General features: G+C 74.3%; 194 protein-coding genes, 1 tRNA gene, 2 pseudogenes and 2 riboswitches (2 of these 199 cut by a window edge). Of the genes and pseudogenes, 72 read left to right on the top strand and 125 right to left on the bottom strand.

Annotated features, from left to right (window positions below; translation table 11 throughout):
* Positions 1-205: the 3' end of a TSUP family transporter gene (locus tag J2S46_RS32875; RefSeq protein WP_307352040.1), read on the top strand. Its footprint begins 533 nt before the window's first position; the window shows 205 of its 738 coding nt (coding positions 534-738); the start codon falls outside the window, past its left edge; the stop codon is at positions 203-205.
* A gap of 494 nt (positions 206-699) precedes the next feature.
* On the opposite strand, the gene J2S46_RS32870 is transcribed toward J2S46_RS32875, so the two are convergent.
* The 9 genes from J2S46_RS32870 to infC all read right to left on the bottom strand — a co-directional run bounded on the left by J2S46_RS32870 (position 700) and on the right by infC (position 10,589).
* Complete coding sequence (locus tag J2S46_RS32870) at positions 700-1,431, bottom strand: DUF7873 family protein (RefSeq protein WP_191288143.1); 732 nt, start codon at positions 1,429-1,431, stop codon at positions 700-702.
* 150 nt (positions 1,432-1,581) lie between these two features.
* The gene (locus J2S46_RS32865; protein WP_191288142.1) at positions 1,582-2,418 is read right to left on the bottom strand and encodes a chitosanase; all 837 of its coding nucleotides are present in this window, start codon (positions 2,416-2,418) and stop codon (positions 1,582-1,584) included.
* Between the two features lie 405 nt (positions 2,419-2,823).
* A complete protein-coding gene (gene pheT, locus J2S46_RS32860; protein ID WP_191288141.1) occupies positions 2,824-5,343 on the bottom strand; it encodes a phenylalanine--tRNA ligase subunit beta in 2,520 nt (839 codons plus the stop codon).
* Positions 5,343-6,464, bottom strand: a complete 1,122-nt coding sequence (gene pheS, locus J2S46_RS32855; RefSeq protein WP_191288140.1) for a phenylalanine--tRNA ligase subunit alpha — start codon at positions 6,462-6,464, stop codon at positions 5,343-5,345. Before pheS ends, pheT begins: the two co-directional genes overlap by 1 nt.
* A 299-nt stretch (positions 6,465-6,763) precedes the next feature.
* Positions 6,764-7,867 (bottom strand): sensor histidine kinase, encoded by a 1,104-nt coding sequence (locus J2S46_RS32850; RefSeq protein ID WP_191288139.1) that lies wholly within the window; start codon positions 7,865-7,867, stop codon positions 6,764-6,766.
* Between the two features lie 59 nt (positions 7,868-7,926).
* Positions 7,927-8,793 (bottom strand): TrmH family RNA methyltransferase, encoded by an 867-nt coding sequence (locus J2S46_RS32845; protein WP_191288138.1) that lies wholly within the window; start codon positions 8,791-8,793, stop codon positions 7,927-7,929.
* 230 nt (positions 8,794-9,023) lie between these two features.
* The gene (rplT, locus tag J2S46_RS32840; RefSeq protein ID WP_073921538.1) at positions 9,024-9,419 is read right to left on the bottom strand and encodes a 50S ribosomal protein L20; all 396 of its coding nucleotides are present in this window, start codon (positions 9,417-9,419) and stop codon (positions 9,024-9,026) included.
* Between the two features lie 103 nt (positions 9,420-9,522).
* Positions 9,523-9,717 carry a 50S ribosomal protein L35 gene (gene rpmI, locus J2S46_RS32835; protein WP_073921539.1) on the bottom strand — a complete coding sequence of 65 codons (195 nt, stop codon included), beginning with the start codon at positions 9,715-9,717 and terminating at the stop codon, positions 9,523-9,525.
* 140 nt (positions 9,718-9,857) lie between these two features.
* Positions 9,858-10,589, bottom strand: coding sequence for a translation initiation factor IF-3 (gene infC / locus J2S46_RS32830; RefSeq protein ID WP_190212543.1), 732 nt, complete (start codon positions 10,587-10,589; stop codon positions 9,858-9,860).
* A gap of 548 nt (positions 10,590-11,137) precedes the next feature.
* Here infC and J2S46_RS32825 point away from each other — a divergent pair.
* Positions 11,138-11,518 (top strand): DUF1844 domain-containing protein, encoded by a 381-nt coding sequence (locus J2S46_RS32825; RefSeq protein ID WP_073921541.1) that lies wholly within the window; start codon positions 11,138-11,140, stop codon positions 11,516-11,518.
* Between the two features lie 143 nt (positions 11,519-11,661).
* Here the strand turns inward: J2S46_RS32825 and J2S46_RS32820 are convergent, their stop codons facing one another.
* Entirely contained in the window at positions 11,662-12,420 is a 759-nt protein-coding gene (locus J2S46_RS32820; protein WP_191288137.1) for an SseB family protein, read from the bottom strand.
* Between the two features lie 93 nt (positions 12,421-12,513).
* Between J2S46_RS32820 and J2S46_RS32815 the strand changes: the two genes are divergently transcribed.
* The 3 genes from J2S46_RS32815 (at position 12,514) to J2S46_RS32805 (ending at position 16,241) form a co-directional block, all read left to right on the top strand.
* Positions 12,514-13,515, top strand: coding sequence for a serine hydrolase (locus J2S46_RS32815; protein ID WP_191288136.1), 1,002 nt, complete (start codon positions 12,514-12,516; stop codon positions 13,513-13,515).
* Positions 13,516-13,565: 50 nt separating this feature from the next.
* The gene (locus tag J2S46_RS32810; protein WP_191288135.1) at positions 13,566-14,819 is read left to right on the top strand and encodes an amino acid deaminase/aldolase; all 1,254 of its coding nucleotides are present in this window, start codon (positions 13,566-13,568) and stop codon (positions 14,817-14,819) included.
* 522 nt (positions 14,820-15,341) lie between these two features.
* Positions 15,342-16,241 (top strand): lytic polysaccharide monooxygenase auxiliary activity family 9 protein, encoded by a 900-nt coding sequence (locus J2S46_RS32805; RefSeq protein ID WP_191288134.1) that lies wholly within the window; start codon positions 15,342-15,344, stop codon positions 16,239-16,241.
* Between the two features lie 156 nt (positions 16,242-16,397).
* Here the strand turns inward: J2S46_RS32805 and J2S46_RS32800 are convergent, their stop codons facing one another.
* On the bottom strand, positions 16,398-17,642 hold the full coding sequence (locus tag J2S46_RS32800; RefSeq protein WP_229912072.1) for a DUF2510 domain-containing protein: 1,245 nt from the start codon (positions 17,640-17,642) through the stop codon (positions 16,398-16,400).
* A 134-nt stretch (positions 17,643-17,776) separates the two neighbouring features.
* Entirely contained in the window at positions 17,777-18,592 is an 816-nt protein-coding gene (locus tag J2S46_RS32795) for an SDR family oxidoreductase (RefSeq protein ID WP_191288133.1), read from the bottom strand.
* A gap of 144 nt (positions 18,593-18,736) precedes the next feature.
* On the opposite strand from J2S46_RS32795, the gene J2S46_RS32790 reads away from it, so the two are divergent.
* Entirely contained in the window at positions 18,737-19,564 is an 828-nt protein-coding gene (locus J2S46_RS32790; RefSeq protein ID WP_191288132.1) for a gamma-glutamyl-gamma-aminobutyrate hydrolase family protein, read from the top strand.
* A gap of 102 nt (positions 19,565-19,666) precedes the next feature.
* On the opposite strand, the gene J2S46_RS32785 is transcribed toward J2S46_RS32790, so the two are convergent.
* Complete coding sequence (locus tag J2S46_RS32785; RefSeq protein WP_191288131.1) at positions 19,667-20,932, bottom strand: chromate transporter; 1,266 nt, start codon at positions 20,930-20,932, stop codon at positions 19,667-19,669.
* Positions 20,933-21,168: 236 nt separating this feature from the next.
* Between J2S46_RS32785 and J2S46_RS32780 the strand changes: the two genes are divergently transcribed.
* Positions 21,169-22,239 (top strand): cation diffusion facilitator family transporter, encoded by a 1,071-nt coding sequence (locus tag J2S46_RS32780; RefSeq protein ID WP_191288130.1) that lies wholly within the window; start codon positions 21,169-21,171, stop codon positions 22,237-22,239.
* 145 nt (positions 22,240-22,384) lie between these two features.
* A complete protein-coding gene (locus tag J2S46_RS32775; protein WP_191288325.1) occupies positions 22,385-23,284 on the top strand; it encodes a 5'-3' exonuclease in 900 nt (299 codons plus the stop codon).
* A 73-nt stretch (positions 23,285-23,357) separates the two neighbouring features.
* On the opposite strand, the gene J2S46_RS32770 is transcribed toward J2S46_RS32775, so the two are convergent.
* Positions 23,358-26,210 (bottom strand): DEAD/DEAH box helicase, encoded by a 2,853-nt coding sequence (locus J2S46_RS32770; protein ID WP_191288129.1) that lies wholly within the window; start codon positions 26,208-26,210, stop codon positions 23,358-23,360.
* 613 nt (positions 26,211-26,823) lie between these two features.
* On the opposite strand from J2S46_RS32770, the gene J2S46_RS32765 reads away from it, so the two are divergent.
* Both J2S46_RS32765 and J2S46_RS32760 read left to right on the top strand, forming a co-directional pair.
* Positions 26,824-27,198 carry a hypothetical protein gene (locus tag J2S46_RS32765; RefSeq protein ID WP_073921552.1) on the top strand — a complete coding sequence of 125 codons (375 nt, stop codon included), beginning with the start codon at positions 26,824-26,826 and terminating at the stop codon, positions 27,196-27,198.
* Positions 27,199-27,283: 85 nt separating this feature from the next.
* Positions 27,284-27,613 (top strand): ArsR/SmtB family transcription factor, encoded by a 330-nt coding sequence (locus J2S46_RS32760; protein ID WP_191288128.1) that lies wholly within the window; start codon positions 27,284-27,286, stop codon positions 27,611-27,613.
* An 81-nt stretch (positions 27,614-27,694) separates the two neighbouring features.
* Here J2S46_RS32760 and J2S46_RS32755 read toward each other — a convergent pair whose 3' ends face one another.
* Positions 27,695-28,351 carry an HAD family hydrolase gene (locus J2S46_RS32755; protein WP_191288127.1) on the bottom strand — a complete coding sequence of 219 codons (657 nt, stop codon included), beginning with the start codon at positions 28,349-28,351 and terminating at the stop codon, positions 27,695-27,697.
* Between the two features lie 284 nt (positions 28,352-28,635).
* On the opposite strand from J2S46_RS32755, the gene J2S46_RS32750 reads away from it, so the two are divergent.
* The gene (locus J2S46_RS32750; protein WP_229912070.1) at positions 28,636-30,999 is read left to right on the top strand and encodes an immune inhibitor A domain-containing protein; all 2,364 of its coding nucleotides are present in this window, start codon (positions 28,636-28,638) and stop codon (positions 30,997-30,999) included.
* Between the two features lie 140 nt (positions 31,000-31,139).
* Here J2S46_RS32750 and J2S46_RS32745 read toward each other — a convergent pair whose 3' ends face one another.
* Positions 31,140-31,787: a TetR/AcrR family transcriptional regulator gene (locus tag J2S46_RS32745; protein ID WP_191288126.1), complete on the bottom strand. Its 648-nt coding sequence runs from the start codon at positions 31,785-31,787 to the stop codon at positions 31,140-31,142.
* A 144-nt stretch (positions 31,788-31,931) separates the two neighbouring features.
* Between J2S46_RS32745 and J2S46_RS32740 the strand changes: the two genes are divergently transcribed.
* Positions 31,932-33,482 carry an FAD-dependent monooxygenase gene (locus J2S46_RS32740; protein ID WP_191288125.1) on the top strand — a complete coding sequence of 517 codons (1,551 nt, stop codon included), beginning with the start codon at positions 31,932-31,934 and terminating at the stop codon, positions 33,480-33,482.
* 157 nt (positions 33,483-33,639) lie between these two features.
* Here J2S46_RS32740 and J2S46_RS32735 read toward each other — a convergent pair whose 3' ends face one another.
* From J2S46_RS32735 to J2S46_RS32710, 6 genes are all read right to left on the bottom strand, one after another.
* Positions 33,640-36,027 (bottom strand): collagenase, encoded by a 2,388-nt coding sequence (locus tag J2S46_RS32735; RefSeq protein ID WP_191288124.1) that lies wholly within the window; start codon positions 36,025-36,027, stop codon positions 33,640-33,642.
* Positions 36,028-36,323: 296 nt separating this feature from the next.
* Positions 36,324-37,334: an ABC transporter ATP-binding protein gene (locus J2S46_RS32730; protein WP_370882338.1), complete on the bottom strand. Its 1,011-nt coding sequence runs from the start codon at positions 37,332-37,334 to the stop codon at positions 36,324-36,326.
* Positions 37,295-38,311: an ABC transporter ATP-binding protein gene (locus tag J2S46_RS32725; protein ID WP_191288122.1), complete on the bottom strand. Its 1,017-nt coding sequence runs from the start codon at positions 38,309-38,311 to the stop codon at positions 37,295-37,297. The genes J2S46_RS32730 and J2S46_RS32725 overlap by 40 nt, the downstream gene beginning before the upstream one ends.
* Before the next feature lie 3 nt (positions 38,312-38,314).
* A complete protein-coding gene (locus tag J2S46_RS32720; RefSeq protein WP_191288121.1) occupies positions 38,315-39,301 on the bottom strand; it encodes an ABC transporter permease in 987 nt (328 codons plus the stop codon).
* Positions 39,298-40,287, bottom strand: coding sequence for an ABC transporter permease (locus tag J2S46_RS32715; protein ID WP_191288120.1), 990 nt, complete (start codon positions 40,285-40,287; stop codon positions 39,298-39,300). The genes J2S46_RS32720 and J2S46_RS32715 overlap by 4 nt, the downstream gene beginning before the upstream one ends.
* A gap of 13 nt (positions 40,288-40,300) precedes the next feature.
* Positions 40,301-42,058 carry an ABC transporter substrate-binding protein gene (locus J2S46_RS32710; RefSeq protein WP_191288119.1) on the bottom strand — a complete coding sequence of 586 codons (1,758 nt, stop codon included), beginning with the start codon at positions 42,056-42,058 and terminating at the stop codon, positions 40,301-40,303.
* A gap of 248 nt (positions 42,059-42,306) precedes the next feature.
* Between J2S46_RS32710 and J2S46_RS32705 the strand changes: the two genes are divergently transcribed.
* Complete coding sequence (locus tag J2S46_RS32705; RefSeq protein WP_191288118.1) at positions 42,307-43,788, top strand: aminopeptidase P family protein; 1,482 nt, start codon at positions 42,307-42,309, stop codon at positions 43,786-43,788.
* Positions 43,789-43,950: 162 nt separating this feature from the next.
* On the opposite strand, the gene J2S46_RS32700 is transcribed toward J2S46_RS32705, so the two are convergent.
* The 3 genes from J2S46_RS32700 to J2S46_RS32690 all read right to left on the bottom strand — a co-directional run bounded on the left by J2S46_RS32700 (position 43,951) and on the right by J2S46_RS32690 (position 45,716).
* Complete coding sequence (locus J2S46_RS32700; RefSeq protein ID WP_190212417.1) at positions 43,951-44,280, bottom strand: XRE family transcriptional regulator; 330 nt, start codon at positions 44,278-44,280, stop codon at positions 43,951-43,953.
* Positions 44,277-44,648, bottom strand: a complete 372-nt coding sequence (locus tag J2S46_RS32695; protein WP_191288117.1) for a type II toxin-antitoxin system RelE/ParE family toxin — start codon at positions 44,646-44,648, stop codon at positions 44,277-44,279. The genes J2S46_RS32700 and J2S46_RS32695 overlap by 4 nt, the downstream gene beginning before the upstream one ends.
* 96 nt (positions 44,649-44,744) lie before the next feature.
* Positions 44,745-45,716, bottom strand: a complete 972-nt coding sequence (locus J2S46_RS32690; protein WP_191288116.1) for an aldo/keto reductase — start codon at positions 45,714-45,716, stop codon at positions 44,745-44,747.
* 100 nt (positions 45,717-45,816) lie between these two features.
* On the opposite strand from J2S46_RS32690, the gene J2S46_RS32685 reads away from it, so the two are divergent.
* A complete protein-coding gene (locus J2S46_RS32685; RefSeq protein WP_191288115.1) occupies positions 45,817-46,344 on the top strand; it encodes a MerR family transcriptional regulator in 528 nt (175 codons plus the stop codon).
* Here the strand turns inward: J2S46_RS32685 and J2S46_RS32680 are convergent.
* Positions 46,233-47,381, bottom strand: coding sequence for a nitronate monooxygenase (locus J2S46_RS32680; protein WP_229912068.1), 1,149 nt, complete (start codon positions 47,379-47,381; stop codon positions 46,233-46,235). The two genes, J2S46_RS32685 and J2S46_RS32680, sit on opposite strands and share 112 nt — an antisense overlap.
* A gap of 335 nt (positions 47,382-47,716) precedes the next feature.
* Between J2S46_RS32680 and J2S46_RS32675 the strand changes: the two genes are divergently transcribed.
* From J2S46_RS32675 to J2S46_RS32665, 3 genes are all read left to right on the top strand, one after another.
* A complete protein-coding gene (locus J2S46_RS32675; RefSeq protein WP_190212413.1) occupies positions 47,717-48,202 on the top strand; it encodes a cation:proton antiporter regulatory subunit in 486 nt (161 codons plus the stop codon).
* 4 nt (positions 48,203-48,206) lie between these two features.
* Positions 48,207-49,484, top strand: a complete 1,278-nt coding sequence (locus J2S46_RS32670) for a cation:proton antiporter (protein ID WP_191288114.1) — start codon at positions 48,207-48,209, stop codon at positions 49,482-49,484.
* A 287-nt stretch (positions 49,485-49,771) separates the two neighbouring features.
* Entirely contained in the window at positions 49,772-51,307 is a 1,536-nt protein-coding gene (locus J2S46_RS32665; RefSeq protein ID WP_191288113.1) for an amino acid permease, read from the top strand.
* Between the two features lie 75 nt (positions 51,308-51,382).
* Here the strand turns inward: J2S46_RS32665 and J2S46_RS32660 are convergent, their stop codons facing one another.
* Positions 51,383-52,066, bottom strand: a complete 684-nt coding sequence (locus J2S46_RS32660) for a TetR/AcrR family transcriptional regulator (RefSeq protein ID WP_191288112.1) — start codon at positions 52,064-52,066, stop codon at positions 51,383-51,385.
* A gap of 135 nt (positions 52,067-52,201) precedes the next feature.
* Between J2S46_RS32660 and J2S46_RS32655 the strand changes: the two genes are divergently transcribed.
* The 4 genes from J2S46_RS32655 to atzF are packed head-to-tail and all read left to right on the top strand — an operon-like array spanning position 52,202 to position 58,962.
* Positions 52,202-53,017 (top strand): urea amidolyase associated protein UAAP1, encoded by an 816-nt coding sequence (locus J2S46_RS32655; RefSeq protein ID WP_229912066.1) that lies wholly within the window; start codon positions 52,202-52,204, stop codon positions 53,015-53,017.
* Positions 53,014-53,622, top strand: coding sequence for an urea amidolyase associated protein UAAP2 (locus J2S46_RS32650; protein ID WP_191288111.1), 609 nt, complete (start codon positions 53,014-53,016; stop codon positions 53,620-53,622). The genes J2S46_RS32655 and J2S46_RS32650 overlap by 4 nt, the downstream gene beginning before the upstream one ends.
* Before the next feature lie 4 nt (positions 53,623-53,626).
* Positions 53,627-57,220 (top strand): urea carboxylase, encoded by a 3,594-nt coding sequence (uca, locus tag J2S46_RS32645; protein WP_191288110.1) that lies wholly within the window; start codon positions 53,627-53,629, stop codon positions 57,218-57,220.
* Positions 57,217-58,962: an allophanate hydrolase gene (gene atzF, locus J2S46_RS32640; protein ID WP_229912064.1), complete on the top strand. Its 1,746-nt coding sequence runs from the start codon at positions 57,217-57,219 to the stop codon at positions 58,960-58,962. Before uca ends, atzF begins: the two co-directional genes overlap by 4 nt.
* Positions 58,963-59,040: 78 nt before the next feature.
* Here the strand turns inward: atzF and J2S46_RS32635 are convergent, their stop codons facing one another.
* Both J2S46_RS32635 and J2S46_RS32630 read right to left on the bottom strand, forming a co-directional pair.
* Positions 59,041-59,733, bottom strand: a complete 693-nt coding sequence (locus J2S46_RS32635) for a response regulator (protein ID WP_191288109.1) — start codon at positions 59,731-59,733, stop codon at positions 59,041-59,043.
* The gene (locus J2S46_RS32630) at positions 59,730-60,926 is read right to left on the bottom strand and encodes a sensor histidine kinase (protein ID WP_191288108.1); all 1,197 of its coding nucleotides are present in this window, start codon (positions 60,924-60,926) and stop codon (positions 59,730-59,732) included. The genes J2S46_RS32635 and J2S46_RS32630 overlap by 4 nt, the downstream gene beginning before the upstream one ends.
* A gap of 163 nt (positions 60,927-61,089) precedes the next feature.
* Between J2S46_RS32630 and J2S46_RS32625 the strand changes: the two genes are divergently transcribed.
* Together J2S46_RS32625 and J2S46_RS32620 are read left to right on the top strand one after the other, a co-directional pair.
* The gene (locus J2S46_RS32625; RefSeq protein WP_191288107.1) at positions 61,090-62,205 is read left to right on the top strand and encodes an ABC transporter permease; all 1,116 of its coding nucleotides are present in this window, start codon (positions 61,090-61,092) and stop codon (positions 62,203-62,205) included.
* A complete protein-coding gene (locus J2S46_RS32620) occupies positions 62,202-62,882 on the top strand; it encodes an ABC transporter ATP-binding protein (protein WP_191288106.1) in 681 nt (226 codons plus the stop codon). Before J2S46_RS32625 ends, J2S46_RS32620 begins: the two co-directional genes overlap by 4 nt.
* A 48-nt stretch (positions 62,883-62,930) precedes the next feature.
* Here the strand turns inward: J2S46_RS32620 and J2S46_RS32615 are convergent, their stop codons facing one another.
* The 26 genes and pseudogenes from J2S46_RS32615 to arc all read right to left on the bottom strand — a co-directional run bounded on the left by J2S46_RS32615 (position 62,931) and on the right by arc (position 87,817).
* Complete coding sequence (locus J2S46_RS32615; RefSeq protein WP_229912051.1) at positions 62,931-63,512, bottom strand: Uma2 family endonuclease; 582 nt, start codon at positions 63,510-63,512, stop codon at positions 62,931-62,933.
* 108 nt (positions 63,513-63,620) lie between these two features.
* Entirely contained in the window at positions 63,621-64,331 is a 711-nt protein-coding gene (locus J2S46_RS32610; protein WP_191288105.1) for a GntR family transcriptional regulator, read from the bottom strand.
* A gap of 152 nt (positions 64,332-64,483) precedes the next feature.
* Positions 64,484-65,401 carry an ornithine cyclodeaminase family protein gene (locus J2S46_RS32605; RefSeq protein ID WP_191288104.1) on the bottom strand — a complete coding sequence of 306 codons (918 nt, stop codon included), beginning with the start codon at positions 65,399-65,401 and terminating at the stop codon, positions 64,484-64,486.
* Positions 65,402-65,411: 10 nt separating this feature from the next.
* On the bottom strand, positions 65,412-66,464 hold the full coding sequence (locus tag J2S46_RS32600) for a proline racemase family protein (protein WP_191288103.1): 1,053 nt from the start codon (positions 66,462-66,464) through the stop codon (positions 65,412-65,414).
* Positions 66,464-67,834, bottom strand: coding sequence for an aldehyde dehydrogenase family protein (locus J2S46_RS32595; protein ID WP_191288102.1), 1,371 nt, complete (start codon positions 67,832-67,834; stop codon positions 66,464-66,466). The genes J2S46_RS32600 and J2S46_RS32595 overlap by 1 nt, the downstream gene beginning before the upstream one ends.
* 49 nt (positions 67,835-67,883) lie before the next feature.
* Positions 67,884-68,882, bottom strand: coding sequence for a proline racemase family protein (locus tag J2S46_RS32590; protein ID WP_073921578.1), 999 nt, complete (start codon positions 68,880-68,882; stop codon positions 67,884-67,886).
* Between the two features lie 88 nt (positions 68,883-68,970).
* Positions 68,971-69,834 carry a dihydrodipicolinate synthase family protein gene (locus tag J2S46_RS32585; protein WP_191288319.1) on the bottom strand — a complete coding sequence of 288 codons (864 nt, stop codon included), beginning with the start codon at positions 69,832-69,834 and terminating at the stop codon, positions 68,971-68,973.
* Positions 69,835-69,953: 119 nt separating this feature from the next.
* Positions 69,954-71,387: an FAD/NAD(P)-dependent oxidoreductase gene (locus tag J2S46_RS32580; RefSeq protein WP_191288101.1), complete on the bottom strand. Its 1,434-nt coding sequence runs from the start codon at positions 71,385-71,387 to the stop codon at positions 69,954-69,956.
* The gene (locus tag J2S46_RS32575; RefSeq protein ID WP_190212395.1) at positions 71,368-71,682 is read right to left on the bottom strand and encodes a (2Fe-2S)-binding protein; all 315 of its coding nucleotides are present in this window, start codon (positions 71,680-71,682) and stop codon (positions 71,368-71,370) included. The genes J2S46_RS32580 and J2S46_RS32575 overlap by 20 nt, the downstream gene beginning before the upstream one ends.
* 94 nt (positions 71,683-71,776) lie before the next feature.
* Positions 71,777-72,931 (bottom strand): NAD(P)/FAD-dependent oxidoreductase, encoded by a 1,155-nt coding sequence (locus J2S46_RS32570; RefSeq protein WP_191288100.1) that lies wholly within the window; start codon positions 72,929-72,931, stop codon positions 71,777-71,779.
* 153 nt (positions 72,932-73,084) lie between these two features.
* Entirely contained in the window at positions 73,085-73,975 is an 891-nt protein-coding gene (tatC, locus tag J2S46_RS32565) for a twin-arginine translocase subunit TatC (protein ID WP_191288318.1), read from the bottom strand.
* A gap of 115 nt (positions 73,976-74,090) precedes the next feature.
* On the bottom strand, positions 74,091-74,369 hold the full coding sequence (tatA, locus tag J2S46_RS32560; protein WP_191288099.1) for a Sec-independent protein translocase subunit TatA: 279 nt from the start codon (positions 74,367-74,369) through the stop codon (positions 74,091-74,093).
* A gap of 145 nt (positions 74,370-74,514) precedes the next feature.
* A complete protein-coding gene (locus tag J2S46_RS32555) occupies positions 74,515-74,691 on the bottom strand; it encodes a hypothetical protein (RefSeq protein ID WP_191288098.1) in 177 nt (58 codons plus the stop codon).
* A 37-nt stretch (positions 74,692-74,728) separates the two neighbouring features.
* Positions 74,729-74,959 (bottom strand): hypothetical protein, encoded by a 231-nt coding sequence (locus J2S46_RS32550; protein ID WP_191288097.1) that lies wholly within the window; start codon positions 74,957-74,959, stop codon positions 74,729-74,731.
* Positions 74,960-74,961: 2 nt separating this feature from the next.
* Positions 74,962-75,918: a helix-turn-helix transcriptional regulator gene (locus J2S46_RS32545; protein WP_073921584.1), complete on the bottom strand. Its 957-nt coding sequence runs from the start codon at positions 75,916-75,918 to the stop codon at positions 74,962-74,964.
* Complete coding sequence (locus tag J2S46_RS32540) at positions 75,915-76,928, bottom strand: helix-turn-helix transcriptional regulator (RefSeq protein WP_191288096.1); 1,014 nt, start codon at positions 76,926-76,928, stop codon at positions 75,915-75,917. The genes J2S46_RS32545 and J2S46_RS32540 overlap by 4 nt, the downstream gene beginning before the upstream one ends.
* Positions 76,929-77,204: 276 nt before the next feature.
* Complete coding sequence (locus J2S46_RS32535; RefSeq protein ID WP_073921586.1) at positions 77,205-77,570, bottom strand: FKBP-type peptidyl-prolyl cis-trans isomerase; 366 nt, start codon at positions 77,568-77,570, stop codon at positions 77,205-77,207.
* 162 nt (positions 77,571-77,732) lie between these two features.
* Positions 77,733-79,040 carry an FKBP-type peptidyl-prolyl cis-trans isomerase gene (locus tag J2S46_RS32530; protein ID WP_191288095.1) on the bottom strand — a complete coding sequence of 436 codons (1,308 nt, stop codon included), beginning with the start codon at positions 79,038-79,040 and terminating at the stop codon, positions 77,733-77,735.
* Between the two features lie 199 nt (positions 79,041-79,239).
* Complete coding sequence (locus J2S46_RS32525; RefSeq protein ID WP_073921587.1) at positions 79,240-80,223, bottom strand: FKBP-type peptidyl-prolyl cis-trans isomerase; 984 nt, start codon at positions 80,221-80,223, stop codon at positions 79,240-79,242.
* 218 nt (positions 80,224-80,441) lie between these two features.
* Positions 80,442-81,803: a Pup--protein ligase gene (gene pafA / locus J2S46_RS32520; protein ID WP_073921588.1), complete on the bottom strand. Its 1,362-nt coding sequence runs from the start codon at positions 81,801-81,803 to the stop codon at positions 80,442-80,444.
* A gap of 161 nt (positions 81,804-81,964) precedes the next feature.
* Complete coding sequence (gene prcA, locus J2S46_RS32515; protein ID WP_190212386.1) at positions 81,965-82,717, bottom strand: proteasome subunit alpha; 753 nt, start codon at positions 82,715-82,717, stop codon at positions 81,965-81,967.
* An 82-nt stretch (positions 82,718-82,799) separates the two neighbouring features.
* Positions 82,800-83,642 (bottom strand): proteasome subunit beta, encoded by an 843-nt coding sequence (prcB, locus tag J2S46_RS32510; protein ID WP_191288094.1) that lies wholly within the window; start codon positions 83,640-83,642, stop codon positions 82,800-82,802.
* Positions 83,594-83,722 (bottom strand): annotated as a pseudogene (locus J2S46_RS41055) (endonuclease VII domain-containing protein); the annotation flags it as partial. The pseudogene J2S46_RS41055 and the gene prcB, both read right to left, overlap by 49 nt.
* A gap of 152 nt (positions 83,723-83,874) precedes the next feature.
* Positions 83,875-84,093, bottom strand: coding sequence for a ubiquitin-like protein Pup (locus tag J2S46_RS32505; RefSeq protein WP_073921837.1), 219 nt, complete (start codon positions 84,091-84,093; stop codon positions 83,875-83,877).
* Between the two features lie 220 nt (positions 84,094-84,313).
* Positions 84,314-85,843, bottom strand: a complete 1,530-nt coding sequence (gene dop, locus J2S46_RS32500; protein ID WP_191288093.1) for a depupylase/deamidase Dop — start codon at positions 85,841-85,843, stop codon at positions 84,314-84,316.
* A 207-nt stretch (positions 85,844-86,050) separates the two neighbouring features.
* Positions 86,051-87,817, bottom strand: a complete 1,767-nt coding sequence (gene arc / locus J2S46_RS32495; RefSeq protein ID WP_191288092.1) for a proteasome ATPase — start codon at positions 87,815-87,817, stop codon at positions 86,051-86,053.
* A 284-nt stretch (positions 87,818-88,101) separates the two neighbouring features.
* Between arc and J2S46_RS32490 the strand changes: the two genes are divergently transcribed.
* Positions 88,102-88,410, top strand: a complete 309-nt coding sequence (locus J2S46_RS32490; RefSeq protein WP_191288091.1) for a ferredoxin — start codon at positions 88,102-88,104, stop codon at positions 88,408-88,410.
* A 175-nt stretch (positions 88,411-88,585) separates the two neighbouring features.
* Here the strand turns inward: J2S46_RS32490 and J2S46_RS32485 are convergent, their stop codons facing one another.
* The 3 genes from J2S46_RS32485 to J2S46_RS32475 all read right to left on the bottom strand — a co-directional run bounded on the left by J2S46_RS32485 (position 88,586) and on the right by J2S46_RS32475 (position 91,751).
* Positions 88,586-89,113 (bottom strand): hypothetical protein, encoded by a 528-nt coding sequence (locus tag J2S46_RS32485; protein WP_307352003.1) that lies wholly within the window; start codon positions 89,111-89,113, stop codon positions 88,586-88,588.
* A gap of 297 nt (positions 89,114-89,410) precedes the next feature.
* The gene (locus J2S46_RS32480; RefSeq protein WP_191288089.1) at positions 89,411-90,379 is read right to left on the bottom strand and encodes a tRNA (adenine-N1)-methyltransferase; all 969 of its coding nucleotides are present in this window, start codon (positions 90,377-90,379) and stop codon (positions 89,411-89,413) included.
* Between the two features lie 148 nt (positions 90,380-90,527).
* Positions 90,528-91,751 carry a site-2 protease family protein gene (locus J2S46_RS32475; protein WP_229912038.1) on the bottom strand — a complete coding sequence of 408 codons (1,224 nt, stop codon included), beginning with the start codon at positions 91,749-91,751 and terminating at the stop codon, positions 90,528-90,530.
* 182 nt (positions 91,752-91,933) lie between these two features.
* Between J2S46_RS32475 and J2S46_RS32470 the strand changes: the two genes are divergently transcribed.
* Both J2S46_RS32470 and J2S46_RS32465 read left to right on the top strand, forming a co-directional pair.
* Positions 91,934-92,947 carry a RecB family exonuclease gene (locus tag J2S46_RS32470; RefSeq protein WP_191288088.1) on the top strand — a complete coding sequence of 338 codons (1,014 nt, stop codon included), beginning with the start codon at positions 91,934-91,936 and terminating at the stop codon, positions 92,945-92,947.
* Positions 92,948-93,619, top strand: coding sequence for a response regulator (locus tag J2S46_RS32465; protein WP_073921596.1), 672 nt, complete (start codon positions 92,948-92,950; stop codon positions 93,617-93,619).
* Between the two features lie 223 nt (positions 93,620-93,842).
* Here the strand turns inward: J2S46_RS32465 and J2S46_RS32460 are convergent, their stop codons facing one another.
* From J2S46_RS32460 to metH, 3 genes are all read right to left on the bottom strand, one after another.
* Positions 93,843-95,453 carry an ABC transporter substrate-binding protein gene (locus J2S46_RS32460; RefSeq protein WP_191288087.1) on the bottom strand — a complete coding sequence of 537 codons (1,611 nt, stop codon included), beginning with the start codon at positions 95,451-95,453 and terminating at the stop codon, positions 93,843-93,845.
* A 646-nt stretch (positions 95,454-96,099) separates the two neighbouring features.
* Positions 96,100-96,804 carry an HAD family hydrolase gene (locus J2S46_RS32455; RefSeq protein WP_191288086.1) on the bottom strand — a complete coding sequence of 235 codons (705 nt, stop codon included), beginning with the start codon at positions 96,802-96,804 and terminating at the stop codon, positions 96,100-96,102.
* A 193-nt stretch (positions 96,805-96,997) separates the two neighbouring features.
* The gene (gene metH, locus J2S46_RS32450; protein WP_191288085.1) at positions 96,998-100,501 is read right to left on the bottom strand and encodes a methionine synthase; all 3,504 of its coding nucleotides are present in this window, start codon (positions 100,499-100,501) and stop codon (positions 96,998-97,000) included.
* Between the two features lie 142 nt (positions 100,502-100,643).
* On the opposite strand from metH, the gene J2S46_RS32445 reads away from it, so the two are divergent.
* Positions 100,644-101,711 (top strand): glycoside hydrolase family 18 protein, encoded by a 1,068-nt coding sequence (locus J2S46_RS32445; protein ID WP_229912030.1) that lies wholly within the window; start codon positions 100,644-100,646, stop codon positions 101,709-101,711.
* Positions 101,712-101,754: 43 nt separating this feature from the next.
* Here the strand turns inward: J2S46_RS32445 and J2S46_RS32440 are convergent, their stop codons facing one another.
* The 4 genes from J2S46_RS32440 to J2S46_RS32425 all read right to left on the bottom strand — a co-directional run bounded on the left by J2S46_RS32440 (position 101,755) and on the right by J2S46_RS32425 (position 104,648).
* On the bottom strand, positions 101,755-102,324 hold the full coding sequence (locus J2S46_RS32440) for a TetR/AcrR family transcriptional regulator (protein ID WP_191288084.1): 570 nt from the start codon (positions 102,322-102,324) through the stop codon (positions 101,755-101,757).
* Entirely contained in the window at positions 102,321-102,683 is a 363-nt protein-coding gene (locus tag J2S46_RS32435) for a DUF1304 domain-containing protein (RefSeq protein ID WP_073921839.1), read from the bottom strand. The genes J2S46_RS32440 and J2S46_RS32435 overlap by 4 nt, the downstream gene beginning before the upstream one ends.
* A gap of 107 nt (positions 102,684-102,790) precedes the next feature.
* On the bottom strand, positions 102,791-103,306 hold the full coding sequence (locus J2S46_RS32430; RefSeq protein WP_191288083.1) for an SRPBCC family protein: 516 nt from the start codon (positions 103,304-103,306) through the stop codon (positions 102,791-102,793).
* Between the two features lie 328 nt (positions 103,307-103,634).
* On the bottom strand, positions 103,635-104,648 hold the full coding sequence (locus J2S46_RS32425; RefSeq protein ID WP_191288082.1) for a LacI family DNA-binding transcriptional regulator: 1,014 nt from the start codon (positions 104,646-104,648) through the stop codon (positions 103,635-103,637).
* Positions 104,649-104,981: 333 nt separating this feature from the next.
* Between J2S46_RS32425 and J2S46_RS32420 the strand changes: the two genes are divergently transcribed.
* Positions 104,982-105,947, top strand: a complete 966-nt coding sequence (locus tag J2S46_RS32420) for a PAC2 family protein (RefSeq protein ID WP_190212373.1) — start codon at positions 104,982-104,984, stop codon at positions 105,945-105,947.
* A gap of 93 nt (positions 105,948-106,040) precedes the next feature.
* Here the strand turns inward: J2S46_RS32420 and mshC are convergent, their stop codons facing one another.
* The 6 genes from mshC to J2S46_RS32390 form a co-directional block, all read right to left on the bottom strand.
* The gene (mshC, locus tag J2S46_RS32415; protein WP_191288081.1) at positions 106,041-107,270 is read right to left on the bottom strand and encodes a cysteine--1-D-myo-inosityl 2-amino-2-deoxy-alpha-D-glucopyranoside ligase; all 1,230 of its coding nucleotides are present in this window, start codon (positions 107,268-107,270) and stop codon (positions 106,041-106,043) included.
* A 205-nt stretch (positions 107,271-107,475) separates the two neighbouring features.
* The gene (locus tag J2S46_RS32410) at positions 107,476-108,402 is read right to left on the bottom strand and encodes a dioxygenase family protein (protein ID WP_191288080.1); all 927 of its coding nucleotides are present in this window, start codon (positions 108,400-108,402) and stop codon (positions 107,476-107,478) included.
* A 164-nt stretch (positions 108,403-108,566) separates the two neighbouring features.
* The gene (locus J2S46_RS32405; protein WP_370882271.1) at positions 108,567-109,511 is read right to left on the bottom strand and encodes a helix-turn-helix domain-containing protein; all 945 of its coding nucleotides are present in this window, start codon (positions 109,509-109,511) and stop codon (positions 108,567-108,569) included.
* Between the two features lie 59 nt (positions 109,512-109,570).
* Positions 109,571-110,368 carry an SCO1664 family protein gene (locus J2S46_RS32400; RefSeq protein WP_370882337.1) on the bottom strand — a complete coding sequence of 266 codons (798 nt, stop codon included), beginning with the start codon at positions 110,366-110,368 and terminating at the stop codon, positions 109,571-109,573.
* A 95-nt stretch (positions 110,369-110,463) separates the two neighbouring features.
* Positions 110,464-111,045 carry a DUF3090 domain-containing protein gene (locus tag J2S46_RS32395; RefSeq protein WP_191288078.1) on the bottom strand — a complete coding sequence of 194 codons (582 nt, stop codon included), beginning with the start codon at positions 111,043-111,045 and terminating at the stop codon, positions 110,464-110,466.
* 160 nt (positions 111,046-111,205) lie between these two features.
* A complete protein-coding gene (locus J2S46_RS32390) occupies positions 111,206-111,904 on the bottom strand; it encodes a histidine phosphatase family protein (protein WP_073921608.1) in 699 nt (232 codons plus the stop codon).
* 188 nt (positions 111,905-112,092) lie between these two features.
* Between J2S46_RS32390 and corA the strand changes: the two genes are divergently transcribed.
* Positions 112,093-113,082 (top strand): magnesium/cobalt transporter CorA, encoded by a 990-nt coding sequence (gene corA, locus J2S46_RS32385; RefSeq protein WP_191288077.1) that lies wholly within the window; start codon positions 112,093-112,095, stop codon positions 113,080-113,082.
* A gap of 49 nt (positions 113,083-113,131) precedes the next feature.
* Here the strand turns inward: corA and J2S46_RS32380 are convergent, their stop codons facing one another.
* Positions 113,132-114,181: an LLM class F420-dependent oxidoreductase gene (locus J2S46_RS32380; RefSeq protein ID WP_191288076.1), complete on the bottom strand. Its 1,050-nt coding sequence runs from the start codon at positions 114,179-114,181 to the stop codon at positions 113,132-113,134.
* Between the two features lie 268 nt (positions 114,182-114,449).
* On the opposite strand from J2S46_RS32380, the gene J2S46_RS32375 reads away from it, so the two are divergent.
* Positions 114,450-115,430: an aldo/keto reductase gene (locus J2S46_RS32375; protein ID WP_191288075.1), complete on the top strand. Its 981-nt coding sequence runs from the start codon at positions 114,450-114,452 to the stop codon at positions 115,428-115,430.
* Positions 115,431-115,611: 181 nt separating this feature from the next.
* On the top strand, positions 115,612-117,861 hold the full coding sequence (locus tag J2S46_RS32370) for an ATP-binding domain-containing protein (protein WP_370882270.1): 2,250 nt from the start codon (positions 115,612-115,614) through the stop codon (positions 117,859-117,861).
* 168 nt (positions 117,862-118,029) lie between these two features.
* Here the strand turns inward: J2S46_RS32370 and J2S46_RS32365 are convergent, their stop codons facing one another.
* Positions 118,030-118,635: a hypothetical protein gene (locus tag J2S46_RS32365; RefSeq protein ID WP_191288073.1), complete on the bottom strand. Its 606-nt coding sequence runs from the start codon at positions 118,633-118,635 to the stop codon at positions 118,030-118,032.
* Between the two features lie 341 nt (positions 118,636-118,976).
* Between J2S46_RS32365 and J2S46_RS32360 the strand changes: the two genes are divergently transcribed.
* Positions 118,977-119,186: a DUF5703 family protein gene (locus J2S46_RS32360; RefSeq protein ID WP_073921614.1), complete on the top strand. Its 210-nt coding sequence runs from the start codon at positions 118,977-118,979 to the stop codon at positions 119,184-119,186.
* Positions 119,187-119,435: 249 nt separating this feature from the next.
* On the opposite strand, the gene J2S46_RS32355 is transcribed toward J2S46_RS32360, so the two are convergent.
* From J2S46_RS32355 to J2S46_RS32345, 3 genes are all read right to left on the bottom strand, one after another.
* On the bottom strand, positions 119,436-120,308 hold the full coding sequence (locus J2S46_RS32355; protein WP_191288072.1) for a chaplin: 873 nt from the start codon (positions 120,306-120,308) through the stop codon (positions 119,436-119,438).
* Positions 120,309-120,584: 276 nt separating this feature from the next.
* Positions 120,585-120,827, bottom strand: coding sequence for a chaplin (locus J2S46_RS32350; RefSeq protein WP_191288071.1), 243 nt, complete (start codon positions 120,825-120,827; stop codon positions 120,585-120,587).
* 263 nt (positions 120,828-121,090) lie between these two features.
* Positions 121,091-122,428 (bottom strand): M20/M25/M40 family metallo-hydrolase, encoded by a 1,338-nt coding sequence (locus J2S46_RS32345; RefSeq protein ID WP_073921617.1) that lies wholly within the window; start codon positions 122,426-122,428, stop codon positions 121,091-121,093.
* A gap of 248 nt (positions 122,429-122,676) precedes the next feature.
* Here J2S46_RS32345 and J2S46_RS32340 point away from each other — a divergent pair.
* Positions 122,677-122,761: transfer RNA gene (locus J2S46_RS32340), tRNA-Leu, on the top strand.
* Positions 122,762-122,918: 157 nt separating this feature from the next.
* On the opposite strand, the gene J2S46_RS32335 is transcribed toward J2S46_RS32340, so the two are convergent.
* The 3 genes from J2S46_RS32335 to J2S46_RS32325 all read right to left on the bottom strand — a co-directional run bounded on the left by J2S46_RS32335 (position 122,919) and on the right by J2S46_RS32325 (position 126,238).
* Complete coding sequence (locus tag J2S46_RS32335; RefSeq protein ID WP_191288070.1) at positions 122,919-123,218, bottom strand: hypothetical protein; 300 nt, start codon at positions 123,216-123,218, stop codon at positions 122,919-122,921.
* Positions 123,219-123,428: 210 nt separating this feature from the next.
* Positions 123,429-124,916, bottom strand: coding sequence for a hypothetical protein (locus J2S46_RS32330; protein ID WP_191288069.1), 1,488 nt, complete (start codon positions 124,914-124,916; stop codon positions 123,429-123,431).
* Between the two features lie 371 nt (positions 124,917-125,287).
* Positions 125,288-126,238, bottom strand: coding sequence for an NADP-dependent oxidoreductase (locus J2S46_RS32325; protein ID WP_191288314.1), 951 nt, complete (start codon positions 126,236-126,238; stop codon positions 125,288-125,290).
* Positions 126,239-126,422: 184 nt separating this feature from the next.
* Between J2S46_RS32325 and J2S46_RS32320 the strand changes: the two genes are divergently transcribed.
* Positions 126,423-126,782 carry a winged helix-turn-helix transcriptional regulator gene (locus tag J2S46_RS32320; RefSeq protein WP_191288068.1) on the top strand — a complete coding sequence of 120 codons (360 nt, stop codon included), beginning with the start codon at positions 126,423-126,425 and terminating at the stop codon, positions 126,780-126,782.
* Positions 126,783-126,828: 46 nt separating this feature from the next.
* On the opposite strand, the gene J2S46_RS32315 is transcribed toward J2S46_RS32320, so the two are convergent.
* The 3 genes from J2S46_RS32315 to J2S46_RS32305 form a co-directional block, all read right to left on the bottom strand.
* A complete protein-coding gene (locus tag J2S46_RS32315; protein WP_191288067.1) occupies positions 126,829-127,677 on the bottom strand; it encodes an SDR family NAD(P)-dependent oxidoreductase in 849 nt (282 codons plus the stop codon).
* Positions 127,678-127,967: 290 nt separating this feature from the next.
* A complete protein-coding gene (locus J2S46_RS32310; RefSeq protein ID WP_191288066.1) occupies positions 127,968-128,294 on the bottom strand; it encodes a hypothetical protein in 327 nt (108 codons plus the stop codon).
* Between the two features lie 195 nt (positions 128,295-128,489).
* Entirely contained in the window at positions 128,490-128,756 is a 267-nt protein-coding gene (locus J2S46_RS32305) for a hypothetical protein (protein WP_073921622.1), read from the bottom strand.
* A 176-nt stretch (positions 128,757-128,932) separates the two neighbouring features.
* On the opposite strand from J2S46_RS32305, the gene J2S46_RS32300 reads away from it, so the two are divergent.
* Positions 128,933-129,382, top strand: coding sequence for an SRPBCC family protein (locus tag J2S46_RS32300; RefSeq protein ID WP_191288065.1), 450 nt, complete (start codon positions 128,933-128,935; stop codon positions 129,380-129,382).
* Positions 129,383-129,438: 56 nt separating this feature from the next.
* Here the strand turns inward: J2S46_RS32300 and J2S46_RS32295 are convergent, their stop codons facing one another.
* From J2S46_RS32295 to J2S46_RS32250, 10 genes are all read right to left on the bottom strand, one after another.
* Positions 129,439-131,307 (bottom strand): AfsR/SARP family transcriptional regulator, encoded by a 1,869-nt coding sequence (locus J2S46_RS32295; RefSeq protein WP_191288064.1) that lies wholly within the window; start codon positions 131,305-131,307, stop codon positions 129,439-129,441.
* Between the two features lie 239 nt (positions 131,308-131,546).
* Positions 131,547-132,194, bottom strand: coding sequence for a GAF domain-containing protein (locus tag J2S46_RS32290; protein ID WP_073921625.1), 648 nt, complete (start codon positions 132,192-132,194; stop codon positions 131,547-131,549).
* On the bottom strand, positions 132,191-133,033 hold the full coding sequence (locus tag J2S46_RS32285) for a S8 family peptidase (protein WP_191288063.1): 843 nt from the start codon (positions 133,031-133,033) through the stop codon (positions 132,191-132,193). Before J2S46_RS32285 ends, J2S46_RS32290 begins: the two co-directional genes overlap by 4 nt.
* Positions 133,030-136,356: an adenylate/guanylate cyclase domain-containing protein gene (locus J2S46_RS32280; protein ID WP_191288062.1), complete on the bottom strand. Its 3,327-nt coding sequence runs from the start codon at positions 136,354-136,356 to the stop codon at positions 133,030-133,032. The genes J2S46_RS32285 and J2S46_RS32280 overlap by 4 nt, the downstream gene beginning before the upstream one ends.
* A 165-nt stretch (positions 136,357-136,521) precedes the next feature.
* Complete coding sequence (locus J2S46_RS32275; protein ID WP_307351987.1) at positions 136,522-136,830, bottom strand: aroma-sacti cluster domain-containing protein; 309 nt, start codon at positions 136,828-136,830, stop codon at positions 136,522-136,524.
* An 88-nt stretch (positions 136,831-136,918) separates the two neighbouring features.
* Positions 136,919-137,113, bottom strand: coding sequence for an aroma-sacti cluster domain-containing protein (locus tag J2S46_RS32270; protein ID WP_073921629.1), 195 nt, complete (start codon positions 137,111-137,113; stop codon positions 136,919-136,921).
* Between the two features lie 153 nt (positions 137,114-137,266).
* Positions 137,267-138,997, bottom strand: a complete 1,731-nt coding sequence (locus J2S46_RS32265; RefSeq protein WP_191288060.1) for an MFS transporter — start codon at positions 138,995-138,997, stop codon at positions 137,267-137,269.
* Between the two features lie 16 nt (positions 138,998-139,013).
* On the bottom strand, positions 139,014-139,820 hold the full coding sequence (locus J2S46_RS32260; protein ID WP_191288059.1) for an iron-containing redox enzyme family protein: 807 nt from the start codon (positions 139,818-139,820) through the stop codon (positions 139,014-139,016).
* The gene (locus J2S46_RS32255; protein WP_191288058.1) at positions 139,817-140,809 is read right to left on the bottom strand and encodes a radical SAM protein; all 993 of its coding nucleotides are present in this window, start codon (positions 140,807-140,809) and stop codon (positions 139,817-139,819) included. Before J2S46_RS32255 ends, J2S46_RS32260 begins: the two co-directional genes overlap by 4 nt.
* Positions 140,797-141,813, bottom strand: a complete 1,017-nt coding sequence (locus J2S46_RS32250; RefSeq protein ID WP_191288057.1) for a radical SAM protein — start codon at positions 141,811-141,813, stop codon at positions 140,797-140,799. The genes J2S46_RS32255 and J2S46_RS32250 overlap by 13 nt, the downstream gene beginning before the upstream one ends.
* A 480-nt stretch (positions 141,814-142,293) precedes the next feature.
* Between J2S46_RS32250 and J2S46_RS32245 the strand changes: the two genes are divergently transcribed.
* A complete protein-coding gene (locus J2S46_RS32245) occupies positions 142,294-143,835 on the top strand; it encodes a multicopper oxidase domain-containing protein (protein ID WP_191288056.1) in 1,542 nt (513 codons plus the stop codon).
* A gap of 70 nt (positions 143,836-143,905) precedes the next feature.
* Here J2S46_RS32245 and J2S46_RS32240 read toward each other — a convergent pair whose 3' ends face one another.
* The 5 genes from J2S46_RS32240 to J2S46_RS32220 form a co-directional block, all read right to left on the bottom strand.
* Positions 143,906-145,312 (bottom strand): cellulose binding domain-containing protein, encoded by a 1,407-nt coding sequence (locus J2S46_RS32240; RefSeq protein ID WP_191288313.1) that lies wholly within the window; start codon positions 145,310-145,312, stop codon positions 143,906-143,908.
* A gap of 119 nt (positions 145,313-145,431) precedes the next feature.
* A complete protein-coding gene (locus tag J2S46_RS32235) occupies positions 145,432-146,961 on the bottom strand; it encodes a beta-N-acetylhexosaminidase (RefSeq protein ID WP_191288055.1) in 1,530 nt (509 codons plus the stop codon).
* A 34-nt stretch (positions 146,962-146,995) separates the two neighbouring features.
* Positions 146,996-147,838 carry a carbohydrate ABC transporter permease gene (locus J2S46_RS32230; protein WP_191288054.1) on the bottom strand — a complete coding sequence of 281 codons (843 nt, stop codon included), beginning with the start codon at positions 147,836-147,838 and terminating at the stop codon, positions 146,996-146,998.
* Positions 147,835-148,806, bottom strand: coding sequence for a carbohydrate ABC transporter permease (locus tag J2S46_RS32225; RefSeq protein ID WP_191288053.1), 972 nt, complete (start codon positions 148,804-148,806; stop codon positions 147,835-147,837). Before J2S46_RS32225 ends, J2S46_RS32230 begins: the two co-directional genes overlap by 4 nt.
* A 13-nt stretch (positions 148,807-148,819) precedes the next feature.
* Positions 148,820-150,118 (bottom strand): extracellular solute-binding protein, encoded by a 1,299-nt coding sequence (locus J2S46_RS32220; protein ID WP_191288052.1) that lies wholly within the window; start codon positions 150,116-150,118, stop codon positions 148,820-148,822.
* 313 nt (positions 150,119-150,431) lie between these two features.
* Here J2S46_RS32220 and J2S46_RS32215 point away from each other — a divergent pair, with 313 nt between their 5' ends.
* The gene (locus tag J2S46_RS32215) at positions 150,432-151,289 is read left to right on the top strand and encodes a GntR family transcriptional regulator (RefSeq protein WP_073921639.1); all 858 of its coding nucleotides are present in this window, start codon (positions 150,432-150,434) and stop codon (positions 151,287-151,289) included.
* 93 nt (positions 151,290-151,382) lie between these two features.
* On the opposite strand, the gene J2S46_RS32210 is transcribed toward J2S46_RS32215, so the two are convergent.
* The 3 genes from J2S46_RS32210 to J2S46_RS32200 are packed head-to-tail and all read right to left on the bottom strand — an operon-like array spanning position 151,383 to position 155,169.
* Positions 151,383-153,851 (bottom strand): FtsX-like permease family protein, encoded by a 2,469-nt coding sequence (locus tag J2S46_RS32210; protein ID WP_229912026.1) that lies wholly within the window; start codon positions 153,849-153,851, stop codon positions 151,383-151,385.
* On the bottom strand, positions 153,848-154,645 hold the full coding sequence (locus tag J2S46_RS32205; RefSeq protein WP_191288051.1) for an ABC transporter ATP-binding protein: 798 nt from the start codon (positions 154,643-154,645) through the stop codon (positions 153,848-153,850). The genes J2S46_RS32210 and J2S46_RS32205 overlap by 4 nt, the downstream gene beginning before the upstream one ends.
* Entirely contained in the window at positions 154,645-155,169 is a 525-nt protein-coding gene (locus J2S46_RS32200) for a PadR family transcriptional regulator (RefSeq protein WP_191288050.1), read from the bottom strand. The genes J2S46_RS32205 and J2S46_RS32200 overlap by 1 nt, the downstream gene beginning before the upstream one ends.
* Positions 155,170-155,369: 200 nt before the next feature.
* Here J2S46_RS32200 and J2S46_RS32195 point away from each other — a divergent pair, with 200 nt between their 5' ends.
* Positions 155,370-156,788 (top strand): aldehyde dehydrogenase family protein, encoded by a 1,419-nt coding sequence (locus J2S46_RS32195; protein ID WP_191288049.1) that lies wholly within the window; start codon positions 155,370-155,372, stop codon positions 156,786-156,788.
* A gap of 106 nt (positions 156,789-156,894) precedes the next feature.
* A complete protein-coding gene (locus J2S46_RS32190) occupies positions 156,895-157,974 on the top strand; it encodes an alcohol dehydrogenase catalytic domain-containing protein (RefSeq protein WP_191288048.1) in 1,080 nt (359 codons plus the stop codon).
* Positions 157,975-158,011: 37 nt separating this feature from the next.
* Here the strand turns inward: J2S46_RS32190 and J2S46_RS32185 are convergent, their stop codons facing one another.
* Positions 158,012-159,103, bottom strand: coding sequence for a nucleotidyl transferase AbiEii/AbiGii toxin family protein (locus J2S46_RS32185; protein ID WP_370882269.1), 1,092 nt, complete (start codon positions 159,101-159,103; stop codon positions 158,012-158,014).
* 203 nt (positions 159,104-159,306) lie between these two features.
* Here J2S46_RS32185 and J2S46_RS32180 point away from each other — a divergent pair, with 203 nt between their 5' ends.
* Entirely contained in the window at positions 159,307-159,549 is a 243-nt protein-coding gene (locus J2S46_RS32180; protein WP_191288047.1) for a hypothetical protein, read from the top strand.
* A gap of 61 nt (positions 159,550-159,610) precedes the next feature.
* Here J2S46_RS32180 and J2S46_RS32175 read toward each other — a convergent pair whose 3' ends face one another.
* Positions 159,611-160,009, bottom strand: coding sequence for a hypothetical protein (locus J2S46_RS32175; RefSeq protein WP_191288046.1), 399 nt, complete (start codon positions 160,007-160,009; stop codon positions 159,611-159,613).
* A 224-nt stretch (positions 160,010-160,233) separates the two neighbouring features.
* On the bottom strand, positions 160,234-161,709 hold the full coding sequence (locus J2S46_RS32170; RefSeq protein WP_307351977.1) for a glycine hydroxymethyltransferase: 1,476 nt from the start codon (positions 161,707-161,709) through the stop codon (positions 160,234-160,236).
* 19 nt (positions 161,710-161,728) lie between these two features.
* A riboswitch (ZMP/ZTP riboswitch) is annotated at positions 161,729-161,821 on the bottom strand.
* A gap of 172 nt (positions 161,822-161,993) precedes the next feature.
* Here J2S46_RS32170 and J2S46_RS32165 point away from each other — a divergent pair.
* Positions 161,994-162,635, top strand: a complete 642-nt coding sequence (locus J2S46_RS32165; protein ID WP_191288044.1) for a TetR/AcrR family transcriptional regulator — start codon at positions 161,994-161,996, stop codon at positions 162,633-162,635.
* A gap of 43 nt (positions 162,636-162,678) precedes the next feature.
* Entirely contained in the window at positions 162,679-163,650 is a 972-nt protein-coding gene (locus tag J2S46_RS32160; RefSeq protein ID WP_191288043.1) for an AurF N-oxygenase family protein, read from the top strand.
* A 30-nt stretch (positions 163,651-163,680) separates the two neighbouring features.
* On the opposite strand, the gene J2S46_RS32155 is transcribed toward J2S46_RS32160, so the two are convergent.
* Complete coding sequence (locus J2S46_RS32155) at positions 163,681-164,748, bottom strand: EamA family transporter (protein WP_191288042.1); 1,068 nt, start codon at positions 164,746-164,748, stop codon at positions 163,681-163,683.
* Between the two features lie 151 nt (positions 164,749-164,899).
* Between J2S46_RS32155 and J2S46_RS32150 the strand changes: the two genes are divergently transcribed.
* Positions 164,900-165,316 (top strand): gamma-glutamylcyclotransferase family protein, encoded by a 417-nt coding sequence (locus tag J2S46_RS32150; RefSeq protein WP_229912024.1) that lies wholly within the window; start codon positions 164,900-164,902, stop codon positions 165,314-165,316.
* Positions 165,317-165,372: 56 nt separating this feature from the next.
* Here the strand turns inward: J2S46_RS32150 and J2S46_RS32145 are convergent, their stop codons facing one another.
* Positions 165,373-166,833: a catalase gene (locus J2S46_RS32145; RefSeq protein WP_191288040.1), complete on the bottom strand. Its 1,461-nt coding sequence runs from the start codon at positions 166,831-166,833 to the stop codon at positions 165,373-165,375.
* Between the two features lie 232 nt (positions 166,834-167,065).
* On the opposite strand from J2S46_RS32145, the gene cbiE reads away from it, so the two are divergent.
* The 3 genes from cbiE to J2S46_RS32130 are packed head-to-tail and all read left to right on the top strand — an operon-like array spanning position 167,066 to position 170,032.
* Positions 167,066-168,433 carry a precorrin-6y C5,15-methyltransferase (decarboxylating) subunit CbiE gene (gene cbiE / locus J2S46_RS32140; protein WP_191288039.1) on the top strand — a complete coding sequence of 456 codons (1,368 nt, stop codon included), beginning with the start codon at positions 167,066-167,068 and terminating at the stop codon, positions 168,431-168,433.
* 10 nt (positions 168,434-168,443) lie between these two features.
* On the top strand, positions 168,444-169,205 hold the full coding sequence (cobM, locus tag J2S46_RS32135; protein WP_073921648.1) for a precorrin-4 C(11)-methyltransferase: 762 nt from the start codon (positions 168,444-168,446) through the stop codon (positions 169,203-169,205).
* On the top strand, positions 169,205-170,032 hold the full coding sequence (locus tag J2S46_RS32130) for a cobalt-precorrin-6A reductase (RefSeq protein WP_191288038.1): 828 nt from the start codon (positions 169,205-169,207) through the stop codon (positions 170,030-170,032). Before cobM ends, J2S46_RS32130 begins: the two co-directional genes overlap by 1 nt.
* A 60-nt stretch (positions 170,033-170,092) precedes the next feature.
* Here the strand turns inward: J2S46_RS32130 and J2S46_RS32125 are convergent, their stop codons facing one another.
* Positions 170,093-170,590 (bottom strand): MarR family transcriptional regulator, encoded by a 498-nt coding sequence (locus tag J2S46_RS32125; protein WP_191288037.1) that lies wholly within the window; start codon positions 170,588-170,590, stop codon positions 170,093-170,095.
* Positions 170,591-170,743: 153 nt separating this feature from the next.
* Here J2S46_RS32125 and J2S46_RS32120 point away from each other — a divergent pair, with 153 nt between their 5' ends.
* Together J2S46_RS32120 and J2S46_RS32115 are read left to right on the top strand one after the other, a co-directional pair.
* Positions 170,744-171,142, top strand: coding sequence for an HGxxPAAW family protein (locus tag J2S46_RS32120; protein WP_191288036.1), 399 nt, complete (start codon positions 170,744-170,746; stop codon positions 171,140-171,142).
* A gap of 185 nt (positions 171,143-171,327) precedes the next feature.
* Positions 171,328-173,547 (top strand): NADP-dependent isocitrate dehydrogenase, encoded by a 2,220-nt coding sequence (locus J2S46_RS32115; protein WP_191288035.1) that lies wholly within the window; start codon positions 171,328-171,330, stop codon positions 173,545-173,547.
* 187 nt (positions 173,548-173,734) lie between these two features.
* Here J2S46_RS32115 and J2S46_RS32110 read toward each other — a convergent pair whose 3' ends face one another.
* Positions 173,735-174,493 carry a GntR family transcriptional regulator gene (locus J2S46_RS32110; RefSeq protein ID WP_191288034.1) on the bottom strand — a complete coding sequence of 253 codons (759 nt, stop codon included), beginning with the start codon at positions 174,491-174,493 and terminating at the stop codon, positions 173,735-173,737.
* Positions 174,494-174,613: 120 nt separating this feature from the next.
* On the opposite strand from J2S46_RS32110, the pseudogene J2S46_RS32105 reads away from it, so the two are divergent.
* Positions 174,614-175,066, top strand: a pseudogene (locus J2S46_RS32105) (ATP-binding protein); the annotation flags it as partial.
* 383 nt (positions 175,067-175,449) lie between these two features.
* Here J2S46_RS32105 and J2S46_RS32100 read toward each other — a convergent pair.
* Positions 175,450-176,583, bottom strand: coding sequence for a cobalt-precorrin-5B (C(1))-methyltransferase (locus J2S46_RS32100; protein ID WP_191288033.1), 1,134 nt, complete (start codon positions 176,581-176,583; stop codon positions 175,450-175,452).
* Between the two features lie 796 nt (positions 176,584-177,379).
* Between J2S46_RS32100 and J2S46_RS32095 the strand changes: the two genes are divergently transcribed.
* The 3 genes from J2S46_RS32095 (at position 177,380) to J2S46_RS32085 (ending at position 180,113) form a co-directional block, all read left to right on the top strand.
* Entirely contained in the window at positions 177,380-178,537 is a 1,158-nt protein-coding gene (locus J2S46_RS32095) for an LLM class flavin-dependent oxidoreductase (RefSeq protein ID WP_191288032.1), read from the top strand.
* A 125-nt stretch (positions 178,538-178,662) separates the two neighbouring features.
* Positions 178,663-179,256 carry a TetR/AcrR family transcriptional regulator gene (locus tag J2S46_RS32090; RefSeq protein WP_191288031.1) on the top strand — a complete coding sequence of 198 codons (594 nt, stop codon included), beginning with the start codon at positions 178,663-178,665 and terminating at the stop codon, positions 179,254-179,256.
* Positions 179,253-180,113, top strand: a complete 861-nt coding sequence (locus J2S46_RS32085) for an SDR family NAD(P)-dependent oxidoreductase (protein ID WP_229912022.1) — start codon at positions 179,253-179,255, stop codon at positions 180,111-180,113. Before J2S46_RS32090 ends, J2S46_RS32085 begins: the two co-directional genes overlap by 4 nt.
* A 91-nt stretch (positions 180,114-180,204) precedes the next feature.
* On the opposite strand, the gene J2S46_RS32080 is transcribed toward J2S46_RS32085, so the two are convergent.
* Genes J2S46_RS32080 through cobG form a run of 3 tightly spaced genes read right to left on the bottom strand, consistent with a single transcriptional unit; the run spans position 180,205 to position 183,625 of the window.
* Positions 180,205-181,725, bottom strand: coding sequence for a precorrin-2 C(20)-methyltransferase (locus tag J2S46_RS32080; RefSeq protein WP_191288030.1), 1,521 nt, complete (start codon positions 181,723-181,725; stop codon positions 180,205-180,207).
* Positions 181,722-182,348, bottom strand: coding sequence for a precorrin-8X methylmutase (locus tag J2S46_RS32075; protein WP_073921659.1), 627 nt, complete (start codon positions 182,346-182,348; stop codon positions 181,722-181,724). Before J2S46_RS32075 ends, J2S46_RS32080 begins: the two co-directional genes overlap by 4 nt.
* A complete protein-coding gene (gene cobG / locus J2S46_RS32070; protein WP_229912009.1) occupies positions 182,345-183,625 on the bottom strand; it encodes a precorrin-3B synthase in 1,281 nt (426 codons plus the stop codon). Before cobG ends, J2S46_RS32075 begins: the two co-directional genes overlap by 4 nt.
* A gap of 87 nt (positions 183,626-183,712) precedes the next feature.
* Positions 183,713-183,822, top strand: a riboswitch (cobalamin riboswitch).
* Between the two features lie 197 nt (positions 183,823-184,019).
* Between cobG and cobN the strand changes: the two genes are divergently transcribed.
* The 5 genes from cobN (at position 184,020) to lnt (ending at position 191,277) form a co-directional block, all read left to right on the top strand.
* Positions 184,020-187,682 (top strand): cobaltochelatase subunit CobN, encoded by a 3,663-nt coding sequence (gene cobN, locus J2S46_RS32065; RefSeq protein ID WP_191288028.1) that lies wholly within the window; start codon positions 184,020-184,022, stop codon positions 187,680-187,682.
* A 178-nt stretch (positions 187,683-187,860) separates the two neighbouring features.
* Complete coding sequence (locus J2S46_RS32060) at positions 187,861-188,289, top strand: hypothetical protein (protein WP_191288027.1); 429 nt, start codon at positions 187,861-187,863, stop codon at positions 188,287-188,289.
* Positions 188,283-188,540: a helix-turn-helix transcriptional regulator gene (locus J2S46_RS32055; protein ID WP_191288026.1), complete on the top strand. Its 258-nt coding sequence runs from the start codon at positions 188,283-188,285 to the stop codon at positions 188,538-188,540. The genes J2S46_RS32060 and J2S46_RS32055 overlap by 7 nt, the downstream gene beginning before the upstream one ends.
* Positions 188,537-189,577, top strand: coding sequence for an NAD(P)-dependent alcohol dehydrogenase (locus J2S46_RS32050; protein WP_191288025.1), 1,041 nt, complete (start codon positions 188,537-188,539; stop codon positions 189,575-189,577). The genes J2S46_RS32055 and J2S46_RS32050 overlap by 4 nt, the downstream gene beginning before the upstream one ends.
* Positions 189,578-189,714: 137 nt before the next feature.
* A complete protein-coding gene (gene lnt, locus J2S46_RS32045) occupies positions 189,715-191,277 on the top strand; it encodes an apolipoprotein N-acyltransferase (protein WP_191288024.1) in 1,563 nt (520 codons plus the stop codon).
* Here lnt and J2S46_RS32040 read toward each other — a convergent pair.
* Positions 191,253-192,017, bottom strand: a complete 765-nt coding sequence (locus J2S46_RS32040) for a VOC family protein (protein ID WP_191288023.1) — start codon at positions 192,015-192,017, stop codon at positions 191,253-191,255. The two genes, lnt and J2S46_RS32040, sit on opposite strands and share 25 nt — an antisense overlap.
* 242 nt (positions 192,018-192,259) lie before the next feature.
* On the opposite strand from J2S46_RS32040, the gene J2S46_RS32035 reads away from it, so the two are divergent.
* The gene (locus tag J2S46_RS32035; RefSeq protein WP_191288022.1) at positions 192,260-192,883 is read left to right on the top strand and encodes a GTP cyclohydrolase II; all 624 of its coding nucleotides are present in this window, start codon (positions 192,260-192,262) and stop codon (positions 192,881-192,883) included.
* Between the two features lie 144 nt (positions 192,884-193,027).
* Positions 193,028-194,248 (top strand): NAD(P)-binding domain-containing protein, encoded by a 1,221-nt coding sequence (locus J2S46_RS32030; RefSeq protein ID WP_229912007.1) that lies wholly within the window; start codon positions 193,028-193,030, stop codon positions 194,246-194,248.
* A gap of 77 nt (positions 194,249-194,325) precedes the next feature.
* Here J2S46_RS32030 and J2S46_RS32025 read toward each other — a convergent pair whose 3' ends face one another.
* From J2S46_RS32025 to J2S46_RS31975, 11 genes are all read right to left on the bottom strand, one after another.
* Positions 194,326-195,558: a carboxylate--amine ligase gene (locus tag J2S46_RS32025; protein WP_191288020.1), complete on the bottom strand. Its 1,233-nt coding sequence runs from the start codon at positions 195,556-195,558 to the stop codon at positions 194,326-194,328.
* Between the two features lie 24 nt (positions 195,559-195,582).
* On the bottom strand, positions 195,583-196,920 hold the full coding sequence (locus tag J2S46_RS32020; RefSeq protein WP_191288019.1) for a glycoside hydrolase family 16 protein: 1,338 nt from the start codon (positions 196,918-196,920) through the stop codon (positions 195,583-195,585).
* Between the two features lie 47 nt (positions 196,921-196,967).
* Positions 196,968-198,884, bottom strand: a complete 1,917-nt coding sequence (locus J2S46_RS32015; RefSeq protein ID WP_191288018.1) for a glycosyltransferase — start codon at positions 198,882-198,884, stop codon at positions 196,968-196,970.
* Positions 198,885-198,939: 55 nt separating this feature from the next.
* Positions 198,940-199,752: a polysaccharide deacetylase family protein gene (locus J2S46_RS32010; RefSeq protein ID WP_191288017.1), complete on the bottom strand. Its 813-nt coding sequence runs from the start codon at positions 199,750-199,752 to the stop codon at positions 198,940-198,942.
* A 12-nt stretch (positions 199,753-199,764) separates the two neighbouring features.
* Complete coding sequence (locus J2S46_RS32005; protein ID WP_191288016.1) at positions 199,765-200,784, bottom strand: glycosyltransferase family 2 protein; 1,020 nt, start codon at positions 200,782-200,784, stop codon at positions 199,765-199,767.
* On the bottom strand, positions 200,781-202,163 hold the full coding sequence (locus tag J2S46_RS32000; protein ID WP_191288015.1) for a lipopolysaccharide biosynthesis protein: 1,383 nt from the start codon (positions 202,161-202,163) through the stop codon (positions 200,781-200,783). Before J2S46_RS32000 ends, J2S46_RS32005 begins: the two co-directional genes overlap by 4 nt.
* On the bottom strand, positions 202,163-203,431 hold the full coding sequence (locus J2S46_RS31995; protein WP_191288014.1) for a glycosyltransferase family 2 protein: 1,269 nt from the start codon (positions 203,429-203,431) through the stop codon (positions 202,163-202,165). Before J2S46_RS31995 ends, J2S46_RS32000 begins: the two co-directional genes overlap by 1 nt.
* Positions 203,431-204,843, bottom strand: a complete 1,413-nt coding sequence (locus tag J2S46_RS31990; protein WP_229912006.1) for a glycosyltransferase family 2 protein — start codon at positions 204,841-204,843, stop codon at positions 203,431-203,433. Before J2S46_RS31990 ends, J2S46_RS31995 begins: the two co-directional genes overlap by 1 nt.
* The gene (locus tag J2S46_RS31985; RefSeq protein ID WP_229912005.1) at positions 204,843-205,712 is read right to left on the bottom strand and encodes a glycosyltransferase family 2 protein; all 870 of its coding nucleotides are present in this window, start codon (positions 205,710-205,712) and stop codon (positions 204,843-204,845) included. The genes J2S46_RS31990 and J2S46_RS31985 overlap by 1 nt, the downstream gene beginning before the upstream one ends.
* A 585-nt stretch (positions 205,713-206,297) precedes the next feature.
* Positions 206,298-208,400, bottom strand: coding sequence for a putative bifunctional diguanylate cyclase/phosphodiesterase (locus J2S46_RS31980; protein WP_191288013.1), 2,103 nt, complete (start codon positions 208,398-208,400; stop codon positions 206,298-206,300).
* On the bottom strand, positions 208,397-209,203 hold the full coding sequence (locus J2S46_RS31975) for an SAM-dependent methyltransferase (protein ID WP_191288012.1): 807 nt from the start codon (positions 209,201-209,203) through the stop codon (positions 208,397-208,399). The genes J2S46_RS31980 and J2S46_RS31975 overlap by 4 nt, the downstream gene beginning before the upstream one ends.
* A 140-nt stretch (positions 209,204-209,343) precedes the next feature.
* Here J2S46_RS31975 and J2S46_RS31970 point away from each other — a divergent pair, with 140 nt between their 5' ends.
* Entirely contained in the window at positions 209,344-211,242 is a 1,899-nt protein-coding gene (locus tag J2S46_RS31970; protein WP_191288011.1) for a glycoside hydrolase family 15 protein, read from the top strand.
* Between the two features lie 246 nt (positions 211,243-211,488).
* On the opposite strand, the gene J2S46_RS31965 is transcribed toward J2S46_RS31970, so the two are convergent.
* Positions 211,489-213,822: a glycoside hydrolase family 6 protein gene (locus tag J2S46_RS31965; protein WP_370882268.1), complete on the bottom strand. Its 2,334-nt coding sequence runs from the start codon at positions 213,820-213,822 to the stop codon at positions 211,489-211,491.
* 551 nt (positions 213,823-214,373) lie between these two features.
* Between J2S46_RS31965 and J2S46_RS31960 the strand changes: the two genes are divergently transcribed.
* The 9 genes from J2S46_RS31960 (at position 214,374) to J2S46_RS31920 (ending at position 224,716) form a co-directional block, all read left to right on the top strand.
* Positions 214,374-214,829 (top strand): SRPBCC family protein, encoded by a 456-nt coding sequence (locus tag J2S46_RS31960; RefSeq protein ID WP_191288009.1) that lies wholly within the window; start codon positions 214,374-214,376, stop codon positions 214,827-214,829.
* Between the two features lie 75 nt (positions 214,830-214,904).
* A complete protein-coding gene (locus tag J2S46_RS31955) occupies positions 214,905-215,300 on the top strand; it encodes a GNAT family N-acetyltransferase (RefSeq protein WP_191288008.1) in 396 nt (131 codons plus the stop codon).
* Positions 215,301-215,590: 290 nt separating this feature from the next.
* On the top strand, positions 215,591-216,799 hold the full coding sequence (locus J2S46_RS31950; RefSeq protein ID WP_191288007.1) for an aminotransferase class I/II-fold pyridoxal phosphate-dependent enzyme: 1,209 nt from the start codon (positions 215,591-215,593) through the stop codon (positions 216,797-216,799).
* Positions 216,800-216,910: 111 nt separating this feature from the next.
* Positions 216,911-218,374, top strand: coding sequence for an ergothioneine biosynthesis glutamate--cysteine ligase EgtA (gene egtA / locus J2S46_RS31945; RefSeq protein WP_307351961.1), 1,464 nt, complete (start codon positions 216,911-216,913; stop codon positions 218,372-218,374).
* 92 nt (positions 218,375-218,466) lie between these two features.
* Positions 218,467-219,792 (top strand): ergothioneine biosynthesis protein EgtB, encoded by a 1,326-nt coding sequence (gene egtB, locus J2S46_RS31940; RefSeq protein WP_191288306.1) that lies wholly within the window; start codon positions 218,467-218,469, stop codon positions 219,790-219,792.
* The gene (gene egtC, locus J2S46_RS31935) at positions 219,792-220,529 is read left to right on the top strand and encodes an ergothioneine biosynthesis protein EgtC (protein ID WP_191288006.1); all 738 of its coding nucleotides are present in this window, start codon (positions 219,792-219,794) and stop codon (positions 220,527-220,529) included. Before egtB ends, egtC begins: the two co-directional genes overlap by 1 nt.
* A 143-nt stretch (positions 220,530-220,672) precedes the next feature.
* Positions 220,673-221,644, top strand: a complete 972-nt coding sequence (egtD, locus tag J2S46_RS31930) for an L-histidine N(alpha)-methyltransferase (RefSeq protein WP_191288005.1) — start codon at positions 220,673-220,675, stop codon at positions 221,642-221,644.
* 124 nt (positions 221,645-221,768) lie between these two features.
* Positions 221,769-223,250: a sugar porter family MFS transporter gene (locus J2S46_RS31925; RefSeq protein ID WP_191288004.1), complete on the top strand. Its 1,482-nt coding sequence runs from the start codon at positions 221,769-221,771 to the stop codon at positions 223,248-223,250.
* Positions 223,251-223,423: 173 nt separating this feature from the next.
* Entirely contained in the window at positions 223,424-224,716 is a 1,293-nt protein-coding gene (locus tag J2S46_RS31920; protein WP_191288003.1) for a nitric oxide synthase oxygenase, read from the top strand.
* Between the two features lie 29 nt (positions 224,717-224,745).
* On the opposite strand, the gene J2S46_RS31915 is transcribed toward J2S46_RS31920, so the two are convergent.
* Positions 224,746-225,462 carry a TetR/AcrR family transcriptional regulator gene (locus J2S46_RS31915; protein WP_191288002.1) on the bottom strand — a complete coding sequence of 239 codons (717 nt, stop codon included), beginning with the start codon at positions 225,460-225,462 and terminating at the stop codon, positions 224,746-224,748.
* Between the two features lie 132 nt (positions 225,463-225,594).
* Between J2S46_RS31915 and J2S46_RS31910 the strand changes: the two genes are divergently transcribed.
* From J2S46_RS31910 to fabG, 3 genes are all read left to right on the top strand, one after another.
* Complete coding sequence (locus tag J2S46_RS31910) at positions 225,595-226,788, top strand: acyl-CoA dehydrogenase family protein (protein ID WP_191288305.1); 1,194 nt, start codon at positions 225,595-225,597, stop codon at positions 226,786-226,788.
* Positions 226,789-226,853: 65 nt separating this feature from the next.
* Entirely contained in the window at positions 226,854-228,041 is a 1,188-nt protein-coding gene (locus J2S46_RS31905) for a thiolase family protein (RefSeq protein WP_191288001.1), read from the top strand.
* A gap of 32 nt (positions 228,042-228,073) precedes the next feature.
* On the top strand, positions 228,074-228,509 hold the 5' portion of the coding sequence (fabG, locus tag J2S46_RS31900; protein WP_191288000.1) for a 3-oxoacyl-ACP reductase FabG. Its footprint extends 323 nt past the window's final position; only the first 436 of its 759 coding nucleotides appear in the window; it begins with the start codon at positions 228,074-228,076; its stop codon lies off the right edge, out of view.

Genomic DNA, 228,509 nt, shown 5'->3' with positions numbered 1-228,509 from the left:
GTTCTCGGTGGCGGCCAAGCCGCTGCCGCACCTCGCCTCCTCCGCCTGGCTGCTGGGCGCGGCGGCGATCGCCGGGGGCGCGGCAGCGGGCCGGGCACTGGCCCGGCGGGTGCCGGAGCACGGCGCCCGACGGCTGGTACTGCTGCTCGCGCTCGCCGGCGGGCTCAGCACGCTGGGCAAGGGGCTCTGGGACCTGCGGCCCTGAGGGGCTGAGGGGTTGAGGGACTGAGGGACTGCGGGACTGCGGGACTGCGGGACTGCGAACCGTCCTGGGCGACGGCCCACTCGGGCACGGCTGGCCCCGGACATGGTGACGGGACCCGGGAGCGGTATCCGGCTCCCGAGCCCCTCGCTGCCACCCAATTGCTGTGCGCCAGCACGTTTAAGAGCGGTGGATCATTCTCATAGCGTCGTGCTCTGCCTTTGAACTACCGTGCCACGGAGAGGCACAGACGGGACTTGAACCCGCATCCGATGCTTTTGGTCCACCCTCGGTCGATCTGGCGCCCGGCGGCGAATACTGAGACTTGAGCGAGAATCTGAGTCTGATCGGGGCTGCCTCTACCCTTGGGCCACCCCGGCACGTGGTGCCGGGGGGAGGACTCGAACCTCCACCACACCCCTTCTTCAGCTTCAACGTCAGTTTCAGCTTTGCGCTTTCGCGCACCCCTCGCGCTCATACGAGGGGGGATCATGGGGCTACCCGAACAGGTAGCCGAACACCGCCTCGCCGACCCGCTGGTCGGTGACCTCGGTGCCGTTGGCCTCCTCACGGGCGAACTGCACGGCCTGGCGCAGCTTCTCCACCCGCTCCACCAACTCGTTCACCCGGCGGGCCGGCAGGGCTCCGGAGAACTTCACGGTCGTCCAGTAGCCGACCGGGATGTCCTCGTAGTAGACCTCGACCTGGGCCGGGTGCTTCTCGGTGGCCTCGGCCTTCACGTGGTTGCGCGGGACCTTCTTGGTGCGGATGGTGCGCACCGGGTCGGTCTTCCAGGCGTCGGTGGAGGCGTCCAGGTTCCAGGCCTCGGAGGCGTCCAGCACCGGCAGCTTGCGGACGAAGGTGTGCAGGTCGGTGAGCTGCTTCTCCAGGAAGAGCAGGTACGTGACGGGCACGTCGGCCAGCAGGGTCCGGCCCTCCAGCACGACGTCGGCGCGGGCCGAGCAGTTGGCCCAGTCCTTGGTCGCCGTGACGTCGAACAGCCGGGTGAGGGTGGTGGCGGTGGTCCGCAGGATGTCCTCGGCCTGGGCCTGCACCCGGGTCGACTCGGGCGGCAGCTGCTCGCCCTCCTCGTCCTTCGGCTGGTACGTCCGGGAGATGCCGGCCAGCAGGGCGGGCTTCTGCAGGCTCTGGTGAGCCTGCGTCAACTCCTGGAAGGACTTGGACTTGACGCCCTTTTCGACCGCGATGATCTGATTCAGCTTTGCCACGCTCCGGAAGCTATCAGCCGGGGAGCCGTGCTGTCGTTCGAATATCCCGGCCGGTCGTTCCCCGGCCCGTGGCGACCCGCCCGGGAAGGAGCGCGGGAACGACCGCGGGGGCGGCCGGTGAGGGCCGCCCCCGCGTCACAGCGGCCGGGCTCAGCTGTTGATGGCGTAGCTGTCGCCGTAGACCTTCCACTTGAGCGGCGGGTTCAGGTCGAAGTTCTTGGCGTTGAGGAAGACCCGCTGCTCGGTGTCGACGCGGCTGGTGTCGGAGTGCGCCTCCTCGGTCTTCATCGCGGCCTTGCGGGCGTCCAGGAAGGCGTTCAGGTAGGTGGCCTCGTCGCCGCCCTGGGCGGGGGTCTTGGCCTTCTTCATGGCGGCCTTGCGGATGCCGCCGAAGCTGACCGCGTCGGTGCCGGGGCCGTGCATCACGATGGCGTCGTAGTAGGCGAACTGGCCCAGCGCGCGCAGGCCGTCGGCCTTGGCCTGGCTGACCGCGGGGGTGAAGTAGACGCGGTCGCGCTCGTCGTTCTGGGCCGTCTGGAAGACGGTGTCCTTGGCGGCGGTGGCCCAGTCCTTCTCGAAGGCGCTGCCGAGGCCGGTGTGCGACTCGGTGCCGTTGACCTTCTTCAGGGCGGGGAGGTACTTGGCGAGGACGTTGCCCGGCTTGAGGTCGGTGTAGTGCTGGACCAGGTCGAGCATGTCGCCGGTGCCGGAGCAGAAGCCGATGATGCCGGCGGTGTAGCCTCGGCCGTCACCGATGTCCTCGATGTACTTGTACTGCGCCTTCCAGTCCAGCGAGGAGTTCTCGGCGCTGGACACCAGCTGCATGGCGATGTCCTTCTTGTGCGCGTCGTCGAGGCCGACCGCGGCGGCCGACACGACGGTGGCCGTGGCCGCCGCGTGGCTGACGCTCGCGGCGGCGATGCTGGCCGGCGCGGCGACCAGGATCGCGGCGAGGGCTATGCGGACGGTCCGGTTCTGGGGCTTCATGTGACGCTCCGTCTTCTGTCTACGCCGTCGGAGGTACCGGCGCATCGGGGGGAGGTGGAGGCGCGGGCATGGGGGTGCCCGACCGCTCTCGTTAGGAAACTTTCCTAACTGATTCAAGCGCTCATCTCCCCCGCACCGCAAGGGCCTTGCCGAGATCTTCTGCGGGCACCCCTGGCGCCGGACCGGCCCGCCGCACCCGGCGCCACGGGAAAGCGCAGCTCAGGACGGCCGGAGGAGGTCAGGGGCGACCCGACGGCCGACCCCCGCCATCGGCGCCCCTTCCCGGCATGGCGTGAACCTGCCATCGAACCATCGACACCACTCCCCCTCCACACCGGACGGTGCATGCGAAAGGCCCCGCCCCCGGACCGTGGAAGGTCCGGGGGCGGGGCCCGCCGGCTTGCCTCAGACGCCGCGCAGCACGGCGCCCGTAAGGGCCACCGCCTCGGCGACCGCGGCCTCGCGGGCCGCCGTCGCCTCGTCGGCGGTCAGCGTGCGGTCGACGGCCCGGAAGCGCAGCGCGTACGCGAGCGACTTCTTGCCCTCGCCCACCTGCTCACCGGTGAAGACGTCGAACAGCCGGATGGCCTCCAGCAGTTCGCCGGCGCCGGCGCGCAGCGCGGCCTCCACCTCGGCGGCCGGTACGGCGGAGTCGACGATCAGCGCGACGTCCTGGGTGGCCACCGGGTAGGCGGACACCGTCGGGCCGGTGACCCGCTCGGCGCCGTCGGCGGTCAGCAGGTCGAGGTCGATCTGCATCGCGCTGGTGCGGTCCGGCAGGCCGAGCGCCTTGACCACCCGCGGGTGCAGCTCACCCGCGTGGCCGACCACCCGGTCGGTGCCCGCGACCAGCAGCTCGGCGCAGCGGCCCGGGTGCCAGGGCATCAGCTGGCCCTGGCGGACGGTCAGCTCGACACCGGCCGCGCGGGCCACCGTGCGGCCCGCCTCGACGGCGTCCGCCCAGCCGGCCTGCGCGCCCTTGCCCCACCAGCCGGAGGGGAGCCGCTCGCCGGCCAGCGCGACGGCGACCCGGCGCGGCTGGTCGGGCAGGGCCGCGTCCAGCTCGGCCAGCTCCGCGTCGGTCGGACGGCGGTCGACGGCCGGGCGCGGCGCGACGGACAGCTCGTCCTTCGGCAGGAAGACGGTACCCGTCTCGAAGATCGCCAGATCGGTGTTGCCGCGGCCGACGTTGCGGCGCAGCGCCCCGAGCAGGCCCGGCAGCAGCGTGGTGCGCAGCGCCGGCTCCTCGTCGTTGAGCGGGTTGACCAGCTTCACCGTACGGCGGCGCCGGTCGTCCTTCTCCAGGCCCAGCGCGTCGAAGGCGGCCTCGCCGACGAACGGGTAGTTGTTGACCTCGACGTAGCCCGCGGCGGCGAGCGCGACGCCGACCCGGCGGTGCATCCGCTGGGCCTCGGTCAGGCCCTTGCCCGGCGGCACGGTGGGCATCCGGGCGGGGACGTTGTCGTACCCCTCCAGGCGGATGACCTCCTCCGCGAGGTCGTACGGGTCGGTGAGGTCGGGGCGCCAGGTCGGCGGGGTGACCTCCAGGACGTCGGCGCCCGCGACGGAGCAGCCCACCTCCTGCAGACGCCGGGCGACCGTCTCGCGGCCGTACACGGTGCCGGCCACCCGGTCGGGCAGGTCCGCCGGGATGGTGATGGTGCGCAGCGGGTGCGGGGCCGCGATGTCGGTGACCCCGGCCTCGGCGGTGCCCCCGGCGATCAGGACCAGCAGGTCCACGGCGCGCTGGGCGGCGGCGCGGGCGGCCTCCGGGTCGACGCCGCGCTCGAAGCGCTTGGACGCCTCGGAGGGCAGCTTGTGGCGCTTGGCGGTGCGGGCGACCGAGACGGCGTCGAAGTGCGCCGCCTCGATGATCACCTCGGTGGAGCCGCTGGACTCGCCGGTCTCCGGGTCCAGGACGGCGTCCAGGATCTCGGTGCTGGCCCCGCCCATGACGCCGGCCAGGCCGATCGGGCCGGAGTTGTCGCAGATCAGCAGGTCCTCGGCGGACAGCTTGCGCTTGACGCCGTCGAGGGTGGTGAGGAGCTCGCCCTCCTGCGCCCGGCGGACCTGGATCGGGCCGTCGACGCGGCCGCGGTCGTAGGCGTGCAGGGGCTGGCCGACCTCCAGCATCACGTAGTTCGTGATGTCGACGGTCAGCGAGATCGGGCGGATGCCGGCCTTCTGCAGGCGGCGCTGCAGCCAGATCGGCGACTTGGCGCCCGGGTCGATGCCGACGACCGTGCGGGCGACGAAACGGTCGCAGCCCACCGGGTCGGCGACCTTCACCAGGTAGCCGTAGCTGTTGGCGGGCGGCACGTCCAGCAGCGCCGGGTCGGCGAGCGGCAGGCCGTACGCGGCGGCGGCCTCGCGGGCGACGCCGCGCATCGAGAGGGCGTAGCCGCGGTCGGGGGTGACGGCGATGTCCAGCACCTCGTCGACCAGCTGGAGCAGCTCGATCGCGTCGGTGCCCGGCTCGTACTCCGGCGGGAGCACGATGATGCCGTTGTGGTCGTCGCCCATGCCCAGCTCGCGGGCGGAGCAGATCATGCCGGCCGAGGTGTGGCCGTAGGTCTGCCGCGCGGCGATCGGGAACGGGCCGGGCAGCACGGCGCCCGGCAGCACGACCACGACCTTGTCGCCGACGGCGAAGTTGGTCGCACCGCAGACGATCTCCTGCGGCTCACCGGTGCCGTTGGCGTCGCCGACGTTGACGAAGCAGTGCCGGATCGGCTTCTTGAAGCCGGAGAGCTCCTCGATGGACAGCACCTGGCCGACCACCAGCGGACCCTTGAGGTCGCCGTTCAGCTGCTCGACGGTCTCGACCTCGAGGCCGGCGCGGACCAGCCGGGCCGCCACGTCACGGCCGGTCTCGCCCGCCGGCAGGTCGACGTACTCACGCAGCCAGGAAAGCGGGACGCGCATCAGATCTCCATCCCGAACGGGAGGGTGAAGCGCACGTCACCCTCGACCATGTCGCGCATGTCGGCGACGCTGTGGCGGTTCATCAGGATTCGCTCCAGGCCGAGGCCGAAGGCGAACCCGCTGTAGCGGTTCGGGTCGACACCGGCGGCGATCAGGACGCGCGGATTGACCACGCCGCAGCCGCCGAGCTCGATCCAGCCCTCGGAGGAGCAGGTTCGGCAGGGGCGGTCCGGGTTGCCGATGCTCTCGCCGCGGCACACGAAGCACTGCAGGTCGATCTCGGCGCTCGGCTCCGTGAACGGGAAGTACGAGGGCCGCCAGCGCAGCTCCAGGCCGTCGCCGATGAGCTTGGCGACCAGCAGCTCGATGGTGCCCTTGAGGTCGGCGAAGGTGATGCCCTCGTCCACCGCCAGACCCTCCAGCTGCCGGAAGACCGGGGTGTGGGTGGCGTCCAGCTCGTCCGTCCGGTAGACCCGGCCGGGACAGATCACGTAGACCGGGGGCTCGCGGTCGAGCATGCTGCGGACCTGGACCGGGGAGGTCTGGGTGCGCAGCACCACGCCGGAGCCGGCGGAGCCGTCCGGGGCCTGGACGAAGAAGGTGTCCTGCATCGACCGGGCGGGGTGGTCCGGGCCCAGGTTGAGGGCGTCGAAGTTGAGCCACTCCGCCTCGACCTCGGGGCCCTCGGCGACCTCGTAGCCCATCGCGATGAAGGTGTCCTCGATGCGCTCGGCGAGGGTGGTGAGCGGGTGCCGGGCGCCGCGCGGCGCACGGTCGAACGGCAGGGTGACGTCCACCGCCTCCTCGACCAGCACGCGGGCGTCGCGCTCCGCCTCCAGCTCGGTCTGGCGCCGGGCCAGGGCCTGGTTGACGGCGCCGCGCGCCTGCCCGATCAGCTTGCCCGCCGCGGCCTTGGCGTGCGGCGGGAGGGCGCCGATCTCGCGGTTGGCGAGGGACAGCGCGGAGCGGTCGCCGGTGTGGGCGACCTTGGCCTGCTTGAGCTCGTCGAGGGAGCCGGCCGCGGCGAAGGCCGCGAGGGCCTCGTCCCGGGCTCGCTCGACCTCTTCGGGCTTGAGTGCCTCGACCTCTACCGGGTCGTACGACTTATTGGGTGCCGACATCTCTATCTTTCCCGTGCTCCTGCTCGTCCGTGCTCAGGTAAGGGGGTGTTCCCGCCTCTGCGGTACGCCCGGCGTGGCCGGGGCGCGGGCAGCCCGGTCCCCGCAGGTGGGGGTGGGTGTCCGCGGCCCGGCCGCGCAGGGCGTGCCATACGACGCCAAGGGTCGAGTGTAGTCGCCTGCCTGTGGGGCTCGGCTCGCCTCCGGGGCGTGGGGCCAGGTCGCCCGGCCGGGGCCGCATTGCCGGGCCGTCGGGCGGGGGCTTCGTGTGGTGGCCCGCCGGGCCTGCCCGCCGATGCCGGTTACAGCATGAAGTCGGGGACGCCCGCGGGCAGGATAAATCGGAACCGGGCGCCGCCGCCGGGTGCGCGGTCGACCCGGATCGAGCCGCCGTGGGCCTCGACGATGCCCTTGACGATGTAGAGGCCGAGCCCGGTGCCGCCGCGCTTGCTGCCGCGCCAGAAGCGGGTGAAGACGCGCGGCATCGACTCCTCGGGGATGCCTCCGCCTTCGTCGCTCACGGTGACCGCTGTGCCTTCCAGGACTCGGGGCGGGGTTCCGGGGCGCTCCCAGACGGGTGCCTCGACGACCTCCTTGGCCGGTGCCACCTCGATCGTGACAGTTCCCTCGCCGTGCCGCACGGCATTTTCCAGCAGGTTGCCGAGCACCTGGTCGACCTTGTCGGGGTCGGCCCAGAGCTGGGTGAGCGGCTCGGTGATCCGGATGTCGAAGCGGTTCTCGGGGATGCCGGCCGCGACCTTGCCGTCCACGTGCCGGCGGACGGCGGCGGCGAGGTCGACCACCTGCTTGCGGACCTCCAGCCGGCCTGCGTCGATCCGGGAGATGTCCAGCAGCTCGGCGATCAACCGGGTGACCCGGTCGGCGTCCGCGTCGACCGTCTCCAGCATCAGGCGCTTCTGGCCGTCGGTGAACCGCTCCCACTTGGCCAGCAGGGTCGCGGTGAACCCCTTGACGCTGGTGAGCGGGGAGCGCAGCTCGTGCGCGACGGTGGCGATCAGCTCGGCGTGGCTGCGCTCGGTACGGCGGCGCTCCTCGGTGCCGCGCAGCGCGATCACCACCCGCAGCAGCGGCCCGCGCGGCTGCTCCCGCACGTACCGGGCGGAGACCAGCACCTCACGGCCGCCGGGCAGCAGCAGGTTCCGTTCGGGCTGGCCGGTGCGGGTGGCCAGCCCGCCGTACGGGTCGGTGAGCTGCCACCAGCGGCGGCCGTCGAGGTCCTCCAGCGGGAGCGCGGCCGCCAGCGGGCTGCCGAGGGCGGCTGCCGGGGCGATGCCGGTGAGGCGGGCGGCGGCGCTGTTGAAGCACACCACCCGGCCGTCGGCGCCCGCGATCACCAGCCCGTCGGGCAGGTCGTCCGGATCGAGCTCTGCCCCGCTGCCGGCCATGGGTGTCCTCCCCGATTACCCACCGTGTACTTCCCCCCACCGGAGTGACCCTAGCGTCCCTACCCCTGTGCGCGACACCCTCCGGGCGAGCGCTGGGCCCGGGCGGAGGCATAGAGGCAGACGGCGGCGGCCGTGGCGAGGTTGAGGCTCTCGGCGTGCCCGTGGATGGGCACGCGCACCACCTCGTCGGTGAGCGCGCGGGTCTCCTCCGGCAGACCCCAGGCCTCGTTGCCGAACACCCACGCGCCGGGCGCGCCCAGGGTGCCCTCGTCGAGCTCCTGGTCGAGGTCGCGCTCCCCCGCGCCGTCGGCGGCGAGCACCCGCACGCCGGCCTCGCGCAGCCGCCCGACCGCCTCCTCGACCGGGACGCCGACGGCGACCGGGAGGTGGAACAGGCTGCCGACGGAGGCCCGGACGGCCTTCGGGTTGTACAGGTCCACGGAGGCGTCGGTGAGCACCACGGCGTCGGCGCCGGCGGCGTCGGCGGTGCGCAGCACGGTGCCGGCGTTGCCGGGGTCGCGGACGTGGGCCAGCACGGCGACCAGCCGGGGCCGGGCGCGCAGCACGTCCTCGAAGGGGGTGTCGATGAAGCGGCAGAGCGCGACGATGCCCTGCGGGGTGACGGTGTCGCAGATCTCCGCGATCACCTCGTCGGTGGCGGTGAGCACCGGCAGTCCCTCGGCGCGGGCGGCGTCGACGATGTCGGCGTGCCGGCCGGCGGCCTCCTGGGTGAGGTAGATCTCGACCACCGCGTGCTCGGACGTGCCCGGCAGCTGCCCGTACGCGACGGCCTCGCGGACGGCCTGCGGGCCTTCGGCGAGGAAGCGGCGCTCCTTGGTGCGCTGGTTGCGCCTGGCCAGCCGGCGGGCGGCGACGACGCGGGGCGAGCGCAGGGAGGTCAGCAGGGGGAGGTCGGTGCTCTGCATGGTCTCGTCTCCGGGCAGGGTTGCCGTGGGAGGCGCGCGCCGGGCGGGCGGGCGCCGTCGGATGCGGTCGGACGCCCCTCGGCGGCCCGTCTGCGGGCAGGGGTGACCCGCCCGCGGGCGGCGGTGGGCCCCGGGTGCGGCCTCGGGTGAAAGCGAATCGGACCCGCAGGAGCGTGCCTGCGGGTCCGATCGGTGAGCTACGCGGTGCCGGAGCACCTGATCCGGGAGGATCAGGCGGCGTCGGCGGCGGCCCGGGGGGCGTTGACGTCGGTCGGCAGCGCCTTCTGGGCCACCTCGACGAGCGACGCGAAGACGGCCGGGTCGTTGACGGCCAGGTCGGCCAGCATCTTGCGGTCGATCTCGACGTTGGCGGCCTTCAGACCCTGGACGAAGCGGTTGTAGGTGATGCCGTTGGCACGGGCCGCAGCGTTGATGCGCTGGATCCAGAGCTGACGGAAGTCGCCCTTGCGCTTCTTCCGGTCGTTGTAGTTGTAGACGAGCGAGTGGGTGACCTGCTCCTTGGCCTTGCGGTACAGGCGCGACCGCTGGCCGCGGTAACCGCTGGCCCGCTCGAGGATGACCCGGCGCTTCTTGTGGGCGTTTACTGCCCGCTTGACGCGTGCCACTTCATTACTCCTTGGATTGGACCACGGACTACTTCACGTGGTCCGTCTTTCGAATGGGTCGGGAAGGATCAGCTGGTCCCACGGCGTGGCCGCGGGAGGGCGATCACTTGCCGAGAAGCTTCTTGACCTTCTTGGCATCGGCCGGAGCGACCACGACCGTCCCGGCGAGCTTGCGGGTCAGGGTCGAGGGCTTGTGCTCGAGCAGGTGGCGACGGCCGGCACGCTCGCGCAGCACCTTCCCGGAGCCACTGATCTTGAAGCGCTTGCTGGCGCCGCTGTGCGTCTTTTGCTTCGGCATGTCGCCGTCTCTCCTCGTCGGTCCCGTGCCTGCCCGCGCGGTGATGCCGCGCGGGCAGGCACTGGATTGATCTGTGGTGACCGGGCGGGTGCCCCGCCACCTTGGTGACCGGTTCTCCCGGACGGTCCCGAGCCCGGGGCTCAGGCGTCCTGGGAGACCTCGGTCGGCTGCTCGACCTCGGCGTCGGTCTCGTCCGCGTCCTCGGCGTCGTCGGCCTCGTCGGCCTCCGCCTCGGCTGCGGCGTTCTCGGCCTCAAGCGCTGCGTCGTCGTCCGCGGCGGCGTCGGGGCCGGTGTTACGGCCCTGGCGCTCGGCCTTACGGGCGTCCGCGATCGCGCGGGCCTCGGCCATCGCCTCGGTCTTCTTCTTGTGCGGGCCAAGCACCATGATCATGTTACGGCCGTCCTGCTTGGCCGAGGACTCCACGAAGCCCAGGTCCTGGACGTCGTTCGCCAGCCGCTGCAGCAGTCGGAAACCCAGCTCGGGGCGCGACTGCTCACGACCGCGGAACATGATCGTGATCTTGACCTTGTCGCCCTGCTTGAGGAACCGAACGACGTGACCCTTCTTGGTGTCATAGTCGTGCGGGTCGATCTTCGGCCGGAGCTTCATCTCCTTGATGACCGTGTGCGCCTGGTTCTTGCGCGCCTCACGGGCCTTCATGGCCGACTCGTACTTGAACTTGCCGTAGTCCATGAGCTTGCACACCGGCGGCCGGGCGGTCGCCGCGACCTCGACGAGGTCGAGGTCGTACTCCTGCGCAAGTTCCAGCGCCTTGGCAAGCGGCACGATGCCGACCTGCTCGCCGCTCGGACCGACGAGTCGCACCTCGGGGACGCGAATCCGGTCGTTGATGCGGGGCTCGGTGCTGATGGGGCCTCCTTGGTTGCACCTTTTCCGATGCGGCCGTCGGACGGCGGTCGCACGTAGTGGACTCGACCACTGGGCGGGGCTTCATTCGTGCTGCGCTGCCCACTTGCTGGTTGGCTGCACGCACCGCGACACGAAAAAAACCCCGCTCGGTGCAAGCGGGGCTCCACACATCCGGGGGCGACGCCCTGGTGAGGGACGCTGCTGGCGACTGCGCGCCTTGCGGCGCACGTCGCGGACCGGGACCCGTCGACCGCGAGGCCGATCAGGTGGGAGACTTTCGCGGTTGCCCTCTCGGGCCTCCTGGGTGGAGCCTCCACTTGCTGGCCGGGGACCCTCGCGGGTTCCTGGCCGGTCAGTCTCGAAGCATACAGCGTTTGCCCGGCCATGGGTATTCCGCCCTCCCCCGGCGGCCCGCACGCGCCGCGCCGGGCCTCCTCCCGGTCCGCCCGGGGACACCCGCCGGGCGCCACCCCGGCCCGCGCGAGTCCCGCACGCCCCCTTGTACGCTCCCTGGTGTACGTACACCGGCACGACGGAGTGAGTCCCCCTTGAGCAGCGAGCCCACCGACACCAACGCCTCCGAGGACGAAGGGGCGATCGGCTTCGACGACCTCACCCGTGACATCGCCGAGGTCCCGGCCGTCGAGGTGATCACCACCGTGGCGGTGCACCTGATGAGCGCGGCCGCCGTGAAGTGCGGCCTCGCCGAGGGCGGCGCCGCGGACAAGGACCTCGACGAGGCCCGCAAGCTGATCACCGCGCTGGCCGGTCTGGTGACGGCGGGCGCCCCCGAGATCAGCAACTTCCACGCGGCCCCGCTGCGGGACGGCCTGAAGTCACTCCAGCTGGCCTTCCGCGAGGCCTCGCTGGTGCCGGACGCCCCGGGCGCCGGCCCCGGCGAGAAGTTCACCGGGCCCGTCTACTCCTGAGCCGCGCCCGGCCCTGACGCCGCGATGCCCCCGAGCGATGTGCTCGGGGGCATCGGCACGTCAGGGGGCGGGTCCGCCCGGGGACGCCGTTCAGGGGGGCGACGCTGCCGGGGCGCACGGGCCGGCCGGCACCGGCCGGACGCTCAGCGCCGGTAGAGGGGCTCCTGCGACAGCTCCCCGCGCAGCAGCGCCAGCTCCAGCCCGCGGTCCAGGCGCACCCGCAGGACCGGGTCCCCGACCAGCGCCGCGACCAGCCGGTCGACCGTGCCGCGCAGCTCGCCCTCCGCGGTGTCCGGGGCGAGCACCAGCGCCAGCGTCCCGTCCCCCTCCCCGCCCGCGCCCAGGTAGCCGGTGACCACCGTCGGCTCGGCCGCCAGCACCCGCCGCACGGCCTCCCGCACCTCCGGGTCGGCCGGCGGCGGCAGGTACTCCCGGTTCTCCGCCACGGCTCGCATCCGCGCACCGGTCAGCTGGTAGGTCACCGGGCCGGCCGGGTCGATCAGCAGGGTGTCCGCCCGCTCCGCGTACGCGGCGAGGACGGCCTGCGGCGCCGCCACCGGGGCCGGGCGGGCGTCCGGGCGCCAGCGGGCCAGGGTCGCCAGCGAGGTGAAGGCGGGCAGCGCCCGCCGGCCGTCGGCGGCCTCGATCACCGGGACGGCCATGTCGCTGGTCTTCTCGTGCCGCAGGCCCCGCTCGTCGGTCCCGACCTCGCCGAGCAGGGCCACGATCGGGACCATCAGACGGCTGGGCGTCAGGGCGGCCAGCACCTCCCGCTCGACGGCAGGGTCCGGCCGCTCCGCGGACGCGTCCCGCGACCAGCGGTCGAGCGCCCGGGTGAGGGCGGGGTCGGCGGTGCCGTCGTCGTCGGCGAAACCTGGGTTCGGAATGTTCTTGCGGTCCACCCGGCGAGCCTATGCCACGACCCGGTCGGCCCTCTCAGCGTGCGTTCACCGCAACCTCATGCTTCCCCCAGCCATGAGCGCCACCATGGAGGCATGAGCCCCCGACACCGCGCCCGCCGGCGACGGCACCGCCCGCTGCGGACCGGCCTGTTCACCCTGCTGGCGGCGGTGGCCACGGCCGTCGCGCTGACGCTGGGCACGGGCGGCGGGCAGCTGGTGGCCCGGCCCTCCGCCACCGCCACCGCGGCGGGCACCGGCAGCCCGTCCACGGCGGCCGCCGCCCTGCCCGAGGCCAGTGCCCGGGCGGCCCGGACGGTCGCGCAGGCGGTGGCCGACGCCGGGGCGGACGCGGAGGGCGCGGTGGCCGTCTCGGTGCTGGACCTCGGCTCGGGCGTCACCGCCCGCTCGGAGCTGCCCGGTCCCGGTGCCGCCACCGCCGCCGGTGCCACCCCCGCGGCCGACGCGGCCGACGACGGTACGGGCGACGGCCACGCGTTCGTCACCGCCAGCATCGTGAAGGCGGACATCCTGGCGGCCCTGCTCCGGCGGTCCGGCACCGCTCTGGGCGCCGCGCAGCGGGCCGAGGCCGAGGCGATGATCGAGCAGAGCGACAACGACGCGGCCGGCGAGCTCTACGAGGCGATCGGCGGCGCGGACGGGCTCGACGAGGCCAACCGGGCCTTCGGGCTGACCGGGACGACGGCCGGCCGTGACGGCTACTGGGGCCTGACCACCACCACGACCGAGGACCAGCTTCGGCTGCTCCGGGTGATCTTCACCGACGACTCGCCGCTCGACGCCGACGACCGCGCCTACCTCCAGGACCTGATGGGCCTGATAGCGCAGGACCAGGCCTGGGGGGTCTCCGCCGCGGCCGGCCCGGAGGGCTCCGCGAAGCTCAAGAACGGCTGGCTGTCCCGCAGCGCCGACGGCCTCTGGGCGGTCAACAGCATCGGCCTGGTCACCCGCGACGGGCACGACCTGCTGGTCGCCGTGCTGTCGGACGGGAACAGCACCGAGGAGAGCGGCATCAGCCTGGTGGAGTCGGTGGCGGTGGCGGCGGTGGAAGCACTGGTCGGAGGCGGCGCAGATTGACCGCCCCATGGCCCTACCCACCGGTAGGCCCGGTGTGGCAGTCTGCGGCCATGGCCAAGCCCGAAGCCCCCGCCCGTACCGCCGCGCCCGCGAGCCCGGGGCCGACCCGGCCGTCACCCACCGCCGACCGCGCCCGCTACGACCGGGCCACCGCGCACCTGGACGCCCCGGTCGCGATCGTCGACCTGGCGGCCTTCGACGCCAACGCCGACGACCTGGTCCGCCGGGCGGCCGGCAAGCCCGTCCGGGTGGCCAGCAAGTCGGTGCGCTGCCGGGCCCTGCTGGAGCGGGTCCTGGCCCGGGACGGCTTCGCCGGGATCATGAGCTTCACCCTGGAGGAGTCGCTCTGGCTGGCCCGCTCAGGCTTCGACGACATCCTGCTCGCCTACCCCTCCGCCGACCGGGCCGGCTACGCCGAGCTGACCGCCGACGCCGCGCTCGCCGGCGCGGTGACCGTCCTGGTGGACGACCCCGCGCAGCTCGACCTGATCGACCGCTCCCGCGGCGGCACCCAGGAGGTCCGGGTCTGCCTGGAGCTGGACACCTCGCTGGAACTGCTCGGCGGCAAGGTCCGGGTCGGCGCCCGGCGCTCGCCGCTGCGCACCCCCGACGAGCTGGGCGCGCTCGCCGAACTGGTGCAGCGGCGCCCGGGGTTCCGGGTGGTCGGCCTGATGGCCTACGAAGGCCACATCGCGGGTGTCGGCGACAGCGTCGCGGGGCGCCCGCTGCGCTCGCGGATGATCCGGCTGATGCAGGCGAAGGCGCGCACCGAGCTGGCCTCGCGGCGGGCCGCGGTGGTGCGCCGGCTGCGGGAGGTCGCGGACCTGGAGTTCGTCAACGGGGGCGGCACGGGCAGCGTGGAGTCGACCGTCGCCGAACGGGCGGTCACCGAGGTGGCGGCCGGGTCGGGCCTGTACGTGCCGCGGCTGTTCGACAACTACCGCGCCTTCCACGGCCGCCCGGCCGCGCTGTTCGCCCAGCCGGTGGTGCGCCGGCCCGGCCTCGGGGTGGTGACGGTGCTCGGCGGCGGCTACCCCGCCTCCGGCCCCGCGGGCACGGACCGCTCCCCCGTCCCGTACCTGCCCGCCGGGCTGTCGTACGACCCGATGGAGGGCGCGGGCGAGGTGCAGACGCCGCTGCTCGGCGCGGCGGCCGACGACCTGCTGATCGGCGACCGGGTGTGGTTCCGGCACGCCAAGGCGGGCGAGTTGTGCGAGCGGTTCGCCGAACTGCACCTGATCGAGGGCGACCGGGTGGTGCGCAGCGTGCCGACCTACCGCGGCGAGGGGAAGACCTTCCTCTGATCCGCCGGCGCCGGTCGGCGCCCGTCGCACCACCGCGGTGCGGGCCCGCACCGGCACGGCCCCCGGCGGATGCGCCGCGGGGCCGCCTGAAATCGCCCTCAGCAGGCCCTTAAAAGTATCTCAAGCGTGAACCGGGCGGACGCCGTGCCGGCGGGCCGCCGCAGCCCCCTGCCCGCAGACGGTCGCGGCCGCCGGACCGCCGGACGGTCACCTCCACCGCCTCGCCCCGGCCGCCGGGGGTCCGGGCAACTCCGTTCACCAGCAGGCGCGTTGGACACCTCGTCGGCGGCCTCCCCGGTCGAACCGGTACAGCCCTCCGGCGCGGCCCGGCGGCCGCCGGCCGGACCGGCGTGACCCCGCGGCCGCCTCCCGCCGATGGCGAACAACCGTCAGAAACTGTCCAGCGCCCGGCTATTGCCACCTGGTCCAGACCAATCATACGCTCGGGCCAAGGTCGCGACCTCGGGCAGACGTGCCCGTCCCCCACATCGTTCGACCCCGAAGCACCGTCAAGGAGTCCCCATGCCGCTCCACCGCAGAGCCCTCGCGCTCGGCGTCGTCGGATCCACCGTGCTGCTCACCGCCCTCACCTCGGCCGGCACCGCCGGCGCGCACGGCTCGATGTCCAACCCGGTCAGCCGGGTGGCGGCCTGTTTCGCCGAAGGCCCCGAGCACCCCCAGTCCCAGGTGTGCAAGGACCTCGTCGCGCAGAGCGGCACCCAGCCGCTCTACGACTGGAACGAGGTCAACATCGCCAACGCCAACGGCCAGCACCAGGCGCTGATCCCGGACGGCAAGCTCTGCTCGGCCAACCGCGACAAGTACAAGGCCCTCGACATGGCCCGCACCGACTGGCCGGCGACCGCCGTCGCCGCGGGGCCGTACAACTTCAAGTTCCGGGTCACCGCCGCGCACATCGGCCTGATGACGGTCTACATCACCAAGGTCGGCTACGACCCGACCAAGCCGCTGAAGTGGTCCGACCTCGACCCGACCCCGGTCGCGCAGACCCAGGTGACCCGGACCGCGACCGACGGCTACTACAACTTCACCGGTACCCTGCCGCAGCGCACCGGCCGCCAGCTGCTCTACATGACCTGGCAGCGCAGCGACAGCCCCGAGGCGTTCTACAGCTGCTCCGACGTGGACTTCGCCGCCGCGCAGCCGAAGCTGGCCGCCGCCCCGGCCGCCCCGTCCGACCAGCAGATCGCCGCGGCCGCGGCCAAGTCCACCGTCGACCACTACGGCCACGGCGGGGACACCGCCCCGGAGGCGCCCGCCGTCCAGGCCCAGGCCGCCGCCGTCGGCGGGACCTCGCAGGCCGGCCCGCTGATGCTGGCCGGCGCCGTCGCCGTCGGCGCCGGCTGGGGTGCGCTGGTGCTCCGCCGCCGCCGCGCCGACGCCGCCCGCGACGCGGCCTGACAGCGGGCCCTCGGGCGCCGTCCGGACGGCGCGCCCGCGGCTAACGCCGGACGGCCGGCCCGCCCCCGTACTCCCGGGGGCGGGCCGGCCGTCCTGTCCCGTGCAAGGCACGCACGGTGCGTCAGGTGGTTCCGGCGATCAGGTGGTTCCGGTGGTTCAGGTGGTGGTGCCGTCGCCGGCGCCGCCCGGCAGGGCCTTGCCGGTGTACTCGGCGACACCCTTGACGATGGTGTCCATCAGAGCCAGGTCCGGGGCCTTGGGGTCGACGTCGAAGCCGAGGTGCAGGGCGGTCAGGGCCTTGCCGTCCGAGGTCGGGAAGACCACCGTCTCGACGTACCCGTCGTTGCCCTTGGCCGCCTTCACCTTCCACCGGACGAGGTAGCCGTCGCGGCCGGCCACCTTGACCGCCTCCGACTTCAGCTCCTCGTGGGACGGGCTGTCCCCGTAGGACTCCTGGGCCGCCTTGGCGATGTCGGCCTTGGCCGCCGCCTGCGCGTCGGTGCCCTCGATCCGGCTGGTGACCACGCCGCCGAGGGAGCAACTGTCGCTCTCGGTCCCGGCGCAGGTGTAGGAGCCGACGGTCAGTGCGGCGTACCCGGCCGCGAGCGTCCCGCCGTCCCAGCCGGACGGGACCGGCAGGGTGATCCGGTTGACCAGGTCGGCCACCGTCCCCGGCGCGACTCCGTCGACGGAGCCGTTGCCGCCGCCCCGGCCGCCGTTCTGGCCCTGGCCACCCCCGCCCTGGCCGTTCTGGCCGTTCTGGCCCGGCAGGTTGGGGACGCCCTGGCCGTTCTGGCCCGGCAGGTTCGGGACGCCCTGACCGCCCCGCCCGTTCTGGCCCGGCGCCCCGCCCCGGGGGCCGTTCTCCCCGTTGAAGAGGTAGTTCCGGCCGTCACGGTGACTCGCCCGGGTCTCGGAGTGGCCGTCCACGGCGAGGAAGGTGACCCCCGAGCCGACGGCCAGGCCGAGCAGGGCCGCCACGGAGGCGGCCACCACCACGGCCCGGGACGGCTTGCGGAACTTCTTCCGGCCGCCCGGGGCGGTCCCGCCCGGCACCGCCCCGATCGGCGGCGGCAGCTCGGGGTAGCGGACGGCGGCGCCGTTCTGCAGCACCTCGCCCTCCAGCACCCTGGTCTCCTCCTCGGCGCCGGGGGCCGGCGCGGCCGGGGCTCCGACCGGGTCGGCGGCGGGGGCGTCGGCGGGGGCGTCGGGGCCGGCTGTCGTGTCCGAGGCGGCCGGTGCGCCGGCGGCCGTGGCGGTCTCCTCGGAGGCGGGCGCGTCCGAGGGCGCCGGGCGGGTGCCGGCGGTCCACGCCTTGCCGTCCCACCAACGCTGCGGCCGGGGGTCACTGGTGGTGTCCTGGGGATCCGGGTACCACCCGGCGGGAATCGTCTCGCTCACGCCGATGAATCTAAAGGGCGGCGGATAAACGCGATATCAGCAGAACGGCCTATTCGCCCGTTCTGGATGAGATTACGGTGAGAACCCGCTCCGGGGCCCGCTCGGACCTCGTCCGGGGCCGGTCCGGGGCCCGCTCAGAGCCCTTCCCGGCCGTGCGGTCGGCTGCTTCCCGGGGGTCGGAGCGGGGCGCCGCCGGCCCAGGAGAGCCCGCCGTCCACCAGGAATTCGCTCGCCGTGACAAACGAGGAGTCGTCACTGGCCAGGAAGGCCACGGCGGCCGCGATCTCCTCCGGTGCGGCGGAGCGGCCGAGCGGGACGTCCGGTGCTCGCCGGGGCCGGACCCCGGCGGACGGCTGCGGCAGCCGGGAGGGCCCGACCGGACCGGTGCGGAGCGCGTTCACCCGGATCCCCTCGCGGGCGAACCGCACCCCGAGCTCGCGCGACATCGCCAGCACCCCGCCCTCGGCCGCGACCGCCGCGATCGACCGGTCCCCGGCGCCCGGGTCGGCCCCGGGGCCCACGGTGTTGATGACGGATCCGCGCCCGTGCCGGCGCATGTACGGCAGCACGGCCCGGCAGCAGAGGAAGACGGAGGTGAGGCCGGCCTGCTGCTCGCGGTGCCAGGCGTCCAGGTCGGTGGTGAGGATCGAGTCGCCCCCGGGCGGCCCGCCCCCGGCGTGGTGGAAGGCCACGTCGATGCCGCCGAAGGTCTCGTAGGCCTCGTCGAAGAGCGCCTCCACCATGGCCGGGTCGGCGACGTCGGTGTGCACGAACAGCCCGCCGACCTCCCGGGCCGCGGCCGCGCCGGCGCGTTCGTCAAGGTCCGCGCAGACCACCTTGGCCCCCTCGGCGGCGAGCCGGCGGGCGGCCGCGCGGCCGACCTCGCCGCCCGCACCGGTGACCACCGCCGTCCGTCCTACCAGGCGGCGGCAGACCGGGGTGTCGGACATCGGGGCTCCTGCTCCTCGGTGCGGCGCGGGTCTCAGCGAACGGTACGGCCTGCCGCGGGCGCGCCCGGGGAGGGCGGGCGGCCCTGGCGCGCCGCGCGGCGTGTTTGAGGAGATACCGAGGGTGACTGGTGGAGAATTCCCGCCATGGATCGCAGGCCTTTCATCGGTGTCAGCACCTATCTGGTCGACGTGAGCTGGAGTGACTGGCGGGGCCGCCGGGTCGCCCTGGTGCCCGAGCGCTACACGGCTTTCGTCCGGGACGCGGGCGGGGTGGCGGTGCTGCTGCCGCCGGACGCGCCGGAGCGCGCGCCGGAGGTGCTGGCCCGGCTGGACGCGCTGGTCATCTCCGGCGGCCCCGACATGGACCCGGCGTACTACGGACAGCCGCCGCACCCGCTCACCGAGGCGGACGCCCCCGAGCGGGACCACTGGGAGACCGCCCTCGTCCGGGCCGCGCTGGCCTCCGGGATGCCACTGCTCGGCATCTGCCGGGGCATGCAGCTGCTCAACGTGGTCTGCGGCGGTTCGCTGCTGCAGCATCTGCCGGACGTCGTCGACCACGACGTGCACGCGGGCTCGCCCGGCGCGTACGGCGCCCACCTGGTGCGGCCGGTGCCGGGCACCCTGCTCGGCGACCTCCTCCCGGAGACCGAGCTGACCGTGCCGACCTTCCACCACCAGGCGGTGGACCGGCTGGGCGACGGCCTGCGGGTCGGTGCGCTCGCCCCCGACGGGACGATCGAGGCGATCGAGGGCCCGGGGTTCACCCTCGGCGTGCAGTGGCACCCGGAGCAGGGCGAGGACCTGCGGGTGATGCAGGCACTGGTGCGGGCCGCGACGGCCGCCCGGACGATGCCGCTGGAAGCGCTGGACCTGCTGGCCTCCGCGGCGGAGGCGGCCACGGCGGCGGCGCCCGGCACGGCGCCGGGCGCGGCACCCGGCACAGTGACCCCGGTCCGGGTGGGCGGCTGAGCGCTCCCCCGGACCGGACGGGACCCGACAGCACCGGGCCGGACGGGGGCACCCCGGGCCTGCGGGGTTCCTCACCTCGCGGGCCGGGCCCGTCGGACCACGTCAGCCCACCGGCAGGCCGGCCAGGGCCGCGACGACGCCCAGCCCGCCGGCGGCCAGCAGCACGCCGACCGCGCCGCGGCGGGCGACCGTCAGCCCGAGCAGCGCGGCCGCCAGCACACCCCACTGCCAGCCGTGCGCCAGCGAGGCGGCGAGCGGCAGCGCCGAGCCGGCGATCGCACCGACCACGGCCGGACCGGCGCCGGTGAGGAAGTCCTGCACCCGTGGATCCGCCCGGAGCCGGCCGAAGTGGCGCGCGCCGAGGATCACGAAGAGGAACGAGGGCCCGAAGGCCACCGCCGCCGCCAGCAGACCGCCGATGGTCCCGGCCGCCGCGTAGCCGACGGCCGAAACGGTGTGCACGACCGGCCCGGGAGTGACCTGACCCAGGGCCACGGCGTTGAGGAACTGACCGTCCGTCATCCAGTGGTAGCGGTGCACCGCGTCGTCCCGCATCAGCGGGATGATCACGAACCCGCCCCCGTACGAGAGCGCGCCGACCTTGAACGCCACCCATGCCAGCGCGCCGAGGCCGCCCAGCCCGCCCAGCGCGGGCGCCGCCGCGAGCAGCGGCAGCGCGCCCCGACGGCCACCGCCGCCGAACGCCGGGCCGTCGGCATCGTCCACGCCGTCCCCGTCCCCCGCGTCCTGCCGGGCGGCCCCCTCCGAAGGCCCGGGCCGCGGCGCGCGCCGGCCGCCGGAGCGGATCCCGACCTCGGCCAGGCCCGCCGCCACCAGGACCAGCACCAGCCAGGGCCCGGTGAGCAGGGCCGCCCCGGCCCCCGCGAGCGCGTACCCGTACCAGCGCGCCAGGCCGCCGCGCTCCGGGCCGGCCGCGCCCGCGCGGGCCAGGCTGCCCGGCACCAGCGCGGCGGCGGCCTGCACCGCGACGGCGGGCACGGCCGCGCCGGCGCCGGCCGCCGCGCCCAGTACCCAGAGCGGCGGCCGGCCGGCCAGGAACAGCGCCGAGAGGGCCAGGATCAGCACCAGCCCCGGCGCGATGAAGCAGATGCCGCCGACCAGCGCGCCGGCGGCGCCGCGCAGCCGCCAGGCGGTGAAGATCGCCAGCTGGGTGGAGGCCGGGCCGGGCAGCAGGTTGGTGGTCGCGACGCCGTCCTCGAACTCGGCCGGGCTCAGCCAGCCGCGCCGCTCCACGCAGAGCCGCCGCAGCAACAGGATGTGGGCCGGCGGACCGCCGAACCCGACCAGGCCGATCCGGCCCCACTCCCGCGCGATCGTCCGCAGCCGGACCTGCCCGCCATGCTCCACCCGTGCCTCACCCTGCTCGCCCGGCCCCGTCGTCGGGGCGGCGAGACCCTATCGGACCAAGACGAACGCCAGGGTGGGCACCCGGGTGAACAGGAGGGTGGGCAGGGCCGGTGGGAGCAGCTCGACGGCAACGACAACGGTCACCAGTGCAGGCTTTGGATCTTCGTCCGATCTGCGGTTCACTTCGGGTGCGGGGCTGCCAGACCCCACCGCTGAGCGTCCAGGAGAGGATCTCGATGGCCGTCCACGAGCACAGCCATGACGCCCACGGCCACGACGGCCACGGCGTCGGCTCGGAGCCGCACGGGGACCACGGCGGGGCCGGCGGCCACGGCGGGCACTCGCACGGGGTGGCCGCCGACGCCGACCGCCGCTGGCTGCTGGCCGCGCTGACCCTGATCGTGGTGTTCATGGCGGGCGAGGTGGTGGTCGGCTTCGCCGCCCGCTCGCTGGCGCTGATCTCGGACGCCGCGCACATGCTCACCGACGCCGCCTCGATCGTCCTCGCGCTGGTCGCGATGCGCCTGGCCGCCCGCCCGGCCCGGGGCGGCTACACGTACGGGCTGAAGCGCGCCGAGATCCTGTCCGCCCAGGCCAACGGTGTCACGCTGCTGGTGCTGTCCGCCTGGCTCGGCTACGAGGCGGTGCGCCGGCTGATCGACCCGCCGGAGGTGACCGGTTCGCTGGTGCTGGTGACGGCGCTGGTCGGCATCGTGGTCAACATCGGGGCGACCTGGTGCATGTCCAGGGCCAACCGCACCTCCTTGAACGTCGAGGGCGCCTTCCAGCACGTGCTGACCGACCTGTACGCCTTCGTCGCCACCGCCGTGGCCGGCGTGGTGATGCTGACCACCGGCTTCGTCCAGGCCGACGCGATCGCCTCGCTGGTCGTGGTGGCGCTGATGCTGCGGGCCGGGATCGGACTGGTCCGCGACTCGGGGCGGATCTTCCTGGAGGCGGCGCCGGCCGGCATCGACCCGGACGAGGTGGCGGACCGGATGGTCGCCGCCGACCTGGTGGTGGAGATCCACGACCTGCACATCTGGGAGATCACCTCCGGCCAGCCGGCGCTCTCCGCGCACATCCTGGTCGCGCCGGGCGGCGACTGCCACGCCGTGCGGCGGGGGCTGCAACGGCAGCTGCGCGAGACGTACCGGATCACCCACGCCACCCTCCAGGTCGACCACCTCGGCGAGGACGACGACCAGCAGCTGCTGCAGATCACCCCGGCGGGGACGGCCGTCCTGGACGACCACTGCGGCGACACGCACGGCCCGGTCCACCGCAGCGGCCCGCACCAGCACTGAACCCCCGTCGGGTGCCGGCCGGCCGCCGGCCGGGCCCGCGAGGTGAGCTGCCGTCGGGCCCCGGGTCGGCCCGCCGGTCGGGACGTCTGCCGCCGAACTGTCGGCCGGGTACGGCATGATCGGAGCTGTGACCGAACCGCGACTGATGCTGCTGGACTCCGCCAGCCTGTACTTCCGGGCCTACTACGGCGTGCCGGACTCCCTGAAGTCCCCCGCCGGCGAGCCGGTGAACGCCGTCCGGGGGCTGCTGGACTTCATCGCCAGGCTCGTCCAGGACCACCGCCCCGACCAGCTGGTCGCCTGCATGGACGCCGACTGGCGCCCGCAGTGGCGGGTCGACCTGGTGCCCTCGTACAAGACCCACCGGCTCGCCGAGGCAGGGGCCGACGGCGAGGAGGAGATCCCGGACACCCTGGCGCCGCAGGTGCCGGTGATCGAGCAGGTGCTGGACGCGCTCGGGATCGCCCGGGTCGGTTCGCCCGGCTACGAGGCGGACGACGTGATCGGCACCCTGACCGCCCGGGGCACCGGCCCCGTGCAGATCGTCACCGGTGACCGCGACCTCTTCCAGCTGGTCGACGACGCCCGGCCGGTCCAGGTGCTCTACCCGGTCAAGGGCATGGGCAACCTGCAGGTCACCGACGACGAACTGCTGCTGGAGAAGTACGGCGTGCGCGGCGACCGGTACGCCGACATGGCCGCCCTGCGCGGGGACCCGAGCGACGGCCTGCCGGGCGTGAAGGGCATCGGCGAGAAGACCGCGGCCCAGCTGATCAACGAGTACGGCGACCTGGCCGGCATCCGCGCAGCCGCCGCCGATCCCTTCTCCAGGCTCACCCCGGCCCGCCGCAGGAACATCGTCGAGGGCGCCCCCTACCTCGACGTCGCCCCCACCGTCGTCCGGGTCGCCACCGACGCCCCGCTGCCCGACTTCGACCCGGCCCTGCCCCGCGAGCCGCTGGACCCGATGACCCTGGAAGAGCTGTCCGCCCGCTGGGGCCTCGGCAGTTCGCTGGAGCGGGTGCTCGGCGTGCTGGCGGGCTGAGAAGTCGCGCGAAGGGGGCCCGGCCGCCGGCAACCACCGTGCGGCCGGGCCCCCTTCGTCGTCCGGTGCCGGGTCAGCCCACCGAGGAGTAGGCGATGATGCCGCGACGCAGGCTGTCGACCGCCTTGCGGGCGGTGCCGCGCAGCTTGGCGTCCTCGCCGGCCGCGTCCTGGATCTGGCCGAGGACGTCGATCAGCTGCTTCGTCCAGCGGACGAAGTCGCCGGCCGGCATCTCGGCGTCCCGCAGGACCGAGTCCAGGTTGTGGCCGAGCGACCAGCGGTAGGCGACCCAGGCGAAGCCGAGGTCGGGCTCGCGCTGGCCGACGCCCTCGGCGGTGTTGATCCGGTGCTGCTCCTCCAGGGCGTCCAGGTGGCCCCAGATCCGGACCATCCGGCCGAGGGCCTCCTTGGCGTTGCCCTCCGGGACCCGGGGGGCGGCGGCGTCGTCGGCCTGCCGGGCCTCGTACACCAGCGCGGAGGCGCAGGCGGCGAGTTCGGCCGCGGCGAGGTCCTTCCAGACGCCCTCGCGGATGCACTCGGAGGCGAGCAGGTCGAGCTCGCCGTAGAGCCGGCCGAGGCGCTTGCCGTCCGGGGTGACGGTGTCGCCCTCCAGGTAGCCGAGGTCGGTGAGCAGGCCGCAGACCCGGTCGAAGGTGCGGGCGATGGTGTGGGTGCGGGAGCGCATCTTGCGCTCCAGCAGATCGGTGTCGCGGTGCAGGCGGTGGTAGCGCTCGGCCCAGCGGGCGTGGTCCTCGCGCTCGTCGCAGCCGTGGCAGGGGTGCTGGCGCAGCTCGGTGCGCAGCCGGGTGATCTCGGGGTCGTCGGCGGCGGCCGCCCGGCCGCGGCGGAACCGCTCCGGCTCCAGGTGCCCGGCCTTGGTCCGCAGCGCGGAGGCGAGGTCCCGGCGGGACTGCGGGCTGCGCGGGTTGAACGACTTGGGGATCTTCATCCGGTCGACCGCCGTCACCGGGTGCGGGAAGTCGATCATCGCGAGCCGCTTGACCTGCCGCTCGGAGGTGAGCACCACCGGACGCGGGCCGTCCTGGTAGTCGGGGTGGCGGTGGGTGCGCGGCGAGCGGCTGACCGGCGGCAGGCCCGGGTCGAGGACCAGCGCGAGACCGGCGAACTTGCCGGTCGGCACGTGGATCACGTCGCCCGGCTTCAGCTGCTCGATCGACTCGATCGCGGCGGCCCGGCGCTGGCCGCTGCCCTCGCGGGCGAGGTCGTTCTCGCGGTCCTTGAGGGAGCGGCGCAGGGCCATGTACTCGTCGAAGTCGCCGAGGTGGCAGGTCATCGACTCGCGGTAGCCGTCCAGACCCTCCTCGTTGCGCTGGACCTGCTTGGCGATGCCGACCACCGAGCGGTCGGCCTGGAACTGCGCGAAGGACGTCTCCAGCAGCTCGCGCGAGCGGTGCCGGCCGAACTGGGAGACCAGGTTGACGGCCATGTTGTAGGACGGCCGGAACGAGGACTTCAGCGGGTAGGTGCGGGTGCCGGCCAGGCCGGCCAGCGCCTCCGGGTCCAGCCCGCGCTGCCAGAGCACCACGGCGTGGCCCTCGATGTCGATGCCGCGGCGGCCGGCCCGGCCGGTGAGCTGGGTGTACTCGCCGGGGGTGATGTCGGCGTGGGTCTCGCCGTTCCACTTGACGAGCTTCTCCATCACCACCGAGCGGGCGGGCATGTTGATGCCCAGCGCCAGCGTCTCGGTCGCGAAGACGGCCTTGACCAGCCCCTTCACGAACAGTTCCTCGACCACCTCCTTGAACCGCGGCAGCATGCCGGCGTGGTGGGCGGCGATGCCGCGCTCCAGCCCGTCGAGCCACTCGAAGTAGCCGAGGACGTGCAGGTCCTCGTCGGGGATGTCGGCGCAGCGCTCCTCGACGATGGCCCGGACCCGGGCCCGGTCGGAGTCCTTGTTGAGGCGCAGGCCCGAGCTGAGGCACTGCTGGACGGCGGCCTCGCAGCCGGCCCGGCTGAAGATGAAGGTGATGGCCGGCAGCAGGCCCTCGGAGTCGAGGCGGTCGATCACGTCCACCCGGCCCGGGGTCCAGACCCGGCCGGGACGGCCGGTGGGCATGGACCGGCCGCGTCCCTTGGCGAAGCGGTCGCCGCGGGGATTCGCGGCCAGCTCGGAGCGGGCGAGGCGGACCAGCTCGGGGTTGACCAGCTTGGCCGGGTTGCGCGGCGCGTCCTTGGGGCGGCCGTCGCGGTCCGGGTTGGCGAAGAGGTCGTACATCCGGTTGCCGGCCATCACGTGCTGCCAGAGCGGCACCGGGCGGTGCTCGGAGACGATCACCTTGGTGCCGCCGCGCACGGTGTCCAGCCAGTCGCCGAACTCCTCGGCGTTGGAGACCGTCGCGGACAGCGAGACCAGGGTGACCGACTCGGGCAGGTGGATGATCACCTCTTCCCAGACGGCGCCGCGGAAGCGGTCGGCGAGGTAGTGGACCTCGTCCATCACCACGTAGCCCAGGCCGTCGAGGGTCTGCGAACCCGCGTAGAGCATGTTGCGCAGCACCTCGGTGGTCATCACCACCACCGGCGCGTCACCGTTGACCGTGTTGTCGCCGGTGAGCAGGCCCACCTTGGCGGCGCCGTAGCGCTTGACCAGGTCGCCGTACTTCTGGTTGGACAGGGCCTTGATCGGCGTGGTGTAGAAGCACTTGCGGCCGCCCTGGAGGGCCAGGTGCACGGCGAACTCGCCCACGATGGTCTTGCCGGAGCCGGTCGGCGCGGCGACCAGGACGCCCTCCCCGGCCTCCAGGGCCTCGCAGGCCTGGATCTGGAAGTCGTCCAGCGGGAAGTCGTAGAGCTGCTGGAACCCGTAGAGGGCGGTGGCCTGCTGCTTGGCGCGCCGGCGGAAGGCCGCGTAGGCCTCGGCGGGGCTGAGTTCCTCGTCCTCGGAACGCTGGGGGGTGCTGGTCATCTGCGTCACCTCTTCTTCCCGTAGGACTGCTTCGTCCCGTGGGGCTGGGGCCCGGACGGGCGGAACGGGGGCGCAGACGGCGACGCCTGCGGCTGCGGGGCCGGGCCGGTGCTGACCGGCGACGGGGCGCGGCGGGGGGTGTGGTTGATGTGGTGATCGAGCATCTCAGCCAGAGATTACCCGTCAGGGCTGACATCAATAGCACCGTTTTTCCGCAGGCCCGGAGCGGGTGCGCGGGCGGGCCGCAGCGCGGGTCCGCGGGCGGACGGCCGGGCGGGTGCGGAGCAGGTCCGCTGGGCGCGCCCCGGCGCGGGCCGGGCGCGGGTGCGGGGGCGAGTGCGGGGCGGGTGCGCAGGCGCGTCCGGGCACGGGTGCGGGGGCATGTCCGCAGGCCGACGGCGGGGACGGCACCGATCGCCGCGGGCGCCTCGGTAGCAGATTCCTAGTTGCAAATGTCTTCAATCGATCGCCGGATGATCACTTTGCGAACGGCCGGCGACCAGCTGCGATCACCTCCGGTCAACCCCCGTCCGGACGGTAACGATCTCCCTACAGTCTGTTCCCAGCAGCCCCGCCGGACCGGCACGGGCACCGCCCCCACAGGAGGATCGCGATGGCGAATCTGGAGACGTCCCTCAAGGAAGCCATGACCATCGAGGGCGCGATCGGCGTCGCGCTGGTCGACTACGGCAGCGGCATGGCCCTCGGCAGCCTCGGCGACGGCGCCGAACTCGACCTCAACGTCGCGGCCGCCGGCAACACCGACATGGTCCGCGCCAAGATGCGCACCATGGAGATGCTCAACCTGCACGACAACGAGATCGAGGACATCCTGGTCAGCCTCACCAACCAGTACCACCTGGTCCGGCCGCTGGCGACGAAGAACGGCCGCGGCCTGTTCCTGTACCTCGCGCTCAACCGCAACCGCGCCAACCTGGCGATGGCCCGCCACCACCTGAAGCGGATCGAGGCCGGGCTGGAGGTCTGACCCGGCGGCACCGGCCCGGCCGCACCCGGCGCCGGGGACTCCGGCCGCACCCGGCCACACCCAGCGGCAGCAGGAGGGCAGAGACGTGGCCGCACCCCTGTACCAGGCGAAGGCCGAGTTCTTCCGGATGCTCGGCCACCCCACCCGCATCCGCGTGCTGGAACTGCTCCAGGCCGGCCCCACGCCCGTCCGCGACCTGCTCGCCGACCTGGACATCGAGCCGTCCAGCCTCTCCCAGCAGCTCGCGGTGCTGCGCCGCTCCGGGATCGTGACGGCCAGCCGCGAGGGCTCGACGGTGGTGTACGCCCTGGCCGGCGGGGACGTCGCCGACCTGCTCAGGTCGGCCCGCCGGATCCTCACCGTGCTGCTGGCCGAACAGGGCACCCTGCTCGCCGAGCTGCGCGCCGGCGACTGACGGCCCGGCGCAGCCGGCACCGACGCGCCCGCCCGCGTCCCGCCGACGTCCCGCCCGTCCACCGCCGGCGTCGCGCTCGGGTCAGGTGGTCGAGGCCAGCAGGCCGGGCAGCTCGCGCATGTCGTCGAAGACCACCGTCCCCGGCCCCGCCAGCCGGGCGGCCTGCGTCAGGCCACCCGCGTACCCGAAGGCCCGCATCCCGGCCGCCCGGGCGGCCCGCACCCCGTAGGCGCTGTCCTCGACCACCGCGCAGCGCGCGGGGTCCGCCCCCATGGCCCGGGCCGCGTGCAGGAAGAGGTCGGGTTCCGGCTTCCCCCGGGTGACGTCCTCGGCGCTGAAGATCCGGCCCGCGAACCGCTCGAACAGCCCGGTGCGGGCGAGGTTGCGCCGCATCCAGCCGTGCCCGCCGTTGGACGCCACGCAGGAGGGCAGCACGAGCGCGTCCAGTGCCTCGGTGATCCCGTCCACGACGGTGAGCCGGGCGTCGAGCGCGTCCCGGTACCAGGAGTGGTACGGCTCCTCCCAGCCTTCCTCCAGCGGCCGGCCGAGCCGCTCCTCCACCGCGGCCCGCCAGACCTCGGCGGAGGAGCCGACCAGCCGTTCGACGATCTCCGCCTCGGTGAACGCGCAGCCCAGGTCGGCGAAGACCCGGGCGTCCACCTGCACCGCTATCCGCTCGCTGTCGACCAGCACGCCGTCGCAGTCGAAGATCACCAGCTCGAAGGGCTCGGCAGTCATGCCCGGCAGCCTACGGCGGGGCCCCGCCTCGGGGGCGGACTTCCGGCGCTTCCCGCTTGCCGCACCGGCCGCACTGGGCACCGGGCACCGGGCACCGGGCACCGGGCACCGGGCGGGCGGGTTCGGCCGCGGCGGCGGTACGGCTTACCCAGGTCTTCCATGTGACCCATGACATGTGAAATATTACAACCCTTCACCTGGTCTGTCCGCCTCCCGCCCGTTCCCCCGGCCGGCCCGCCGCACCACCCTCCCCCGACCACCACCGTCCGGAAAGGACCGGTCAGTTGCGCAGACTGTCCGCGATACTCGCGGCGGCGCTCACCACCGGCGCCACAGCGGCCACCCTCCTCGGCACCCCCGCCCAGGCCGCACCCCCGCAGCCCGCCCCCGCCCTCTCCGCCGTCCAGGGCACCGAGGGCGCCGAAGCACCGGCCCAGCCGCTCGCCCCGCAGGAGCGTGAACGGCAGTCGCTGCGCACCAAGGCGCTGGAGCAGCTCAACAAGGGCGCCGTCGCCCGCACTCCGGACGGCCGGGCGCCCGCGAAGGTCAAGGTCGGCGGAGACTACGTCCAGCTCGCGCAGCAGCGCACGGACAAGGTCTTCGTCATCCTGGCCCAGTTCGGCGACCAGGTCGACACCTCGACCCTGTACAACGGCCAGCCGCGCTACGGCGGCACCCCGGGCCCCCGGCACAACACGATCCCGCGGCCGGACGGCAGCGACACCCACACCCTCTGGAAGAGCGACTTCGGCCGCGACTACTACCAGCGGATGTTCTTCGACGACGCACCCGGCGCCAACTCGATGCGCACCTACTACCGCACCCAGTCCTCGGGCCGGTACGACCTCGACGGCACCGTCAGCGACTGGGTGACCGTGCCGTACAACGAGGCCCGGTACGGCAGCAACAAGGGCCCGCAGGGCAGCGGCGCCTGGACCCAGGCGCAGGAGTTCGTCCGGGACGCCACCCGGGCCTGGTACGACGGCGAGATCGCCAAGGGCCGCAGCGCCGCGGACGTCACCGCCGACCTGGCCCAGTACGACGTCTACGACCGCTACGACCACGACAAGGACGGGAACTTCGAGGAACCGGACGGCTACCTCGACAACGTCGTGGTGGTGCACGCGGGCGTGGACGAGACCTGGGGCGGCGGCGCCCAGGGCGCGGACGCCCTGTGGGCGCACCGCAGTTGGGACTTCCCGGACCCGACCGGGCAGAGCGGGCCGGCCGGCAACCGGATCGGCGGCTCCCCCGTCGGGGACACCGGCCTGTACGTCTACGACTACGTGCAGGCGGGCGAGAACAGCGGAGTCGGGCTGTTCGCCCACGAGTTCGGCCACAACCTGGGCCTGCCGGACCTCTACCCGACCACCGGCGGCGAGAACGCCGTCAGCTTCTGGTCGCTGATGTCCTCCGCCTCCTACCTGGGCAAGGGCCGGAACACCACCGGCGAGTACCCGGGCGACCTCGACGCCTGGAGCAAGCTGCAGTTCGGCTGGCTCAACTACGACGAGGCCCAGGCCGGCACCAGGTCCAGCCACGCGCTCGGCGTCAGCGGCTACAACACCGACCAGGCGCAGGCCGTCCTGGTCCACCTGCCGCCGGGGCGCACCACCACCGAACTCGCCGAGCCCTACCAGGGCGCCGCCCAGTGGTGGAGCGACACCGGCGACAACCTGGACGCCTCCCTCGGCCGGACGCTCGACCTGACCGGAGCCGGCGGCCCGGCCGCGCTGGACGCCGCCGCCTGGTACGACATCGAGCAGGACTACGACTTCCTCACGGTCGAGGCCTCCACCGACGACGGCCGGACCTGGCGACCGCTACCGGGCACGGTGAACGGCGCGCCGATCGGCGACACCCCCGCCCGCACCCCGGGCCTGAGCGGCACCTCGGCCGGCTGGACCCAGTTGCACATCCCGCTGGACGCCTACCTCGGCCGGGCGGTCCGGGTCCGCTTCCACGCCACCTCGGACGGCAACACCCACGGCAAGGGCGTGCTGATCGACGCCGTCCGGATCACGGCCGGCGGCGCCACCCTGGTCGAGGACGGCGCCGAGAGCGGCGGCCAGGGCTGGACCAGCACCGGGTTCGGCGTGGTGACCGGCAAGGCCGCCGTCCGCGAACACCCCCGGGCGTACCTGGTGGAGAACCGCCGCTACGTCGGCTACGGCGCCTTCCTGAAGACCGGCCCGTACAACTTCGGGTACTCCGGCGTGGCCGGCAAGGCCGGAGTGATCGACACCTACCCGTACCAGGAGGGGGTGCTGATCTGGCTCTGGGACACCGGCTACGCGGACAACAACACCCGGGACCACTTGGGCGGCGGGCTGATCCTGCCGGTCGACGCGCACCCCGCGTCGATCCGCTTCGGCAGCGGCAGCCTGGTCAACGGCCGGGCGCAGAGCTACGACGCGCCGTTCTCGCTGAAGCCCACCACGGCCTTCACCCTGCACAGCGGGGGCGTGCCGACCCGGTTCGGCACCGAGCCCGCCGTACCGGTCTTCAACGACCGCACCGGGGTCTACAGCGACCCGGCCAACCCGGAGCTCGGCGTCAAGGTGCCGGACACCAACACCAGGATCGAGGTCGTCCGCGAGACCCGCGACGGCCGGCTGACCACCGTGAAGGTCGGCCCGGCCGCCTGACCGTCATGACCTGTCGGACGGCGGCCACCGGGCCCCGGCCCCGCCCACCGGCGGGCCGGGGCCCTCGCGCGTCCGGGCGCCTCCCCCTTCGGGCGGCCCGACGGTGGGGGCGCCGGCCGGCGGGCCGTCACCCCGGGACCTCACCCGGGGCCGTACCCCAGGCCGGCGGCGCCGGTGCCGAGCAGGGCGAAGGCCAGCTCCGCCTCGGCGGCGGCCTGCGGGAAGGCCTCGTCGGCGGTGGCGCCGGCGGCGAGCCTGGTCCAGTTGTGCCAGGTGAGTTCCTGGCGCACGGCGACGTACTGGGCGGCGATCAGGCGCGGCGCCAGCTCGCCCTGGCCGGCGACGGCCCCGGCGAGGGCCCCGGCCAGCGCCTCGGTGTCGGCCGCGAGAAAGTCGCGCAGGTGGGAGCTGAGGCTGCGGGTCTCGTAGACCAGCCGCTGGAAGGCGATCACGTCGGGGTGGTCGCAGTGGCCGGTCGCCGGGTCGTGCTCGGCCAGCCGGTCGAGGAAGTGCTGTCGCAGCGCCGTCAGCGGCAGCTGCCCGGCCGGGCGGGCCAGCACCACCCGGGCGGCTTCGCCGAGGTGGTCGGCGAAGCGGTGCAGGACCAGGTCCTCCTTGCTGGCGAAGTAGCGGAACAGGGTCGGCTTGGAGACCTCGGCCGCGGCGGCGATCTCGGCGACCGGGACCTGCTCGAAGCCCTTGGTGAGGAACAGCGAGATCGCCACGTCGGCGAGGGCCTGCCGGGTGCGTTCCTTCTTCAGGGTCCGCAGACCTCCGGTCTCAGTCATGGCACCAGCATAGTCCAGCACCACAACCCGGGAAGCTTTGTTACTGGGTTGCATTCTTTCCTCGGTTGCACTTTCATGGGCAGGGCACCGGGGCGACCCGCCACCGGGAGCAGCGCGAATCCGTCGGAAGTGGGGAAGCACGACATGACCGCCGTACTGATCGTGGGCGCAGGACCGACCGGGCTCACCCTCGCCTGCAGCCTCGCCCGGCAGGGCGTCACCGTCCGCGTCATCGACAAGTCCCCCGGCCACCAACGGATTTCACGCGGCAAGGCGCTGAACGCGCGCAGCCTGGAGGTGCTCGCCGACCTGGGGCTCGGCGAGCGGATCGCCGCCGCCGGCCGGACCGGGCTGGTGTTCCGCAAGTACTTCGCCGGGGAGCACGTCTCCGACACCGACCCCTCCGCCGATGTGGTCCCGAGCCCGGAGGCCCGGTACCAGGTTCCGCTGTCCATCCCGCAGTGGCGGACCGAGGAACTGCTGCGCGAGCGCCTCGCCGAGTACGGCGTGACCGTCGAGACCGGGGCCGAGCTGGCCCGGTTCGGCCAGGACGAGCACGGGGTGCGCGCGGACCTCGCCGACGGCCGGCTGATCACGGCCGGCTACCTGGTCGGCTGCGACGGCGCCCGCAGCACCGTCCGGCGGCAGCTCGGGGTGGCCTTCGAGGGCAGCACCGACGAGGACCAGGCGATGTTCTGCGGGGACGTCGAGGTCGAGGGCGACCTCGACCCGACCGTCTGGCACCAGTGGTTCGACCAGGACGGGGCCGTCCTGCTGTGCCCCTTCGAGGACACGCCGGTCTGGCAGTTCCAGGCCACCCCCGAACTCGGCCCCGACGGCCGCCCGGCGCCGCCCACCCTGGAGGGCTTCCAGCGACTGTTCGACCGGTACGCCCGGATGCCCGGCGTGCGGCTGCGCGACGCCACCTGGCTCTCCACCTGGCGGGCCAACGTCCGGCTGGCCGAGAGCTTCCGCGCCGGGCGGGTGTTCCTGGCCGGCGACGCCGCCCATGTGCACCCGTTCGCGGGCGGACTGGGGATGAACACCGGCATCCAGGACGCCTGGAACCTCGGCTGGAAGCTCGCCGGCGTCCTGGCCGGTCAGGCCGGCGACGGGCTGCTCGACAGCTACCAGGAGGAACGGCTGCCCGTCGCCGCGGCGGCCCTGGACCTGAGCACCGGCGCGCTGGCCAAGGTGATGGAGGCCGTCCGGGTGCCCGGGGTGGGGGTGGAGGCCGTCGCCACCCCGGACCTGCGCGGCCTGGGCATCCACTACCGGTGGAGCCGCCTGGCCGGCGAGGGCCCGCAGGCCCCCGGCGACGGACCGCGCCCCGGGGACCGCGCCCCGGATGCTCCCGGTCACCGGCCCGGCGGCGGGCCCGTCCGGCTGTACGACCTGTTCGCCGGGGGCCGGTTCACCCTGCTCGGCTTCGGCCCCACCGTCCGGGCCGCGCTGGCCGGCTGGGGCCCGGCGGTGCGTACGGTCGCGGTCGACGCGGCCCAGGACGGCCCGGGCGGCGCGGGCGCTCCGCAGGGCCCGGACGTCCTGCTGGACACCGACGGCCAGGCCCGGCGCGCGTACGGGATCACCGAGGACGCGCTGGTGCTGGTCCGCCCCGACCACCACCTCGCGCTGGTGGCGCCGGCCGACGGCGGGGCGCGGATCCGTGCGTACCTCGCGGGACTGGGACGGTGACGTGAACGCCCGCCCCGCGGGCACCCGGTGAGGGGGGTTGCTCGCGGGACGGGCGGGAGGAGTGGGACGGGTAGGACGGGTGGAGCCCGGCCGGGCGCGGCCCTCGTGGAAGGTTCCCCGCCGCGCCCGACCGGAGTTGTCGGACCTGCCGTCCGGACTACCGCCGCAGCGGGCCCTCGCAGGTGTAGTCGGCGGTGCCGGCCAGGCCGGTCGGCCAGACGTCGACCTTGCCGAAGCTGCAGTTCATGTCGTCGAGGTTGTTGGCGACGCCCTTGGTCCGGGTCAGGATGAAGTAGTCGACCGTGTCGGACATGTCCTTGAACACCTGGTCCGCGCTGCCGGACCGGGCGAGGTTCGCGGTGACCCGGCCGGTGCAGACGAAGCGCATCGGCTTGTTGTCCCAGTCCCCGTTGTCCTTGCAGTTCGGCGTGGCACCGGTCGCGCCGGCGAAGGCGGCCTGCACCTCGGAGGCGTAGGCGAACTTCAGCGAACCGTTCGGCGTGAAGGCCGTGTTGGGGACGTAGAGGCTGTCCACCGCCCGGATCCGGTCGTCCAGGAAGGCGCTGTAGCCGGCCTGGACCGCCGCGTCCGCGCCGACCCGGCCGCGCCAGGCGTCGAAGCCCGCCGGGTCGTCCGCACGCTGGTACCCGTACATCTCCCGCAGCAGGGAGGGGTGTTGCTGCCACAGGTACTCGAAGAACGTTCCCGCGTAGTTGTAGAAGTGGAACGCCGGGGTGTCCTCGTAGGTCGCGTGGAGCAACTCGTTCACGGTCATCCGCGGGATGCCGGCGGCCTCGTCCTTCGCCAGCTTGGCCACCAGCGACTTGCGGACCAGGATGCCCTGGTCGCGGGTCGAGCCGTCGAAGAACTCGGCCGTGCCCTCGTCCATCGCGGTGGTCAGGTCGCCCGAGTACCAGCGCGGGTCACCGAAGTAACCCGGCACCGCCCAGCGCCCGTTGAGGTAGTGGGTGTACTCGTGGCGGAACAGCTCCTCCAGCGTGAGGGTGGAGTCCTGCGGCACCCGGCGCTGGTAGGTGTAGAAGGTGGCGCCGTTCTCGATGTAGATGCCGCCGTTGTTGGTGCCGTAGCCGGTGAGCAGCGGGTGGTAGACCTCGTAGTCGGCCCGCGAGGCGTACAGGTGGATGTGCAGCGTGGAGTTGGTGTCCCCGGCCAGCGGGACGTCGGTACCCAGGACGCGGAAGAACTGCGTCTTGACCTGCTTGCTCGCGTAGTACATCTGGTCGACGGTGGCCCGGTCGAGGGCGGTGTGCACCTCGACGGCGCCGTTGTCGTAGCGGTAGGTCTGCGGGAAGAGCTGGGCCTCGATCTGGTCGGTACAGACGTTGAACTGCTGGCAGACCTGGTAGTAGTTGGCCCAGCCGACCAGCTTGACCCAGGGGTCGGAGAAGGTGCCGAAGGTGGCCTTGGCGGTGTCGAGCAGGGTGCCGAGCTCGGCGACCACCCCGGCCCTGAGCGGGGCTATCTGGCCGAACCGGCCGTACTCCCCCATCGCGTCGCGGGCCATCCAGGCGTTCTTGGTGCCCTTCAGGTGACCGTGCCCGGCGAAGGCCCGGAACGCGGACCGGTAGTCGGCGTCGGCCGCGACCACCGCGGTGAACTCCTGGTCGCCGTTGTAGATGCCGAGGTAGTTGACGTTCAGCGCGGCCAGGCCGGCCGTGCCCCAGGCCGAGCTGTCCGCCACCGCGGTGCCGGGACCGAACTTGGCCAGGATCCGCTTCACCAGCGCGAGGTTGCGCTGGCGCAGACCCACGCTGCCGGCGGTGATGGTCATCTCCCGCACGGTCGCGCCGGCCGACTCGGTGTCGTCGAAGGCGTGTGCGTAGCCCGAGTACGCGACGACGGCCTGCTGGACGGCCGCCAGGGTGGCGGCGTCGGTGACGTCGATCTCGCTGTGGTTGAAGTCGAAGTAGACCGTGGCGTGCAGGTAGGTCCACAGGGTGTAGAAGCGTTCGGCGCTGCCGCCGTCGGCGGCGCCGGCAAGCTGGGTGATGCGCTGGGCGACGGCCTGCACATGGGCGTCGTCCATGGTGGTGGCGTAGCGGGCGTCCCAGGTCCAGAGGAAGTTCCGGACGCAGCCGTCGACGGTGACCGCCGGGTCGGTGAGGAAGTCGGCGAGCTGACCGGGGCCGAGGCCGGTCATCCCGTCCAGCGTGCACGGGACGCCGGCCGCGGTGGTGGCGGGCGTGCCGGCGGCGGGCGCGGTCGCGGGGGCCGCGGCGAGCGGGGCGGGCGCGCCGACCCGGTCGGGGAGCAGTCCGGGGACGGGCGAGTCGCCGAGCGAGCCGCCGCCCGGGGCGGGGGCGGCGCCGCCCGCCCTGGCGGTGGCGGTGCCGAGGTGGTCGACCTCGTCGTAGGCGGTCGGGTCGGGCGCGGTACCGGTGACCGGGGCCGGGGCGGTGACGGGTGCGGGCGCCGTGGGGCCGGCGGGGGTGGCCGCCTGTGCGCTCTGCAGGGCCGGCAGGGTGAGCGTCGCGGCCAGGGTGGCGGCCAGCAGAACTCGACGTGCGGTGCTGTGAGTTGGCACCTGTGCTCCTGGGGTGTGGGAGGAGTGGGGGTGGTTCGGTGCGGTGGTGCGGTGGTGCTCGTGGGGCGGTGGTTCTCTTGATGCGGTGGTGCTCGTGGGGCGGTGGTTCTCTTGATGCGGTGGTGCTCGTGGGGCGGTGGTTCTCTTGATGCGGTGGTGCTCGTGGGGCGGTGGTTCTCTTGATGCGGTGGTTCTCTTGATGCGGCTGTGCGGTGGCGCTCGTGGGGAACGTTGAAGGGGGCGCCGCGGCGGCGGGCGGGGCGGCCGCGCGAGGGCGGCCGCGGCCCGCCGCCGGGTCAGGCCTCGGGGAAGTGGCAGGCCGCCTGCCGGGCGCCCGGACCGGCGATCCGCAGCAGCGGCTGCTCGGTGCGGCAGCGCTCCTGCGCCTTGGGGCAGCGCGGGTGGAAGGTGCAGCCGCTCGGCGGGTCGGCCGGGCTGGGCGGGTCGCCGAGCAGCACGATCCGCTCCCGGGCGCGTTCGGCCGCCGGGTCCGGCAGCGGGACGGCCGAGAGCAGCGCCCTGGTGTACGGGTGCGCCGGGCTGCCGTACACCTCGTGCTTGTCGCCGATCTCGACGATCCGGCCGAGGTACATCACCGCCACCCGGTCGCAGACCCGCTTGACCACCGAGAGGTCGTGGGCGATGAAGAGGTAGGCGAGTCCGAGTTCGCGCTGCAGGCGCTCCATCAGATTGACCACCTGGGCCTGGACGGAGACGTCCAGGGCGGAGACCGGCTCGTCCGCGACCACCAGCCGGGGCGAGGTGGCGAGCGAGCGGGCGATGCCGATCCGCTGGGCCTGGCCGCCGGAGAACTCGTGCGGGTAGCGGTCCAGTTGCTCGGGGACGAGGCCGACCAGGTCCATCAGTTCGGCGGCCCGCCGACGGGCGTCGGCGGCCGAGGCGCCCTGCACGAGCAGAGGTTCGGAGATGATCCTGGCCACGGTCTGCCGGGGGTTGAGCGAGGAGTGCGGGTCCTGGAAGACCATCTGGAGGTGCTTGCGGTAGGGGCGCAGCCCGGCGGGGCCGAGCCCGCCGATGTCCTGGCCGTCGAAGGCGATCGTGCCCTCGGTGGGGTCGAGCAGCCGGACGATCAGCCGTCCGGTGGTGGACTTCCCGCAGCCGGACTCGCCGACCAGGCCGAGGGTCTCGCCGGCCCCGAGGTCGAAGCTGACGCCGTCGACGGCGCGGACGGGCGGGCCGGCCCGGCCGGTGCGGCCGCGTCGGCCGGGGAAGGTCTTGACCAGGTCGCGGACGGAGAGCAGGGCGCTCACGGGTGGGCTCCTTCCGGGACGAGCGGCAGGTGGCAGGCGGCGAGCCGGCCGGCCGCCGCACCGGGGGCGGCGAGCGGCGCGAGCGCGGGGCGTTCGGCCAGGCAGCGGGCGTGCTCGGCGGCGCCGGCGCCGGCGGTGCGGGCGCAGCGGGGCGCGTAGGCGCAGCCGGGCGCGGGGGCGATCAGCGAGGGCGGGTTGCCGGGGATGGCGCGCAGCGGGGCGTCGTCGGGGTCGTCCAGCCGGGGCAGCGAGTCGAGCAGGCCCCGGGTGTAGGGGTGCGCGGGGTGGCTGAACAGCTGGTCCACGGGGGCCTGTTCGGCGGCCCGGCCGCCGTACATGACGAGCACCTCGTGGGCGACCCTGGCGACCACGCCCAGGTCGTGGGTGATCATGACGACGCCGAGGCCGCGGTCCTGCTGGATCCGGGCGATCAGGTCGAGGATCTGGGCCTGGACGGTGACGTCCAGGGCGGTGGTGGGCTCGTCGGCGATCAGCAGGTCGGGTTCGCAGGCCAGCGCCATGGCGATCATGACGCGCTGGCGCATGCCGCCGGAGAACTGGTGCGGGTACTCGTCCACCCGCCGGGCGGGCTCGGGGATGCCGACCTCGGCGAGCATCTCCACCGCGCGCCGGCGGCCGGCCCGGCGGGAGGCCTTGAAGTGCACCCGGTAGTGCTCGGCGATCTGCTCGCCGACGGGGTAGAAGGGGTGCAGGCCGGACAGCGGGTCCTGGAAGATCATCGCGAGCCGGCGGCCACGGACGGTGTTGAGCTGCCGTTCGGGCAGGCCGCACAGCTCCCGGCCGTCCAGCCGGACCGAGCCGGTGACGGCCGCGCCCCGGTGCAGGCCCATCACGGCCAGCGAGGTGACGGACTTGCCGGACCCGGACTCACCGACCAGGCCCAGGGTGCGGCCCGCCTCGACGGTGAAGCCGATGCCGTCCACGGCCCGGACGGTGCCGCGCGGGGTGTCGAAGCTGACCTTGAGGTCGCGGACCTCCAGCAGAGGGCTCATCGGTCAGTACCTCACTCTCGGGTCGACGTAGGCGTAGAGGACGTCGACCAGCAGGTTCGCCGCGACGATGAAGAAGGCGGCGAGCAGGGTCACGCCGAGGATCACCGGCTGGTCGGAGCGGACCAGCGCGTCGTAGAAGAGCCGTCCGACACCGGGCAGTCCGAAGATCGACTCGGTGATCACGGCGCCGGCCAGCAGCCCGCCGAGGTCCATCCCGAAGATGGTCAGGATCGGCGTCATCCCGGCCCGCATCCCGTGCTTGACGGTCACCGTGCGGGCCGGCAGGCCCTTGGCCCGGGCGGTGCGGATGTACGGCTCGGCCATCGTCTCGATCATCGAGTTGCGGCTCTGCCGCGCGTACATCGCCGCGTAGAGCAGGGCCAGCGCGATCCACGGCAGCAGCAGGTTGGAGGCCCAGGCGAGCGGGTCGTCGGTGAAGGCGGTGTACGCCGGGTACGGGAGCAGGCCGGCGCCGCGCACCACGCCCCAGATGAGCATCACCGAGGTGAAGTAGACCGGCAGGGAGGCGGTGGCCACGGAGGCCACCATCAGCGAACGGTCGGTCAGGCTCCCCTTGCGCAGCGCCGAGGTGACACCGGCGCCCAGGCCGAGGACCAGCCAGAGCAGGGCCGCGCCGACGGCGAGCGAGAAGGAGACCGGCAGCCGGTCGGCGAGCAGGCTCCAGACCGGCATCGAGTACTCGTACGAGTAGCCGAGGCACGGGAAGGCGCAGTGCAGGGCGCCGGCGCCGCTGCCGTAGTCGCGGCCGGCGAAGATCCCGGTCAGGTAGGCCGCGAACTGCGAGGGGACGGACCGGTCGAGGCCCATCGCCGCCCTGACCTCGATCAGCCGCTCGGGGCTGCAGGTCTTGCCGCAGGCGGCCGCCGCCGGGTCGTTGGGGAGCAGGTAGAAGATGCTGAAGGTGATGGCGCAGATGGCGAGCAGGATGCCGGCCACCCCGAGCAGGCGCCGCAGGAGGTAGCGGGTCACGACCGGCCTCCCCGGGGGTCGAGGATGTCGCGCAGGGCGTCGCCGAGCAGGGTGAAGGCGAGCACGGCGAGGAACAGGAAGAACGTCGGGATGAGGAAGTACGCCGGGTCGGTCTCGTAGAAGTTGATGCTCTCGGCGATCATCTGGCCCCAGGACGGGGTCGGCGGCCGGACGCCCACGCCGAGGTAGCTGAGCGCGGCCTCGGTGCTGATCATGCCGGGGACGAGCAGCGTGGTATAGGCGATGACCGGGCCGGCGACCCCGGGCAGGATCTCCCGGCTGAGGATCCGCCAGGAGCCGGCGCCACCGACCTTGGCGGCGTCCACGTACTCGCGGTGCTTGAGCGAGAGGGTCTGGCCGCGCACCACCCGGGCGATGCCGGGCCAGCCGAAGAGGCCGATCACGGCGGTCATCAGCAGCACCCGGTCGACGTCCTTGGCGACCGCCATCATCGAGATCATGAAGATCAGCGACGGGAAGGACATGGTGAGGTCCATCAGCCGGGAGAGCAGGGCGTCCGTGCGGCCGCCGAAGTAGCCGGCCGCCACCCCGGCCAGGGTGCCGGCGACCACCACCACGGCGGTGGCGGTGAAGGCGATCAGCAGCGACACCTGGCCGCCGTGCAGGACCCGGGCGAACAGGTCGCGGCCGGTGACGGGCTCCACGCCCAGCCAGTGGTCGGGGCCGATGCCGCCGGCGGCGCCGAGCGGCAGTCCGCCGAGGTAGGGGTCGATCGCGCTGCGGTCGAACTCCTCGGGGGTCCAGCCGCCGAGCGCGCTCAGCGGGGTGGCCAGCGCGGCGAGGCCGGTCAGCAGGGCGACCGTCAGCAGGCCGAACCTGGCGGCGCGCTGGGCGAGCAGCTGGTCCAGGACCAGCCGCCAGGGTCCCCGGCCGGCCGGGGCCGCGGGGCCGGCGCCGGGATCGGCTGCCGGATCGGTCGCGGGGCCGGCGCCGGGGTCGGCCCCGGGATCGGTTGCGGTGGTCATCGCCGCCGGCCCCTCAGCCCTGGCCCTTGGCGGGGTCCTTGAGACCGATGGTGGCGAAGTCGAACATGCCGGTCCAGACGGGGTGGCCGAAGGCGCCGGCGACGTTGGTGCCGACCAGCAGCGGGCGGCGCTGCCAGAGCAGCGGCACGGCCGGGGACTTCTTCATCAGGTCCTGGTCGAGCTGGAGCCAGGCGGCGTTGGCCTCCTTGACGTCCGACATCCTGGCGATCTCGTCCATCCGGTCCATGGTCGCCTGGTCGCGGAACTGGCTGTAGTTGCCCTGGTTGCCCTTCTCCTTGATGGTGCGGCCGTCGAAGACGAAGGGCAGGAAGGTCGCGCCGGAGGGGTAGTCGGGGCACCAGCCGGTGACCGAGAGGTCCGGCGCGTTCCTGGTGTCCCCGATGGTGTCGTAGTAGACGGAGGGGTCGGCGGTGTTGATGGTGACCTGGATGCCGGCCTTGGCCAGCGACTGCTGGAGCGCCTCGCCGCGGGTCTTGTCCCCGGTGGAGACGGTCAGGCTGACCTTGAGGTCGGGCTTGCCGGCCGCGGCCAGCAGTTCCTTCGCCTTGGCGGGGTCGCCGACCGGAGCGATCCTCAGCGGGTCGGCCCGGACGCCGTTGGTCAGCGCGGGCGGCAGGAAAGAGGTGGCGATGTCGGTCAGGGCCGGGCCGCCGAACGAGGTGACCTGGGCGTCCTTGTCGACGGCGTACATCATCGCCTCGCGGACCTTCGGGTCGTCGAACGGCGCCTTGGCGTTGTTCAGGTAGAGCATCTCGGTGCAGCCGGTCATCTCGGCCACCAGCCGGGACTTCACGTCCGCCTTCGGCAGCACCTTGGCCGCCGACTCGGGCCGCATCATCGGCCACTCGACGGCGGAGGCGTCGGCGCCCTCGCTGGCGATCAGCCGGTCGTCGACCTGGCCGCCCTTCAGCCCCTGGACGAACACGATCCGGTCGGGGTAGGCCTTGCGGACGCTGTCGGTGGCCTGGTCCCAGTTGGTGTTGCGGACCAGCGTGAGCTGCTTGCCCCGGTCGTACGTCTCGATCCTGTACGGGCCGGAGGAGAACGGCCGCAGGTCGTACTGGGCGCCCTTCTCCTGTGCCTGCGGCACCGGCGAGAAGGTCGGCAGGGTGGCGGTGTAGGAGAACTCGGCGACCGGGCGCTTGAGGTGGAAGACGATGGTCCGCTCGTCCGGCGTCTCGACCGAGGCCAGGTGCTGGCCGGTCAGCGGGCCCTTGTACCCCTCGGTCCCGTCCAGGTACTGGGCGGCGTAGTCGGGGCCGCCGGTGAGGTCGGGGGCGAAGGAGCGCTCGACGTTGTACTTGACGTCGGCGGCCCTCACCGGGCTGCCGTCCTCGTACTTGACGCCCTCCTTGAGGGTGAAGGTCCAGGTCCGGCCGCCGTCGGAGGGGCGGCCGAGGTCGGTGGCGAGGTCCGGGACGAGTTCGCTGCCGGCCGCGCCGGGCTCGGCCTTGAAGGTCACCAGGGTGCGGTAGAGCAGCCGGATGCCGAAGTCCATGTTGGGCATGGTCCAGTTGCGGGCCGGGTCGAGGTGGGCGAAGTCCTGGTTGGAGAGCACCGTGAGGGTGCCGCCCCGGACGGGCGTCCCGCCGACGATCGTGCCGGACGCCGCGCCGGGGGCCTTGGTGCTGCCGCCGGCGGCGCCGGTGCCGTCCTTGCTGTCGGTGGCCTTGGTGTTGCAGGCCCCGAGGGCGAGGGTGAGGGTCGCTGCGATCGCCGCCGCGAGGGCGGCATGGGTGCGCCTGTTCATGTGCAACTCCGCAATGGGGGGCCGGACTTGCGGCCCGTGGTTCACCCCGGGGCTGATCCGGGGCCCGCCGGGAGGGCGACCCTTCGAGGTCTAGCCGCTCCGCGATGTGACCCGTAACATAGTAATGTGAAATTGCACTGGCAAGGGATGGTGCGGCCCGTTACCGACCTGTGTCCGGCCGCTGCCCCAACTTCCTCCCCGCAAGCAGCCTTTGTCCCGTTTCAGCCCTCCGGCAAGGAGCCGCCACGATGACCGACGCCCGCCCGCCCCGGCTCAACACCGGCAGCCACGACCTGCCCGTCTCCCCCGCCCTGGACGCCTTCATGGCCACCGCCTGGGCCGCCACCCCGCTGCCGGCCGACCTGCGGGTGCCCGCCCACGACCACACCCCGGCCCGCCGAGCCCGGCTCTCCGAAGCCTTCCCCGGCGAGCGGATCATCGTCCCCGCGGGCGAGTTGAAGGTCCGCAGCAACGACGACGACTACCGCTTCCGCCCGCACAGCGGCTACGCCTGGCTGACCGGCCTCACCGGCGAGGACCAGGTCGGCCACGTCCTGGTCCTGGAGCCGGCCGGCCCCGAGGGGCACGAACCGGTGCTGTACCTGCGCCCCCGCTCCCCGCGCAGCGCGGGCCACGGCACCGGCGGCTCCGAGTTCTACCGCGACCGCCGCTACGGCGAGTTCTGGGTCGGCCGCCGCCCCGACCTCGCCGAGGCCGGCCGGCTCACCGGCTTGCGCACCGAGCACCTCGACGACCTGGCCAAGCTGCTGACCGGCCCGGGCCCCGCCACCCGGGTCCTGGCCGGCGTCGACCCCGCCCTGGACAACGCCACCGGACGCCCCGGCTCCGGCGCCGACCGACAGGCCGACGCCCGGCTCGCCGCCACCCTGTCCGAACTGCGCCTGGTCAAGGACGCCTGGGAGGTGGCGCAGCTCCAACTCGCCGTCGACCACACGGTCGCCGGCTTCGAGGACGCCGTCCGGGCACTGCCCGCCGCGCTGCGCCACCCGCGCGGCGAACGCTGGATCGAGGGCACCTTCGACCTGCGGGCCCGCGCCGAGGGCAACGGCACCGGCTACGACACCATCGCCGCCTCCGGCGCGCACGCCTGCGTCCTGCACTGGACGCGCAACGACGGCCGCCTCGACCCCACCCAACTCCTGCTGCTGGACGCCGGGGTGGAGACCGACACGCTCTACACCGCCGACATCACCCGGACCCTCCCGCTGAGCGGCACCTTCTCCCCCGTGCAGCGCCAGGCGTACGAGCTGGTACTCGCCGCCCAGGACGCGGGCATCGCCGCCCTGCGCCCCGGCGCCGCCTTCCGCGACTTCCACCGGGCCGCCATGCAGGTGATCGCCGAGGGGCTCGCCGACTGGGGCGTGCTCCGGATACCCGCCGGGCAGTCCCTGCGGGAGGACAGCGGCCTGCACCGCCGCTACACCCTCTGCGGCAGCGGCCACATGCTCGGCCTGGACGTGCACGACTGCGCGCAGGCCCGCGCCGACGCCTACCTCGACGGCGTCCTGGAGGAGGGCCAGGTCCTCACCGTCGAACCCGGCCTCTACCTCCAGCCGGACGACGAGACCCTGCCCCTGGAACTGCGCGGCCTCGGCATCCGGATCGAGGACGACCTGGTCGTCACCGCCGACGGGGCCCGGCTGATGTCCGGGGCCCTGCCGCGTTCGGTGGCCGGGATCGAGGAGTGGATGGGCACCCTGCTGGGCTGACCCGGGCCGCCCGCGCGGGCGCCGCGGGGCCCTCGGCGGGGCGGCACCGCGGCGTCCGGACGCGGCGTCCGGGTGGCGCGGCGTCCGGATGCCGTGGCGCTCGGCCGGGCGGGGGACCGGAGCCGGGGCCCGGGGCCCGGGTCAGGGGTCAGGGGTCAGGGGTCAGGCGACCTTGACCGTCCGGTCGCCGCGCCGCACGGACACCTCCACCTCGCCGCCGATCGCCGCCGCGTACGCCCGCAGATTGTCCAGGCTGTCCACCTGCCCGTGCTCGATCTGCGACACCCGCGCCTGGCTCACCCCGAGCAGCCCGGCCACCTCACGCTGCGTCATCCCGGCGGAGCGCCGGAGCTCGGCGAGCTCGTGCCCCCGGATCCGGGCCAGCGTCTCGGTCCGGATCCGGGCCCGGTCGGCCTCGGCCTCGGGGGTGGCGAGTTCGGGGAACCGCCTCAACGCCTCGGCCCGGACCTCCGTCCAGCTCCGTCCCTTCATCTTCCGCTCTCCTTCCGCTGCTCATCGACGAAATCCGCGTAGCGTGTCTCCGCAAGCGGAATGGCCTCCTCGTACCACTGGGACCAACGCCCGGACTTGTCACCCGCGACAAGGACGATGGCCTCACGGTCAGCATCGAAGACGAACAGCAAACGAACCTCCGAGGCCCCGGAGGAGCCGGGCCTCAGCTCCTTCAGGTTGTGCAGTCGACTTCGGTGGATCCTGTCCACCGCAGGTCTTCCCAGGGTCGGCCCGACCGCCGCAAGCAGGTCGAGTGCTTCAAGGATGTTGCTGGCTGTTTTGGGGTCCTCCTCACAGATCTGTAGATACCACTCCTCCACCGGTGCCAGAAGCGTGATCTCCCACATACAGCCAGATTAAGTTCTCCCTTATACCGTAACTCCCCCTCCGCCGGAGATCCACCCTCCCGGGGGACGCCACGCCCCGGTCCGCGCTCCGCCCGCTCATGCCTCGTCGAGCCGGCGGCGCTGGGCCGGGGTGAGGTCCAGGTCGACGGCGTCCAGCGACTCGTCGAGCTGGGCCACCGTGGTGGCACCGACCACCGGGATCACCGGAACGTCCCCGCACAGCAGCCAGGCGAGCACGACCTGCCCGGCCGTGGCACCGGTCTCGGCCGCGACCTCGCGGAGCGCGTCGAGCTGGGCCCGCGCGCCGGGGTGGTCGTACTGCGGGGGCAAGGTCTTGGCCGGGTCCGTGTAGGCGCCGTGGATCAGCGGGCTGTACGCGAGCAGGGTGAGGCCGGGCTCGGTGCGGACGTAGTCCAGCAGTTCGGGGGTGACGTGCTCCTGGGTGCCGAAGTTCGCCCCGGGCGCGGGCCGCAGGTAGCTGTACCGCTGCTGGAGGCAGCTGTACCCGGCCACCCCGCGGGCCCGGGCGGTGGCGCGGGAGCGCTCCAGTCGCCAGGTCAGCTGGTTGCTGATGCCGAGCAGGTCGGTGGCGCCGTCCCGGACCAGCGCCCCGAAGGCGTCGACGGTCTCCTCCAGCGGCACCGAGCGGTCCTCGACGTGCCCGTACAGCAGGTCGACCCGGTCGGTCCGGAGCCGCCGGAGGCTGCCCGCGAGGCCGGCCCGGATCGCCCCGGCGGAGAGCCCTTCGGCGTTGGCCGGCCACTCCCCCGGTCCGGCCGGACGGGCGCCGACCTTGGTGGCGAGCACCACCTCGGCGCGCGCGTCCCGGTCGGCCAGCCAGTCGCCCAGCATCAGTTCGCTCTCGTCGCCGGTCGCGCCGTCGATCCAGAAGCTGTAGCAGTTCGCGGTGTCGACGAAGGTGCCGCCGCGCTCGACGAACCGGTCCAGCACGGCGAAGGACCCGGCCCGGTCGACCCGGGTGCCGAACGGCAGGACGCCGAGGCAGAGCGCGCTGACCTCGGGGCCGGGGGTGCCGTCCGCGCGCCGGCCGAGGGTACGAAATCGCATGGTTCCTCCAGGAGCTGGGTGTGCTGCGAGCCGCTCGGAACCCTGCCAACTGGACCGCACTCCAGGTCAAGCCGCCGGACGCGCTGGCATGATCTGCCGCATGACCCACACCGCCGCGCCCCGGCCGGCTCCCGCCCGTGCCACCGTCCCGGCCCCCGGCGCCCACCCCGACGGGGAGGGGTGGCTGACACCGGCTCAGGCCGTCGAACGGTCGGGCTTCAGCCTGGACACCCTGCGCTACTACGAGCGGATCGGCCTGCTCGGCACGGTCGGGCGCTCGCACACCGGGCACCGCCGGTTCAGCCCGCACGACCTGGAGTGGCTCGGTGTCCTGCGCTGCCTGCGCGACACCGGCATGCCGATCGCCGAGATGCGCCGATTCGCCGAGCTCGTGCGCGCGGGCGAGGGCACCTTCGCCGAGCGGCTCGCGGTGCTGGAGGCGCACGACGTCCAGGTGGAGGAGCAGATCGCGCACCTTCGGCGCCAGCAGGAGCTGATCCACCGGAAGATCACGTTCTACCGCTCCGCGACGGGCCCTTCGGGACCGGAGCCCGCGCCACCGGGCCCTTCGGCGGCGGAGCCCGCGCGGGTGGCGGCCTCGTCGGTCGGCCCGCCCAGGGCCGACTGAGCCTCCCGCCACAGTTCCCGGGTGATCTCCGCCGCCGGGCCGGTCCGGGCGAGGCGGTGCGCGGTGCCCGCCCACAGGTGCATCCCCTCCGCGTCGCCCCGCGCGGCGGCCGCGGCCCGCAGCGGCCGGGTCAGGTGGTGGACGGCGGGGTAGGCCGCCGGGGCGTGGCGTTCGTACCGGTCGACGAACGCGTTCCGCAGGCCGCGCGCCGGGCGGCCGGTGAAGGCCCGGGTGACCACCGTCCCGGCGAAGCGGCCGTCCACCAGGGCCGCGCGGTGGGCGGCGGACGCCCCCGACTCGTCGGCGCGCAGGTAGGCGGTGCCGAGCTGGACGGCCACCGCGCCGGCCCGCAGGGCGGCGGCCACGGCGGGGCCGTCCCCGAGCCCGCCGGCGGCGATCAGCGGCAGACCCGTCACCGCGCCGACCTCGCCCAGCAGTCGGCCCAGCGGAACACGGCCGGGCTCGTCGGCGACCGCGAAGGTGCCCCGGTGCCCGCCCGCCGCCGGGCCCTGGACGCAGAGCGCGTCCATCCCCGCCGTCGCGGCCGCCGCGGCCTCGGCGGCGGTCGTCACCGTGCCGATCTGCAGCGTGCCGGCGGCGCGCAGCGCGCGGGCCTCCTCGGTGGAGGGCAGGCCGAAGGTGTACGAGACCACGGGGACGGGATCGGCGAGCAGGGCCGCGATCTTGGCGTCCCAGTCGTCGCGGTCGTCGGGAACGGTGGCGGGCAGCCGGACGTCGTACCGATCGGCCTCCGGCCGCAGCCGCTCCCGGTACGCGTCGACGGCGGCGAGGTCGCCGGGCGCGGCGGGCACGAAGAGGTTGACGCCGAACGGACGGTCCGTCAGTTCACTGGTCCGGGAGATCTGTTCGACGACCGCGGCGGCGGTGAGGTACCCGGCGGCCAGGAACCCGAGGCCGCCGGCCGCGTTGACCGCGGCGACCAGGGCCGGGGTCGAGGCCCCGCCGGCCATCGGCGCGACGACGACGGGGACGGCCAGTCGGTCGAGTCGCTCCGGCATCCGCCCGCTGCTGCGCATCCCGCTGCCTCCGTCGCATCCCGGCGTCGCCGCCGCACCGCCGATCGGTCGTGTACGCCCACCCTAGGCCCCGCGCCCGGCGGGCGAACCGGCGGGGCGACCGGAGTCTCGGGCCGACCGTCGCTCAGCATCCGCCGCCGGCACCACCCCGGCAGCCGTCCCGACCAGGCCCGACGCCCGAAGACTTTACTATTGCATTACTCTTCGCCCCAGGGCCTGCCGCACGCCGGCGGCCGCGCCGCGGCGGGCCCGCACCCCCAGGGCCCGCCGGCCGGCCGCCGCTCCCGGCACCGGACGGGCCCGCCCCGAGGAGCCCTGACGAGAGGACACCAGCCGTGCCGATCCCCCGCGTCCGGACGACCAGCCTGCCCGGCGTCGGCGTCCAGTACGACTTCACCACCCGAGAACAGCGGCACCTCTCGGTCATCGCCCACCGGGACGGCTCACGCAGCCTCAACCTCTACCGGGCCGACGACCCCGACGCCTGCGCGCACAGCCTGCACCTGAGCGAGGGCGAGTCCGCCGCACTGGTCGACGCGCTGCGCCCGGCCCAGCACAGCACGGCCCTGCTGCACACCACCGACCTCGGGCTGATCGCCGAACGGATCCCGCTCAGCGGCGTCTCGTACTGGAACGGCCGGCTGCTCGGCGAGACCCGGATGCGCACCGCGACCGGGGCCTCGATCGTCGCCGTGCTGCGCCGCACCGGAGCCGTCCCGTCCCCCACGCCGGACTTCCGGCTGGCCGGGGGCGACACCCTGATCGTCATCGGTACCCGCGAAGGCGTCGACGCCGCGGCAGCCATTCTGGGAAGGGAGTGATCGGATGCACAGCGCTTCCGTCTTCATCGAACTGGGCGCGATCATCCTGGTCCTCGGACTGCTCGGCCGGATAGCCGGCCGGTACGGGCTCTCGCCGATCCCGCTGTACCTGCTGGGCGGCCTGGCCTTCGGCCACGGCGGGCTGCTGCCGCTCGCCGCGAGCGAGGAGTTCGTGGCGACCGGCGCCGAGATCGGCGTGGTCCTGCTGCTGCTGATGCTGGGCCTGGAGTACACCGCGGCCGACCTGGTCACCAACCTCAAGGCCCAGTACCCGGCCGGCGCCGTCGACTTCGCGCTCAACGCGCTGCCCGGCGCGGGGATGGCCCTGCTGCTCGGCTGGGGCCCGGTGGCCGCCGTGGTGCTCGCCGGGGTGACCTGGATCTCCTCCTCCGGCGTGATCGCCAAGGTCCTCGGCGACCTGGGCCGGCTGGGCAACCGCGAGACCCCGGTGATCCTCAGCATCCTGGTGCTGGAGGACCTGTCGATGGCCCTCTACCTGCCGATCCTCACCGCGCTGCTGGCCGGCGCGGGCCTGCTCGCCGGCAGCATCACGCTGGCCGTCGCGCTGGTCACGGCCGGCGCGGTGCTCTTCGTGGCCCTCCGCTACGGGCGGCTGATCTCCCGCTTCGTCTCGCACGACGACCCGGAGAAGCTGCTGCTGGTCGTGCTCGGCCTCACCCTGCTGGTGGCCGGCATCGCCCAGCAGTTGCAGGTGTCGGCGGCGGTCGGCGCGTTCCTGGTGGGCATCGCCCTCTCCGGCGAGGCCGCCGAGGGCGCGCACTCGCTGCTGAGCCCGCTGCGGGACCTCTTCGCGGCCGTGTTCTTCGTCTTCTTCGGGCTCAACACCACACCGTCGAGCATCCCGCCGGTGCTGCTGCCGGCCCTGGCGCTGGCCGTGGTCACCGTGTTCACCAAGATCGGCACCGGGTACTGGGCGGCCCGCCGGGCCGGCATCGGCAGCGGGGGCCGCTGGCGGGCCGGCGGCGCGCTGGTCGCCCGCGGCGAGTTCTCGATCGTCATCGCCGGACTGGCCGTCACCGCGGGCATCGAGCCGGACCTCGGCCCGCTGGCCACCGCGTACGTCCTGCTGCTCGTCATCATCGGCCCGCTGACCGCCCGGTGGACCCAGCCGGCCGCCGAGTGGTTCGCCCGGCGCCGGGCGGGCACCGGGCCCGCTCCCGGCGGCCCGGCCGCCGCGCCGCTCACCGGCTCCGCGCCCGGCGCGCAGAGCGCGGACGGACTGGAGCTGCCGGCACCGTCGAGCGCCTCCGCTGCCAACTGACCGTCCCCTCCCGGGCCGCAGCGACCTCGGTCCTGCGGCCCGGTCGCCTGCCCGGCCCCGGTCAGGGCACCGATCCGGGCACCGACAAGGGCTCCGAGGGAGGCTCCGGCGACCCGATGGCGACCCGATGGCGACCCGGCTCCCGATCCGGACGGGCGGTGAGCACAAGGCAACATCCCGGCAACCGACGGGCAATGCGGGGGAAGCCGACCGGCCCCACATTTCTGTCAGCCGACAGAAACTGTGCGGCCGCTCGCCTCCCCGCCCTCGTGGAAAGCCGGTGCCCGATGACCACCAGCCCTTCCCTCGCACCGCCCGACCGGGCCGGCGCACCCCGGACCGACGGCCCGCACGGCGCCGCGGCCACCGGCGACCGGTCGCTCACCGAGTTCGGCTACCCCCAGCAACTGCACCGCACCATGGGGCGGTTCGCCTCCTTCGCGGCCGGCTTCTCCTTCATCTCGGTGCTCACCACGGTGTTCCAGCTGTTCTCCTTCGGCTACGGCTTCGCCGGGCCGGCCTTCTTCTGGAGCTGGCCGCTCGTCCTCGGCGGCCAGCTGCTGGTCGCGGCCTGCTTCGCCGAACTCGCCGCCCGCTACCCGATCTCCGGCTCGATCTACCAGTGGGCGACCAGGCTGGCCAACGCCACCTACGGCTGGTTCACCGGCTGGCTGATGGTGATCGGGCAGATCGTGGTGGTCACCGCCGCCGCCCTGGCCCTGCAGGTGGTGCTGCCCGCCGTCTGGCCCGGCTTCCAACTCCTCGGCGGGGACCCGGCACTGACCACCGGCACCGGCGCCGCCAACGCCGTCCTGCTCGGCGCCGCGCTGATCGCCCTCACCACGCTGGTCAACGTGATCGGCATCCGGCTGATGTCGGTGGTCAACAGCGTCGGCGTCACGGCCGAGCTGACCGGCATCCTGCTCATCGCCGTCCTGCTCTTCACCCACAGCGAGCGCACCCCGACCGTGGTGCTGCACACCGGCGGGCAGAGCGGCTACCTCTGGCTGTTCCTGGTCGGCTCGTTCACCGCCGCCTACGTGATGATCGGCTTCGACAGCGCCGGCGAGATGTCCGAGGAGACCCGCGCCCCGCGCCGCACCGCCCCCAGGACCATCCTGCTCGCCCTGGCCGCCGCCGGACTCGGCGGCGGCCTGCTGATCCTCGGCGCCCTGCTGGCGGCCCCCGACCTCACCGACGGACGGCTCGCCACCGAGGGCCTGTCGTACGTGCTGACCAGCACGCTCGGCGACCTCCCCGGCCGGCTGCTGCTCGCCGACGTCGCGGTGGCCGTCTGCGTCGGCACGCTGGCGATGCAGACCGCCGGCGCCCGGATGCTCTTCTCGATGGCCAGGGACGGCGTCCTCCCGTTCTCCCGCCGGCTGGCGGCGGTCTCCCCGCGCACCGGCACCCCGCACCTGCCCGCCCTGGTGACCGGCGGGCTGGCGATCGGGTTCCTGCTGGTCAACCTGCTGGCACCGTCCGCCTTCCTGGCCCTGGAGACCACCTGCATCGTGCTGGTGTACACCGCGTACGCGCTGGTGGTGGGGGCGATGCTGCGGCGCCGGCTGCGCGGGCTGCCGATCGGCAGCGAGGGCGAACGGGACGAGCACGGCGAGCCGTTGTTCAGCCTGGGCCGCTGGGGACTGCCGGTGAACGTGCTCGCCCTGCTCTACGGCGTGGCGATGACGGTGAACCTGGCCTGGCCGCGCGCGGCCGTGTACGACCCGGCGGGCGGGCACTGGTACCTGCAGTGGTTCAGCCTGCTGTTCCTGGCGGCCGCGCTGGCGGCCGGCGCCGCCTACCGGCTGCGCCGGCGCTGACCCCACGACCGGGCCGACGCCGGCACCGAGCAGACTTCCACCCCTCCCGGGCCCGGCCCGGCTGCGTCCCCTGGTTCAGGCGGGCCGCAGCCGGGCCGCAGCCGTGCGCGCGGCACCGGTCTGCCCGGCGGTGCGGCCGGCCAGCCGCAGGGCGGCGTCGGCCACCGCCTCGCCCACCTCCCGCGGCCGCCGGCCGCCGGTCTCGCGGGCCACCGCCACCCCGCCCTCGACCAGTCCGAGCAGCAGGTCGGTGCGCAGCGCCGGGTCGTCCGCCTCGTCCAGCCGGGCCAGCAGGGTGCCGTAGGCGGCCTTCAACTCCCCCCGGGAGCGGCGGAATCCGGCGAAGCGCTCGCCGCGGACCTCCGGCAGCTGGTAAAGCGCGCCGAGGTTGTAGAGGCCGCCGAAGAGCAGCTCCGCGTCGAAGGCGGCGAGCGCCCAGAGCCCGGCGGCGGCCGCCTCCTCGTCGCACTCCCCGAGCCCGGCGAGCAGGCGGCCCGCGAAAGTCAGCGAGGGCTCGACGGTGCTCTCCAGCAGGGTGGCGAGGATGTCGTCCTTGCCGGTGAAGTAGTGGTACAGCGAGGCCTGCCGCAGTCCGGCGCGCTCCGCCACCGCGCGGGTGGTGGTGGCCGCGTAGCCGTTGACCGTGAAGAGCTCGGCCGCCGCCGCCAACACCTCGGCGCGGGGTGTCAGTTCACTGTCCGACGGGCCCTTCGCACGGGGGCGTCCGACGCGGGGCGGGGTTCCTCGGTTGGCGGGCACAGCATGATCCTCGCACAGCCCTCCGGCGGTGAGGGGACGGTAACCGCCGTGAAACGCACGGGCAACGGCGGCGACCTCCGGCGCCCCTAATTTCTGTCACGCGACAGAAACCCCGGCAGCAGCCCAGGAGGCGCCGTGACCACCCCCGAGACATCCACGGCCACCACCGTGGCCGCCCGCGCCCACGCCCGGGCCCAGCACGGCAGGGTCGTCGAGTGCATGCCCCAACTGCCGCCCCCGGAGGGCACCCTGTGGGCGGAGACGGTGGCCGGCGGCAACTACACCCACCTCGCCGTCCCGGCCGGCACCGAGCTCACCCTCACCGACACCGAGGGCGACGCCTGCGCCCACCTGCTGCTGTACGTCACCGGACGCCCCTGGGAGCGGCTCAACGCGGCCGACACCGTGAAGGTCCAGTGGAACGCCTACCTCGGCGCCGGCAGCCTGCTCCTCTCCGACCAGGGCCGGGTGCTCGCCACCCTCGTCGAGGACACCTCCGGCCGGCACGACGCCCTCACCGGCACCTCCGCCGCCGCCCGCAACGCCGCCCGGTACGGGGACGGCAGCGCCCACGGTCCCTCACCCGCCGGCCGCGAACTGTTCAAGCTCGCCGCGGCCAAGCACGGCCTCACCCCCCGTGACCTCCCGCCCGCCGTCTCCTTCTTCAAGGGTGTGCGGGCCGAGCCGGACGGCGCCCTCACCCCGACCGGCTCGGCCGGCCCCGGCGCCCGGGTCACGCTGCGGGCCGAGCAGCCGCTCACCGTGCTGATCGCCAACACCGCCCACCCGCTGGACCCGCGCCCCGGCTACCACTGCACCCCGCTCGCCGTCCGCGCCGTCCCGGGCCGCCCCACCGCCCCCGGGGACGGGCCGCGCACCGCCACCCCCGAGGCCCACCGCGCCTTCCTCAACACCGACGCCGCCAACTCCACCACCCTGGAGGCACGATGACCACCGTCGTCCTGGACCAGCTCGTCCCCGCCCGCGCCGGCTGGTCGGCCGTCGTGCGGCGCGGACAGCTGCTCACCATCACCGACCTGGCGGGCAACCAGGCGGTCGACTGCCTCCTCTACGACGCCCACGACACCACCGTCCGCTACAGCGCCCCCGACACCCTGCAGGCCCAGGGCTCGCTCTTCCTCACCAAGGGCAGCGTGCTGCTCTCCGACGAGCACACCCCGCTGATGACGGTGCTGGCCGACGACTGCGGCCGGCACGACACCGTCGGCGGCGCCTGCTCCAAGGAGTCCAACACCCTGCGCTACGGCCACCACACCTGGTCCCAGCACGCCTGCGTGGAGAACTTCCTTGCCGAGGGCGCCCGCTGGGGCCTGGGCAAGCGTGACCTGGTGAGCAACATCAACTGGTACATGAACGTGCCGGTCGAGGCCGACGGCACCCTCGGCATCGTGGACGGGCTCTCCTCGCCCGGGCTGAAGGTCGTCCTGCGGGCCGAGAGGGACGTCCTCGTCCTGGTCTCCAACTGCCCGCAGATCAACAACCCCTGCAACGGCTTCGACCCGACGCCGGTCCAGATGACGATCAGCGAGGACTGAGCCGATGACCTACGACACCCTGCTGATCGCCAACCGGGGCGAGATCGCCGTCCGCGTCATCCGCACCGCCCGCCGGCTCGGCCTGCGGACGGTCGCGGTGTTCTCCGACCCCGACCGCTCGGCGCCGCACGTCCGGCTGGCCGACTACGCCGTGCGGCTCGGCCCGGCCCCCGCCAAGGACAGCTACCTCCGGGCCGACCTGGTGCTCGGTGCCGCCCTGGACAGCGGGGCCGGCGCGGTCCACCCCGGCTACGGGTTCCTCTCCGAGGACGCCGGGTTCGCCCGCCGGGTCGAGGCCGCCGGCCTGGCCTTCGTCGGGCCCACCCCGCAGCAGCTGGAGGTGTTCGGCGCCAAGCACACCGCCCGGGCCGCCGCCGAGGCCGCCGGCGTCCCGCTGCTGCCCGGCACCGGGCTGCTCCCGGGCCTGGACGAGGCGCTGGTCGCCGCCGAGTCCGTGGGCTACCCGGTGATGCTCAAGGCCACCGGCGGCGGCGGCGGGATCGGCATGCAGGCCTGCCGCTCGGCGGCCGAACTCACCGACGCCTGGGAGCGGGTGCAGCGGGTCGCCGCCGCCAGCTTCTCGACGGCCGGCGTGTTCCTGGAACGCCTGGTGGAGCGGGCCCGGCACGTCGAGGTGCAGGTCTTCGGGGACGGCACCGGCCGGGTCGTCACCCTCGGCGACCGGGACTGCTCGCTCCAGCGCCGCAACCAGAAGGTGCTGGAGGAAGCCCCCGCCCCCGGCCTGCCCGACCGGGTCCGCGCCCAACTCGCCGACTCCGCAAGGGCCTTGTGCGCCGGGGTGGACTACCGGTCGGCGGGCACGGTCGAGTACGTCTACGACGCCGTCCGCGAGGAGGCGTACTTCCTGGAGGTCAACACCCGTCTGCAGGTGGAACACCCGGTGACCGAGGCGGTGCACGGCGTCGACCTGGTGGAGTGGATGCTGCGCCTGGCCCAGGGCGACACCGGGGTGGTCCGCGAGGTCGGCCCGCCGGTCGGCCACGCCGTCGAGGCACGGATCTACGCCGAGGACCCGAGCCGCGACCACCGGCCCAGCGCCGGCCTGCTCACCGAGGTGACCTTCCCCGCGAGCGCCCGGGTCGACGCCTGGGTGGAGACCGGCACCGAGGTCACCACCTCCTACGACCCGATGCTCGCCAAGGTGATCGTGCACGGCACCGACCGCGAGCACGCGCTGGCCGAACTCACCACCGCCCTGGCGGGCACCAGGATCGAGGGCATCGAGACCAACCTCGGCCTGCTGCGCGCCGTTCCCTCCGTCGAGGCCGTCCGCGCCGCCGCGCACCACACCGCGACGCTCGCCGGTGTCACCGACCCCACGCCCCGGATCGAGGTGGTGCGGGCCGGCACCCTCACCTCCGTCCAGGACTGGCCCGGCCGCACCGGGTACTGGCACGTCGGGGTGCCGCCCTGCGGGCCGATGGACGACCTGTCGTTCCGGCTCGGCAACCGGGCCCTCGGCAACCCCGAGGGCCTGCCCGGCCTCGAATGCACCCTGCAGGGCCCCGCCCTGCGCTTCACCCACCCGACCTGGGTCTGCGTGACCGGCGCCCCCGCCGCCGTCACCGTGGACGACCGGCCCGTCCCGCAGTGGGAGCCCGTCCTCGTGCCGGCCGGCGCCGTGCTCGACCTCGCCGCCCCGCCCGGCCCCGGCCTGCGCACCTACCTGCTGCTCGCGGGCGGCCTGGACGTCCCCCGGTTCCTCGGCAGCGCCGCCACCTTCACCCTCGGCAAGTTCGGCGGCCACGGCGGCCGGGCGCTGCGGGCCGGCGACGTCCTGCACGGCGGCGCCGGCGGCCCGAACCCCGCCTTCGCCCCCGTCCCGCCGGCCGAGCGCCCGGAGTTCGGCACCGTCTGGGAGCTGCCGGCCGCCGAAGGCCCGCACGCCGCACCGGAGTTCTTCACCGAGCAGGACGTGGAGACCTTCTACGCGGCCGACTGGAAGGTCCACTTCAACAGCGCCCGCACCGGCGTACGGCTGGTCGGCCCCAAGCCCGCCTGGGCGCGGACCGACGGCGGCGAGGCCGGCCTGCATCCCTCCAACATCCATGACACCCCGTACTCCGTCGGTGCCGTCGACTACACCGGCGACATGCCCGTCCTGCTCGGCCCGGACGGCCCCTCGCTCGGCGGCTTCGTCTGCCCGGCCACCGTCGTCACCGGCCAGCGCTGGAAGCTCGGCCAGCTGCGCCCGGGCGACACCGTCCGCTTCGTGCCGGTCACCCTGGACGCCGCAGCCGGCCTGCGCCGCTCCCCCGCCGCGGCGCCCGCGCCCTCCCGCTCGCCGATCACCGACGGCGGCGTGCTGGGCCGGCTGCCCGCCACGGCGGACCGGCCGAGCGTCACCTACCGGCGCAGCGGCGACGACAACCTGCTGGTCGAGTACGGGCCGATGCAGCTGGACCTGGCCCTGCGGATGCGGGTGCACGCGCTGGCCGAACGGCTGGCCGCCGAGCAGCCGGCCGGAATGCTGGGCCTCACCCCGGGGATCCGCTCGCTCCAGGTGCACACCGACCCGGACGTCCTGCCCGTTCCCCGGCTGCTGGAACTGGTCCGGGAGATCGAGGCCGCGCTGCCCGCCACCGGCGAGCTGCGGGTGCCCAGCCGGACGGTCCACCTGCCGCTCTCCTGGGACGACCCGGCGACCCGCGAGGCGATCACCCGGTACATGGCGGGCGTGCGGGACGACGCCCCGTGGTGCCCGTGGAACATCGAGTTCATCCGCCGGATCAACGGCCTGGAGTCGGTCGAGGACGTGTACCGGACGGTCTTCGACGCCGAGTACCTGGTGCTGGGCCTGGGCGACGTCTACCTGGGCGCACCGGTCGCCACCCCGCTCGACCCCCGGCACCGGCTGGTCACCACCAAGTACAACCCCGCCCGTACCTGGACGGCCGAGAACTCGGTCGGCATCGGCGGCGCCTACCTCTGCGTGTACGGGATGGAGGGGCCGGGCGGGTACCAGTTCGTCGGCCGGACGGTGCAGATGTGGTCCGGCTGGCAGCAGCGCGGGCCGTTCACCCCGGGCGCGCCCTGGCTGCTGCGGTTCTTCGACCGGATCAGGTGGTACCCGGTGTCGGCGGACGAACTGCTGGAGATGCGGGCCGACATGGCCGCCGGGCGGCTGGAACTGAAGGTGGAGGAGGGTGAGTTCGCGCTCGCCGACCATCTGCGCTTCCTGGCCGAGAACGCCGGCCCGATCGAGGACTTCCGGGCGGTGCAGGCCGCCGCCTTCGGCGCCGAGCGCCAGGCCTGGGAGGAGGCGGGCGAGTTCGACCGCGCCGAGAGTGCCGCCGCCGAGGTGCCGGGGCCGGTCCGGCAGGTCCTCGCGCCGCCCGGCGGGGCGGTGGTCGAGGCCGAATTCACCGCCTGCGTCTGGAAGGTGGATGTCAGGGCGGGCGAGAGCGTCCGTCAGGGGCAGCAGTTGATGGCCTTGGAGGCGATGAAGATGGAGTCCCCGGTGTTCGCCGCGCGCGACGGCGTGGTGGCGGAGCTGCTGGTGGGACCGGGCGACCAGGTGGAGGCCGGCTCCCCGCTGGTCGTGCTGGCCGCCGTCCCGGCGGAGGTGGCGGCGTGACGGCGGCCGGGGCGGCGGCGGAGCCGGCGGCCGGGGGCGCCGTGCGGCGGGTGCGCGAGGCGTACCGGCGGATCGACCAGGCGGACCGGCCGGAGGTCTGGATCGGTCTGCGGCCGCAGGACGAGGTGGAGCGGGAGGCCGCCGGGGTGGACGCCCGCCGGGCCGCCGGGGCCTACCTGCCCCTGGCGGGAACGGTGTTCGCGGTGAAGGGCAACATCGACCTGGCAGGCCTGCCGACCACCGCCGGCTGTCCGTCCTTCGCCTACCTGCCCGAGGCGGACGCCCCCGCGGTGGCCCGGCTGCGGGCGGCCGGCTCGGTGCCGCTCGGCACCACCAACCTCGACCAGTTCGCCACCGGCCTGGTCGGCACCCGCAGCCCGTACGGCGCGGTGCGGAGCGCCGTCGACCCGGCCCGGGTGTCGGGCGGCTCCAGCTCCGGTTCGGCGGTCGCGGTCGCCCTGGGCCTGGTCGACCTGGCGCTCGGGACGGACACCGCCGGCTCCGGCCGGGTGCCGGCCGCCTTCAACGGCGTCGTCGGGCTGAAGCCGACCGGCGGCGTGGTGCCGACCACCGGCGTGGTCCCGGCCTGCCGCAGCCTGGACTGCGTCTCGGTGTTCGCCCGGTCCGTCGACGTGGCCGAACTCGCGTACGGGATCGTCGCCGACCCCGTCCCGGTCGGCCCGGCGCCGCGCCGCCCGGGGCCCTGGCGGATCGCGGTGCCCGCGCCGGAGCAGCTCGGGGAGCTGGACGAGGGCTGGCCGGCCGCCTACCTGGCCGCCGTGGACCGGCTCACGGCGGCCGGCGCCGAACGGGCCGACATCGACCTGGCCCCGTTCGGCGCGGTGGCGAGGATGCTCTACGAGGGCGCCTTCGTGGCCGAACGCTACGACGCGGTGGGCGAGTTCATCGAGAAGCAGGCCGCGGCACCCGATCTCGACCCGGTGGTGCGCCGGATCATCACCGCCGGCCGTGACATCCCCGCGCACCGGCTGTACCGCGACCTGGCGGAGCTGTCCCGGCTGCGGGACCTCGCCCTGGCCGAACTGGGGGAGGCGGACGCCCTGTTGCTGCCCACCACGCCGGGCCACCCGACCCTGGCGGAGGTCGCCGCCGATCCGGTGGGGGCCAACAGCCGGCTCGGCCGGTTCACCAACTCGACCAACCTGCTCGGGCTCTGCGCCATCGCGGTGCCGGCCGGGCAGGTCCGCGGTCTGCCGTTCGGGGTGATGCTGATCGGCCGCCCGCACACCGAGTCCCGGCTGGCTGTCCTGGCCCGACTGCTCGCCGCTCCACCGGCGCCGGCCGCCGCGCAGACGTCCGGACCGACGGCAGCAGCGCCGGCCGGGCCGCCGATGGTCCGGCTCGCGGTGCTCGGGGCGCACCTCACCGGCCAGCCCCTGAACGGCCAACTGCTGGCGCTGGGCGCCACCTTGGCCAGTAGCACCCGGACGGCGCCGGACTACCGCCTGTACGCCCTGGACACCGCCCCGGCCAAGCCCGGCCTGGTCCGGGTGCCGTCCGGCGGAGAATCCGTCGAGGCGGAGGTCTGGGAGCTGCCGGCTGCCGGCCTCGGCACGCTGACCGCCGCTCTGCCCGAGCCGATGGCGATCGGGTCCGTCCGCCTCGCCGACGGCAGCCGGGTCGCGGGGTTCCTCTGCGAGCCGGCCGCGCTGGCCGGCGCCGAGGACATCACCGGGTACGGCGGCTGGCGCGGCTACCTCGCCGCGCGCGAACCGTCCTGACCGCACGCGCACCGTCCTGACCCGGCGGCCGGACGGTCCGGGAGCCGTCCGGGCCGTCCGGAGCCGTCCGGCGGCGGCTCAGCGGTCCCCGCGCCGGATCAGCCCGCGGGTGGTCGCCGCCCGCACCGCGGCCGTCCGGGAGTCCACCCCCAGCTTGGTGTAGATGTGCACCAGGTGGGACTTCACGGTCGCCTGGCTGAGGTGCAGCTGCTGGCTGACCTGCTGGTTGGTCAGCCCGGCGGCGACCAGGCCCAGGACTTCGGTCTCCCGGGCGCTGAGCGCGGCCGAGGGCGTGCGCATCCGCTCCAGCAGGCGGTCGGCCACCGTGGCGGCCAGGGCGGAGCGGCCGGCGGCGGCGGCCCGGACGGCCTGCGCCAGCTCCTCCGGCGGCGCGTCCTTCAGCAGGTAGCCGGTGGCGCCCGCCTCCAGCGCGGGCACCGTGTCGGCGTCGGTGTCGTAGGTGGTGACGATCAGCACCCGGGGGGCGCCCGGCCGGGCGGTGATCGCGGCGGTGGCCTGGGCGCCGTTCATCCCCCGGCCGAACTGGAGGTCCATCAGCACCACGTCGACGTCCGGCCGGGCGGCCAGCTGGACGGCCTGCTCGGCGGTGGCCGCCTCCGCGACGACCACCAGGTCCGGCTCGCCCTCCAGGACGGCCCGCAGCCCGGCCCGCACCACCGGGTGGTCGTCGGCGAGCAGCAGCCGGATCGGCGCGGCGGGGGCGTCCCCGGGCCCGGCCGGCGGGACGACGGGACGGACGGGGTCGCTCATGGGCCCTCCTCGGCCGGTTCGGGCAGCAGGACGGCCAGCGCGGTGCCCTGGCCGGGGGCGGACTCCACGGTGAAGGTCCCGCCGAGGGCGCGGGCCCGGGCCCGCATGGCGGGCAGGCCGAACCCTCCGTCGCCGGTACCGGGCGCGGGCACGGCGGCCGGGTCGAAGCCGGTGCCGTCGTCGAAGACGTCCAGGGCGACCTCGGAGTCCATGTAGCTCAGGGTGACCTCCGCGTGCGAGGCCCGGGCGTGCCGGACGGTGTTCGCCAGCGCCGACTGGGCGATCCGCAGCAGCGCCACCTCGTGCGCCCCGGGCAGCGGCGCCGGGTCGCCGGAGAGGTGGAACCGCACGGGCACGCCGCTGTGCTCGGCGGTGGTGGCGCAGAGCCGCTCCAGCGCGGCGGGCAGCGAGGAGCCGTCGAGGTCCGGCGGGGTGAGCGCGCGGACGAAGCGGCGGGCTTCGGCGAGGTTGTCCTGCGCGGCCTGCCGGGCCTGCTCCACGTAACCGGCGGCGGCCTCGGTGCGGTCGGGCAGCGCCCGGCCGGCGGCCCGCAGCAGCAACTGGATGCTGGACAGGCTCTGCGCCAGGGTGTCGTGGATCTCCCGGGCCAGGCGCTCGCGCTCGGCCAGCACGCCGGCGGTGTGGTGGGCGGCGGCCAGGTCGGCGCGGGCGGCGCTCAGCTCGTCGATCAGCCGCCGGCGCTCCTCGCTCTCCTGGTAGAGCGCCTGGTAGCCGAGCACGGTGGCGACGGCGACGGCCGCGCCGAGGGTCGGCCCGATGACCGCCGCGAGGTCGAAGCGGTGCTGGTGCCAGCTGAAGCCGAGGACGGCGGCCGCCGTGGTGAGCGCCACGGCGGCGAGCCCCGAGCGGCGCCCGAGCAGGTGCAGTTGGAGGAAGAACAGCGGGAAGGCGAGCCAGACGCCGTCCTGGGTGAGGGCCAGCAGGACCAGCCAGGCCGCGGTCAGCGCGCCGAGCCAGAGCACCGAGCCGGTCCGCGAGCGGCGGACGGCGCCGAGCAGGGGGCCGGCCGCGTAGACGGCGCCCGTCGCGAGGGCGGCGGCGATGACGGCCGCCGGCCGGGAGCTGTGGACGGTGGAGCGGGCGACGGCCAGCGCGAGCAGGCCGGCCACCAGCAGGTGCAGACAGATCCGGAGCACGGCGGCGACGGGGGTGAGTGAACGGTCGGTCGCCATCCCTCCAGGCTAGGCGCCCGCGCGGTGGCCCGGCATCAATCGAAAGGTTGACCTGCGGTTGTGTCCTTCGATGCGGAGGATCCAATCCCCGGTGCGATGCCGGAGCCCAGGCTCCGCGGCGAGATTGGTGGGCGTCAACCCGTTGCCGAGGGAAAGGCCCGTCGTGTTCGTCGCCCGGAGGGACCTGGGGTTCGCCAAGGGGCGGTTCGCCCTGATGGGGACCGTCATCGTACTGATCACCGTGCTGGTGGGCCTGCTCTCCGGCCTGACCGCCGGACTGGGCCGGCAGAACATCTCCGCGATCACCGGCCTGCCCGCCGACCGGCTGGTCTTCTCGGCCCCGGCCGACGGGCAGAAACTCTCCTTCACGGACTCGCAGGTGAACCCGGCGCAGTGGGACGGCTGGGCCGCCGTCCCCGGCGTACGGTCGGCCGAGCCGCTGGGCATCGGCACCGCCAGGGCCACCGCCGGTGCGCGTACCGCCGCGCTCTCCGCCTTCGGGGTCCCGGCCGGCTCGGCGCTGGCGCCGGGCGGCGACCTGCTCGCCCCGGGCCGGGTGGTGCTGTCCGCGTCCGCCGCGAAGGACCTGGACGTCCGGGCCGGCTCGACGCTGGCCCTGGCGGGCCGTGAGCTGACCGTCGCCGCCGTCTCGGGCGACGCCGCGTTCAGCCACCTCCCGGTCGTCTGGACCAGCCTGGCCGACTGGCAGCTGCTCGCTCCACCCGCAGCCGGCTCCCCCGGATCCGGCACCGGCGCCGCCACCGGCACGGGCGAGCACGCCACGGTGATCGCCCTGTCGCTCTCCTCGGCCGACGGCCTCGCCGACGCCGACCGCCGCTTCGCCACCAAGGCACTCACCCCGGACGACTCGCTCGCCGCGATCGGCTCCTACACCTCCGAGAACGGCTCGCTGCAGCTGATGCGGGGCTTCCTGTTCGCCATCTCGGCCCTGGTCGTCGGCGCCTTCTTCACCGTCTGGACGATCCAGCGCAGCGGGGACGTCGCCGTCCTGAAGGCGCTCGGCGCCTCCACCGGCTACCTGCTGCGGGACGCGCTCGGCCAGGCCGTGCTGCTGCTGGTGGCGGGCACCGCCGTGGGCACCGCGATCGCGGTCGGGGTGGGCGCGGCCGTCGGCTCCGCCGTGCCCTTCGTGCTGGACGCGCCGACGGTGCTGGTGCCCGCCGCCGTGATGACCGGCCTCGGCGCGCTCGGCGCCGGGCTCTCGATCCGCCGCATCACCTCCGTCGACCCGCTGACCGCCCTGGGGAGCGCCCGATGAGCCTGCAGCTCGCGAACATCACCCTCACCTACCCGGACGGCGACGGCCGGCTGACCGCCCTCGACGACGTCTCGCTGGACGTCCCGGCGGGCACCGTCACCGCGGTGGTCGGCCCGTCCGGCTCGGGGAAGTCCAGCCTGCTGGCGGTGGCCGCCACCCTGATCGCCCCGGACCGCGGGCGGGTCGTGCTGGACGGCGTGGACACCGGCGGCCTGGACCGCGCCGGGCTGAGCACCCTGCGCCGGCAGCGGATCGGCATCGTCTTCCAGCAGCCGAACCTGCTGCCCTCGCTGACCGCCGCCGAGCAGCTCCAGGTGATGGCCCACCTGGACGGCCGCTCCCCGCGCGCCGCCCGCGCCCGCGCGCTGGAGCTGCTGGCGGCGGTCGGCCTGCCGGATCTCGCCGGCCGGCGTCCGCACCAGCTCTCCGGCGGGCAGCGCCAGCGGGTGAACATCGCCCGGGCCCTGATGAACGACCCGACCGTGCTGCTGGTGGACGAGCCGACCAGCGCCCTGGACCACGAACGCGGCGCGGCGGTGATCGACCTGATCACCGGCCTCACCCACCGCCGGGCCACCGCCACCGTGCTGGTCACCCACGACCGGACCCACCTGACCGCCGTCGACCAGGTCGCCGAGGTGCACGACGGGCGGCTGACCGTGCCGGCCCGGATCTGACGCCGGCGTCCCCGGCCGGTCCGCCGGCCGGGGACGTCCTGGGCTGTGCTACTTCTCGGGGCCGAGCACGGTGTCGACGGAGAGCGTCACCGGCGCGCCGACGGAGGCCGGCAGTTCGAAGCTCTGCCCGGGGTGGTGCACCGCGTGGAGGCGGTACTCGCCGTCCGAGGGATCGGTGAGCACCCGGACCTTCCGGTACTTCCGGTCGACGACCACGTACACCGGGACACCGGCGCCGGCGTAGGCCGTGGGCTTGATCTTCAAGTCGTAGTCGTGGTTGGAGGAGGTCACCTCCAGGACCAGACGGAACACGCCCGGGTCGCAGCAGTTGTTGTCGGCGTAGTGCTCGTCGATGTCCCCGTCCACCACAGCCAGGTCCGGAACGGCGTAGTCGGACGGGCCGTTCGGCAACCGGAGCCCGATGCCCTGGAGCACCTGTGTCTCCTCGCCATGAAGACCGGCTGCCAGAAACGGGACCATGATGTCGGTCAGCGACCGGCTGTGAGGAGCATTCGGGGGCGGCGTCGCCGCGATCTGGCTCCCGATGATCTCGACCCGGTACCCGACCAGCTGCTCGGAGATCAGGTCAGCCGCTTCGAGCAGCGTCGGCGGCCCGAAGGGCTGTTCCACTGCTGCGGCGGAATGGAGTTCGTCCTGGCTGCCGATGTCGGGACCATCATCGTAGGACGCACCGGCCGCCGCGGGGCCGCACGGCCGGCTTCACCCGGACGAGTGCCGTCAGCGCGCCCGGAGCCGCAGCGCGGGGCGCTCCTCCTCGGCGTCCGCGCGGCCCTCGGCCCAGAGCGAGCGGACGTGGCCGAGGTGGCGGGACATGCACTCCTCGGCGGCGTCGGCGTCGCCGGAGATCATCAGGTCGAGCAGTTCCAGGTGCTCCTCGGCGGAGGAGACCAGCTCGCCGCGGGCGTCGAGGCGGGTGAGGCCGTAGAGGCGGGATCTCTTGCGGAGGTCGCCGACCACCTCGACCAACCGGGCGTTGCCGGCCAGGCCGAGCAGGTCCAGGTGGAACCGGCGGTCGGCCTCCAGGTAGCCGATCAGGTCGTGCCGGCCCGCGGCGTCGACGATGGCCTGGGCGGCCGGGCGCAGCCGCTCCAGCTGCTCCGGGGTGGCCGAGCGGGTGACCCGGCCGACGGTCGGCACCTCGATCAGGGCGCGGATCTCGGTGAAGTCGTCGAGGTCGCCCTCGGTGAGTTCGGTGACCCGGAACCCCTTGTTGCGGACGGCCTCGACCAGCCCCTCGCGGGCCAGGTCCAGCATGGCCTCGCGGACGGGGGTGGCGGAGACGCCGAAGTCGGCGGCGAGCGCGGGGGCCGAGTAGACGACGCCGGGGCGCAGTTCGCCGGAGATCAGGGCGGCTCGCAGGGCGTGGGCGACCTGGTCGCGCAGCCGCTCCTGGACGGAGATCAGGTTGCGGGGTTTGAGGTCGGCCATGGTGTTCCTCCGGCTGGTCGCAGGCCACCATTGTACAATGTCACGTTACGTGCGTTGTACAACATTCCAGCATCCGCGCCGGGCGGCCCGCCGCGCGCCCCCATCGTGGCAGCGCCCGCCGCCCGCCACAACGCCCCGGCCGGAACGGGACGTCAGGCCGCGCCCCCGCGCCGGTACATCTCGGCCGCCACCGCCAGGTCCTCCCAGGCCTGGCCGACGCTCTTGAAGAAGCGCGGCCGGCCGGCCGGCACCGGGGCCTTCCCGTTCACCAGCTCGGCCAGGTTGTGCGGCGACCCGGCGGCCGGCCCCGCCAGCAGCAGGTCGCCGGCCTCCCGCCCGGCCGCCGCGCGCGCCTCCACGTACAGCTCCGACCGGCTGACCAGCGCGGTGTCCACCTCCCGGGCGTCCGGCTCGTGGGAGCCGACCGCCGCGACGGCGGCGTGCGCCGGCACCAGCGCGCCGTCGAACAGGGGCGTGCGCGCCGTGGTGCAGCAGACCACCACGTCCGCCTCGGCGACCGCCTCCGGCGTCCCGGTGGCGGCGGCCGGGCCGCGCTCCCGCGCGTACCGGACCAGCGCCTCGGCCGGCCCCGCGCTGCGGGCGACCACGGTGACCCGGGTCAGCGGGCGGATCGCCAGCACCGCGTCCAGGTGCCCGTAGGCCTGCGGTCCGGCGCCGAACAGGACGAGGTGCGCCGCCTGCGGGACGGCGAGCCGGCGCAGCGCGACGGCGGTGACGGCGGGGGTGCGCAGCGCGGTGAGGGCCGCGCCGTCGTACAGCGCCAGCGGTTGCAGGGTGGGCCCGTCCAGCAGCAGGTAGCTGCCGGTGATCCGGGGCAGCCCGCGGGCCGGGTTGGCCGGGGCGACACCCGCGATCTTGACGCCCGCGTAGGCGGCCGAGGCCGCGGGCATCAGCAGCAGCTCGCCGGCCGGGACGGGCAGGCCGGTCCGGGGCGGGCACTCCTCGGGGTCGAGCCCCTCGGCCAGCACCCGTTCGATCGCGTCGGCGGCCTCGGCCGGGGTCAGCGGGGCGGTCGGGGTCAGCGGCGCGGTGGGGCGGCGGGCGGTCATCGGCGGTCGGTCATGGCAGCAGGAATCCGGTTCCGAGAGAGTCGTGCGGGTCCAGGACGAAGCGGTGCTCGCCGGTGCGGTGGGCGGTGCCGGTGACCTCGGTGAGCAGGCCGTCCGGGTGGTCGCCGGCGAGGCGCCCTGTGAACACCGTGCCGATCACCGATTCGTGGCGCAACTCCTCCCCCGGCGCGATCCGGCCCTCGGCGGCGAGCACTGCCAGCCGCGCGGACGTGCCGGAGCCGCACGGGGAGCGGTCGATCTGGCCGTCCGCGAAGACGGTGACGTTGCGCTGCGCGGGGCCGGCCGGGGTGTCGGGCAGCTCGTCGAAGAGGATCACGCCGTAGACGCCGGACAGCCGCGGGTCGCCCGGGTGCCGGGTGGCCTCCGCGCCGGCCAGCGCGGCGCGGATCTCCCGGCCGGCGGCGGTGAGTTCGGGCAGCAGGGCGGGGGTGACGGCGAGGCCGAGGGCGGCCGCCGGGACGGCCGCGTAGCAGGCGCCGGCGTGGGCCACCGAGACCTCGACGGTCCCGCGCGAGGTGGTGACCGGCAGCTTCGCGGCGGTGACCAGGGCCGGCACGTTGTGGAAGGTGACCGCGGTGGTGCGGCCGGCCGCACGGTGGACGGTGGCGGTGACCCGCCCGGAGGGCACGTCGATCCGGACCGCGACCCGCCCGTCCGCGGGGGCCGGCACCAGACCGGAGTCGACGGCCCAGGCGCCGAGCGCGATGGTGCCGTGCCCGCAGGCGGTCGAGTAGCCGTCCTTGTGCCAGAAGAGCACGCCCAGGTGGGCCCCCTCGTCGTCCGGCGGCACGATGAAGCCGCCGTACATGCCGGCGTGGCCGCGCGGCTCGCGGCCGAGCAGCTGCCGGACGGTGTCAAGCGGACCGGGCCGGGGCGTCCCCGCACCGCCGGGGCCGAGCGCGAAGGCGCGGCGTTCGGCGACGCTGTCACCGGGCACGGCCGGCAGGCCCGCGGTGACGATCCGGAACGGCTCCCCCGCGCAGTGGTAGTCGACGGCCTCGACCGGGCCGGCGAGGGGGTCCCGGGGATCCTGCCCGGCCATCAGGCGGCCTCCGCCGGGAGCAGGGTGACGGTCCGGCCGACGGTGTAGAAGTCCAGGGCCGCCTGGCCCTGCTCGCGGTCGCCGTGGATCGCGGCGCCGGTGCCGCCGAACGGCAGGTGGAAGTCGACGCCGCTGGAGGGGGCGTTGATCCGGATCATGCCGGCCTCCAGCCGGTCGGCGGCGGCCAGCGCGGTGTCGAGGTCCCGGGTGTGGACGGAGGTGGCGAGGCTGTGCCGGGTGTCGTTGGCCAGCGCCAGGGCCTCGTCGAGGTCGGCGGCGGGCAGCAGGACCGCGACCGGGCCGAAGAACTCCTCGGTGCGCAGCGGGTGCCCGGCCGGCACGTCCGCCAGCAGGGCGGGTTCGAGGTACCAGCCGTCCCGTTCCGGGACTCCGGCGCCGGCCAGCACGGTGGCGCCCTGCTCCCTGGCCGAGCCGATCGCACCGGTCAGCCGCTCCCGGGCGGCGGCCGAGATGAGCGGGCCGCAGAGGCTCTCCAGCGCGGCCGGCCCGGCGAGGGCGGTGAGCGCCTTGGTGAGCGCCTCGCGCAGCGGCCCGTAGGCGGCACCGACCGCGATCACCCGGCTGGTGGCGGTGCACTTCTGGCCCGCGTACCCGGCGATCGCGGCCGCCAGGTGGGTGGCGGCCTGCTCGATGTCGGCGTCGGGCAGCACCAGGGCGGAGTTCAGCCCGCCCAGCTCGGCCTGGACGGGGACGCCGCGCTCGGTGGCGGCGTGCACCACGGCCCGGCCGACCGCGGTGGAGCCGGTGAACGAGACCACGTCGGCGGCCCGGACCAGCGCCTCGCCCTCCTCGGCGCCGCCCGGTACCACCGTCAGCACCCCCGCGGGCAGGCCGGCCAGTTCGGCCAGCCGCAGGGCGCAGGCGGTGGCCTCGGGCGCGGGCTTGAGCAGCACGGTGTTCCCGGCCGCGAGCGCGGGGGCGGCCTTCCAGACGGGGATCGCCAGCGGGAAGTTCCACGGGGTGATCAGCCCGGCCACGCCGTAGGGGCGGCGCCGGGTGAGCAGCAGCCCCCGGCCGGCGGCCGGCTCGTGCACGGCGCCGGTGGGCGCGTACGGCGTCTGGGCGTAGTAGCGCCAGATCGCGGCGGTCCTGGCGACCTCGCCGCGGGCCTCGGCGGCCGGCTTGCCGACCTCCCGGACGATCAGCGCGGTGAGCTCGTCCGCGTGCGCCTCGACGGCCTCGGCCGCCCGGGTGAGGGCGGCGGAGCGGGCGGCGGCGCCGGCCGCCGCCCAGTCGGGCTGGGTCGCGCGGGCCCGGGCGGCGGCGGCCGCGACGCCCGGGGCGCCCGGGGCCGGGACGCTGATCACCAGGTCGGCGGGGTCGGCGGGGTTGCGGGAGGTGACGGTCACGACGGGGCCTTTCGGGGCTGGGGCCGGGTGGCGGCGGCCGGGGCGGAGCTCAGAGCAGGAACCCGGCGGGGAAGGGATCGCTCGGGTCGAGGAAGTACTGGGCGGTCCCGGTGATCCAGGCCCGGCCGGTGACGGTGGGCACCACCGCGGGCCGGCCGGCCACGGTGGTCTCGGCGACCAGGCGGCCGGTGAAGCTGGTGCCGATGAAGGAGTCGTTGCGGAAGTCCCGGCCGATCGGCAGTTCGCCGCGGGCGTGCAGCTGGGCCATCCGGGCCGAGGTGCCGGTGCCGCACGGCGAGCGGTCGAACCAGCCGGGGTGGATGGCCATCGCGTGCCGGGAGTGCTCGGCGGTGGAGCCGGGGGCGAGCAGCTGGACGTGGTGGCAGCCCCGGATCGACGGGTCCTCCGGGTGGACGGGCGGCTCCGCGTTGATGACGTCCATCAGGGCGAGCCCGGCCGCCAGGATGTCGTCCTTGCGCTCGCGCTCGAAGGGCAGCCCGAACTCGGCGAGCGGCAGCACGGCGTAGAAGTTGCCGCCGTAGGCGAGGTCGTAGCCGACGGTGCCGTACCCGGGCACCTCGGCCTTGCGGTCGAGCGCGACGGCGTACGAGGGGACGTTGCGGATCGTCACGGCGACGGCGGCGCCGTCCTCGACCCGCACCTCGGCGACGACCAGCCCGGCGGGGGTGTCCAGGCGGACGGTGGTGACCGGCTCGACCACCTCGACCATGCCGGTCTCGACCAGGACCGTGGCGACGCCGATGGTGCCGTGCCCGCACATCGGCAGCAGCCCGGAGACCTCGATGAAGAGCACCCCGAAGTCGGCGTCCGGCCGGGTGGGCGGCTGCAGCACGGCGCCGCTCATCGCGGCGTGGCCGCGCGGCTCGTACATCAGCAGGGTGCGGAAGTGGTCGAGGTGCTGCTGGAAGTGGACCCGGCGCTCGGCCATGGTGGCGCCGGGGACGACGCCGAACCCGCCGGTGACGACCCGGGTCGGCATGCCCTCGGTGTGGGAGTCGACGGCGTGGAAGACGTGGCGGCTGCGCATGGGTGGGCTCCCGTGGGGGTGAGGGTGGGCGGGCGCCGGGCCGGCTGCCGTCGCAGCCGGCCCGTGGGTCCTGCGGGACCGTCGCCGGTCAGGCGAGCCCCTCGGCGAGGGCCTTCTCGGTGGCGGCGCGGACGGCGGCCTCGGTCTCCGGCGGGAGCGGTCCGCGCGGGGGGCGGGTCGGGCCGCCGGGCAGTCCGGCGATGTCCATGGAGAGCTTGATGGCCTGGACGAACTCCGTCCTGGAGTCCCAGCGCAGCAGCGGGTGCAGGGCCTTGTAGAGCGACAGCGCGGTCTCCAGGTCCTGGGCCAGCGCGGCCCGGTAGAGCGCCACCGAGGCCTCGGGGAGGGCGTTGGGGTAGCCCGCGATCCAGCCGACGGCGCCGGCCAGGGCGAGCTCCAGCAGCACGTCGTCGGCGCCGATCAGCAGGTCGAGGCCGGGGGCCAGTTCGGCGATCTCGTAGGCCCGCCGGACGTCGCCGCTGAACTCCTTGACGGCCACGATCGAGCCCTCGCCGTGCAGTTGGGCCAGCAGGGCGGGCACCAGGTCGACCTTGGTGTCGAACGGGTTGTTGTACGCGACCACCGGCAGGCCGGCGGCGGCCACCTCGGCGTAGTGGGCCCGGACGGTGGCGTGGTCGGCCCGGTAGGCGTTGGGCGGCAGCAGCAGGACGGACCCGGCGCCGGCCTCGGCGGCCTGCTCCGTCCAGCGGCGGGACTCCGCGCTGCCGTACGCGGCGACGCCCGGCATCACCCGGGCCCCGTCGCCGGCCGCCTCCACGGCGGTGGTGACGATCCGGGCCCGCTCCTCGGCGGTGAGGGTCTGGTACTCGCCGAGCGAGCCGTTGGGGACGACGCCGTCGCAGCCGGCGTCGATCAGCCGGCGCACGTGCTCGGCGTAGGCGTCGTAGTCGACGGAGAGGTCGGCGCGCAGCGGGGTCGTGGTGGCGACCATGATTCCGCGCCAGGGGCGGGCGGTGTCGTGCGGGGTGTTGGACACGGCATTACTCCTTGGTGAGGTGTGACATTTTATTAGCGGACGCAGTCGGTGACAAGGGCCCGCCGCGGCGGGTCTCAGCGCTGCGGGCCTGCCGACCGCCCAGGACCAGCGGGCTGCCCGAACCGTCCGAGCTGCCCGAGCGGCACCGGCACCGCCAGCGGACGGCTGTCCGGCCCGGCCGCCGGGCCGCCCGCCAGGCAGGCCACCGCGGAGCCGCACATCCGGCCCTGGCACCAGCCCATCCCGGCCCTGGTCAGCAGCTTGACCGTACGGGCGTCGCCCGCGCCGAGCGCGTCCACCGCCTCGCCGATCCGCCCGGCCGTGACCTCCTCGCAGCGGCAGACCTCGGTGTCCGGCCGCAGCCAGCCCGGCCAGCCCGGGCCGGGCCGGTGCGCGGCGGCCATCAGCTCGGCGAAGGCCCGCAGCCGGGCCCGGCGGCCCGTCAGCCCCGCCGCCGGGGAGCGGCCGGCGACCGCGTACGCGGCCAGCTCCCCCTCGGCCAGGGCGAGATCCGCCCCGCCGACCCCGCAGGTCTCGCCGGCCGCCCAGAGCCCGGGCAGGCTGGTGCGCTGGCGGGCGTCCACCCTCAGCGCGAAGGCGCCGTCGGGCGTGCGGCGGGTCTCGGCCCCCAGCTCGGTGGCCAGTTCGATCTGCGGCAGCAGGCCGTGGCCGACCGCCAGCGCGTCGCAGGCGATCCGCCGCCCGGTGCCCGGCAGCGGCCGCCAGTCCCGGTCCAGCCGGGCCAGCGTGACGCCGGTGACCCGGTCGGTGCCGTGCGCCTCCACCACCGCCGTACGGCGCAGCAGCCGTACCCGGTGGCGCAGCAGTGCGGCGGCGTGCACCGCCCCCTCGGCCAGCTTGCCGGGCACGGCGGCCGGCACCCCCGGCCGGCGCGCGTAGCCCAGGTAGTCGGCGGCCTCCGCCACCACCGGCACCTCGGCCCCGGCGCCGACCAGCGAGGAGGCCGCCGCCAGCAGCAGCGGCCCGCTGCCGGCCAGCACGATCCGCCGGCCGGGCAGCACCAGGCCGGACTTGAGCATCGCCTGCGCGCCGCCGGCCGTGACCACCCCCGGCAGGGTCCAGCCGGGGAAGGGCAGCTGCCGCTCGTACGCGCCGGTGGCGAGCAGCACGGCCCGGGCCCGGACGCTCGCGCGCCGCTCCGCCGCCGGGCCCACGGTGGCGTGCAGCAGCCAGCCGCCGGCCCGTTCGGCCGTCCAGACGTGGTGCTCGGCGAGGTGGTCGACCCGGCCGGCCAGGGTGTGCGCGGCGAGCCGGGCGGCCAGGGCGGTGTAGCGCCGCCAGCCGTGGTGCAGCCGCCCGGGGCGGGTGGCACCGAGGCCGGGCGCCGGATGCCGGTAGTACTGGCCTCCGGTGCGGGGCCCGGCGTCGAGCAGGGCGCAGCGCAGGCCGAGGTCGGCCGCGGTGACGGCGGCGGCGAGCCCGGCGGGGCCGGCCCCGATCACGGCGAGGTCGTAGCCCGCGGCGGGGTCAGACGGCGAGGTCGGCACGGCCGTGGCCCTCCTGGGTGGTGACGGTGTCGCCCGGGCCGGCCGGCAGCAGGCAGGTGCGCTGGTTGGGGCGGCCGTTGACGGTGGCCAGGCAGTCGAAGCAGACGCCGATGCCGCAGAAGGCGCCGCGCGGCCGGCCGCCGACCCGGGTGGTGCGCCAGGCGAGGATGCCTTCGGCCCAGAGGGCGGCGGCGATGCTCTGCCCGGGCAGGGCGGGGACCGGACGGCCGTCGAACTCGATCGTGTGGGCGGGCTGCGGCTCGGCCCTGACCAGGGCGGCGGGGGTTCGGCGCACGGCGGACTTCCGTTCCGGTCGGGTGCGGGCGGGCGTTCAAGAGGGCGTACGGGCGGCACGCGCAAGCGGGCCGTCCAGGGAGGAGGGCGCCGGCTCAGGTCGCCCCGGGGAAGCGGTCGGGCCGGAACGGCGCGAGGTCGAACCCGGGCGGCTCGCCGGTCAGCTGGCGGCTGATCAGCAGACCGGTGGCCGGTGCCAGGCCGATGCCCGCGCCCTCGTGGCCGCACGCGTGGTGCAGCCCGGGCACCCGGGGGTCGGCGCCGACGGCCGGCAGGTGGTCGGGCAGGTAGGGGCGGAAGCCCCGGTAGGCGCGCAGCACCGACACGTCGGCGAGCACCGGGAACAGCCGCGCCGCCTGCGCGGCCAGCCGCCGCAGCACCTCGACCGAGAGGGTCCGGTCGAACCCGACCCGCTCGCGGCTGGCGCCGATCAGCACCGGCCCGGCGGGTGTGCCCTCGACCACGGCCGAGGTCTGCAGGGCGGCCGATCCGCTGGCGACGTCCGCGACGTAGTCGGCGGCGTAGACCTTGTGCCGGACGATCCGCGGCAGCGGTTCGGTGACCAGGACGAAGCCCCGCCGGGGCAGCACCGGGAGTGTCACGCCGGCCAGGGCCGCCAGCTCGCCGCCCCAGGTGCCGGCCGCGTTGACGACGGCGGGGGCGCACAGTTCGCCCCGGTCGGTGGCGACGCCGCGCACCTCGCCGGCCGGCCCGGTGCGCACCGCCCGGACGCTCTCGCCGAGCCGCAGTTCGGCGCCGGCCTCGCGGGCGGCGCGCAGCAGGTGGGCCGCCGCCAGAGCGGGCTGGACCTGCGCGTCCTGCGGGTAGTGGAAGCCGCCGGCCAGGCCGGGGGCGAGGTGCGGTTCGAGCTCCCGAAGGGCGTCGGCGGGGACTTCGACGGCCTCCACCCCGGCCGCGGTCTGCCCGGCGGCGAAGGCCCGCAGCGCGTCCTGCCGGCGCTGGTCGGCGGCGACCACCAGACCGCCCTTGGGCTCGTACTCGACGGCGGGGCCGAGGCTCTCGGCGAGTTCGCGCCAGAGCCGGGTGCTGAGCAGGGCGAGGTCGAGTTCGGGGCCGGGCTCCTTGTCGGAGACCAGCAGGTTGCCCTCACCGGCGCCGGTGGTGCCGCCGGCGACCGGTCCGCGGTCGACGACGGCGACCCGCAGGCCGGCCAGGGTCGCGTAGTAGGCGCAGGCGGCGCCGACGACTCCGGCGCCGACCACGACGACGTCCAGGGAGGCTCTCTTCACCTCAGTAATATGTCACATTGCCCGCCTGCTGCCAAGGGTGCCCCGCCGTCGCCGCGCGGGCCCGCCCCCAGGGCGCCGACGCCGCCGGACACGCGAGAGCCCCGGCCCGCCGGTGACGGCGGGCCGGGGCTCCGGCGGACTGACCCGGGCGGATCAGGTGATGTCGTCCAGCTGCTCCCGGCGGGCGGCGGGCACCGGGGCGCCGGCCAGCGGGGTGGCCGAGGCCTCCACCGGGCCCGGCAGGGCGACGGCGTCCACCGAGAGGTCCAGCGCCGAAGCCTCCTCGTCGTCCAGCCCGGCGTCCGGGTTGCGACGGGACCTGCGGCGGTCGTTGAGCATCGCGACACCCACGGCGACGAAGTACAGCGCCCAGATCGGCGCGGCCAGCGCCAGCATGCTCAGCGGGTCCGCGCTGGGCGTCGCGAAGGCAGCGAACACCGTGATGCCCATGATCATGCCGCGCCACCAGCCGAGCAGCCGCCGGCCGCTGACCATGCCGATGAGGTTGAGCATCACCAGCAGCAGCGGGAACTCGAACGCGAAGCCGAAGACCAGCACCATCCGGGTGGCGATGTTGAAGTAGTCGTTCGGCGGCAGGATCGGGGTCGTGCCGTTCGGGGTGAACGAGATCAGCACCTCGACCGTGGTCGGCAGCAGCAGGAAGGCGCAGACGGCACCGGCGACGAACAGCGGGGCGCCGCAGGCCATGAAGATCATCGTGTACTTGCGCTCGTGCTTGTGCAGCCCGGGCACCACGAACGCCCACACCTGGTACAGCCAGACCGGCACCGCCCCGACCACACCGGCCGTCAGGGCCACCTGCAGCATCCAGGTGAAGCCCGAGGTGAGACCGATGTTGGAGACCTGCGCGCACTTGCCCTTGTACTGCGCCGCCGTCTCCACGGTGCACTGCGGCAGCGGCTTCAGCAGGAAGGTCTCGATCTGCTTGTGGTAGATCAGCGCGACGATCGTGAGGACCACGATCGCCAGGACCGACTTCACCACCCGGTTCCGCAGCTCGCGAAGGTGGTCGGCGAGGGCCATCCGCCCCTCGGAGTCCTTGGGCGCCTTCAGCGCCTTGGAAGACTTGCTCAACCCCGGTCCTCAACTTGTGCGTCGAAGCCCGCCGGACGGCGGGCTCCGCTGGTCGCGCGCCGGCTCATCGCGGCTGCGTGGTCTCCTGCGTCGGCTGCTCCCCCGCCACCGGCCGCGACGGTCCGGGGGCACCCGGGGCGGCCTTGATGGTCTTCGGCGGCGGGGCGTCCTGCGGCGCGGGGGCCGCGGCCTCACCCCCCTCGGCGCGCATGGCCTTGGTCTCGCTCTTCAGGATCCGCATCGACTGGCCCAGCGAGCGTGCCAGGTCCGGCAGCCGCTTGGCACCGAAGAGCAGAATTGCGAGGACCACGACCACCAGGATCGCGATCGGCGAGATCCGCATGCTCGGCCACCTTCTTCTCGCGGCGGCGGGATCGCCGCCGCGCACTGTCGGGGAGGGGTCCCGCCGGAAGGTCGGGAGCCACGGTCAGAGGGTAACCCGCCGCCCGCCGCCCGAGCAGTCCCCCGGGCCACGAGCAGGTGAAGACTCAGCCCGCCCGGGACGCCCCGGCCAGGTCGCCGGCGGCCTCGGCGAGTGCCCTGGACGCGGTGTCCACCTCGCGGGCCAGCACCTTCACATCCAGCCAGAGCCGCCCGGCGAGCAGGCCGAGCACCAGCAGCCCGGCGGTGGCGAGCAGGACGACGGCGACGAGGGTCCACGACATGACGCCAAGCCTAGGCCCTGGCCCGCACGCCCCCGCGTCACCCCTCCGCCGGGACCAGCCGCATGGTGCGCACGCCGGCCCGGGTCAGCGCCTCGACGATCTTCTCACCCGCGGGCTTGCGGACCCCCGCCCCGCAGGACGGGCAGCTGAAGCTGTAGTACGACTGCGCCGGGGTCCGGCCGAGGGTCAGCCGGAACGCCTCCGTGGGCAGCTCCACCTTCTCCCGGCAGTCCGAGCAGTAGACCTTGAACCTGGTGTCCGGCTCCACCGTCAGGCCCGCCCTTCGGGGTATCCCGCCAGCGCCTCCAGGGCGGCCGCCGCGGCCTGCTCCGCGAGCTCGGGCGGTGAGACGATCCGGCCGTCGCGGCCGAGCCGCAGCGCGAGCGGGCGCAGACCGGACGGGTCGGCGCTGCGCAGGGTGATCCGCAGTCCGCCGTCGGGCAGCTCCTGCGCCGAGTCGTGGGTGTAGTACTCGGCCACCCAGCGCCCGCCGGGGCCGACCTCGACCACCACCTCGGGATCGTCGGCGGAGGGGTTCACCAGTCCGCCGGAGAGGTCCCGGGGCTCCAGCCGCGGCGGGTCGGAGGGGGTGTCCAGCACCTTGATCTCGGCCACCCGGTCGAGCCGGAACATCCGCCGGTCCTCGGAGACCCGGCACCAGGCCTCCAGGTAGGTGTGGCCCTCGGTGACCAGGCGGATCGGGTCGACCTCGCGCTCGGTCATCCCGCCGCGGCCGTGCGAGTAGTAGCGCAGCCAGAGCCGGCGGCCCTCGCTGAGCGCCCGGTCGATGTCGGCGAAGACGTGGCTCTCGGCCTCGAAGGTGACGCCGACCCGGGCGCTGCCCTCGGCGCTGTCCCCCGCCGCGTTCTCGATCTTGGCGACGGCCCGGGTGAGGGCCTCCCGGTCGCGCTCGCGCAGGCCCGGCAGCCCGGCCACCGCCCGCGCGGCGACCAGCAGTGCGGTGGCCTCGTCGGCGGCGAGGCGCAGCGGCTGGGCCACGTCGTCGACGTTGTGCCACCAGATCCGGTCACCGTCGGTGTCGATGTCCAGCAGGTCGCCGCCGCGGAAGCTGGTGCCGCACATCGGCAGCACGTTGAGGTCGCCGATCAGCTCGCGCTCGCTGATCCCGAAGGCGCGGGCCACCTCGGCCACCTCGGCGCCGGGGCGCTCGCGCAGGTAGGTGACCAGGGAGAGCATCCGGCGGGTCTGGTCGATGGCGTTGCTCATGCCTGTGCTCCCTCGGTCGCGGCGCCGGTCAGGCTCACGGCCGCGGTCGCTTCCAGTCCGGCCACCGCGCGCAGCCGGTCGATGACGTCGGCCCGCAGGTCGTCCGGGCCCAGCACCACCAGGTCGGGGCCGAACTCGGCGAGGTGGGCGCCCAGCCCGTAGCCGTACGGGATCTCCAGCTCGTCCCAGGTCTCGTCCACCCGGCGGGTGCCCAGCGCCTTGGTGCGCAGCGGGAAGCCGGCCCCGCGGCGCAGCCGGACGGTGGCGGTGGCGGTGGCGCCCTCGCCGGCGAAGGTGGCGACGTACGCCCGGACGTCCACGTGCTCGGGGACGGCCCCGGTGAAGGCGCCGGAGCGGGAGCGGACCTTGCCGGTGATCCGGCTCAGCCGGAACACCCGGGCGTCCTGGCGGTCGCGGTCCCAGCCGGCCAGGTACCAGTGACCGCGCCAGCACTCCAGGGCCCACGGCTCGACGGCCCGCTGCTCGGGGGCGCCGGCGCCGGCCTTGCGGTACTCGAAGGTGACCGGCCGGCGGTCCCGGGCGGCGGTCAGCAGCGGTTCGAAGGCGGCCTCGCGGGCGGGGATCCGCGGCTCCAGGGCGCTGTGCGTCCCGGTCTCGGCGAAGGGGACGCCGGCCGCGCGCAGCTTCTGCAGGGCGCCGCTGGCCGCGCCGGACATCTTGGCCTGCTGCCACACCCGGGCGACCAGGGTCAGCGCCGCGGCCTCCTCGGCGTCGAGCGCGATCTCGGGCAGCCGGTTGCGGTCGGCGCGGGCGAGGTAGCCGAGTTCGCCGTCCAGCGAGTTCTCGTCCACGTCGATGACCAGGCCCAGTTCGCGCAGGTCGTCCTTGTCCCGCTCGAACATCCGGTTGAAGGCGTCCTCGCTGCCGTTCTGCCACGCCTCGCGGTAGGCCTCGACGGACTCCCGCAGCTCCTTCTTGGAGAGCGGCCGTCTGGTGTTCATCAGGCACAGGGCGAGATTCATCAGCCGCTCTGCCTTGGCGATCGCCATCGCTGACCCTTCCGGTGTGCCGCGCCGCGCGCGGGGTTGCGCCCGCCGGGAATCCGTGTACCCGGCGCCCCGACCGTACCGGTACCGCCACCGTCGGCGAAAGCCGAGGCGGGTCGGGTCCCACCGGGGCCGCGCCGTCCGCCACGGGCAGCACCGAGGGCCGCACCCCCGGCTTGCGGGGTGCGGCCCTCGGGACGGCCGCCTCGCGGGGCCGCCCGGGTCAAGCGGTGCCGATCGTCCGACGACGCTCGGCCGGCACGGACCGGGCGGTACGGATCAGACGCCGAGCAGGTCGACGACGAAGATCAGCGTCTCGCCCGGCTTGATGGCCGGGGTCGGCGACTGGTTGCCGTAGGCGAGGTGCGCGGGGATGGTCAGCTCGCGCCGGCCACCGACCTTCATGCCGACGACGCCCTGGTCCCAGCCCTTGATGACGCGGCCGCCACCGAGCGGGAACTTGAACGACGAGCCACGGTTCCAGCTCGCGTCGAACTCCTCGCCGGTGCTGAACGCGACACCGACGTAGTGCACCTCGACGACCTGGCCCGACTTGGCCTCGGCACCGTCGCCGACCGTGATGTCACGGATCTGCAGCTCGGTGGGCGGGTCGCCAACGGGGAAGTCGATCTCGGGCTTGCTCACAACTGCCTCTTCTCACGGATCGTTACGTACATGACGGAGCGGCAGGTACCCGCACCGCTGTTCCTTCCGGAACCACGGTACGGGCGCCCGCCGCCCGCCCGAGCGCAGGCCACGCGGCCCCGCTCGAAGGTCATTCACGTCCCATTGTCACCCGAAGGCGGGTCAGCCCACACCGGCGTCGAGCACGTCGACCACGAAGACCAGGGTGGAGTTGGCCGGAATGTCACCCTGCGCCTGGTCCTTGTAGCCGAGCGAGGCGGGGATCACCAGCTCGACCCGGCTGCCGACGGCCACGCCCTGCAGGCCCTTGTCCCAGCCCTCGATGACCTGGCCGCCGCCGACGGAGAAGGAGAACGCCTGGCCCTTGTCGAGCGAGGAGTCGAACTTCTTGCCGTCCTTCCACAGCGCGCCGGTGTACTGGACGAGGACCTTCTCGCCCGACTCGACCTTGGGGCCGGTGCCCTGGATCAGCACGTGGCTCTTGAGCTCGGTCGGCTCGGCCGCGCCCTTGACCGGGGTGATCTCGGCGGCCTTCTTGCCGTTGTCCTTCACCTGCGGGAAGTCCGCGGGCGGCGGGGTGACGGTGCCGCTGACCACCGCGTCGGGGGCGTTCACCCGCTGGATGTCGATCACGAAGACCAGGTTGTCCTTCGCGCCGATCGACATGCTGGTGTTGCCCTGGGCGCCGAAGGCGGCGGCCGGCGGTGCCACCACCAGGACCCGGCTGCCGGCCTTCTTGCCGACGACGGCCTGGTCGAGCGCCGGGATCAGCGCGTCGGTGCCGGCCTGGAAGATCTGCGGCTTGCCCTTCTCGTCGTACGAGCTGGGGATGTCCTTGCCGGTGGTCCAGTCCTTGGCGGTGTAGTCGACCGAGGTCCAGGAGTTCTTCTCGACGACCGGGCCGCTGCCCTCGGAGAGGACCTTGACCACGAAGGTGCCGTCGGCGGCCTCGGCGGGCGTGGTGATGACCGCCTTCTTGCCGAAGTCGCCGGTGACCGTCGGCAGCACCTTGGCGCTGTCCTTGATCGGCGGCACCGGGTCGGCGGTGGGCGTCGGGGCGGCCGTCGGCGCGGCGTCCACCGGGGTGGAGGCGGCCGAGGACTTGCCGTCGCGGTTCACCAGGTAGAGCGTCACCGCGCTGCCGGCCAGCAGCACGGCCAGCACGGTGCCCAGGATCAGGCCGAGCTTGCCCACGCTGGGCGGGTTCTCGTAGTACCCGGCCTCGGAGGTGTCCTGGCGGCGCACGTTCGAGGCGAAGATCTGCGGGGCCTCGTCCGTCGCGGTGCCGGTCTTCGGCCGCGGCGCGTCACCGGGGCTGCCCCAGCCGGCCTGCTGCTTCAGGATCGACGGCGGAACCACGATCGACTCGCCGTCGCCGGGCAGCGGCCCGCCCGGACGCGAGTCCGTCGGGTCGCCGGCGGAGCCGTTCGCGGTGCCGGGCCCACCCGGGCTCGACGCTTTCTCAGACATGACTCCCCATCCATCTCACCAGGTCTTCGAGGCCTACCGGCCGGCTTGCTGATCGCCGAGATCCTGCCGTACTGCCGCCGCACCCGGAAGCCCTGGCCACCACAGTGCGGGAGGGCAGCAGTATGACAGGTCAGTATGAGGACGGGCGCGTCTGGTGTACGAGCGCCCGCCAAGCGTACGAGCCGAGCGACCCGTACGGTCAGACCGCCTCCAGGATGTCGATCACGAACACCAGCGTCGAGTTCGCCGGCACCGCGCCCTGCGCCTGGTCCTTGTACCCCAGGGCGGGCGGCACCACGAGCATCACCCGGCTGCCGACGGTCTGGCCGACCAGGCCCTTGTCCCAGCCCTCGATCAGGCTCTTGGTCCCGACCTGGAGGGCCTGGGCGCCGCCGTGGCTCCACGAGGAGTCGAACTGCTGGCCGTTGCTCCACAGCACCCCGGTGTACTGGACCACCAGGGTCTGGCCGGTCTGCACCTGCTTGCCCTCGCCCTTGATCAGCACGAACTGCTGGAGGTCGGTGGGCGGCGCCTGGCCGGGCGGGATGGTGATCGTCGGGGCGGCCTTGCCGTTGTCCTTCACCTGCGGCGAGGTCGGCGGGGCCTGGGTCATCGTCCCGGAGAGGGTGGAGTCCTGCGGCAGGGCCTCGGTGATGTCCAGCACGAACACCACGGTGTCGCCCGGCGCCACGCCAAGCGTGGTGTTGCCCTGGTCCCCGAAGGCGGCGGCCGGCGGGGCCACCACCAGGATCCGGCTGCCGACCTTCTTCCCGACCACGGCCTGGTCGAAGGCCGGCACCAGCTGGCCGCTGCCCGCCTGGAAGAGCTGCGGCTTGCCGTCGGCGTCGTAGGAGCTCTTCAGCTCCTTGCCGGTCGTCCAGTCCTTGGCGGAGTAGTTGACCGTCACCCAGTCGCCCTTGCTCACCGTCTGGCGGTCGCCCTCGCTGAGCGTCTTGATCACGAACTGACCGCTGGGCTGCCCGGCCGGGATCGTGATCACGGCCTTGCTGCCGAAGGACCCCTCGACGGTCGGCATCGGCGCCGCCTCGTCCACCGGCGCCGGCACCGTCGGCGCGGCACTCGACGCCGAGGGCGACACCTCGGCCGGCGCCTTGGAGCTGCTGCTGCAGGCCAGCAGCAGCGTCAGGGGCAGGACTACGAGCAACCCGGCGGTGCGACGCACGGTGTTCCTAACTGTCGGTCAAGTGCAGCTGTTCGGACATCCTCCGACAGCGTATGCCGAGACCACGCCCCGCCCCGGTAGGCGACACGGGCGCACCGCCCCACGTCACACCTCGCGCGGGGGCTCCCGGACCGCTCCCGCCGGCCGGCCCCGGGCCCTGCGCACCGGACGGCCCGCACCCCCTGCGAAGGGGGTGCGGGCCGTCCGGGCCGTCCGGGTCACATGCCGGCGATCAGCTTCTCCACCCGCTCGTCCACCGAACGGAACGGGTCCTTGCACAGGACGGTGCGCTGCGCCTGGTCGTTCAGCTTCAGGTGCACCCAGTCGACGGTGAAGTCGCGGCGCTGCTCCTGCGCGCGGCGGATGAAGTCGCCGCGCAGCCGGGCCCGGGTGGTCTGCGGCGGGACGGACTTGGCCTCGAAGGTCTTGAGGTCCGTGGTCACCCGCTCGGCCTGGCCCTTGCCCTGCAGCAGGTAGAAGAGGCCGCGGCGGCGGTGGATGTCGTGGTAGGCGAGGTCGATCTGCGCCACCCGGGGGTTGGACATGCTCATCTGGTGCTTCTCGCGGTACCGCTCGATCAGCCGGTACTTCATGATCCAGTCGATCTCGTTGCCGACCTTCGCGAGGTCCTCGGTGCGGACGGCCTCCAGGGTGCGGCCCCAGAGCTCCAGCACCCGGGCGATCGTCCCGGTGTTGATGCCCTTGCGGTCCGCGAACTCCAGCGCCTTGGAGTAGTACTCCTCCTGGATGTCCAGCGCGCTGGCCTCCCGGCCGTTGGCGAGCCGGACCTGGTGGGTGCCGGTCAGGTCGTGGCTGACCTCGCGGATCGCCCGGATCGGGTTCTCCAGCGTCAGGTCGCGCATCACCACGCCGGCCTCGATCAGGCGCAGCACCAGGTCGGTGGCGCCCACCTTGAGCAGGGTGGTGGTCTCCGACATGTTCGAGTCGCCGACGATGACGTGCAGCCGGCGGTAGCGCTCGGCGTCGGCGTGCGGCTCGTCCCTGGTGTTGATGATCGGGCGGGACCGGGTGGTCGCCGAGCTGACGCCCTCCCAGATGTGCTCGGCCCGCTGGCTGACGCAGTAGACCGCGCCGCGCGGGGTCTGCAGCACCTTGCCGGCGCCGCAGATCAGCTGGCGGGTCACCAGGAACGGGATCAGCACGTCCGCGAGGCGGGAGAACTCGCCGTGCCGGGCGACGAGGTAGTTCTCGTGGCAGCCGTAGGAGTTCCCGGCGGAGTCGGTGTTGTTCTTGAAGAGGTACACGTCGCCGGCGATGCCCTCCTCGTGCAGCCGCCGTTCGGCGTCCACCAGGAGGCCTTCGAGGATGCGCTCGCCCGCCTTGTCGTGCGTCACCAGTTCGGTGACCTCGTCGCACTCGGGGGTGGCGTACTCGGGGTGCGATCCGACGTCGAGGTAGAGCCGTGCACCGTTGCGCAGGAAGACATTGCTGCTGCGGCCCCAGGAAACTACGCGGCGGAAGAGGTACCTGGCCACCTCGTCCGGAGACAGACGTCGTTGTCCCCGAAACGTGCACGTGACGCCGTACTCGTTCTCCAGCCCGAAAATTCGGCGGTCCATGAGGCATCCATTCTCTGATTGGAGCTGTCCGAAACCGCCTCCACGGTGGCAATCCGTTCACGACCGGCCTGGTCCGACCATGGATGTGACGTCGATTCACCGTAGGGGCACGGAATCCCGTACGGCCGTGCGGCCGGCCGTACGGGATTCACTCACGAGGATTACTCCGACGTCGCCGCCGGCTTGTCCTCGTCGTCCGCCTCCGCGGACTGGTCCCCGTCGAGCAGCCGGCCGAGCTGGCTGCCGAGGATCCGCTTGAACTTGCGCTGCTGGAACCGCTGGCGGTCGAGGACCGCGACCTCCAGCTGCTCGGGCGTCAGGGTGCGCGGGGAGCCGCCGTTCGGGTCCCTGGCGAGCGAGTCCACGGCCAGCCTGAGGGCCTCGGTGAGGCTCAGCCCGACCTGGTGGCGCTGCCCCAGGTAGTTGCCGATGGAGTCGGCGTTGCCGCCGACCACGACGCTGTTCTGCTCGTCCACCACCGAACCGTCGGGGGTGAGGCGGTAGATCTGGTCGTCGTCGGGGGTCCTGCCGACCTCCGCGACGATCAGTTCGACCTCGTAGGGCTTCTCCCCCACCGAGGAGAAGATGGTGCCCAGCGTCTGGGCGTAGACGTTGGCCAGGCCCCGGGCCGTCACGTCGGCCCGGTCGTAGGAGTAGCCGCGCAGGTCGGCGTAGCGGACGCCGCCGATGCGCAGGTTCTCGAACTCGTTGTAGCGGCCGACGGCCGCGAAGGCGATCTTGTCGTAGATCTCGGACACCTTGTGCAGGGCCCGCGAGGTGTTCTCGGCGACGAAGACGATGCCGTCGGCGTAGGTGAGCACGACCACGCTACGGCCGCGCGCGATGCCCTTGCGGGCGTACTCCGCGCGGTCCGCCATGGCCTGCTGAGGCGAGACGTAGAACGGTGTCGACACCGGCGGTCGTCCCCTTCTGTCAGGACCTCCCTCCGGCCCGGGGGCGGGGAGGGAGGGTCGGGAGGTGGATCGGGCGGAGGGACTAGATCAGCGGTGCCTGCGGACCGTTGGGGTGCTCCAGCCGCTTGTCGGTGATCGAGTGCGCGATGCCGGAGACCTCGGACTCGGACAGCCTGCGGAAGCCGTCCTCGGTGATCAGCGAGACGATCGGGAAGATCTTGCGGGCCAGGTCGGGCCCACCGGTCGCGGAGTCGTCGTCGGCGGCGTCGTAGAGCGCCTGGACGACCAGCATCGAGGCCTGCTGCGAGGAGAGGCCCTCGCGGTAGAGCTTCTTCATCGAGCCCCGGGCGAACACCGAGCCGGAGCCGGTGGCGGCGAAGCCGCGCTCCTCGGAGCGGCCGCCGGTGACGTCGTAGGTGAAGATCCGGCCGCGGTCGAGGTCCTGGTCGTAGCCCGCGAAGAGCGGGACGACCGCCAGGCCCTGCATGGCCATCCCCAGGTTGCCGCGGATCATCGTGGTGAGCCGGTTGGCCTTGCCCTCGAAGGAGAGCACGGTGCCCTCGATCTTCTCGTAGTGCTCCAGCTCCAGCTGGAAGAGCCGCACCATCTCGACGGCGAGGCCGGCGGTGCCGGCGATGCCGACCGCGCTGTACTCGTCGGCCGGGAAGACCTTCTCGATGTCGCGCTGGGCGATCACGTTGCCCATGGTGGCGCGCCGGTCACCGGCGATCACCACGCCGCCGTCGAAGACCGCCGAGACGATCGTCGTCCCGTGCGGCGCCTCGACGGTGAGCCCCTCCGGGAGGCTGCGGCGGCCGGGGATCAGCTCCGGCGAGTGCTCCGCCAGGAAGTCCATGAACGAGGAGGACCCGGGGGTCAGGAAGGCAGCCGGTAGACGCCCGGTGCCACGAGTGTTGGCTTCCACACGATTCCTTCCAGGTAGCTTGAAGCGCGCGCTGCCCGCACCCTACCCGCCCGGCGATCACTATCCACCTGAGACGGGGGCGGACCCGGGCGGACGGGAGGCCGACGCCGCCCGCCCGCCCTCGGCGGTCGCAACCGTGAATTCCGCGAATGGTCCGGGCCGCTCTTCCCGCGGGCCCCGGACCGCCCTCCCGGCCGCTCTGCCGGCCGGCCTCCCGACTGCGCCCGGGCCGCTACTGGCCGCCCTTCTGGACGAATTGCCGCACGAAATCCTCGGCATTCGACTCGAGGACCTCGTCGATTTCGTCCAGGACCGCGTCGACGTCGTCGCTCAGCTTTTCCTGGCGCTCCTGGAGCTCCTCGGAATTCTGCGCCTCCGCAGCCTGCTCCTCGACCTCCTCGGAGGCACGGTTCGCCCGCTGCTGGCCGCCACCGGTGTCCTTGTCCGCCATTTCCCTCACCCCGCTCACTCGTCTGGCACGGCTTGGTGTTCCTGGGTCTTCACCACTGCGTCGACCCTATACACCGGGTGCGGGAATCGCTCCCGGTTTGCGTGTGGCGCTTCCTGTCCAACGTCCGGCGCTCCCCCGGATGATTCCCATTCAGGAGGCGTTCACCCGTGGTGATCGAAAAGTTACCGGGTGACCCGGACGGACGCGGTCGGCGGGCCGTTCAGGTGCCGGCCTGGCCGCGGTCGCCGGAGAGCACCCGGACCAGGTCCTCGGCCGTGCGGCAGCGGTCCAGCAGCTCCTTGACGTGGTTGCGCGTCCCGCGCAGGGGCTCCAGGGTGGGCACCCGCTGGAGCGAGTCCCGGCCGGGCAGGTCGAAGATGACCGAGTCCCAGGAGGCCGCCGCGACGTGCTCGGCGTACTGCTCCAGGCAGCGGCCGCGGAAGTACGCCCTGGTGTCCTCCGGGGGCTTGGCGGCCGCCCGCTGGACCTCCTCCTCGGTGACCAGCCGTTCGAACCGCCCACGGGCCACCAGGCGGTTGTAGAGGCCCTTCTCCGCCCGGACGTCGCTGTACTGCAGGTCGACCAGCTGCAGCCGGGAGCTGTCCCAGCCGACCCCGTCGCGGCTGCGGTAGCCCTCCAGGATCTCCTTCTTGGCCACCCAGTCCAGCTGCCGGGACAGGCTCATCGGATCGCGCTCCAGCCGCCCGAGGACGTCCTCCCAGCGGGCCAGCACGTCCACGGTCTGCTCGTCCGCGTCGTTGCCGAAGCGGTCCTCGACGTACTTGCGGGCCAGCTCGCAGTACTCCATCTGGAGCTGGACGGCGGTCAGCCGGCGCCCGCTGCGCAGTGTGATCAGGTGCTTCAGGGTGGAGTCGTGGGAGACCCGGTGCAGGGTCCGCACGGGCTGGTCGACGGCGAGGTCGGAGGCGATGAAGGCGTCCTCGATCATCGACAGGACCAGCGCCGTGGTGCCCAGCTTGAGGTAGGTGGAGATCTCGGAGAGGTTGGCGTCCCCGATGATCACGTGCAGCCGGCGGTACTTCTCGGCGTCGGCGTGCGGTTCGTCGCGGGTGTTGATGATCGGGCGCTTGAGGGTCGTCTCCAGACCGACCTCGACCTCGAAGTAGTCGGCGCGCTGGCTCAGCTGGAAGCCGTGCACCGAGCCGTCCTGGCCCAGGCCCACCCGGCCGGCGCCGGTGACCACCTGGCGGGAGACGAAGAACGGCGTGAGGTGGCGGACGATGTCGGCGAACGGCGTCGACCGCTTCATCAGGTAGTTCTCGTGGGTGCCGTAGGAGGCGCCCTTGTTGTCCGTGTTGTTCTTGTACAGGTGGATGGTCTGCCCGTTGGGCAGCTCCAGGGCGCGCGCCGCGGCGGCCGCCATGATCCGCTCGCCGGCCTTGTCCCAGAGCACGGCGTCGCGCGGGTTGGTGACCTCGGGCGAGCTGTACTCCGGATGGGCGTGGTCCACGTAGAACCGGGCCCCGTTGGTGAGGATGATGTTGGCCAGACCGATGTCCTCGTCGGTCAGCTGGCTGGCGTCGGCGACGTCCCGCGCGAGGTCGAAGCCCCGGGCGTCGCGCAGCGGATTCTCCTCCTCGAAGTCCCAGCGGGCCCGCCGAGCCCGGTGCATCGCCGCCGCGTACGCGTTGACGATCTGGGACGAGGTGAGCATGGCGTTGGCGTTCGGGTGCCCGGGTACGGAGATTCCGTACTCGGTCTCGATCCCCATCACGCGCCGTACGGTCATGCGGCCCTCCTTGCCCTGTGCGCCGCCCCCCACGGGCGGAACGCACTGACGTACCGCTGAACAGCACCCTCCCGGGCCGGACGCCCGCGAACGGTGGGTAGAGCCTAGAACGCCGCACCGACAGGCCGGCCCTGAGACGCGCCGTCCGGCTGCGGGGCCGCGAGGCGCCACAGCCGGACGGGGTCGGCGGAACGGGGAGGGACCTGGTTAGAGGTACTGCCCCGTGTTGGCCACGGTGTCGATGGAGCGGCCGGACTCGGCACCCTGCTTGCCGGTGACGAGCGTGCGGATGAAGACGATCCGCTCACCCTTCTTGCCGGAGATACGGGCCCAGTCGTCCGGGTTGGTGGTGTTGGGCAGGTCCTCGTTCTCCTTGAACTCGTCCACGCAGGCGGCGAGCAGGTGGGAGACGCGCAGACCGCGCTGGCCGTGGTCGAGGAAGTCCTTGATGGCCATCTTCTTCGCCCGGTCCACGATGTTCTGGATCATGGCGCCGGAGTTGAAGTCCTTGAAGTACAGGACCTCCTTGTCACCGTTGGCGTAGGTGACCTCCAGGAAGCGGTTCTCCTCGGTCTCGGTGTACATCCGCTCGACCACCGCCTGGATCATCGCCGCCACGGTGGAGTCCACCGAGCCGTCGTGCTCCTTGAGGTCGTCGGGGTGGAAGGGCAGCGAGTCCTTGAGGTACTTCGAGAAGATGTCCTTGGCCGCCTCGGCGTCCGGACGCTCGATCTTGATCTTGACGTCCAGCCGGCCGGGCCGCAGGATCGCCGGGTCGATCATGTCCTCACGGTTCGAGGCACCGATCACGATGACGTTCTCCAGGCCCTCCACACCGTCGATCTCGGCCAGCAGCTGCGGGACGATGGTGTTCTCCACGTCCGAGCTGACACCCGAGCCGCGGGTGCGGAAGAGCGACTCCATCTCGTCGAAGAAGACGATGACGGGCGTGCCCTCGCCGGCCTTCTCACGAGCCCGCTGGAAGACCAGGCGGATCTGCCGCTCGGTCTCGCCGACGTACTTGTTGAGGAGCTCGGGGCCCTTGATGTTGAGGAAGTAGCTCTTGCCCTGCGGGCGGCCGGTGACCTCGGCGACCTTCTTGGCGAGCGAGTTCGCCACCGCCTTGGCGATCAGCGTCTTGCCACAGCCGGGAGGGCCGTAGAGCAGGACGCCCTTCGGCGGCCGGAGCTCGTACTCCTTGAACAGGTCGGCGTGCAGGTAGGGCAGTTCGACCGCGTCGCGGATCTGCTCGATCTGGTTGGCCAGACCGCCGATCTGCCGGTAGTCGATGTCGGGGACCTCCTCGAGGACCAGGTCCTCGACCTCCGACTTGGGCACGACCTCGTAGACGTAGCCGGAGCGGGACTCCAGCAGGAGGGCGTCGCCCGGACGCAGGGTGATGTCGCGCAGCGGTTCGGCGAGCCGGACCACCCGCTCCTCGTCGGTGTGCCCGGTGACCAGCGCGCGCTCGCCGTCCTCAAGGACTTCCTTGAGGGTGACGATGTCGCCGATGCTCTCGAAGGCCATCGCGTCCACGATGTTGAGGGCCTCGTTGAGCATCACTTCCTGGCCGCGGCGCAGCTCGTCGAGCTCGACGCTCGGGCTGACGTTGACGCGCAGCTTGCGACCGCCGGTGAAGATGTCTGCGGTGCCGTCCTCGTTCTGGTCGAGGAAGGTGCCGAATCCGGCGGGGGGCTGGGCCAGCCTGTCCACTTCCTCCTTGAGGGCCACGATCTGGTCGCGGGCCTCCCGAAGGGTGGAGGCGAGCCGTTCGTTCTGGGCGGTCACGCCGGCCAGGTTGGTCTGGAGCTCGACGATCCGCTCTTCGAGGATTCTCGAATTGCGCGGCGAGTCGGCGAGCTTGCGGCGCAGGACAGCGATTTCCTGCTCGAGGTACGAGACCTGAGCGGCCTCGTCGGAACCACGAGCGGGCCTGCCAGGGCTGCGGTTGTAGTCGTCATCGTGGGCTGCCACGGTCCTCACCTCCTCCGGGGAGCTGGACGCTTCCAGACCCTACCTGGGACCAGGGGTATGTAAACCCCTAGATCAAGAAAGATGGAACGGGCGTGTCCGATCTTCGCCCTCGCGTGCTTCCCCTCTGCTTTAAGAGATACCCACCGCGCACCGGCCAAAGCGGACCAGATGTATCGTCGAGCGAGTCGATATCCGATCGCGACCACGAGTGCCGGTCGGATCGTTGTACGAATGGCGGGATTGCCCCCGATTACGGGGCGACCCGGGACAGAACGGCAGGAGACATGTCGGTGACCGGTGAGGCGACGGCAGCGGGCGAGCCGCTGGAGGTGTGGATCGACCAGGATCTCTGCACCGGCGACGGCATCTGTGTGCAGTACGCGCCGGAGGTCTTCGAGCTGGACATCGACGGCCTCGCGTACGTGAAGGGCGCGGACGACGAGCTGCGCCAGCAGCCGGGCGACACGGCGCCGGTGCCGCTGACCCTGCTTCAGGACGTGGTGGACTCGGCCAAGGAGTGCCCGGGCGACTGCATCCACGTACGCCGGGTGGCGGACCAGGTCGAGGTGTACGGGCCCGAGGCTGCTGATTAGGGCTCGGTTCGCCTCCCGGGGCGGTAGGGGCGCGCACCTTCCGGCCCGCTCGCGGCCGTGGCCTGCCGCGGGTCGGCGACGGCGGGGCGGACGGCGGCGGGGGCAGGTCGGGTCGACGGCCGGCGGTGCCGGGCGCCGCGGGTGCGGGACCTGCCCCGCGGGGGTTCGGCGGGCGTCAGGCCCGGGCGGGCGGGGCCGGGGTCTGGGTGCGGGTCCAGCGGCCGCCCTGGCGGGCCCAGGTGAGGTCGAGTGAGACGTCCGGGCTGAACCGCGGGACGTCGTCCGAGGAGTAACCCTGGGCGTGGCCGGTGACGACACCGTCACTGCGCAGGGTCAGCCTGCTCACCGTCAGGTTCTCCTGCTCCGAGAGCAGGGTGGCGAGCACCACAGGCCTGCCGTCCTGGCCCGGGCCGAGCAGGTAGACCGCGTCCGGCGGGGTGCCGTTCTCGGCGTCGCAGTGGGCGGCGGCCACCGTGCCGGGCTTGCCGTCCCCCAGGTCGGCGCCGAAGTGCACCGAGATCTTCACCGGGAAGGGTCCGCAGTCGAGGGGAAGTTCGGCCTTGGCCGGATCGGGTGCCTCGGCGGCCGGCAGGGCCCTGGGGGCCGTGCGTATCGGCCCGGGCGTTCCGGACGCCGGGCCCGCCGCGAGCGCACCGGCCACCACCGCGGCGCAGCCGGCGGCCACCACCGCCCAGTGCTTCACGCCGGGACGGGCGTGCCCCGGCCCGGCCGGCGGCCGGGCACCTCCCCCGGTCGTCCCCTCGGCCAACGCCGTCCCGACCGCTGCTTCCACCAGGAGTTCCCCTCCACCGGTACGGTGCCCTCGCCGGGCACGGCGGGTGTCTGTGAGCGAGCATCCTCCCACACGCCGCCGGCGGCCCCCACAGGGGGTCGGACGGCCGCCGGGGCTCGCCCCACCTGCGACGACACGAGGGGCGGTACGGAGGGCCTGAGCCCTTCGTACCGCCCCTCGCGGTGGTCTCGCGGTGGTGTCCCGCGGTCAGCCCAGGTCCGGCGCGCCGGACGCGTCCGTGCCGGTGGCCCTGGCGGCGGCGCGGGCGGCGGCCCGTTCCTGGAGGCTCTGCTCGGGGGCCCCGTTGTCGTACTCCTCGCCGTACGCGCCCTTGGCCGGGCGACGGCGGCGCAGCGGCGGCTCGACGCCGTCCGCGAGGCGGCGGGAGGTCAGCAGGAAGCCGGTGTGGCCGATCATGCGGTGGTCCGGGCGGACGGCCAGGCCCTCCAGGTGCCAGGTGCGGACCATGGTCTCCCAGGCCTGCGGCTCGGTGAAGGTGCCGTGGTCGCGCAGCGCCTCGACGGTCTTGGACATCTGCGTGGTGGTGGCCACGTAGCAGCAGATCAGACCGCCGGGGACGAGCGCCTTGGAGGCGACGTCCAGGCATTCCCAGGGGGCGAGCATGTCGAGGATGACGCGGTCGACGTCGGCCTCGACCAGGTTGTCCTGGAGGTCACCGACGGTGAGCTTCCAGGCCGGGTGCGGGCCGCCGAAGTAGCGCTCGACATTGCCCTTGGCGATGTCCGCGAAGTCCTGGCGGCGCTCGTAGGAGGCCAGCAGGCCGGTGTCGCCGACGGCGCGCAGCAGGTAGGTGCTGAGCGCGCCGGAGCCGACGCCGGCCTCGACCACGCGGGCGCCGGCGAAGATGTCGGCCATCGCCAGGATCTGCCCCGCGTCCTTGGGGTAGATCACGGCGGCGCCGCGGGGCATGGACAGGACGTAGTCGGGGAGCAGGGGGCGCAGCGCGAGGTACGGGACGTTGCCCGTGGTGCGCACGACCGTGCCCTCGGGGGCGCCGATCAGCTCGTCGTGGGGGAACGCACCCTTGTGGGTGTGGAACTGGTTCCCGGCCTGGAGCGTGAACGTGTAGTGGCGGCCCTTGGGGTCGGTCAGCTGGACCTGGTCCCCGACCTGGAAGGGCCCGCGTCGGCGGGTGGCACCGGTCGGTTCGGACATGCGGACAATTCTAAGGGCTGACAGCCGCCCCACCGACCACAGTGATCACTGTGGTCACGCCGGCCGCCCGGCGAGGGCCGTCCGACGGCTCCGGACGCCTCGTCCGGGCTCCTCGGCAGCCCCGGACGGGACGGTCCGCGGACGCTCCTCAGCGGCCCGCGACGGCCTTGCTGAGCCGCTGCTCCACGTCGGTCAGCGCCAGCACCCCGTACGCGGACCCGTCCGGCTCGACCACCAGGTACTCGCTGGCCGGGGTCGCCCGCAGGGCTCGCAGCAGGTCTTCGCCGGACAGGTCGGCCGACAGCCGCAGGCCCGGCTCCAGGTCGCGCGCGAGGGCGCCGACCGCGATCCACGGACGGCGGTGCTCGGGCACCGCCCGCACCGCGGACTCCCGGACCAGGGCGATCGGCGCCCCCAGCCCGTCCACCACCAGGACGGCGCCGGCCCCGGCCTCCCGGGCCCGGCGCAGCGCCTCCCCCAGCGGCGTGTCGGCGGTGACCGGGACGGCCCGCCGGGCCAGCTCCCGCAGCCGCAGGCCGGGCAGCGCCTCCTTCAGCCGGGCGCCGCGCAGGCCCCCGACCGCGCCGTTCCAGATGATCGCGGCCAGGATCGCGGCCAGCGCCGCGTCGATCAGGGTGTCCGTCCCCGTGCGTCCGCCGTCGTCCCGCGAGGCACTGAACAGCGGCAGGCCGATCAGCACGGCGACGGCCAGCGCCCGGCCGGCCCAGGAGGCCGCCACGGTGCCGGCCATCGGGCGGCCGGTCAGGCCCCAGACGACGGCGCGCAGCATCCGGCCGCCGTCCAGCGGCAGGCCGGGCAGCAGGTTGAAGACGGCGACCACGAGGTTGCTGACCATCAGCCCGGCCAGCAGCACCCCGGGGACGCTGGAGAGCTCCACCAGCCGGCCGGCCGCCAGGAACACCCCGCCGAGCACGACGGAGAGCAGCGGCCCGGCGAAGGCCAGCCAGAACTCGCGGGCAGGGGTCTGCGCCTCGTTCTCGATCTCCGAGATGCCGCCGAGGAACTGCAGCTGGATCCGGCGGACCCCGAGCCTGTAGCGCAGCGCGACCAGCGTGTGCGCCAGCTCGTGCACCAGGACCGAGGCGTAGAAGGCGATCGCGAAGGACAGCGCGACCAGGTAGCGGGTGCCGCCGAGCTCGGGCAGCACCCGGGCGAGCTGCCCGCCGAAGATCCAGGTGATCAGCGCGGCGATGACGAACCAGGACGGGGTGACGTAGACCGGCACGCCGAACGGGCGGCCCATCAGGATGCCGCCGCGCGGTCCGGGCCCGCCGGCCGGGGGCGTGCCCGGGCCGGGCGCCCCGCCGGGCGGTGGCTGTTCGGAGGTCTGCTGCCCCCTGGTGTCGCTCACCGGTGTCCCTTCAGCTCGTCGTCCCCGTCGTGGCCGCGCCGTCCGCCCACGCTACGTGATCTCCGGCGGAATCCGGCGCCCGCCCCTCCTGGGGGTCTCATACCCGTGTCCGGCCCTCCCCAGTGCCGGCCGTGTCAGCGCCGTGGCAGCGGAATGACAGCGTTGGGCCATAGGGTCGGGGCATGCACCAGACCGACCACGGCCCGACCGTCGAGGCGCCGGCCCGCCGGGCCGCGCCCCCGACCGGGCTGTCCCCGTCGCGTGCGGGGGACTTCCTGACCTGTCCGCTGCTCTACCGGCTCCGGGTGATCGACAAGCTGCCCGAGCCGCCGAGCCCGGCCGCCACCCGGGGCACCCTCGTCCACGCCGTCCTGGAACGGCTCTTCGACAGCCCCGCCGCGGAGCGGACCCACGAGCGCGCGCTCGGCCTGCTGCGCCCGCAGTGGGAGCGGCTGCTGGGCGAGCGCCCCGAGCTGGCCGGCCTGTTCGGCGGCGCCGAGGGCGGCGCCGCCGAGCCGGACGGCGCCGCGCTGACCCGCTGGCTGGCCGACGCCGAGAAGCTGATCGGCCAGTGGTTCCGGCTGGAGGACCCGACCCGGCTGCACCCCGTCGAGCGCGAGCTGTACGTGGAGACCGCGCTGGAGTCGGGCCTGCTGCTGCGCGGCTACATCGACCGGGTGGACGTCGCGCCGACCGGTGAGGTGCGGCTGGTCGACTACAAGACCGGCCGGGCGCCCTCGCGGGACTTCGAGGGCAAGGCCATGTTCCAGATGAAGTTCTACGCCCTGGTGGTGTGGCGCTGGAAGGGCGTGATCCCCAAGCGCCTGCAGCTGGTCTACCTGGGCGGGGGCGGCGACGTGGTGTCGTACGACCCGGACGAGGCGGACCTGCGCGCGGTGGAGCGCAAGCTCATGGCGCTCTGGGAAACCATCTCGCAGGCGGTGGCCACGGGCGAGTTCCCGGCCACCAGGAACCGGCTCTGCGACTGGTGCGACCACAAGGCGAGCTGCCCGGAGTTCGGCGGCACTCCCCCGCCGTACCCGCTCCCGCTGGCCGGACCGCCGGCGGCGGGCGTGCCGGCCGGTGGCGTGCCGGCCGCGCGGGACGGCTCCGCGCCCGCCACCCGATCCGACGAGGACGACCCCGCCGCCGTGGCGCCGCAGGGGTCGGACGAGCACCTGAGCAAGGAGTCCTAGGTGACGATCCGAGTGCTGCTGGTCGACGACCAGCCACTGCTCCGCACCGGCTTCCGGATGATCCTGGAGGCCGAGTCCGACCTGGTAGTGGTCGGCGAGGCCGGCGACGGCCAGCAGGCGCTGGACCAGGTCCGGGCGCTGCAGCCCGACGTGGTGCTGATGGACATCCGGATGCCCCGGATGGACGGCGTGGAGGCCACCCGCCGGATCGCCGGCCCCGGCCGCGACGGCCCGGCCAAGGTCCTCGTGCTGACCACCTTCGACCTGGACGAGTACGTGGTCGAGGCGCTGCGGGCGGGGGCCAGCGGCTTCCTGCTCAAGGACGTCCCGGCCGAGGAGCTGGTGCAGGCGATCCGGGTGGTCGCCGACGGCGCCGCGATGCTCGCCCCGAGCATCACCCGCCGACTGCTGGACATGTACGCCACCAAGCTCCCGTCCGGGGACGAGGCGCCGCCGCAGGCCCTCACCGCGCTGACGGAGCGTGAGCTGGAGGTGCTCCGGCTGGTCGCCCGCGGCCTGTCGAACGCCGAGATCGCGGCCGAACTCTTCGTCAGCGAGACCACGGTCAAGACCCATGTCGGCCATGTGCTGACCAAGCTTCAGCTGCGCGACCGGGTGCAGGCGGCGGTGTACGCCTACGAGAGCGGGCTGGTGCGCCCTGGCGCGCTGTAGGAACGCGATCGGGCGGCGGGGCCGGGCACCGACGGGTGCCCGGCCTTCCGCGTCGGGCCGGGCGGGGCGCGTCCGACCGACCGTGCGTCCCTTGCGTCCGTGTGTCAGGCCGACCGTGCGTCAGGCCCGCGGGCGGGGCCGGCCCCGGACATGAGGGTGGCCCGGCCGCCCCCTTGCACCAGGAGGGGCGGACGGGCCACCGGTCTGCGGGGACGCGGCCCTGCTACTTGCTGCGGCCGATCTCCCAGAACCGGAACACGCCGGTGGTGTCGACCGTGGACTCCACACCCGTGATGTTGGAGCGGAAGGCGTAGAAGGACTTCGCCTGGAAGATCGGGATCAGCGGGACGCCCTCGGCGGTGATGTTCTGCATCTGCGCGAAGACGGCGCCGGCGGCGGCCCGGTCGACCTGCTTGAGGCTCTCCGGCAGCAGCTTGTCACTGATCCGGGGATCGTTCCAGCCGGTGTGGTAGGCGCCGCCGTCGACGACCAGCGGGGCGACGAAGTTGTCCGGGTCCGGGTAGTCGGCCGTCCAGCCGATCGTGTAGGCCTGGTAGCTGCCGGCCTTCCAGCCCTTCTTGAACTTCTCCCAGTCGGCCTCCTGCGTGACCGTCACCTGGAAGAGGCCGCTCGCCTCCAGCTGCTTCTTCATCTCGGCGGCCTCGGCGCCCTCGGCCCGCGCCCTGGACCAGGTGAGGCTCAGCTTGACCGGCAGGGCCACCTTGGCCGCGGTCAGGATCTGCTTGGCCTTCGCCACGTCCGGGTCGCCGTACTTGTCGAAGAAGGCGGTGTTGTGGCCGGCCACCCCGGCGGGGACCACCGAGTAGAGCGGCTGGACGGTGCGGGCGTAGACGTCACGGGCCAGCACCTTGCGGTCCAGCAGCTGGGCCACGGCCTGGCGCACCGCGGGGTTGCCGGTGACGGCGTCCTTGGTGTTGAAAGCCAGGTAGCGGGTCTCGGAGCTGTCGCCGTCGGCGACCTGGACCGCCGTCTTGCCGGCCTGCTGGTCCGCCAGGTACTGGGCGCCCGCGCCCGGGTCGAGGCTGTTGTCGGTGAGGTCGACCTCGCCGGTGTCCAGGGCGGTCTTGAGGTCCGAGCCCTTGAGGAAGTACCGCAGGGTGAACTTCTTGTTCCGCAGCTTCTCGTCGCCGCTGAACTGGTCGTTGGCGACCAGGGTGACCTTGCCGGGCACCTTGGTGCCGCCGTCCGAGGCCATCGTCTCCAGGCTGTCGATCTTGTACGGGCCGGAGCCGACCAGCTTGTCGTTGGGCAGCAGCTTGTCGGCCGGGAAGACCTGGTGGTCGACGATCGCGCCGGCCGAGCTGGCCAGCTTGGCCGGCAGCACCGCGTCCGGCTGGGTGAGCTGGAAGGTCACCTCGGTGTCGCCCTTGGCCTCCACCGACTTGATGGAGTCGAGCAGCGAGGACGGACCGTTGTCGTCCTTGATCTTCTTCATCCGCTCGATGGAGAAGACCACGTCCTGGGCGGTCAGCGGGTGGCCGTTGGAGAACTTCAGGCCGGTCCGCAGGGTGCAGTGGTAGGTGGTGGCGTCGGCCCCGGTGAACTCACAGGACTGCGCGGCGTCCGGGCTCGGCGCGGAGCTGCCGGCGGGGAACTTCAGCAGCGACTGGAAGGTGTTGTGCAGCAGCAGCCAGGAGCCGTTGTCGTAGGCACCGGCCGGGTCCAGCACGTTGGTGACGCTCGTGGTGCCCATCACGATCGCCCCGCCCGGGTCCGAACCCGTGACGGCCTTGGTGACGGAGCCGCAGCCCGCGACGGTGGTGGCGACCAGTCCGGCACAGGTGAGCGCTGCCAGTCGTTGAGCTGAAGTCATGCGGGTGGCGTCCTTCTCGGTGCGGCCGGCGGTGTGTGCCGGTGGCCTCCGCGCTGCCGCTCCCGATCGGGAGTGCGCCGGTGCGGCCGGGTGCCGCGCGCCCACGGGCCCGACGGGGTTGCCCGTCTTCGGTGGTGGCGCGCGACATGAGGGTGTGGGGCGACAGCGGTCGTCCGGCCGGGATGGTTGTCCGGCTGGGGGCGACCGCCGAGGGGAATCGATCGGAAGTAGCGTGCCACATCGGCCGGGGATCGCCCCCACTCGTGCGGGCCCTGATCGAACTCCCGTCCGGCCGGCAGCGGCGTCCGAACCGACGAGTTGTCAGGCAATGCCCGATTTCTCCCCGGCTGACGAGCGCGTCCCGCCGGCCGGCCCGAGTTACCGGTCGGTACCAGGAGTTGACAATGAGACGACAATCACATCGGAACCGTCAGATCGGGACAGCCGCGCCCCGTCGGTCGTACCGGCGCGGCCGGCCGGCGCGGGTCCGTCCGGCCCGTCCCGCGACAGGTCCGGCCAGGCCCGCACGGACACCGCGCGGACACGCCCGAAGACCCCACGGCCGCCCACCCGGGCAGGCCGGCGGAGCAGCCGGCCCCGCCCGTCACACCTCCGGACGGCCACCGGCATCCGCCGACCCCACGGCTCAGACCCGCGAGGCCACCAGCGAGCGCAGCAGCTCCAGATCGACCTGCTCCAGCGAGGGCAGCACCAGCCGGCCGGGAGCCGGCTCGATCGCCGCCACCGACGGCACCGCGATCACCGGGCAGCCGGCCGCCTCGGCGGAACGCACCCCGGTCGGGGCGTCCTCCACCACCACGCAGCGGGCCGGCTCGGCGCCGAAGCGGCGGACCGCCTCCAGGTACGGGTCCGGGTGCGGCTTGGTGCGCGGCACCTCGTCCCCCGCGAGCGAGAAGGCGAAGTGGTGGGCGCCGAGGGTGGCCAGCACGATGTCGATGATGTGCCGGTGCGAGGCCGACACCAGGGCCGCAGGGACGCCGTGCGCGGCCAGCGTGTTGAGCAGCCGTTCGGCGCCCGGCATCAGCGGCACCCCGCCGCCCAGCAGGTCCACGAACCGCTGGTTGATCAGCGTGGTGAGGTCGGCCGGCGCGAGGTCGACGCCGGTGCTGGAGATCAGGTAGTCGATCACCCGGCTCATCGGGCCGCCGACCACGTGGGCCCGGTCGTTCTCGTCCAGCGCGTAGCCCAGTTCGGCGAAGAGCGAGACCTCCGCCTGCCACCAGAAGTCCTCGGTGTCGACCAGCGTCCCGTCCATGTCCAGCAGCACCGCCTGGAGGCCTTGCCCGTTGCCGTGGTCGAGGGTGCGGGCGGCGGTGGAGATGGTCGTCATGGTGGGAGTCCTTCCGTTCGCGCACACCCGGATCTGCCTCCGGGGATGGCACAGGCCGGCCCGCTGGTGAGCGGACCGGCCCGTTCAGGATGATCCAGGATACGCCGCCCGCGCCGAAATGCGGCGAACGCTGTGCGACATCCGGGCTACCGCGCGTTGAAGGGCCGCGGCGGCCGGCGCCGGGCTCCGCGGGTCAGCGCGCGTTGAAGTACTTCGCCTCCGGGTGGTGGATGACGATCGCGTCGGTGGACTGCTCCGGGTGGAGCTGGAACTCCTCGGAGAGCACCACGCCGATCCGCTCCGGCTTCAGCAGCTCGGCGATCTTGGCACGGTCCTCCAGCTCCGGGCAGGCCCCGTAGCCGAGCGAGAACCGCGCGCCCCGGTACTTCAGCGCGAACATGTCCTTGACGTCCTGCGGGTCCTCGCCGGAGAAGCCCAGCTCGAAGCGGACCCGGGCGTGCCAGAACTCGGCGAGCGCCTCGGCCAGCTGCACCGACAGGCCGTGCAGCTCCAGGTAGTCGCGGTAGGCGTCCGCCTTGAACAGCTCGTTGGCGGCCTCCGAGATCCGGTTGCCCATGGTGACCACCTGCAGGCCCAGCACGTCCTTCTCGCCGGACTCCTCCGGGCGGAAGAAGTCCGCCAGGCAGAGCCGGCGCCCGCGCCGCTGGCGCGGGAAGGTGAACCGGGTGTGCTCGCTGCCGTCCTCGTTGTAGACCAGCAGGTCGTCGCCCTTGGACGCGGCCGGGTAGTAGCCGTAGACCACGGCCGCCTCCAGCCAGCCCTCGGTCTGCAGCCGGTCCAGCCACATCCGCAGCCGCGGCCGGCCCTCGGTCTCCACCAGCTCCTCGTACGAGGGGCCCTCGCCGCTGCGCGCGGCCTTGAGGCCCCACTGGCCCTTGAACAGCGCGTCCTCGTCCAGCCAGGAGGCGTAGTCCGCGAACGGGATGCCCTTGACGATCCGGTCGCCCCAGAACGGCGGCTCGGGCACCCGGTTGTCGACCGCGACGTCGGAGCGGATCTGGCCGAGGTTCTCCTCGGGCTCCTCCAGCACCTCGACCCGGGCGTGCCGGCGCTGCTTCAGCTCCGGCAGGGTCGCGCCGGGCACGCCGCGCTTGACCGCGATCAGCGCGTCCATCAGCCGCAGGCCCTCGAAGGCGTCCCGGGCGTAGCGGACCTCGCCCTCGTAGATCTCGTGCAGGTCCTGCTCGACGTAGGCCCGGGTCAGGGCGGCCCCGCCGAGGATCACCGGGAACTGGGCCGAGAGGCCCCGCTGGTTCAGCTCCTGGAGGTTCTCCTTCATGATCACGGTGGACTTCACCAGCAGGCCGGACATCCCGATCACGTCGGCCCGGTGCTCCTGCGCGGCGTCCAGGATCGCCGAGACGGGCTGCTTGATGCCCAGGTTCACGACCGTGTAGCCGTTGTTCGACAGGATGATGTCGACCAGGTTCTTGCCGATGTCGTGGACGTCACCCTTGACGGTGGCCAGCACGATGGTGCCCTTGCCCTCGTCGTCGGACTTCTCCATGTGCGGCTCCAGGTGGGCGACGGCGGTCTTCATGACCTCCGCCGACTGGAGCACGAACGGCAGCTGCATCTGGCCGGAGCCGAACAGCTCGCCGACCACCTTCATGCCGGCCAGCAGGGTGCTGTTGACGATCTCCAGCGCGGGGCGCTCGGTCAGCGCCTCGTCGAGGTCCGCCTCCAGGCCCTTGCGCTCGCCGTCGACGATCCGTCGCTGCAGGCGCTCCTCCAGCGGCAGGGCCGCCAGCTCCTCGGCCTTCGACGCGGCGCTGGAGGCCGCCGAGACGCCCTCGAACAGCTCCAGCAGGCGCTGCAGCGGGTCGTAGCCCTCGGACCTGCGGTCGTAGACCAGGTCGAGGGCGACCTTGCGCTGCTCCTCGGGGATCCGGGCCATCGGCAGGATCTTGGAGGCGTGCACGATCGCCGAGTCCAGGCCGGCCTCGACGCACTCGTTCAGGAAGACCGAGTTGATCACCTGGCGGGCGGCCGGGGAGAGGCCGAAGGAGATGTTGGACAGGCCCAGGGTGGTCTGCACGGCCGGGTGGCGGCGCTTCAGCTCGCGGATCGCCTCGATGGTCTCGATGCCGTCCCGGCGGGACTCCTCCTGCCCGGTGCCGAGGGTGAAGGCCAGGCAGTCGACCAGGATGTCGTGCTCGGCGACGCCGTACTCGCGGCCCAGCTGCTCGATCAGCCGCTCGGCGATCGCGACCTTCTTCTCGGCGGTGCGGGCCTGGCCCTCCTCGTCGATGGTCAGCGCGACCAGGCCGGCGCCGTGCTCCCGGGCCAGCGCGGCGACCTTGCCGAAGCGGGTGTCCGGGCCGTCGCCGTCCTCGTAGTTCACCGAGTTCAGCAGGGCGCGGCCGCCCAGCATCTCCAGACCGGCCCGGAGCACGTCGGTCTCGGTGGAGTCCAGCACGATCGGCAGGGTGGAGGCGGTGGCCAGCCGGCCGGCGATCTCCTTCATGTCGGCGACGCCGTCGCGGCCGACGTAGTCGACGCAGAGGTCCAGCAGGTGGGAGCCGTCCCGGATCTGCTCACGGGCGATCTCCACGCAGGCCTGCCAGTCGCCGGCCAGCATCGAATCGCGGAACTTCTTGGAGCCGTTGGCGTTGGTCCGCTCGCCGATCGCCAGGTAGGAGGTGTCCTGGCGGAACGGCACCGACTGGTAGAGCGAGGAGGCGGACGGCTCGGGCTGCGGGTCGCGCGGGGCGATCTCCCGGCCGCGCACCCGCTCGACCACCTGGCGCAGGTGCTCGGGGGTGGTGCCGCAGCAGCCGCCGACCAGCGAGAGGCCGTACTCGCGGGTGAAGGTGTCGTGGGCGTCGGCCAGCTCGGCCGGGGACAGCGGGTAGTGCGCGCCGTCCTTCCCCAGCACCGGGAGGCCGGCGTTCGGCATGCAGGACAGGCCGATCCGGGCGTTCTTCGCCAGGTAGCGCAGGTGCTCGCTCATCTCGGCGGGGCCGGTGGCGCAGTTCAGGCCGATGTAGTCCACGCCCAGCGGCTCCAGCGCGGTGAGCGCGGCGCCGATCTCCGAGCCGAGCAGCATGGTGCCGGTGGTCTCCACCGTGACCTGGACGATCAGCGGCAGGTCCAGGCCGGCGTCGGCCAGCGCCTGCTTGCTGCCGAGAATGGCGGCCTTGGTCTGCAGCAGGTCCTGGCTGGTCTCCACCAGGAGCGCGTCGGCGCCGCCCGCGATCAGGCCGGCCGCGTTCAGCCGGAAGCCGTCCCGCACCGTCGCGTAGGGGATGTGGCCGAGGGTGGGCAGCTTGGTGCCCGGGCCGATCGAACCGAGCACCCACCGGGTGCGTCCGTCCTGGTAGGAGTCGGCCACCTCGCGCGCGATCCGGGCACCCGCCTCGGACAGCTCGAAGATCCGCTCGGGAATGTCGTACTCACCCAGGGCCGAGAGGTTGGCGCCGAACGTGTTGGTCTCCACGCAGTCCACGCCCACCGCGAAGTACGCCTCGTGGACGGAGCGCACGATGTCGGGGCGGGTGATGTTGAGGACTTCGTTGCAGCCCTCCAGGTCCTGGAAGTCCTCCAGCGTCGGGTCCTGCGCCTGGAGCATGGTGCCCATCGCGCCGTCCGCCACCACGACCCGGGTGGCGAGGGCTTCACGCAGCGCGCTCGCGCGCTCCTGCTGGACGGTGGACGGGGTGGCTGCAGTGGCCATGGGGCTTCTCCCTGGGTGCGACGGCTGTCGGCTTTGCGCTCCCCGCGGTCGGGGAGGGCACCTCGCCAGGGTATCCGTCCGGGCCTTCGGACCGGCGAACCGTTTCGTATCCTGAGCGTTCGATCAAGACGGGGGAACAGAAATGAAGTCGTTCGGCGTACGTCTCCGGCGCGCGGCGGGGGCCGCGCGCAGCCGCTGGCGGGGGCTGTCACGAGCGCGCCGGATCCTGCTCTGCGCACTGGTGGCCCTTGCCGTACCGGTGCTCCCGGTGGGCTCGGCGGCCCTCGCGCTGCGGCTGCAGTACGCGGGCGACCCCGCCGAGGAGGCCCGCACCCGGGGCCGGGACGCGGTCTGGCTCGGGCACGCCTGGGTGGACGGCCGGAAGAGTGACGCCGACGTGGCCGCGCTGGGTCGGCAGCTGGCCGGCACCGGCATCCGCGACCTCTACGTGCACACCGGTCCGCTGGAGCACGACGGGAGCCTGCCGCCCGCGCTGTACCCCCGGGCCGCCTGGCTGGTCGGGGCCGTCCACCGGACGCTGCCGGGCGTTCGGGTGCAGTCCTGGCTGGGTGACGTGGTGAAGCCGGAGAAGGCCGGGCTCGACCTGGAGGACGCCCCCTCCCGGGACCGGGTCACCGCCGCCGCCGGGCAGGTGCTGGACGCCGGCTTCGACGGCGTGCACTTCGACATGGAGCCGATCCGCCCCGAGTCGGCCGGCTGGCTGGCCCTGCTCGACCAGGTGCGGGGCGTCACGGCGGCGCGCGGCGCCGCGCTCTCGGTGGCCGCCCCGCAGATCGACCCGCTGCCCGGCCTGCACGTGCTGACCACCGGCCTGACCGGCCACGGCAAGTGGTGGTCGCAGGCGTACTTCGCCGAGACCGCCCGCCGGGTCGACCAGATCGCGGTGATGTCCTACGACACCGGCCTGCCGGTGGAGTCGCTGTACGGCGGGTACGTCGCGCAGCAGACCGTACTGGCCCTGGAGGTCACCCCGCCGGAGGTGGACCTGCTGATGGGCCTGCCGTTCTTCTGGGAGGACAAGCCGGGCCACTACGGCTCGGCCGAGACGGTGACGGCCGCCGTCCGCGGTGCCCGGCTCGGCCTCGGGCGGGAGGCGCCCGGCCGGCAGAACTTCGGCCTGGCGCTGTACGTGGACTTCGCGGCCACCCCCGAGCACTGGTCGGCGTACCGGCGCGGCTGGACCGACTGACCGGGCCCGGCCCGGCGCGGGGGCCGGGGCGACCGGCCACCGTTCAGCGCACCGCGCGGTGCAGCGCGATCAGCAGCCGCCAGACCTCGGCCGCGACGGCCTCGGGCGTCCCCTCGACGCTCCCGTGCAGCCAGTCGGCGAGCGCACCGGTGAAGGCGCCGGCGACGGCCGAGGCCACCAGGGCGGCCTGCGGGGCGCCGGCCAGCTCGCGTTCGCTGCGGCTGCGCTCCCGCAGCTCCCGGTTGAGCAGGTCGCCGAGCGGACCGCTGCCGCCGGGCAGGAGAAGTCCGCGGTAGAGGTCCGCGTGCCGGGCCGCGTCGGCGAGGAACACGGCGAGCGCGGGCGGCGGCGCGGCCGGGTCGGGCAGGCCGCGCCAGGCGTGCAGGGCGTCCACCGCCTGCCGGACGACCTCGGCGCAGGCGTCCACCGCGAGCGCCTGGAGGTCCTCGTAGTGCAGGTAGTAGGTGGCCCGGCCGAGCCCCGCCCGGCGGACCACCGCGGAGACGCTGACCTCGGCGAGCGGGCGTCCGGCGCACTCGGCGAGCAGGGCCTGGCGCAGTTTCTCCCGGGTGCGGGCGGCACGCGGGTCGGCCGGCGGGCGGGGCTCGGTCATCCGGCGACCAGGACGGCGGTCAACGCGATCGCGCCGGGCAGGGCCTGCGCGAAGAGGATCCGCCGGTTGGCGGTGGCGGCGCCGTAGAGGCCCGCGACGACGACGCAGCTCAGGAAGAACACCTGCACACGGTAGCCGGTGGGGTCCGCGGCGATCAGGCCCCAGACCAGGCCGGCGGCGAGGAAGCCGTTGTAGAGGCCCTGGTTGGCGGCCAGCGGCGCGGTGGCCCGGGCCATGTCGGCGTCGAAGCCGGAGAGTTCGCGGCCGGGCCGGCGCTCCCAGAGGAACATCTCCAGCACCAGGATCCAGCCATGGAGCGCGGCCACCAGGCCGACCAGCACGTTCGCGGTGGTCTGCACGACCACTCACCGCCTTCCGGAACAGCTTCGGGGTGCCCTGATGGACACCTGTCCATAGTTTATGGACAGGTGTCCATGAAAGCCACCGGCCGCCGGGTGTTTCCGGATCACGCCCCCGGGGCCTCCTCCGCCAGATGCGCCCCCAGTGCGGTGAGATAGCGCTCCAGCTGGGCCGTGTACCCGGTCACGAAGCGCGCGACGACGCGGAACAGCGGACTGCGGATCTCGCCGCGCTCGACGACGGTCAGGGTGCAGCCGCCCGGCCAGGGGGTGATCTCGTACGTCCAGCTGCCGCCGAACGGGAGGCGGGGGTCGGCGATCGCGGTGACCAGTCGCAGCGGCGGGGTGGCGTCCACCAGCTCGTAGGCGACGTCGCCGTGGCTCTCGTACTCGCGCCAGCGGATCCGGCCCCGCTCGTCCGGGAGGCGCTCCACCCGGATCAGGCCCGGCCGCCAGCGGGGGTAGCGGTCGATGTCGACGAGGGCGTCCCAGACCGCCTCGGGCGGCCGGTACACCTCCAGCGACCTGCGGGCCGTGTGCTTCAGCGGCAGGCAGCGGCCGAGCGCGAAGAGGCCCGCGCCCGTCGCGGCCACCGCACCAAGGGCGATCAGCGGCCTTCTCATCGGCCCGGCTCCTCGTCTGCCGTCCGGCCCCCTGCCTCCATCATCGCGCCGGGGCCGGCCGCGGGGGCGCCGGCGCGGGGCGCCCGGGGCCGGGAGGGCGCGGGGCGGGGACCGGTCCGGCAGACTCCCGCACGATCACTACCGGATCACGCAACCCGCCGATGCCCGGCTGCCCGATCGCGCACACGCGAAGGAGGGCGGGTGCGACCGCACCCGCCCTCCGCCACCGTCCGATCACCGTCCGCCCGCGCGGGTCACGCCCCGCGCGGGCGCGGCGCGCCGCCACCGCGGCACGCTCCGACCGCGGCGGCTCCGGTCGCGGTGTCGCTCAGGCCCGGACCCGGGCCGGCGCCGTGGAGCCGCGCACCACCAGCTCGGGCTCGAAGAGCAGCTCGTCATGGGTGACCTTGACGCCCGCGATCTCCCCCGCCAGCAGCTCGACGGCGGCCCGCCCCATCGCCTCGATCGGCTGGCGGACGGTGGTCAGCGGCGGGTCGGTGCAGGTCATGAACGCGGAGTCGTCGTAGCCGATCACCGACACGTCGTCCGGCACCGAGAGGCCCGCCCGGCGCACCGCGCGGACGGCGCCGAGCGCCAGCGGGTCGCTCGCGCAGACGATGCCGGTGACGTCCTGGCGCAGCAGTCGGGTGGTCGCGGCCTGGCCGCCCTCCAGGCTGAACAGGGCGCGCTCGACCAGCTCGTCCGGCAGCTCCAGGCCGGCCCGCTCGGCGGCGGCCCGGGCGGCGGCCAGCTTGCGCCGGGACGGCATGTGGTCGGCCGGGCCGAGCACCATGCCGATCCGCCGGTGGCCGAGCTGCTTGAGGTGGCCGATGGCCTGTTCGACCGCCACCGCGTCGTCGCAGGAGACCCGGGGGAAGTCCAGGTCGTCGATGGCCGCGTTCAGCAGCACGGTGGGCAGGCTGCGCTCGGCGAGCCGGTCGTAGTGCTCGTGCGGGGCGTCCTGCTGGGCGTAGAGGCCGCCGAAGAAGACCACGCCGGAGACGTGCTGCTCCAGCAGCAGGTCGACGTAGTCGGCCTCGGAGACGCCGCCGGCCGTCTGGGTGCAGAGCACGGGCGTGAAGCCCTGGCCGGCGAGCGCGCCGCCGACCACCTCGGCGAAGGCCGGGAAGATCGGGTTCTGCAGCTCGGGGAGCACCAGTCCGACCAGCCGGGCCCGCTCGCCGCGGAGCTGGGTGGGCCGCTCGTAGCCCAGGACGTCGAGCGCCGTCAGCACCGCGGCCCTGGTCGCCTCCGAGACGCCGGGCTTCTCGTTCAGCACACGGCTGACCGTGGCTTCGCTCACCCCGACCTTCTGGGCCACCTGAGCAAGTCGTCGTGTCATGCTTGCGAGTATACGACGAAAAGCGCAATTTCCTTGCGAAAATTTGCAAACCCCGGCTCGGCCTCGAACAGCCGGCCGCCCCCGGCCGTCCGGGCGCGGAGCTGGCCGGATATCCGTTGGATCGACGCCCGCCGGTCCCGCAAACTGACCCCACCGGCCTGCCGTCCGGCACCTGCCGCGCGCATCAAAGCCCGTAGGCTGGGCAGGTAGGGACCATGGGGCGAGCGGCCCCATGGGTGGAGAGGTTCAACAGTCGGCAGCCGGCCAACGGCGCCCTTGCAGGCCCGGGAGGGCCGGGCGCACGGCCGCCGGCCGACCGGAGGGAGACGCTGGGTGATCGAGCTGGAAGATGTTCCCGAGTTGATCGACCCGGTGATGGTGTGCGCCTTCGAGGGCTGGAACGACGCCGGTGACGCCGCCTCGGCGGCCGTGGCGCATCTGGACGAGACCTGGAGCGGGAAGGTGTTCGCCGCCCTGGACGCGGAGGACTACTACGACTTCCAGGTGAACCGGCCGACCGTCTGGCTGGACGGCGGGGTCCGCCGGATCACCTGGCCGACCACCCGGCTCTCGGTCGTCCGGGTCACCGAGCCGAGGACCAGGGACCTGGTCCTCGTCCGCGGCATCGAACCCAGCATGCGCTGGCGCTCGTACTGCAACGAGCTGCTCGGCTTCGCCCACGAGCTGGGCGTGGAGCTGGTGGTGATCCTGGGCGCGCTGCTCGGCGACACCCCGCACAGCCGCCCGGTGCCCGTCAGCGGAGTCACCTCCGACCCCGACCTGGCCCGCACCCTCGACCTGGAGGAGAGCCGCTACGAGGGCCCGACCGGGATCGTCGGCGTGCTCCAGGAGGCCTGCACGCACGCCGGGGTGCCGGCCGTGACGCTCTGGGCGGCCGTGCCGCACTACGTCGCGCAGCCGCCGAACCCCAAGGCCACCCTGGCGCTGCTCAACAAGCTGGAGGACCTGCTCGACCTGCGGATCCCGCCGGGCGAGCTCGGCGAGGACTCCCGCGCCTGGCAGCTCGGGGTGGACCAGCTGGCCGCCGAGGACAGCGAGGTGGCCGAGTACGTCCAGCAGCTGGAGGAGGCCCAGGACACCGCCGAGCTCCCCGAGGCGTCGGGCGACGCGATCGCCCGCGAGTTCGAGCGCTACCTGCGCCGCCGGGAGAACCTCGGCCCGACCGGTGAGAAGCCGGTCGCCGGGCACGCCACCGCCGAGCGGCCGGCGGAGCCGGAGACCGGTGCCACCGACACCAAGACCGGCGAGGACGGGCCCGAGGCGGGCACCGAGGAATGAGCCGCGGACCGCGGCGCCGGACCATGCCGAAGGGGCGTCAGGAGATCTCCTGACGCCCCTTCGGCATGTCGCCGGGGCGGGGCCCCGGTCCCGCTACAGCGCGACGCCGAGCAGGGCGTCGACGGTGCGCGAGACCAGGCCCGGGGCGGTGATGTCGTCGCCGCCGTCGGCCTCCTGACGCTCGGCCCAGCGGTCCACCGCGGCCAGCGCGGTGGGTGTGTCCAGGTCCTCGGCGAGCGCCGCCCGCACCTCGGCGAGCAGGCCCTCGGCCGACGGGCCGTCGGGGCGGGAGACGGCGGCGCGCCAGCGCGCCAGCCGCTCCAGGGCCTCGTCCAGGGTGGCCTTGGTCCACTCCCAGTCGGAGCGGTAGTGGTGGCCGAGCAGGGCCAGCCGGATCGCCGCCGGGTCCACGCCCTCACGGCGCAGGGTGGAGACGAAGACCAGGTTCCCGCGGGACTTGGACATCTTGTGCCCGTCCAGGGCGACCATGCCCGCGTGCACGTACGCCTGGGCGTAGGGGTGCTCGCCGGTGGCCACCTGGGCGTGCGCGGCACCCATCTCGTGGTGCGGGAAGGACAGGTCGCTGCCGCCGCCCTGGATGTCGAAGGACATCCCGAGGTACCTCAGGGCGATCGCCACGCACTCGATGTGCCAGCCGGGCCGGCCGTGGCCGAGCTCGGTGTCCCAGGCGGGCTCGCCGGGCCGGGCCGCGAGCCACAGCAGGGCGTCCAGCGGGTGCTTCTTGCCCGGGCGCTCAGGGTCCCCGCCGCGCTCGGCGAAGACCGGCCGCATCTCGTCCCGGGTGAGCCCGGAGACCTCGCCGAAGCGCGGGTCCGACTCGACCGAGAAGTAGATGTCGCCGTCCAGGTCGTACGCGGCGCCGCTCGCCAGCAGCTTCTTCACCAGCGGCACGATCCACGGGATCGACTCGACGGCGCCGATGTAGTGGGCCGGCGGCAGCATCCGCAGCGCCGTCATGTCCTCGCGGAACAGGGCGGTCTCCCGCTCGGCGAGGGCCACCCAGTCCATGCCGGTCTCGACGGCGCGGACCAGCAGCGGGTCGTCCACGTCGGTGACGTTCTGGACGTAGAGGACGTCGTGGCCGGCGTCCTTCCAGACGCGCTGCACCAGGTCGAAGGTGTTGTAGGTGGCGGCGTGGCCCATGTGGGTCGCGTCGTAGGGGGTGATGCCGCAGACGTAGATCCGGGCGGTGCCGTCCTGCGGCACGACCTCCCGGATACAGCCCGCGGCGGTGTCGTGGATACGCAGGGGGAGCCCCTGACCGGGCAGGGCGGGAACCTCGGAGGCGGGCCAGGCATGCATGGACACGACTCTAACCTTGCGATCATTTGAAAGCCTAACCAGTGCGCAAGATCGGCCGGAATCCGTTCGCGGACCGACCGGCCTCCCGCGCCGGGGCCCGGCGGCGGCCCGGCCGGCAGGCTGTGGGGCACCTGCCGGAGGCCGCCGCCGGGCGGTCATGCGGGACGGGGCGGGCCGCCGGCGGCGCCGGCCCGCCCGGGCGGTGTCAGGACCGCTGCCAGAGCGCCGGGACGTTCGGCGGCTCCCAGCCGGTCATGGCGGTGTGCCCCTGGAGGCAGCGGTAGGTGACCCCGCCGTAGGTGACCCGGTCGCCGGCGGCGTAGGTGGTGCCCGCCCGCCAACTGCCGGACGGCTGGGCGGTGGGGCTCTGGGTGGGCCGGGGCGAGGCGCTGGTGGGGGTGACGGTGGGGGTGGCGCTCGGGCTGCCCGAGGGGGACGGCGTCTGCGGCACGTCCAGCACGAAGTCGAAGCTGCCGAGCCTGCCCGAGCCGACCTGCTGCACGGTCATCAGCAGCGCCGGGTCGTAGATGGTGTCGGTGCTGTTGCGCGGCTCCCCGGGGAAGTAGAGCTGGGTGGTGAGGATCGGCCGGCCCGGTGCCTGGACCTTCACGTGGATGTGCCTGGTGCGGCCCGGGTAGAGGCCGGGGACGATGGTGGTCAGGCTGAACGCGCCCTGGGCGTCGGTGAACTGGTGGCCGCGGAAGGTGAACCCGACGTTGTCGTAGGTCCCGTTCACGTCGGCCTGCCAGAAGTCGAGCAGGGCGCCGGCGATGGGCAGGCAGGCCCGGCCGAAGACGTACCCGCTCACGGTCAGCGGCGTGCCCGGGGTGCCCGCGGTCACCAGCGAGGTGCGCAGCGGCGAGTTCGGCTTGAAGTACGGGCCCTCGGTCTGCTCGATGGTGGGGTGGTCGCCGTCGTCGCACTCGGGGGTGAGGTCGAGCGCTCCGCCGCCGGGGCCGAGGTCCCGGGCGAGGGCGGCGCCGCCGCCGAGCAGCAGTGGGGTGGCGCCGGCCAGCACGGCGGCCTTCAGGACGGTCTTGCGGCTGATCCGGCGGTCGGCCGGGCCCGGCTGGGCGGGGGTCGCGGCCCCCGTCACGGTGTCTCGGGGGTCGCGGGCGTCTGTGGGGGACATGCACCGACTCCTTCGGGTGGTGGGATGGTGTGTCGCGCCTTACGGCATGCGCATGACAGGCAAGGAGCCCGGTGGTGGCCCTGGCCGCACGGCACACCCCGCGGGCCTCACGGCGCCGCGCGGTGGCACCACGGCCGGGCCGCGGTGGGGAGCTGCAGCCAAACCTACGGGCGCGCCGGCGGGGCGGCGATGGACGCGATCCGGGGATCGTGGTGCTTTTCTGCGCCGCCGGACCGGAACTCCCCCGGCGTCACCCCGGTCTCCCGCCGGAAGAACCGGCAGAAGTACGCCGGGTCCGCGAAGCCCCCCTGCTGGGCGATCTGGCGAACCGTCAGATCGGTGTTCAGCAGCAGCCGTTTCGCCTCCAGGGCCTGCCGGCCCCGGATCAGCTGGCCGGGCGTGCGGCCGGTGGCCTCCTTGACCAGGCTGTGCAGATGCCCGACCGAGACGCCCAACTCCCCCGCGTACCAAGCCACCTGTCGCTCCACCGGGCCCTCGGTCGCGATCAGCCGGGTGAACCGGGACGCCAACTCGGCCGCCCGGCCCGCCGCCTGCGGAGCCCCCGGGGTCAGCGCCCGGGCCGCCCGCACCACCAGGATGTGCAGGTAGGCACGCAGCACCCCGGCGCAGCCCGGCAGCGCCGCGCGGTACTCGCGCTCCAGTTCGGCGAAGAGCGCGGCAAGGCCCTCGGCCTCCGCCCCCAGGTGCAGCCACGGGCTGCCGGCCAGCCGCCGGAGCGCGGCGGCGTCCTCCGGATGGTCGAGGAAGTCCTCGTTGAACAGTGCGACGAAGCCGCTGAGCTCCTCGGCGCCGTCCCAGTGGTGCACCTGGCCGGGTGTGATCACGCACAGGTGCGGGGGCCGCAGCGGCCAGTGCGCGAGGTCCAGCACGTGCGCGCCGCGGCCGCCGGTGACGTACACCATCTCGTAGAAGGAGTGCCGGTGCGGGAAGGCGGCGCGGGAGAGCGGCCCGATGGTGTCGAAGGAGCCGATGGCGAAGGGGAGGACGTGCGGGGCCGGCACCTCCAGGTCGTGCCGGGGCACGGCCTCCTGCGGCCGGCGGCCCGCCGGCTCCCGCCGGCCGGCCCGGCCGGTTCCTGGACGATCCACCGGTGCAGTCTGGGCCCTGCGCGGCCCGCCGTCCAGGGTACGGGCGGCGGGCGGGGAGGCTAGATCGGCGGCCAGGGGATGGAGGGCCAGTCCTCGGACGGCAGCGGGTGCCGCGCACTGCGGATCAGCGCGGCCGTCCGGTCGGCGGCGGCGGCGATCTCGGCCCGGGTGAGGTGCGGGGCCAGGCGCTCGCCGAGGGCGCCGTCGAGGTCCGCGGCGAGGCGGCCGAGGACCTCCAGCGCCTCCGTCGGCAGCGGGGTGCCGGCCCAGCCCCAGAGCAGGGTCCGCAGCTTGCCCGGCACGGCGAAGGTGACCCCGTGGTCGATGCCGTAGACCCGGCCGTCGGCGGCGGGGATCAGGTGGCCGCCCTTGCGGTCGGCGTTGTTGAGCACCGCGTCCAGCACCGCGAGCCGGCGCAGCCGGGCGTCGTCGGGGTGCACCAGCAGGGCGGTGCGGCCCCCACCGACGTCGGCCCGGACGATCGGCAGCCAGCCGTCCTCCGGGCCCGCCGGGTCCTGCAGCGCGAGCAGCGGCGCGGCGCCCGGGTCCGGCTCGACCCAGAGCTGCACCATGCCGGGGCCGTGCGGGCCCTCGCGCAGCAGGGTCGGCGGGATCAGCGCCCAGCCGGCGGCGGCGGACACCTCGTACGCGGCGACCTCGCGCCCGGCCAGCGTGCCGTCCGGGAAGTCCCAGAGCGGGCGCTCGCCGGCGACCGGCTTGTAGACGCACTGGGCGGTGACGCCGTCCAGGGTCACCGAGCAGTAGAGGGCGGCGTTCGAGGCGTCGGTCAGCCGGCCGTGCAGGGTGAGCGCACCCTCGCGCAGCAGCCGCAGGGCGGCCGGGGCGTCCGCGGCCAGCGCGGCGCCGGCCACCGGGTCCGCCTCGGGGACGGCCGACTGCGCGGCCCCTGGCTCCGACACGGCTTCCTCCTGGTCCGCCGGCGCGTCCGCGTTCAGCGCCGGTAGCCGTTCGCGCGGGGGCACAGGTGGCCCTCGGGGTCGAGCGGCAGGTTGCAGAACGGGCAGGGCTTGCGCCCGGCGGCGACCAGGTCGAGCGCCCGCTTGGCGAACACCCGGGCCATCGCGCCGCTGAGTCGCACCCGCAGCATGTCGGGGCCGTTCTCTTCGTCCTCGAAGACCTGCTCGGCGCCGTCCTCCTCGCCCTCGGCCTCGGCCTCGCCCTCGACCACCGCCTGCGCCTCGACCACCAGGCAGGAGTCGACGCTGTCCCAGGCCAGGGCCATCGTGCCGACCCGGAACTCCTGCTCCAGCGGGAGGTCCAGCGGGGCGGTGTCGATCAGGTCCACGGGGGCCCGGGCCGGGATGGCGGCGTCGCCGCCGCTGCGCCGCAGGGCCTCGTCGAGGACCTCCTCGATCCGCTCGGCGAGCGCCGCGACCTGGGTCTTCTCCAGCAGCACGCTGGTGATCCGGCCGCGGGCACTGGCCTGCAGGTAGAACGCCCGGGCGCCGGGCTGGCCGACGGTACCGGCCACGAACCGTTCGGGCTGGTCGTAGAAGAAGACCTGACGGGACACGCTCTCGCTCCGGATCGTTCTGTCGTCGTCGTGCGGGAGGCCGGCACCGGGTGGTACTGGCCGCGGTACCGCCGGGCCGTCGTGCGAACGGGGCCCGAGTGTCACCCTACGGCCTGGGCGCCGGGCCCGGGGCGGGAGCCCGCGGCCGGGCGGGCCCGGGTCAGCTCGCGCCGGTGTCGCCGCCGACCACGGCGTCGCCCGCCGGGGCGTCCGCCCGGCCGGGCCGGGGGCCCAGCGAGGAGAGGTCACCGGTGTCGCCCATCCGCAACAGGAACGGGCGCTGCGGGGTGTAGCGGATCGCGGTGACCGAGCAGGGTTCGACGTTGATCCGCTGGAAGTGGTCCAGGTGCAGGCCGAGCGCGTCGGCGACCACCGCCTTGATGACGTCGCCGTGCGAGCAGGCGATCCAGACCGCGTCGTCACCGTGCTCGACGGCGACCTTCTCGTTCCACTCGCGGACGGCCGTGACCGTCCGGTGGCTGAGTTCGCGCAGCGACTCCCCGCCGGGGAAGGCGGCGGCCGCGGCGTGGTCCTGCACGGTGCGCCAGAGCGGTTCGGTGGCCAGCTCGGCGAGCGGGCGGCCGGTCCACTCGCCGTAGTGGCACTCGCCGAGCCGCTCGTCCAGGGCCGGGCGGGACAGTCCGGGGCGGCCGGCGAGCAGCGGCTCCAGGGTCTGCCGGCAGCGCTCCAGCGGGCTGCTGACGGCCTGCGCGATGGGGACGCCGGTCAGGCGCCCGGCCAGCGCGGCGGCCTGGACCCGGCCGGTGTCGTCGAGTTCCACGCCGGGGGTCCAACCGGCCAGGATTCCGGCCGTGTTCGCGGTGGAGCGGCCGTGGCGGACGAGCAGCAGGGTGGGCATGGGGCCAAGCGTACGGCCTGGCCCCGGCGGCCCGGCACAGGGTGCCGGTCCGCCCGCCGGGGCGGTGACGGGGCGACGGCCGGGCGGGGCCCCGGGCCGGCGGCGGGCGGGCGGCGTCGCGCCGGTGCTGTGACGACGCGGTGAGCTTTCGGCGGACCGGATACCGGCGCGCCCCCGTCGGCGCGACAATGTCCCGCATGATCGTCGATTGCGCCACCTACCGCGACGGGCACCGCGTCCAGGGCCCGGAGGACTACTCCGACGCCCTGGCGGCCGCCCGGGCGGCCGGTGACAGCTTCCTCTGGATAGGGCTGTACGAGCCGACCACGGCCGAGCTGGACCTGGTCAGCGAGGAGTTCGGGCTGCACCCGCTGGCCGTCGAGGACGCCGTCAGCGCCCACCAGCGGCCCAAGCTGGAGGCCTACCAGGACTCGCTCTTCATGGCGCTCAAGACGGTCGGCCACCGGGACGGCACCCAGGCGGTCAGCACCGGCGAGATCATGATCTTCGTCGGCGACGCCTTCGTGATGACCGTGCGGCACGGCACGGACAGCCCCCTGCGGGAGCTGCGGGCCCAGTTGGAGAAGCAGCCGGAGATCCTGCGGCACGGCCCGGGCGCCGTGCTGCACTCGGTCTGCGACACGGTGGTGGACGGCTACCTGGACGTCCTGGTCGCCCTGGAGGGCGAGCTGGACGAGCTGGAGGCGGACGTGTTCGCCCCCGGGCGCCCGTCCGGCGGCGCGGCGGAGCGGATCTACGGCTACAAGCGCCAGCTGGTGACCATGCGGCGGGCCACCGGCCCGCTGCAGGAGCCGCTGCTGCGCCTGGGCCGGGGCGGCGAGCCCTTCGTGACGGCCGAGGCGCTGCCGTACCTGCGGGACGTCGCGGACCACCTGTCCCGCGCGAACGACCAGGTGGACGGCATGGACCGGCTGCTCACCGACATCCTGAGCGCCAACCTGGCGCAGGTCAGCGTCCAGCAGAACAGCGACATGCGGAAGATCTCCGCCTGGGCGGCGCTGGCCGCCGTGCCGACCCTGATCGCCGGCGTGTACGGGATGAACTTCGAGCACATGCCGGAGCTGCACCAGCGCTGGGGCTACCCCGGGGTGCTGCTGCTGATGGCGGTGACCTGCGTGGTGCTGCACCGGGTCTTCAAGCGCAGCGGCTGGCTCTGAGGGCCCGCCGGCCGCGGGGCCCCGGCGCGGCCGGGCCCCGCGGCGGCGCCTACTCCGCCAGACCGGCGCGCTCCAGCGCCTCCACGCCGGTGCGCAGCGCGAGGACACGCTCCTCCAGGGTGAAGCCGGCCGGGGCCAGCGTGAGGGTGGTGACGCCGGCGTCCGCGTAGGCCTGCATCCGGTCCGCGATCCGGGCGGTGTCGCCGAGCAGCGAGGTGGAGTCGATCAGCTCGTGCGGGACGGCCGCGGCGGCGCCGGCGTAGTCCTTGGCGAGGTACTTCTCCTGGATCTCGTCGGCGGCCTGCTCGTAGCCCATCCGACGGGTCAGCTGGTTGTAGAAGTTCTTGTCCTTGCTGCCCATCCCGCCGATGTAGAGCGCGGCGTAGGAGCGCTGGGTGTCCGCGGCGGCCTTGACGTCGTCGCCGACCGAGATGGTCACGGTCGGGCAGAGGTCGAAGCCGTCCAGGGTCCGCCCGGCCTTGGCGCGGCCGGCCTTCAGCGGCTCCAGCGAGAGCGCGGCGTGCTCGGGGGCGAAGAAGATGCCGAGCCAGCCGTCGGCGATCTCGCCGGTCTGCTCCAGGTTCTTCGGGCCGATGGCGGCGATGTACAGCGGGATGTGCTCGCGGACGGGGTGCACGGTGAGCTTCAGCGGCTTGCCGGGGCCGCCGGGCAGCGGCAGCGTCCAGCTGGCACCCTGGTGGACCAGCCGCTCGCGGGACATCGCCTTGCGGATGATCTCCACGTACTCCCGGGTCCGGGCCAGCGGCTTGTCGAACTTGACGCCGTACCAGCCCTCGGAGACCTGCGGGCCGGAGACGCCCAGGCCGAGGCGGAAGCGGCCGCCGGAGAGGGTGTCCAGGGTGGCGGCGGTCATCGCCGTCATGGCGGGGGTGCGGGCCGGGATCTGGAAGATCGCGGAGCCGACGTCGATCCGCTCGGTCTTCGCGGCGACGTAGCTGAGGACGGTGGCGGCGTCGGAGCCGTAGGCCTCGGCGGCCCAGCAGACCGAGTAGCCCAGGCGGTCGGCCTCCTGGGCGACCGCGATGTTGTCGGCGTCCATGCCGAGTCCCCAGTAGCCGAGGTTGATGCCGAGTCGCATGTGGGTGCCAAGCCTTCCGTAGAGGTTCCGCGCACGGCGCGGCGTCCAGGGGTGGTGGCCGCCGCGCGCACGCCGTCGAGCGTAGCCGCGCCGCGCGGCCCAATGCTACTGGCCGGTAGCTGTGGCGCGCGTCACACCGGCGTGTCGCCCGGCCGACCTGCCGTTCTGCGGGTCTGCGCACCTGCCCGGGCGGCGGCCGCTACGCTCAGCCGACGTGGGGATGCCTCACCCCACCAGCACGTTTACCAGCCAGCGGAGGGCCAGACCGATGGAAAAGCGACACCTCGGCCGTACCGGGCTGCGGGTCTCCAGGCTCGGTCTCGGCACCATGACCTGGGGCCGGGACACCGACGAGCACGAGGCGGCCGAACAGCTCAAGGAGTTCGTCGACGCCGGCGGCACCCTGGTGGACACCGCCGACGTCTACGCGGACGGCGGCGCCGAGTACCTGCTCTCCCGCCTGACCGACAACCTGATCCCCCGCTCCGAGCTCGTCATCGCCACCAAGGCCGGCAGCGTGCCCGACTCGGACCGCCGCTTCGACACCTCCCGCGGCCACCTGCTGGCCGGGCTGGACGGCTCGCTGCGCCGGCTCGGCACCGACTACGTCGACCTCTGGCAGGTCCACGCCTTCGACCCGGACACCCCGACCGACGAGACCCTGCACGCCCTCGACATCGCCGTCAGCTCCGGACGGGCCCGGTACGTCGGCGTCTCCAACTACAGCGGCTGGCAGCTCGCCAAGGCCGCCGCCCGGCAGAGCGCCACACCCGACCGGGTGCCGCTCGCCGGGACGCAGATGGAGTACTCGCTGCTCCAGCGCGGCATCGAACGCGAGGTGCTGCCCGCCGCGCTGGACGCCGGCGTGGGCCTGCTGGCCTCCTCCCCGCTCGGCCGCGGCGTCCTCACCGGCAAGTACCGGCACGCCGTGCCGCAGGACTCCCGCGCCGCCTCCCCGTACCTCTCCGGCTTCGTCCAGCCCTACCTCGACGACCGGTCCCGCCGGATCGTCGACGCCGTGTCGACCGCCGCCGACGGCCTCGCCAGCAGCCCCCTCGCGGTGGCGCTCGCCTGGGTCCGGGACCGCCCGGGGGTGACGGGTGCGCTGATCGGGGCGCGGACCGTGGTCCAGCTGCGGGCGGCGCTGTCGGTGGAGGCGCTTACGCTTCCGGATGAGATCCGCGGTGCGCTCGACGACATCTCGGCGCCGGTCCACCGCTACCCCGACCACGAGTGGAGCGAGCTCTAGGCCGTGCCCCGCCGGTTCCCGCCCGCAGGGCGCGGACGGCAGGAGACGGCCCGGGCCGGTGTCCGGGCCCGGCCCGGCGCGCCCCGGGCCCGCCCGCTCCCACGACGACGACCGGCCGCGGCCGCCACCCCCGGGTGGCGGCCGCCCCACTGCCCAGCAGTGGCGTACCCCTTTGGAGCGAATGGTGAGCGACGCAGAGAACAGCGCTCCGGGCGGCCCCGCCGACGGCGGCCGGGCGGAGGACGGCCCGGTGGGCGGCAGCCCGGCCCAGGACGGCCGGGCGGACGGCGCCGGCCGGGCGGACACCGTCGCCGCGCTCGCGGAGAAGATCCGGGCGATCGGACAGCAGTCCACCGCCGGCCCCGACCTGCCGGCTGCGGACCGGGCCGCCGCCGGCGCCGCTCCCGACGCCGCCGCCCGGCGCGCCCCGCAGCCGGACGAGCAGCGGGCGCAGGCCCTGCGGGCCACCGCCGAGGTCCTGACGGCAGGCGGCGCCCCCGCCGACTTCGCCGGCGCGGCCGTGGCCGAGCTGGGCGAGGGCGCGGCCGAGCTGCTGCGGGCCGACCCCTGGGCCGTCCTCGCCCTGCCCGGGGTGCGCCCCGAGCAGGCGGACGGCTTCGCCCGGGGCCTGCTCGGGGCCGAGGCCGGCCCGGGCGACACCCGCCGGGCCCGCGCCCTGGTCCCGTGGCTGCTGGAACAGGCCGCGCTGCGCGGGGACTCGGCCGTGGAGATCGGCGAGGTCGCCACCGGCCTGGAGCGGCTCGGCCTGCCGGAGCCCGCCGCCGCCCTCCAGGCCGTCGTGGAGGACGGCCTGGTGATGCCGTTCCAGGACGAGCTCACCGGCCCCGAGGCCCGCGCCGCGACCACCGGCTCCGACGAGGACGACGAGCCGCCGACCCGCACCCTGCTCGCCCTGGAGCGGCTGGCCCTGGCCGAGGAGAGCCTGGCCGACGGCCTGGTCCGGGTGATGTCCACCTTCGTCCCGGGGGAGGACGCCGAGACCGCCGCGCCGGACGCGCCGGACGAGGCGGACGAGCCGAACGAGGCGGAGGAGGCTGCGGACCTCGGGGGCGAGCCCTCCGGCGCCGGGGCCGAGCCCGCGGCGGCGGGCCGGGACCAGAACGACGCACCCGGCACCGAGCGCGCCGACGGCGACGGCGACGGCGACGGCGACGGCGACAGCCTCGCCGGGGCCGGCGGCGGGACCGAGGCGGCCACCGGGACGATTCCGCCCGCCCCCGGTCCCGCCGCCTGGGAGGCGGCTGCCGCCGCCGCGCCGTCCTCCTCGGCCACCGCACTGATCAGGGCCGTCGCCGACAGCGCGCTGGTCGCCCACACCGGTGGTGAGGCCTCCCGGGCCGAGCCGGCCGCGCTGCTGCACGCCGCGCGGGGGCTCGGGCTGCGCGCCTGGGCCGCCACCTGGACCGACCAGGGCCGGCAGAGCCTGGCCGGGCTGCTCCCCGCCGGCGCGGCCCCGGACGTCGTCACACTGGCCGACCTGCTCGCCGGCGCCGCCGGGCCCGGGCGGTCCGGTGACGGCACCCTCGCGCTCGACCTGCTGATCGTGCTCGACGCGCCGCTGCTGGACGCCGAGCTGGCCGCCACCCTGCTGGAGTCGCTGGCCGACGGCACCCGCCTGGTGCTCAGCGGCGACCCGGGGCAGCTCTGGTCGGCCGGTCCGGGCCGGTTCTTCGCGGACCTGCTGGCCGCGAGGGTCTGCCCGGCCGTCGCCTCCCGCACGCCCGACTTCGGGCCGATCGGCGAGCTGGTCTCGGCCGTGGGCATCGGCGAGCTGCAGCCCGTCGAGGCGCCCGACAAGGAGGTGGTGATCCTCACCGCCAAGGACGGCGGCGAAGCCGTCCACCGCGCCGTCCAGCTGCTGACCGACTCCATCCCGCGCGCCCTCGGCATCCCCGCCGAGCAGGTCGTCCTGCTGACCCCCGGGCACGGGGGCAGCGCCGGCACCCGGGCGCTGAACGCCGCCGCCAAGGCCCGGCTGAACCCGGGCCCGGGCAGGTTCGGCGGCTTCGACCCGGGCGATCGGGTGGTCCACTCCCCCGCGCCGGGCGTCATCCGCCCCGGCCGGGTGCTGGACGGCGACGCCACCGGCCTGCACCTGGAGCTCGCCGACGGCACCCGCAGCACGGTCGCCCCCGCCGAGGCCGCCAAGCTGCGGCACGGCTGGGCCCTGACCGTGCATCAGGCGGTCGGCCGGCGCTGGCCCGGGGCGGTCGTGGTGCTGCCGGACGACGCCGGCGCCGGGCTGACCCGGCAGTGGGTCTACACCGCCTTCGGGCGGGCGGAGCGGCACCTGTCGGTGGTGCACGCGGCGGGCCCGGCCCTGCCGCAGGCCGTCGCCGAACGGCCGGCCCGGCCCCGCACCACCCGGCTGCGCACGATCCTGGCCGAGAACGCCGAGCCCGCCTTCTAGGCCCGGACAGGCCGCCGCCTCCGGGGGACGGCCCCGGAGGCGGCGGCCCCGAACGGCACCGGGCGGTGCCGGAGCAGTTGCTCCGGCACCGCCCGGGTTCAGGTCCGAACGGGCCCGCGGGCCCTGAAACTCGTCGGGCGGGTCAGCCCGTGGGTCTCGTCGCCGCCGTCACTCCTCGGACTCCTCGTCGTCGTACACCTCGCTGACGTCGAAGCGGCAGATCAGCAGCTGCGGGTCGGCGTTGTCGAAGGGCTCCGGCAGCCACTCCCCCGGGTCGGTCGGTTCGGCGGCCGAGACCCAGAGGGTGGAGTCGCCCTCCTCCAGGCCGAACTCCTCGCTCCGGGCGGCGATCTCGTCCGGCTCGAACTCGCCGAACAGGACCCCGATCGCCGCGTTCACGCCACCCGCGCCACCGCCTCCCGGGGTGAGCGTGCTGTCCAGGCGCTCGGCCTGGGCACGCAGCCGCTTCGGATCGGCGATGTGGTAGTCGCGGCGGATCAGCACGCTGATCGCCTCGGGCTGGTCCGGGCCGTTGTAGGCACCCGGCCCCTCGTCCCCGGGAACCTCGAAGGGCGTCACCTCGTCGTAGACCTCGTAGAGGAGCTGGTCGTACACGATGGCCGCCGACGCCAGCTGCTCGTAGGCGGCGAACACGGCGGGATCGTCCCCTGCGGTGGGGCTGGACACCGCTTCCAGATGACGGTCGATGGCGGCCTTGACCGCCTCGGCGGCGGCGCGTACCTCGGCAATGGTTGGCTGCGCGGCATCAGACATGGTGCAGACGCTATCTCCCCCCGGTGCCGTGACGCACAGCGGTTGTCACCTACACCCGCGTTTTCACCGCAACTTCCCCCCTGATGTCCGATCCGTGTGGTTCTGTGACGGGCGTCCACGGCACCGCCACGCCCGTTCGGGGCCCGGCGAACCCGCTTCCCGGCCGTCGGATCGGGGTATCCCGTCAGGAGCAGCAGTGGAACTGATGATCTGTCAGTGCGACGGGCGGCCCTTGCGCCCGTGACGGCAGGTGACCGGAGGCGAGCCCGGCCGAAAAAGCCGGGTCCGGTTGTCGGAGGCAGGCCTTAGGCTTGCCTGCAGGCGTCCCCAGGAGGAAAGTCTTGACCCCACCGAAGCTGGTCCGGCAGCCGGAGTACGAGTACCAGTCACTGCGCATGCCGCGCGGCACCACCCGAAACGCGGCCAGGCAACTGCTCACCGAGCATGCCGAATACGGACACTGGGAGCTGGACCGGCTCCGGCTCTTCCCCGACGGGAGCCGCACCGTACTGCTGCGCCGGAAGATCATCCGGCAGGTCCGGAGCTGGTGACGGTCGGCAGCCGGTGACCGTCCGGAGTCGGCGACCGCCCCGGGGCCGGCCGCCGTCCGTGATCGCCACGGGTGCCAGGCGGCCGCCCGCCCGGGCAGCCCGTCCGGGCAACCGTCCGCCGGGGCATCCCCGCCGGGGACGGCCGCCCGCCCGTACGCCTGCCCGCCCGCCACACGGGACCACCCCCACGCATGAACGCGCGCCCAAGGCCGCCACGGGCGGCTTCGGGCGCGCGAGGGCGCACAGGAGTCAGCGGACCCCGGCCCGGGCCCGGCGGTAGAGGACGCCGCCGCCCAGCAGGGCCGCGAGCCCGGCCGCACCGAGCATCTCCACGCCGCCGGCACCGGTGGACGCCAGTTGCGGGGCGGTGGCCTGGGCCGGGACGACCGGGGCGGCCGGCGCGACGGCCTGGATCACGGGCGGAGCCTCGGCGGGGCCGCCGGCCCGCGGGGTGCCCGGGGTCTCCTTCGGCGGGGTCGAGCCGGTCTCCTCCGGCGGGCACTCCTCCTCGGTGGTGACCGGCGGGGTGGGCACCGACACGTTGCCGCAGGAGTTGCCGAAGGCCGGGTTCGCGGCCCCCACGACGTTGGCCGAGTTGCCGCAGGCGTTCACCGGGATGCTCACCGGGACGGCCGCGCTGTTGCCCGAGAGCACACCGGGCGAACCTGCCGTCGTGCCCGAGGCGGACGCGCCCCCGCCCGAGATGCCCGAGGCGTCGTGCCCGCCGGGCCGCTGGCCGGACGGGTGCGCCGGCTCGGCGTGGGCGGGCGCCGGCTTCGCGGGCGCCGCGTGGGCGGGCGCTGACTGGCCGGGGGCGCCGGCCGCCGCGGAGCGGCCCGGCTCGGAGATGCCGTGGGCGGCCTGGCCGTGGGTGCCGGCGTCGGCGTTGGCGCACCGGTTGCCGTAGGCCGGGTTGAGCAGGCCGATCACGTCCACGGTGTTGCCGCAGGCGTTGACCGGGACGTCCACCGGGACCTGCACGGAGTTCCCGGATCCCACCCCCGGCGAGTTGACCGCGCCCCCGTGGGCCTCGGCACTCGCGTAGGCGTAGCCGGCGGTCGAGGCCAGCACACTGCCGGTGGCCACGGCCGTGAGGAGCCCCTTCTTGGCTACATTCCTCATACTTTCCCCTGACGTGTTGAGAAGACGTGTTGAAAGTCGGAATTACCGAATTGCCGACTACACCTTCGGCTGCACAGGGAACAACGAGGAGCCGGGCCAAAGGTTGAGCCGAACGGCGTCGCTTCACCCGATCGGGCGATGGCACTCTGGCGGACGAGCTGAAACCGGCATAAGGACGTACCCCCGGGCGCGGTCGTCCGCGGCCCGGGGGCACGTTGTCCGTCGAACGGCCGGGGCCCGGCCGGCCTCATCGGCCGGCGGCCCCGGGCGTCACGCTCAGATGTTGGCGCAGCTGTTGCCGAACGCCGGGTTGAGCAGGCCGATGACGCTGACGGTGTTGCCGCACACGTTCACGGGCACGTGGACCGGCACCTGGATCAGGTTGCCCGACAGCACGCCCGGCGAACCGGCCGCGACGCCCTGGGCACTGGCGCCACCGTGCGCGGCGGCCACGCCCGCACCGGCGAGGACCAGACCACCGGTGGCGGCGGCGACAGCGGCGAGCTTCTTGACGTTCATCGTTCCTCCTGTTGATGTCACAACCCTTTCAGCGGGTTGCACAGGGATGAACGAGAAGCCGGGCGGCGAGGTACGGACGGGCCTCGCCATTCACCCGCAACGGTGATCACTCGTACGGACGACCGACCCGAATCGCCGTGACGAATCGTTTCTCTTGATCTCTCCGCACCCGTACCAAATCATTCCTCAGGACAATGCGAACGGCCCGCCCCGCTTCGGGACGGGCCGTTCGCCGCGTGAGCCGCACGCGGCCGGAGCAGGGGTCAGCAGGCGTCGATGAACCGGTCGAGCACCCGGACGCCGAACTTCAGCCCGTCCACCGGGACCCGCTCGTCCACGCCGTGGAACATCCCGGCGAAGTCCAGGTCCGGCGGCAGCTGCAGCGGCGCGAAGCCGAAGCAGCGGATCCCGAGGTCCTGGAACGACTTCGCGTCCGTGCCGCCGGAGAGGCAGTACGGCACCGCCCGTGCGATCGGGTCCTCCGCCTTCAGCGCCAGCTGCATGGCCTCCACCAGCGCCCCGTCGAAGCCCGTCTCGATCGCCTTGTCCGAGTGCAGGCTCTCGCGCTTCACCCGCGGGCCGAGCACCCGGTCCAGGTCGGCCAGGAACTCCTCCTCGTAGCCGGGCAGGAAGCGCCCGTCCACGTGGGCGGTCGCCTGGCCGGGAATGACGTTGACCTTGTAGCCGGCGCCGAGCATGGTCGGCTGGGCGGTGTTGCGCAGCGTGGTGCCGATCATCTTGGCGATGCCGCCGAGCACCCGGAGCGTCTCGTCCATGTTCTCCGGGTCGAGCTCCACGCCCAGCGCGTCGGAGAGCTCGTCGAGGAAGGCCCGGACGGTCTTGGTGATCCGCAGCGGGAACTTGTGCCGCCCGAGCCGGGCCACCGCCTCGCACAGCTCGGTGATGGCGTTGTCGTCGTTCTCCATCGAGCCGTGCCCGGCCCGGCCCTCGACCGTGAGGCGCATCCAGTGCATGCCCTTCTCGGCCGTCTCCACCAGGTACAGCCGGACCTGGTCGTTGACGGTGAAGGAGAAGCCGCCGACCTCGCCGATCGCCTCCGTCACGCCCTCGAACAGGCCCGGGTGCTTGTCCACCAGGTAGCGCGCGCCGTAGGTGCCGCCCGCCTCCTCGTCGGCGACGAAGGCCAGCACCAGGTCGCGCGGGGGCTTGCGGCCCGTTCGGAGCCGGTCGCGGACGACCGCGAGGGTCATCGCGTCCATGTCCTTCATGTCGACCGCGCCGCGCCCCCAGACGCAGCCGTCGGCGATCTCGCCGGCGAAGGGGTCGTAGGTCCAGTCGGCGGCGTTGGCCGGCACCACGTCGGTGTGGCCGTGGATCAGCAGGCCGGGCCGGGAGCGGTCCTCACCCTCGATCCGGACGACCGTCGAGGCCCGCCCCTTGGCCGACTCGAAGATCTGCGGCTCCAGCCCGAACTCGGCGAGCTGCTCCGCCACGTACTCGGCCGCCTTGCGCTCCCCGGGCCCGGAGCCGTCGCCGTAGTTGCTGGTGTCGATCCGGATCAGGTCGCGACAGATCTCCGCGACCTCCGACTCGCCCGTCACCTTCGGGCCGGCCACCCGCTCCGCCTTCGAGTCGCTCACGGTCACTCCTCGTCGTCTCTCACCTGCCCGGGAGCGGTCCGCGCCACCCCGGAACCGTGCCCGGGGTCGTGCGGGCACGGCCAGCCCATCCTCTCCCAGCCGCCGCCCCTCCCCAAGGAGAACCCCCGGATCGCAAGGCCCCGAGCCGGTCCAAACCTCCGGACCGGCCGTTTTTGGGACCAGAACCCGATCTTTGCTACAGTTGTCGAGTCAGCGCGGCACGGCAGCGAAGACAAGCAGTACACCCCGTCCGGGTGGCGGAATGGCAGACGCGCTAGCTTGAGGTGCTAGTGCCCTTTATCGGGCGTGGGGGTTCAAGTCCCCCCTCGGACACAGATCATCTCCCTCGGGGAGATGCGGCAGTGATCAGGTGCGGATCGAGTTCTCTCGGTCCGCACCTTTTTTCGTCGGGCGCCGGGTTTGTCGTCGGGCGCCGGGCCCGCTGTCGGGCGTCGGGCTGTCGGCCGCGGCCGGTCGTCCCCCGGGCTGCTCAGATCACCGGCTCCCACCAGTCGAGGCAGTCACCGTTGAAGTCCCACTTCCGGCAGGTGCGATGGCTGGTCGAGCGCAGCACCGGGGCGTCCCGGTCCACGAACTCGGTGATGATCCGGCCGTCCTCGACCCGGGAGAAGCCGCTCTTCCTCGCGAGGTCGACGCCCATCGCGTTCTCCAGCGTGAGGCTGGCGAGGGCGTAGCGGCCCCCGGCCCCGGGATGCTGGTCGAAAGCGGCCTTGACCGCCTCGAAGAAGGCGATGTCCTCCAGTGCGTAGCTCTGCTGCTTGGTCGTCATGGGGCGCTCCTGGCATTGCGCGGACCGGCCGCGGCGCCGTCGGCCGGTCGGTCGGCGGCGGGCTCCTCCGGGTCCCGGCCGCTGGGCGATCACTTCCCATGCTGCCGCACCGGCGCGGGCGCTGCCAGGTGGCGGGGCAGCGGCCGCGCGGGGGTCCGACGCTGCCGCCCGGGCCGTGGTGACGGAGCGTACCGAACAGCCCGGCCGAGGTCAGGGAGCTTCTGCCGGAAGGCAGTTGACGACCTTGCCGGAGCCGCCGCCCTCCAGCGCGCAGATGTCGGCGTCGGGGCCGTCCCCGCCGTCGACCGTGGCGCCGGCCGCGTTCGCGGCGCCGTCGGCGGACGCCCCCGTGCCGCCGGTCAGCCGGACCACGTCCCGGCCGGCGTTGCCCTGGACCGTGCCGGTGTTGGCCGCCCCGCCGCGGGTTCCGCCGCCGCCCCGGACGGTGAGGGTGTCCGGACCGGGGCCGCCCGCCACGGTGCCGCTGTTGCCCGTCGCACCGAGGTCGCCGTCGGGCGTCCGGGAGGTGCCGCCGGTGACGGTGACCGTGGCGGTCCCGGTCCCGGAGGCGCCCTTGATCCGGCCGGTGTTCCCGACCGCCGACCCGCCGGTCACCTCGATGGTGGTGCTGCCGCTGTCGGAGCCGATGATTGTGCCGGTGTTTCCGCCCGCCCCGACGGCCCGCACGGTGTGCGCACCGGTGCCGATCAGAGTGATGGTGCTGGTGTTGCCGTCGCCGCCGCGCTGCCCCCGCACGGTCACCGAGCCCCGTCCGAGGGTGATGGGACCGCTGTTGCCGCCGGCCGCCGATCCGTTGCCGCCCGGCCCGCCCGGCCCGTGGTAGTCGCCGTCGCCGACGCCGCCGCCCGCGCCGGGGGCGCCGCCGGTGACCGTGAGGGTGATGCTGCCGGGGAGCCTGGTGCTCGCGCCGCCGGCCTGGTGGATCGTCCTGCTGTTGCCGGGAGCGGCGGCGCCGCCGTGACCGGCGTGCCCGGGGCTCGGGTTCGCGTGGTCAGCGTCGCCGCCGGCGCCGGCCTGACCGCCCCGGCCGCCGTTGCCGCCGATGACCGTGACGGTGTCCTGGCCGGGGCCGTGCACCAGCTCGCCCGCGTTCCCCGGGGCGCCGTCGCCACCCTTGCCGCCGTTCCCGCCGTCACCACCGCCGCGGCTCCAGAAGCCGTCGGGGCGGCCCCCGCCTCCGCCCGCTCCCCCGTCGCCGCCGCTCCCGCCCGCGACGGTGACGGTGTTGACGCCGGCCCCGAGCCGGACGGAGCCGGTGGCCGTGATGCCGGCCCCGCCGTCGCCCCCGGGGCCGCCGTCCGCGCCGTCCTGCGCCCCGTCGAAGTCGAGGAAGCCGCCGGCGTCGCCGCCCCTCGGCCCCTCCCCGCCCCGGGCGCCGGGGGTACCGGTGATCACCAGGACGGTGTCGCTGCGGCCGAGCACCAGGGTGCCGGCGACGCCGCCGTGCACGGTGATGGTGTCCTCGCCCTTGTCGGTGCCGGTCAGGGTGGACCCCTGCGGGATCCCCCGCTCGCAGACGACGGTGTCGCCGCCGGTGCCGGACGTGCGCGAGCACCCGGCCGGATCGGCGGCGTGCGCCGCGCCCACCGGGACGCCGAGCATCGCGGCGCCGACGGACATGACCGCGGCCAGCCGCAGCCGGCGCCCCGCGCCGCCGCCGGATCTCGTCCTCGCCATCGCGCACCCCTCCCCCTCGACGGCCGGAGCTGCGTGCGGGCACCCGGCTGTCACAGCATGCGAGGGGGAGGCGCGGGTGGGGCGGAAAGCGCGACGCGACCACTCGAAAGGCTGGTCGCGGGCCCGGCCGCGCATGATCGCGACCGCGGCCCCTGGCGCACCGGAAGCCGGGCGGCGGCCCGGGAAGGACCACGGCGGGGGCGCCGGGGCTCCGGACGGGCGGCAGCGCGCGGGCGACGGGCGGGCGGCACCCGGGCCGGGGGCTCGCGCCCCGCCCGTCCGGTTCACGCCCCCGCCCCTCCGGTCACGCCCTCCGTCGGTTCACGCCCCCGCCGGTCCGGACGGTCGGTCCGTGCGACCGGCAGCGGCGATCACGCCACCCGCAGGACGATCTTGCCCCGGGTCCGTCGCCCGGCGAGCTCGCGGTGGGCCCGGGCCGCCTCCTCCAGCGGGAACACGGCGGCCACCTCCACCCCGAGCCGCCCCTGCTCGACCAGCCCGGCGAGAGCGGTGAGGGCGGCGCCGTCCGGCTCCACCAGGAAGGGCGCGACCCGGACACCGCGGGCCCGCGCCTCCTCCGCCAGGGCCGGCGAGACCCCCGACGGTACGGCGACCAGCAGGCCACCGGGGCGCAGCACCGAGAGCGAGCGGGTGCTGGTGGCGTCGTGCTCGTCGCCGACCAGGTCGACCACCACGTCGATGTCGGAGATCTCCTTCTCGAAGCGGGTGCCGGTGTAGTCGACCACCTCGTCGGCGCCCAGTTCGCGCAGCCAGGCGTGCTTGGCCGCGCCCGCGGTGCCGGTCACATGGGCGCCCAGGTGCTTGGCGATCTGGACCGCGAAGTGGCCGACGCCGCCGCCCGCGGCGTGCACCAGGACGCGCTGCCCCGCCGTGACGCCGGCCGTGTCGACCAGGATCTGCCAGGCGGTGAGCGCCGCCAGCGGCAGGGCGGCGGCCTCGTCGTGGCCGAGGCCGGCGGGCTTGCGGGCGAACTGGCGGGCGGGCGCGGTCACGTACTCGGCGTACGCACCGGCCGCGCGCGGGAACCAGGGCATCCCGTAGACCTCGTCACCGACGGCGAGGGTGTGCACGCCGAAGCCGACCTCCTCCACCACGCCGGAGACGTCCCAGCCGAGGACGAACGGGGGCTCGCCGAGCACCCCGGCCATGCCGGCGCCGGCCCGGGTCTTCAGGTCGACGGGGTTGACCCCGGCGGAGACCACCCGGACCAGGACCTCGGTGGGCAGCGGCACCGGGCGCGGCAGGTCGGTGACGGTCAGCACCTCGGGGCCGCCGAAGGCGGGCTGGGTGACGGCGCGCATGGTGGGTGCGTCGGTGGGTCGGGTCACGGTGGGGCTCCTTCACTGGCGGCGGCCGGACTTCTCCGCCGGTCTCGCTGTTCCGCCACCGACGCTACGCGGACGACCGTAGTAACCCGCAAGGGCATCTACTATCCTTTGGGAAGCAATGCACGTCAGCACGTCAGCACGGAGAAGGAGCGATCCCTTGGCCACCAGCTGCGCCACCGGCCACCACGACCGCCACGATGTCTACGCCGCCCTCTGCCCCTGCCGCGACATCCTCGCCCTGCTGGCCAACAAGTGGAGCGCCCTCACCATCGGCGCCCTGGAGGGCGGACCGCTGCGGTTCGGCGAACTCCAGCGGCTGCTGGAGGGGGTCAGTCCCAAGGTACTCACCCAGACCCTGCGCCGGCTGGAGGAGTCCGCCCTGCTCACCCGCACCATCTACCCGGCGGTGCCGCTGCACGTCGAGTACGCCCTGACCGACCTCGGCCGGAGCGCCGCGGAGCCACTGGCCGGCATCAGGGCCTGGGCCGAGCAGAACATCGACCGCTTCCCGGCCTGAGCCCCGACGCGGGCCGAGGTCCGGGCCGGTCGCCGGTGCCGGCCGCTCAGGCCACCCAGGTGCTGGTGACCCCGACCACGCGGGTGCCGTCCGGGTCGGCCAGCTTCCCGGCGATGAAGGCGCGGGCCGCGTCCGAGGTCTGCACCCGCGGAGCCGGCCGCTCGGCGGTGAGCACCGCGACGACGGCCGCCGCGGCGTCCGCGGCGGACTGGGCATTGGCGAAGGCGCCGGCCGTCCGGGCCAGATAGGCCTCCAGCGCCGGGGTGTACGGGCCCATCCGCTCCAGCAGCTCGGAGCGGTCGTCCGGCACGCCGACGTTGGCGACGAACTCGCTCGCCACCGCGGCCGGCTCCACCACCGTCACGCTCACCCCGACCGTGGCGGCCACCGGGGTCAACGACTCCAGGTAGCCCTCCACCGCGAACTTGGCAGCGCAGTACGCCTCGTTGAACGGCTGGCCGACCACGCCGCCGACACTGGTGACGGCGACCAGCCGCCCACCGGTCGCGCGCAGGTGCGGCATCGCGGCGGCCGTCACGTTCAGCACCCCGAAGAAGTTGACCTCCATCACCCTCCGGGCGGCCTCCACGCCGTCGACCTCCAGCGTGCCGACGTGGCCCGCACCGGCGTTGTTGATCACCGCGTGCAGGGCGCCGTGATCGGCGACCACCGCGGCCACGCAGGCCGCCGCCGAGTCGGGGTCGGTCACGTCCAGCCGCCGGATCTCGACCAGGTCGGCCACACCGGCCGCCTCGGCGGCGGCGCGCAGGGCACCGGCCTTGGCGGTGTCACGCATCGTCGCGACCGTGTGCCAGCCGGCCCTGGCCGCGGCGACGGCCGCCTCCAGGCCGATGCCGGAGGACGTGCCGGTGATCAGAACGGTGCTGGTGGTCATGGAGAACCCGCCTTCGAGGGAGTGACACGTGCGGCGCGGGGAGTCAGCGACGCTGGAGGGGAGCCGGTATCCGGGGAGCCGGTGGACCGGGTCTCAGCGCATCATTGCGGTTGGAGTGCGCTCGAAGGCAAGCCACGCCCGCGACCCTCCGGCCGGCGACCCTCCCGGCCCCACGGAGCGCCCGCCGGCGCCGACGCTGAGCCTGGCCGGCGGGCGGGCGCACAGGCCGGGCGGGCGGCCGGGCGGACGCGCGGCGTCCCGGCCGCCGGACCCGGACCGCCGCCGCCCGGTCACGCCGAGTCGGCGGAGGTGTCGATGGAGGTGATGGCGGGCTGCCCCAGCAGGGCGGCGTCGCCCTGGAAACCGGCCAGGGCCAGGGCTCGGGAGGCCATCGCGAGGGCTTCCCGCTCGGCGCCGCGACTGTCCTCGGCCGTCACCTCCAGCCGGAGCGTGAAGGTGGGGCTGCCCTCGTTCAGGGTGAGCATGTCGAGGTCCTGCGGGTCCGACCCGACCTCCTGGGGGTCGGCGCCCCGCAGCGCGCCGAGCAGCTGCGCTTTCGCGGCCTGGGTGAGCTCCTGCTTGAAGGTGCCGGGCAACGAGATGACGAAGTTGGTCATGGCTGCGGCCTTACGTCGGGCGGCCCTCGCCTTCGGCGGCGGGACGCGGTGGCGGACAGGTGCGACTGGACGACCGGGTGACCCGGCCGGTCCGGCCGGCCGCCTCGGCGGACCGGTGGGACCGGCTTGCGTCTCCCCTCGATCATGCCGCCGAAACGCCGGTCCACGCAGCGGCGGCGGTCCGTGGTTGGGCCGTCAGGTCCACTCGCGACGGGCGCCGAGGTTCCCCACGACCCCGTAGACCAGGGCGGCGAGCCCGTAGTCGAGCACCAGCTGGAGGGTGGTCCCGGCGACCTGGAAGATGCCACGGGACCAGGCGGCCAGCCAGTCGGCGGCCTGTTCGATCCAGTGCACCACCGGGTTGCCGGTGTTCGCGCCCAGCAGGCGCAGCAGGATCCAGACGACCAGGACGGCGACGGCGGCGTTGGCGAGCACTCTGATGACGACGAATAGTCCCTTCATGCCCTGTCGCCTTGCACCGAAAGGGAATTGCAAACTCCCCGGGGTCGAATTCGTCCGCCCCTCGCGGCCGCGGACCCGGGCGGAACACCCCGGCCTGACTCTCCGGCATACCTCCCCGGCGAGCGGGCAGGCGCCGGACAGCCCCCTCCCCTCCCCTCCCGATCGGAGTGAACCCGATGACACAGGTAGAGGAATCGATCGAAGTGGCCGTCCCCGTATCGGTGGCCTACCGCCGGTGGACCCGGTTCGAGGACTTCCCTAGGTTCATGGCAGGCGTCGAGCGGATCGACCGGACGTCCCCCGAGCTGACCCACTGGGTGGTCAGGGTCGGCGGGGCCACCCGGGAGTTCGACGCCCGGATCACCGAACAGATCCCGGACGAGCGGGTCGCCTGGACTACCGTCGCGGGCGACCTGCACCAGGCGGGCGTGGTCACCTTCCACCGGCTGGACGACGCGCGGACCAAGGTGATGCTGCAGCTCGCGCACGACCCGCACGGCCTGGTCGAGACGGTCGGCGACAAGCTCGGCTTCGTGCACCGCCAGGCCATCGACGGACTTCAGCACTTCAAGGACTTCGTGGAGTCGCGCGCCGCGGGGCCGGGCGCCGGGACCGGACCGGCCTGACCGGGTCCGCCCCGGCCCGGCCCCGCGCGTGCGCAGGAGCACCCGGCGGCGGACCGTCAGAGGATCGAGTGGTCGCGGACCCGGCCCGACAGGGAGGCCTCCGGCCCGCCTGCGGCCCGGTCCGGGTCCTGCTCCGAGGCGAACCGGCCGACCACCGGCGGCACCCGGTACCGCGCCGGGGCGCCGTAGCCGGGCTGGTCCCGGACCACCAGCCGCCGGTCGCAGAGGCGGTCGAGCAGGTCGTCCGCCTGGCGCGGCCCGAGGTCGAGCAGGGCGGCGGCCTGCTCCAGGGTGAAACCGAAGTCGGGCAGACCGCCGAGCAGCGCGGTGAACCGCAGGTCGTCCGGATGGGTGCCGTAGTGGCTGCGGACCAGGCAGGTCCGCAGGTCCAGGTCGCCGACCGAGAGTTCGTCCAGGCAGAGCGGGCCGTCCAGCAGGCCGGCCAGCCGGGCCAGGCTCCAGTGCGGGCGGGTCGCCAGCCGGGTGCCGGCGATCCGGACGGCCAGCGGCAGGAACCCGCAGGCCCGCAGGATCCGGGCGGCCGACTCCGGCTCGGCCGCGACCCGGCGCCGGCCGGCGATCCGCCCGAGCAGCTCGATGCCCTCCTCGGGGCTGAACCCGCCGATCTCCACCAGCTGCGCGCCGGTGAGGCCGGAGAGCCGCGAGCAGCTGGTCACCAGGGTGGCGCAGGAGCCGGTGGTGGGCAGCAGGGGGCGGATCTGGGCCTCGTCCAGGGCGTTGTCGAGCAGGACCAGGATCCGCCGGCCGTGCAGCCGTTCGCGGTAGAGCCGGATCCGGTCCGCCACCGGCGCGGGGACGTCCTCGCTCGGCAGGCCGGTCGCCCGCAGCAGGCCGGCCAGCGCGTCGGCGGGGTCGCGCGGGGTGCCGTCGGGCGCGCGCAGGTCGTGGTAGAGCAGGCCGCCGGAGAAGTGGTCGCCGGCGGTCCGGGCCACGCTGTTGAGCAGGGTCGACTTGCCGGCGCCACCGGGCCCCGAGACGACCGCGAGCGTCCAGTCGGCGGGTCTCTGGGCCGGTCCGTCCTCCTCCGGGTGCAGGATCTCGCGCAGTCGCGCCGAGGCCTCCCGTCGCCCGACGAAGTCCGCCAGGCCCGGGGGTAACTGACTGGTGCTGCCCCTCAGTTGGATCGCCCGCGGCCGCCCGGCCAGGCCCGGCAGGCCGACCTCGCCGCGGCCCTCGATGACGGCCTGCTGGAGGCGCTGCAGGACGGCTCCGGGCTGCAGTCCGAGCTCCTCGGCCAGCAGCCGGCGGACGGCGTCGAAGACCATCAGCGCCTCCACCTGGCGGCCGGTGCGGTAGAGCGCGATCATCTGCTGGGCCCGCAGCCGCTCCCGGTAGGGGTGGACCTCCACCAGGGCGTCCAGGTCGGCCAGCGCCTCGAAGTACTGGCCGAGTCCGAGCCGGACGTCGATCGCCATCTCCGCGACGGCCAGGCGGCGTTCGGCGAGCCGTACGCTCTCCTGCTGGACCAGCGGCGAGCGCTCCATCCCGTCGAAGGGCCGCCCGCGCCAGAGCGCCAGCGCGCGCTGGAACAGCCGGTCGGCCTGTTCCGGCTCGCCCCGGCGGACCGCGGCCGTCCCCTCGGCGGCGAGCGCCTCGAAGCGGGCCAGGTCGACCTCCTCGGGCGCGGTCGAGAGCAGGTAGCCGCCAGGGCGGCTGAGCACCCGCGGCCCGTCACCGGGACTGACCAGTGCCTTGCGCAGGTAGTGGACGTTCACCTGCAGGTTCTTCGCGGCCGTCCGCGGCGGGTTCCCCCACCACAGGGCCTCGGTGAGGCGCAGCGTCGACACCGTGGTGTTGGCCCGGCAGAGCAGGGCCGCGAGCAGGAAACGGAGTTTGCCCGATCCCAGATCCACGCGAGTTTCACCGACGTGCACTTCGAGCGGTCCGAGCACACTGAACTCCATGTCGATCCCTCCCCGGGCATGGAACGCTCCGTGCGCGCCCCACCCCTGGGCGCGTCAACCGGCCTGTCATCATTGCGGCCTGACGGTATGTCGTCAACGGGACGCACAGCGTGGCGTGCGGGTGTCCGCACCGGCGGGAACACCAGGGCCCGGCCGCCCCACCCACCACAGCCGGGACCGCCACGGGCCCCGGAGCCGGGGCGGCCGCCGGCCGCCGCCTCCCGGGCCCGCGGCGCCCTTCAGGGCCGGGCCGCGAGGGCCTCGGTGAGCGCCTGGAGCAGCCGGCGGCCGGCGTCCCGCCGCTCGGCGGGCAGCGCGGTGAAGGCCTGCACGAGGGCGACCACCTCGGTCAGCTCGGCGGAGCCCTCGCCGTGCAGCACCTGCCGGGCGCTGCGAGCGCGTTGCACCGTCGCGAGGGCGGCGGCCGCCTGGGCGGCGAACAGGCCGAGCCAGTCCAGGTCGCGCAGCGCGGACTGCCGCCGGACGTCGCGGTCCAGCACCTCCAGCACCCCGAGCACCCGGTCGCCGTGCAGCAGCGGCGCCGCCATCAGCGCGTCCGGTACGTAGCGGGTGGACTCGGCGATGTCGCGGTCGAAGACCGGGCTCTGCGAGAGGTCGTCGACGATCACCGGTTCGGCCGACACCAGGACCCAGCCGGCGATGCCCCGGGCGGCCGGGAACCGGTTGCCGACCAGGAAGTCCTCGCCCTCCCCCGAGACGGCCTCGAAGACGAGTTCCTCGGTGCCGGGGTCCAGTCCGATGATGGAGGCGGCGCGGGCGCCGAAGACGCCGCGGGCCGCCTCCACCACGGACTGCAGCAACTCCCGGTGCCCGGTGTCGGAATCGGTGACGGCGAGGGCCGTGGCGAGCACGTCCTGGCGGTTCATGGGGCTCTCCTGACGTTCGCCGAGGTGAGATGCAGCAGGCTCTTGACCTGGAAGGGCGTCAGGCCCGGGTGATTGCCCAGGATCCGGGCGCAGAGGCCGGCCACGTGCGGGGTCGCGAAGCTGTTGCCGGTGCAGCGGCGGGTGCCGCCCTCCAGCCAGGCGACCGGTACTTCGACGCCCCGGGCGAAGAACTCCACCGGGGGCACCGGGTTGTAGAGCAGGTGCAGCGGGTCGGGCAGGTCGTGGCTGCCCACCGAGACCACCGAGGAGAACCGCCAGGGGAAGCTCTCGACCCGCAGGTTGTGCGCGGAGGCGACCAGCAGCGAGCCCGCGAAGTAGGCGGAGTCGGCGAGTTGGTGCAGCCGCAGCACGAAGTCCCGCTTGGTGGTGGACAGGCTCATGTTGATCACGTCGAAGCGCTGCTCCACCGCCCAGCGCAGGCCGGCCAGCAGGGCCTCCCCGGTGCCGGAGAGGCCGGAGCCGAGTACCCGCAGGCTGACCAGTTCGCAGTCCGGTGCCAGCGAGCGGATGATGCCGGCGCAGGCCGTGCCGTGGCCGCAGGTGTCGCCGATCTCGTCCGGCTCCACCACCTGCCGGCCGTCCGGGCCGGTGCGCACGGCGAAGGACCCGTCGAGCCGGCCGACCTGCGGGTGGTCCGGCACCACGCCGCTGTCGAGCACGCAGACCCGGACGCCGGCGCCGGTCCCGGTGGCGACCGGTCCGGCCGGCAGCTCGGGGCCCGGCCAGCGGCTGTCGAGGGTCAGCGGGACGTCGGCCAGGTCGGTGAGCCGCCAGGTGAGCGGTTCACCCCCGGGGGACTTCCAGTGCGGGGTGGTCATCGCGGACCGCCGTCCCGCAGGCGGGCCGCCCGCAGCGCGCCGACCAGGTGACCCTTGCCGGTGAAGGCCCGCTCGGCCCCGTCGGCCACCGTCCGCGCGTGCACCGGGTCGCCCACCGCCAGCAGCACGGTGGCCCGGTTGAGCAGGGCCTGGGCCCGGCCCACCGGGGAGTCGGTGCTCTCGGCCAGGCGGACGGCCTCGGCCGCCAGGCCGGCCGCCCGTTCGTGCTGCCCTGCGGCGGCGGCCAGCCGGGCCCGGACGGCCTGGTGCTCGGCCCGTTGCAGCGGTGAGTCGCCGGCGCCGGCCCGGACGGCGCCGGCCAGGTCCTGCGCCTCGGGGTGCCGGCCCTGGTCCAGCAGCAGCGCGGCCAGGGTGTCGGCGGCCGTGGCGTGGGTGTCCGGGTCGCCGGCGGCCAGGGCGAGCGCACAGGCCCGGCGCAGCCGCTCCTCGGCGGCGCCGGGCGCGCCGGCCAGGGTCTCCACCAGCCCGCCGAAGGTCTGGATCGCCGCCTGCGGCACCGCCACCCCGAGGTCCTCCGCGATCCGTTCGGCCTCGGCCACCAGGGCCCGGGCCTCGGTGAAGTCGCCGCCCATGGCGAGCAGCACCGCCAGCGGGCAGCAGAGCGCCGCCCGGACGGCCCGGCGGCCCGCCGCGTGCCCCGCCAGCAGCTCCCGGCAGCGGGCGACGGCGGCGGGCACGGGCTCGGGCCCGAGCCAGAGGGTGACGGCGAGCCCGCCGAGGGCGGTCGCCTGCTCCAGCACCGCGCCGGCCCGGCCGCCGCTGACGAGGGCGGCCTCGAAGTGCCCGGCCGCCTCCACGTAGCGTCCGCGGGCCTGCCGGCCGTGCGCCACGTAGAGCCGGGTGCGGGCCTGGCCGAGTTCGTCGGCGGCCGCCGTGAAGACCGGCAGCAGTTCGCGGGCGGTCTCGACCAGGGGTTCCAGGCCGGTCTCGGGGACGGCCAGGTAGGCCAGGTGCAGCCGGGCGTGGGCGGCGGGGCACGGGTCGGGCCCGGGCGCGGCCGGCCCGGGCCCGGGGAGGACCGAGGGGCCGGCCGAGGGGCCGGGCAGGCCGGTCGCGGACGGGCCTTGCAGGGTGCTCGCGGTCGGGCCGGCGGGGGCCTCGGCGAGCAGTCCGAGCAGCAGTTCGCGGGCCGGGCCGGCCGCCCCGGTGGCGATCAGCGCCTCGGCCAGCCGGAGCCGGGCCGTACTGCGGTCCGGGGTGCCGGGCTGCGCCAGTTCCGCTGCCTGGGAGAGGAGTTGGGCGGCCCATGAGCACTCGCCGCGGGCCAGCGCCCGCTCCCCCGCCGTCAGCAGGTGCCGGGCCGCGCCGGCGCCCAGCCGGGCCAGGCCCTGCCGGTCGGAGCCGAGGTCCCGGTGGTGGCGGTGGGCCTCGGCGAGGTGGCGGCCGACCAGCTCGTGGCGGACCGGCTCGCCCGCCGCCAGCCGGCCGGCGTACGCCTCGTGCAGGGCCGCCCGGCGGCGCTTGGGCAGGCCCGCGTAGCAGACCTCGCGGACCAGCAGGTGGACGAAACGGTACCCGGCGGTGCCGGGCCGCCGGCCGGCCGGCTCGACCAGCCGCCGGCGCAGCAGCGCCTGGAGGACGGGCGCCAGCTGGTCCCGCTGCCCGGCGGCCGCCGCCGCGTCGTCGTCCGGGGTGCCGTCGTCAGGGGCGCCGCCCCCCGGGGCGCCGTCCCGCAGGGCGCCGTCCCGTAGGGCGGTGTCCTGCAGACCGACGTCCCGCAGGCCCGGGACGGTGAACTCGCGTCCGATCACCGAGGCGTGCTCCAGCACCTCGCGCTCGGCCCGCGGCAGGCGGTCCAGCCGGGCCTCCAGCAGGGCCTGGACGGTCGGCGGCAGTTCGTCCGCCGTACCGCCGTCCGCCAGCACGGCGACCAGTTGCTCGGCGAAGAGCGGGTTGCCCTCGGCCGCCGCCGCGACCCGGCGCACGGTGCCGGCCTCGCTGTGCGCGGTCACCTCGGCGCAGGACTCGACCAGCTCCTCGCAGTCGGCCGGCGAGAGCGGGCCCAGCACCAGGGAGGTCGCTGACAGCTTCGCCCCGCCCCAGCCGGGGCGCACGTCCAGCAGGTCGAGGCGGGCCAGGCAGAGCAGCAGCAGCGGGGCGCCGGCGGTCCAGTCCGCCAGGTGGTCGATCAGGTCCAGCAGGGTCGGCTGCGCCCACTGCAGGTCGTCGAAGACCAGGGTGACGGGCCGTACCTCGCCCAGCGCCTGGAGCAGCAGGCCGGTGGCCCAGAAGGTGTCCTCGGTCGCGGCGCCCGTCCCGTCCAGCACCGCGCCCAGCAACGCCACGGCGGCCGGGGCGCCCTCCTGGCCGTCCAGCAGCGCACGCAGCGCGGCCCGTTCGGCGGCGGGAGCGGCGGGGCCGCCGGGGGGCGCGCCCATCACCTGCCGCAGCAGCTCCGCCAGCGTCTGCAGGGTGCCCGCGCCGCCGTAGGGGTGGCAGCGGCTGACCGCGACGGCGCCGCCGCCCTCGCGCAGCCCGGCGAGGAACTCGGCCACCAGCCGTGACTTGCCCACGCCCGGATCGCCGAGCAGGGTGAACAGGTGGCAGCCGCGCTGGGTGACGGAACGCTCGCGGGCCAGCTCCAGCTGGTGCAGCTCCTCGCGCCGGCCGATCAGCCGGGCGCTGCCGGGCCGGACCGTGGCCTCCGGGTCCGGATGCACGCCGGTCAGCCGCCAGACCGCCAGCGGCCGGGACTTCCCCTTGACGGTGAGCGGTTCGACCGGCACCGCGGTGATCTCGGGCGCCGCCACCCGGTGGCTGACCGTGCCCAGCAGGATCCCGCCGTCGGGGGCGTGCTGTTCGAGCCGGGCCGCGACGTTGACCGTGTCGCCGGAGACCATCGCGTGGCCGTCGCCGAACTCCCTGGACCAGAGCACCTCGCCGGTGTTCACCCCGATCCGCAGCCGCAGCCGCACCCGCAGCGCCGGGTCCAGGCCGGCGTTGAGCTCGTCCATCGCCTGCTGCATGTCCCAGGCCGCCCGGACGCCCCGCAGGACGTCGTCCTCCCGCACCCTGGGCACCCCGAAGACCGCCATCACGGCGTCGCCGATGAACTTCTCGACGGTGCCGCCGTGGTGCTCCAGGCAGTCGCGCATCAGGGTGTAGTAGCGCAGCATGACCTCGCGCAGCGCCTCCGGGTCCAGCCGCTCGGCCAGCGCGGTCGAACCGGCCAGGTCGGCGAAGACCACGGTGACGGTGCGCCGGGCGCGGACGGGCTGGTCGGCCGCCTCCAGCGGGCGTCCGCAGGCCATGCAGAAGCGCGCGCCCGGCGCGTTCTGCCCGGTGCACGAGGGGCACTCCATGGTCGCCCTCCTGAGGGTCGCGGCCGGACGGCCGCACGCGGGGACCGGCGTGCGGCGGGTGCCGGGAAGGAGCGGGAAGTCGGGAAGGGGCGGGAAGTTCGTGGGACGGGGAGTCAGGGGACGGACGGGAGGTCGGGGGACGGTGGATCCGGGCGGGCGTGGCCCTCAGAAGAAGAGCCCGCCCACCATCAGGTGCGCCTGCACCTCCGGGCCGGCCTCCGCCAGCCGCAGTCCGACGCCGGCGAGCACCGCGACCTCGTCGGCCGACAGGGCGGCCAGCACCGCGCGCTGGCCGTCGGTCAGCTCGTCGATCGGGAAGCCCGACGCGGCCAGCACGTCGAGCGGGGCTCCGGGGGCGTCGGGTGCCTCGGGGGCGTCGAGGGCGCCGGGGGCGTCGAGGGCGCCGGGGGCGTCGAGGGCGCCGGGGGCGTCGAGGGCGCCGGGGGCGTCGGGGGCGTCGAGGGAGTCGTCCATGGTCGGCCCGTTCCTTTCTCACTCCGGGGGTGCCGTACCGGCGCGGGCCGCGGGCCCGCGCCGGTACGACCGCTTGCCGAGGGGACGGTTACCAGACCACTCCGCCGGTGGTGTTGGAGTCCTGGCTGTGGGCGGCAACGTCGCCGTCCAGCCGGGACTTGATCGAGTTGATGACCTCGACCTCCTCCGGGGAGAGGTGGGCGATCACCGCCAGCTGCTCCTCGCTCGCCCCCTCGAAGCTGTGGCCGCTCGCGGCGAGAGCCGCAATCGAGTCGAATGCCATGTCCGTTCTCCTTCTGGTGAAGTACCTGACGACGTCACAGGTTCGGCATGTCCTACGGTTGTGCGTGGCGCACCGGGAGCGACCGGGGCCGGACGGTGGTGCGGCAGACCCCCTGCCGCACCACCACCCCGGCGCCGCGGTCACCGGCGGGCACTACCAGACGAGGCCGCCGACGGTGTCGCTCGGCGGCGCCACCGAGTGGGCCGCGACCTCGCCGTCCAGGCGCGACTTGATCGAGTTGATGACCTCGACCTCCTCCGGGGACAGGTTGGCGATCACCGCCAGCTGCTCCTCGCTCGCCCCCTCGAAGCTGTGGCCGTTCGCCGCCAGGGCCTCGACCGACTCGTTCGCCATGTCTACCTTCTTCCGTGATCCGTACTGACGCCCCGGCCCGACCGGTCGGCCCGGCCTCGCGTCGTCTGCGGAGCCCGCCAGCGCGGGCCTTTCGGGGGTGCCGGCCGGGCCTCGGCCGGTCTCGGGCGGCGCCGCCTGCTCGGCGGCGCCGGCCGTTTCGGGGGTGCCGGCCGCCTCGGGGGCGCCGACGGGTTCAGGGGCGACCGCGGGTTCGGGGGCACCGGCGGGCCCGGCGTCGTCCGCCGGGTCGTCAGCCGGACCGTCCACGTCCGCCGGCCGCAGCCGGAGGAACACCGCGCCCAGGACGGCCAGTCCGGTGCCCGCGCCTGCCAGCACCCAGCCCAGGCCGATCCAGACCGCCAGGGCCGCCCCGACCAGCGGCGCCGAGATCTGCAGCACCGTGGGCACGATGTTCACCACCGTGCTGACCCGCCCCATCAGCTCCTGGGGCGTGGCCCGTTGCACGAGGTACAGGAAGACCACCAGGATCCCGGTGGAGCAGAGCCCGATCCCGACCGCCACCGGCAGCCAGAGCGGCGGGGCCATCCGGAAGCCGGTCAGCACCGCGGCGCCGATCAGGGCGATCAGGACGCCGGTGGCCGCCTGCGAGGTGGCCAGCAGGGTGAAGGCGTTCCAGCGCTGCCCCCACTGGCCGACCAGGACCGTCCCGGCGACCGCGCCGGCGGCGACCGCCGCGATGGCCGGCCCGTACAGGGACTCGGAGATCCCGAGCTGCACCAGGACCAGCGGTGAGAGGGTGTCGAAGGCCAGGACCAGGAAGATGGTGGCGGAGAGGCTGCCGATCGCGATCAGCAGCACCCGGTTGCCGAGCACGAAGGCGATGCCCTCGCGCAGTTCGTGGCGGAAGCCCGTCCGGCCGTCCGCTCCGGCGTCGGCGTCCGGTTCGGCGCCGGCGTCGGCGTCGGCGTCCGGACCGGTCCGGCGCCGCGGGCGGGCCGGCAGCCGGAGCCTGGACAGGATCAGGGCCGAGAGCAGGAAGGTCGCGGCGTCCACCACGAAGGCGCCCTGCGGGCTGGTCACCGCGAGCAGCACCCCGCCCAGGGCCGGTCCGGCGATCTTGCAGACCTGGGTGACGAAGCCGCTGAGCGAATTCGCCGCCAGCAGCGCCGACTTCGGCACCACGAGGGTGACGGTCGACTGCTGGGCCGGCACGAACAGCGTGCTGACCGCCACCTTGGCGACCACCAGCACCACCAGCACCGGGAGGTTGGGCGCCAGCAGGTAGCCGAGCACCAGCGCGGCCCGGGCCAGGTCGCAGCCGATCATCACCTGCTTCTGCGGCAGCCGGTCGGCCCACACCCCGGCGAAGGGCGCCACCAGCATCCACGGGACGGCGGCCGCCGCCGAGACCACGGCCAGGCCGCCCGCGCCGGCCTCCCACTGGTAGGCCACCAGGGAGATCAGCGCGACGAAGTCGATCCAGTCGCCGAAGCTGGAGAGCAGTTGGCCGCCGAAGAGCAGCCGGTACTGGGGGTGGTTCAGCGCGGACAGGAATCCGGACCGGGGCATCGCGGCCGCCTCCCGCTCAGACCGGCCGGGCGGCGGGGCCGGTGCCGGCGACGGGCGCGGGCGGGGCCTCGGGCGCGGTGGCGAGCAGTTCCTCGAAGAGGACGGTGGTGGCCTGCAGGGTGTGCAGGGCGCTCACCCCGATCGCCGTGTGGTGCTCCGGCCCGAGCGGCAACTCGTCGAGGAAGCGCAGGAGTTCGTCGCGGTGCCGGACGTCGAGGGTGGCGTGCCGGTGCAGCGTGCGGAACCCCTCGGCCGGGTAGCCGGTGCGCTCCCGCAGGTAGCCGGTGAGCTGCGGCGAGGGCGGGTAGCCCTCCAGGACGGCGATGTGGCCCAGCAGGCAGACCGGGTGGTGGTGACGGATCCAGTAGTACTGCGCGCCGACCAGGTTGGCCACGGCCGTGCCGGGCATCGCGCTCAGCAGGGTGTCCGGGTCCTGGCCGATCGCGGCGAGGTCCTCGCGCACCCAGTCGTCGTGGCCGCGCTCCTCGCGCCGGTGCTTGGTCAGGTAGCCGACCAGGCCGGCCGCCACCGGGTCGGTGGGCGCGAGCGCCTCGGAGCGTTCGAGGGCGAGGTCCATCAGCGGCACGGTGGCGCGGATGGCGGTGTGCAGCAGGCGCAGGTAGCGCGGGTAGAGCTCGGCCACCGACGGGGAGGTCCACAGTCGTGAGGTGAGGGCGGAGAACCCGGGCATCAGCAGCCCGATCTTGGCCCGGACCAGTTCGCTGTTGGCGCGGGCGGCGCCGGACGGCCCGGCCGCGATGCCCGGCCGCGCGGGCGGCGTGACGGTGCTCGGCGTGACGGTGCTCGGCGTGACGGTGCTCATCGGTGCGCTCCCCTTCCCACCAGGTCGATCGCGCTCAGCAGCAGGTCGTCCTGCTCGGGGACGACCCGCCGGGTCATGGCCCAGCACAGGCCGCAGATGTCGGCGAACTCGCGGTCCGCCAGGTCGGTGAAGCGCGGGTGCGCGGTCAGCGCGCCGCCGCCGGCCGTGCCCATCGCGCGGTACAGCGGGTTCTGCTGGAACTCCTCCACGGCCTGGCCGACCTCCTCGCCGCTGGAGCAGTCCCGCCGCAGCGCGGCCGGCCCGCCGCCCATCAGCACGGACTCGTTGCAGCAGGCGGTGACCCGGCCGTCGTAGCGGATCACCGGTGAGATCACCAGTTCGCAGGCGCCGAGCGCCCGCCCGGGCACCCGCTGGGGGCGTTCGAAGATCGCCGCACCCCGTCCGTGCGGGAGCCCCTGGGTGGCGACCAGTTCGGCGTACCGCGCCCAGCCGGTGCCGAAGGCCTGGACGAGCAGTTCCTCGGCCCGGCCCAGCGCGTCGCCCTGGTCGACCACCTGGACGACGATCGGCAGGTCGTGGCCGGCGATCGCGCGGGCCGCGCCGGTGAAGCGCTCCGGGCCGGTGCCGGCCTCGTGGTAGGCGTCGGTGCTGAGGTAGACGCAGCGGCAGCGCTCCAGCACCTCGTGGATCCAGCGCGGCGGGTCGGCGGCCCGGCCCCAGACCCCGCTGGTGTAGACGACCAGGTCCTTGCCGGCCTCGGTGATCCGCCGGGCGGCGTAGGTGAGGCCCCGCCGCTCGACGAAGGGCTCGCCGCCGGAGACGCCGATCATCGTGCGCACCGGGTCGGCGCTGAGCCGGTCGACGATCTGCTCGAAGAGGTCGAAGTCGGTGATCCGGGGGCTGTCCGGCCGGGAGTCCACCGAGCAGTGGCCGCAGCCGACCGGGCAGCGGTCGGTGATGAAGAGCAGGGCGGTGGCGCCGCGGGTCTGCCGGATGCGGTTGATCTCCGCGTGGGTCAGCCGGTCCATGCGAGGTCCTGCCGGGAGGCGTCGCGGTGCCCGGCCGGGGCCGGCGGCGGGGTGTCCCCGAGCGTGATCAGGTCGGCGTAGCCCGGGACCCCGAAGCGGCGCGCGAAGCCCAGCGGGCCGGCGTCCACCGAGACCTTCTCCACCGCGTCCCGCACCGCGATGGTGGACGGCAGCAGGGTCAGCGCCTGCACCCCCTCCTTCACGCCCGGCGTGGTGGAGAGCTTCCAGCAGGTCTGGCAGTAGCCGTCGCAGCTCTCCTGCCCGCCGAACCGCTCCGCCAGGTACTCCGGGCCGTAGGTGCGGATCGCCCCGACCATCGGGGACTCCACGGCCTTGCGCTTGACGGTGTCCCAGTCGTCCCGGGCGATGTGGCCGAGGAACAGATGGGCCGGCAGCGGCACCTTGCCGTCCATCACGTCCTGGTTGCCGCAGGAGGTCACCTGGCCGTTGAAGCCGATGACCGGCCAGCAGGCCAGCGTGCAGGGCGCGGCGGTGGCGGGGTAGGCGGCCTGCGGGTGGGTGGCCATCCACTCCCGGGCACGGCCCACCGGGGAGAGCGGCACCACCAGCATCGGTACCCGCTCGCCGAACTCCCGGCGGACGGCGGCGGTGATGTCGGCCAGGTACGGGTCGTCCGGCCCCTCGCCGGTGATCTGCAGGCTGACGTCCTTGCCGTCGTCCAGCAGCTCGTGCAGGACCCGGAAGACCGCCGCCCGGGGCACCTCCTCCTCGTGGAACCGGTCGGTGCTCGCGGAGAAGTGGTCGACCGCCTCGATGGCGGCCCGGACCGGCTTGGGGATCCGGGGCTTCTGCGCGAAGTACAGGCCGGACAGGACGTAGCTGCGGGAGCCGACCGCCCGTGCCCGGTCCGCGATGTCGCGCACCAGCCCGGGGCGCAGCAGCGCCTCGCCGCCGGACATCAGGGTGAGCTCGGGCCGGTTCTCCGGGGTGAAGGTCTCCGCGAAGCGCAGGAACATCCTGGCCGGGAACTGCTCACTGTCCATCAGGGACTCCGTGGAGCAGTGGCGGCAGTGCAGCGGGCACCTCCGGGTGAGACCGAAGTACACCGCGGCGGCCGGGACCGGCCTCAACCTCAGGATGTCCTGCAGATGCACGCGAATCGCTCCCTTCGAGGCGCAGCCGGGCCGGCTACAGACCGATCCTCTTCCCTCCCGGTTCGCCTCCGGTTTGAAAGGGGTTTGAGAACGGCTACGGCGGCGGCCGCACCAGGCCCGCAGCGCGGGCGGGGCCGGGGCCCGGCGGCCGCCGGGCCGTCGCGCACCGTGGTCGGGGCGGCCGAAACCCGGACGGCGGGAATCGGCTCCGGGCGGCGCAACGGGCCTGCGCCGACCGGGGGACCCTTCGACGGCGGCTGCCGCGATCGGCGGCGCGGCTGTGCCTAGTCTCCGGGACAGGGATTGCCGGCCTTCCCGGCCGGCAGCGGATACGGCCCCGTCGGGGCCGCTGCTCGTCGAGAGGACCTCATGCGAGAAGAGAACCGCGAACCCGGCCGCCGGAGCATGATCCGCGGGCTGGTCGGCGGTGGTACCGTCGCCGCCCTGGCGGGCCCGGCGGCGCTGCTGCCGCCGACCGTGGCCCGGGCGGACGCGCCGGCCGCCCCCGGCGGTGACCCCTTCGCGCTCCCGAAGTTCGAACCCAGCGGACGGGTGAAGGAGTTCTGGATCCAGGCGGAGTCCTTCGAGCACAACGCGGTGCCCAACGGCACGGACGCCATGATGGGCCGGCCGTTCACCGCCGAGCAGACCACCTTCTGGGCGCTGGGCTACCGCGCCTACACCCCGGACTGGGAGAGCCCGCTCGACCAGGACCTCGGCCCGAACGGCATCGGGGCCAACTCCGGCATCCCCGGGCCGGTGCTGCGCGCCGAGGCCGGCGACCTGATCCGGGTGCACTTCCGGAACAACGACGAGCACTACCGCTGGCCGCACAGCATGCACCCGCACGGCGTCATGTACGACCGCGACAACGACGGCGGGTGGCTGGCGGACGACGAGAAGCGGCCGGGCAGCGCCGTGCCGTACGGCGAGAGCTACACGTACACCTGGTACTGCCACCCGAGTTCGGTCGGCACCTGGCCGTACCACGACCACTCGCTGCCGCAGACCCCGCCGGGGGCGGACCCCGCGGCGGGCGCGGCGGCCGATGCCGCGCAACGCGCCCGGGGGGCCCGGCCGCAGCCGGGCCGGAGCATTCCGGAGCAGGAGGGCGGCTCGGCTCACGGGGGCTCGGCTCACGGGGCCGCAGCCGGGCACGGGGACACCGCCGGACGGCAGGACCGGCCGCGGCACCCGGGCGGCGGGCACGACGGGGAGCACGACGGCACGCAGCACCCCGGGCACGAGGGCGGCCAGGACGGTGGCCAGGACGCCGGCCAGCAGGAGGGCGGGGGCGGGAGCCAGGACGGCGGGGCCGCCGACGACGCGCAGCACCCGGGGCACGGCGGCCCGGACGGCGGGACCGACGACGCGCAGCACCCCGGCCACCCGGGCGGTCAGGACGACGGCCACGGGACCGGCCAGGACGACGGGACGGCCGGCGGCCAGGACGCCGGCCACGGCAGCATGGTGATGGAGATCGGCGCGGAACTCGGCCTGTTCGGCATCCTGGTGGTGACCGACCAGCAGACACCCGCGGTGGACCGGGAGTTCGTGATCTTCCTGCACGACCTCAACCGACGCTCGGCCCGCTCGCTCGGCCAGGGCCTCAACATGTTCAACGGCCGGGCCTTCGTGGACAACACCCCCACCTGCACGGCGAAGGTCGGCGACCGGGTGCGGTGGCGGATCGCCTGTCTGGGCGAGGAGTTCCACGTCTTCCACATCCACGGGCACCGCTGGCGCAGCCGGCAGGGCTACCAGGGCTGGGTGGACTCGCAGATCATCGGACCGTCCACCACCCTGACCATCGAGTACACCGAGGACAACCCGGGTGACTGGATCTACCACTGCCACGTCACCCACCACATGACCGGCGGCATGGTGGGGCGCTACCTCGTGACGCCTTAGCACGCGCCCTGCTCCCGGCCGTGCGCGGCGGCCGGGAGCAGGGCAGGAGCGGTCCTGGTGAGCTGTCGGGTCAGCTGCCGGGGACGGTGTCGGTGAACGTGGTGCCGGCCGAGCGGTAGCCGGCGACCTTCGAGGTCACCTGGGCCGGGCTGAGCACCTGGTCCTTGATGAAGTACACGTAGTCCACCTGCTCGTTGTACGACCGCGGGGTGCTGCTGGTCTGGCCGTTGAGGTCGATCAGCCAGTGGTTGAAGTCGATCCACTGCGGCGTCTCGGGCAGGTACGGCTCGCCGTGGGTGCCGAAGACCTGACCGTCGATGTAGTAGGTGATGCTGGTGTTGTCGACGGTGAGCTGCAGGTCGTGCCAGCCGTCGTAGGACTGCCGGCTCTCCACGTGGGCGTTGACGGCGTTCCACGGGTCCGGGTTGTAGGTCTCCCAGGACGTGCTGTACATGATGTTGCTCTGCTCGCCCCAGCCGCCGTTCGGCAGGTACTCGAAGTCCTGCTCGCTGTAGTTCGGGTCCATCGGCGCGTTGAGCGGGGTGAAGGTGAAGAAGGTCTGGTTGACGTGGTCGCCGTCGGGGCCGCCGGTCGGGGTGTCGTTGAACTTGACCCTCGCGGCGTAGGTGCCGTTCTTGAACTTCCGTGCGGTGGTCTGGAGTTCGGTCTCCTTGGTGCCGGCGGCGGTACCGTCGGTGGTCAGCCGCATGTTCATGATGCTGTTGCCGCCGGAGGACTGGAACGTGATGTCCTGCGGTGACCAGGTGGCTCCGGGGACACCGGGGCCGCCCTGGCCGGACTTGACCGTCCAGCCGTGCTGCTGGACGGCCGGGTCGCCGCTGCCGGTGTAGTTGAAGTCGTCGAACAGCGCCGGGGCGTTGGGGTCGACCGGCGGGGTGGTCGGGGGCGTGGTGGGGGGCGTGGTGGGCGGGGTGGTCGGGTCGTTGCCGGCCGGGGCGGTGCCCCAGAGCACGGCGCCACCGCGCTGCAGCGTGACCTTCGGCGCGTTGGCGTACGTGGTCTGCGTCCCGTTGAACGAGTAGTCGTCGGACTGGGTCAGGGTCTGCCAGTCCGAGCGGTAGAAGCGCAGCTGCATGTCGCCGGTGTTCTGCCCGGGGGCGAGCGAGCCGGCGCCGGCGGTGAAGCCGATCTCCAGGTAGCGGTCGGCCGTGGCCGTGGGGTTCGCCAGGGTGCCGAAGGTACCGGTGATGTTGCCGCAGCCCTTGACCGCCCAGGAGCAGGCGTAGCGGTACGTCACGTTGGGGCCGTCGGACTTGAAGTAGTACCGGAGGGTCACCCCGGCCAGCGGCACGCTGGTGGTCCCGGTGTTGGTGATCTCCAGCCACGGCTCGGACTGGTCGGCGGTGGCACCGCCGGCGCTGGTGCGGTACTGCGCGGTGAGGGAGTCCGTCGCGGCCGAGGCCGGGACGGTCACCAGGGCGGCGCAGGCCAGGCCGGCGGCCGTGCAGACGGCCATCGCCGTCCGGGCACGGGCGGGTATGCGGAGTCGTGCTGACACGTTGATCCCTTCAGAGTGGGGGCTGTGCGGGACTACTGCGGGGTGGAGCACGGCGGTGTGACCGGTACCGGTCCCGGTCACCGCGGGGTGGTGCGGTTGATCCCCAGCGCGTTCAGGCGGGGCCCGTGGTCGCGCAGGGCGGGCAGGAAGTCTGTGGTCCAGTCGCTGGACGGGTTCCACGCGCGGTCGGCCAGCGCGCAGAGCCGGGGGAAGGCCAGGTAGTCGGCCTGTTCGGCGGTGGTGATGAACTCGCTCCACAGCTGCGCCTGGGTGCCCAGCACCCGGGCGGTGGCGGCGGGCTCCCAGTGCGCGGGGGCCGGCTCGTTGTCGTGGACGGCCCGCAGGTCGACGATCTCGCCGGCCTGCCCGAGCGGCTCGGTCGGCGCGTCCGACTGCGGGTAGTCGAGATAGGTGGAGCGGTGCGGCGCCATGACCACGTCGTGGCCCCGACGGGCGGCGGCCAGGCCGTGGTCGCCGTCGCGCCAGGGCATCACGGTGAACTCGGGCGGCACCCCGCAGGAGCTGTCCTCGGCCCAGCACAGCGGGCGGCGGCCCCGCTCCACGAGGAACTCGCCGATCCGGCCGAGGAACCACCCGTGCAGTTCCTTGGGCGCGGCGAGCCCGAGCTCCGCGGCGCGGCGCAGGGCGGCCGGGCTCCGCTCCCACTCGGTGGTCGGGCATTCGTCCCCGCCGATGTGGATGTACGGCGAGGGGAAGACGTCGAGCACCTCGCCGAGGACGGTCCGGCAGAACTCCAGCACCTCGTCGTGGACGCCGAGGACGTTCTCGCACACGCCCCAGTCGGTCCAGACGTCCAGCCGGCGCCCGGGCACGTTGCCCAGGTGCGGGTAGGCGGCCAGCGCGGCCCGGGCGTGGCCCGGCATCTCGATCTCGGGCACCACGGTGACCCCGCGCTCCGCCGCGTACCGGACCAGCCGGCGCAGCTCCGCCACGGTGTAGGAACCGCCGTGCGGGCGGTCGTCGTAGCGGGTGCTGCCGGCCTGCCCGAGCATCGAGCGGGCCCGGACCGAGCCGATCTCGGTGAGCAGCGGGTAGGCGGTGCTCGGCATCCGCCAGCCCTGGTCGTCCGTGAGGTGCAGGTGCAGCACGTTCAGCTTGTGGAAGGCCAGCAGGTCGACGGTGCGCAGCAGGAACGGCAGCGGCTGGAAGTGCCGGGCCACGTCGACCATCACGCCGCGCCACGGGTACCGGGGGACGTCGGTGGTCTCCAGGACGGGGATCCGCCACGGCACGTCCTGGGCCGGGCGGTCCAGCAGGGCCTCGGGGGGCAGCAGTTGGCGCAGGGTCTGGACGCCGTGCAGCAGTCCGGCGGGGCGGGCGGCGCGCAGCCGGACGCCGTCCGGGGTGACCCGCAGGTGGTAGCCCTCCTCGCCGAGGGCCGGGTCGCCGGGGTCGAGGGACAGCTCGACGGCGGGCTCCTCGCCGGCGGCGGCCGGTGCCAGCGGCAGGCCGGTGGCGGGGGCGAGCAGGGTGCGCAGCAGGTCGGCGGCGGCGCGGGCCTCACCGTCGGCCCGGACGGTGCCGGCCGGGTCGAGGGTGAAGTCGCCGGAGCCGCGGAGCAGTCGGGCGGGCTTCGGAATGATCACGAGGGAGCTCCAGGGGAGGGGGCGGTGGGCGCGGTCAGCCCTTGACGGCGCCGGCGGTCATTCCGGAGGTGACCTTGTTCTGCAGGACGAGGAAGACCAGCAGGACGGGGAGCATGAAGAGCGAGGAGGCGGCCATGGTGGCGCCCCAGTCCGTCCCGAAGACGTTGGCGAAGGAGGAGAGCCAGACCGGGAGGGTCCGGGCGTCCTGGTTCTTGATGATCAGGGTGTTGGCGAAGGCGAACTCGTTCCAGGCCGTGATGAAGCCGAACAGCGAGGTGGAGAGCAGGCCCGGGGCGAGCAGCGGCAGGGTGATCCGGCGGAAGGCGCCGGCCCGGCTGCAGCCGTCCACCTGGGCGGACTCCTCCAGCTCCACCGGGACGGCGGCGAGGAACCCGCGCAGGGTGACGATGGTGAAGGGCAGCGTGGTCATGAAGTAGACCAGGGTGAGCATGGTCAGGCTGTCGAGCATGTCGGTGTCGCGGGCGATCACGTACATCGGGATCAGCAGCGCCTCCCAGGGCGCCATCTGGGCGACGAAGACCATCAGGATGAAGGCCCGCCGCCCTCGCCAGCGCAGCCGTCCCACGGCGAACGCCGCGCAGAGCGCCACCAGCAGGGACATCAGCACCGCGCCGCAGGTCACCAGCAGGCTGTTGCGCCAGAAGGTGGCGAACCCGTCGGCGTGGACGGCCGTCCGGAAGTGGTCGAGGGTCGGGTGCAGCGGCAGGAAGGTCGGGGTGTCGGCCTGGATGTCGGCGGTGGGCTTGAGGGCGGTGATCGCCATCCAGTACACCGGGAAGGCCGAGAGGGCGAGGACGAGCAGGGCCGCGAGGTTCAGCGGGACGCGGCGCAGCGCCCGGCTCGGCGGGTGGTTCACAGGGCTTCTCCTTCCTGGCGGAACATCCGGCGCAGGTTGAACACCAGGGCGGCGGCCAGGATCAGCACGGTCAGGGTCGAGACGGCGGAGCCCAGGTCGTACTTGTGCAGGGACTGCGCGATCTGGAAGGCGTAGACCGGCAGGGTGGTGGTGGCGTCCCCCGGGCCGCCCTGGCTGATCACCCAGATCTGGGCGAAGCACTTGAAGCACCAGATCACCTCCAGCGAGGTGACCAGCGCGAACAGCGGCCGCAGCACCGGGAAGGTGACCAGGCGGAAGGTCTGCCAGGCGCCGGCGCCGTCCAGCCGGGCGGCCTCGTACAGCTCGGCGGGGATGGTGGTGAGGCCGCCGTACAGGGTGAGGGCCGCGAACGGGACGGACTGCCAGACGATCAGGGCGACCAGGATGAAGAAGGTCGAGCCGCGGTGCGCGAACCAGGCGTAGTTCTGGAAGGAGTGGAACCCCAGCGCGTCCAGGGCCCAGTTGACCACCCCGAAGCGGGACTGGAAGAGCCACTGGAAGATGGTGGTGGCGGCGATCACCGGGGTCGCCCAGGTGAGCACGAGCCCGCTCATCACGGCCAGCCGCATCCGCCGGCCGAGCGCCTTGAGCATCAGGGCGCTCAGGGTGCCGAAGAGCATGATCAGGCCGGTGTTGAGGGCCGTCCACCACAGGGTGCGGCCGGTGACCGTCCAGAAGTCCGGGTCGCCGAGCACCTGGGTGTAGTTGGCGAGGCCAACGAACTCGGCGTCGCCGCGGATGAGTTCGGCCATCCGGAAGTGCTGCACGGACATCAGCAGGTTCCGGGCGACGGGGTAGAGCAGCAGGAACGCCGTGCCCACGAGCGTCGGGGCGATCAGCAGGTACGGCCAGGCGGCGGCGAGGCGGCCGCGCCGGGCCGGGTGCCGCACGGGCGGGGGCGCCGCCGGGGCGGCCGGCCGGGTGTCGGCCTGGGGTGCGGTGAGCACGGCGTGACTCCCGTCAGGAGGTGCTGTTGAGGGCCTTGGTGATGGACTCGGTGGCGGACCGGCCCGCGGCGGAGGGATCGGCCCCGGTGAGCACCTGGGTCATGTACTGCTTGATCGGGTTGTTCGCCTCGACCGCGGCCCAGTTCGGGGAGTTGGGCGTGGCGTGGCCGTTCACCGCGCCGGCGGCCATCGCCGAGGCGCCCTCGTTGCCGGCGAGCGCGCCGGCCAGCGAGGTCCGGTTGGGGACGTAGCTCATCTCCTTGGCCATGTCCGTCTGCCACTTCTCACCGGCCAGTGCCTTGATCACCTCGTAGGCGGCGCCCTGGTGCTTGGAGGACTCGGGGATCACCAGGTCGGAGCCGCCGGTGAAGACCGCGCCGGGCTTGTCCGCGGTCTTGCCGGGGATCGGGAAGAAGCCCAGCTTGTCCTTGAGCGCGGGGTTGGCCTTGATGATCGCGGCCGCGCCGCCCGGGGTGGAGATGACCTGCGCGCTCTTGCCCTTGGCGAACACCTCGGCCTGCAGCGGCTTGGCCTCGTCGGAGTCCTTCGGGCCGCTGCCGAGGGCCTGGAGCTTCTGGTAGAACTCCATCCCGGCCTTGGCCTGCGGGGTGTCCAGGGTGCCCTTCCACTTGCCGTCGGCGCCCTTGGCCGCCAGGTCGCCGCCCTCGTCCCAGACGAAGCCGGCCAGCGCGTACCAGGTCTGGCCGCTGAGGTAGATGCCGTCGTTGCCACCGGTGTTGAGCTTGGTGGTGTCGGCGATCCACTCGTCGCGGGTCTTCGGCGGGGTGCTGATGCCGGCCTGCGCGAAGAGGTCCTTGTGGTAGATGACGACCCGGTTGGCGGCGTACCAGGGGATGCCGTACTGCTTGCCGTCGATCTTCCCGGGTTCGGCGAGGCCCGGGATCCAGTCGCCGCCCTGGAGGTCGGTGACCTTGTCGGAGAGGTCCTTGACGCCGCCGCTGGCCGCGTACTGCGCCACCTGGGTGTTGCCGACCTCGATGACGTCCGGGGCGTCCTTGCTGGCCAGCGCGCTGGTGATCTTCTGCCCGATGCCGTCCCACTCCTGGATCTGGATGTCCAGGGTGGTGCCCGCGTGGGTGTTCTCGTAGTCGGCCCGGAAGCGCTGGAGGAAGCCGTCGGAGACGCTGTCCCGCATGATCCAGACCGTCAGCCGGGACGGCGCGGCGGCGTCGGAGCCGCCGGAACCGCTGCCGGAGGACGAGGAGCAGGCGGTGAGGCCGGTGAGGGCCAGCACGGCGGCTATGGCGAGGGCGGCGGCGGAGCGCGAGCGGGAGGGCGCGGGGGGTCTCATGGAGGAGGTCACCTCGAAGGGGAGCGGTGGAACTTACCAGTTGCCGACTGGAGCGGCACTGGTAAGAGAAGGTGGCATGGACCACTTGGCGCGTCAAGACCTACGGACGGGGCGGATCTCCCGGAAACATCCGAGTAACCGGCCAACTGGTCAGCATCTGGTCAATGTGACTGTCGCGACCCTCAACCGGGGGCTGACCGGGCAACAACAACGGAAACGGGGCCACTCCGGCCGCCCGGCACTGGCAAACTGGTCAACATCTGGCTAGTCTCAGCTGGTCATATATCCGACCGCAGAAAAAGGAGATCCGTCCATGGGCGCCGAGGACTCCGGTCCCGTTCTCAAGCGCACGCGAGTTCGCGACTACCTCAGGAATCTCGTCGAATCGCAGGCGGCCGGCGACCCGATCCCCTCCGAACGAGCCCTGTGCGAACAACTCGGGGTCTCCCGGCCGACCCTGCGGGCGGCGGTGGACGAACTCGTCACCACCGGGCTGATCGTGCGTGAGCACGGCCGGGGCATGTTCGTGGCACCGGCCAAGATCACCCAGGAACTGGCGATGGCCGGTGAGGACAGCGCGTTCGTGCTGCCGCGCGCCGCCGGCAGCTGGGCCAGCCGGGTGCTGGAGTTCTCCGTCATCCAGGCGGGTGCCCGGGTCGGCCGGAAACTGCACATCTCGCCCGCGGCCGAAATCGTCTACATCGCCCGGCTGCGGCTGGTCGACGGCGAACCGATGGCGATCGAGCACCTGCACGTGCCCGCCGCCCTGGTGCCGGGACTGACACCGGCGGACATGGAATCCGGGGACTTCTACGAACTCCTCCGGGACCAGCACGGCATCCAGGTGCACCAGGCCGTCCAGTCCATCGAACCGACCGTCACCAGCGAACGGGAGGCACGGCTGCTCAGCGTCCCCGTGCTCTCCCCCGCGCTGCTCTTCGAGCGGCTGACCACCGACGGGGCCGGCCGGCCGGTGGAGTACGTGCACTCGCTGTACCGCGGCGACCGCTACCGGATCGTGTCCCGGATCTCCCTCGCCGACCCGGGCCACCCCGCCCCCGCGACGGACCAGGACGCCTCCCGGCACCACCCCGGCATCCCGCCGGGCGACCTGACCAGCGGCGCCGGCGGCCGGACGGTGACGGTCGGCGACGTCCAGCCGACGCCCTGACCCCCGGGGCGCCACCGGGCACCGGCCCGGACGCACGACGGCCCGGGCCGGGTGTCTCCACCCGCCCGGGCCGTGCCGGCCCATCCGGCCCGCTCACTCGAAGCGGAGCCCGTCCGGCCGCGCCGTCCGGAACAGCACCGGCAGCGTCAGCACGGTGACGCCGAGGACGGCCGCAGCGGCCGTGCCCGCCATCCCCAGCACCCCCGTCCAGACGATGCGCACCGGCAGCCCGGCGATTCGGAGCAGGACGCCGCCGAGCCCCGCCCCGACCGCCGCCGCCGGCACCAGACCCAGCAGCAAGGGAACCGCGCTCTGCCACAGGACGGACCCGCCGAGCGTCCGGCGGCCGGTGCCGAAGGCCGACAGCGCGGCCAGCACCCTTCGCCGCTCGCGGAGTTGCTCCTGCAGCCCGACCAGCATGCTGGCCGCGACGATCAGCAGCGTGATCGTCACCGCGGCGGTCAGCACCCGAGCCACGCTCCGGAAGGCCCGGTCGGGGCGGTCCGCCCACCGGTCGGCGAAGGCCGGCCGGGCCCCCGGCAGGACGTCCGCGACGGCGTTCCGGACCAGGTCGCGGGCGTCGGGCAGGGCCGGGTCGACGGCCAGCTCGACCACCCCGTCGGCGGCGGCCAGCAACTGCGGCGGCACCGCCCCGGGGGTGGCGAGCAGCAGCGCGCCGGGCCCCCGGACGAACGGGGTGTCGCGGGCGGGGGCCGCGGGCAGCTCGGCCGGCAGGCGCCAGCCGGGCGCCGCCGGATCGGCGTACACCGGCGCCAGCGTCGTGCCCGGGCGGGGCGCGGCCTCGTCCCCCTCGGCGCCGCGCAGGAAGACGCTCCCGTCGGCGCAGGACGCCAGCACCGCGACAGTGCTCAGCGCCGCGCAGTCACCGACCATCACCCTGGCCCGCCCGCCGGACGCCCCGGCGGTCAGGAACAGGTCGTCGTAGCCGATCACCGCGGTGGTGCCGGCGGCGCCGCGCAGCCGTCCCGCGTACTCGGCGCTCCGCCCGCCTTCCCGGAAGAAGGTCAGCCGGGCGGTCGGCGAGACCCCGCCGGACAGCCCCAGCTCGGCGGCCGACCGGTCGACCCTGGCCGCCTCGTCGGCGGCGACGCCGCTGAACAGGCTCTGCAGCGCGATCGCCCCGGCGACGGCGACCACCACTGCGGCGGTGCCGCGGGCCGCCGAACCGCCGCTCAGCCGGAGCCGGCGGACGGCCAGCTGCCAGGACGGCGGGCCACCGGCGAGCCGGCCGGTGACCAGGTCGAGCAGCGCGGGCAGCAGGACGGCCAGCCCGATCAGCAGCAGCACCAGCCCGGCCACCAGGGCGGTCAGGGCCAGCGGGTCGGTGTACGCCCCGAGACCGACGGCCGCCGTCAGGCTCCCCGCCTCCACGGCGAGGCCCCCGGCGTTCCGGGTCGCACCGGCGGCGACGACGGCGAGCAGCGCCGCGCCGGCCGCCGGCACCGCGAGCCGCCACCACATCCGCCGCCGGACCGGACGGGCGGCCCTGACCAGGCCCAGCGGCTCGACGGCGACCGGCCGCATCGCCACCAGGGCGACCCCGACCGCGAGCACCGGCACCGCCGCCGTCACGAGGACGGCGAGCAGCGGCTGGGGGTCCACGTCCCGCGCGAAGACGCTCACGCCGTTGACCGCGACGTGCTCGCCCAGCTGCCGTCCCAGCAGGAAGAACAGCCAGCCCAGGGCGAGGCCGAGCACGGCGCCGGCCAGCGATTCGCCGGCGGCGATCCGGGCGGTCATGGCCCGGTCGGCGCCGGCCAGCCGCAGCGCGGCGAGCCGGCGGTCGCGGGCCTCGCCGCCGAACCGGGTCGCGGCGGCCACGAACAGCGCCACGGGGGTCAGCAGGACGGCGATGCCGACCACGCTCAGCAGCAGCAGGAGGGGTTCGAGGTCCCGCGGCGGGTAGCGGTCGCCGAAGGTGTCCAGGCGGGTGGCGCCGTCCCGGGCCGGCCCGCCCCCGGTGCCCGCCGCCGACGGGTCGGCGGCGCCCTTGACCGTGAGGGTGTCGCTGCCGATCCAGAAGGTGAGGTCCCGCGGGCCGGTCAGGCCGGCCTCGCCCACCTCGCCGGTGATCGGGGCCGGCAGGCGCTCGCGCAGCAGCGCGCCCTCGGGCGAGCCGAGCAGGTCGCGCAGGGCGGGCGAGACGAACATCCGGCCGGGCTCGGGGAACCGTCCGAGGCCGGGCGGCAGGGGTGCCTCCGGGCCCTCCGGCCGGACGTACCGGCCCCGGACCACGGTGTCCCGGTACTCGGTGTCGGCGTCGAGCAGCAGCAGGGTGGCGGCCGAGCGGGGCATGTCGTCCCGGCCGTGCATGGTGTCGACCAGGGCGTGGATCCGGTCGTCGCGGTGGTGCTTCATGGCGGGGATCGCCGAGGCGGACAGCAGTACGGCCACGCCGAGGCCGACGCCGAGCGCGGTCAGCACGGTGCGGAGCACGCTGTCCCGGCCCCCGGTCACGGCGAGCCGGGCGCCCATAGCGAGCTGGCCGAGGGCCGGCCGGCGCAGCGTCCCGGCGTCCGGCGGTGTCCGGCGTCGCGTCACCGTCCCGCTCCCAGGTCCACGGTGCGGCCGTCGCGGACCACGATCTCCCGGTCGGCGTAGGCGGCCACCCGCGGCTCGTGGGTGACCAGCACGACGGCGGCGCCGGAGTCCTTGGCGGCCCGGCGCAGCAGCTGCAGCACGCGTTCGCCGTTCAGCGAGTCGAGGGAGCCGGTCGGCTCGTCGGCGAAAACGACCCGCGGTCCGGTGACCAGGGCCCGGGCGACGGCGGCGCGCTGGCCCTGGCCGCCCGAGACCTCGCCCGGCCGCTTGCCGGCGGCGTCGGCCACCTCCAGGCGCTCCAGCCACTCCCAGGCCCGGTCCTCGGCCGGGCGGCGGCGCAGGCCGGCCAGCCGCAGCGGGAGGGCGACGTTCTCCAGGCAGGAGAGTTCGGGGACGAGCTGGCCGAACTGGAAGAGGAACCCGAACTCGGTCCTGCGCAGGGCGCTGCGCCGGGCGTCGGAGAGCCCGGCGAGGTCCTGCCCGCGGTAGTCGACGGTGCCGCCGTCGGGCCGGGTGATGCCGGCGAGGCAGTGCAGCAGGGTGGACTTGCCGGAGCCGGACGCGCCCATCACGGCGAGGAGTTCGCCGGGGGCGACCGAGAGCGAGGCGCCGTCCAGGGCGGTGGTCGGGCCGAAGCTCTTGCGCAGTCCGGTGGCGGTGAGCAGGTCGGCGCCGTCCGGGAGCGGCCCGTGCGCGGGCGGCGCGGGGCGGGCGGCCCGGGCGGGCGCGGGCACGGCCGGCGCGGGGGCCAGCCCGGCGCCCTCGCCGACCGGTTCGAGGGAGTGGATCGGCATCAGGGCCGGACCTCCCGCTTCAGGTCGTCCAGGCGCGCGGCGGTCAGTTCCAGCCAGCGCAGGTCGGCCTCCAGGTGGAACAGGGCGTGGTCGCAGATGAGCTGGTCGGCGAGGTCGCCGTCGAGCTTGCGCCGGGTCAGTTCGCGCATCTGGCGCAGGTGCTCGGTCCGCTGGACGTCCAGGACGTCCTGCGGGCGGCGCCCGGTCAGCATGGCGAGGACGACCTTGGCGTACAGGGTGTTCTGCAGGTACGGCTCGGGGCTCTCGGGGCGGGTGAGCCACTCGGCGACGTCGGTGACGCCCGCCTCGGTGATGGTGTAGCGCTTGCGGTCGGGGCCGTCGCCGGCCTCCACCCCCTCGACCTCGACCAGACCGTTCTTGAGCAGTCTGGAGAGGGTCGAGTAGACCTGCCCGTAGTGCAGGGAGCGGGTGCGCCCGAAGCGCTCGTCGTAGGCGCGCTTCAGGTCGTACCCGTGGCGCGGCCGGGACTCCAAGAGCCCGAGGATGGTGTGTCCGAGTGACATGCCGGCGACTATACACTCGGTTTATACACCCGGTTCATAGTGCCCCGGCGCTGCTCCTGCGGCACCCGGCGGGCCTCGCGGTGACACCCCCTCCACGGCGGGGAACCCTTGCGCCGCCGGGGACGCCCGGCGTTAACTAGCATCGCTAGTTATGACACGGTGCGGCATCCGCCGGGCCGGCCCAGGAAAGGACCACCCTCGTGCCGCAGCACACCGACCAGTACATCGGCGGAGCCTGGCGTCCCTCCCTCGGCGCCGACCCCCTGCCGGTGCTCGACCCGGCCACCGAGCAGGTCCTCGCCACCGTCCCGGCCGGTGGCCCCGCGGACGTGGACGCCGCCGTCCGCGCGGCCCGGGCCGCCGCCCGCGGCTGGGGCGCCACCACCCCCGAGCAGCGACTGGCGCCGCTGACCCGGCTGCGGGACGGCCTGGCCGCCGCCCAGGGCGAGATCGCCGCGACGGTGGTCGCCGAACTCGGCTGCCCGATCGGCTTCGCCACCGCCGTCCAGGCCGGGCTGCCGCTCGCCGTCGCCGACTCCTACCTGGGCATCCTGGCCGGGTACGAGTTCCAGGAGCGGACCGGCAACTCCACCGTGTTCGCGGAGCCCGTCGGCGTGGTCGCCGCCATCACCCCCTGGAACTACCCGCTGCACCAGATCGTCGCCAAGGTGGTGCCCGCCCTCGCGGCCGGCTGCACCGTCGTCCTCAAGCCCGCCGAGGACACCCCGCTGGTGGCCCGGCTGTTCGCCCGGCTGGTGCACGAGGCTGGCTTCCCGGCCGGGGTCTTCAACCTGGTGACCGGCCTCGGCCCGGTCGCCGGCGCCGCCCTCGCCGGGCACCCGGACGTCGACCTGGTCTCCTTCACCGGCTCCACCGCCGTCGGCCGGACCGTCGCCGAGACCGCCGGGCGCGGCATCAAGCGGGTCGCCCTGGAGCTGGGCGGAAAGTCCGCCAACGTGGTGCTGCCGGGCGCCGACCTGGCCCGCGCGGTGAACGTCAACGTCGGCAACGTCTTCGCCAACTCCGGCCAGACCTGCAGCGCCTGGACCAGGCTGCTGGTCCACCAGGACCAGTACGAGGAGGCCGTCGCGATCGCCGCCAAGGCCGCCGCCAAGTACCTGCCCGGCGACCCCTCGGACCCGGCGACCAGGGTCGGCCCGGTTGTCAGCGCCGGGCAGCGCGAGCGGGTCCGCGGCCACATCCGCGGTGCCCTGGCCGAGGGCGCCCGGCTGGTGGCCGGCGGCCCGGAGGCCCCCGAGGGCCTCGACACCGGCTTCTACGTCCGCCCCACCGTGCTGGCCGACGTCACACCGGGGATGGCGGTCGCCCAGGAGGAGATCTTCGGCCCGGTACTCTCGATCCTCGGCTACCGCGACGAGGAGCACGCCCTGGAGATCGCCAACGGCACCCGGTACGGCCTGGCCGGCAGCGTCTGGGCGGCCGACGAGGAGACCGCCGTCGCCTTCGCCCGGCGGATGGACACCGGCCAGGTCGACATCAACGGCGGGCGCTTCAACCCGCTGGCCCCCTTCGGCGGCTGGAAGGGCTCGGGCCTCGGCCGCGAGCTGGGGCGGCACGGCCTGGAGGAGTTCCTCCAGCCGAAGTCGCTGCAGTTCTGACCCGCCGGCCCCGCCGTCGCCAATCCCCCGCCGTCGCCGATCCCCCGCCGTCGCCGATCCCCCGCCCCGGCGTCCCCCCGGGCCCGACGAAATCCGAGGAAGACCCATGGTCCGCGCCGCCCTGCTCACCGCCCCCGGCCGCCCGCTGGAGCTGGTCGAGATCGACCTGCCCGCCCCCGGCCCCGGTCAGGTCCGGGTGAAGCTGGCCGCCGCCGGCGTCTGCCACTCCGACCTGTCGCTGGCCACCGGCCTGCTGCGGGCCGCCACCCCCGTGGTCCTCGGCCACGAGGGCTCCGGCACCGTGACGGCCGTCGGCGAGGGCGTCACCTCGGTCCGCCCCGGCGACGCGGTCGTCCTCAACTGGGCGCCCGCCTGCGGCAGCTGCCATCTCTGCTCGCTGGGCGAGCCGTGGCTCTGCGAGAACGCCGCGGGTGCCTCCACCGAACCGTACGCGGCGCTCGCCGACGGCACCGGCGTCCACCCGGGCCTCGGCGTGGCCGCCTTCGCCGAGGAGACCCTGGTCGCCGAGCGCGCCCTGATCCCGCTGCCGGACGGCGTGCCGCTGGCCGCCGCCGCGCTGCTCGGCTGCGCCGTGCTCACCGGCTACGGCGCGGTGCACAACGCGGCCCGGGTCCGGGCCGGGGAGTCGGTGGTGGTGCTCGGCCTCGGCGGGGTGGGCCTGGCCGTGCTGCAGGCCGCCCGGATCGCCGGGGCGGGCCCGATCGTCGCGGTGGACGTCACCCCGGAGAAGGAGGAACTGGCCCGCCGCCACGGCGCGACGGACTTCCTGCTGTCGGACGAGCGGACCGCCAAGGGGGTGCGGCAGCTGACCGGCGGGCACGGCGCCGACCACGCCTTCGAGTGCGCCGGCCGGGCGAGCACCATCCGGACGGCTTGGTCCGCCACCCGGCGCGGCGGGCGCACCACGGTGGTCGGCATCGGCGGCAAGGACGACCTGGTCTCCTTCTCCGCCCTGGAGGTCTTCCACTTCGCCCGGACCCTCAGCGCCTGCGTCTACGGCAACAGCGACCCGGTGAAGGACGTCCCGGTGCTCGCGGAGCACGTCCGGGCCGGCCGCCTCGACCTGGAGTCGCTGATCACCGACCGGATCACGCTGGACGAGATCCCGGCCGCCTTCGACCGGATGGCGGCGGGCCGCGGCGGCCGCTCGCTGGTGGTGTTCTGAGCCGTCCGGGCCGCCCTGACCGAGAGTCACCCCCCGGTCAGGGCCGGCGGGGGGCCGGGCCCGCGAGCACCGGGGCCAGCGCGGTGCCCAGCCGGGCCCGCCACTGCTCCGCCGTTCCCCGGGCCCCGGGGTGGTCCGCGCGGAACGCCGCCCAGTCGGCCTCCCGGACGCGGAGGGCGTCCGGTCGCAGGCCCGCCCGCGCCCGGGCGGGCCCGAGGACCGTCCGCAGCAGGCGGGGCGACAGCGCCGTGCACCCGTCCTCCGCCAGCAGGACGGCGTCGTACAGGTCCTTCGCCTGCGGCCAGCCGTCGGCCGTGGCGTCGGTGTGCAGCCAGCGGAGCTTCCAGGCGAGCGAGAGCGCCCGGCTCGCCGTCCGGACGACCGCCGGGCCGCCGCCGTCGCCCCTGGGCACCGCCGTCAGGACGGGCGGCTCGGGGAAGCGCTCGTCCTGGGCGAAGTCCAGTTGCAGCTCGCCGGGCGGCAGCCCCCGCGCCTGCCAGGGGATCCGCAACCGCACCCCGGGCAGGCCGCCGCCGGCGCCGGCGTAGGCCCAGTTGCCCTCCTCGCGGGCCCGGTCGGCGGCGAGGAGTACCCCGGGCGCCGCCTCCGGCCGCCTTCGCAGCAGGTCGAGCAGATCGCCGTACGGCGGGCCCGGATCGCGCGGGTCCGGCTCGCCCTCCTCCGGGCCGAACTCCCAGCGGAGCCCCTCCGGCGGGACGGCGGCGCGCAGTCCGCGGGTCTCGTGCTCCGCCTCACCGTCGGTCCAGATCTCGTACCCGGCCGCGCCGTCGGCGGCCTCCGGCCACTGCTGCAGCAGGCCGATCCGGTCCAGGTAGGGGTAAGGGTCCAGCCGGTCGACCGGAATGCCCGGGAACGGCAGGACCACGAAGTCCAGGTCACCGGGCGGGCGGGCGGCGGTGCCGGCCCAGGCGAGCATGGCCGCGCTGCCCCGCAGCACCAGTTGCTCGCTCCAGGGCGCGCCGGCGATCAGGCCCAGCACGTGGTCGAGGACGGCGCGCCGGACCGCCTCGGCCCCACGGCCCGCCCCGCCCGTACGTACCGTCCTGCCCGCCCCGCCCGACCCGCCCGTCTCCTCCGGTCGGGCGGGCTCGCGGTCGTCCTCGTACACCCGGCCGACTGTAACGACCGGCACCGACAACGCTCCCGGGCGGTCTCGCCGGGCCGGGCCCGGCGGCCGGGCGGGCGGTGTTCGTGCGTCGTCCGGGTGACACCCAGGGCGGCGCGCGGCCGCCCGGCACCGGGCCGCTGACAGCATGGCCGCACCGAGAGCCACTGTCCGGCTCGGCCGCCCGGGTGTGAGGAAGTACCGCCATGCGACTGCCCGTTCGACTGCCCGTCCCGCGCGTACGGCTGCGCGGCCTGCTGCCCGTCCTCGGCGCGGCCGCCCTCGCCCTGGCCTCCACCGCGCCCGCCGCCTTCGCCGACCGCGCCGCGGCGACGCCCGAGGAGGCGGCGCTGGTCGGCTGGTTCGACTACGGCCCGCTGCTGGACGCCGGACTCCCGCTGTCCCTCGTCCCCTCGTACGGGAGCCCGGAGCCCCGGCCGGCCCGCTAGGGCCTGTCCCGCGGTCCGCCGACACCGTCGGCGGGCCGCGCCCGCGTTCACGGCCGGGCGGTCACAGGGTGATCGTGTTGGCGCAGTAGGTCCACCACGTGGGGGGAGCCCAGCTGTACTGCTGGACACCGCAGATCGTGATGCTCCTGACCTGGACGAACTTGGAGGCGTTGGACTTGCCCTGCTCCGCCTCCAGCACCCCCGCCTCGCCTCCGTTGTAGCTGTTCGTGACGTGCACGATGCCCTTGGAGAAGCTGCCCTTCCCGGTGTAGATCCAGACCCAGCCGTCCGAGCAGTTGTCCACCTGGACCTGGATGTTGTCGTAGCGGTAGTACTTGGTGCAGCCGGCCGTGGCGGAGCTGCTCGCCGTGGCCGGGGCGGCCGACACGGTGGTCAGTGCGGCGACGGCGAGGCCCAGGACGCCCGCCGTCTTCGCCAACTTGCCGGAGAACCTCTTCACAGTGACAACTCCCAGGGTGTGGAACCGACGTGTCCGTTCGCCGGACGACACCACTGTCGCGTCGCAGTCACCGGTGCGGCATCGGTCATCCGACTGCCTGGTTCTCCTGGGGGGCGCTCCTGATCGACCGCGGGTGACGGCAGTCGGCGGGCGGCCGTCCGGGGGCGGCTGCCCGGGTGCCCCGGCCGGCGCCGGCCGGCGCCGGCCGGGGGCACCCGTCCGGCTCAGGCCAGGTCGATGCCCGGGTACAACGGGAAGCCCGCCAGCAGGTCGGCGGAACGCTTGGCCACGCCCTCGCGCAGCGCCTCGTCCAGCGCGTACTGGGCCTTGGACGGCGCGCCGGAGGCGGCGGTGACCGGGGTGGTGCCGCGCAGCACGGTGTCGATCAGGCCGGCGATCTCGTCCATCTCCGCGACGCCCAGGCCACGGGTGGTCAGGGCGGGGGTGCCGAGGCGGACGCCGGAGGTGTACCAGGCGCCGTTCGGGTCCTGCGGGACGGCGTTGCGGTTGGTGACGATGCCCGCGTCGAGCAGCGCCGCCTCGGCCTGACGGCCGGTCAGGCCGTAGCCGGAGACGTCGGCCAGCACCAGGTGGTTGTCGGTACCGCCGGTGACCAGCTTGCCGCCGCGCCGCAGCAGGCCCTCGGCGAGCGCCGAGGCGTTCTCGACGACCCGGCGGGCGTAGTCCTGGAACTCGGGGCGGCGGGCCTCGGCGAACGCCACCGCCTTGGCCGCCATCACGTGCGAGAGCGGGCCGCCGAGCACCATCGGGCAACCCCGGTCGACGTGCTCGGCCAGCTCCGACTCGCAGAGCACCATGCCGCCGCGCGGGCCGCGCAGCGACTTGTGGGTCGTGGTGGTGACGATCTGCGCGTGCGGCACCGGGTCGAAGTCGCCGGTGAGCACCTTGCCCGCGACCAGGCCGGCGAAGTGGGCCATGTCCACCATCAGGGTGGCGCCGACCTCGTCCGCGATCTCGCGCATCAGCCGGAAGTTCACCAGCCGGGGGTACGCGGAGTAGCCGGCCACCAGGATCAGCGGGCGGAACTCGCGGGCGGTGGCGCGCAGTGCGTCGTAGTCGATCAGGCCGGTGGCCGGGTCGGTGCCGTAGCTGCGCTGCTCGAACATCTTGCCGGAGATGTTGGGGCGGAAGCCGTGGGTGAGGTGGCCGCCGGTGTCCAGGGACATGCCCAGCATCCGCTGGTTGCCGAGCTCCTGGCGCAGCTGCGCCCAGTCCTGCTCGGTGAGGTCGTTGACGTGCCGGGCCCGGGCGCGGGCCAGAGCCGGGCTCTCCACCCGCTGGGAGAGCACCGCCCAGAAGGCGACCAGGTTGGCGTCGATGCCGGAGTGCGGCTGGACGTAGGTGTGCTGGGCGCCGAAGAGCTCGCGGGCGTGCTCGGCGGCGAGCGCCTCGACGGTGTCGACGTTGCGGCAGCCGGCGTAGAAGCGGCGGCCGACGGTGCCCTCGGCGTACTTGTCGCTGAACCAGTTGCCCATCGCGAGCAGCACGGCGGGCGAGGCGTAGTTCTCGCTGGCGATCAGCTTGAGGGAGGCGCGCTGGTCCTCGACCTCGGCGCCGATGGCGTCGGCGATCCGCGGCTCGACCTGGCGGACCACGTCCAGGGCGCTGCGGAAGGCGGTGTTGGCGGCGGGCGACGCGGAGGTGTGCGGGGCGGCGTTCTCGGGGGCCTGGGCAGGCAAGGGGGTCTCCTCGCTCGGTTCGGACGGCCCAGGCGCACGGCGACAACGTGAGACACGGAGCCGCTTCCCGATGGTTGATTCCATCTCTGTCGCGCCAGTCGCGGCTCACCGGGATCGTAACAGTGCGCCGGGCGGCGCGGCGGCGGGTTCACCATGCGGGACGGGCGCCGCCGGCCGCCCACCGGGGCCGACTCGCCGCGGCCCGGGGCGGGCGCTGGCCGGCCGGCGGATCAGGCCGTGCAGGGGTATTGATGAGGCACTGAATCACTGCTTCACTTCTTGCCATGGCCTATCGCAGGACCCCGGCCGCCCAGGCCCGGCTCGACGCCCAGCGCGCCTGCGTCCTCGCCGCCGCCACCGCGCTGCTCTCCGAACACGGCTACGCCGCCTGCTCGGTGGCCGCAGTCGCGCAGCGCGCGGGCATCGCCACCGGCAGCGTCTACCGGTGCTTCCCCAACAAGGCCGAGCTGGTGGCCGAGCTGTTCCGCGAGGTGGTCGGCCGCGAGGTGGCCGCGGTGCGCGCGGCCGCCGCGTTCGACGGCGACCTGCCGGCCCAGGTGGCCTCGGTGATCGGCACCTTCGCGGGCCGGGCGCTCCGGGCCCCGCGACTGGCGTTCGCCCTGCTCGCCGAGCCGGTCGATCCCGAGGTGGACGCCGAACGGCTGGTCTTCCGGCTGGCCTTCCGGGACCTGATCGCCGGTCTGATCGCCGAGGGCGTGGCCGCCGGCCGGCTGCCCCCGCAGGATCCGCAGCTCACCGCGGCCGCCCTGGTCGGCGCCGTCGGCGAGGCCCTGGTCGGCCCGCTGGCCGACGGCGGGCCGGCCGAGGAGCTCGTCCCGGCCCTGTCGGGCTTCGCCCTGCGGGCCCTGGGCCACCCGATGCCCCCGGCCGCCCCGGACCGCCCGGGCGGCGGGGCCGGCCGTTGAGCGCCACCCCCACCCCCACCGCCACCCCCACCGGAGCCGACCGATGAACGACCGCGCCACCAGCGCCGGCAGCACGAGTGCCGTCCCGAACACCACCGCCACCCCGAACACCACCGCCACCGAGCGCGAGCTGAACGCCGAGCGCCTGCTGCGGGTCTCCGCCAAGCACTCGCACGACCCGCTCACCGAGATCGACTGGGACGCCCCGCTGGACCCGGACCAGTTCGCGATCCCGCCGCACCGCGTGTCGCTGTACGGCACGCCGCTCTGGGAGTCCATGACGCACCGGCAGCGGGCCCAGCTGAGCGTCCACGAGCTGGCCAGCACGATCTCGGCGGGCATCTGGTTCGAGCTGATCCTGATGGAGGGCCTGGTCCGGCACGTCTACGAGAGCGACCTGACCACCAAGCACGCGCAGTACGCGCTGACCGAGGTCGCCGACGAGTGCCGGCACTCGACCATGTTCGCGCGCTACCTGACCAAGACCGGCTACCCGTCCGCCCGGCCGACCCGCCGGGCGCAGCGGCTCGGCCGGCTGCACTTCCTGATCAACGACACCACCATGACCTTCGCCGGCGCGATCTTCGTGGAGGAGTTCACCGACGCCCTGCAGCGCGAGATGGTCCGGGACGAGAGCCTGCAGCCGCTGGCCCGCTCGGTGGCCCGGATCCACGTGATCGAGGAGGCCCGCCACATCGGTTACGCCAAGCCGGAGTTGGAGCGCCGCTGGGCCCGGCTGAGCGCCCCGCGGCAGGCGCTGTTCCGGCAGGGGCTCGGCCTGCTGGCACAGCAGTCGGTCGCCGAGGTGATCCACCCCCGGGTGTACGCGCTGGCCGGCCTGGACCCCCGGGCGGCCCGGCAGGCGGCCGCGGAGAACCCGAACTGGCAGCGGACCAAGGCCGACTGGGCCCGTAAGGCGGTGGAGTTCTTCGCCGAGCTCGGGATCATCGACCACCGCTCGGAGTACCGGTGGCGGCGGGCGGCCCTGCTGCCGGCGGCCCGCCGGGCGCGGTGACGGGACCGGCAGCCACCGGCCGGGTCGGCCTCAGCGCCTTCGTTCGGTGCTGACGACCAGGCAGACGGCCGCCACCACGATCGCGCCGCCCAGCAGGATCGGCCCGGTCAGCGGCTCGGAGAGGACCAGCCAGCCGAGCAGCACCGCCACCACCGGGTTGACGTAGGCGTAGGTGGCCACCAGCGTCAGCGGCGCCGACTGCAGCAGCCAGGCGTACGCGGTGAAGGCCACCAGCGAGCCGAAGACCACCAGGTAGGCGAGGGCCAGCCAGGACCGGCCGGAGACCTGCGCGGGGTCGAAGCCGTGCTGCTCGCCGCGGCCCAGCGCGACCAGCAGGCTGGCGATGCCGCCGGCGATCATCTGGTAGGCGCTGGCCGCGAAGGCGTTGCGCGGCATGCTGATCCGGCGGGCCGCGAAGGAGCCGGCCGCCCAGGTGAGGGTCGCCGCCACCACCGCGATCACCCCGCCGATCGCGATGTCCCCGCCGAAGGCCGGGGAGGACAGGACGGCGAGGCCGGCCAGTCCGAGCAGCACCCCGCCGAGGGCGGCCGGGCGCGGGCGGGCGCCGCCGAAGGCGACCGGCAGCAGCACCATCCAGAGCGGGACGATCGCGACCAGCAGGGCGGCCAGCCCGGAGGGGATGGAGTGCTCGCCGAGCACCACCAGTCCGTTGCCGCCGGTCAGCAGCAGCACGCCGACCAGGGCGGCGGATCCGAGCTGGCGACCGGTCACCCGGACGGCGGCCGGCCCCTGGCGCCAGGCGACCAGGCCGAGCAGCAGCAGGCCGGCGGTGAGGGCGCGGGAGCCGGCCGACAGGAAGGTCGGCATGGTCTCGATGGTGATCCGGATCGCGAGGTAGGTGGATCCCCAGAGCACGTAGACGATGGCCAGCGCGCCCCAGACCGCGCCGCTGATCCGGGGCCGGTCGGCGACCGGCTTCACCCGTCCGGTGCCCGCCCCGACGGCGCCGGCGAGTCCGGCTCCGTCCTGGACGGCGGCTCCCACCGCCGGGTCCGGGCCCTCCGTACAGCCGGAAGCCCCCGGTGCGCCGGGGCCGTCCGGGGCGTCCGAGGGTCTCTGCGGGGCCGGAGCTGTCATGGGTGTCTCCCTGGGACGCTGCTGTACGAACCCCGCCATGACACCGCACCACCGGCCCCCGGCGCCAGTGGGTATCCCGTCCGGCCCGGCCGGAGCTACCGTGGGCTCCTCCCCGAGCCGGCCCCACACCCGCCCCCAGGAGGCCCGAACCGTGCCCGCCGACCCCGACCAGCTTCCGTTCTTCGTGTACGGCACACTCCGAACGGGCGGCCGCAACCACGCCGCGCACCTGGCCGGGCTCTGCGCCGCCGTCCGCCCGGCCGTCCTGCCCGGCGCCGCCCTGTACGAGGGCCCGGGCTTCCCGTACGCCGTCCCGGACCCCGACCGGCGGGTGTTCGGCGAGCTGGTGACGGTGTTCCCCGCCGGCTACCCGTCCGTGCTGGCCGGCCTCGACCGGCTGGAGGGCTGCCGCCCGGACGGGTCCGGCGAGTACGTCCGGCTGCGCCGGGCGGTGCGGACCGAGGACGGCGGGACCGACGCCTGGGTGTACCTGGCCGGCCCGCGCACCGCCGCCCGCCTGCGGTCGGTCGCCGCGCCCATCGAGTCGGGCGACTGGACCCGGGGCTGACGGGCGGGCGGAAGCGGCCCGCCCGCCCGGTCACCCGGCCCGGGCGGGCCGCCCACTCAGGCCTTGCGGACGCCGGCGGCCACCCGGTCGCCGAGGGCCTTGTCCACGTTGCGCCAGTACTGCACCGCCCGCTCCAGCACCGGTTCGCTGACGCCCGCCAGCAGGTGCCCGACGATGTTGGAGACCAGCCGGTCGCGCGCGGCGGCGTCCAGCACCTCGCGGACCATGGTGCCCGCCTGGCCCCAGTCGTCGTCCTCCGGATGCAGGCCGTACGCCTCCCGGACCATCTCGCCCTCCGTCCGCCAGCCCGCCGACGGGTCGTCGAAGCGGTCCGCCGCCGCGGCCGGGCCGCCGTAGGAGTTCGGCGCGTACGGCGCGTTCGCCCGGCTCGGGTCGAAGCGCATCGGCCCGTCCTTGGCGTACGAGTGGACCGGCACGTGCGCACGGTTCGGCGGCAGCTGGGCGTAGTTGGGGCCGATCCGGTACCGGTGGGTGTCCGGGTAGGAGAAGATCCGCCCGAGCAGCATCTTGTCGGGCGAGACGCTGATGCCGGGCACCAGGTTGGACGGCTCGAAGGCGGCCTGCTCGATGTGGACGAAGAAGTCCTCGGGGTTGCGGTTGAGGGTCATCCGGCCGACCTTGACCAGCGGGTGATCACCGTGCGGCCACACCTTGGTCAGGTCGAAGGGGTTGAACCGGTAGCCCGCGGCGGCCTCGAAGGGCATCACCTGCACGTACAGCGTCCAGGACGGGTGCTCCCCGCGCTCGATCGCGTCGTACAGGTCCTGCCGGTGCAGGTCGGGGTCGCTGCCGGCGAGCCGGTCGGCGTCCTCCTGGGTGAGGAAGTCGACGCCCTGGTCGGTCTTGAAGTGGTACTTGACCCAGAACCGCTCGCCGTCCGCGTTGATCCACATGTAGGTGTGCGAGCCGTAGCCGTTCATGTGGCGGTACGACTTCGGGATGCCGCGGTCGCCCATCAGCCAGGTGACCTGGTGCGCCGACTCGGGCGACAGCGTCCAGAAGTCCCACTGCATGTCGTGGTCGCGCAGCCCGTTGTCCGGCCGGCGCTTCTGCGAGCGGATGAAGTCCTGGAACTTGATCGTGTCGCGGACGAAGAAGACCGGCGTGTTGTTGCCCACCAGGTCGTAGTTGCCGTCCTCGGTGTAGAACTTCAGCGCGAAGCCGCGCGGGTCGCGCCAGGTGTCCGGGCTCCCCTGCTCGCCCGCGACGGTCGAGAAGCGGGCCAGCATCTCGGTGCGCTTGCCCGGCTGGAAGAGCTTCGCCTTCGTCCAGCGGCTGACGTCCTCCGACACCTCGAGGACGCCGTACGCCCCGGAACCCTTGGCGTGCACCACCCTCTCCGGGACCCGCTCCCGGTTGAACTGGGCCATCTTCTCGATCAGGTAGTGGTCGTGCAGCAGGATCGGGCCGTCGCGCCCCACCGTGAGCGAGTGCTCGTCGCTCGGCACCGGGACGCCGGCGTTGTTGGTGGTGTACGGGACCGCTGAGTCGGGCATGGTGTCCTCCGTCACGTGCCGAGGTACCCCCTCGCCGAACCTAACCCAGCGCACCCGTCCCCGCCCGGCGTCGCCCCACCGCCGTGGTGCCCGGGGCGGTGCCCGCCCCCCGGGGGTGCCGCCGACGGCACCGCGGGCCGCCGCCGGTGCCGGCGGCCCGGGCCCCGCGAGCAGGGCGTGAACCGCCGGGTAGGCTGCCGCTGCCCCCTTCCGGACCTGCGAGGAGTACCTGTTGGCCACCGTCCCTGCCCCAGCGCCGGCGGGCCGCCCGATCACCGTCGTCGGGATCGGCGCCGACGGGTGGCCGGGCCTGGCCGACAGCTCCCGGCAGGCCCTGCGGGAGGCCGAGGTGGTGATCGGCGGCCCGCGCCAGCTCGACCTGCTGCCCGCCGAGGCCACCGCCGAGCGGGTCCGCTGGCCCTCCCCGCTGCGCCCCGCCGTCGCCGGGCTGCTCGCCGCCCACCACGACCGCCGGATCTGCGTGCTGGCCAGCGGCGACCCGATGTTCTTCGGCATCGGCCGCACCCTCGCCGAGACGGTCGGCGCCGACCGGCTGCGCGTCCTGCCGCACCCCTCCTCGGTCAGCCACGCCTGCGCGCGGCTCGGCTGGCCCGTGGAGGCCACCGAGGTGGTCAGCCTGGTCGGCCGCCCGCTCGACGGCCTCACCCTCGCCCTGCAGCCCGGCCGCCGGCTGCTGGTGCTCAGCGCCGACGCGGGGACCCCGGCGGCGGTCGCCGGCCTGCTGGCCGCGCGCGGCTTCGGCGCCAGCCGGCTGCGGGTGCTGGAACAGCTCGGCGGCCCGGCCGAACGGCAGCTGGACGGCACCGCCGACGGCTGGAGGCACCCGGCCGGCGACCCGCTCAACCTGATCGCGGTCGACTGCGCCGGCGACGGCGTGCGCACCTCGGTGGTACCCGGCCTGCCCGACTCCCGGTACGAGAGCGACGGCCAGCTGACCAAGCGCCACGTCCGGGCCGCCACCCTCGCCACGCTCGCCCCCGCGCCCGGGGAGCTGCTCTGGGACGTCGGCGGCGGCTCCGGCTCGATCGCCGTCGAATGGCTGCGCGCGCACCGCGACTGCCGCGCCGTCAGCATCGAGCGCGACCCCGTCCGGGCCGGCCGGATCGCCCGGAACGCGGCCGCCCTCGGCGTGCCCGGGCTGCGGGTGGTGACCGGCCCGGCGCCGGCCGCCCTCGACGGGCTGCCCGTCCCCGACGCCGTGTTCATCGGCGGCGGGCTCACCGTCCCCGGCCTGCTGGAGGCCTGCTGGGCGGCGCTGCCGCCGGGCGGCCGGCTGGTCGCCAACACCGTCACGCTGGAGTCCGAGGCGCTGCTCACCGAGTGGTACCGCCGCTGGGGCGGCGAGCTGCTGCGGCTGGCCGTCGCGCACGCCGTGCCGGTGGGCGGCTTCACCGGCTGGCGCCAGGCGATGCCCGTCACCCAGTGGTCGGCGGTCAAGCCGTCCGGCCCCGCGGTCCCCGCGCCGGACGCACCGCCCGCCCCGCCCGTCCCGCCCGTCCGCCCGGCGCAGCCCCCCGGCCGCACCCGGCCGCCCCACCCGACCCGACCGCCCCACCCGACGCAGCCGCCCGCCGTTTAGGAGCCCCCTCATGACCGTCCACTTCATCGGGGCCGGCCCCGGCGCCGCCGACCTGATCACCGTGCGCGGGGCCCGGACCCTGGCCCGCTGCGGGGTCTGCCTCTACGCCGGCAGCCTCGTCCCCCGGGAGCTGCTCGCCGAGTGCCCGCCGGACGCCCGGCTGGTCGACACCGCGCAGCTCACCCTGGACCAGATCGTCGCCGAGATCACCGCCGCCCACGAGGCCGGCCAGGACGTCGCCCGGCTGCACTCCGGCGACCCGTCCGTGTTCAGCGCCGTCGCCGAGCAGATGCGCCGGCTGGACGCGGCGGGCATCCCGTACGAGGTGGTCCCCGGCGTACCCGCGTTCGCCGCGGCGGCCGCCGCGCTCAAGCGCGAACTGACGGTGCCGACCGTCGGCCAGACCGTGATCCTGACCCGGGTCGCCAAGCGCGCCACCCCGATGCCCGAGGGCGAGGACCTGGCGACGCTCGGCCGCAGCCGCGCCCTGCTGGTGCTGCACCTGGCCGCCGGGTACGTGGACGACGTGGTCGAGGAGCTGCTGCCGCACTACGGCGCCGACTGCCCGGCCGCCGTCGTGGCGATGGCCAGCCGCCCGGACGAGCTGGTGCTGCGCGGCACGCTCGCCGACATCGCCGGCCAGGTCAAGGCCGCCGGCGTGGTGCGCACGGCCGTGATCCTGGTCGGCCGGACGCTGGGCGCCGAGCAGTTCCGCGACAGCCACCTCTACTCGGCCGAGCGCGAGCGCCCGCACGAGGCCTGCGGCGCCTGATGCCGCCCGTCGACGCCGCCGGGGCCGGCGAGGCCGCCGCACGCCCCTCCGCGCCCCGCCCCGCCCCGCGCCGGGTACTGATCCTCGGCGGCACCACCGAGGCCCGCCTGCTGGCGGCGGCGCTGGCCACCGGGCCCGCCGCCGACCCGGGCCGGCTGGTGACGAGTTCGCTGGCCGGGCGGGTGGCCGAGCCCCGGCTGCCCGCCGGGCAGGTGCGGATCGGCGGTTTCGGCGGCGCGGACGGCCTCGCCGACTGGCTGCGCGCCGAGCGGGTGGACGCACTGGTGGACGCCACCCATCCGTTCGCCGAGGCGATGTCGCGCAACGCCGCCGAGGCGGCCGCCGCCACCGGCGTGCCGCTGCTCGCCCTGCGGCGGCCCGGCTGGAGCCCGGCCGAGGGGGACCGCTGGCACCCGGTGGCCTCGCTGTCCGAGGCCGCCGCCGCGCTGCCCGCCCTCGGCCGCCGGGTCTTCCTCACCACCGGCCGCCAGGGCATGGCCGCCTTCGCCGGCCTGGACGCCCTGCACTTCCTGGCCCGCTCGGTCGACCCGCCAGCCGAGCCGCTGCCCGCGCACACCGAGGTCCTGCTGGCCCGGGGCCCGTTCACGCTGGCGGACGAGCGCACCCTGCTGCGCGAGCACCGCATCGACGTGCTGGTCACCAAGGACAGCGGCGGCGCCGCCACCGCCCCCAAGCTGACCGCCGCCCGGGAGCTGGGCCTCCCGGTCGTGATCGTCCGCCGCCCGGAGCTGCCCGCCGGCGTACCGGTGGCCGAGGACGTGGCGGCGGCGGTCGCCTGGCTGACGGCCGGCGGGCCGGCCGGCTGACCCGGGCGCCCGGCGCGCCGGCGGTCAGGCGGGTCAGGCGGCGATAGGAGCGTCAGGGGATCAGGCGCCGGCCTCCGCCCCGCCCTCCCTGATCTCGTCCAGCGAGAGCTGCATCGCGGCCCTGGCGCGGGTGAACCAGTCCGCCAGCACGGCGGTCTCCTCGGCGCTGTAGTCGCCGAACAGGGCGCCCAGCCGCTCGTAGAACGGGCCGTAGACCGCCATGACGCGGGCCTGCGCGGCGTCCTCCATCACCACCCGGACCCTGCGGCGGTCCTTCGGGTCCGCCTCGCGTCGGGTGTAGCCCGCCTTCTCCAGCCGGTTGAGCACGCCGGTGACGGCCCCGGTGGTCAACCGGGCCCGCTCGGCCAGGTCCCCGGCCGTGAGCGACTCGGCGGCCTGCGCGGCCTCGATGACGAAGCCCAGGCAGGTGAGGTCGGTGACGTTCAGCCCGAGCCGCCCCGCGATGTCCTGCTGCCCGAACTGGGCCAGCGCGATCATCCGGTCCATCGCGTACAGCGCCTGCGCGGCCGTCGCCTCCGGGCGCTCCTTGCCCTCCACAGCGATTCCCCTTACGATCTAAGCTACTTAGCTCGTGAGATAATTTGTCTCCCGGCCCTCATTCTCCCCGGCCGACGCAACGGCACGCCCGCAGCACCGGCGTGCGGGGCGTCCCCGCCCCCTCCCCCGTCACCACGCATTCCAGGAGTCGACATGTCCGCACACGGCGACCACGACATGGGCCACACCGTCGCCGGCTGGACCGGCAGCGCCCTGACCATCGCCGGCAGCACCGTCCTGGGCCTGGCCCTGGTCGCCGGCTCCCCCGCCGGCCTGGGGATCGGCGGGGCGATCCTCGTCCTCGCCGCCCTCACCACCTGGCTGCTGCACCTGGCCGGCTGGGGCAAGCCCACCGGCCCCCGCCCCGCCGGCCGCCGCGACTGGCGCGCCCGCGACACCGCGGCCCGCCAGGGGCACCCCGACTGCCTCGGCTGCCGCCTGGCAGGCCGGCGCCCGCGCGCGCTGCCCGTCCCCCGGCCGCACGCCGGGCCGGCTCCGGCCGCGAGCCCCCGGGCCCGCGGCTCCCGCACGGCCCGGGCCGACGTCGGCTGACGCGCACGACCGCCGAGCGGCGCACCGGCCCCGGGCGGGTCACCCTGGGAGCAGGGGCGCCCGGCGGGCGCCGGCCGCCCGCGGCGGCCGGTCCGCCGTCACTCGACACGGGGGTTGGGTGTCGGAGAGGGGCGCGCACGAGATATCTTGATATCGAGACGTTGTAGACGTGAAGCGGAGTAACGGTGACTGACTCGACCATCATCTATACGCACACCGACGAGGCCCCGGCCCTGGCAACGTATTCGTTCCTGCCGGTGGTCCAGGCCTACGCCTCGACGGCGGGCGTCAGCGTGGAGACGCGCGACATCTCCCTGGCCGGGCGCATCATCGCCAGCTTCCCGGAGCGTCTTGAGGAGGGCCAGCGCATCGACAACGCGCTCGCCGAGCTCGGCGAGCTCGCCAAGACGCCCGAGGCCAACATCATCAAGCTGCCGAACATCTCGGCCTCCGTACCGCAGCTCAAGGCCGCGATCGCGGAGCTGCAGGCGCAGGGCTACGCGCTGCCGGACTACCCGGACGACCCGAAGACCGACGAGGACCGCGACGTCCGCGCCCGGTACGACAAGGTCAAGGGCAGCGCCGTCAACCCGGTGCTGCGCGAGGGCAACTCCGACCGCCGCGCGCCCGCCTCGGTGAAGAACTACGCCAAGGCGCACCCGCACCGCATGGGCGCCTGGACGCCCGAGTCGAAGACGAACGTCGCCCACATGAGCGCCGACGACTTCCGCTCCACCGAGAAGTCCGCCGTGATCGCCGAGGCCGGCACCCTGCGGATCGAGCTGGCGGCCGCCGACGGCACCACCACCGTGCTGCGCGAGTCGGTCCCCGTCCTCGCCGGTGAGGTCGTGGACGCCTCCGTCATGCGCGTCGCCGCGCTGCGCGAGTTCTTCGCCGCCCAGGTGGCCCGCGCCAAGAGCGAGGGCGTGCTGTTCTCGGTGCACCTCAAGGCCACCATGATGAAGGTCTCCGACCCGATCATCTTCGGCCACGTGGTCCGCGCCTTCTTCCCGAAGACCTTCGCCCAGTACGGCGAGGTGCTCGCGGCGGCCGGCCTGAGCCCGAACGACGGCCTCGGCGGCATCCTGAAGGGCCTGGACTCGCTGACCCAGGGCGCCGAGATCAAGGCCTCGTTCGACGCCGAGCTCGCCGAGGGCCCGGCCCTCGCGATGGTCGACTCCGACCGCGGCATCACCAACCTGCACGTCCCGAGCGACGTCATCGTCGACGCGTCGATGCCGGCCATGATCCGCACCTCCGGCCACATGTGGGGCCCGGACGGCAAGGAGGCCGACACCCTCGCCGTCATCCCCGACAGCAGCTACGCGGGCATCTACCAGGTCGTCATCGACGACTGCCGCGCGAACGGCGCCTACGACCCGGCCACCATGGGCTCGGTGCCGAACGTCGGCCTGATGGCGCAGGCGGCCGAGGAGTACGGCAGCCACGACAAGACCTTCGAGATCGCCGCGGCCGGCACGGTCCGGGTCCTGGACGCCGCCGGCGAGGTCGTGCTGGAGCAGCCGGTCGGTGCCGGCGACGTGTTCCGGATGTGCCAGACCAAGGACGTGCCGATCCGCGACTGGGTGAAGCTCGCGGTCAACCGCGCCCGCGCCACCGGCAACCCGACGGTGTTCTGGCTGGACGAGACCCGCGCGCACGACGCCAACCTGATCGCCAAGGTCAAGGCGTACCTGCCGGAGCACGACACCGACGGGCTGCAGATCGAGATCCTCTCGCCCGCCAAGGCCACCGCCTTCTCGCTGGAGCGCATCCGCCGCGGCGAGGACACCATCTCGGTGACCGGCAACGTGCTGCGTGACTACCTCACCGACCTGTTCCCGATCCTGGAGCTGGGCACCAGCGCCAAGATGCTCTCGGTCGTCCCGCTGATCAACGGCGGTGGCCTGTTCGAGACCGGCGCCGGCGGCTCCGCCCCGAAGCACGTCCAGCAGCTGGTCAAGGAGAACTACCTCCGCTGGGACAGCCTGGGCGAGTTCCTCGCGCTGGCCGTCAGCTTCGAGCACCTGGCGCAGACCACGGGCAACGCGCGCGCCCAGGTCCTCGCCGACACGCTGGACCGGGCGACCGGCAGCTTCCTGGAGGAGGACAAGTCGCCGAGCCGCCGCCTCGGTGGCATCGACAACCGCGGCAGCCACTTCTACCTGGCCCTGTACTGGGCCCAGGAGCTGGCCAAGCAGAGCGACGACGCCGAGCTGGCGGAGGCGTTCTCGGCACTGGCCAAGACGCTCACCGAGCAGGAGCAGACCATCGTGGCCGAGCTGATCGCGGTCCAGGGCTCGGCGACCGACCTCGGTGGCTACTACCAGCCCGACCCCGCCAAGGCGGCGGCCGTGATGCGTCCGTCGGCGACCTTCAACGAGGCCGTCGCGACCCTCGGCTGACCCCGGGCCGGTGCGAGTCCCCGCGGGGGCCGCAGGCGCGTGAGTGAGAGGTCCCGCGGACCGTCCTGGCGACGGTCCGCGGGACCTTTCGCGTGGACGGCTCCGGGCGGGCCGGGGCGGCAGCCGGACGGGAGGAACCAGGCAGGCGGGGCCGGCAGTACCGACGGGCGGGACCGCCCGCGGCCGCTCAGGCGTCGAAGTCGTACTCCAGCACGTACGAGGCGGAGTCGAGCGTCATCTCGTTCACCTCGACGGCCCGGCCGTCCTCGGCGAAGGCCGTGCGCCAGATCAGCATCACGGGGGTGCCGGCGGAGAGGCGCAGCCGGTCCGCCTCGTCCTGCGAGGGCATCCGGGACCGGATCTCCTCGCGGAAGTGCACGGGCTTGTGGCCGAGTTCGGCGAGCCGGGCGTAGGTGCCACCGGGGCCGGTGTCCTCCTCGGTTATCGCCGAGCGGGCGACCAGGTCCACCGGGAGGTAGGAGCTGGACAGCAGGACCGGCTTGCCGTCGAGCACGAACCGGCGGCTGCGGACGCAGACCGGAAGCGCCGGGTCGACCCCGAGCACCTCGGCCACCCGGGCCGGCGCCACCGCCTCCAGCACGTTCACCTGGTCCACCACCAGGACGCGCTCCGCTATGTCGGCGGACCAGATCGAACGCCCCGAACCCCACTGCCCGGCGGACAGCCGCTTGATCCCCTGCCGCCGCAGCGGCTGGAAGACCCGGACGAAGACGCCCACCCCCTTGCGGGCCTCCGCGATCCCCTCGCTCTGCAGCACGCCCAGGGCCTGACGGGCCGTCATCCGAGCGACCTCGTAGGCGGCCATGAGGTCGTTCTCGCCGGGGAGGCGGTCACCGGGCGCGTACTCACCGGTCCTGATGGCCTCCTTGAGGGCATCGGCGATCTGCTGGTACTTGGGCTGCCGACGGTTGTCCGAGTTGGCCATGGGTTCGATTCCTCGCTTCCTCTCTAGACATCCTAGGGCGGCGTCGCCCGGCCTGCTATCGGTGCCGCACGACCCGAACCGGCCATATCTCTAGAGAGCTTATTGACTTCTCTAGAGATCATGGCTTCACTGGAAGCATCCCCACCGCCCGGCCCGAGGCCCCGCCTCGCCCGGCACCCGTCGGACCCGTGGAGCAACCGCCGCCCGATTGCCGTACGAAGGACCGCCATGTCCGATGCAGCAGACATCTCCTTCCTCCCCCGAGTCACCTGGGCGGTCCCGTCCGCCCCGCGGGAAGTCGCGGGCGTGCGGACCAGGGCCGTGGCCGAGGTCCGCGCCCTCGGCGTCCCGATCGAGGACACCACCGATCTCGAACTGGTCGTCACCGAGCTGGTGACGAACGCCATCCGGCACGGCGGGGGCTCCGAGGTCCACATCCACCTGCGGCTCCACGGGCCCGGCGTCCTCGCCGTGGAGGTCCACGACCGCTCCCCGCAGCACCCGGACGCCCCGCCCCCGGCCGGCGAGGACCAGGAGTCCGGCCGGGGCCTGCACATCGTCGACGCCCTCGCCCTGCGCTGGGGCTTCCTGGAGTTCCCGCACCACAAGGCCGCCTGGGCGCACCTCGCCGTACCGCCCCGCACGGCACCGCCGACCGGTGCGGCGGCCCGCCGGCCCGGCCGGCTGCCCCGCCCCGCCGCCGGCCCCGACCGGATCAGCGGCGCGGACCCGGGTGCGGGCGGGTTCGCCCGGTGCTTCGCCCGGGCCCGGGCGGCGCGGGCCGGAGCACGACTGCGGTGGCCCGGGCCCGCGGCAGCGGCCGCCTTCGCAGCCGACGGGTCCGGCCTCGCACCGCGTCCCCCGCGCCGGGGCCGGCACCCGGCCCGCGTGGCGGGGCACCGGCCGGGGGCGGAGCACGACCCGGCCCGGCCCGCGCCGTCGCGGTGGCGCGCCGGTCAGGCCCGCCCGGCGGGCGGGCCCAGCGGCTCGGCGCGGCCGACGATGATGCCCGCCCGGTCGATGCAGATCACGTCGACCGCGACCGGCGAGCCGACCAGCACCCCCAGCGCGGTGGCCCGGGCCGCCCGGGCCACCAGGTCGCCGAGCGGCACGCCGGCCGCCCGGCAGAGCTGGATCGCCTCCAGGGCGGTGTTGGCGTCGCCCACGGCGCGGACCAGCTCCGGCCCGGCGCCGCCCTCGCGGGCCAGGCCCGCCAAGTAGCCCTTGTCGACCTGGGAGCGGGCCGAATGCAGGTCCAGGTGCCCGGCGGCCAGCTTGGAGAGCTTGGCGAAACCGCCCGCGATGGTGAGCCGTGGCACCGGGTGGCGCTTCAGGTACTTCAGCACCGCGCCGGCGAAGTCGCCCATGTCCAGCAGCGCGTCCTCGGGCAGCCCGTGCACGGCGACGGCGACCTTCTCCGAGGTCGAGCCGGTGCAGCCGGCCACGTGCGTACGCCCCGCCGCCCTCGCCACGTCGACCCCGCGCCGGATGCTGTCGATCCACGCCGAGCAGGAGTAGGGCACCACGATGCCGGTGGTGCCGAGGATCGACAGGCCGCCCAGGATGCCGAGCCGGGGGTTCCAGGTGGAGCGGGCGATCTCCTCGCCGTGGTCGACCGAGAGTTCCACCACCACGTCGCCGCTGCCCCCGTGGGCGGCCGCCACCTCGGCGACGGCGTCCCGCATCATCTGCCGGGGCACCGGGTTGACGGCCGGCTCCCCCACCGGCAACGGCAACCCGGCCTTGGTGACCGTTCCCACCCCGGGCCCGGCCCGGAACACCACACCGCTGCCGGGCTCGCCCCGGCGGACGGTCGAGCGGATCAGCGCGCCGTGGGTGACGTCCGGGTCGTCCCCGGCGTCCTTCACCACCCCCGCCATCGCCCGGCCGTCGGCCAACTCCTCGACCGCCAGGGCGAAAGCCGGCTGCTGGCCCTTGGGGAGCGTGATCGTCACCGGGTCCGGGAAGCCGCCGGTGAGCAGCGCGGTGTACGCGGCCTTGGTGGCGGCGGTCGCGCAGGCCCCGGTCGTCCAGCCGTGCCGCAGTCCGCTGCTCCTCAGCTGGGCCGCCCGGCCCCCGAGCTCAGCCACGGGTGCCCCCGAGGCCTGTCCGGCCGGCTCCGGCCGGCGGCAGCCCGGCCACCGAGGCCGGCCCGCCTCGCACCCAGCCAGTGGACGCTCCCATCGACGCCACCCGTCCCTTCACCCGCCCTGTCGCCCGCACCACGGCCGGGGGTGGCCGCCACCGTCCATGTTCCCCTGTCGGCCGCGCATCGTCCCAGCTGGGTCCCGGTCGGCGGCCCGGCGCGGCGCCGGGACGGCGGCCGGGACGGTGGCCGGGCCAGCCGGGGCCGGGCCGGATCACCCGCCCCCGCGAACGAGCCGGACTGCGCCGGGTGCGTCCCTGCCGGCCGGCACCGCCGGCAGCCGGCAGCCGGCAGCCGGGAGCCACTGCCCGACGCCGCCGGGGCCGCTGTCGCTTCGCCACCCGGCACCGGGCCCCCTGGTGTCCGCGATCCTCGCGACGCTGTGCGGCCCACCACAACGCCCTCCGTCCAGCCACGCTGGCCGGATTCGCACCGGCAAGCGGGCTGATCCAACAAGGAGTTGATGACGCGTCAGAAAGTATCGGCCGTTACCGGCGTGACCCTCGTCCAGGCGGTGGTCCCGCGTCCTTCGGCAGCCGGCGAAGGGGGTGGGAGGCACTCCTCGGCCGTCGGGCGGAAATCCCGGCCGCCGTCCCCGAAGCCGCCGGCCCCCGGCCGGCCGGTTCGCGGGGCGCCGGTCCGGGGCATGGTTCACACCGCCGCAGCACAACGTTCGTACTCCGCCGCCACGCTGGGACGGGGGCGGACGTTCCGTCACCGCGAAGCACCCGGGAGTGACCATGAGCGTCGGACGTCAGCTGCATCTCGCCGTATCCCTGGACGGGTTCGGGGCCCACCCGGCCGCCTGGCGGCGGACCGCGCGCACACCGGAGTCCGCCTTCGGATCCGCCGCCCTGCACCTGGACGCGGTGCGGCGGGCCGAGGAGGGGCTGCTGGACTTCGTCACGCTGGACGACTCCCGGCCGATCCACGCCCACCGGGACGGCCGGGCGCTCGGCCGGCTGGAGGCGGCCCAGGTGCTGGCGGTGGCGGCCGCGGCGACGAGCCGGATCGGACTGGTGCCGACCGGCCTGACCGGCCGGCTCCCCGGCGAGGTGGCGGACCGGATCGCGACCCTGGACCACCTGAGCGCGGGCCGGGCCGGCTGGCGGCCCCGGGTGGACGTCACGCCGGAGCAGCTGAAGCTGGCACTGGAACCCGAGGGCGGTCCACTGTTCGTCGAACTCTTCGACGAGGCCGAGGAGTTCACCCGGGCGGTGCTGGGCTACTGGGACAGCTGGGCGCCGGGCGCACTGCTGGGCGACCTGGCGGGCGGGCGGTTCGTCGACCAGGCGCTGATCCGCCCGGCGGACCTGGAAGGCGTCCATGTGCGGGCATCCGGCAGCGCCGGCGTCCCGCGCCCGCCGCAGGGCCGGCCGGTGACCGCGATCCTGGGGCACGCCACGATCCCCTACCGCCTGGTGGCCCGGCACGCCGAGGTCGGCTTCGTCACGCCGGCCGACACCGCCGGGCTGGTGGAGATCCGCGAGGAGGTGGAGGGGCTGCGCAAGGAGGCCGGCCGGGCCGAGACGCCCTTCCGGCTGTTCGCGGACCTGAACGTGGTGCTGGCGGGCAGCGAGGCGGCCGCCCAGGAGCGGCTGGCGGACCTGGACGCCCTCGACGGCGAGCCCTTCACCAGCGACGCCGCCGTGTTCGCGGGCACCCCGGCCGGGCTGGCGGACCGCCTGGAGGAGTGGTTCCGCGACGGCGGGGCGGACGGGTTCCGGCTGCGGCCGGCCCAGCTCGCCGAGGACCTCGACGCACTGGTGGACGGCCTGGTGCCGGAGCTCCGGCGGCGCGGCCTGTTCCGGACGGCGTACACGGCGACGACCCTGCGCGGCCACCTGGGTCTGCCCGAGGCCGGGCACGGGGACGGGCACGGGAACGGCGGCCGGTAGGCATCGCCGGCCCGCCCTCCGGGGGTGCGGCGGACCGCTCCGGCGGCCCGCCGCACCCCCGACGCCGTCCTGCCTGACATCGGCCCTGCTTGACATCGGCGCCGGGCGGAATGAACATTCATTCCGTGCCCAGAAAACCCGACATCGCCCAGCAGCTCCTGGACAGCGCGCTGTCCCTCTTCGCCGAGCGCACCTACGAGGGCACCCAGATGCCCGCCGTCGCCCAGCGGGCCGGGGTCGGCGTCGGCAGCATCTACCGGTACTTCCCCAGCAAGGAGGCGCTCGGCAACGCGGCCTTCCAGTACGCCAAGCGCGGCCTGCTCGACCAGCTGAACGACGCGCTGGTCGAGGGCGGTCCGGTGCACACCGTCCGCGAGGAGTTCGGCCGGTTCTGGCTCGGCTTCACCCGGTACGCGGGCAGCGCCCACGACGCGTTCGTCTTCCTGGAGCACCAGCAGCACGACACCTTCCTCGCCCCCGAGAGCCAGGCCCTGGCCGCCGAGGTCGACCGGGTCGCCTCCGACTTCATCGAGCGCGGCCAGCGCTCCGGCGAGATCCGCGACGGGGACCCGCAGCAACTGGTCGCCCTCGCCATCGGCGCGTTCACCGGGCTGGTCAAGCACCTGCGCCCCGGCGGCATCGGCAAACTCTCCCCCGCGTCCCTGAAGGTGGCGGAAGACGCCGTCTGGGACCTCCTGCACCGAAAGGCCGACTCGTGAGCACCCCCACCCGACCGCGGACCGTCCTGATCACCGGCTGCTCCACCGGCATGGGCCGCCGCACCGCGCTCGCCCTGCACCGGCAGGGCCACCACGTGTACGCCACCGCCCGGCACCCGGAGACGCTCGCCGACCTGGCGGCCGAGGGCCTGGCCACGCTCGCCCTGGACGTCACCGACGAGGACTCGATGGCGGCCGCCGTCGCACGGATCGAGGCCGAGCGCGGCACCGTGGACATCCTGGTCAACAACGCCGCGTACGGGCTGCACCTGCCGGTCGAGCTGGCCACCCCGGAGGAGGTGCGCCGGCAGTTCGACACCAACGTCTTCGGCCTGGTGCGGATGACCCAGCTGGTGCTGCCCGGGATGCGCCGCGCGGGGAGCGGACGGATCGTCAACATCTCGTCCATGGGCGGCCGTTTCTCCCCGCCCGGCGGCGCCTTCTACCACGCCAGCAAGCACGCGGTGGAGGCGATCAGCGACTCGCTGCGGCTGGAGGTGGCGCCGTTCGGGGTGAAGGTCGTGGTGGTCCAGCCCGGCCCCACCATCACCGGGTTCGCCGGCACCGCGGTGGAGACCATGCAGGGCGGTACGGCCCACGACGAGCAGGACCCGTACGGCCGGTTCCGGGCCGAACTCGCCGACATGTACGCCAACAGGACCTTCAACCGGCGCAACGGCGCGGTGCCGGCCGAGGCCGCGACCAAGGTGATCGTCCGGGCTGCCACCACGGCCCGACCGCGCCCCCGGTACGCCATCGGGGCGCTGGCCCGCGCCACCATGGGCGCCCGGCGGCTGCTGCCCGACGTCGCCTTCGACGCCGTGATGCGGCTCAACTTCCCCGCCACAGCCCGCTGAACGACGCCCGTCCGGGCACTCGGCGGCCCGGACGGACGCGGCCCGCTCGGGCCCCGGTGGTGACCGGGGCCCGAGCGGGCCGTCGTCGTGCTCAGTCCTCGGGGTAGCGGCGCGGGGTCCAGACGACCTCGGTGCCGTTGTCGCGTTCGACGATCCGGGTCTGCGAGGAGCCGATCAGCAGCAGGGTCCGCATGTCGACCTCGGCCGGATCCAGGTCGGCCAGCCGGACGGTCCGCACCCGCTCGGTGGGTCCGCCGACGTCCCGGGCCATCACCACGGGGGTTTCCGGGGCGCGGTGTTCGAGCAGCAGGTCGCGGGCCAGGCCGACCTGCGTGGTGCGGCTCTTCGAACCGGGGTTGTAGAGCGCCAGCACCAGATCGGCCTCGGCGGCCGCGCGAAGGCGGCGGGCGATCGCCGTCCAGGGCTTGAGCCGGTCGGAGAGCGAGACCACCGCGTAGTCGTGGCCGAGCGGCGCGCCGACCCGGGAGGCGGCGGCGTGCGCGGCGGTCATGCCGGGCAGCACGCGGACGGGCACCGAGCGGTACGGGTCGGCGCCGGCGGCCTCCAGGACGGCGGTGGCCATCGCGAAGACGCCGGGGTCGCCGGAGGAGACCACGGCCACCCGGTGGCCGCGCCGGGCGAGGTCCAGGGCGAACTCGGCCCGCTCGGCCTCCACCTTGTTGTCCGAGCCGTGCCGCTGCTGGCCGGCCCGGACCGGCACCCGGTCCAGGTAGGTGGTGTAGCCGACCAGGTCGGTGGCGCCGGCGAGGGCGCCGCGGGCCTCCGGGGTGAGCCAGAGCGGTCCGGCTGGGCCGGTGCCGACCACCACCACCTCCCCCTCGCCGGGCACGGGCGCGGGGACGGGCCGGTCGATCCGGCTCGGCAGCACGGCCACCGAGAAGTACGGGACGGTGTCCGGGTCGACCTCGGCCAGCGGGGCCGTCCGCTCGGCGGCCATGGTGGCGCGCTCGACGTACTGGGCGTCCTCCAGCCGGCCGGCCCGCTCCAGCGCGCGGCGCACGGTGGGGAAGGTCCGGCCGAGCTTCATGATCACGGCCGAGTCGGTGGAGGCCAGCCGGGCCGCCAGTTCCTCCTCCGGCAGGGTGCCGGGCAGGATGGTCAGCACCTCCTCGGCCTCCACCAGCGGGCGGCCGAGCCGGGCGGCGGCGGCGCTGACCGAGGTCACGCCGGGCACCACCTCGGTCGGGTAGCGGTGCGCGAGCCGCTTGTGCATGTGCTGGTAGGAGCCGTAGAAGAGCGGGTCGCCCTCGGCGAGCACCACCACGTCGCGGCCGGCGTCCAGGTGGGCGGCCAGCCGGGCGGCGGCCTCCTCGTAGAACTCGTCGATGGCGCCGCGGTAGCCGCCGGGGTGGTCGGTGGTCTCGACGGTCAGCGGGTAGACCAGCTTCTCCTCGACCTGTCCCTCGGTCAGGTAGCGCTCGGCGATGGAGCGGGCGATCGAGCGGCCGTGCCGGGCGCTGTGGTACGCCACCACGTCGGCCTTGCCGATGAGTTCGGCGGCGCGCACGGTGACCAGCGAGGGGTCGCCGGGGCCAAGGCCGACGCCGTAGAGCCGCCCGGTTCCTCCTATGATTGCCTGACTGTCCGTCACTCTTCTTCACTCGCAATCGCGTTGATGGCCGCGGCGGCCATCGCACTGCCGCCGCGCCGGCCGCGGACCACCAGGTGCTCCAGCCGGGACGGGTGCTCGGCCAGGGCCTGCTTGGACTCGGCGGCGCCGATGAAGCCGACCGGGACGCCGATCACGGCGGCCGGGCGCGGCGCGCCCGCCTCGATCAGCTCCAGCAACCGGAACAGCGAGGTCGGCGCGTTGCCGACGGCGACCACCGCGCCCTCCAGCCGGGGCAGCCACAGCTCCATGGCGGCGGCGCTGCGGGTGTTGCCCATCTTCTTCGCCAGCTCGGGCACCGAGGGGTCGGACAGGGTGCAGATCACCTCGTTGTCGGCCGGCAGCCGCTTGCGGGTCACCCCGCTGGCGACCATCGACACGTCGCAGAGGATGGGCGCGCCGGCGCGCAGCGCCCTGCGGGCGTCCGCCACCACGCCCGGGGACCACAGCAGGTCCTCGACCAGGTCGGTCATGCCGCATGCGTGGATCATGCGCACCACGACCTGCGAGACGTCGGCGGGCAGGCCCGCCAGGTCGGCCTCGGCCCGGATGGTGGCAAAGGACTCGCGGTAGATCGCCGCCCCGTCCTTCTCGTACTCGATCACTTGGTCCTCCGGGCCCGGGCCACTGCGTCGGCCGTCTGTTGCGTTGTCGTTGCTTGGTCGGTGGACGTGCCGTCCGGGCGGCGGACGGCCACCCGGTATCCGTCCGGTGTGGCGAGCACGTCCACCCACTCGCCCGCCGGATGCCCGCAGCGCCGTTCGCAGCCCGACCAGTGCACGGGCAGCAGGCGGCCGCCGGCGCGGCCGGCGGCGGCCAGTGCGCGGGCCGCGTCGCCGCGGACGTCCGCCAGGGACTTGGCGCAGCCGGGGGTCCCGGTGCAGGCCATGGCGCGTTCCCACGGGGAGTGCGGGTCGAGCCCGAGGCCGGCGGCGGCCAGCCGGCCGGCCCAGCCCGCCGAGCGGGCCGGGTCGAGGCCGGGGAGCACCACACCGCGCCACGGGGTCACCCGCAGTTCGCCGGCGCCGTCGGCGGCGGCCGCGGCGAGCAGCCGCCACTGCGCGACGGCGGCGCGTCCGAACGGCAGTCCGACCGAGAGGCCGTGCCGTCCGTCCGGGCCGGTCACCGGGCCGGCCTGCGGCGGCGCGCCGGGCAGGGCGGGCAGCGGGACGACGGGGTGTCCGGGCGGGGTCAGCCGGGTGCCGTCGGGGTCGGCCTCGCGGATCCGCCAGGCCTTGGTGCCGCTCTCGCCCAGCAGGGCGAGGAAGTCCCCGGCGGCACGCATCGCCGCGGCGACGGCCTGTCCGGCCGGGACCAGCACCCCGGTGGTGGCACGGCCCAGGCGCAGGAGTGCCGGCCCGTCGGGGCTTGCGATCAATGTCACATCGGCGTCGAGCGCGGCGACGTCGCCCCGGCCGTCGTCGAGGGCGAACAGGAAGCGGCCGGACAGCGCGGTGGTCCAGTCGGCGGCGCACAGGGCGGCGTCCAGCTCGCGGGCCCAAGTGGTCACGTCCGCATGCCCGTTGCCGTCGACGCCGGCCAGCGGCGAGGCGACGATGTTGCGGACCCGCTCGTGCCGGTCCGAGGGCAGCAGGCCGGCGGCCCGCAGCCGGGCGCCGAGGTCCTGCCCGCAGTCCTCGGGGAGGCCGCGCAACTGGACGTTCCCGCGCGAGGTGGTCTCCAGGTGGGCGTCCCCGAGCTGCTCGGCTGCGTCGGCCAGCGCGATTGCCTGACGTGACGTCAGCAGCCCGCCGGGCAGCCGGACTCGGGCGAGCGAGCCGTCGTCGGCGGTGTGTAGGCGAAGGGCCCCCGGACACGCGTCCCCGCGCGCCCGGTCGGGCACGCCGGGGCCCGGTCCTGCGGGGTCGGGTGAGGGTGACATGGCGGCGAGCATACCCAGGATCCGGCCGGGGACTCTGTCCCGTGGATCACCCCCAGCACCTACTATGCTCCCGGGCGGATCCTTCGGGGTCCGCTCACGCCAGAGACGGCGCAAAGGGGAGGAAACCGGTGCGAACCCGGTGCGGTCCCGCCACTGTGACCACGGTTCACCGACCGTGGGAGCCAGGAACTCCTGCCGTCCCGATCCCCCCGGCCCGACGGCCGGGGATCCCCCACGGGGCGCGGACCCCGAGGAAGGCTCGACCTATGCGCTGCCGCATGCCTGCGCCCGGGCTCCCGCCCGCGCCGGGCGCCGTGCCCCTGCCCGGGTCCGGACCCGCGCCGACACCCGTGCTCGTAGCCCTGCCCGCCATCGAGGCCGGGAGGGCCTTCGCATGATCCTGCTTCTGTCGACCTCCGACACCGACCTGCTGAGCGCCCGTGCCTGCGAGGGCCCGGTCGGCTACCGCCTCGGCAACCCCGCCCGGCTCACCGCCGCCGACCTCCCCGCGCTGGTGGAGGGCACCGACCTGGTGGTGGTCCGCCTGCTCGGCGGGCGCCGCGCCTGGCAGGAGGGCCTGGAAGCGCTGCTGGCCGGCCCCCGCCCGGTGATCGTGCTGACCGGCGAGCAGGCCCCGGACGCCCAGCTGATGGAGCTGTCCACCGTGCCCGCCGGCATCGCCGCCGAGGCGCACGCCTACCTCGCGCACGGCGGCCCGGCGAACCTCGCCGAGCTCGGCGCCTTCCTCTCCGACACCGTCCTGCTCACCGGCCACGGCTTCGCCGCGCCCGCCTCCGCGCCCGAGTGGGGCCCGCTGGAGCGCACCGCGTCGGCGGAGAACGCCGACGGCCCGGTGATCGCGGTGCTCTACTACCGCGCCCACCACATGAGCGGCAACACCGCCTTCGTCGAGACGCTCTGCCGGGCGATCGAGGACAAGGGCGCCCGCCCGCGCCCGCTGTACTGCTCCTCGCTGCGCGGCGCCGAGCCCGAGCTGCTGGCCGAGCTGGGGCAGGCGGACGCGATCATCACCACCGTGCTCGCGGCCGGCGGCACCCGCCCCGCCGACGCCTCGGCCGGCGGCGACGAGGAGGCCTGGGACGCGGGCGCGCTGGCCGCGCTGGACCGCCCGATCCTCCAGGCGCTCTGCCTGACCTGGTCCCGCGCCGCCTGGGAGGCCAGCGACGACGGCCTCTCCCCGCTGGACACCGCCACCCAGGTCGCCGTCCCCGAGTTCGACGGCCGCCTGATCACCGTCCCGTTCTCCTTCAAGGAGCTGGACGAGGACGGCCTGACCGTCTACGCCGCCGACCCCGAGCGGGCCGCCCGGGTGGCCGGCATCGCGGTGCGGCACGCCCGGCTGCGGCACATCCCGGCCGCCGAACGGCGGCTCGCGCTGGTGCTCTCCGCGTACCCGACCAAGCACGCCCGGGTCGGCAACGCGGTCGGCCTGGACACCCCGGCGAGCGCGGTGCGCCTGCTGACCCGGCTGCGCGAGGAGGGCATGGACCTCGGGCCGCTGGACGGGCCGGACGCGCTGCCGGGCCTCGCCCCCCGGTCCGAGGGCCCGGAGGCGAGTGCGCAGGCACTGAACGACACCCACGAGGGCGACGCGCTGATCCACGCCCTGATCGCGGCCGGCGGCTACGACCAGGACTGGCTGACGGAGGACCAGCTCGCCCGCAACCCGGTGCGGATCCCCGCCGCGGACTACCGTCGCTGGTACGCCGAGCTGCCGGAAGGCCTGCGCGAGGAGGTCGAGCGGCACTGGGGCCCGGCCCCCGGCGAGCTGTACGTGGACCGCAGCGTCAACCCGGACGGCGACATCGTGCTGGCGGCGTTGCGGGCCGGCAACCTGCTGGTGCTGATCCAGCCGCCGCGCGGCTTCGGCGAGAACCCGGTCGCGATCTACCACGACCCCGACCTGCCGCCCTCGCACCACTACCTGGCCGCCTACCGCTGGATCGCGGCCGCCCAGGAGGACGGCGGCTTCGGCGCCGACGCGGTCGTCCACCTCGGCAAGCACGGCAACCTGGAGTGGCTGCCCGGCAAGACCGCCGCGCTGTCCGCGGAGTGCGGCCCGGACGCCGCGCTCGGCGACCTGCCGCTGGTCTACCCCTTCCTGGTGAACGACCCGGGCGAGGGCACCCAGGCCAAGCGCCGCGCGCACGCCACCCTGGTCGACCACCTGGTGCCGCCGATGGCCCGCGCCGAGAGCTACGGCGACATCGCCCGGCTGGAGCAGCTGCTCGACGAGCACGCCAACATCGCCGCGATGGACCCGGCCAAGCTGCCGGCCGTCCGCGCCCAGATCTGGACGCTGATCCAGGCCGCCCGCCTCGACCACGACCTCGGGCTGGACGAGCGGCCCGAGGACGACGGCTTCGACGACTTCCTGCTGCACGTCGACGGCTGGCTCTGCGAGGTGAAGGACGCCCAGATCCGGGACGGCCTGCACGTGCTGGGCCAGGCCCCGGCCGGCGTCGACCGGGTCAACATCGTGCTGGCCATCCTGCGGGCCCGGCAGATCTGGGGCGGCGTCGCCGCGCTGCCCGGCCTGCGCGAGGCTCTCGGCCTGGACGAGGCGGCGCTGAAGCTGGGCGCCACCGACGCGGCCGAGGCGAAGGCCCGCGAGCTGGTGGAGGCGATGGAGGCCGAGGACTGGGCGCCGGAGGCGGTCGAGAAGGTCGCCGCCGGGCTGCCGCCGGCCGTCGCCGAGGTGCTGGACTTCGGCGCCCGCCAGCTCGTCCCGCGGCTCGCCGCGACCACCGACGAGCTGGACGCGGTGCTGCACGCGCTGCGCGGCGGCTTCGTCAAGGCCGGCCCGTCCGGCTCCCCGCTGCGCGGGCTGGTCAACGTGCTGCCGACCGGCCGCAACTTCTACTCCGTGGACCCGAAGGCGGTGCCCAGCCGGCTCGCCTGGGAGACCGGCCAGGCGCTGGCCGCCTCGCTGGTCGAGCGCTACCAGGCCGACAACGACGGCGCGTTCCCGGTCTCGGTCGGCCTCTCGCTCTGGGGCACCAGCGCGATGCGCACCGCCGGCGACGACATCGCCGAGGCCTTCGCCCTGCTCGGCGTGCGCCCGGTCTGGGACGACGCCTCGCGCCGGGTCACCGGCCTGGAGGCGATCGACCTGGCCGAACTCGGCCGGCCGCGGATCGACGTGACGCTGCGCATCTCGGGCTTCTTCCGGGACGCCTTCCCGCACGTGGTCAACCTGCTGGACGACGCGGTGCGCCTGGCCGCCCGCCAGGAGGAGGCGGACGAGCAGAACTACGTCCGGGCGCACGTGCAGGCCGACCTCGCGGTGCACGGCGACGAGCGCAAGGCCACCGTCCGGGTGTTCGGCTCCCGTCCGGGCACCTACGGCGCCGGTCTGCTCCAGCTGATCGACAGCCGGGACTGGCGCACCGACGCCGACCTGGCCGAGGTCTACACGGTCTGGGGCGGCTACGCCTACGGCCGCGACCTCGGGGGCCGGCCGGCCCGCGAGGAGATGGAGACGGCGTACAAGCGGATCACCGTGGCGGCGAAGAACACCGACACCCGTGAGCACGACATCGCCGACTCGGACGACTACTTCCAGTACCACGGCGGCATGGTGGCCACCGTCCGGGCGCTCACCGGCAAGGCCCCGACGGCGTACATCGGCGACTCGACCCGCCCGGAGACCGTCCGCACCCGCACCCTCACCGAGGAGGCGGCCCGGGTCTTCCGCGCCCGGGTGGTCAACCCGCGCTGGATCGAGGCGATGCGCCGGCACGGCTACAAGGGCGCCTTCGAGATGGCGGCGACCGTGGACTACCTGTTCGGCTACGACGCCACCACCGGCGTGGTCGCCGACTGGATGTACGAGAAGCTGACCCAGGAGTACGTGCTCGACCCGACCAACCGGGAGTTCCTGGCCGGCGCCAACCCGTGGGCGCTGCACGGGATCAGCGAGCGGCTGCTGGAGGCGGCGAGCCGCGGGCTGTGGGCCGAGCCCGACCCGGAGCTGATCGAGCAGTTGCAGGCGGCCTTCCTGGAGACCGAGGGCGACCTGGAGGGCGAGGGCTGAGCCCTGCCTGACCGCACCGGCCCTGACCGGCCGCACCCGGCTGCCCCGACCTTCACGGTCGGGGCAGCCTTTTTCACGCCCTCACACCCTCGCGCCCTCACACCCTCGCGCAGGCCGCCGCGCCCCTCCAATGTCAAAGAATCTGGACATGCTGTCTGTTTTTCTTTACATTGCTGCCATGCCACTCGAAGAGAAACGCGTATGGATCATGGGCGTGGTCACCGTCGTGACCTACGCCGGGTACCTCGCCGCCGTACTCGGCGGGGCCGGCGGCGCCCCGGTCGACCGGCTGCCGTACGCGGCCGCCCTGCTGTGGAGCGTCCTCGCCGCGGTGACGGCGACGATCGTGCTCACCATCGCGGCCGCGCTCACCACCCGCGAGGACTGCGGCCGCAAGGACCAGCGGGACCGCGAGATCCACCGCTTCGGCGAGCGGATCGGGCAGGCCTTCGTGGTACTCGGCGGGGTGAGCGCCCTCGGGATGGCGCTGGCCCGGCTCGACCCGTTCTGGATCGCCAACGCGACCTACCTGGCGTTCGTCCTGTCCGCCGTGCTCGGGTCCGCCGCCAAGATCGTCGCCTACCGCCGGGGGCTCCCGGCGTGGTGAAGCCGACCAGGGTCACCAATGTGATCCGCGCCCTGCGGTTCACCCACGGCGAGATGACCCAGGCGGAGCTGGCGGCCCGGATCGGCGTCACCCGGCAGACCGTGATCGCCATCGAGCAGGGCCGCTACTCCCCCTCGCTGGAGATGGCCTTCCAGATCGCCCGGGCCTTCGCCGTCCCGCTCGACGAGGTCTTCCAGTACCCGGACAACCAGCCGGCCGGCGGGCCGGACAGTGAAGGAGACCGACCGTGAAGGCCGTCGTCCAGGACAGGTACGGCCCGCCCGAGGTACTGGAACTGCGGGAGGTGGAACGGCCGGTGCCCGGCCCCGGCGAAGTGCTGGTGCGGGTCCGCGCGGCCGGTCTCGACCCCGGCGTCGGGCACCTCACCACCGGGCTGCCCTACCTGGTGCGGCTCGGCGTCGGGCTCCGGGCGCCCCGGGTACGGACCCGGGGCATGGACGTCTGCGGGCAGGTGACGGCGGTCGGCCCCGCGGTGACGGACGTGCGGGTCGGCGACGAGGTGTTCGGCACCTGCGCGGGCTCCTTCGCCGAGTACGCCGTGGTCCGGCAGGACCGGTGCGCACCGAAGCCGGCGAACCTGACCTTCGAACAGGCGGCCGTCGTCCCGGTGTCCGCGGTCACGGCCCTGCGGGCGCTGCGCGACGCCGGGCGGGTGCGGCCCGGGCAGCACGTCCTGGTGATCGGCGCGGCCGGCGGGGTGGGATCGTTCGCGACCCAACTGGCCAAGGCCTTCGGCGCGGAGGTCACCGGCGTCTGCGGCCCCGCGAAGGCGGAGCTGGTCCGCTCCCTCGGCGCCGACCACGTCAGCGACTACACCCGCGAGGACTTCGCCGACGGGCCGCGGCGCTACGACCTGATCGTCGACACCGCGGGCAACCGCCCGCTGTCCCGGCTGCGGCGCGCGCTGACCCCGCGGGGGACGCTGGTGATCGTCGGCGGGGAGCACGACGGCCGGTGGCTGGGCGGCACCGACCGGGCGCTCCGGGCGCTGCTGCTGTCGCCCTTCGTCCGGCAGCGCCTGCGCGGCCTGCTCGCCGTACCGGGCCGGGCCGACCTGGGCGTGCTGGCCGGGCTGATCGAGGCGGGCCGGGTCACCCCGCTGCTCGACCGGAGCTTCCGGCTGGACGAAGTCCCCCGGGCCGTCCGGTACCTCGCCGGGGGTCACGCCCGCGGCAAGGTGGCGATCACCCTGACCGACCCGGCGGCGGCCGATCCGGCGGCGGCTGATCCGGCGGAGACCGACGCTGCGCAGGGCCCGGCGGCCTGAGCGCGCAGCCGGGCCCGTCCTGCGGCCGCCGGGGCATGCCCCGGCGGGAACGCGGGCAGGCGGGCCGGGTGGAACTCTTCGACCGTCACCGGCCGCGTGGCCTGGTGACATTACGCACCGAAACGGACAATCGGAGGATGTCACTCCGAGCCGCCCTGACCCAGCCCGCTCGCTACGCCTCACTGGTCGCGGGAGCCGTCCCGGTGCTGTGCTTCCCGGCCGCCGGGCTGGGCAGCCTGGCCTGGGTCTGCCTGGTACCGGGCCTGCTGCTGATGCAGCGGTCCCCGTCCGCCCGGGAGGCGGCCGTCCGCGGCTGGTGGTTCGGTGCCGGGTTCATCCTCACCGCGATGTACTGGCTGATCCCCTCGATCGGCCCGGGGCTGCTGCCGCTCGCGCTGCTCTTCGGCGCCCTGCAGGGCGCGGTCGGCCTGGCGGTGTGGCGGCTGCTGCGCCCGCCGGTGACCGCCCGGCGGGCACTGGCGGCACTGGTGGTCGTCCCCGCTGTCTGGGTGACCACCGAGTTCGCGCGCTCCTGGCACGCGCTGGGCGGCCCCTGGGCATTGCTCGGCGCGACCCAGTGGCAGCATCCGGCGGTGCTCGCGCTGGCCTCGGTCGGCGGGGTCTGGCTGGTCAGCGCGGCGGTGGTGGCCGCCAACACGGCGGTCACGGTACTGCTGTGCGCCCGGCGGCGACCGGTCCGCGCCCTGGCGGCCGGCGCCGCCGCCGCCGTCCTGCTGGCCGGCCCGCTGCTGTTCGCGCTGCGGACGGCGCCCGCGCCGGCGGGGTCCGCGACCGTCGCGCTGGTGCAGCCAGGGGTGGTCGAGGACGCCGGGCAGCGGCTGGACGCCGGTGTCCGGGCGACCGCCGCACTGGCCGGGCAGCCGCTGGACCTGGTGGTCTGGGGCGAGAGCAGCAGCACCGCCGACCTGGACCGGGACACCGCCACGCTGGCCGTCCTGCGCGGGCTGTCGGCCGCCACCGGCGCTCAGCTGCTGGCCGGCGAGGACGCCCGCAAGGCCGACGGGCGGATCTCCAAGGACACCGTGCTGATCGACCCGGACGGCATCGTCGACCGTTACCGGAAGATCCGCCTGGTGCCGTTCGGCGAGTACATCCCGCTGCGGCCCGCGCTCGGCTGGATCGCCGGCGTGAGCAGGGCGGCCGGCGAGAACCGCGCCCCCGGCACCGCCTTCCACGTCCTGCCCGCCACCGACCGGGCGGGCGCGCCGCTGCCGGTGGGCGCGCTGATCTGCTTCGAGTCGGCCTTCCCGGACATGTCCAGGGCCGCCGCGAACCAGGGCGCCCGGGTGCTGGTCTACCAGTCCTCGACCTCCACCTTCCAGCACACCTGGGCACCGGAGCAGCACGTCTCGCTGGGCGCGCTGCGGGCCGCCGAGACCGGGCGCCCGGTCGTCCAGGCCTCGCTCACCGGGGTCTCGGCGGCGTTCGACGCCCAGGGCCGGGAGCTGGCCCGGCTCGGCACCGACCGCACCGGCGCGCTGACGGTGCGGCTGGCGACGGCCGCCCCGACCGAGCGGACGGTGTACGACCGGATCGGTGACGTGGTGCCGCTGACGGCGGTGGCCGTGACGGCCGTGGCGGGCGCCCTCGCGCTGCGGCCGCGGCGGCGGCCGGCGGCGGGGCCCGGCCCGGCCGCGCCGGTGCCGGGCGCGGATCAGCCCTCGGTGCCGGCCCGGTAGACGCCGAAGGCGGCCCCCTGCGGGTCCTTGAGGACGGCGATCCGCGGGCCGGCCGGCACCGTGGTGGGCGGCATCAGGACCTCCCCGCCGAGGGTGGCGGCGCGGGCCGCGGTGCCGTCGACGTCCCCGACGGCGAAGTACGGCAGCCAGTGCGGCGGGAGGTCGGACGGGAACTGCTCGCCCATCGCGAGCATCCCGCCGAAGTCGGCGCCGGCCAGGCCCCACTGGGTGTAGGACTCGACCGCGTTCACCGTCCAGCCGAAGACCGCGGGGTAGAAGGCCTCGGCGCCCTCGGTGTCGCGGGTGAGCAGTTCGACCCAGCCGAGCGCGCCCGGGTCGTTGAAGACGCCGGCGCCGGCGAAGGTACGGGCCTGCCAGAGCGAGAAGGCCGCGCCGGACGGGTCGGCGACCACCGCGAAGCGCCCGATGTCGAGCACCTCCATGGGCTCCATCAGCACCTGTCCGCCGGCCGCGGTGACCCGGGCGACGGTGGCGTCGGCGTCCTGGACGGCGAACGAGACCGTCCACGCGGTGCGCTGCGCGGGCCCGTAGAGCGGGCTGAGGCCGGCGGCCGCGGCGTCCCCGAGGTGCATCACGGTGTAGCCGCCGGCCTCCGGACGCGGGTCGGTCTCGGCGCGCCAGCCGAAGAGCTCGCCGTAGAAGGCCTTGGCGGCCGCCGGGTCCGCGGTGGTGATCTCGGCCCAGCTGGGTGCTCCGACGGTGACTTCGGTCTGCTTCATCTGTCCGCGTTCCTCTCGGGCGGTCCGGCTCGGGCTGGCGGTCCCCGGCCGTCGGGGAGGCGCCCTTCCACAGAATGCGGTGCCGCGGGCCGGGCGGCGCGGGGCTGCTGGGCCGAACGTGGCGGCCGGGCCGAAAGGGAGTTGTTCAAATTGGAACTAAGGGGTACGGTCGATCCTCGTCCACCGGTTCGAATCCGACCTCCCGTCGCCCGGACCGCCCACCGCAGCATCGGAGGCCCGGCATGCCGCAGCACGGCACCGCCACCGTGCGCTCTCGCGTGCGCATCCCGCTGACCTTCCCCGACGGCTACCGCGCCGACGCCGAGGTCCTCACCTTCCACGGTCTCGACGACGGCGCGGAGCACCTGGCGCTCGCCCTCGGCGAGGTCAGCGGCACCCCGCTGGTGCGGCTGCACTCGGAGTGCCTCACCGGCGACGTGTTCGGCTCCGACCGCTGCGACTGCGGCCCGCAGCTGCGCGAGTCCGTCGAGCGGATCAGCGAGGCCGGCGGGTACCTGCTCTACCTGCGCCAGGAGGGCCGCGGCATCGGCCTCTACAACAAGCTGGACGCCTACGCCCTGCAGGACGCCGGCCTGGACACCTACGACGCCAACACCGCCCTCGGCCTGCCCGAGGACGGCCGGGACTACACGGCCGCCGCGCAGATGCTGGCCGCGCTCGGCGCCCCGGCGATCGACCTGCTCAGCAACAACCCCGACAAGGCGGCCCAGCTGTCCGCCCTGGGCGTCGAGGTGGGACGGCGGGTGCCGACCGGCGTGCACCTGTCCGAGAGCAACGTCCACTACCTCCGGGCCAAGGTCGAGCGCACCGGCCACTCGATCGCCCTGCCGAGCCTGGTCGGCTGACCCGGCCGGCCCCCGCCGCCCTGGATGCCGGGCGCGGCGGGGCGGTGCACCCTGGAACGGGGGCTTCCGTCGAGGGAGGACACCGATGCCGGCGACCCACCGCACCGCGCCCGGCGCGGGCCCGCACCGTCCCGGGCGGCCGTCGTGACCGGCCCGGCCGTACCGGTCACCGTGATCGGGGCCGGGCCGTACGGCCTCTCCACCGCCGCCCACCTGCGCGCCCAGCGGGTTCCCGCCCGGGTGCTGGGCGAGCCGATGGACGGCTGGCGGGACGCGATGCCGGCCGGGATGTACCTGAAGTCCACCCCGCGTGCCTCGAACATCTCGGACCCGTACGCCACCCACCGCCTGTGCGACTTCCGGGCCGGGCAGGGGCTGCCCCCGATCGGCGACCTGTACCCGATCCCGATCGACGAGTTCATCCGCTACGGCGACTGGTTCCAGCGGGAGTGCGTGCCCGAGGTCGAGCGTGCCGTGGTGACCCGCGTCGAGTACCGGCGTGACGGGTTCCAGGTCTCCCTGCGGGGCGGCGAGACCTACCCCAGCCGCGCGGTGGTGATGGCCACCGGCCTGCGCCCGTACGCCCGGGTGCCCGCCGAGCTGGCTCCGCTGCTCGGCCTCGGCCTGGCCTCGCACACCTCCGACCACGCGGACCTGGCCGCCTTCGCCGGGCGGCGGGTCGCGGTGATCGGCGCCGGGCAGTCCGCACTGGAGAGCGCCGCGCTGCTGCACGAGGCGGGCGCGACGGCGACGGTGGTCGCCCGGTCGGGGCGGGTGCTGTTCGGTGACGCGCCGGAGAGCGACCTCAGCGCCGACCGCCCGCTGCCGCTCCGGCTGACCAAGCCCGGCTCCAACCTCGGCCCCGGCTGGTCGCACGTGGCCTTCAGCCGCGCCCCGCAAGGCTTCCCGTACCTGCCGGACGCCACCCGGGCGCACCTGGTGCGCACGGTGCTCGGCCCGTCCGGGGCCTGGTGGCTGCGGGACCGCGTCGAGGGGTGCCTGCCGCTGCTGACCGGGTACGCGATCCGCTCGGTCGAGCGGAGCGACGGGCAACTGCGCCTCGGGCTCCGCGGGCCGCACGGACGGAGCGAGACCCTGGAGGCCGACCACGTGCTGGCGGCCACCGGGTACGGGGTCGACATCGACCGGCTCGACCTGCTGGACGAGGGGCTGCGCCGGGCGGTCCGCCGGGGGAACGGCGGCGCACCGCGGCTCTCGGGCACCTTCGAGTCCTCCGTCCCGGGGCTTTACTTCACCGGGCTCTCGGCGGCGGACACCTTCGGGCCGGTGCTGCGCTTCGTCTGCGGCACCGCCTTCGCCGCCGGCCGGATCAGCCGGGGGATCGCCGCCGCGCAGGGACACTGACCCCGGCGGTCCCCGGCGGTCCGGATGCGCGAGCCGGGCCCCGCCTGTGCGGTGCGGGCCCCCGGCGGACGTCCGGCTCAGCTCCGGCGGACGCTGCCGGCCAGCACCCGCACCACCGAGCAGCCGAACCGGGCGGCCTCCGCGACCGTGGGCGCGAGGTCGTCCCGGCAGAGCCAGGCCCGCTCGGTGCTCCGGCGGGGCCAGACGTCCCGCGGCGGCCGGCGCTCGCCCCAGGACGTGGCCAGCACGGACAGCAGGTCGATCTGCCCCACCCCGAAGCTGCGCGAGAGCTGGGCGCCCGGGGGCACCGGGCGCCCGGTGAGCGAGAGGTGCAGGGCCCGCACCACGTCCACCCCGTCCACCGTCTCGAAGAGGCGGAACTGGGCGCCGGTCCGGGGGTTGAAGTCGACCAGCTTGTAGCGGCCGTCGCGGAGGTCCAGCCGCCAGTCCAGGTCGGCGACGCCGCGGTAGCCGATCCGCCGGCAGAGCCGGGCTGCGAGCTCGGCCAGCTCCGGATTGGGGCAGGCCCGGGCCCGCGCGGTGACGCCCCGCCCGGGCGGCCAGGAGCGCAGCTTCAGGCCGGTGAACAGCACCAGCGGCTCGCCGTCCGGCCCGCAGCACAGATGGGTGATCCAGTCCTCCGCCTGCTCCGCCGGCAGGTACTCCTGCGCCAGGACGGAGGCCCGGCCGTCGGCGGGCGCGGCCCGGGCCCAGGCGGCGAGCAGTTCCCGCTCGCTCCTGATCACCGTGGTGTGGCCGACCACCGGGTGGCGCAGCCGGGTGAACGGCTCCAGGTTCTTCAGCACCAGCGGGTACCCCAGGCGGCGGCCCGCCTCGACCAGGCCGGCCCGGTCCGTCGGTGCGCAGGCGTGCGGCGTGGGCACACCGGCGTCCTGGCAGATCGCGTGCAGGTCCACCTTGTTGGCGAGCCGGCGGGGCAGCTCGGCGGGTACCGGCGGCAGCAGGAAGTACGGGGCCAGCTCCTCGCGGTGCTCGGCGAGCAGCACGGCGGACTCGTCGTCGGTGGCCACCACCACGCTGGGCCGGCCGATCGCCCGGCCGGCCGCCACGATGGCCGCGAGCAACTGCTCGGGGGGCTCCCGCCCGGTGCTGGGCCGGACGAAGGCGCCGGTCAGGTAGCGGGACACCGCCGTCGGGGTGAACCGGTCCTCGACCATGGCGTAGACCGGGACGCCGAGCCGGCCGAAGGAGCGCACCGCGCCGAGATGGCTCGGGGTCTGCGGGTAGCGCCCGACCTTGACGGCGAGCACCGGGACCTCCAGGTCCAGGGCCGGTCCGCTGCGTCCCATACCGGCGTGGCCTCCTCCGTGCGGTCAGTGCTGCCAGACCCCGACCCACTGGACGTGGAGCTGGGCGGTGTCGACGGTGGGCGGCGGTGACTGCAGGTAGCCCACCGCGAGGTTGATCACCAGCTCCATCGCGACGTTCGGGACCTGCGACGGGTCGGTCACCTTGAACCTTTCTACCCCGTCGACGTACCAGGTGACGGAGTCGCGTTCCCAGTCCAGTGCGTAGACGTGGTAGCCCGAGGCGAAGTCGGCGGGGCCGAACCGGCGCCCGACGTGCGCGTCGTTGCCGTCGGGGGTGCGCCAGTGCAGGTTCATGTCCACGTACTGGTTGGTGTTGGGGAACTCGGCGACGTCCAGTTCCGGCGGGGTGCCGCGGGTGGCGGCGGGGATCAGCCAGAAGGCCGGGAAGAAGCCGGCCGGCTCCGCCGGGGCGTTGATCGCGGCCGCGAAGTAGCCGTAGGTGAAGGTGTGGCGGGGGGTTCCGCCGTACGAGTCACGGCCGGTGCTGACCATGCCGGACGCCCAGGGGTACGTCCGGCCGTCGCTGCCGTGCTGCTTGCCGCGCTGGGCGTTCAGCGTCAGGACGCCGTCCGACACCCCGACCTGGCCGGACTGGTACCACTCCTCCTCACCGTTGCCCGCGTTGGTGCAGCCGCCGCCGAGCACCCAGTCGTAGCAGGTCACCCAGTCGGCCGCGTTCAGCGTGGTGCCGTCGAAGTCGTCCCGGAAGACCTGGTGCCAGGGGCCGGGGGCCACCGGTTCGTCGGTCCGGACGGGTGTTCCGGCCGCCCCGGGGGTGTCGGACGGTTCGGGGTCCGCGGTCAGCGGCCGCCCGGAGCTGCTGAGGGCCCCGGCGCAGGCCGTGCTGAGCAGGAGCAGGACGGCGACGAACAGGCCGCCGGCCTGCCGCCGCACGGTCCGGCGGCCGGCGCCGGGCGGGGAACCTGGCGGGGCGGCCTCCGTCGCGGGGGGACCGCCGGGCCGCTTCAGCTGCTCGGGGACGGTCCGGTAGCGGCGCGGCAGCAGCACCAGCGCCGTGGTCAGCGCCGCCAGCACCGCCAGCGCCCGGGCCACGGTGAACGCGCCGCCCAGGAGGAGCGGCACGGCCACCAGCACCGCGGCCGACGTGCTCAGCGCCACCACCAGGACGACCGCGGCCGTCCGGCCGGGCCAGGCGGTCAGCGGCGCCGGCGTGGGCCGGGCCCGCAGCACCATCGCCAGCCCCGGGCAGACCAGCAGGAAGGCGGTGGTCAGCGCGACCCGCGGAACGCCGCCGGCCGGCAGCAGGGTGGCCGCCAGGGCCGCCCAGCCGGAGAGGGCGAGCACCCAGCGCGGGGTGATCCACGGCGGTCGCCTCGTCACTGTGCCCACCTCCTCACTGTGCCCACGTCCCGGTCACGGTGCCCACCTCAGCGCGGGTGGGCGGCGAACAGGCCGGTGCCGACCACCGGCGTGACGTGGCGGTAGATCACGGCGTCGTGGTTGGCGAAGACCGGTCGCAGGGTCGACATGTCGGAGGCCGCGAGCCGGACCTTCCCCAGGGTGTCCGCCGGGAAGACCCCGGTCAGCTCGCACTCGGCGGCCTGGGCCCGGGTCAGCACCAGGTAGGAGGGACCGACCACGGCGGGGTTGGACATGGTGCTCTCCAGGGTGGACGCCGGGTCGGCCAGCAGCGCGCGCCGGTCGGCGACGGTCTGCTGGGCCAGCACGGTGCGCACCCGCTGCTCGTAGCGCAGTTCGAACCCGGGCAGGTCCGCGGTGAGCACCACGATCTGCGAGCCGGGCGGCGCGTTCTCGGCCAGGTACTGCCCGGCGGCGACCTCCTGCGGGGTGAAGTAGTTGATGGCCTCCTTGCTGTAGTAGCCGCAGAGCGTCCCGGCGAGCAGGGCCAGCAGCACGACCGCGCGGACCACCGTCCCGGTCCGGGGGAAGCGCGGGGTGCGGGCGATCAGGGTGGCGATCAGGAAGGCGGCGGCCGGCAGCGCGAAGAGGTAGGCCCGGAAGATCATCTCCCCGCCGTAGGGATTGGCCAGCAGCAGCGGGAACGGCGCCAGCAGGAGCAGCGGCAGGGGCGTGCGGCGCCAGCGGCGGCGGCACGCCGCCGCGAGGGCCAGCAGCAGGACGGTGGCGGTCAGCCCGCGGTCCACCCAGGAGGCCGTCACCTGGGCCGGCGCCGCGGCGGCCAGCCCGGCGAAGCCCGAGACCGCGTTGCGGTCCGGCGAGGAGAGCGCGCCGACCAGGGCGCTGATGTTCGACGCCAGGTACGGGCGGGCCACGGTGGCGTCCCAGAGCAGGGTCATGGCCGCCGCGGCGGCCAGCACCGGCAGCACCACCGCGCGGTTGGCCCGGGGCAGTGCGAGCAGCAGCAGGAAGCTGATCAGCATCACCGGGGTCAGCGGGTGGGAGGTGACGATCGCCCCGATCAGCACCAGCAGCAGCCCGAACGGGGCGAGCCGCCAGCCGCCGCGCGCGGGCAGGTCGGTGAAGACGGTCAGCGCCCGGGCGCCCGGCGCCGCCGCGGCCGGGGCCCCGGCGGCCGGGGCCCGCGCGGCCGCCCGCCTGGCCGCCAGCTGGCGCAGGACCAGCCCGATCACGATCAGGAACAGGAAGTAGGCGAAGGCCTGCGGCGCGAAGTAGTCCTGCCCGACCCAGGAGGTCGCGAAGTAGAGCCAGACCCCGCCCCAGATCAGCCTGCGGTCCTTGGTGAGCGAGCGGTGGATCAGCAGCAGCGGGCCGATCAGCAGGATGTTGGCCAGCAGCGGGTACCAGGAGGCGTAGCCGAGCGCCGAGTGCAGGCCGGTGGCCCGCAGGAAGAGCACGTTCAGGTCGAAGAAGCCGGGCCACCGGTTGTAGATGTCCAGCTCGTGGGCGTTCGGGACGGTGCCGTTGTGCCGCAGCACGGCGTCGACGATCGCGATGTGCTTCCAGGCCCAGGCGTACCGCAGCGTGGGGTAGAGCACGCTGGGGGTGGCGTGGACCATCGCGATCAGGCCCAGCACGTAGGCGGCCGGCCAACGCTGCGGCAGCTTGGGGTCGCGCAGCGCGGCGGCGAAGCCGACGGTGAGGACGATCAGGCCCAGCCAGTAGGGCAGCGGGAGCGCCTGGAGCAGCCCGAGGGTGCCCATCCGGTCGAGGCGGGCGCCGCGCAGCGCCACCAGCCACAGGACCAGGGCGACGGGCAGCGGGGCCCGCACCGCCCAGCCGCCGACGCCGGGGCCGGCCAGCCGCTGCCGGAGGGTCCGGCGGACGGGCCTGACGGCAGGGCCGGAGCGGCGGGCCCAGCGGGTGGGCGGGCGCGGCGTGTCGGTGATCTGCTGCTCAATCATCCGGCTGCCTCCTCGGGAGGGCCGCCACACGGTGACGGGTCTCGCACGGTGTCCATCACAGCAGCTCCGGTCCGCCGACCGGGCTGCCCAGCGCGGCCCGCAGCCGCCGGTACGTCCGCCAGCCCTTGGTCACCAGGCGTTCCGGGGCCGGCGCGACGCCGGCGCCGCGGCCCGCCGTCCAGTCGTCGAACACGGCCGGCGGGGTGTCGCCCCGGACCATCAGCCGGGAGATCCGCATCGGGTCGTCGGCGTTCGAGCTGAACCGGTCGCCGACCGCCGTGGCCGAGGTCCAGCCGGCCTGGCGCACCTTGGTGCGCAGCGCCGGGCTGGAGTACCCGTGCGGATAGGCGAAGGCCGTGGCCTCGTGCCCGAGGGCGTCCTCCAGCCGGCGTTTGCTGCCGACGACCTCGTCGGCGCGCTGCCGGGCGTGGACGGTGTCCAGCTGGGCGTGGGTCTGGGAGTGGCCGCCGATCTCGATGCCCACGGCGTCCAGCATGGTGACCTGGCGCCAGTTCAGCATCCGGGCGGGCGGGAGCAGGCTGCCGGTGGGCTGCCCGCCGGGCGGGTGGACGGCTCCGACGGTGATGTAGAGGGTCGCCGGCATGCCCAGGTCGGCGAGGACCGGCGCGACCGTCCAGTAGAAGTCGGCGAAACCGTCGTCGAAGGTCAGGACGGCCGATCCGGGCGGCAGCGGCGGTCCGCCGTGCAGGGCGGAGACCAGCCGGCGCAGCGGTACCACCGACAGGCCGCTGTCCGTGATCCGGCCGAGCTGCTCCCGGAAGACGCGTGGGGTCACGGTGAAGGGCGCGATCCACGACGGCGGGTCGTCCGAGACCGAGTGGTAGAGGAAGACCGGCACGGCCATCATGATCAATACTCCTCACACGCTCCGCGGCCCGGTGGTGGCGGACCCCTCGGTGGCCGGCACTCGGGTGGCCGGGCGCTCTGCGGCGGGCCCGCCGGGGCGGACGGACCGGCCCGGCGGCGGCACCGGCCGGGCGAGCCGGCCGAGCGCGTACCCGAAGGCGGTGGTCACGGCGCCCGCGACGGACGCCGCGACGCTCCGCAGCTCGCCCCGGCCCAGACCGCGGGCGATCGCGGCGGGCAGCGTGTGCAGCAGGTAGCCGCGTTCGCTGGAGAGCGCCGGCCGGGCGCCGGCCAGCCGGGCCACCACCGCCTTGGAACGGCCCTCCGCGTAGCAGCGGGCCCGGAAGTACGCCCAGCTGGTGCGGGCGGGCGGGACGTGGTGGCGGACCACCGCGCCGGGTTCGTGGCGCAGCAGGGCGGCCGGGCTGCGGGCGGTGATCCGCAGGCACAGCTCGGTCTCCTCGCAGCCGAGCGGCCTGGTGCCGACCCGGCCGAGTTCGGTGCGGAACCCGCCGGCGGCGAGTGCCTCGGCGCGCCGGAAGGACATGTTGGCGCCGATGAAGTTCCTGACCGCGCAGGCGTGCCGGGGAAGTCCGCGGTAGGAGCAGCCGACCACCCAGTCGAACTCGGGCGGGAACCAGCCGGGGCGGCCGGTCTCCCACCACGGCTCGACCAGGCCGCCGACCCCGAGCACGGCGGGGTCGCGGTAGCCGGCCAGCAGCCGGGCCGTCCAGCCGGGAGCGGCGACGGCGTCGTCGTCCAGGAAGGCCACGACCTCGCCGGTGGCGGCCGCCATACCGGTGTTGCGGGCCCCGGACAGACCCTTGGGGCCGGTGTTGGCGAGCACCCGGGCCGGCAGTTCGGCGGCGGCCCGGAGCTCCAGCTCGGGGCAGTGGTCGATCACCAGCAGCAGTTCGGCGGGCGGCGGGTGCTGGGCGCGGACGGAGGCGACCGCGGCGCACAGGTCGTCCCAGCGGTCCTGGGTGTAGGCGCAGACGACGACGGACAGGGTGGGTTCGGCTGAGGCGGTCATGTCGGCCTCCGGTTCGCGAGGGGCAGCCAGCGCCGCAGGGTCAGCAGCAGAGGCACGGCGAGGGCGCATTCGGCGGCCAGCCACGCGAGGCCGACGCCGTTGAGGCCCAGCAGCGGCAGCAGGCCCGCGGCCAGGCTGATCACCACGACGGCGAAGGCCAGCCGCAGCCCGATCATCCAGGTCACCGACCGGCGCACCCGGGCCACCTGGATGGCGACGCTCAGCACCGCGTTGGGCACCGCGGCGAGCACCATCAGGCGTAGCACGGTGGTGCCGTGCGAGGCGTAGTCGGGGCCGAAGAGCCCGAGGATCCACGGGGCGGCGGCCACCACCACGGCGACCGCGCCCGCCAGCAGCAGGCCGGAGTGGCGCAGCATGTGCCGGGCCAGCTCCACCAGCCGCTCGGGGGCGTCGGCCCCTTCGACGACCAGCGAATGGCCCATGCTGAACGCAGCCACGTAGAGGGTGTCGGCGATGATGAAGGCCAGCGAGTAGTACGCGCTCTGCCCGGCGCCGAGATGGTTGAGCACCAGCAGCGGCACGACGCTGTAGGTGGCGACGCTGCACAGGTTGCCGACGTAGTCGGCGGTGGCGTACCGCGCGACCCGCTGGGGCGGCGAGGTGTCGGACGGGCCGGACTCGTCGGACCGCTCCCGCGCGGGCATCGCCCGGCCGAACAGCACCAGGTTGGTGAGCAGGATCGCGAGGACCAGCGCCACCGACCAGGAGACCAGGATGCCGGTCCCCACGGCCAGCGCGGCGCACACGGCCAGCAGGCCCGACTTCGCCACCGCGAACAGGGCGTTCTCGCCCAGCACCCAGCCGGTGCGGCGCAGTCCGGTGAGCGCGCCGTCCTGCAGGACGAAGAGCGCGTAGCCGGCCGTCGCCGCCATGAAGGCGGCGGCCATCACCGGCTCGCGCAGGTACCCCAGGCCTGGCGCGATCAGCGGGATCAGCAGCAGGAAGGCACCGGCCGCCAGCGCGCTGAACACCGCGCTGGTGATGTAGCAGCGCAGGACCAGCCGGCGGGTGTGCCGGCCGGCTGTCGGCACGAACCGCACCAGGACGTCCCCGAGGTTGAGGCTGCCCAGCGTGGAGAGGAAGGAGGCGGCGGCGAGCGCGGCGAAGCTGCGGCCGACCGTCTCGGCACTGTACGAGCGGGTGGCGAGGATCCAGAACATCGAGCCGAGGCCCGCCGCCAGCAGCGAACTGGCCGCCAGGATGTGGCCGTTGCGCAGCAGGGGCTCCCCGCGGCCGGTCACCCGGACGGCCCTGACGCGGGCCTTGAGCAGGGTGGTGTACGAGCACTGGCAGGGCAGAGGCTGCGGGCAGGAGCACGGCCGCGTGGAGGCGGTGCGCCGGGCGGCGAGGACGGACATCACGGCCACTCCCCCGGCTGCAGGCCGCGCTGCTTCCACAGGCTCACCAGGTAGGCGAAGGGGCCGCAGAGCAGACCGCCGAACTCCAGGTGGCCGAGCCGCCGCTGGACGGTCCGGGCGTCCGGCGCGGACCGTACGTGGCGGCGCCGGGCGGCCTGCCAGTTCCAGACCCCGCGGGGCAGCCGCCGCACCAGCTCGACCAGCAGGCCGGGCTCGCGGGAGACCGCAGCGGCCAGGAAGGCCCCGTAGCCCACCCCGAAGTTGAACACCTGGGTGGTGAGGGCCTCCATGGTGCGCCGGTGGCGGTGCCAGACGATCGCGTCGGGCTGGTAGGTGACGGTGTGGCCGCTGGTCAGCACGTGGAGGAAGGCCAGCAGGTCCTCGCCGCCGCGGGCGGGGGTGCCGGCGCCGGTCGCGGTGTCGAAGCCGCCGAAGGCCCTGAGCAGGTCGGTGCGGAAGGCCATGTTGGCGCCGCAGCCGAAGCGGCCCACCGAGAACTGGACCAGCGGGTCGTCAGCGCGGTCGCCGAGCGACCAGCTCCGGGTGGCGTAGCCGCGGGCGGAGCTGCCGTACTGCTCCAGCAGGACCTGGGCCTCGGTCTCCAGCTCGGCGGCCAGGACCAGGCCGGTCACGCAGCCGACGGACGCGTCCCGGCGGAAGGACTCCACCACGGCGTCGACCCAGTGCGGGTCGGCGATGGCGTCGTCGTCGGTGAAGGCGCAGATCTCGCCGCGGGCCTGTGCCAGCCCGCGGTTGCGGGCCCAGGACAGCCCGGGCACCGGCTCGCGGACGTAGCGGATCCGGTCCGCGTACCGGGAGCGGACCAGTTGCTCGGTGGAGTCATCGGTCGGCGCGTTGTCGACGACGATGATCTCGGCCCGGGGGTAGCGCGTGCGGACCACCGAGTCCAGGCTCCGCCGGAGCATCTCCGTCCGGTCGCGGGTGCAGACGATCACGCTGACCAGTGGTGGCCGGGCCGTCTCCGGGGGCTGCGCCGCGGGGGCGGGCCCGCCGGTGCGGTCGGGGAGCGGGAGATCGCGCAGGGCTGCCTCGACCAGGGCCCGGCGCAGGCCGGCCGGGTCGCCGGCCGCGCCGTTGCCCGAGACCAGTCCGATCGGGTGCCCCTTGGAGCGCACCAGCGCCAGTACCGGGCCGGCCGGCTCGACGGTGCCGCAGGCCCCCGGCGGGCGCAGGCCGCTCGGCTCGTCCAGGTCGAGTTCGACGATCCGGGCCAGCGTGGGAGCCGGGCCGGCAGTGCGATCAGACATCACGGACAACTCTCTGCTCGGGCGCCGCGCTGCTTCCAGACGCTGCGCAGGTAGCCGACGGGCCCGTACATCAGGCCCTGGATCTCCAGCCGGGCGAGGTACAGGGAAGGCCGGCCTCCGGAGGCGGGCCGGCTGCGGACGCGGCCGGCCGCCAGGCCGAGGCCCTGCGGGAGCCTGCGCAGCAGCGCCGGCAGCATGGCGGGTTCATGGGTGAGAGCGGCGGCCAGGTAGGCGCCGAAGCCCGCGCCGTAGCCGAAGGCCTGGGCGGGCAGGGCGTCCATGGTGCGCCGGTGGCGGTGCCAGATCAGCGCGTCGGGCGCGTAGGCGAGGGTGTGGCCGGCGACCAGCATCCGGAAGAAGGCGAGCAGGTCGTCGCCGCCGTGGGCGGGCGTCCCGGTGCCGGTGGCGGGGTCGAACCCGCCGATGGCGCGCAGTTCGGCGGTCCGGAAGGCCATGTTCGCGCCGGAGCCGAAACGGCCGGCCGCGAACGGGAAGAGCGGCTCGCGGCGGCGGTCGGCGAGCGACCACGTCCGGGCGGCGAAGCCCTTGCCGAAGCCGCCGTGGTTCTCCAGGGCGGCCTGCGCCGGCGTCTCCAGCTCGGCCGGCAGGATCAGGCCGGTGACGCACCCGATCCGGGGGTCGGCGGCGAACGCGGCGGCGAGCGAGCCGAGCCAGGCCGGGTCGGCGAGGGTGTCGTCGTCGGTGAAGGCGCAGATCTCGCCGCGGGCCGCGGCCAGGCCGCAGTTGTGGGCCCGGGCCAGGCCCGCCACCGGCTCGCGCAGGTAGCGGACCCGGCCCGCGTACCGCCCGCGGACCAGCGTCTCGGCGGCGTCGCTCGCGGGGGCGTTGTCCACGACGATGATCTCGACCTGCGGATAGCCGTTCCGCAGCAGGGAGTCGAGGCACTGGCGCAGCATGCCTTCCCGGTTGTGGGTGGCGACGATGACGCTGATCAGGGGCGGGCCCGCCGGCACCCGGGCGCGGCCGGCCCGACCCGGGCGCGCCGCGGGTGCCGCGGTGGTCTGTCCGGCCGCCTGGGCCGGTCGGGGTGCCGCGGCGGGGGGCCGGGGCACGGAGGGTGCGGTGAACGGTGCCGGGGTCATCGCGGCCGGTGTCCGGTCGGACCGGGCGGGTACCCGGAGTTCGCGATGGGCGGCATCGACCAGCGCCCGGCGCAGCCCGGCGAGGTCGCCGCGCGCGCCGGTGGCTTTCACCAATCCGAGCGGGTGTCCGTGCAGCCGCACCAACGCCAACACGCGGCCTTCCGGGTCGACGGCGCCGGAGCCCCCCGGCGGGCGCAGCCCACTCGGTTCGTCCAGGTCCAGTTCGACGATCCGAACGGGGGTGTAGAGCGAGTCGCGGGCGACTGGGCAGGGGCAGGCCGCCGCGGTGCGCCGGTCGGAGCCATTCATCATCCCTCCCCCACGGCAAGGGGCGCCGCGGACCGGGCGCCGGGGCGCTCGGCGAGCAGGGTCCGCAGTACCCTTCGGCCGTCGGAGACGGCGTGCAGGTGTGAGCGACCACTGCGGCGGGGAAGTTCGAGGCTCGGCACCTCGGCGATGCGCAGGCCGGAGCGCAGAGCGTGCGCGATCATCTCGGCCTCGATCTCGAAGCCCGAGGAGCGCAGGTCCAGTTCGTCCAGGAACTCGCGGCGGAAGGCGCAGTACCCGTAGCACAGGTCGGTCAGCCTGCTGTCGTACAGCCGGTTGACCACCGCGAGCAGCGCCCGGTTGCCGAGCGAGCGGATCCTGGTGAGGTCCAGCGAGCCGCCGCCGGCGATGCAGCGCGAGCCCTTGACGAAGTCGTAGCCGTTGTCGAGGAAGTGCAGGTAGTGCGGGATCTCGCCGGGCCACATGGAGCCGTCGGCGTCCATCATCACGATGTACTCGCCGGTGGCGGCCGCGAAGCCGGAGCGCAGCGCGTTGCCCTTGCCGGGGGCGCTCTGCTTGACGCTGCGGACGGTCGGCAGGCAGCGCTTGGCCACCGTGATCGTCGCGTCGACCGAGGCACCGTCGACCAGCAGGACCTCGTCGACGCAGCGGGGGATCTGCTCGAACACCCAGGGGATGTTGCGGGCCTCGTCCCGGGCCGGGATGACCAGGCTGACGGTGTGCGTGGTGGCGACGGTGTCTCCGGAGCGGCGCATCGGCCGCCGGCTGCTGACCGGGTCGGTCGAGCGGCGCAGGGGGCGGCGGCTGGTGACGCGGTCGCTCGCCCGCCGGCTCGGCCGGCCGTCGTCGGCCGGGTGCGGAGGGGCGTCAGGGGGCAGGGTGGTACTCATCGAAGGCTGCCTCTCGGGAGGCGACGGGTACGCCGGTGTCCTCGGGCGTACCGGTCGTGACGGAGCGGGCGCCCGCTGTGGTTGTCGGCAGGGCGCGGCCCGGGTGGGATTCCCCCGGACGGGAGGGCGGTGCGCGGGTCACGACGGGAGGGCCGCCGGACGCGGTCGTGCCGCTCGTGAGGTGATGCGCGGCTGGTGACGTGCTGCGCGCCGGTTGCTGCCGGTGACGCGGTCTCTTCCGCCGGCCTGACGTGCGCCGGAGATGGGGTCCGCGTGACGTGCGCTGGGCGCGAGGTGCGGAGTGCCGGTCCGCTGCGGCGCCGGAGCGCCGGTACTGCGTGGGCGCCGAGGCGCCGGTCCTGCGTGAACTGGCCAATGTGCTCTCCGCACGAGGTGCGGTGCCAGGGCCTCATCGTGCCCATGAACCCGAGGGCAAGTCAAGGGTTTTGAACCTGTTTGTCCGGATTTTCTTGACGGGCCTCCGGCGGGGCCGGCCGGCCGGCGCCCGTACGTGCCCGTACCGGGGCGTCGGGCGCCGCGGGCCCCGGGTCCGGAGCCCGCGGCACCCGGCCGGGCCGGCGGGGGCTACCTGGGCGGACCGCCCTCGGCGATCCGGCGGGCGATCTCCGCCGGACGCACCGGCCGGCCGAAGTGCCAGCCCTGCGCCCAGTCGCACCCGATCGAGCGCAGCCGGTCGGCGTCGCCGCGGGTCTCCACGCCCTCCGCCGTCACCGTCAGACCGAGCGTGTGCGCGAGGGACACCAGGCCGCTGACGATCCGCCACCCGGTGGGTTCGTCCTTGCGCGGGTCGTGCAGGTCCCCCACGAAGGAGCCGGCGATCTTCAGCCCGGAGACCGGCAGGTCGCGCAGGTAGGCGAGGTTGGACCAGCCGGTGCCGAAGTCGTCGATGGCCAGCGAGACGCCCATGTCGACCAGCTTGTGCAGGGTCTTCAGCGCCTCGTCCTCGGGCCCCACCACGGTGCTCTCGGTGATCTCCAGCTGGAGCCGGCTCGGGTCCAGCCCGGTGGTCTGCAGGATCCGGCCGACATCGCCGACCAGGCCGGCGTTGCGGGCCTGACGGACCGCCAGATTGACGTTCATCTGGGGCGCCGCCGAGCCGAACCGCCGCTCCCAGTCCGCCGCCTGACCGCACGCCTGCTCCAGCACCCAGCGGCCCAGCGGCATGATCAGGCCGGTCTCCTCGGCCGTCGCCACGAACTCGTCCGGGCCGAGCACCCCCAGCTGCGGGTGCCGCCAGCGCACCAGCGCCTCGACCGCGGCCAGCGAGCCGTCGGCCAGCGCGTGCAGCGGCTGGTAGTCGATGAAGAACTCGCCCCGGTCCAGGGCGGCCGGCATCCGCACCGACACCGCGTAGCGGCTGACCGCCCGCGCGGTCTCCTTCGGGTCGAAGAGGGTCCAGCGTCCGCGCCCGGCCTCCTTGGCCCGGTAGAGCGTGAGGTCGGCGGCCCGGACGGCCGCACCCGGCGTGGTGGTGGCCACCCGGCGCTCCAGCACGCCGACGCTGGCGCCGACGGCCAGCCGGTGGTCGCCGATGTGCACCGGGCCGTCCAGCGCGTTCAGCACCGTCTTCGCCGCCGCGACGGCCTCCTGCTCGCCCCGGCAGTTCTCCAGCAGCACCACGAACTCGTCGCCGCCGAGCCGGGCCACCAGGTGCCCGAGCGGGGTCAGCGCGGCCTTCAGCCGGTCCGCGACGGCGGTCAGCAGCTGGTCGCCGGTCTCGTGGCCCAGGCTGTCGTTGACCACCTTGAAGCCGTCCAGGTCGACGTAGCAGAGGCCGAACCTGGCGCCCGGCTCCGGCTCCTCGAAGATCTTCTCCAGCCGCTCGAAGAAGGCCGCCCGGTTGGGCAGGCCGGTGAGCGAGTCGTGGGTCGCCTGGTGGCGCAGCCGCTCCTGCAGCCGGTAGCGGTCGGTGATGTCCTCCAGCATCGCCACCTGGTACTGCGGGGCGCCGTCGTCGTCACGGATCAGCGAGACGGTCAGCTGGGTCCACACCACCTCGCCGTCCCGGCGGTAGTACGGCTTGTCGAACTGCAGGTACTCGCGCTTGCCGCTGACCAGGTCCTCGTAGGCCTCCCACACGCCGGGGGTGTCCTCCGGGTGGACCAGCTCGTTGACCTTGTGACCCTGGAGGTCCTCCGGACCGGCGCCGAAGATCTCCTGGAGGGCCTTGTTGACCGCCAGGATGTTGCCCTCGGTGTCACCGATGCCGATGCCGATCGCCGCGCTCTCGAACAGCGCGCGGAACCGGGCCTCCGAGGCGCGCAGCGCCTTCTCGGCCTCCTTGCGGGCACTGTCGGCGGCCGTCCTGATCGCCTCCTGCTCACGCAGCGTACGCTCGCGCAGGGCCGCCGCCCAGCCGGCCGCGAAGGCGCCGCAGACCGCCGGACCGCGTCCGTTGCCGTCCGGCTGGCGGTGCAGCAGGGCGATCGCGCGGGCCAGCACCGACGGGTCGGTGAAGTGGGCGTCCACCAGCAGGGCGCCCGCCTGCTCGGCGAAAGCCACCTCGAACGGGTCCTCGCGGCGGGCCCGGTGCAGCAGGCCGGCGGTCCGGGCGACCAGGCGGTGCAGGATGCCGGGGTGCACGGCCGCGCCGTGCCCGGCCGCCAGCAGGCCGGCCCAGTCCTCGCGGAACCGGGCAGCCTCCGCCTCCGCCGGCTCGGCGCTCACGGCCGGAGCCCCACACCCGCCATGCCGGTCATCCGCTCCGGGTGCTCGCCGACTGCGGCGGGGTTCTCCGGGTGCCACTGCGGCAGGTACACCACCCCGGGCTCGACCAGCTCGAAGCCCTCGAAGAGCGAGATGATCTGGTCACGCGTACGCATCGTCAGCGGAGTGGGCGTCATCCGGTAGAGGGCCTGGTGGTCCTCCGCCTGGTCGGGCCGGCCCTCCAGAGACGCGTGCGAGAGCACCAGCGCGCTGCCGGGCGGGAGCGCGTCCCGCAGCACCGACACCGAACGCCACGGGTCCTCCGCGTCGGTGACGAAGTGCAGCACCGCGACCAGCAGCACCGCGACCGGCTCACCGGGGGCCAGCAGCTCCCGCACCTCGGGCCGGGACAGGATGTCCTGCGGCTCGCGCAGGTCGGCCTGGACGACGTGGCTGAGCGGGTCGTGCTCCAGCAGCAGCCGGCTGTGCGCGACCGCCACCGGGTCGCGGTCCACGTAGACCACCTCGGAGCCGGGGCGGATCGCCCTGGCCACCTCGTGCACCGCGCCGAAGGTCGGGATGCCGGAGCCGATGTCCAGGAAGCGGGAGATGCCGGACTCGGCCACGAACTGGACCGCGCGGCGCAGGAAGGCCCGGTTCGACCGCATGATCATCGGAAGGTCGGGCCAGAGGGCCATCGCCTTGCGCCCCATCTCGCGGTCGACCTCGAAGTTGTGCGAGCCGCCCAGGTAGTAGTCGTAGACCCGGGCCGCGTTGGGCTTGTCCAGGTCTGTTCCAGCCGGTACCCAGTCCGGTCGCCGCATGGCGGTACCCCTTTAGTTTCCCGGCTATATCCGGCTCGGAGGAGACAACAGGCACAGAAGATCATCCTCCGCACGCCGAAGGGGTGCAACTGGAGGCTCCCGGCCTGCCGGGGCAGGCGGAGGGCCGGATAATAGCACCGATGAGTGGACGGATTGAGGACTACGCCCTGATCGGGGACCTGCAGACCGCCGCCCTGATCGGACGGGACGGATCGGTCGACTGGCTCTGCCTGCCCCGGTTCGACTCCCCCAGCTGCTTCGCCGCACTGCTCGGCGAACAGCGCCACGGCAGCTGGCGGCTCGCCCCGGCCGGCGCCGGTCCGTGCGGTTCGCGCAAGTACCGCGGCGACAGCCTCGTCCTGGAGTCCGAATGGCACACCGCCACCGGCAGTGTCCGGGTCACCGACTTCATGCCGCAGCGCGACAAGGTCCCGCGGCTGGTACGGATCGTCGAGGGCCTCACCGGCAGCGTCGAGATGCGCGGCGAACTGCGACTGAGCTTCAACTACGGCCGGATCGACCCCTGGGTGCGCCGCACCGGGCACCACCGGGTGGCCGTCGCGGGGCCCGACTCCGCCTGGTTACGGGTACCGCCCGGCGTGCACACCTACGGCGCGGACGGCACCACCGTCTCCGACTTCACCGTCACCGCCGGGCGGCGGGTCGCCTTCCTGCTCACCTGGCAGCCCTCCCACCTGCAGAGCACCCCGAACACCGATCCCGACCAGGCCCTGGCAGCCACCCTCGGGCGCTGGCAGGACTGGGCCGGCAGCTTCCGTTACCGGGGCGAGTGGCGCGATCCGGTGCTGCGTTCCCTGATCACCCTCAAGGCCCTCGCCTACGCGCCGACCGGCGGCATCGTCGCCGCGCCCACCGCCGCGCTGCCCGAACTGATCGGCGGCACCCGCAACTGGGACTACCGGTTCTGCTGGCTGCGCGACTCCAGCATGACGCTCTCCGCGCTGCTGCGCGGCGGGTTCCGCGAGGAGGCGGCGGCCTGGCGCCAGTGGCTGCTGCGGGCCATCGCCGGCGACCCGCGCGACCTGCAGACCATGTACGGCGTCGCGGGCGAGCGCGTGGTCACCGAGACCGAGGCCGGCTGGCTGCCCGGCTACGAGGACTCCCGGCCCGTCCGGTTCGGCAACGCGGCCGTCGCGCAACTCCAACTGGACGTCTACGGCGAGGTGGTGGACACCCTCCACCTCGCGCTGCTGGCCGGTATCCCGATGGAACGGCACGTCTGGGGCCTGCTGCGGGCGCTGATGGGCTACCTGGAGCAGCACTGGCAGGAGCCGGACGAGGGCCTCTGGGAGTTCCGCAGCGCCCGCCGCCACTTCGTCCACTCCAAGGTGATGGCCTGGGTCGCCGCCGACCGCGCGGTGAAACTGGCCGAGGCCACCGGCCTGCCCGCGCCCGTCGATCGCTGGCGCGCGATGCGGGACGCCGTGCACGCCGACGTCTGCGCCCACGGGTACGACCGGCGGCGCGGCACCTTCGTCCAGCACTACGGCGGACAGGAGTTGGACGCGGCCACGCTGTTCGTGGTGAAGAGCGGGTTCCTGCCGCCGGACGACCCGCGGGTGGTCCGCACGGTGGACGCCGTCCGGGCCGGGCTCGACCACGGCGGATTCGTCCGGCGGTACAACGGGGTGCGGCACAGCCGTCCCGGCGGGTCGGCCGACGGGCGGGGCCGGGCCGGACGGGGCCGGGCCGGACGGACGGGGGCCGGCGGGCGGACGGGGGCCGGCGGGCCGGGACCTGCGGACGGACCGGTCCGGGCGGACGGGCTGCCCGGCGGCGAAGGCGCCTTCCTCGCCTGCTCGTTCTGGCTGGCCGATGCCCTCGTCGCCACCGGACGCCGGGACGAGGCGAGGGAGTTGTTCACCCGGGTGGTCGATCTGGCCAACGACCTCGGCCTGCTCGCCGAGGAGTGGGACCCGCTGGAGGGCCGCCAACTGGGCAACATGCCGCAGGCGTTCACCCATGTCGCGCTGGTGAACACGGCCTTCACGCTGGCCGAGCCGGCCACCGGGGCCTGACCCGCTCGGTCCTGACCCGCCCGGGGCCCCACCCGCTCGCTCCTGACCCGCTCGGTCCTGACCCGCCCGGGGCCCCACCCGCTCGCTCCTGACCCGCTCGGTCCTGACCCGCCCCGCGGGCGCGGACCCCGGTGGAATCAGGTCCGGCGAAGACAGGTCCGGCCGGCCCCGGGAGTTCGGGGCCGGCCGGATGCTGGGCGGTCGTTCACCGGTGGTGCACCGGGAATCGCCCGCCGGGGCGGTGCGTCAGCTCGCGGTGCAGGTGAGCGTCGGCACCGAGTTGCTGCCGGAGTAGCTGGCGCCGAAGCCGAAGCCGGCGGTGGCACCGGCGGCGAGCGCCCCGTTGTAGCCCGCGTCGGTCACGCTGACGGCGGCACCGGTCTGGGTCTTGTTGCCGTTCCAGAGGTTGGTGATCTGCTGGTTGCCACCGAAGTTCCAGGTGACCTTCCAGTGGCTGGTGGCGGTGGTGCCGGTGTTCTTGACCGTCACGTCGGCGTTGAAGCCGGCGCCCCAGTCGCTGCTGACGGTGTACGTCGCGGTGCAGCCCAGGTTGCCCGTGCCACCGGTCGAGGCGGTGGTGACCGTGACGCTGTTGGAGGCCGCCGAGACGTTGCCGGCCGCGTCCTTCGCCTTCACCGTGTAGCTGTACGCCGTCGAGGCGGTCAGGCCGCTGTCGGTGTAGCTGGTGGAGGTGGAGGAGCCGACCTTGGTGGCACCGCGGTAGATGTCGTAGCCGGTGACGCCGACGTTGTCGGTCGAGGCACCCCAGGAGAGCGAGACGCTCGCCGAGGTGTTACCGGTCGAGACCAGCGCCGAGGGCGCCGTGGGGGCGACGGTGTCGCCGGTCACCGCGGTGGTGGTGGCGGTCACGCTGTTGGAGGCCGCCGAGACGTTGCCGGCCGCGTCCTTCGCCTTCACCGTGTAGCTGTACGCCGTCGAGGCGGTCAGGCCGCTGTCGGTGAAGGTGGTGGAGGTGGAGGAGCCGACCTTGGTGGCGCCGCGGTAGATGTCGTAGCCGGTGACGCCGACGTTGTCGGTCGAAGCCGCCCAGGAGAGCGAGACACTCGCCGAGGTGGTGCCGGTCGAGACCAGCGCGGACGGCGCGGACGGGGCGACGGTGTCGCTGGTGCCACCGGTGACCGGCGGGTACGCGTTCTTCAGCAGCTCCTGGAACTGCGCGGAGAACCAGGCACCGGCCAGCGGCGCGTCCGGCAGGGCGCCGGACATCTGGTTGCCGTTGCGGGCGTTGCCCGTGTAGGTCGGGTCGCACATGCGGTCGAAGCCCTTGCCCTGGTCATTCGCGATGACCTTGGACGCACCGTCGGACTCGCCCGGAGGCTTCACCCAGACGTAGGCGTCGATGCCGGCGGCCGGAGCCGCCGTCGGACGCTCGCCGAGACCCGCACCGGACTGGTTGCACCAGTTGCCGGCCTGGAAGCGGCGGTCGATGCGGCCACCGTTGACGTAGGCGTCACCGCTGGTCGTCGGGCCGGGGCCGGTGGGACGGTTGGCACCGCCCCAGCCGTTGCGCGAGGTGTCGATCAGCATGCCGATGTTGCTGTCGAAGCCGGACGCGGCGGCCTTCTGGCGGAACGCGACGGCGTAGGACTGCTCGTCGACGTAGCGGTTCCAGTCGACCCACTTCGAGGTGGCACGGATCGACTGGCCGCCGACCACGTCGTCGATCGTGAAGTAGGGCTCCTTCAGCGCCGAGTAGTTGGCGGTGTTGACGATGAAGCCGTGCACGTTGGCGACGGTGCTGCCGGAGGAGGTGGCAGCGGTCTTCAGCAGGTCGATGGTCGGCTGGAGGTTGGAGTCCCAGCCGAGCCAGCCGTGGTGACCAGCGTCGATGTAGTTGTAGACGTTGGAGATCGCGCCGAGCTTGTTCAGCGCGTAGCCGACACCGTTGACGTAGTTGCCGTTGGCCTTCATCACGTCGCAGTTGGCGGTCGCGGTGGCGGTGCCGCCCGCGTTCGTGATCAGGTTCGGCAGCGAGTCGATCTCGATCGTCGTCACGATGCGCAGGTTCGCGTAGGCCGGGTCGGCCAGGATCGCGGCGATCGGGTCGATGAACTCGCTCTTGTAACGCGGCAGGTCGGTCGGGCCGAGCTCACCGTTGGAGGCAAGGGCCGCACAGTCACGGCCGGGCAGGTCGTAGACGACGAGCTGCACGACGTACGGCTTGCCGGCGGCCTGGGCCACTGCGGCGTTCAGGTGGGCGCGCAGGCCCATCGAGGTGCTGCTGCCGTTGATGGCGGCGATCCGGTCCAGCCAGACCGCGGTCGGCTGGTTGGAGACCGCGCTGCCACCGGGCTCGGCGGCGGCGAGGGCTGACCACTCCGGGTTCACGTAAACCCCGGCGCCGACATACGGGTTGTCGACCTTGGCGGTCGCGGCCTGGGCCGGCGCCGCGGCGGCGAGCGGGAGGATGGCCGTGGCGCTGAGGGCAACGGCGACAGCTGCGGTTCTGAGCCGGGCAAGGAGCTGTGCTGACACTTCTTGGATCCTTTCGGGTGGGGGGGATCCAGGGGGAAATGAGTGGGAGCGCTCCCACAATCGGGGGGCGAAGTCGGAGGGCATCCCGTTCCTCACGGCATATAAAGCCATGGGGTAACTGCTCCGTCAAGGTCTAGGACTGATTTCGACGATTCGACAACCGCGCCCCCACTGGCCCGCGTTGACGTGTCAATCGTGGGAGCGCTCCCGGGCATTGGGCCCACGAGCAGCGCGGAAGCCGCCCGCGAGCCGGGCCGGAACGAGGCCGGAGCGGGGCCGTGGCGGGTGGGGCGGAGGCCCGGGACCGGGCCCGGATCGGGCTGGTGGTCGGCCCGGATTCGGGCAGGGTTCGGGCGGGAAGTCGGGCGGGGAGTTGTTCGGGAGAGGGCCTCGGAGGGGCCCGCGTCCGGGCGGCTCCGGTGCCCGGGTCGGGTTGCCGGGCGTCCTGAACGGGTAGCCGCGGCTGGAGGGTTCGGCCGATCGGCCGGGCGGGCACGGCTCCGCCCGCGGGGACAGGCCCTCGATCGCTCGCACGAGAGGGACGCTCGCGGTGCGGGCCGCCCGGACGGAGCCGGCCACCGTGGGGCGCGCCGCGCGCCGGGGGCGGGCCGGCGTCACGAATCAGGGGGCCTCGGATGGATCTCAGTACCTACCGCCTCAGCAGCGCCTGGCAGTTCGACGCCCCACCCGGCCGGGTGCTGACCGTGCTGGCGGACGTCGCCGGGTACCCGCGCTGGTGGCCCCAGGTCCGTACGGTCCGGCAGACGGCGGCCGACGCCGGCGAACTCGTCGTCCGCTCACTTCTCCCCTACCGACTGGTCTTCACCGTCCACGCCGCCCGGCAGGACGAGGCCGCCGGGGTCCTGGAGGCCCGGATGACGGGCGACCTGCTCGGCTGGTCACGCTGGACCGTCACGTCCCAACCCGCCGGCATCCAGGTGCTGTTCGAGGAGGAGGCCCGCCTGGGCAAACCGCTGCTGCGCCTGCTGGCCGTCCCCGCCAGGCCGGTCTTCCTGGCCAACCACGCGGCCATGATGCGCGGCGGCGAACGCGGTCTGCGCGATCACCTGGCGGCCGTGCCGGGGCACTGACGGCTGACGCCCTCCAGCGCCCCTGAGGCCCGTCGGCCGGCAGACGACAGCCCCGGCGAATGAAAGCCTGCCGGCATGACCATCGACGATCTTGTCCTCACCGTCCGGCCCGACCTGACCGACGGAGCCCTCAACGAGCTGTTCACGGCAGCCTGGCCCGACCACCGGACGACCGCCTTCGAACCCCTGCTCGCACGCAGCCTGACCTGGGTCGCCCTGCACCGGGGCGGACGGCTGGTCGGGTACGTCAACGTGGTCGGCGACGGCGGGGCGCACGCCTTCGTGCTGGACACCACGGTCCACCCCGACGAGCAGCGCGCCGGCCTCGGCGTGCGTCTGGTGCGCGCCGCGGCGGCCGAGGCCCGGGCGCTCGGAGCGCACTGGCTGCACGTCGACTACGAGCCCGAGCTCGAAACCTTCTACGCCCGTTGCGGGTTCCGCCCGACGGCGGCCGGCCTGATGCGGCTCTGAACCGACGCCGACGCCGACGCAGGGCGGCGGGCAACGGGCAACGGGCAACGGGCAACGGCGGCGATGACAGATGACGAATGACAAATGACGAGGATCAGATGACGGCTGACAGATGTCAGATTTCAGATGGCAGCTGACGGCAGACAGCTGACCACTGACCACTGACCACTGACAGACAACGCCCGACGGCACCCGCCCGCCCCGCACCCCGCAAGTCACCCCCACCCCTCCCGCACCCGCGTTAGCGTGACAGCGAGCCGCCCGTACCCGCCCAGCCCCGGAGGTCCGAGTTGGAACCGCGCCCCGCAGCAGACCCGCACCCCGGGGTGGAGTTCGACCGGCTCTTCGACCGCACCGGCACCGGCAGCATCAAGTGGGCCCGGGCCGGGGCGGCGCCGGGCGGGGCGATCGCGATGGGCCTGGCCGACATGGACCTCCCCGGTCCGCCCGCCGTCGCCGAGGCCCTGGCCGCCCGGGCGGCCCACCGGGCGTTCGGCTACACGCTGTGCGACCCGGACGGCCGCGAACTGGTCTCCCGGTGGTACCGGGACCGGCACAAGGCGGCGGTCGACCCGGACTGGGTACTGCTGCTGCCGTTCAGTCCCCGCACCGCGCTGCGACTGCTCCTGGAGGCGATCGCACCGGCCGGGCCGGTGCTGATCCCCACTCCCGAATGGGCCGGGTTCGCCGAGATCTGCGGCGCGGCCGGCCTCCCCCACCAGGAGATCCCGCTGCCCGTCGAGGGCGACGGCTACCGGCTGCCGACCGAGGAGTTCGCCCGCCGGCGGCCGGGAGCCATCGTGCTCAGCAATCCGCACAACCCCTCCGGCCGGCTCTGGACCCGTCCCGAGATCCGCGCCCTCGCCGAGGCCGCTGCCGGGAGCGGCGCGGCCACGGCCGGGGCCGGCGGAGCCGGACCGGCGGGCGGGGTGCTGCTCTCGGACGAGGTGCACGGCGACCTCCTGCACCCCGACCACGGCCTGCCGCACCCGGTGGCGGTGGTCGCGGCGGGTGACCTGGCCCGGCACACGGTCACCCTCAACTCGGTGGGCAAGACCTTCAACACCTCCGGGGTCCCCAGTTGCTTCGCCCTCGTCCCCGATCCGGCCCTGCGCACCAGGCTGACCGCGCTGATGGCCGGATTCGGGCTCTGGGAGGGCGGCCTGCTGGAGCAGACCGTCCAGCGGGCCGCGCTGCAGCACGGCGGTCCCTGGCTGGACGCCCTGCTGCGCCATCTGGTCGGGGCCCGGGAGCGGCTCACCGGGCTGCTCGGCAGCGCGGTGGTGTCCCGCCCGCAGTCCTCCTACCTGCTCTGGCTGGACGCCGCGAAGCTCGGTCTGCCCGCCGAGGGCGCGCGGGCCGCGCTGCTGGAGCGGTGCGGCCTGGAGCTCTCCGAGGGCACCGGTTTCGGAGAGGCCGGGTACGGGCGGCTACGCCTCAACTACGCCCTGCCCACCCCCCTGCTGGAGGCCGTGGAGGCCCGACTGCGTGCCCTCTGACCTGCATGGACACCCGTTCATCGGAACTTTGCACGGCAGATCCGCATGCCCCGTAGCAGACTGGGCAGGAAGACCGGGCCGCAATCGTGAACCCCGAGGATGGTGAGTCCGGTGATACCTGTTCGCCCGAACCGCCCATCGGTCCAGCCGGACGCCGAGCAGCTGCCGAAGGCCGACCCGGCCGCGCAGCCGCCGTCGGCGCAGCGCGCCGGATCCGCTCCGCAGCACCGAGCGGGCTCCTGGTCCCGACCGGACACCCAGGCTCCCCAGGCGGTCACCCCGCTGACGGAGTCGACGGCCGAGAGCCATATGGCCGGTGTCTGCTTCAAGATCGGCCCGCCCCGGCTGGTCGGGGTGGAGGTCGAGTGGTTCGTCCATGACGACCGATGTCCCGAGTCGACCGTCGCACCCGAACGCGTGGCCGCCGCCCTGGAATCGCTGCCGCCGCACCCCGACGGCCCGGTGCACACCGGCCGGCTACTCCCCTCAGGGTCGCTGATCACCCTGGAACCCGGTGGGCAGGTCGAGCTCAGCTCCCCGCCCTCCGACAGCCTCGGCTCCTGCGTCGAGGAGACCCGGCGAGACCTCGCCGTCCTGCGGTCCGCCTTCGCCGCGCAGGGCCTGCGACTCACCGGCACCGGCACCGACCCCCTGGACCGCGACCGCCGGATGGTCCTGGAACATCCCCGTTATCTGGCGATGGAACGATTCTTCGACCGGGGCGGCCCGTGGGGCCGGATCATGATGACCGGCACCGCCTCCGTCCAGGTCTGCGTGGACGCCGGCTCCGAACTGGGCCCGCACGCGCTGCACGACCGCTGGCGGCTGGCCCACCTGCTGGGTCCGGTCCTGGTCGCGGCCTTCGCCAACTCCCCACTGCTGGACGGCAAGCCGACGGGCCACCGGTCCACCCGGCAGACCGTGTGGTCCCGGATGGACCCGAGCCGCACCCTGGCCCCCGGCACGGACGGCGGGGACCCGAGGGCCGCCTGGGCCTCGTACGTGCTGGACGCCGAGGTGCTCTGCATCCGGCGGCCGGACGGACAGCCCTGGACCGCGCCCGCGGGCCTGACCTTCCGCGACTGGCTGCGCGGCGGCGGCGACCGTCCGCCGACCTGGGCCGACCTGGACTACCACCGCACCACGCTCTTCCCGCCGGTCCGGCCCCGCGGACACCTGGAACTGCGGATGATCGACGCGCAGCCGGGCGACGGCTGGGTGGTGCCCGCCGCGCTGACCGGCGCGCTGTTCGACGACCCGGTCGCCGCCGACGCGGCCCTGGCCGCCCTCGAACCGCTGGCCGCCGTCGACGGCACACCCCCGCCGAGGAGCCCGGTCTGGCAGCGCGCGGCCACCCAGGCGGTCGGCGACCCGCAGTTGCGACGCGCCACCCTGGCCTGCTTCGCCGCCGCCGACGCCGCCCTGGGCAGGCTCGAAGGAGCCGGCCGACTTCGCGGCGCCGTGGCCGAGTTCGCCGAGCGCTACCCGGCCCGCGGCCGCTGCCCGGCGGACGACCAGCTGGACGCCCTGCGCTCCGGCACCCGACTCTCACCCCCGGAGGCCGCACCGTGCTGAACCACGACACTGACCCCGGCAGCAGGACGCTCGGTACCAGGACCCCTGACGGCACGGCCCCCGGCGGCAGGACGCCCGACGGCGGCCGCCCCGTGAGCGCGGGCTCCCCCGGCACCGAGGATCTGCGGGAGCTGATCGCCACCGAGCTGATCGCGGCCCGCGCCCGCACCGCGGCCCTCACCGACTGCGTCGAGGAGCCCGATCTCACCGCCCAGCACTCGCCGTTGATGTCGCCGCTGGTGTGGGACCTCGCCCACATCGGCAACCAGGAGGAGCTCTGGCTGCTGCGCAACGTCGGTGGCCGGGATCCGATGCACCCGGAGATCGACCCGCTCTACGACGCGTTCGAGCACCCCCGGGCCGAGCGCCCGAGCCTGCCGCTGCTCCCGCCGCACGAGGCCCGGGCGTACGCGCACGAGGTGCGCGGGCGGGTGCTGGACCTGCTCGCCGCCAGCCCCCTGGAGGGCCCGCCGCTGCTGACCGACGGCTTCGCCTTCGGCATGGTCGCCCAGCACGAACAGCAGCACGACGAGACGATGCTGATCACCCATCAGCTGCGGCAGGGCCCGGCGGCATTGGCCGCCCCGGCGCCCCCGCCGGCCCCCGCCGACGCCGCCGCCCTGCCGGCCGAGGTGCTCATCCCCGGCGGCCCGTTCCGGATGGGCACCGACACCGAACTCTGGGCGCTGGACAACGAACGCCCCTCCCATGAGATCGAGTTGGCCGACTTCCTGCTGGACACCACCCCCGTCTCCAACGCCGCCTACCAGCGGTTCATCGCCGACGGCGGTTACCAGGAGCCCCGCTGGTGGACGCCCGAGGGCTGGGAGCACCGCACCCGGGCCGGGCTGGTGGCACCGCTGTTCTGGAGCCGGGACGGCGGCCAGTGGCTGCGCCGCCGGTTCGGGGTCGTCGAACCCGTCCCCGGCGACGAGCCCGTGCTGCACGTCAGCTGGTACGAGGCGGACGCGTACGCCCGGTGGGCCGGACGGCGGCTGCCCACCGAGGCCGAGTGGGAGAAGGCCGCCCGGCACGACCCGGTCAGCGGCCGCTCGCGCCGCTACCCCTGGGGCGACCGGGCACCCGGGCCGGAGCACGCCAACCTCGGCCAGCGCCACCTGCGCCCGGCGCCCGTCGGCAGCTACCCGGACGGCGCCTCGCCTTACGGGGTCAGGCAGTTGATGGGTGACGTCTGGGAGTGGACGGCGAGCGACTTCCGGCCGTACCCCGGATTCCGGGCCTGGCCGTACAAGGAGTACTCGGAGGTGTTCTTCGGCCCGGAGTACAAGGTGCTGCGCGGCGGCTGCTTCGCGGTGGCGCCGGTCGCCTGCCGGGGGACGTTCCGGAACTGGGACTACCCGATCCGGCGGCAGATCTTCGCCGGGTTCCGCACCGCCCGCGACCCGGAGCGACGCTGATGTGCCGTCATCTGGCCTACCTGGGGGCACCCGTGGCCCTGGGCGAACTGATCGTCGAGCCGCCGTTCGGGCTCCACCGGCAGTCCTGGGCGCCCCGGATGCAGCGCCACGGCACCATGAACGTCGACGGGTTCGGGGTCGGCTGGTACGCGGACGGCGACCCGGTGCCGGCCCGCTACCGCCGGGCCGGACCGATCTGGGCCGACCCGTCCTTCGCCGACCTGGCGCGGGTGGTACGCAGCCGTGCCGTGCTGGCGGCCGTCCGCTCCGCGACCGAGGGCTGTGCGGCCGGCGAGGCGGCGGCCGCACCGTTCGGGGCCGACGGCTGGCTGTTCAGCCACAACGGCGCCGTCCAGGGCTGGCCGGACAAGCTCGACGCGGTCGCGGCCCTGCTGCCGCCCGCCGAACTGCTCTCCTTGGAGGCCCGCAGCGACTCCGCCCTGGTCTGGGCGCTGGTGCTGCACCGGCTGAGAGCCGGCGCGGGCGCCGGCGAGGCGCTGGCCGCGACCGTCCAGGACATCGCCGCCTGCACGGACGCCCGGCTGAACCTGCTGCTGACGGACGGCCGCACTCTCGCCGCCACCACCTACGGCGACACGCTGTTCCGGCGCAGCCGCCCGGGCCACAGCGTGCTGCTCGCCTCGGAGCCCGCCGACGACGGCCCCGAGTGGGCGCCCGTCCCGGACCGCTCCCTGGTGCTGGCGACCACGGAAGGCGTGACCGTACGCCCGCTGTGACCGTCCGGCCCGGGCCCACGGATCACCCGTCGCAGGCGCCCCGGAGACCGCACCGCACCCCGATCCAGGCGCTCCAGGCGCCCGAACACCCCGAACACCCCGCCGCACCCACCCGTGCATCCGACCCGAGAGGACGAGCCACCATGCAACCCTTCGATCTCACCCGTCTGCTGCCCGCCGACCACTTCAGCCAGGCCCTGCGCCACGACGTGCAGCACGGTCTGACCTCCGAACCCAAGTGGCTGCCGCCGAAGTGGTTCTACGACGCCCGGGGCAGCGACCTCTTCGAGGAGATCACCCGGTTGCCCGAGTACTACCCGACCCGGGCCGAGCGGGCCATCCTGACCGAGCGGGCGGGCGAGATCGCGGCCGCCTCCAAGGCCCGGACGCTGGTCGAGCTGGGCTCCGGCTCCTCGGAGAAGACCCGCCTGCTGCTGGACGCGCTGCACGAGCTGGGCACCCTGGATACGTACGTGCCGGTGGACGTGAGCGAGAGCGCGCTGACCGCCGCCGGGCAGGCCCTGGCCGAGGAGTACCCGGAGCTCAGGGTGCGCGCGGTGCTCTCCGACTTCACCGCAGGCCCCGGGCTGCCGCCGGACGGCGGTCCCCGGCTGGTGGCCTTCCTCGGAGGCACGCTCGGGAACCTGCTGCCGCCGGAGCGGGCGGAGTTCCTGTCCACCCTGCGCGGCATGGTGGACCACGGTGACTCCCTGCTGCTGGGCACCGACCTGGTGAAGGACCCGGCGGTGCTGGTCGCCGCGTACGACGACTCGGCCGGGGTGACGGCGGAGTTCAACAAGAACGTGCTGAACGTGCTGAACCGGGAGCTGGCGGCCGACTTCGACCCGGCGGCGTTCGAGCACGTGGCGCTCTGGGACGCCGAGCAGGAGTGGATCGAGATGCGGCTGCGCTCCCTGCGCACCCAGACCGTGAAGATCCCGGCGCTGGACCTGCCGGTGCACTTCGAGGCGGGCGAGGAACTGCGTACGGAGGTGTCGGCGAAGTTCCGCCGGGATCGGGTCGCGGACGAGTTGGCGGCGGCCGGGTTTCGGCTTTCCCGATGGTGGACAGACGAGGCCGGCAGGTTCGGGCTTTCACTGGCCGAGCCGGTGTAACCGGCGCCGTATGTTCAACACCTGAACGTAAGGATGCCGGGTCCTTACCAGTTTGAGCTTGCTGTTTCGATTCATACGAACATATCTTGAACGCGCGTTGCGGCAACCCGGCCGCAAAGTGTTCATGCTATGCAGGCTCAGTGTTGAGCACCGGGAGAGAGATTCCGTGACCGCCACCCAGTCGTCAGCCCGGCCCGGCCCGGCACCGGAGGCTTCGGCCCCGGCCCCCGACCGCCTCGGCTTCGTCGTCTTCATCACCGCCGCGGCCGCCCTCGGCGGGTTCCTGTTCGGCTACGACAGCTCCGTGATCAACGGCGCCGTCTCCGGCATCCAGGACAGGTTCGGTGTCGGCGACGGCGTGACCGGCCTGATCGTCTCCTCCGCGCTGCTCGGCTCGGCGGTCGGCGCGGCGCTGGCCGGCCGCTTCGCCGACCGGTACGGGCGGATCAGGGTGATGAAGGCGGGCGCCGTCCTCTTCGGGATCAGCGCCGTCGGCTCGATGATGCCCTTCGCCGCCTGGGACCTCGCCCTGTGGCGGGTCCTGGGCGGTGCGGCGATCGGCATCGCCTCGGTGATCGCCCCGACCTACATCGCCGAGGTGGCGCCGACCCGCTACCGGGGGCGGCTCGCCTCCTTCCAGCAGGCCGCGATCGTGCTCGGCATCGCCGTCTCGCAGCTGGTCAACTGGGTGCTGACGGAGTCGGCCGGCGGTGACACCCGGGGGCAGCTGCTCGGCCTGGAGGCCTGGCAGTGGATGCTCGGCGTCTGCGCCGTCCCCGCCGTGGTCTACTTCGTGCTCTCCTCGATGATCCCGGAGTCCCCGCGCTTCCTGATCTCGGCCGGGCGGCTCGACGAGGCCCGCTCGGTGCTCAAGGAGGTCGAAGGCCCGACGGCCGACACCGACGCCCGGATCACCGAGATCCAGGGCCTGATCGCCTCCGACCACCGGCCCCGCTTCAAGGACCTGCTGGGCGGCCGCTTCGGCCTGCTGCCGATCGTCTGGACCGGCATCGGCCTGTCGGTCTTCCAGCAGCTGGTCGGCATCAACGTGATCTTCTACTACTCGTCGATCCTCTGGCAGTCCGTCGGCGTCGACCAGAGCAACTCGCTGCTGATCAGCTTCTCCAGCTCGATCATCAACATCGTCGGCACCGTGATCGCGATCCTGCTGGTCGACCGGATCGGCCGCAAGCCGCTCGCCCTGGTCGGCTCGGCCGGCATGGCGCTCTCGCTGGGCGCCTGCGCCTGGGCCTTCTCCTCGGCCACCGGGAGCGGGGACGACGTCGCCCTGCCCGACCTGCAGGGCACCGTGGCGCTGGTCGCCGCCAACGCCTTCGTGCTGTTCTTCGCGATGTCCTGGGGCGTCGTCGTGTGGGTGATGCTCGGCGAGATGTTCCCCAACCGGATCCGGGCCGCGGCGCTCTCGGTGGCCGCGTCCGCGCAGTGGATCGCCAACTGGGCGATCACGGTGTCCTTCCCGTCGATGGCGGGCTGGAACCTGTCCGCGACGTACCTGGCCTACGCGCTCTTCGCCGCCGGGTCGATGTTCTTCGTGGCCCGGTTCATGAAGGAGACCAAGGGCGTCCGCCTGGAGGACATGGGCTGACCCGCCCCACCGGCAGGCGCCCGCCAGATCCTCCGGGACACCCCCGGGACGAGCGGGCGCCGCCACGGCCCTCGCACCCTAGCGTCATTCGCCGGGGGCGGGGGCCGATTCGTTCACTCTCTGCGGCCGGGGACACACATCCGGTACTCCTGGAGGCCTGGGAGGGATGATTCTTGATCTTCAACCGGCTCCGCACCCGCAGACCCGTTCCGACGGGCGCATGCCCGTACGGCCACACCGCACCGGCCACCGGCACCCCGTCCGCCGGCACCCCGCCCACGGGCCGTCCGTCGGCGGGCGGCCCGTCCGGCGACGGACCCTCCGCCGGCGCTCCGGCGACGCACACCGCCCCGGCCGCGGCGCCCGTCGCCACGCCCCCCACCTTCACCGACCCCCACCAGGCCACCGCCTTCCTGCGCCAGTTCCACCAGGAGCGGCCGGGAGCGGGCGGCGCCGGGCCCCGCCTGCGCCAGGTGCTGGACGAGATCGACCGCACCGGCACCTACGAGCACACGCCCGAGGAGTTGGCCTTCGGCGCCCGGCTGGCCTGGCGCAACGCCGCCCGCTGCATCGGGCGGCTGTACTGGCGCAGCCTGGTGGTGCGCGATCTGCGCCGTCTCTCGGCGGCCGACGACATCGCCGAGCAGTGCTTCGAGCATCTGCGGCTGGCCACCAACGACGGCCGGATCCGGCCGGTGGTCTCGGTGTTCGCCCCCGACCGGCCCGGCCGACCGGCGCCCCGGATCCTCAACCAGCAGCTCGTCCGGTACGCGGGCCACCCGGCGCCCGGCGGCGGGTGGACGGGCGACCCGGCGGGGGCGCAGCTGGCCGCGCGCGCCCGCGACCTGGGGTGGAAGTGCGGCGAGGAGCCGTTCGAGGTGCTGCCGCTGCTGGTGCAGGAACGCGCCGGGGCCCGTCCCGAGTGGTACGAGGTGCCGGACGACGCCGCGCTGGAGGTGCGGCTGACCCACCCGGACCACGGCTGGTTCGCCGAGCTGGCCCTGCGCTGGTACGCGGTGCCCGCGATCAGCGACATGACCCTGGAGATCGGCGGGGTGCGGTACCCGACGGCGCCGTTCAACGGCTGGTACATGGGCACCGAGATCGGGGCCCGCAACCTGGCGGACGCGGACCGCTACAACCTGCTGGCCGAGGTCGCCGGGCGGCTCGGGCTGGACACCTCCAGCGAACGGACGCTCTGGCGCGACCGGGCGCTGGTGGAGCTGAACGTGGCGGTGCTGCACTCGTTCCAGGAGGCCGGGGTGACGATGGCGGACCACCACACCGAGTCGGAGCGGTTCCTCAAGCACATCGCGCAGGAGAAGCGGCTCGGGCGGCCCACCCCGGCGGACTGGAGCTGGATCGTCCCGCCGGTGTCGGGCGGGCTGACGCCGGTGTACCACCGGTACTACGACCCGGTGGACCCCGCGCTGCGCCCGGCCTTCCTGGCCCGCGAGCCGTGGTGACCCGCGCGCGCCCGCCCGGGCGGGCACCGTCAGCCCCGGCCGGGCCCTGAACCGGGCGCGGGACCGGGGTCGACGGTACGCAGGTAGCGCAGTTCGAGGCCGTCGAGCAGGGCCTCCAGGCCGGTCTCGAAGGCGCCCTCGTCGATCGAGCGGCGGTGCTCCGCGAGCAGGTGGGCCTCGCCGAGGTGCGGGTACTGCGCCGCGTACAGTCCGGCGTCCTCGGGGAACCCGGCGGCGAACGAGGCGAGCGCGGAGCCGGTGACGAAGTAGCGCATCAGGGCGCCGATCCGGGTGGCCTGGCCGCGCGGCCAGCCGGCGTCGACCAGGCAGCCGAAGACGGCGTCGGCCAGCCGCAGCGCGTTCGGCCGGCGGCCCGGACCCTGGGCGAGGACGGGGACGATGTTGGGGTGGGCGGCCAGCGCCGCGCGGTAGGAGCGGGCCCAGTCGCGCAGCGGGGTCCGCCAGTCCGCGGGGCTGGCGGCAGCGCCGGGGCCGCCCGCGTCCCGGGTCTCCGCGGCACCCGGGCCGAACATCGAGAGGTCCACCTCGCCCATCACCGAGTCGACCACCGCGTCGAGCAGCTCGTCCTTGGTGGCGAAGTGGTTGTAGAGGGAGGGGCCGCTGACCGAGAGCTCGGTGGCCAGCCGGCGGGTGGACAGCGCGTCCAGGCCCTCGGCGTCGGCCAGCGCGAGAGCTGCCGCGACGATGCGGTCGCGGCTGAGCAGTGGCGTGCGCGGGCGGGCCATCGTCGGTTCCTCCGGTCGGGTGGGCGGACACGCCCTGGGCGGTCATTCTCGCAGGCGGCCCTTCACAGATCGGCCGGGGCGGGTTAGAGTCCGAAAAAACTTGCACCGCTAGTTTAACGGATGGACGCCCCCATGAACCTGGAGCTCACCGAGGAGCAGACCGCCGTCCGCGCACTCGCGGCAAGCTTCACCGACCGCGAGATCGTGCCGTACGCCGCCGCCTGGGACCGTGCCGAGTCCGTGGACCGCTCGATCATCGGGAAGCTGGCCGGGCTCGGCTTCCTGGGGCTGACCATCCCCGAGGAGTACGGCGGCAGCGGCGGCGACCACCTGGCGTACTGCCTGGTCCTGGAGGAGCTGGGCCGGGGTGACTCAGCGGTGCGCGGCATCGTCTCGGTCACGCTCGGCCTGGTCGCCAAGTCCGTGAACGCGTACGGCACCGAGGAGCAGAAGCGGCAGTGGCTGCCCGCGCTCACCTCGGGCCGGGCCCTCGGCTGCTTCGCCCTGACCGAGCCCGGCACCGGTTCGGACGCCGCCAACCTGACCACCCGGGCGGTCCGCGACCGGCCTGGGGGCGCCTCCCGCCCGGAGGGCGGGGGAGACTGGCTGATCAGCGGCTCCAAGATGTTCATCACCAACGGGACGTGGGCCGACGTCGCCCTGGTCTTCGCCCGCACCGGCGGCGACGACCCGGAGCTGGCCGGCCACAAGGGGATCACCGCCTTCCTCGTGCCGACCGACCTGCCCGGATTCACCCGCACCGAGATCCACGGCAAGCTCGGGCTGCGCGGCCAGGCCACCGCCGAACTCGCCTTCGACGAGGTCCGGGTGCCGGACAGCGCCCGGCTGGGCCCCGAGGGCAAGGGCTTCACCGTGGCGATGGCGGCCCTCGCCAAGGGCCGGATGTCGGTGGCCGCCGGCTGCGTCGGGATCGCCCGGGCCTGCCTGGAGGCGGCCGTGCGGTACGCCGCCGAGCGCGAGCAGTTCGGCCGGCCGATCGCCTCGCACCAGCTGGTCCAGGAGCTGCTCTCGGACATCGCGGTGGACCTGGACGCGGCCCGGCTGCTCACCTGGCGGGTGGCCGACCACATCGAGCGCGGGCTGCCCTTCGGCACCGAGTCCTCGGTCGCCAAGCTGTTCGCCGGCGAGGCCGCCGTCCGGGCCGCCAACAACGCGCTGCAGGTCTTCGGCGGGTACGGCTTCATCGACGAGTACCCGGTCGGCAAGTACCTCCGGGACGCCCGGGTGATGACCCTGTACGAGGGCACCAGCCAGATTCACAAACTGCTGATCGGGCGCTCGCTGACCGGCGTCAACGCCTTCTGAGGCGGGCCCGACCGCCGCCTCCTGACCCCCACCCCCGACCGTTCGACGTAGAGGAGCCCGACGAAGTGCGTCCCGTCTACTTCGCCGCCGCCCGCCGCACCCCCATCGGGCGGCTGCGCGGCGCCCTGTCCACCGTCCGGCCCGACGACCTGTCGGCCGCCGTGCTGCGCGGCCTGCTGGCCGACGTGCCCGGCCTCGACCCGGCCCGGATCGACGACGTCTACTGGGGCGCCGCCAACCAGGCCGGCGAGGACAACCGCAACGCCGCCCGGATGGCCGTCCTGCTGGCCGGACTGCCCGAGACCGTCCCCGGCGCCACCGTCAACCGGCTCTGCGCCTCCGGCCTGGAGGCCGTCAGCACGGCGGCCCGGGCGATCGGCTCCGGCGAGGCCGAGATCGTGGTCGCGGGCGGCTGCGAGTCGATGAGCCGCGCACCCTTCGTGCTGCCCCGCCCGGACGAGGCGCTGCCGCACAAGCTGGAGACCTTCGACACCCGGCTCGGCTGGCGGATCACCAATCCCCGGATGCACGAGCTGCACGGCGTGCTGAGCATGGGCGAGACCGCCGAGGAGGTGGCGAGCCGGTACGGGATCACCCGCGAGCGGCAGGACGCCTTCGCGCTGCGCAGCCACCGGCGGGCCGCCGCCGCGCGCAAGGACGGCCACTTCGACGCCGAACTGCTGCCCGTCGTCCGCCCGGACGGTGTGACGGTCGGCCAGGACGAGAGCATCCGGGAGGACTCCTCCCTGGAGCGCCTCGCCAAGCTCAAGCCGGTGTTCCGGGACGGCGGGACGGTCACCGCCGGCAACGCCTCGCCGATGAACGACGGCGCGGCCGCGCTGCTGCTGGTCAGCGAGCAGGTGCTGGCGGAGCTGGGCCTGGAGCCGCTCGGCCGGTACGCCGCCGGGGCCTCCGCCGGGGTGCATCCGGACGTGATGGGCATCGGGCCGGTGCCGGCCACCCGCAAGGTGCTCGACCGGCTGGGCTGGAGCGTCCAGGACGTCCAGGAGGCGGAGTTCAACGAGGCCTTCGCCGCCCAGGCGCTGGCCTGCGTGGACGAGCTGGGCTTCGACCCCGAGCTGGTGAACCCGTCCGGCGGGGCGATCGCGCTCGGCCACCCGCTGGGGGGATCCGGCGCCCGGATCCTCACCACCCTGCTGCACCGGATGCGCCGCACCGGGGCCCGGCGCGGCCTGGCCACCATGTGCGTGGGTGTCGGCCAGGGCACCGCCGTACTCGTCGAAGCACTCTGACCACTCCGATCACTCCGAAGGGGCATCAGCACATGAGCAGGTTCTCGGACAAGGTCGCCGTCGTCACCGGCGCCGCCCAGGGCATCGGCGCGGCCACCGCACTGCGGCTGGCCGAGGAGGGCGCGACGGTCGCCGTCCTCGACCTGACCGCCGAGCGCGCGCAGGCCACCGTCGACACGATCACCGCCAAGGGCGGCACCGCCCGGGCGTACGGCTGCGACGTGGCGGACCACGCGGCGGTCGAGGCGGTCTTCGCACGGGTCGTGGAGGAGCTCGGCGGGCTGCACATCCTGGTGAACAACGCCGGGATCACCCGCGACAACCTCTTCTTCAAGATGCCGAAGGCGGACTGGGACGCCGTCCTGTCGGTCAATCTGACCAGCGCGTTCAACTGCGCGCAGGCCGCGCAGGCGTACATGGTGCGGCAGAAGTACGGCAAGATCGTCTCGCTCAGCTCGCGCTCGGCGC

It is taken from the genome of Kitasatospora herbaricolor (genome assembly GCF_030813695.1).
In the GTDB taxonomy this organism is placed as follows: Bacteria; Actinomycetota; Actinomycetes; order Streptomycetales; family Streptomycetaceae; genus Kitasatospora; species Kitasatospora herbaricolor.
This window is presented reverse-complemented; position numbering and strand designations above follow the sequence as displayed.

Bases quoted from the DNA above. Each gene is read 5' to 3' on its own strand.
- J2S46_RS32865 (WP_191288142.1), bottom strand. From the start codon at position 2,418: ATGAAGCCCCAGAACCGGACCGTCCGCATAGCCCTCGCCGCGATCCTG.
- pheT (WP_191288141.1), bottom strand. From the start codon at position 5,343: ATGCGCGTCCCGCTTTCCTGGCTGCGTGAGTACGTCGACCTGCCGGCG.
- pheS (WP_191288140.1), bottom strand. From the start codon at position 6,464: ATGTCGGCACCCAATAAGTCGTACGACCCGGTAGAGGTCGAGGCACTC.
- J2S46_RS32850 (WP_191288139.1), bottom strand. From the start codon at position 7,867: ATGGCCGGCAGCGGGGCAGAGCTCGATCCGGACGACCTGCCCGACGGG.
- J2S46_RS32845 (WP_191288138.1), bottom strand. From the start codon at position 8,793: ATGCAGAGCACCGACCTCCCCCTGCTGACCTCCCTGCGCTCGCCCCGC.
- rpmI (WP_073921539.1), bottom strand. From the start codon at position 9,717: ATGCCGAAGCAAAAGACGCACAGCGGCGCCAGCAAGCGCTTCAAGATC.
- J2S46_RS32815 (WP_191288136.1), top strand. From the start codon at position 12,514: ATGAGCCCCCGACACCGCGCCCGCCGGCGACGGCACCGCCCGCTGCGG.
- J2S46_RS32810 (WP_191288135.1), top strand. From the start codon at position 13,566: ATGGCCAAGCCCGAAGCCCCCGCCCGTACCGCCGCGCCCGCGAGCCCG.
- J2S46_RS32805 (WP_191288134.1), top strand. From the start codon at position 15,342: ATGCCGCTCCACCGCAGAGCCCTCGCGCTCGGCGTCGTCGGATCCACC.
- J2S46_RS32795 (WP_191288133.1), bottom strand. From the start codon at position 18,592: ATGTCCGACACCCCGGTCTGCCGCCGCCTGGTAGGACGGACGGCGGTG.
- J2S46_RS32790 (WP_191288132.1), top strand. From the start codon at position 18,737: ATGGATCGCAGGCCTTTCATCGGTGTCAGCACCTATCTGGTCGACGTG.
- J2S46_RS32780 (WP_191288130.1), top strand. From the start codon at position 21,169: ATGGCCGTCCACGAGCACAGCCATGACGCCCACGGCCACGACGGCCAC.
- J2S46_RS32775 (WP_191288325.1), top strand. From the start codon at position 22,385: ATGCTGCTGGACTCCGCCAGCCTGTACTTCCGGGCCTACTACGGCGTG.
- J2S46_RS32770 (WP_191288129.1), bottom strand. From the start codon at position 26,210: ATGACCAGCACCCCCCAGCGTTCCGAGGACGAGGAACTCAGCCCCGCC.
- J2S46_RS32765 (WP_073921552.1), top strand. From the start codon at position 26,824: ATGGCGAATCTGGAGACGTCCCTCAAGGAAGCCATGACCATCGAGGGC.
- J2S46_RS32755 (WP_191288127.1), bottom strand. From the start codon at position 28,351: ATGACTGCCGAGCCCTTCGAGCTGGTGATCTTCGACTGCGACGGCGTG.
- J2S46_RS32745 (WP_191288126.1), bottom strand. From the start codon at position 31,787: ATGACTGAGACCGGAGGTCTGCGGACCCTGAAGAAGGAACGCACCCGG.
- J2S46_RS32740 (WP_191288125.1), top strand. From the start codon at position 31,932: ATGACCGCCGTACTGATCGTGGGCGCAGGACCGACCGGGCTCACCCTC.
- J2S46_RS32725 (WP_191288122.1), bottom strand. From the start codon at position 38,311: ATGAGCCCTCTGCTGGAGGTCCGCGACCTCAAGGTCAGCTTCGACACC.
- J2S46_RS32715 (WP_191288120.1), bottom strand. From the start codon at position 40,287: ATGACCACCGCAACCGATCCCGGGGCCGACCCCGGCGCCGGCCCCGCG.
- J2S46_RS32710 (WP_191288119.1), bottom strand. From the start codon at position 42,058: ATGAACAGGCGCACCCATGCCGCCCTCGCGGCGGCGATCGCAGCGACC.
- J2S46_RS32705 (WP_191288118.1), top strand. From the start codon at position 42,307: ATGACCGACGCCCGCCCGCCCCGGCTCAACACCGGCAGCCACGACCTG.
- J2S46_RS32700 (WP_190212417.1), bottom strand. From the start codon at position 44,280: ATGAAGGGACGGAGCTGGACGGAGGTCCGGGCCGAGGCGTTGAGGCGG.
- J2S46_RS32695 (WP_191288117.1), bottom strand. From the start codon at position 44,648: ATGTGGGAGATCACGCTTCTGGCACCGGTGGAGGAGTGGTATCTACAG.
- J2S46_RS32690 (WP_191288116.1), bottom strand. From the start codon at position 45,716: ATGCGATTTCGTACCCTCGGCCGGCGCGCGGACGGCACCCCCGGCCCC.
- J2S46_RS32685 (WP_191288115.1), top strand. From the start codon at position 45,817: ATGACCCACACCGCCGCGCCCCGGCCGGCTCCCGCCCGTGCCACCGTC.
- J2S46_RS32680 (WP_229912068.1), bottom strand. From the start codon at position 47,381: ATGCGCAGCAGCGGGCGGATGCCGGAGCGACTCGACCGACTGGCCGTC.
- J2S46_RS32670 (WP_191288114.1), top strand. From the start codon at position 48,207: ATGCACAGCGCTTCCGTCTTCATCGAACTGGGCGCGATCATCCTGGTC.
- J2S46_RS32665 (WP_191288113.1), top strand. From the start codon at position 49,772: ATGACCACCAGCCCTTCCCTCGCACCGCCCGACCGGGCCGGCGCACCC.
- J2S46_RS32650 (WP_191288111.1), top strand. From the start codon at position 53,014: ATGACCACCGTCGTCCTGGACCAGCTCGTCCCCGCCCGCGCCGGCTGG.
- uca (WP_191288110.1), top strand. From the start codon at position 53,627: ATGACCTACGACACCCTGCTGATCGCCAACCGGGGCGAGATCGCCGTC.
- J2S46_RS32635 (WP_191288109.1), bottom strand. From the start codon at position 59,733: ATGAGCGACCCCGTCCGTCCCGTCGTCCCGCCGGCCGGGCCCGGGGAC.
- J2S46_RS32630 (WP_191288108.1), bottom strand. From the start codon at position 60,926: ATGGCGACCGACCGTTCACTCACCCCCGTCGCCGCCGTGCTCCGGATC.
- J2S46_RS32620 (WP_191288106.1), top strand. From the start codon at position 62,202: ATGAGCCTGCAGCTCGCGAACATCACCCTCACCTACCCGGACGGCGAC.
- J2S46_RS32610 (WP_191288105.1), bottom strand. From the start codon at position 64,331: ATGGCCGACCTCAAACCCCGCAACCTGATCTCCGTCCAGGAGCGGCTG.
- J2S46_RS32605 (WP_191288104.1), bottom strand. From the start codon at position 65,401: ATGACCGCCCGCCGCCCCACCGCGCCGCTGACCCCGACCGCCCCGCTG.
- J2S46_RS32600 (WP_191288103.1), bottom strand. From the start codon at position 66,464: ATGGCCGGGCAGGATCCCCGGGACCCCCTCGCCGGCCCGGTCGAGGCC.
- J2S46_RS32590 (WP_073921578.1), bottom strand. From the start codon at position 68,882: ATGCGCAGCCGCCACGTCTTCCACGCCGTCGACTCCCACACCGAGGGC.
- J2S46_RS32585 (WP_191288319.1), bottom strand. From the start codon at position 69,834: ATGGTCGCCACCACGACCCCGCTGCGCGCCGACCTCTCCGTCGACTAC.
- tatC (WP_191288318.1), bottom strand. From the start codon at position 73,975: ATGGCCCTCGCCGACCACCTTCGCGAGCTGCGGAACCGGGTGGTGAAG.
- tatA (WP_191288099.1), bottom strand. From the start codon at position 74,369: ATGCGGATCTCGCCGATCGCGATCCTGGTGGTCGTGGTCCTCGCAATT.
- J2S46_RS32555 (WP_191288098.1), bottom strand. From the start codon at position 74,691: ATGTCGTGGACCCTCGTCGCCGTCGTCCTGCTCGCCACCGCCGGGCTG.
- J2S46_RS32545 (WP_073921584.1), bottom strand. From the start codon at position 75,918: ATGAGCAACGCCATCGACCAGACCCGCCGGATGCTCTCCCTGGTCACC.
- J2S46_RS32540 (WP_191288096.1), bottom strand. From the start codon at position 76,928: ATGGCGATCGCCAAGGCAGAGCGGCTGATGAATCTCGCCCTGTGCCTG.
- J2S46_RS32530 (WP_191288095.1), bottom strand. From the start codon at position 79,040: ATGTCTGAGAAAGCGTCGAGCCCGGGTGGGCCCGGCACCGCGAACGGC.
- pafA (WP_073921588.1), bottom strand. From the start codon at position 81,803: ATGGACCGCCGAATTTTCGGGCTGGAGAACGAGTACGGCGTCACGTGC.
- J2S46_RS32505 (WP_073921837.1), bottom strand. From the start codon at position 84,093: ATGGCGGACAAGGACACCGGTGGCGGCCAGCAGCGGGCGAACCGTGCC.
- dop (WP_191288093.1), bottom strand. From the start codon at position 85,843: ATGACCGTACGGCGCGTGATGGGGATCGAGACCGAGTACGGAATCTCC.
- J2S46_RS32490 (WP_191288091.1), top strand. From the start codon at position 88,102: ATGTCGGTGACCGGTGAGGCGACGGCAGCGGGCGAGCCGCTGGAGGTG.
- J2S46_RS32480 (WP_191288089.1), bottom strand. From the start codon at position 90,379: ATGTCCGAACCGACCGGTGCCACCCGCCGACGCGGGCCCTTCCAGGTC.
- J2S46_RS32470 (WP_191288088.1), top strand. From the start codon at position 91,934: ATGCACCAGACCGACCACGGCCCGACCGTCGAGGCGCCGGCCCGCCGG.
- J2S46_RS32460 (WP_191288087.1), bottom strand. From the start codon at position 95,453: ATGACTTCAGCTCAACGACTGGCAGCGCTCACCTGTGCCGGACTGGTC.
- J2S46_RS32455 (WP_191288086.1), bottom strand. From the start codon at position 96,804: ATGACGACCATCTCCACCGCCGCCCGCACCCTCGACCACGGCAACGGG.
- metH (WP_191288085.1), bottom strand. From the start codon at position 100,501: ATGGCCACTGCAGCCACCCCGTCCACCGTCCAGCAGGAGCGCGCGAGC.
- J2S46_RS32445 (WP_229912030.1), top strand. From the start codon at position 100,644: ATGAAGTCGTTCGGCGTACGTCTCCGGCGCGCGGCGGGGGCCGCGCGC.
- J2S46_RS32440 (WP_191288084.1), bottom strand. From the start codon at position 102,324: ATGACCGAGCCCCGCCCGCCGGCCGACCCGCGTGCCGCCCGCACCCGG.
- J2S46_RS32430 (WP_191288083.1), bottom strand. From the start codon at position 103,306: ATGAGAAGGCCGCTGATCGCCCTTGGTGCGGTGGCCGCGACGGGCGCG.
- J2S46_RS32425 (WP_191288082.1), bottom strand. From the start codon at position 104,648: ATGACACGACGACTTGCTCAGGTGGCCCAGAAGGTCGGGGTGAGCGAA.
- mshC (WP_191288081.1), bottom strand. From the start codon at position 107,270: ATGCATGCCTGGCCCGCCTCCGAGGTTCCCGCCCTGCCCGGTCAGGGG.
- J2S46_RS32410 (WP_191288080.1), bottom strand. From the start codon at position 108,402: ATGTCCCCCACAGACGCCCGCGACCCCCGAGACACCGTGACGGGGGCC.
- J2S46_RS32390 (WP_073921608.1), bottom strand. From the start codon at position 111,904: ATGCCCACCCTGCTGCTCGTCCGCCACGGCCGCTCCACCGCGAACACG.
- corA (WP_191288077.1), top strand. From the start codon at position 112,093: ATGTCCCGCATGATCGTCGATTGCGCCACCTACCGCGACGGGCACCGC.
- J2S46_RS32380 (WP_191288076.1), bottom strand. From the start codon at position 114,181: ATGCGACTCGGCATCAACCTCGGCTACTGGGGACTCGGCATGGACGCC.
- J2S46_RS32375 (WP_191288075.1), top strand. From the start codon at position 114,450: ATGGAAAAGCGACACCTCGGCCGTACCGGGCTGCGGGTCTCCAGGCTC.
- J2S46_RS32370 (WP_370882270.1), top strand. From the start codon at position 115,612: ATGGTGAGCGACGCAGAGAACAGCGCTCCGGGCGGCCCCGCCGACGGC.
- J2S46_RS32365 (WP_191288073.1), bottom strand. From the start codon at position 118,635: ATGTCTGATGCCGCGCAGCCAACCATTGCCGAGGTACGCGCCGCCGCC.
- J2S46_RS32355 (WP_191288072.1), bottom strand. From the start codon at position 120,308: ATGAGGAATGTAGCCAAGAAGGGGCTCCTCACGGCCGTGGCCACCGGC.
- J2S46_RS32350 (WP_191288071.1), bottom strand. From the start codon at position 120,827: ATGAACGTCAAGAAGCTCGCCGCTGTCGCCGCCGCCACCGGTGGTCTG.
- J2S46_RS32335 (WP_191288070.1), bottom strand. From the start codon at position 123,218: ATGACGACCAAGCAGCAGAGCTACGCACTGGAGGACATCGCCTTCTTC.
- J2S46_RS32330 (WP_191288069.1), bottom strand. From the start codon at position 124,916: ATGGCGAGGACGAGATCCGGCGGCGGCGCGGGGCGCCGGCTGCGGCTG.
- J2S46_RS32325 (WP_191288314.1), bottom strand. From the start codon at position 126,238: ATGCGCGCCGTCACCCAGCCCGCCTTCGGCGGCCCCGAGGTGCTGACC.
- J2S46_RS32315 (WP_191288067.1), bottom strand. From the start codon at position 127,677: ATGACCACCAGCACCGTTCTGATCACCGGCACGTCCTCCGGCATCGGC.
- J2S46_RS32310 (WP_191288066.1), bottom strand. From the start codon at position 128,294: ATGACCAACTTCGTCATCTCGTTGCCCGGCACCTTCAAGCAGGAGCTC.
- J2S46_RS32305 (WP_073921622.1), bottom strand. From the start codon at position 128,756: ATGAAGGGACTATTCGTCGTCATCAGAGTGCTCGCCAACGCCGCCGTC.
- J2S46_RS32300 (WP_191288065.1), top strand. From the start codon at position 128,933: ATGACACAGGTAGAGGAATCGATCGAAGTGGCCGTCCCCGTATCGGTG.
- J2S46_RS32295 (WP_191288064.1), bottom strand. From the start codon at position 131,307: ATGGAGTTCAGTGTGCTCGGACCGCTCGAAGTGCACGTCGGTGAAACT.
- J2S46_RS32290 (WP_073921625.1), bottom strand. From the start codon at position 132,194: ATGAACCGCCAGGACGTGCTCGCCACGGCCCTCGCCGTCACCGATTCC.
- J2S46_RS32285 (WP_191288063.1), bottom strand. From the start codon at position 133,033: ATGACCACCCCGCACTGGAAGTCCCCCGGGGGTGAACCGCTCACCTGG.
- J2S46_RS32280 (WP_191288062.1), bottom strand. From the start codon at position 136,356: ATGGAGTGCCCCTCGTGCACCGGGCAGAACGCGCCGGGCGCGCGCTTC.
- J2S46_RS32275 (WP_307351987.1), bottom strand. From the start codon at position 136,830: ATGGACGACTCCCTCGACGCCCCCGACGCCCCCGGCGCCCTCGACGCC.
- J2S46_RS32270 (WP_073921629.1), bottom strand. From the start codon at position 137,113: ATGGCATTCGACTCGATTGCGGCTCTCGCCGCGAGCGGCCACAGCTTC.
- J2S46_RS32265 (WP_191288060.1), bottom strand. From the start codon at position 138,997: ATGCCCCGGTCCGGATTCCTGTCCGCGCTGAACCACCCCCAGTACCGG.
- J2S46_RS32260 (WP_191288059.1), bottom strand. From the start codon at position 139,820: ATGAGCACCGTCACGCCGAGCACCGTCACGCCGAGCACCGTCACGCCG.
- J2S46_RS32255 (WP_191288058.1), bottom strand. From the start codon at position 140,809: ATGGACCGGCTGACCCACGCGGAGATCAACCGCATCCGGCAGACCCGC.
- J2S46_RS32250 (WP_191288057.1), bottom strand. From the start codon at position 141,813: ATGGACAGTGAGCAGTTCCCGGCCAGGATGTTCCTGCGCTTCGCGGAG.
- J2S46_RS32245 (WP_191288056.1), top strand. From the start codon at position 142,294: ATGCGAGAAGAGAACCGCGAACCCGGCCGCCGGAGCATGATCCGCGGG.
- J2S46_RS32240 (WP_191288313.1), bottom strand. From the start codon at position 145,312: ATGGCCGTCTGCACGGCCGCCGGCCTGGCCTGCGCCGCCCTGGTGACC.
- J2S46_RS32220 (WP_191288052.1), bottom strand. From the start codon at position 150,118: ATGAGACCCCCCGCGCCCTCCCGCTCGCGCTCCGCCGCCGCCCTCGCC.
- J2S46_RS32215 (WP_073921639.1), top strand. From the start codon at position 150,432: ATGGGCGCCGAGGACTCCGGTCCCGTTCTCAAGCGCACGCGAGTTCGC.
- J2S46_RS32205 (WP_191288051.1), bottom strand. From the start codon at position 154,645: ATGCCGATCCACTCCCTCGAACCGGTCGGCGAGGGCGCCGGGCTGGCC.
- J2S46_RS32200 (WP_191288050.1), bottom strand. From the start codon at position 155,169: ATGTCACTCGGACACACCATCCTCGGGCTCTTGGAGTCCCGGCCGCGC.
- J2S46_RS32190 (WP_191288048.1), top strand. From the start codon at position 156,895: ATGGTCCGCGCCGCCCTGCTCACCGCCCCCGGCCGCCCGCTGGAGCTG.
- J2S46_RS32180 (WP_191288047.1), top strand. From the start codon at position 159,307: ATGCGACTGCCCGTTCGACTGCCCGTCCCGCGCGTACGGCTGCGCGGC.
- J2S46_RS32165 (WP_191288044.1), top strand. From the start codon at position 161,994: ATGGCCTATCGCAGGACCCCGGCCGCCCAGGCCCGGCTCGACGCCCAG.
- J2S46_RS32160 (WP_191288043.1), top strand. From the start codon at position 162,679: ATGAACGACCGCGCCACCAGCGCCGGCAGCACGAGTGCCGTCCCGAAC.
- J2S46_RS32155 (WP_191288042.1), bottom strand. From the start codon at position 164,748: ATGACAGCTCCGGCCCCGCAGAGACCCTCGGACGCCCCGGACGGCCCC.
- J2S46_RS32145 (WP_191288040.1), bottom strand. From the start codon at position 166,833: ATGCCCGACTCAGCGGTCCCGTACACCACCAACAACGCCGGCGTCCCG.
- cobM (WP_073921648.1), top strand. From the start codon at position 168,444: ATGACCGTCCACTTCATCGGGGCCGGCCCCGGCGCCGCCGACCTGATC.
- J2S46_RS32130 (WP_191288038.1), top strand. From the start codon at position 169,205: ATGCCGCCCGTCGACGCCGCCGGGGCCGGCGAGGCCGCCGCACGCCCC.
- J2S46_RS32120 (WP_191288036.1), top strand. From the start codon at position 170,744: ATGTCCGCACACGGCGACCACGACATGGGCCACACCGTCGCCGGCTGG.
- J2S46_RS32110 (WP_191288034.1), bottom strand. From the start codon at position 174,493: ATGGCCAACTCGGACAACCGTCGGCAGCCCAAGTACCAGCAGATCGCC.
- J2S46_RS32095 (WP_191288032.1), top strand. From the start codon at position 177,380: ATGAGCGTCGGACGTCAGCTGCATCTCGCCGTATCCCTGGACGGGTTC.
- cobG (WP_229912009.1), bottom strand. From the start codon at position 183,625: ATGTCACCCTCACCCGACCCCGCAGGACCGGGCCCCGGCGTGCCCGAC.
- cobN (WP_191288028.1), top strand. From the start codon at position 184,020: ATGATCCTGCTTCTGTCGACCTCCGACACCGACCTGCTGAGCGCCCGT.
- J2S46_RS32060 (WP_191288027.1), top strand. From the start codon at position 187,861: ATGCCACTCGAAGAGAAACGCGTATGGATCATGGGCGTGGTCACCGTC.
- lnt (WP_191288024.1), top strand. From the start codon at position 189,715: ATGTCACTCCGAGCCGCCCTGACCCAGCCCGCTCGCTACGCCTCACTG.
- J2S46_RS32040 (WP_191288023.1), bottom strand. From the start codon at position 192,017: ATGAAGCAGACCGAAGTCACCGTCGGAGCACCCAGCTGGGCCGAGATC.
- J2S46_RS32035 (WP_191288022.1), top strand. From the start codon at position 192,260: ATGCCGCAGCACGGCACCGCCACCGTGCGCTCTCGCGTGCGCATCCCG.
- J2S46_RS32025 (WP_191288020.1), bottom strand. From the start codon at position 195,558: ATGGGACGCAGCGGACCGGCCCTGGACCTGGAGGTCCCGGTGCTCGCC.
- J2S46_RS32015 (WP_191288018.1), bottom strand. From the start codon at position 198,884: ATGATTGAGCAGCAGATCACCGACACGCCGCGCCCGCCCACCCGCTGG.
- J2S46_RS32010 (WP_191288017.1), bottom strand. From the start codon at position 199,752: ATGATGGCCGTGCCGGTCTTCCTCTACCACTCGGTCTCGGACGACCCG.
- J2S46_RS32005 (WP_191288016.1), bottom strand. From the start codon at position 200,784: ATGACCGCCTCAGCCGAACCCACCCTGTCCGTCGTCGTCTGCGCCTAC.
- J2S46_RS32000 (WP_191288015.1), bottom strand. From the start codon at position 202,163: ATGTCCGTCCTCGCCGCCCGGCGCACCGCCTCCACGCGGCCGTGCTCC.
- J2S46_RS31995 (WP_191288014.1), bottom strand. From the start codon at position 203,431: ATGTCTGATCGCACTGCCGGCCCGGCTCCCACGCTGGCCCGGATCGTC.
- J2S46_RS31990 (WP_229912006.1), bottom strand. From the start codon at position 204,843: ATGAATGGCTCCGACCGGCGCACCGCGGCGGCCTGCCCCTGCCCAGTC.
- J2S46_RS31985 (WP_229912005.1), bottom strand. From the start codon at position 205,712: ATGAGTACCACCCTGCCCCCTGACGCCCCTCCGCACCCGGCCGACGAC.
- J2S46_RS31975 (WP_191288012.1), bottom strand. From the start codon at position 209,203: ATGCGGCGACCGGACTGGGTACCGGCTGGAACAGACCTGGACAAGCCC.
- J2S46_RS31970 (WP_191288011.1), top strand. From the start codon at position 209,344: ATGAGTGGACGGATTGAGGACTACGCCCTGATCGGGGACCTGCAGACC.
- J2S46_RS31965 (WP_370882268.1), bottom strand. From the start codon at position 213,822: ATGCCCTCCGACTTCGCCCCCCGATTGTGGGAGCGCTCCCACTCATTT.
- J2S46_RS31960 (WP_191288009.1), top strand. From the start codon at position 214,374: ATGGATCTCAGTACCTACCGCCTCAGCAGCGCCTGGCAGTTCGACGCC.
- J2S46_RS31955 (WP_191288008.1), top strand. From the start codon at position 214,905: ATGACCATCGACGATCTTGTCCTCACCGTCCGGCCCGACCTGACCGAC.
- egtC (WP_191288006.1), top strand. From the start codon at position 219,792: ATGTGCCGTCATCTGGCCTACCTGGGGGCACCCGTGGCCCTGGGCGAA.
- egtD (WP_191288005.1), top strand. From the start codon at position 220,673: ATGCAACCCTTCGATCTCACCCGTCTGCTGCCCGCCGACCACTTCAGC.
- J2S46_RS31925 (WP_191288004.1), top strand. From the start codon at position 221,769: ATGCTATGCAGGCTCAGTGTTGAGCACCGGGAGAGAGATTCCGTGACC.
- J2S46_RS31915 (WP_191288002.1), bottom strand. From the start codon at position 225,462: ATGGCCCGCCCGCGCACGCCACTGCTCAGCCGCGACCGCATCGTCGCG.
- J2S46_RS31910 (WP_191288305.1), top strand. From the start codon at position 225,595: ATGAACCTGGAGCTCACCGAGGAGCAGACCGCCGTCCGCGCACTCGCG.